This window comes from Streptomyces sp. NPDC087844, assembly GCF_044742785.1.
Lineage (GTDB): Bacteria > Actinomycetota > Actinomycetes > Streptomycetales > Streptomycetaceae > Streptomyces.
Genome location: NZ_JBIUVD010000006.1, coordinates 163912 through 392229 on the forward strand (window position 1 = coordinate 163912; position 228318 = coordinate 392229).

The window sequence follows — 228318 nt, forward strand, 5'->3', positions numbered from 1 at the left end:
CTCTTCGTGCGTGGGCGCGCAGACCGCCGTCGTCGTCACCATCACGTTGTCGTTGACGAAGTCCCCGACCGGCTCGGCCTCGACGACGGCCGTCTTGTACTGATCGAGGACCCACTCCATGTCGGAGACCTTCTGCACGCTGAAGCCGAGCACTCCGAGCCCTTTGCGGGCGGCCATCGCGTACGAGGGCGGCGACCCGGCGGCGTACCACATGGCGGGGTGCGACTTCCCGTACGGCTTCGGCAGGATCTTGCGGGGCGGGAGCTGCCAGTGCTTGCCCTGGAAGCCGACGTACTCGTCCTGGAGCCACATCTTGGGGAACTCGGCGATGGTCTCTTCCCAGATCTCCTTGGTGTAGTTCATGTCGGTGATGCCGGGGAGGAAGCCGAGGATCTCGTGCGACCCGGCCCCGCGCCCGCTGCCGAACTCGAAGCGCCCCTCGGTGAGATGGTCGAGCATCGCGACCTTCTCGGCGACCTTCACGGGGTGGTTGACCTGGGCCAGCGGGTTGAAGATGCCCGATCCCAGATGGATGCGCTCGGTGGCGTGGGCCAGATAGCCGAGGTAGACGTCGTTGGCGGAGAGGTGCGAGTACTCCTCCAGGAAATGGTGCTCCGACGCCCAGGCGTACTTGAAGCCGGACCTGTCGGCCTGGATGACGTACTCGGTCTCCTCCATCAGCGCCTTGTGCTCCGCGAGCGGATCGGTCTCGGCCCGCTTGCCCACGTATCCCTGTACAAAGAGCCCGAATTCCACGGAGGTTCACCGTCCCCTGTATCCGTCATCCGCCCGGCGCCAGCCGGACCTGACGCATCGTCAGATTGACCTGCCGCCGACTGTGGCACCGAGCCCGCGAGGCGTCAATAGCTGACGGGTCGTCACATGACGCTCACTCCCGCCAGCCATCCCCCGTCGATCACGAAGGGCTGGCCGGTGATGTAGGAGGAGTCGTCACAGGACAGGAAGAGCGCGAGGCGGGCCACCTCCTCGGCCCGGCCGATCCGGCCGAGCGGCACGAGCTTGCGGTACAGCTTGGCGACGGACGCCGAGGCCGCTTCCGCGGCGGCCTCGGCGTCCGTCGCCGCCGGATCGAGCAGGGCGGGATTGCTCATGGCGGTGTCGATCGCGCCGGGGCAGACGGCGTTGACGCGGATCCCCTTCGCCGCCAGCTCCAGCGCGGCGACGCGTGTGAGGCCGACGATGGCGTGCTTGCTCGCGCTGTACGCGCCGACGTACGCCATGCCGGTGAGTCCGGTGTACGAGGCGGTGTTGACGACGGTCCCGCCGCCGGCCGCCTCGATCTCGGGGGCCAGGGCCTTGATACCGAGGAAGACGCCGACCTGGTTGACCCGCACGATCTGCATGAACTCGTCGAGAGGGGTGTCGACGAGGGCGTTGAAGCGCAGGATGCCGGCGTTGTTGACGAGCCCGTCGACCTTCCCGTACGCCTCCTTCGCCACCGCCACCGCGGCGGCCCAGTCGCCCTCCCGGCTCACGTCCAGATGGACGTACCGGGCGCGGGCCCCCAGCTCCTTGGCAAGGGTCTCCCCCTGCTCGTCGAGCACGTCGGCGACGACGACCGCGGCGCCCTCCTCCACGAAGAGCCGCGCCTCCTGCTCACCCTGGCCGCGTGCGGCGCCGGTGACGAGTACGACCCGCCCGTCGAGCTTGCCCATGGGTACTCCTTGGTTGTCCTTCAGAGACGTGGACGCGCGGACACGACTTTGCTGACGCACCGTCACCGGGCGACGGACACACCATGCTCGTATCTGATGCCTCGTCAGACAAGGGGTCGGGGCCAAGGAGGAATCATCCGGCTGTCAGACGGCTGTCTGGGACGTCAGGCGACCCGGCGGAGAGCGTGCGAACGGGTCCGAGGCCGAGGCGCATGCGGGCCTCGCCGACGCGGGCAAGCGCGCAGGTGCGGGGCACGTCACCCCCGGGAGGCCGTCCGGCCGCGGCTTCCACTTCGGGGACGGCGACCATGATGTGCCCGCGCAGCTGCAGGGTGAACGTCTCCAACTCGTCGGGCGTGGGCAGCTCGGCGTCCTCTGCGAGCAGGCGGCGCGACCAGGGCGGTGCGTGCAGCGGGCACTTCACGGTCAAGGGGTGCGACTCGTACCTGCGACTCGTACCCGTCGGACTTACTCGTCGGTCGAGCCCGACCCGTGGCCGTCGGGCGCGTCAGCGGTCTCTCGCTCGATGACGAACGACCCCTTGCCGACGACCGTACGCACGTAACCCAGCTCAGCCAGCAGGACCAGTGTCTTGCGGGCCGTCCCGCGCGCGATCCCGAATTCCTGCATCAGTCGGTCCACGCCGGGCAGCGCCCGCCCCAGCAGGTACACGCCGTTCTCGATGCGGGAGATCAGGACTGCGGCGAGTTGCAGGTACAGCGGGTCCGCCGCGTCCGGGTCCAGTTCGTCTACCGGGCCATAGCCCGCCGGGATGTCCACCATGGGTTGACCGTAAGCGGCCAAGGAATTCCACACTCGTCCGTGTCATGGCATGGCATGCCATGACCAGGTTGCCCTAGTGTCGGGCAGGACACGAGAAGACCCCCGCGACGGATGCGACCCGTCCGGGGGCATGGCCACCAACTGCACGGAGTTGATGACGGTGAGCATTATCCACACGTTGCTGCGAGGGGTTCTGGGCCTACTCGCCCCCGGTACCGGGAGGCGGCGGGCTGCTCGCCACCACTGCCCACCGGCCGCAGCGTTCCGAGCGGCGGCACCCCGCGCCACCGCGGTCTGGCCCCCAGAGCCCCGCTCCCCGTACGGCCTGGCCGAAGCGCCACTCGACGGGGGCGTTTCCCCCCTGGTCCGCCCCTACCTCGTCGCCGTCGAGCAGGAGCGAGCCCGGCAGTCGCGGCGGCGGATCGCGCTCGTCCTCGCCACCGACTTCGGTATCGACCTCGACCGGCATGTCGTCGGCGCCGAAGGGGCGGTGGCGTGTTGAGGGCACGGGAGGCGGACGCGGCGTTGCCCGCAGAGTGCGCGCTCACCGGGCGGCCCGGTGACGGGGACCCGCACCGGCTCTGCCGCCGGACGGCCGACGTACCGCCGCCCGGCTCCACGGGCCTGCCGCCGATGTCCCGCCACCCGTGCTCCTGCCAGGCTCCGGGCTCGGACGGCGGGGCATGGTGAAGGCCGGGCGGTACCCAAAGGGCGAGGTGTCCCGGCTGACCATCCGCACGTACCAGGTCAGCCCCGACGGCGAACCTGACGGCCCGGTACGGCAGCGCACAGTCACGAGCAGGCATGACAGCGAGCGGCTGCCGAAGTCGCACGAGTGGCCCCCGTGCCTCTGCTTCCGCTGCCGGAGCGGCCGAGGCCCGGCTCCCAGGTAGCGGCCGCATGAGGGGCCGTCCGCCCCCGGGCCACGGGACGGACGGCCTCCTACAGCAGCGGTCCCACATCTGCCCCGAACGCCCTCATCTGGTCGATGAGCTCACTCCGGCTGCGGCTGCGGCTGCGGCTTTGAAACCGCACCTGGATCTGGTCCACGCCCGTCGCCCCGGGTGTGGTCACGGAGCCACCCCCGTCGAGCTTGCCCACGGGTTCTCCATCAGAGAGACGCTCAGCGCTTCCGCGGTTTCAGCGTGCGTCCGGGTCGTCAGCTCTTCAGTGCCGCGACCTCCCGTGCGCGCCTGGCCAGTTCCTGCACAGGCTGCGCCTTCACGTGCCTCCGCAGTTGGGTACGCATCGTCTCGAAGTGGTCATCACCGCGAGCCGATGAGACGTGCTCGTAGTCGTCCAAGAACCGCCCCCACGCATCACACGACGCGTCGAGATGGCCGTACGCGTACTGCCGTTGCGCCAGCAGCGCGTACGAGTGCACGCGGCCTTGCCTCTCCACCTTCGGCTGCACTCTGATCGACTGCTGTAGAGCTTTGATGCTGCCAGGTAGGTCACGCTCCTCGTACAGCACATGCGAGAGGTGAAACAGCCACGCCGTCTGGTCGTACCCGCCGATCACGTCCCGCCGGTTGTCCGCCTTCGACAGTGCGGCCTCGGCCTCCCGGAGCCGGCTGTGCGCCATGTCCCGATCACCGACCATGCTCGCCGCGTGCGCCTGCTGTCCCCGCAGAAACGCAACCAGGCGAGGCCCTGCGGCCGGCGCTGCCTCCGCAGCCGAGTCGGCAAGTTCCAACGACTTCGGCCCGTACCCGAGATTGGATGCCTGCAAGCTCATGCCGCGCAGCGTGCGGCAGTAGGTCACCTGGTCCTGTGCCTCACGCGCCAGTTTCAACGCCTTGACGTAGTAGGTCTGGCCGAGGCCATGGGCCTTCTCGTACATGGCCATCCACCCCGTCAGATACGTCAGGTCGGATGCGGCGGCGAGCATGTCGAGGCGTACCTGTTCGCTCGCCTGCGCGCGCAGCCACGGCCCGACCGTGTTGACGAGCAAGGCAGCAGCCATGGGTCGAGCGTGCCCCGCGCCGAGTTCGTCGAGGATGTCCGCGATCCGCTCCGTCATGGTGCGTACCGCCGCGACCTGCGAGGCACCGACACGGATCGTTCTTCTTCCGGGGCTGACCGGCTGATCCGCTGCGTACGCAGGACTGGAGAAGCCAGGGACGGCAAGAGCCGCCGAGAACACGCCTGCGGTGAGCACGCCACGTCGGGATGGGTCCATGTCCGCCCTTCCGAGGTCTACCAATTCCTCGACCGTGTCGGCCTGTCCGGAGCCCAGGACGGACGAGGTGGGCGTAAGCCCTGCTTCGGCGTGCGTGACGGGCCGGCCCAGCTCCGCTGAAATCGCCTCGCCGATCAGCGCCCTGGCCTCGGGTTTCGGACGTGCACCGGCGATCCAGTGCGAAACGCTGGGCTGGCTGTAGTGGAGGTCCAACCCTGCCTGCACGCCTAGGCGGTTCACACGCTGCGCGAGTTGCGTCCGCGTCAGTTTCGCCTGGTCGAGCAACCCCGCAAGGGCAGGGTTGGGTGTGCGCTTGTTCGCGGCCATGCCTCATCTCCCGACGGCATTCCTGGCGTTCACGGTCCCACCGGCTTCCAACGGTACCTGCGGAGGGTGACCGCGCGGTTACCTGTTCAGTGAACCCCGAACGATCTCGGCCTACCAGGGGGCCTCGCGTGACCATGACCGAAGAGCACCTGTCCGGCGCAGGCGGGAAAGTGCGCCCCGCCGTCCACACCGAGCGGCCCCTCGACGCCGACGCCGAGCGAAAAACGCTCCACAGCACCAAGCCGACACCTCCGACGCGACGAGTCGGCCCAGCTCCCATTCTGTTGCTGGCGAGCGAGCCCGAGTCAGCAAGAGCGGCCCGCACGTTCGTACGTGAATACGTCGGCCACCACGTGCCGGGGGCGAGCGAGGACCACGTCGAGACCGTCGTACTCGTCACGTGCGAACTGGTCACCAACTCCATCCGGTACGGCACCGAGCCCGGTGATCTCGTGCGCGTCGTCATCGACGCGGACGCCGGCCGAACCCGCGTCGAGGTCCACGACCCCGTACGGCGCCGCCCCCGCGCCCCGCCCCGAGTCCGACGAGCGCGACCGCGGGCGCGGCCTGCTCATCCTCGACTCCCTGTGCGCCGACCGATGGGGCGTGACCGAGATCCCGCTCGGCAAGGCCGTGTCGGCGGAGGTGCGGACGACGACGTACGCAGAGCCGACCCTCAGCCCCGCCCCGCCTACTGATCCGAATCAGGACCGAAGGTGCGTGGGGCGGTCAGCAAGTGCAAGTAACCATCCACATGCCATGGAGGCAGGCACATGACCACAACGCAGGAACGCCCCGCAGCCGACGCGCGAACGCTGCTCGGTTCGGACATGCGGGCCACGAGTACACGGGTGGACCGCATCGAATGGCACGACCTTCCACGCAACGACTCGGGCCGCCGCCGAGCGGCACTCAGGCCCGGTGGAGACGGCCGAGACGCGCCGCACGGGGTCATGTCCAGGCTCGCCTGCACCATCCACACGCGAGCAGGCCGAGACGTTCGCCCGGCGGGTTCCCGCCTACTGTGCCGCCGACCCCGCAACCCTGACCGTGTTCGCGTGCACCGTCCACGCCGCTTGGGAGGACTGGGAGCGGACGCGCCCCATGCCTCACCGGGCCGCCCTCACCGCCGCCGCCCGGGAGTGGGCCGTCCATCGCCAGGCTTTGCCGTTTCCATAGGAGGGCGCACCCCGTGCCAGGAGCCGCCTACAACAGCGGGGCGACCCCCGACCCGAACGCAGCCATCTGATCGGTCAGTTCAGCCCGGCTCCGCGACCGGAACCGCACCTGGATCTGGTGCACCCCCATGTCCCGGTACGCCCGCAGCGACTCGGCGACGACCTCCGCGGAGCCGGAAACGGTCCGCCGCCCCACGGCCCACGAGGGCCGCCCCACGTACAGCGGTTCGGTGATGGCGCCGACGGTGAGCGGCCGGGTCACCCCCGCCTCCTGCCGCAGCCGCCCGAGCAGAGCGATCTGCTCGGGCAACCGCTCCCGCGGGTCCCCCTGCGGCAGCCAGCCGTCGCCCTTGACCGCGGCTCGCCGGACGGCGGCGGGCGAGGACCCGCCGACCCACACGGGCACGCGTTCCTGTGCGGGCCGGGGTCGCTGGCCGAGCCCTTCGAAGTCGTACAGCTTCCCGTGGTGGGACGGGAACTCGTCGGGGCCCAGGGCCGCCCGCAGGGCGTCGACGCACTCGTCCAGCACCGCCCCGCGCCGCTCGAAGTCCGCCCCGAGCGCCTCGAACTCCTCCTGTACGTGACCGGCGCCGACCCCGAGGATCAGCCGTCCGCCGCTGAGGTGGTCGAGGGTCGCGTACTGCTTGGCGGTGGCGAGGGGGTGCCGCAGTCCGACGACGGCGACGTGGCTGAGCAGCCGCACGCGGTCGGTGACCCCGGCCAGGAAGGCGAGGGTGGCGACGGGGTCGTACCAGACCGTGCTCATCGCGGCGGCGAGGCGTCGCGGGATGACGACGTGGTCGCAGCTCGCGAGGTACGCGAAGCCGGACGCGTCGGCGGTCCGGGCGATCTCCACCAGATCGTCCGGACCGGCGTCGGCCTCCCACGCCTCGGCGTAGAGGGTGCTCTGCGACTGGACGGGGAGTTGCATCCCGTAGGTGAAGGCCGCGGCGTCGAGGGGTGCGGCGCCGGAGGACCCGGTGCCGGAAGACCCGGTGCCAGAGGACCCGGTGCCGGAAGACCCGGTGCCAGAGGACCCGGTGCCGGAAGGCCCCGTGCCGGAAGGCCCCGTGCCGGAGGACGCGTTCAACGGGCACCGCCCGGTCCGGACCACAGCCCGTCCTTCGTCAGGCCCAGCAGTTCGATCGCGTTGCGGCGGACGATCCGGTCCACGACGTCCGCGTCCAGGTGACCCATCTGGGCCTCGCCGACCTGCCGCGACTCGGGCCAGGTGGAGTCCGAGTGGGGGTAGTCGGTCTCGTAGAGGACGTTGCCGACGCCGATCGCGTCCAGGTTCTTCAGACCGAAGGCGTCGTCGAAGAAACAGCCGTAGACGTGCTCGGTGAAGAGTTCGGAGGGCGGGCGGTGGACCTTGTCCGCGACACCGCCCCAGCCGCGGTTCTCCTCCCACACGACGTCGGCGCGTTCGAGAATGTAGGGGATCCAGCCGATCTGACCCTCCGCGTACATGACCTTCAGGTTCGGGAAGCGCTCGAACTTGCCGCTCATCAGCCAGTCGACCATCGAGAAGCAGCAGTTGGCGAAGGTGATGGTGGAGCCGACGGCGGGCGGCGCGTCGGCGGAGGTGGAGGGCATCCGGCTGCTCGACCCGATGTGCATGGCGACGACCGTGCCGGTCTCGTCGCAGGCGGCGAGGAACGGGTCCCATTCGTCCGTGTGGACGGAGGGCAGTCCGAGGTGCGGGGGTATCTCGGAAAAGGCCACGGCCCGCACTCCGCGGGAGGCGTTGCGCCGCACCTCCCGGGCAGCCAGCTCAGGGTCCCAGAGAGGGATGAGGGTGAGCGGTATCAGCCGGCCCCGGGCCTCGGGCCCGCACCACTCCTCGACCATCCAGTCGTTGTAGGCGCGCACGGAGAGGAGTCCCAGTTCGCGATCCTCGGCCTCGGTGAACGTCTGGCCGCAGAATCGGGGGAAGGTCGGGAAACAGAGGGCGGACTGCACGTGGTTGACGTCCATGTCGGCGAGGCGCTGCGGGACGTCGTACGAGCCCGGACGCATCTGCTCGTACGTGATGATCTCCAGCTTGATCTCGTCCCTGGCGTAGCCGACGGCGGTGTCGAGACGGGTGAGCGGGCGGTGCAGGTCCTCGTAGACCCACCAGTCGCCGATCGGCCCGTCGTCGCCGGGGCCGCCCATGACGGGAGCGAACCTCCCGCCCAGGAAGGTCATTTCCTTCAGCGGGGCCCGTACGACGCGCGGCCCCCTGTCCTGGTACTTCGACGGGAGCCGGTCCCGCCAGACGTGGGGGGGCTCCACCGTGTGGTCGTCCACCGAGATGATCTTCGGGAAGGTCTCCATGCGTTGTACCGTAGCGCCGATCTGACGGGGCGTCAGCTTCTGGGGAGCGGTCTCCGGAATGCGGGGACCGCCCCGCGAGGTTGCGAGGACGGGGTGTGGGCCCTGTGAGGGGACGCGTGAACTTGGCATGGCGTCCTGTGATCGGTGTCTCCCACGGCTGACGCATCCGCCATGAACAAGGCAAACTGGCCTGGTTGTCATGACGGTTCGGCAGGGGGACAGCGATGGACGGTGTACCGCGAGTACCGGAGCAGTGGGAAGCCGAGGAATCGGTGGCCCTGCGCTTCAGCGTGCTCGGCCCGGTGCGCGCCTGGCGTGGCGCGCAGGCGCTGCCCACGGGGTCCCCACAGCAACGCGCGCTGCTGGCCGCTCTGCTGCTCCGCGAGGGCCGCACGGCCACGGCGGGCGAGCTGATCGACGCCCTGTGGGGCGACGACCCGCCGTCCCAGGCGCTGGCGGCCGTGCGCACGTACGCCTCACGGCTGCGCAAGATCCTCTCCCCCGGCGTGCTGGTCAGCGAGTCCGGCGGCTACGCGATCCGGCTCTCCGACAACGCCGGTGGCGGCGGCACCCTCGACCTGGCCCTGGCGCAGGAGCTGGCGGCCGACGCGGAGAAGGCGAAGAGCAGGGGCGACCTGTGCCATGCGCGCGCCCTGCTGAGCAAGATGCTGAGCCTGTGGGACGGGGAGGTTCTGGCGAGCGTCCCTGGCCCGTACGCGGAGACCCAGCGCACCCGGCTGCAGGAGTGGAAGCTCCAGCTCACCGAGTCGCGCCTGGACATGGACCTCGAACAGGGCTGCCACGCCGAGGCGGTCTCCGAACTCACGGCGCTCACCGCGGCGCACCCCCTGCGGGAGCGGTTGCGCGCGCTGCTGATGCTGGCGCTGTACCGCTCGGGCCGCCAGGCCGAGGCCCTGGCCGCGTACGCGGACACCCGGCGGCTGCTGGCCGACGAGCTGGGCGTGGACCCGAGCCCGGACCTCCAGGAACTGCAGCAGCGCATCCTCCAGGCCGACCCGGGCCTGGCCGAACCCTCGGCGCCACTGGCCCCGGAGACCGCGGCCACCCCGGTGCGCCCGGCGCAACTGCCCGCGACCGTCCCGGACTTCACCGGCCGCTCGTCCTTCGTCTCCGAACTGTGCGAGGTCCTCGCGAGCGCCGAGGGCCGCGTGATGGCCGTCTCCGCGCTGGCCGGCATCGGCGGCGTCGGCAAGACCACGCTCGCCGTCCACGTCGCGCACCGGTCACGCGTGGCCTTCCCGGACGGACAGCTGTACGTGGACCTGCAGGGCGCGGGCGCGCGGGCCGCGGCGCCGGAGGCCGTACTGGGCGCCTTCCTGCGCGCGCTGGGCACCCCGGACTCGTCCATTCCGGACTCCCTGGAGGAGCGGGCGGCGCTGTACCGCTCGGTGCTGGACGGCCGCCGGGTCCTGGTCCTCCTCGACAACGCGCGGGACGCGGCCCAGGTCCGGCCCCTGCTGCCCGGCACCGAGGGGTGCGCCGCGCTGGTGACCTCGCGGGTGCGGATGGTCGACCTGGCAGGCGCGCACCTGGTCGACCTCGACGTGATGTCGCCGGAGGAGGCCCTCCAGCTCTTCACGAAGATCGTCGGCACCGAGCGGGTGGAGTCGGAACGCCAGTCCGCGCTGGACGTGGTGGCGGCCTGCGGCTTCCTGCCGCTGGCCATCCGGATCGCCGCCTCCCGGCTGGCCGCCCGGCGCACCTGGACGGTCTCGGTCCTCGCGGCGAAGCTCGCGGACGAGCGGCGGCGCCTGGACGAGCTCCAGGCCGGCGACCTGGCCGTGAAGGCCACCTTCGAACTGGGCTACGGGCAACTGGAGTCGGCCCAGGCCCGCGCCTTCCGGCTGCTGGGCCTCGCGGACGGCCCGGACTTGTCCCTCGCCGCCGCCGCCGCGGTCCTGGACCTGCCCGTCGAGGACACGGAGGAACTCCTTGAGTCCCTCGTCGACACCTCGCTGCTGGAATCGGCGGCGCCCGGCCGCTACCGCTACCACGACCTGGTCCGGCTCTACGCGCGTGCCTGCGCCGAACGGGACGAACAGCCGCCGGGCGAGCGGGCCGCCGCGATGTCGCGCCTGCTCGACTTCTACCTCGCCACGGCCGCGGGCGTCTACGCCATCGAGCGCCCCGGCGACCGGCTGGTGGACCACCTGGAGACCACGCAGCACCCGGGGCTGACCTTCTCCGGAGGCAGCGCCGCGCTCGACTGGCTCTACACGGAGGCCGCGCCGCTGCTGGCGTGCGTACGGCAGTCGGCGGGGACGGATCTGCTGCGGCGGGCGGTGGACCTGTTGTGGGCCGCCAAGGATCTCACCGAGTCCGGGGCGAACTCGCACCAGTACGAGACCACGGCACGGGCGATGTGCGACGCCACGCGGGCCGCGGGGGACGACCGGGCGGAGGGGCGGGCGCGGACGGTCCTCACCGACGTCCTGCTGGTCTCCGGCCGCATCCAGCAGGCGGAGGACGAGGCCCGACGCGCCATGGCACTCGCGGGTGCCGCGCAGGACGCCACCGCGATCAGCTGGGTCGCCAACAACCGGGGCCTCATCTGCCTGCACCAGAGCCGGCACGCGGACGGCAAGGAGTTCTTCGATCAGGCCATAGAGCTTCTGCGGTCGGCCGGCAACCGGCCGTTCGAAGCGACCAGCCTCTGCAACCTCTCGCGCGCCCACCTGGGCATGGGCAACGTCAGCAAGGCCGTGGAGATCGCACAGCGCGGTGTCTCGATCCATGCCGAATTCGGCCGGACGGTACGCCTCGCCAACGGCCACTACGCCGTGGGTATCGCTCTGCACATGGCCGAGCGGCACTCCGAGGCGCTCGGCCACTTCTCCGAAGCCCTGGGCATCCTCGGGGACCACCGGCAGCGGCTCTGGGAGGGGACGACCCACTTCCGTATCGCCGAGGTCCATCTGGCCGCCCATCGCCCCGCCCAGGCGGCGCAGCATGCCGAACAGGCGCTCGCGCTCAGGTGCATCGGCGGTGACCGTATGCGGGGCAACGTCCTGACGCTCCTGGGCCGGGCCCTGTCGGTCCTGGGACAGGTGGACCGGGCCACGGCCTGCTGGAGAGAGGCCCTCAACCTCTACGAACAGAGCGGCGCCAAGGAGGCCGCCGAGGTGCGCGCCCTGCTCAGGCCTGCCGCGGCGGCCTGATCGAGGGGCCGCCCACCAGTGTGGATGCAGACGTTCAGCATTCGTTTATCTCCGCGCGTCAGTCTCTACCTGTCACACCGTCGCGTCGGGGGGCAGACGGTCTGACCAGGAGCCCAACCGGCTAGTGTGCGGCTCCGAACGCCCGTCCAGCGGCCCTCGGGGGAGTCTCTGGACGGGCGTTCTTCACTTGCCAACACGATCAGAGGGAGTCATTCCATGAGCGACAAGAAGAAGGACACGGCCGGAGCTCTGCCGGACGACTCGGTCAAGGACGAGGCCATCACGACGATGGACAACCCGATGCCGACGCCGACGGCCGGACCTGACCTCACCGCGATGGACAACCCCATGCCCACACCGCCGGCCGGGCCCGACCTCACCGCGATGGACAACCCGATGCCCACGCCGCCGAAGGACCCGGGCGTCGTCACGCTGGACAACCCGATGCCGAGCGGGCCCGCCAAGGGTGGCGTCACGACGCTGGACAACCCGATGCCGGCGCCGCCGTCGCTCGGGCTGGACAACAACTAGAGACCTTTCTCCCGACGGGGATCGGCCGCGGTGGCGCGGAGGGGGAGCCACCGCGGCCGAAGTCTGTCCGGGGCGCGATCCGGCCGATCGGCGACGTGCACCGTTTCGGCCCGGCAGGACGAAGCACCTGTACGTTGTCGGCGTCCTTCGGGCGTCCGGCCTTTCCCTCTCACCCAGGAGTCGGTATGACCCGTACGCAGAAGTTCCTCACGACGCTCACCCTGATGCTCGGCGTCACCGCCGCGGCCGCGAGCCCGGCACTGGCCGACAACTCCATGCCCGCGCCCGCGCCGAACGACACCGCGACCGTGACCGTGTCGGCAGCGCCCGCCGTCCCGGCCCCCTGACACCCGCCACCCCGACAGGGCCGAGCCCCGACCGGTGCTCGGCCCGTCGTCGTGTCCGGTGGGCTCGTCGTCGTGTCCGACGGGCTCGTGGGTCCCGGCCGGAAGTCGTTGCGAGCAGGTCCCGCCCCTCGCGGTGCCCGCCCGTACGCCGTACTGTGCGGATCACGATGACAGCGCAGCCCATCGAGCCCGGCAGGCCCCTCGTTCCCCGGCCGGAACGGACACCCGGCGCCCTTCGCGCGGCCGTCATCCGGGTTGCCCCGCACCGGCTCGCCGAGCTGGAGCGGGAGACCGACGGGGCCATCGGGGCCGCCGCGCGCACCGGCAGTCTCGGGCCGATCATCCAGCTTCTCGACACCTGGGCCGTCACCGTGGAGATCGCGAGGTTCCCGTCCACGGCCGCGCGGCTCCGCAAGGCCGAGCACACGGTGGGGACCGTCGGCCGGGGCGCGCCCGCGCGGCGCGGGGCCCGGGACGAGATCCATGCGTTGCGCGCGGCTGCGCGGGAGTCGCTTGCGCGGGGCTCAGCGACTGCGACGTAGGCACGTCGCACATCCGCATGCCGGTGGGGGCTGCTCACGCGGTTCCCCGCGCCCCCGCCCCTGGAGCGCGCCCCTGACGGGGCGCGCCGGGGGTCGGTGTCACGCGCAGAGTTCGTCGTCGATCAGGGCGTTCTGGGCCCGCTGGGTGGACGAGTCGGACGAGCCGTCACCGGTCGAGTTCAGGACGACGGTCCGGCGGCCGTCGCCGCTGATGCCGTTGCGGGTGGTGTAGCCGGGGAGGTTGCCCCCGTGGCTGTAGTAGGCGCCGCCGCAGGACAGCGGGACCTTCATCAGGCCGAGGCCGTAGCGCACGCCGGGCCAGCCGGGTTCCAGTTCCGGGGCAGGCACGGTCGTCTTCATCGCCGTCAGCTCCGCCGGGCGCAGCAGCCGGCCGCCGAGGAGCGCCTGGTAGAAGCGGGACAGGTCCGCCGTCGTACTGATCATGGCGCCCGCGGCGCCGCCCGCGGAGACGTTGAGTTCGGTGATGTCGATCGCCGGTCCCGCTTCCTCGAAGCTGGAGTAGCCGCGCAGATGACGGCCGGGGATCCGGGAGTCCGTCGTCGGGGCGAGGGTGTCGCGCAGGCCCAGCGGGCGGATGAGACGCCTGGTGACCTCCTCGTTCCAGGTGTGCCCGGTGACCTTCTGGATGATCATTCCGGCGACGATGTAGTTGGTGTTGGAGTAGCTCCACCCCTCGCCGGGCGCGAATTCGGGGGCGTACCGCATGGCGACGGCGACCAGTTGCTCCGGGGTCCAGGTGCGGTAACGGTCGGCCTGGTAGCCGGCCTTACTGGCGAACTCGGGGAAGTCCGCCGTGTAGTCGAACAGCCCGCTGGTGTGCTGGAGCAGCTGCCGTACGGTGATCGCGCCGCCGTCGTTGCCGTGGCCGGAGACGGCTCCGGGCAGCCAGTGCTCCACGGTGTCGTCGAGCGACAGGCGTCCCTCGCCGACGAGTTGCAGTATCACCGTGGCGACGAACGTCTTGCCGGCGCTGGCGATCCGGAATTTGTCACCGGGGCGTACGGCCGCCTGCGTGGCCTGGTCGGCGACGCCGCCGGTGGCGTACCGGGCACCTCGCGGGTCCGTCGACCGCGCCACGACACCGACGGTCCCGGTCTCCATGATCGCGTCCACGCCGGCCTGCAGCGCCTTGCTGTGCGAGGTGCCGTGCGCCGGTGTGACGGTGGCCCCGGTCGCGCCCGCGGCGGGCAGGGTCAGGCCGACGCCGGCCAGGACGGTCGCCAGGGTCACGGCCACCACTCGGGAGGTGAGTTCGGTGTTCATGGGTCGCGGGCTCCTCGCGTCTCGTTCCGGCCGTCGTTGCGGTGCGACCACCACGCTAGGAGCTCCGGCTGTGCGTCACGATCAAGCAGGCGGGCCGGTGGGCGGGGGTGCGCTCCCCCGCATGGAGGTAGCGCCTGCCGTACCGACCGGGCGAGGCCCATCCCAACCAGGGGCGCGGGGAACCGCGCGGCCGACCCCCACCGGCCCGCACCCGACAACCCGGCCGGAGCCACCCCATGACTGCCCGTCAGGCCCTGCGCCGCGCGTCGTCCAAGTACCTCAGAACCGCCGCGACCCGCCGGTCCACCTGGTCGGCCGGCGACAGGTCCAGCTTCGCGAAGATGCTGCGGATGTGTTTGTGCACGGCACCCTCCGTGACCACGAGCCGTGCGGCGATGGCCCCGTTGCCCAGCCCCTCCGCCATCAGCGCGAGCACATCGCGCTCGCGCGGACTGAGCCGCTCCAGGCGGGTGTCCTGGCGGCTGCGCGTGAAGAGCTGCGCGACCACCTCCGGGTCGATGGCCGTGCCCCCGGCCGCCACCCGGTGGAGCGCGTCCAGGAACTCCTCGACCCGCCCCACCCGCTCCTTGAGCAGATAGCCGAGACCGGTCACCCCGCCGCCCAACAACTCCGTGGCGAACGACTGCTCGACGTACGCCGACAGGACGAGGACCGCGAGATCGGGCCGCCGCCGCCGGGCCTCCACCGCCGCGACGATCCCCTCGTCGGTGTGCGTCGGCGGCATCCGCACGTCCAGGATGGCGACGTCGGGCTTGTGGGTGTCGATGGCGTCGAGGACGGCGTCGCCGGTACCGGCCGTTCCCACCACGTCGAGGCCCTCCGCGCGCAGCAGCAGCGCCAGCCCTTCCCGCAGCAGCGCGTCGTCCTCGGCGATCACAATCCGCATGGCAGTTCCACCTTGAGAGTCGTCGGGCCGCCGGGCGGGCTGGCCAGTTCGAAAGTGCCGTCGTGGGCGGCGATCCGGTCGCGGATGCCGGTGAGCCCGGAGCCGCCGACCTCTCCCCCCGAGCCGATGGCCCGGGAGGTGCCTCCGGCGCCGCCCCGGCCGTCGTCGGTGATGTCCAGGCGCAGCCGGCCGCCACCGCTGCGGACCGTGACCGCCGCCTGCCGCGCCCCGCTGTGCTTGGCGATGTTCGTGAGGGCTTCCGCCACCACGAAGTAGGCGGTCGCCTCCACGGACGCGGCGCACCGCTCGGGTGCCTCCACGTCGATCCGGCAGGGCACCGGGCAGCTCGCGGCGAGTCCGGTGAGCGCCCCGGCGAGCCCCCGGTCGGCCAGTACGGGCGGCAGGATGCCCCGGGCCACCGAACGCAGCTCGGACAGGGCCTGTTCGGCGGCGCTCTGGGCACGTTCGAGGAGTTCGTCGGCGCCCGCCGGGTCGCGGGCCACCATGCGGCGCGCGGCGCCGAGGAGCACGGTGACGGTGACGAGCCGGTTCTGGGTGCCGTCGTGCAACGAGCGCTCGATGCGGCGCAGTTCGGTGGCGTGGGCGTCCAGGGCGGCGGCCCGGGTGGCGGTGAGTTCCGCGACGCGCAGGGACAGGTCCGTGTCGGGCCCGGCCGCGAGGAGCAGCCGCCCCGGCCGGCCCTGCAGGCGCGCCATGCCGGGACCGAGGCCCAGGATGATGGCGGTCCAGCCGAGCCCCAGCAGCGCGGCGGCGGCCGCGTCGGCCCACGTCTCCGCGACCCCTATCCCCAGGGACGTACTGGTCGCGCCCTCCGGCAGCAGCCGCCAGTACAGCGGGAAGAGGCAGTCGCGCAGGGCCAGCAGCGGCAGCAGCAGGCCGCCGAGGCCGAGCAGCAGGCCGAGCGTGGCGTGGCGGGCCAGCCAGCGCACCTCGCGCCGCGTGGTCGGGTCGACGACGGCGAGCCGCAACGCGGTCGGCGCCGGGTCCGGGCCCATGACCTCGGGCCCCCACCGGCCGAGCCGGTCGCGTTCGCGTCCGGCGAGCGAGTGCAGGGCACGCAGGACGAGCGGTGCCATCAGCAGTCCGACGCCCACCAGGGACGTCACGGCGGTCACTGCGGCCCAGCCGAGGACGAGCAGCGCCATCAGCGCGGTGCCGAGTCCGCCGACGAGCTGTTCCAGAGCGGCGACGGCCGCACCGGCCGCCCGGACCGCGGTGGCCCGGGTCCCGGGCCTGTCCTCGCCGTCGTCATCGGGTGCGCCGTGCGGGGCCTGGGTCGGGGTCGCCATCCGCCCCTCCTCTCCCGCTCGTCCACAGCACCGTACGAGCGGCTTCCGCTCGTCCACGGCCCTGCGCGAGCGACTCCCGCTCGTCAACGGCCCTGTGCGAGCGACCGCTTCACTGTCGTGGAGGAGCGTAGAGGTACAGCCTGCTGTACCCCCACTCGGGCTGCTGGCGGGCTCGGCCGACCGGGGCCCTGATCCGTAACTTCGAAGTCACGACAGCGAGACCCGCGGCGAGAAGCACGAACCGCACACCGCGAACGCGAACGCGAACCGCCCAGGGTCCGACGAGCTCGAAGACTCCGAAGAGGGACAGCCATGACGACGACGGACCCCTACCGCCTCGACGGCATCGCCGGGAGCACGGACCCCGCCCGGCAGGACGCCCCCGGGGAAGGACTCACCTGGGACCGCTTCGTCCGTACGGTGCTGTGGCTGGTCCTGGTGATCAGCACCGTCGGCAACATGGCGGCCTCCTACAGCGCCGCCTCCACCGGTGTCCACCTGGTCTGCGGCGGGGTCACCGCGCTGTGCGTGTCCGTGCTCGTCGTCCGTCACCTGCGGGGCCGGCGATGAGCGGGGTCCTCGCGGGGGCCGGCCACCCGATGGCGGCCCCGCCCGCTCCGGCCATCGAGCTGGCGAACGTCAGCAAGACGTACGCGGGAGGCGTCCGCGCCCTCGACGACGTGTCACTGAGCGTCGAACACGGCACGTTCCTCGCCGTGATGGGACCCTCGGGGTCCGGCAAGAGCACGCTGATGCACTGCGCCGCCGGCCTCGACTCCCCCACCTCGGGAAGCATCCGCGTCGGCGGCCGCGAGATCAGCGGACTGAACGAGACCCGCCGCACCGAACTGCGCCGCGAGCACATCGGATTCGTGTTCCAGTCCTACAACCTGGTCCCCGCCCTCAGCGTCGCCGACAACATCACGCTGCCCCTGCGGCTGGCGGGGCGCGCCCCGGACCGCGACTGGGTACGGACGCTGGTCGAGCGGGTCGGTCTCGCCGACCGGATGGCGCACCGGCCCGCCGAACTCTCCGGCGGCCAGCAGCAGCGCGCCGCGATCGTACGGGCCCTGGTGGCGAAGCCCGCCGTCGTGTTCGCCGACGAGCCGACCGGCGCCCTGGATCTGCGCAGCGCCCACGAGGTACTGGGCCTGCTGCGCGAGCTGGTCGACGAGCTGCGCCAGACGGTGGTGATGGTCACCCACGACCCGGCCGCCGCCGCCCAGGCCCACCACGCGGTGGTGATGGCCGACGGCCGGGTGGTCGAGCGCCTGTACCGGCCCACGGCACCCGAACTGGCCGACCGTCTCGTCAAGCTGGGAGAGGTCTAGAACCATGCTGCGTCTCGCGGTCCGTATGGCAGGACACCGGATCACCGCCCTGCTGGCGGTGGCGTGCGCGGTGCTCGGCGGAGCGGCACTGATCACCGGCACGGGGGTACTGGCCGAGTCCGGCCTCCGCTCCCAGCTGCCGGCCGGACGGCTCGCCGGAGCCGACGTCGTGGTCTCCACCGACCAGAGCTTCCACCCGGCCGGGGACCTGCCGATCGCCCTCCCGGAGCGCGGCACGGTCCCGGCCGGGCTGGTCGACCGGCTCGCCGAACTGCCCGGCGTCACCGCGGCGGTCGGCGACGTCAGCTTCCCGGCAGCCGTCATCGACGCCGACGGGCGCGTCGTACCGACCGGGGAGCCGCGGGCGGCCGGTCACGGCTGGTCCTCGACGAGGCTGCTCACGGATCCGAAGGTCGGTGGCGCCAAGCCGTCCGGCGCCGCCGAGGTGGCTCTCGACAGGGCCACGGCCGAGGCCGCGGGTGTCCGGGCGGGCGACCGGGTCGAGATCGTCGCGGCCGGCCGGTCCGCCGCCGGGTACCGCGTCACGGCGGTGGTCGACGCCCCGGGCGCGGGCATCCTCTTCGCCGACCCGACGGCCGCACGACTGTCCGGCCGCGACGGCAGCGACGGCAGCAAGACGGGAGCGCGCGCCGGAACCGTGGACCTGGTCGGTCTGCGCACCGAGCCGGGCGCCGAGGACTCGGTGGCCACCGCGGCCCGCGAAACGATCAGGAACGCCGCCACCGACGCGGACAAGAAGGCGGACAAGAAGGCGGGCAGGAAAGCGGACAGGGGAGCGGACGGGGGAGCCGCTGTGATCGTCTCCACCGGTTCCGCCCGCGGGGACATCGCCTCCCCCGGCGCGGGCGCGGCCCGTTCGCTGCTGATCCTGCTCGCCGGTTCGCTCTCCGGGATCATCATGCTGATCATCGGGTTCGTGATGGCGAGCGCCCTGGCCGTGTCGATCGGCGGCCAGCGCCGCGACCTCGCCCTGATGCGGGCCGTCGGCGCGACTCCGAGGCAGATCAGGCGACTCGCCGCCGCACAGGCCTCGGTCATCGCCGCCGTGGCGGTCGTACCCGGTGTGGGCCTCGGCTATCCGCTGGCCGGGCAGTTCCGGCGGATGCTCGTCGACCGCGAGGTGGTCCCGGCCGGTCTGCCGCTCACGTACAGCCCGCTGCCCGCGCTCGCCGCCGTTCTCCTCCTGGGGCTCGCCGTCCAGGTGTCGGCCCGCGGCGCCGCGTGGCGCACCTCGCGGCTGCCGGCCACCGAGGCGGTCGCCGAGTCGCGCAGCGAGCCCCGTACCCCGTCGAGGATCCGGATCCGCGCCGGTCTGCTGCTGATCGTCGCCGCCATGAGCCTCTCGGCGGTGCCGCTGCTGAGCCGTACGGTCCTCGGCGCGGCGGCCACCTCCATGGCCGGCATCATCGGCGCGATCGGTCTGGCCCTGGCGGGACCGGCCCTGGTCCGGGGCATCGGTGACGCGGCGGCCCGGCGGCTGCGGCCCGGGGTCTCGGCCCCGACCTGGCTCGCGGTGGCGAACATCCGCGGCTACGCCCTGCGGCTCTCGGGAGTCGTCAGCGCCCTCGCCATGGCGGTCGTGTTCGTCCTGACCTACACCCTCGCCCAGACGACCGTCATGAGCGCCACCGCGCAGGACACCCGCGCCGGCACCCTCGCCCAGCAGAGCCTGAGCGCGCCCGGACTCGGCGGTGTGCCCGCCGACACCCTGGCGGACGTCACGAGGACCGACGGCGTGCGGGCGGCGGCCCCGGTCGGCACCACCACGGTCGTGTGGGAGTACGAGATGTTCGGCGAACCGGAGGTCGAGGCCGCCCCGGCGATGATCCTGACCCCGGCCGCGCCGGACGTCCTGGACCTCGGCGTACGGGACGGCGGCCTCGCCGGGCTCACCGGTGACACGGTCGCCGTCGACAGTGAGGTCGCCCGTTCCCGCGACGCCGGTGTCGGCGAGCGGATCGACCTGGTCCTCGGGGACGGCAGCCGGGTCAGCCCCGAGGTGGTCGCCGTCTACGACCGCGGCCTCGGCTTCGGCCCGGTCGCCGTCTCCCACGACCTCGCCGAGGGGCACACCACCGCCGGTCTCGACCAGAGTGTCCTCGTACGCACCGACGGCACCGACGCCGCACGGCGCAGCCTCGCCGAACTCGCCGCGTCCCGCCCGGGTCTGGTCCTGGAGCCCACCGACACCGGGTCGGGCGACAGCCTGAGCGACGCGCCGGCGACGGTCTGGATCAACCTCGCCACCATCGTCGTACTCCTCGGCTACCTGCTCCTCTCCATCGCCAACAAGCTGGTCGCCACGACCGCCCAGCGGCGGAACGAGATCGCCACGCTCCGCCTCAACGGCACCACCCCCCGCCAGATCCTCGCGATGATGCGCCGCGAGGCCGCCGTGATCGGGGTCGCCTCGCTCGCCACCGGCCTGCTGCTGTCCGCGATCCCGCTCGCGCTGCTCGGCATCGGCTTCCTGGACCGGCCGTGGCCCGCGGGCCCGGTGTGGCTGCTCCCCGCCGTCGCGCTGACCGTGCTCACCACGGCCTTCGTCACGGTCGAACTCCCCACCCGGCAGGCCCTGCGCACGGCCCCGGCCCACGCGCTGTCCGCCCGCGAATAGCGCACACCGCGTAGCACACCGCGTAAGCGACCGGGGTCCCGCCGAGAGAGGGCGGGGCCCCTCAACGCCGCTTGCGCAGCTCCCCCTTCATGACCTTCCCGCTCGCGTTCCGCGGCAGCTCGCCGACGAACTCCACCGTTCTTGGCACCTTGTAGTTCGCCATCTCGCGGCGCGCCCAGGCGATCAGGTCGTCGCCGGTGAGCGGGACGCCGGGACGGCGTACGACATACGCCTTGCCGACCTCGCCGAGCCGGCTGTCCGGGACGCCGATCACCGCCACGTCCGCGACCTCCGCGTGCAGGCCCAGCAGCTGCTCTATCTCCGCCGGGTACGCGTTGAAGCCGCCGACGATGAACATGTCCTTGATGCGGTCGGTGATCCGGAGGTTGCCGGCCCCGTCCAGGACGCCGATGTCGCCCGTGCGGAGCCAGCCGTCCGGGGTCATCGCCTCCGAGGTGGCCGCGGCGTCCTCGTAGTAGCCGCGCATGATGGTGAAGCCGCGGACCAGGACCTCGCCGGGGGTGCCCGGGGCGACCACCGTGCCCGCCGCGTCCACCACCTTCACCTCCGTGCCGGGGATCGCGCGGCCGGACGTGGAGGCGATCACGTCCGGTTCGTCGCCGCGGCGGCACATCGTGACGATGCCGCCGGCCTCGGAGAGTCCGTAGGCGGTGAGGACCGTGCCCACGCCCAGCTCCGCCCGCAACCGCTCCACCAGCAGCAACGGCACCACCGCCGCGCCCGTCACCACCAGCCGCAGGGCCGAGAGGTCGTACGCGTCACGGTGGGGGTGGTCCAGGAGGGACTGGTGGAGGGTGGGCGGGCCCGGGAGCACCGAGACGCGTTCCGAGGCCACGTTCGCCAGGACCGTGTCCACGTTGAACACCGGCTGCGGGATCATCGTCGCGCCGCGCATCAGGCAGGCGATCACGCCCGCCTTGTAGCCGAAGGTGTGGAAGAAGGGGTTCACGATCAGATAGCGGTCGCCCTCGCGCAGACCGGCCAGTTCGCACCACACGTCGTACGCCCGCAGGGTCTGCGCGTGGGTGATCACGGCGCCCTTGGGGCGGCCCGTGGTGCCCGAGGTGAAGATGATGTCCGAGGGGGCGGACGGGTCGAGCGCCGAGGCCCGTGCCCGTACCTCGTCCTCCCCCACCCGGTCCCCGCTCGCCAGGAAGTCCTTCCAGGTGCGGAAGTCGGCGGGGGCGTCGTCGGACAGGACGACCACCTGTTCCAGCCGCGGAAGTCCCGGCAGGGGGCCCGCGACGCGGTCCTCGTCGGCCGGTCCCGCGGACTCGGCGCAGGCCCGCCGCAGGGAGGCCACGTACGAGGTCCCCAGGAACGTGCCCGTCACGAACAGCAGCTTCGCGCGGCTCCGGGCCAGTACGTACGCGGCCTCCGTTCCCTTGAAGCGGGTGTTCAGCGGGACGAGGACCGCGCCCGCCGACACCGCGCCGAGGGCGGACGCCATCCAGTCCAGGGTGTTGGGCGCCCAGATGGCCACCCGGTCGCCGGGCTCCACGCCGTTCGCGACGCAGGCCGCCGCCGCGCGTTCCACCCGGGCGCCCAGCTCCGCGTACGTGACGCGGGTACGGCCGTCGACGACCGCCTCCACGTCCGCGTACCGCTCGGCCGCCGCCCGCACGAGCCCCGGGATGGTCTCCCACTCCAAGTCACCGCGCACAGCGGGCCTCCCCTCCACCGATCAGCCGGCCGACCGCTAGGGGGCTTCTGATGGATCTCCGCGGCGTCGCGACGCCCGGCACGCACTCTCGCCGCACCGGGCACAGACCCAAGTACGTCCAGTACGCGGGACTGCGCCCGGCACACCGAGAGCACGCACCGGACGCCGCTCCTTCCCCACGGAGATCCATCAGAAGCCCCCTAGCTGACTACCCGTCAGATTAGCGGTAGCCTGACGCCCTGTCAGCATTCGTGGACCAGCGTGGAGGTGCGTCCATGGCACGGGCAGGGGCGGGCACAGGGGCAGGCACCGGGGCAGCGGGGCTCAAGGACGCGACCGCCGTCGTCGGGATCGGGCAGACGCCCTTCGCCAGGCAACTCCCCGACAGCGAGAAGGCTCTGGCCTGCCGGGCGATCCTCGCCGCCCTCGACGACGCGGGGATCGCGCCGACCGAGGTCGACGGGCTCGCCTCCTACACCATGGAGGAGACCGACGAGGTCGAGGTCGCCAAGGCCGTCGGGTTCGGCGACCTGAGCTTCTTCGGCAAGGTCGGCTTCGGGGGCGGCGGTTCGTGCGCCACCGTCGCGCATCTGGCGTCCGCGGTGGCCACCGGACAGGCGACGGTCGGAGTCGCCTGGCGCTCACGCAAACGCGGCAGCGGACCACGCCCGTGGAAGAACACCGCCGTCCAACTCCCCACCCCCGCCCAGTGGACCCGCCCCTTCGGCCTCCTGCGCCCCGCCGACGAGATAGCCATGCTGACCCGCCGCTATCTGCACGAGTACGGGGCGACCCGCGACCACCTCTTCAACGTCGCCCTCGCCTGCCGCAACCGGGCCAACCAGAACCCCGCCGCGATGATGTACGAGCGACCGCTGACCCGGGACATGTACATGACCTCGCGCTGGATCAGCGAGCCGCTCTGCCTCTTCGACAACTGCCTGGAGACGGACGGGGCGCTGGCCTGCGTGGTCGTCTCCGCCGAACGCGCCCGCGACTGCCGCCGCCGGCCCGTGTACGTGCACTCCGCCGCCCAGGGCCTGCCCGCCCAGCACCACGGAATGGTCAACTACTGGAACGACGACCCCCTGACGGGCCCCGCCTGGACGGCCGCCCGCCATCTCTGGAAGCACGCCGACTTCACCCCGGAGGACGTGGACGTCGCCCAGATCTACGACGCGTTCACCCCTCTCGTCCCGCTCTCCCTGGAGGGCTACGGCTTCTGCGGCCGGGGTGAGGGCGGCGCGTTCACGGAAGGGGGCGCCCTGGAGATCGGCGGCCGGCTGCCGCTGAACACGAGCGGCGGCGGGCTCTCGGAGGCGTACGTCCATGGCTTCAACCTCATCAACGAAGGTGTGAAGCAGCTCAGGGGAACCAGTACGGCGCAGGTGCCGGGCGCGGCGACCTGCCTGGTGACGGCGGGCGAGGGAGTCCCGACGTCGGCGCTGCTCCTGAGGAACTGAGGAACCGAGGAACCGAGGAACCGACCGAACCCCGAAGCCTGTCAGGCAACCGAGGAGCCCACATGCTCACACCTGTGGTGGACGACGACGGCGCCCCCTTCTGGGAATACGCGGCCCGGGGCGAGCTGCGCGTCCAGGCCTGCGCCGGGCGTGCCTGCGGCGAGCTCCGTTTCCCGCCCCGCCCCTGCTGCCCGCACTGCCACTCCTTCGACAGCGAGTGGCGCAGGATGAGCGGCAGAGGACGTATCTGGTCGTACGTGATCCCGCACCCCCCGCTCCTGCCGGACTACGCGGCACTGGCCCCGTACAACGTGATCCTCGTGGAGCTGGTGGAGGCCCCTCGGATCCGGCTGGTGGGGAATCTCGTCAGCGGCCCGGACGCACCGCTCAACTCGGTGGCGACGGACCGGATCCGGATCGGCGCGCGGGTACAGGTGACGTTCGGCGGCGACGGTGCGGACGGCGGGGACGGCCTCCGGCTGCCGCGCTGGACGCTGGAGCGGCCGTGACTCCCCTGCGTACCACCATCGACAAGGACACGGGCGTCGCGGTGGTCACGCTGGACCGCCCGGACCGCCTGAACGCCATGGACCTGGACATGACGGCCCGCCTGAGAGCGACCTGGGGAGAGTTCCGCTTCGACGACTCCGTACGGGCGATCGTGCTGACCGGTGCGGGCGACCGCGCCTTCTCGACGGGCCTCGACCGGGACGCGCAGGTTCCGCAGCCGGGATCGCCGTACATGCTGGACGATCCACTCGTCGCGGTCGGCCCGAAGGCGGCCGGCCTGTGGAAGCCGGTGATCGCCGCCGTGAACGGGATGGCGTGCGGCGGGGCGTTCTACCTGCTCGGCGAGGCGGACTTCGTGATCGCGGACGAGAGCGCCACGTTCTTCGATCCGCACACGACGTACGGCATGGTCAGCGCGTACGAGTCCGTGTACCTGGCCCAGCGGACGCCGTTCGGGGAGGTGGCCCGCATGGCCCTGATGGGCACGGCCGAACGGGTCTCCGCGCGGCGGGCGTACGAGGTGGGGCTGGTGTCGGAGGTGACGGCGCGGGGGGAGTCGGTGACGGCGGCGGTGCGCTGCGCGGCGGTCATCTCGTCGTATCCCCCCGCGGCGGTACAGGGTACGGTCCGGGCGCTCTGGTCCGCGCAGGAGGCCACGCGTTCGACGGCGCTGTCACAGGCCCCGCACCTGATCGCCCTGGGCAACCTGCCCACCGAGTCCCAGGCGAACCTGTTCGGCACCCGCCGCCCGAACTTCCGAACCCGCTGAAACCCACCGCGGATCGGATGCCGTCCCGCACGGGTGGCACAGGGAGTGAAGGGGACACCGTGCAGGGCCAGTGGCAGCGGTAGATGTCCAGCGGCGGGCACCGCCGCTTGCTCTACGAGGCCAACCGGGACGACGCGGAACAGCTAGTTCGGTGGGCCGGTTCGGCGGTGCTCCCACGCGCTCGATGGTCTCAAACTGTGATCGTGGTCGCCCCGGCCGACGAAGTGATCCCTCGTTCTGCTCCGTACATCTTCCACCACGGCGGTCTCGGACGGGTGGCGTCTACGCGCCGACCCGGGATTCGTCCTGGTCGGCGGCGACTGCTCGGAATGCGTCAGCCAGGGCCTGCGGTCCGAGGAGCATCAGAGCATGGAGTGCGCTGATCGCACGGCCGGTGTCCCACCCGTCGGCCGTCGGAGTGCGGAACGGCGTAACGGTGATGCCGCATGAGGTGAAGAGGCCGGTCTCCAGGTATCTCATGCCGCCGGCCCCGCACAGATACGACCTTGCCTCGGTGACTGCGGCCAGGTCAGCGAGCCGCTGTGAGCGCCCCAGCCGGGCCTCCAGCCGGCTGCTGCGGAGGACCTGGCCCCTCCAGCCGAGCAGGTCCAGCAGGACGTGCGTGGACGCCTCGGCGATCTCGGCGGTCTTGTCGGTGGTGGCGAACAGGTCAAGCACCGGGACCATTGCCTGGTCGAGGGCGGGCCAGTGCGGGCTGGATCCCATGTACTGCCAGAGCATCTGCCTGGTCCGCCGGCAGGACCGCATGGGATCGACGATCAGAGCGTTCCTGATGGCCGTCCGGCGGCCACCGGGAAGGTGGGTGGGGATGGACAGCCACTGTCGTTGGAACGGATCGCCGAGGGCTGCCAGGCGGGCCCGGTGCTGGTAGTCGCGGCGGGTGAACTGGACGTCGTCCAGAACGATCCAGTAGTCCGCCGCGAACAGCTTGGCCAGGGTGGTCAGCCGAGGGAAGAGGTTCGGCTGGTGAATCGCGCACAGGCCGCCCGGCGGCGGCAGCTCAAGACTTGATGAGACGGCTGTCGAAGCCGTCGGCGAGGAGGGATTCGTAGGCGGCATGCACGTCCTCCGGGACGTCCTGGGCGATGGCGAAGCCGAGCTTGGGATACTCGATCACCCGCTGGAGGTCGCCGACGAGCATGTCCAGGACGAGTTTCTCGTCGCCGATGCTCTTGAGGTAGTCGTCGATCTGCAGTGGCTCCGAGGCACAGACGATCTCGATCTCAGGCCACAGCTTGCGGGCGGTGGCAAAGGAGCGTCGCTCCATATAGGGCTTGGAGACCAGCAGCACCGTCTTCGGTGCGATCCCAGCGGTGGCGAGTACGGCACGTGACAGAGTGATGTTCTGGCCGGTGTTCCGGGCATTGGGCTCCAGCAGGATCGCCGAAGCGGGGACGCCGAGTTCGATGGCATGCTCACGGAAGTGCACAGCCTCCCCGCGCGGGAACACCTCGGTGGTGGTGGGACTGTTGCCGCCGGTGAAGACCAGGCGCGGGAAGAGCCCGGCGCGATACAGCTCGGCGGAGAACGCGGCCACTCCGAGATCGTGGCTACCCAGGCCGATCGCCGCGTCGGCGGGCCGGGTCTCGTGGTGCATCTGGTGGTAGTCCCAGATCAACTTGGCCTGCTGCCACTGGTCCTCGGTGAGTGCCTGCTGGTTGTCGCTCACGCGTGTTTCTCCCTGGTCACCATTGCCGGGGCCCGGCCGGCCCCTCGCTCATGGCCTTGATGCCCTCGATACTGCGCAGTTGATGCACGAGTCCGTACTGCGCGGCCACCTTGGCGGCCTTGTCGAGGACGAGAAGTCCATCATCGCGGGTGTCCCGGTCGGAAAGCAGGATGTGACCGTGGGCGGTGTCCAATCGCACGCGTTGCATAGGTGAGTCCGTTGCCTGGCTGCTGCGGGCGATGTCGATGAAGTGCAGGGCGCCAGTGAGATCGCCGGCACCGCGGTGGGCGAGGGCGAGCTTCTGGTGGGCCACCGACCAGTCGTCGGGCTCGGCCAGGTCCTCGAACTCGCGGGTCGCCGCCTGCATGACGCGGGCCGCGTAATCGTGGTTGCCGTCCTTGCTCAGCGCGGTCCCCACCCACAGCCGGGCACGGGCCCGGTCACGGTGCGAGAGCCGGTCGTCGACGGCCAGGGTCTCGTAGTGGCGGGCGGCGACCTCCAGCTTCCCGGACATCTCCGTGACCACCGCCAGCGACAGGTCGAGCTGGGCGACGCGGCGGGGAATGTCGAGCTGGGTGAAGACCGAGCGGGCACCGGCATAGGAGTGCTGGGCCGACAGCGGCCCGAGCACGGCGCCCTGGTCGCGCTGAAGGTCGCCGAGCAGGGTGGCGGAGCGGGCGAACAAATACAGGCCTTTGTCGTCCAACTCCGGCGGTTTCCACCGGTTGATCCACCGGGTCAGCAGGCTGGAGGCGAAGGTGAAGTTCTGGCGGGAGAGCGCGACCGCGGTCCGGTCCAGGTCGTCGGTCCACGACTCGTAGTCCCACATCCGGGGTCCGCAGATGGTGACCCGCCGCCCCGGCCCTGCGGCGGTGGTCCGGCCGCTCTCGGACAACAGTGTCTCGAACCGCAGGTGGACGGTGGCGTCCGCGCGGGCGAGCGCGGTGTCGAGGATGGCCTGGGTGTCCGGGCGGGGTTCGGTGGCGGCGGCGAGCTTGTCCCACTTGGAGACGGTGCGGACGGCGACGCCAAGGTGTTCGGCGAACGCGCGCACGCTCATCCGTAGCGCGAAACGCAGAGCATGAGCCTCCAGGCCGCTCCAGTGATGCACGGTCGCCACGCGTTGCTCCCTTCCTGGACGTCATGGAAGCACGGAGCCTGCAAGGCGGGGGACACAAGTGCAACGGAAGTACAACACACGGTCATTTACCGAATGTCGAGTCTGCTTCACGCTCGATGTCAGGGGACGAACCCGCAGGCCGAGGCCCCCCACACAGCCCCCTCCGACTCTTCTTGGACGGTCACGAGCATGGAACCCCTCACGGAGCATCGCAGCGTCAATGGTCCGGTCGTTTACGGTTTCCTGCGGCTGGTCAACGTCCCTGCCCGGGAGATCGCCCTGTCCGCGTCGCTGGCCGAATACTGCCGTCAGCACGAGGTGCTGCTGTCGGGCGTCTTCACCGACCGCACGGCCACCGGCGGCCCGGCCTCGGCGTCGTTCACCGGGCTGATGGACGTTCTCGTGCTGCCCGACGCCTACGGCGTCGTGCCCCAGCTGCCTCCCACCTGGGGCCGAAGGCGATAGCGGCCCAACGGGAAATGCGACTGGAAGTGGCCGGGGCCCGGCTGCTGCTGGTCCGCGGACCCCGCAAACCCCGCTCGGCCTGCCGCTGGCGGCCCAGCCCGTCCGGCAGCCCTTCCAAGCGCCATAAGCCGGGGTTCGCTCCGGTCCTGGACACCGAGACGTAAGGCTCACCATGCTCGACCCCACGCAGCAGTTCTTCGCCGCGACACCCGAATCGGTTGGGCACGCCCGCGACTTCGCCCGGAAGACCCTGTCCTCCTGGGTGCTGTCCGCCCTTGGCGAGGACATCCGGCTCTGCGTCTCGGAGCTGGTCTCCAACGCACTCGCTCACGGCACCGACCCCGGACATGGCTTCCTGGTCAGAATCGAAACCGACAGCGACTTCGTACGCCTGGAAGTACACGACAGCCGGAGCAACCGCCCCACGGTCCGGCACCCGGCCGACACAGAGGTCTCCGGGCGGGGCCTTCTGCTCGTCGAGGCGCTCTCCGACGACTGGGGCGTCGAGGACCGTCGGCCATTCGGCAAGGTCGTCTGGTCCCGTTTCAAGGCCGGGGGGACAACGTGCTGACCCGCCCTTCGACCCTGACCCGCCCTGGCCTTCGACCGGCTGCCGTCCGGTCTCGCCCTCGCTACCTGAACCACCGGCCTACCCATGCACGGCCCGCACTCTCCGTAAAAGGGAACTGCCATGGAATCCTTCGAACGCGCCCGGCTGGACACCTACTTCGCCAAGATCGCCGCCCAGTTCGCCCCCGCCGAGCAGGCCACGTCGTTCCTGGTCACCCACCTGCTGCCCGAGCGGCCCGGTTTCATCCGCGCGGTCGCCTCCCTCTCCAGGCTGCGGGCGGTGCTGCCCAAGCCGAAGTCCATCAGTCCAGCCGCCCAGCGCGAGGTCGAGCAGACCTTCCCGGTCGACGCCCTGACCCGCGAATTGTTCGCCGAGACCGACACCGCGCTCGACTACTTCGAGTCCCGGGCCGCCGGTGAGCCGGTCGCACTGCTTGACGTCGGCGGTTACTTCGCTCCGACCCTCGTCGCCCTGCACGGACGCTTCTCCGGCCAGATCGCGGGGGTGATCGAGGACACCGAGAACGGCCACCGCCGTTACGAGGGCCTTGACAAGCTGCCCTGCCCGGTCATCTCGGTCGCCCGCTCGCCGCTGAAGGACCCCGAGGACTTCCTCGTCGGCCAGTCCGTGGTCTTCTCCACCGAGGCCGTAATGCGCGGACGCGGCGACATCCTGCACGGACGGCCCGCCCTGGTCATCGGCTTCGGCAAGCTCGGCTCCAGCATCGCCCGGCTGCTGCACGCCAAGGGCGTCCAGGTAACCGTCTTCGACATCGACCCCGTCCGCCGCACCCAGGCCCTCTCCCAGGGCTTCGCAGTCGCCCGCGATCGTGAGAGCGCGCTGACCGGGGCCGGGCTGGTGCTCTGCGCGACCGGCGCGGTCTCCCTGCACGGCGAAGACTTCCCGCACCTTCGTAACGGCGCCTACATCGCCACCGTCACCAGCAGCGAGGACGAACTCGACCTTGCCGGGCTGCCGAACGTCTACACCCGCACTATGGTCGGCGATCACGTCACGCGCTACCAGACCACGGGCCATTACTTCTATCTGGCGAACGGCGGGAATGCCGTCAACTTCCTGCACGGCGCCAGCGTTGGCCCGTTCATCTTCTTGGTCCAGGCGGAAATCCTCGCCGGGATCAGGATGCTCACCCGCGGTGACCTCGCCCCCGGTATGCATGAGGTCGGCGCAGCCGACCGGGCCGCCGTCGCAGCGACCTGGCTCTCCTACTTCAACAGGTGATCAACTTGCCCATCACAACAGACCACATCCACACCACCCTGACCGCCTACCTCGACGAACACCCTGAGGAGAAGCCTGGCCTCGCAGCCGTCCTGGATCTCGTGGACTCCGGTGCCGACCTCACCGCCCGCAGCGAGTTCCGCGGTCACGCGACCGCCGGCGCGATCCTCGCCGGACCGGACGGGCGCATCCTGCACGTCCACCACCTCGCCCTGGACAAGTGGCTCCTGCCTGGCGGCCACCTGGAAGGCGTGGACGATGCATTGCTGGAGGCTGCCCTGCGGGAGCTCACAGAGGAGACGGGTATTCCCGCCGACGCCGTCACCACCGTGACGCATCGACCCGTTCACATCGACGTCCACCCCATCCCCGCCAACGACGCCAAGGGCGAACCGGACCACCAGCACATCGACTTCCGCTTCCTCTTCCGCACCACGGCCGACATCGGTCAGCTCCAGGCCGAAGAGGTGACCGGCGCCGCCTGGCGCGACGCCGACGCCATCGGCGACAGGACACTCCGGCAGCGCGTCGCCCAAGCCCTGCGCTGACACCCTCTGCCTCACGCCCCCTCATCTCGTCAGAGCGATGTCATCTCTGCGCGTCGTCACCGGGACTCGGGTTTCCGCGTCCCGGTGGTGGGCGATTCCCTTTAAAGCCCGCGGGGAAGAACCAACCCCACGAAACCCCACCGTACGAGGCTGAGTTGCGGTGCCACTCGTTCGAGTGACGAGGGCGTCAGGCGGCCGGGTGGGTGGGTGGGGTACCGTCGCCGCAATCGCCCGCAGACAGCGAACGGCAACAGTCTAACGCTGCCCTGCCCGCACACCAGGTGCCCAATCCACCCGTGCCTCCCGCGCTCCTTCCGGACGCGCCGCGCGCCGGGGTCCTTCACGTACGGCACCGCCACACCGACCGGTACACGGTCGTCGGCAACCACCTCACCCACCATCCACGCCTGTCGGCCGCGGCGATCGGCCTCGGTGTGTACATCCAATCCCTCCCCGACAGCGTCTCCGTCACGATCAAGGCCCTGACCCTGCGTTTTCAGGAGGGGGAGACGACGATCGGCAGAGCGCTGCGGGAACTGGAGGACGAGGGTTATCTCGTCCGTCAACGGGTGCCGCTCGGGGGCGGGCGTATCGCTACGCGGACGGTGTTCTACGAGGGTCCCGGTGGGTTCCGTGGTCGCAGTGGGCTTTGTGGTTCCAGTGGTCTGGGTGTCTCCTCCGTTCCGGTGTCTGCTCCGGCGTCCGTTCCGACGCCCGTGCCGTCCTCGGAGCCTGCCGAGGTGGAACCGCCGCGCCCGGTGAGCGCGCCGCAATCTGACGCCCCTGCCGCAACTCCCGAGCGGAAAAGCCTCCCCGCCTCAGGCGCGCGCTCTGTGCTCGATGGCCTCGTGCTCGATGGTCCCGCGGCCGACCTGCTGGCCGGGCTGCAAGGCCCGGTGCGCGGACTGTCGGGCCGATCAACTCCGGCCGGCTGCCTGATCCCCGGGCACGGGCGCCGGTCCACTGGTTCCGGTGAACTTCCGGCTTCGGGGCTGCGGTGACCTGGTCGTTTCTAGCGTGGAGGCCCGACGGTGCGTTATACGGCGGCGGTGATCCCAGATGGAAGTGAGAGCGCGCATGCGAGGAGTGGTCGAGGGACGGGACGGTGCGGATCCGGAGGCCGAACCACAGGCCGAGAACGCGCCCGAGCCAGGGTCGGCCATGCTGCGGGTGTTCGGCCGTCAGCTCAAACGGTTCCGGTTGCGGGCGGAGTGTGAGCGGGCCGAGTTCGGGGCGCGGACCGGGTACTCGGCGTCGACGATCGCGGCGTACGAGCAGGGGAGACGGGTGCCGCCGCCCCGGTTCATCGACCTGGCGGACGAGATGCTGGACGCGGGAGGGGTCCTCAGCGAGATGAAGGAAGAAGTCGCTCGGGCACAGTACCCGGCGTTCTTCCGGGATGCGGCAAAACTGGAGGCCGAGGCGGTCGAGTTGCACGTGTATGCGAACCAGGCGATGCCCGGGTTGTTGCAGACAGAGGAGTACGCACGGGCGGTGTTCGGAATGTGGCGGCCTCTACTGGATGAGGACACCATCAACCAACGTGTCACCGCCCGCCTCGCCCGGCAGGACATCCTGTCTCGGAGGCCCATGCACACGATCAGCTTCGTCATTGAGGAGACCGTGCTCCGTCGTCCTCTCGGAGGCCCTTCCGTGATGCAAGGACAACTTGAGCAGATCCTCCTCATCGGTCGGACGAGGAACGTGGAGATCCAAGTCATGCCGACATGCCGCGAGACACATGCGGGGCTCGGCGGTCCATTCACCTTGATTGAAACGAGGGAAGGACGCAGGATCGCCTACGTGGAGGCCCACCAGGACAGTCGCCTGCACACGGAGCGACGGGCAGTCCGCGAGTTCGAGGAGCAGTACGGCATCCTGAGAGCACAGGGGCTGACCCCGCACGATTCGCTGGCCTTTGTAGAGAAGATCCTTGGAGCGACATGACTTTCTCGATGCCTGTACACACTGTTGATGATCTTCTTTGGGCCAGGAGCAGCTACAGCAGCGGAGCGGGCGGAGAGTGCGTGGAAGTTGCCGCCGGCCCCCGCACGATCTACGTACGGGACTCCAAGGACACTGCCCGTCCCGAACTGGCTGTCGCCCCGGCTGCATGGGCGACGTTCGTCGGGTACGCCGTGGAGCGGACCGGCTGAGCCTCGTTGTCCCCACAGCAGGCCGCGCGGCCACTCGCGTTCCGCGCCGGACACGGTGCACACAGCATCGCTGACCGCCCATGGCTGGTCGCCGGGGACGCCCGTTCAGGAGCGGGCCGTGCCCGTTCCCTTCTCCGCGTCCAGCGCGTACACGCACCGGTCCTTGCTGCACGCGTACACCACCCCGTCCTTGACGACCGGAGACCCCGTGATCTCCCCACCGGTCGCGAGCTTCCACCGCAGACGGCCGTCGTCCGCCTTCAAGGTGTAGAGCAGGTGGTCCGTCGAGCCGAAGTGGATGCGGCCGTCGGCGACAGCCGGCGCCCCCACCAGGTCGCCGCCCGCCTGGAAGCGCCACTTCGGTGTACCGGTGACCGCGTCCAGCGTGTAGAGCCCCTTGCCGCTGCCCACATGGACATGCCCCGCCGAGACGAGCACCGGGTCGATGGAGGACCGGGCCTCGGTCGCGATGCGCCAGCGGTCACGGCCGTCGGTGGCGTCGAGCGCGTACACCGTTCCGAGGTAGTCGGCGAGGTACACCCCGCCCCCCGTGACGGCCGGCCCCGGCGCGAACGTGGGCGCGCTCAGGAACACGGCCGGCGCCTCGAAGTGCCAGCGCACATGCCCGCCGGTGATGTCGATGGCGAGGACGCGCGTCCCGGCCGACACGTACACGTATCCGTCGTCGGCATGGGAGATGCGGACCGGCACACCGCCGCAGGAGGCCGCGTCACCGATCGGATACGACCAGCGCTCCTCCCCCGTACGGGCCTCCAGGGCGCGCAGCCGGGCGTCCTTCCACACGTAGACCGTGCCGTCGTGGACGGCAGGACCCGCCTCCGGCGACTCGAAGTCGCTCTGGGCGCCGGTGATCTCCCAGAGCTTCTGCCCGTTGGCGGCCTCCCAGGCCTGTACGCCACCGCCGCGGGTGCCGGTGACGACCGTGCCGCGGTCGGCCTTGAGTGAGTACACCCAGGCGTCGGTCGGCAGCCGCCACAGGTCGGCGCCCTCGCGGGCGTCCAGGGCGAAGAGGGTGGGTCCGTCGGAGGCGTGGACGCGGCCGTCGGCGACCGCCATCGACCAGGCGACGTCGCGCGTCTTGAAGCGGCGCCGGCCGGTGGCCACGTCCAAGGCGTGCACCTCGAAGGAAGTGACGTAGACCAGGTCTCCGGCGACGGCGGGCGTCCCCCACACGTCGTTCGACATACGGAAGCGCCACGGCCGCCAGGAGGAGCCGCCGTCGGGCCCGGCGGGCGCGGGTACGGGGACGGGTCCGGCCGTCACGGGTTCGGCGCCGTTCACGCCGGGGCGCGAGCGGGACCAGGCGGCCGCGAGTCCGGCCTCCGGGGGAGGCGCCTTCACCGCCGCCGCGCGGGCGTCGGCGACGCGCGGGCCGGGCCCGATCGGCACCTGGGCACCGGCGAGGCGTACGGGCCCGGCGTCGGGCGCGCCGCCGGGCCGGCCGACGCCCGCCCCGACCGGTACGGACGGGATGGGCGGGGGCATGGACGGCGGGATCGGCGGGTCGTGGGGCGGCGGGGGCGGCGCCACGGCCACCCCGCGTCCGCCGCTGCGGCCGGACGGGGGCTTCGGGGCCGGCCGCCCGCCGCGCCGCGTCTCGATCAGGCTCACGGCCCGCTCGGGCAGCCACGCGGACGCGGTACCGCTGTCGTCGGAGCCGGAGCCGAAGAGGTGGGGTGCCAGCTGGGCCTGGAGGTCGGCCGGGTTGGGGCGGGCCGTGGCGTCCATCTGCATGCAGGACTCGATCAGCGGACGCAGCTCGGCCGGCAGCCCTTCTAGGTCCGGGCCCTCCCTGAGCAGCATGAAGACGGTCTCGACAGGGTTCGCGCCATGGTAGGGCGCGTGCCCCGTGGCGGCGAAGACCAGCATCGAGCCGAGCGAGAAGACATCGCTCGCGCCGGTCACACTGCGGGAGTCCTTGGCCTGCTCGGGTGACATGTACGCGGGCGTACCGACGGCGACGTTCGTCATCGTCAAACGTGTGTTCGAGACGCCGGAGGCGATACCGAAGTCGATGACGCGCGGCCCGTCCTCGACGACCAGGACGTTCGACGGCTTCAGGTCACGGTGGACGAGACCGGCGCCGTGGATGGACTGCAGCGCCTCGGCGACACCCGCGGCGAGCCAGCGGACCGCCTGGGCCGGCATCGGGCCGCACTCGGTCACTATCTCTTCGAGGGAGGGCGCGGGTACGTACGCGGTGGCCAGCCACGGCACGGCCGCGCGCGCGTCGGCGTCGACCACGGCCGCCGTGTAGAAGCCGGAGACGGCGCGGGCCGCCTCCACCTCGCGCGAGAAGCGGACGCGGAACAGCTGGTCCTCGGCGAGCTCGGTCCTGACCGTCTTGATCGCCACACGCCGGCCCGAGGCCGAGCGCGCGAGATAGACCAGCCCCATGCCGCCGGCGCCCAGCCGTCCCAGCACCTCGAACGGCCCGATCCGCCGCGGATCGTGCTGTGTCAGCTGATCCACCACTTGCCTGCCACCTCCCCGTACGCGGCCGCGCTTCCAGCCACCGCTCCAGCCGCAGCTTCAGCCACTGCGCAGCGTCTCACCACCGAGTCGCTCCGGCGGCACGCACCCCGATTCTTCCTGTCCTGCGCTCCGGTTGCGAACCCGGGACCCATTCGGGATGTCTCCCGCCATTCCCGGGCAAAAACCCCGGGTGTGCCTTGCTTTTCAACGTCGGCCGGGGCTTTTCGGTGCCTTTCAGAGCTTCCCGTACGGGTTTCAGCCCTGGAGCATCGCCCATTTCAACGGCGCAGAAACCTGAATTTCCGCGTGGGAGCACGACTCGTCCCCCATCGTGGACCTCTCATCCCTCCTCCCGCCGCTGCAGCAACGCGAACGACGCCCCCTGATTGTCGCTGACGACGGCCACCCGCCCGTACGAGGTGTCGAACGGCGGTGCCTGCACACGGCCGCCGAGCCTTGTCACCGCGCCGAGTGCGGCCTCGCAGTCCTGGACCCCGAAGTGCACGACGAAGTGGGGCGGCATCTCGGCGGGATAGACGTCGGTGATGTGGGCGCGGCCGAATTCGCGGGTGGCGCCCGGCCCGAAGAGGGCGTCGCGGAAGAGACCGGGATAGAAGGCGTCGGCGGTGGCGGTGTCCCGTGCGTACAGCTCGACCCAGCTGAAGGTGCCCGTCCCGCGCCTGCTGCCGAACCCGGGGTGCGTACCGGCCTCCCAGAGCCCGAAGACCGCGCCCTCGGGGTCGGCGGCCAGCGCCCCGACACCGTACGGGCCCACCGGTACGGGGGTCGTGACGATCTGGCCGCCCCCCTTGCGGATCCGGTCGGCCATGTCCTGGGCGTCCGGGGTGGCGAAGTAGACCGTCCACACGGTGGGCATCCGCCCGTCCCGCTTGGGCACGAGAGCGGCAACGGCTTCCCCGTCGAGCCGAGCCCGCACGGCCCCCGCGTACGGGCCGTCGGCCCACTGCCCGACCCCGGAAGGGTCGGCACCCTCCGAAGGGCCGACGGGGCCGACGGGGTCGGCGGAGTCGCCGGGGTCGCCGGGGTCGGCGGAGTCGCCGGGGTCGGCGGGGCTGGCGGGGCTGGCGGGGTCGCCAGAGTCGGCGGGGTCGGCGGGGTCGAAGGTCCAGCCGAAGAGTCCGCCGTAGAAACGCTTGCCCGCCTCGACGTCCGGGAGCTGGGCGTCGATCCAGCAGGGGACGCCCTCGGCGAACGCGGCAGAGTCAGATCCAGCCATGCGGCCAAGCTAACGGCGTTCCACTGATCCCGCAGAGCGGGCTGCTCCACCACCCCGCAGGTCCGCGCACCCCATTTGCAGTCGGCCGAATCGCGCTCCGATCACCCCTCGGTAAGCTGACGGCATGACAGGACAAGTGCGTACCGTCGACGGCCGTGTGGCCGGTCGGCGCGGGCAGGCGACGCGGCAGAAGCTGCTCGACTGCCTCAGCGAGATGCTCAGCTCCTCGCCCTACCGCGACGTCAAAGTCATCGACGTCGCCCGGAAGGCAGGCACTTCACCGGCGACCTTCTACCAGTACTTCCCGGACGTCGAAGGCGCCGTCCTGGAGATCGCCGAGCAAATGGCGGCCGAGGGTGCCGGGTTGACCGAGCTCCTCGAAGGACGCTCCTGGGTCGGCAAGGCAGGCTGGCAGACCGCGCAGGAACTCGTCGACGGTTTCCTTGAGTTCTGGCGCAAAAACGATGCCATCCTCCGGGTCGTCGACCTGGGCGCCGCCGAGGGCGACAAACGCTTCTACAAGCTCCGTATGAAGATTCTCAACTCCGTGAACAACTCCCTGACGGACACGGTCAAGGAGCTCCAGGCCAAGGGCAAGGTCGACAAGGACGTCAGCCCCGCGGCCATGGCGGGCTCCCTCGTGGCGATGCTCGCGGCGGTGGCCTCGCACCAGAAGGGCTTCCAGACGTGGGGCGTCAAGCAGGCTGAACTGAAACCGAACCTGGCACAGTTGGTATATCTGGGCGTGACGGGCAAGAAGCCGACCAAGTAGGCCGGTCGAGCAGGCCGGTCAGCAGGCCGGTCCAGTAAGCCGGTCGAGTAAGCCGGTCACGTAGCCCACGCGTTCCCCCTCGCCGTTTCCAGGCACACGTCCTGTCACACAGGCGGCAGTCCACCCCGGTGGACGGCCGCCTGTCGCGCTCCCGGGCCCGCACCCTCGCCCGCTCCCGCGCCCGCGCCCGTCACCTGCGTACGATCCGGAACAGCCGGATCTCCCGCTCCACCCGCGCCTGGTACGTCGCGTACGGCGGCCAGAACTCCAGCAGCGCCCGCCACACCGCGTCCCGTTCCGCGCCGGTCAGCAGGCGGGCCGTCACCGGGAGGTCCCGGCCCTTCCAGTTGATCTCCGCGTCCGGGTGGGCGAGCAGATTGGCGGTCCAGGCGGGATGGTCCGTACGCCCGAAGTTGGACCCGATGAGAATCCAGCTCCCGACCACACCGTCGATCGCGCCCTCGTTCGCGCCCTCGTTCGCGCCCTCGACCGCAACCTCTCCGGTACTCCCCTCCGGCATGCAGGCCAGCGGCGTACGCCTGGGCAGCCCGCTCCTCACACCCCGCGCCGTGAGGATGACACCGGGCAACATCTGGGCGCTGAGCAGCACCTTTCCGCGTGTGAGCCGGTGCACGGCACGGTCGAGCGCCGGCACGACATGCGGCGCGACCTTGGCGAAACCCCGGGTCGAGGACACCTTCTGCACCAGCCGTACCAGCCGTACCCCGGGACGACGAGACGAAGGCCCGGTCATCGGACGGCCACCTCCCCGCCGCCGAAGAGCCGCGCCTCCTCCGCCGCGTACGCGCGCAGCCGGTGCACCGGTCCGAAGAGCAGTTCGTCGCCGGCCGCCCGCTTGAAGTACAGGTGCGCCTCGTGCTCCCAGGTGAACCCGATCCCGCCGTGCAGCTGAACGGCCTCGGAGGCGCAGGTGCGCAGCGCCTGAAGAGCCTGCGCGAGCGCGAGTCCGCCGACCCTCTCCCGGCCCTCGACGGTCGCCCAGGCCGCGTAGTAGGCGGCGGAGCGCGCGCCCTGGACCTGTACGTAGAGATCGGCCAGCCGGTGCTTCACCGCCTGGAACGACCCGATCGCGCGCCCGAACTGCTCACGCTGCTTGACGTACTGCACGGTCCGCTCCAGTACGCGGTCGGCGCCGCCGACGGCCTCCGCGGCGAGGACGGCGGCGGCCGAGTCCCCCACGCGCGCGAGGACGGCACCGATGTCCGCGCCCTCCCCGTCCCCCAGCAACTCGGCCTCCACATCCCTCAGTTGAATTCGGCTCTGCGACCGGGTCTCGTCGAGTGAGGTCTGCCGTACGCGGGTCGCCCCCTCCCTCACGAGGAAGAAGAGGGTGCGCGAGCGGGCGAAGCCCCCGGTGTGCGCGGCGACGAGCAGCAGATCCGCGCTGTGTCCGTCGAGCACCTGGTCGGCCTGTCCGTACAGCCGCCACCCGCCGTCGGTCCGCCGCGCCTGTACGCCGCCGGCCCGGCCGCCGCCCGCCCAGTCGCCGCGGTTGCCGCCGGTCAGCCCGAGTGCGGTGGTCAGTCCTGCCCCCGGCACGACGAGGGCGGCGGTGAGTTCGCCGGAGGCGATACGGGGCAGCAGCTCGGCGCACCGGCTCCCGCTGCCGAGGGCGAGCACGAGGGGCGCACTGAGGACGGCGGTGGCGAGGAGGGGGGACGGGGCGAGGGCCCGCCCCATCTCCTCGGCGGCCAGCGCGAGTTCGGTCGCCGTGCACCCCGCTCCCCCGTACGCCTCGGGAAGGGCGAGGCCGGGCAGGCCGAGCTGCTGGGCGAGGGTCTCCCAGAGGCCGGGGTCGTAACCGGCGGCGGTCCGTACGGCGGCCCTGACCTCCTCCGGGCCACAGCGTTTGAGGAGCAGCTCACGGAGGGTGCGGCGGATCTCGTCCTGTTCCGCGGTGAAGGTGGCGTCCATCGGCGGGCTCCTCCCCGGGCCGGATGTCCGGCGTCCGGTTCCCTGATCTGACGGGCCGTCATGTTAGAGCGGTGGCAGGCAGATGCACAGGGTCGCGGCACAGGGCCGCGGCACAGGGCCTCGACACCACCGCACCTCCCACTCCGGCCCAGATCTGATGTACCGTCAGATTTCATGACCCCGTCCGGGACCCGCAAGGTGGCCGTCGTCGGCGTGGCCCTCTCCGACTGCGGCCGCGTGGACGAGGCGACGCCGTACGCGCTGCACGCCCAGGCCGCCCGCCGGGCCCTGGCCGACTCGGGTCTCGACCGGTCCGTGATCGACGGGTTCGCCTCGGCGGGCCTCGGCACGCTGGCACCGGTGGAGGTGGCGGAGTACCTGGGCCTGCGTCCGACCTGGGTCGACTCGACGTCCGTCGGCGGGTCGACGTGGGAGGTCATGGCGGCGCACGCGGCCGACGCGATCGCGGCGGGCCACGCGAACGCGGTCCTGCTGGTGTACGGGTCCACCGCCCGCGCGGACATCAGGACGGGCCGCCGTACCGGCGATCTCTCCTTCGGCGCCCGGGGGCCGCTCCAGTTCGAGGTCCCGTACGGACACACGCTGATCGCCAAGTACGCGATGGCCGCGCGGCGCCACATGCACGAATACGGCACCACACTGGAGCAGTTGGCCTCGGTGGCGGTGCAGGCGCGGCAGAACGCGGCGCTCAATCCCGACGCGATGTTCCGCGACCCGATCACGGTCGACGACGTCCTGGCGGGCCCGATGATCGCGGACCCCTTCACCAAGCTGCACTGCTGCCTGCGGTCGGACGGCGGGGCGGCGGTCCTGCTGGCGGCGGAGGAGTACGTACGCGGCTGCCGTACGGCCCCTGTCTGGGTCCTCGGCACCGGTGAGCACGTCTCGCACACGACGATGTCCGAGTGGCCGGACTTCACGGTGTCGCCGGCGGCGGTGAGCGGGCGGATCGCCTTCGCGCGGGCCGGGGTTCGGCCGGCGGAGATCGACTTGGCGCAGATCTACGACGCCTTCACTTACATGACGCTCGTGACGCTGGAGGATCTCGGCTTCTGCGAGAAGGGGGAGGGGGGTGCGTTCGTGGCGGAGGGGCGGTTGAAGGTGGCGGGCGGGGGGTTGCCGGTCAACACGGACGGGGGTGGGCTGTCGGGCCAGCATCCCGGGATGCGGGGATTGTTCCTGCTGGTGGAGGCGGTGCGGCAGCTGCGGGGCGAGGCCGGGGGGCGGCAGGTCCGCCGCGCGGACGGGGGGTTGCCTGAGCTGGCGGTGGCGTCGGGGACCGGGGGGTGGTTCTGCTCGGCGGGGACGGTGGTGCTGGGGCGGTAGGGGGTTGGTGGCCTCCGGCCGGGGGGGGCGGCTGAGGGTGCGCTGTGGGTGCGCTGTGGCTGATCGCGCCGTTCCTCGCGCCCCTGGGGGGGGGGAATCGGGGTGCGACCGGGAAACGGGTGCGGGTCGGTGGGGGGGTGCCCGCGCCGTTCCCCGCGCCCCTGGGGGAATCGGGGTGTGACCTGGAAACGGGTGCAGGTCGGTGGGGGGTGCCCGCGCCGGTTCCCGCGTCTCTGTGGGGGAAGCGGGGCTGGGTGTCTCGTTGTCGCGGGGGTAGGCCATCGGCCCGCTAGTCGATCTCGCCGACGCCCGCGACCATGCGTACGAGGGTGTCGACCAGCTCGTCCGCCGTGGTGCGCAGCCCCTCCGTACCGAGGTGGCCGCTGAGTTCCATGTCCGCGATGCCATGGGCGCCGGCCAGCAGCAGGGCACCGCAGTGCCGCGTGTTCCGCTCGCCCACGAGGTCGGTGACGATGGGCAGGAACTCGCCCTGGAAACGGCCGGCCGCCCGCATACGCTCCGCGATCGGGTCACCCTCCGGCCCGCACAGCTGACGCCGGACGCGGTCGAGTCCTTCGCCGAGTTCTTCGGGGCGGTGTCCGCGGCGCCTGAACAGCATCAGGTAGAGGTGTGGCTGCTCGCGGCCGAAGCCGATGAGGACACGCAGGGCGGCGCGCATCTTCTCGGAGGCCGACAGGGCCTCGTCGGTCCGCAGGGCGTGGACCTGGTCGGCGATCCGCTCCCAGCCCTCGGTCACGACAGCGGTCAGCAGGCTGTCCTTGCCCGTGAAGTGCCGGTACGGCGCTCCCCGGCTCACACCTGCCCGCGCGCCCACCTCCCGCAGGGTGACGGCTTCGGGGCCACCCAGGTCCAGGAGCTCGGCGGCTGCGTCGAGCAGAGCACGGCGGGTGGCGGCGGCGGACTCTGCGCGGGTGACCATGCACCCATCATACGGTTGACACCGTCATCTCAACCGGTACCGTAACCAAGGTGACAACGTCATCTGAAACCCAGCCCCAGCACCAGACCCGGCCCCAGACCCATTCCGGGACGCAGCCAAAGCCCCAGCCCCAGACCCAGAGCGAACGCCGGGCGCAGAAGCTGGTCGTCGTGACCGGCGCCTCCACGGGCATGGGCGCGTCAGCCGCCCGAGAACTGGCCCGCCAGGGATTCCACGTCCTGGCCGGCGTGCGCCGCGACCGTGACGCCGACGCCATCCGTGCGAACGGCATCGAGCCGGTCATCCTCGACATCACCGAGCCCGAGCAGGTGGCAGCGCTCGCCGCGCGGGTCGCGGAGGACCCGCGCGCTCTGCACGCGCTCGTCAACAACGCCGGTATCCAGGTGAACGCCCCGGTCGAAGCGCTGCCGATGACGGAGTGGCGGCGGGTCTTCGAAGTCAACCTGTTCGGCCACATCGCCCTCACCCAGGCACTCCTGCCCGCACTGCTGCGCAGCAAGGGCCGGGTGATCAACATCAGTTCGGTCGGCGGCAAGGTCGCGATGGCCACGTACGGCGCCTACGCCGGCGCGAAGTTCGCCATGGAGGCGGTCAGCGACTCGCTCCGCCGGGAGATGGCGCCACTGGGCGTGCAGGTGGTCGTGGTCGAACCCGGCGGCGTCCGTACGGAGATGGCCTCCCGAGGGATCGAGACGGCGAACCGGCTCGCCGCCCGGATGTCGCCGGAGCACGACGAGCGCTACGGGAGCCTGATCCGGGCGAACAACAAGTTCATGGCCTCGGGTACGGAATCGGGCCTGACCGCGGACGCCGCCGCCCTGGTCATCGCGAAGGCCGTGCGGGCCCGCAAGCCGCGCACCCGCTACACCGCGGGCCGGGACGCCGCCGTGATCACGCGCCTGGTCCGCGTACTCTCCGACCGCACGCTGGACCGCGTCCTCGCCACCAACTTGCGCCGCCACTACCCGAAGGGGGCCGGGACGGCAGCGGCAGCGGCAGCCGGGTCCACTGCGTGACCGTGGGGGTGAGGTGCGGCGGGCGCGTGGTTCGTCAGGCGCGCCCCGACGGTGGCTGGCCGCGCAGTTCCCCGCGCCCCCGAGATACGGCAGCGCACCCGCACCACCTGCCCACCTGACTCGCCGGCAGCCAAAAACCCAGCCGGCACCCCCCACCCCCCACCGCCCGCATCCGAAAACCGGCCGGAGCCCTCACCCACCCAGGGGCGCGGGGAACTGCGCGACCAGCCCTCGCCGGCCCACACCCGAAAACCGGCCAGCACCCCCGCCCACCCAGGGGCGCGGGGAACCGCGCACCCAACCCCCATCGACCCGCACCCAAAAGCCCGGCCAACCCCCCGACCTCCACGGCACCCCCAAGCGGAGCGCAACCGCAAAGGGGTACGGCAGTAGAAGAGTTGCCTGCGCGGAGATTGACACGCGTGGGGATACAGGGGCCACGCGGGCAAGGGGCGGTAGTGTGTTCGAGGGTTGAACGACCCACCGCACATCCCGCGGTGGCGACTCCCACACAAGCAGTCCGTCCGGGCAGCCCGCACGTGACCTCTGAAAGTGGAGCTGATGAACGTGTCGACCGGCGGCAGACGGCTCCGCAGTCGCGCCACCATAGCCACCCTCGCCCTCGCCATCTCCCTCATATCCGGACCGAGTTACGCAGCCCCGGGCGAACCCGACCCCCAGGGCGACCAGTCGATCGAGGACATCCGCACCGAACTGGACGGCCTCTACCGCACGGCGGAGGTGGCCACCGAGGCGTACAACGCCGCGGACGAGAAGGCGAAGAAGCAGGAGAAGCGACTGAAGTCGCTCCGCAAGGGCCTGGCCCGCACCGAGAGCCGGGTCGACGATCTGCACGACCTCGGGGGCGCCGCCGCCCGGTCCCAGTACCGCGGGGGCAATCTCGCCGCCACGGGCATCCAGTTGCTGCTCGGCGACCACCCCGACCAGGCCCTGAACGACGCGTCCCAGGCCCGCCAGGTCATGCGGAGCCTGGTCAACGTCTCCGAGTCCCAGAAAACCGCCCGCGCCGAGCTGAGCCGGCAGACCGACACCGCCACGAAGGAACTGCGGAAGCTGAAGAGCAGTCGCGCGGACAAGGCCGAGGCGAAGCGGAAGATCGAGGGGAAGATCGCCGAGGCCGAGCAGATCGAGGCTGGCCTCGAAAAGGAACAGACCCGCGAGCTGGCCGCGTTGGAGAAGCAGAGGGCCAAGGAGGCCGAATCCCGGTGGACGGGCTCGGGCTCGGGTTCCGGCGCGGGCGGCGGCACCTCGACCGGCAACGGAAACGGCAACGGGACCGGTGGCGGAAACGGAAGCGGGGGCGGTGGCGGGAACGGAAGCGGGGGCGGTGGCGGGAACGGCGGCGGCTCGGTCGGCGGCGGGACCACGGCGACCGGAGCCGCCGCGAAGGCCGTCAACTTCGCTATGGCGCAGATCGGCAAGCCGTACGGGTGGGGTGCCGTGGGCCCCTCCGCGTACGACTGCTCGGGACTCACCTCCGTGGCGTGGGCGCGGGCGGGCCACCCCATACCCCGTACGTCACAGGCGCAGTGGGCGGGGCTGACCCGGGTCAGCCTGGCGTCCGCACGGCCCGGCGACCTGATCATCTACTTCAACGACGCCACGCACGTGGGCATGTACATCGGAGGCGGGAAGATCGTCCACGCCCCGCGCCCAGGACGCACGATCACGACCGCCCCGGCCGCCTCCATGGCCATTCTCGGCGTCGTCCGACCGGGAGTATGAGCGGATGTCCCACTCGCTGACACCCCGTGACACGGGAAACCTGCCCGCGCTCGCCGCACGGCCGCTGATCCGCCTCGACGCCTACGTGGCCGAGGACGGTTCGACGGTGGTCAACGGCCATCTGCTGGACATGGGCGGCAGGCGCAAGCCCAACGAGGCGATCCTCGACGCCATCGCCATGTTCGCCCGCACCCTGGGGGCCCCGGTGGCGGCCACCGTCATCGACCGCTCCGTGATGCAGGTGGCACGCCTGCGCGTGCACCCCGACGGGTCGAGCCGGACGATCGCCGACGAGGACGATCTGCCACCCGGGCTCGAACGCACCGCCGCGGAGGAGGAGGCGTTCCCTCCGCTGGCTCGCGTCGAGCGGATCATCCAGCACGCGCAACGCGAGGAGCTGCACGCCGCGTTCGTCCTCGCCAGCGCGTTGCGGGAGCACCTCACGCTGCGCAGGGGCGCGGAGGACGATCTCTCGCTGGAGGCACGGGCGATAGAGGCGTATCTCGCGTATCTGCGCGCCGACTACACGCTGTCCATCACGCTCGCGTTGACCGTCGCACGCATCCGGTGCCGCATCGACCTGCACCGGGCCGCGCCCGATGTGGCTCGCGCCACCGCGGCGTGGCAGCGGCTGCTGGACGAGGGGCAGGTGGCCACGCGGGGGCAGGAGTTGCTGCACATGTGGGGGCGGTTGTCCGCGGAGGGTCTGTTGCTGGAGCCGGCCCACCAGGCCATGGCCCACACGGTCCGGACCCGGCTCGAACACGGCGGCCGGGCCGTGTCGGCGGCCCCGTCATCGGCACCGGCCCTGCCTGCGGGCCACGGCCCCGAGGCCTCCGAGACCCCCGAGGACAAGCCCCTCAAACCGACCCGCAGAGGCCTACGCCGCTTCACCCGCAAGGCGGGTAAGACCCCCACTCCGTAAGGAGCGTGCGGGGGCCGCATGCGTGCTTCACCGGCTGCGACCCGCCGGGAACCGACCGCGCAGTTCCCCGCGCCCCCCAAAAAACCGGGCCTGCGCCCCCTGCACCCTGTCCCCTGCACCCTGGCTGCGAGGAACATGGAGCGGGGTGGTTGCGCAGCTCGCCGGGTGCGGCCCGGTGGGGCGGGCCGCGAAGTTCCCCGCGCCCCAAAAAAGACCTGCGCCCCCACCCACCCACGGACGCGGGGAACAGCGCACCCAACACCCAGCGGACACCCCCGACCCCTCAGGGGCGCGGGGAACTGCGCGCGCAACCCCCACCCGCCCGCGCCCAAAAGCCCGGCCGACACCCCACCCCTCAGGGGCGCGGGGAACGGCGCACTCACCCACCGCCCCACCCCCTACCTACCGCCCGCCCTCAGACAAATACCCCTGAGCTCCTCATACGTGGCATCGCCACCCGTCAGCGGAACCGCAGAGTCCCCCGTTCCAGCTCATCACGCCCCGGCCGCGAGGACCAGCGGGGAGAGGGAGACAGGAGCGATGGACACCGGCACGACCGTGACCGTGACCGGGGCGATCGAGGCCGGCACGACCGTGACCGGGGCGACCGTGGCCGAGGCAAGCGTGGCCGGGGCAAGCGTGGCCGGGGCAAGCGTGGCCGGGGCAAGCGTGGCCGGGGCAACAGCCACAACCCCACCGTCCGCCCGCTCCCGCTCCCGCCCACGCCCGCCTTCACCCGCCGCGAAGACGAACAGCCGCAGCACCAGGAACCGCCCCACCCCCGCGAGCCCGGAAGCCCCGAGGTAGACGGTCTGCTCGGTGAGCACCCCCGGCGACGACTGCACCAGGTGCAGGACGAGCACCGCGAGGGAGGTCACCGCGTAGGCGGCCGTGGCCGACCCCGCGGACTGCCAGTGCCGCCGCCACCCGGCCCGCCTACCGGTCCCGAAGGTGAACAGCGCGTGCAACTCGGTGCACAGGACGGTCGACGCGACGGTGATCACCGCGTTCGCCACCGCCCACGGCATCGCCCCGGCCAGCAGCGCCACCGCGCCGCTGGAGAGAACCCCGACACCCCCACCGCACACCACGAACCGGACGAAGGAGACGACCGCACCGGGAGCGGCCACGCCCACCGTCTCCGGCTCCGCCGCGAGCTGCGACTTCATGGGGGTTTTCCTTCCGGGGGAAGAGGCTGCGGCCCCTTCGGTCAACTGGCTTCGACGGGTTCAACAATGCCGTCGCCCGGCCGCCGCATCGAGACAGTCCGCACCCGGATCCATGGTGGTGCCAGCACCACCCCCGGCCTGCGCTGCGCCCCCCGGAATACGCGGACGGGCGCACCACGCTGAAGAACTGAAGAAACCACTGCCGGAACCACTGCCGGAACCACTGACGGAAGCACTGCTGGAAGCACTGCCGGAACCGCGGAAAAAGGCACTCCAGACACCCCAGACACTGCAGACACCCCAGCCCTCCGGAGGAACCCCATGGCTCTGACCCGTGAAGAACGCGAGACGTTTCTCGCCGAACCGCACATCGCCGCGCTCGCCGTCGACGCGGGGGCGGGCCGCGCCCCGCTCACCGTGCCGATCTGGTACCAGTACGAGCCCGGCGGCCTCGTCTGGATCCTGACCGGGCTGAACTCCCGGAAGAACGAGCTGATCAGCGCCGCGGGCAGGTTCTCCCTGATGGTGGACCGGCTCGAACCCACCATCCGGTACGTGTCCCTCGAAGGGCCGGTCGTCGAATCGACCGCCGCCACCCGCGAACAGCTCCACGAGATCTCGGCCCGCTACCTCCCGGCGGACAAGGTCGACGGGTACGTCGACTTCTCCTGGAAGGAACACGGCGAAATGGTGGTCATCCGGATGCGCCCCGACCGTTGGCTGTCGTCCGACCTCGGTTCGATCTGAGGCCGCCCACCACGTGACAATCGGGGCATGAGCGCCGACGCCCCCACCCCGCCCACGACCAACTCACCCGACTCCACCGACTCCACCGACCCCTCCGCCGCCTCCGACCCTTCCGCTCCCTCCGCTCCCTCCGCTCCCTCCGGGTTCGTACGGCTGCTGAGGGCTCAGCGGGTCTGGGACACCGAACTGCCCGACTTCGCCCCGGCCACGGCCCCCGCCGATCCACTGCCGCTCTTCGAGCGGTGGTTCGCCGAGGCCGTGGCCGCCGGGCAGGCCGAGCCGCACACGATGTCGCTGGCCACGGCGGACGCCGGGGGCCTGCCCGACGTACGGACCGTGATGCTGCACGGCGCCGACCGGGAGGGGTGGCACTTCGCCTCGCACGCGGGCAGCCGGAAGGGACGGCACCTGGCAGCCCGCCCGTACGCGGCGCTCGGCTTCTACTGGCCCGCACAGGGCCGGCAGATCCGGGTGCGCGGCCCGGTGACCGTCGCCCCGCCCGAGGTCGCGCGGGCCGACCTGCACGCCCGCTCGACCGGCGCGCTCGCCTCCGCCCTGGTGGGCAGGCAGAGCGAAGTGCTGGACTCGTACGAGGAGTTGGAGCGCGTCTCGGACGCGGCCTGGGACCGCGCCCGCCGCGAACCGGATGCCTCGGCGCCGTCCTGGACGGTGTACGTCCTGGACCCGGACGAGGTGGAGTTCTTCCAGGGCGACGCGCGCCGCCGGCACGTACGTCTGACCTACCGCCGCACGGACGGCACATGGCGCAGGGAACTGCTGTGGCCCTGAACACCACCACCGTCAACACCGCCGGCAGGCGGGCCGCTACGGCAGTACGGGCTCAAGATCCGTGGCGGGGTCCGTGGCCAGCCGGGCATGCAGATGCACGTCCCGGAAGGTGTCCAGGCGCCCCGCCTCGAACATCGCCCCGCGCAGGGTCCCCTCGTACGGATACCCGCACCGCTCGGCGATCCGGCACGATGCCTCGTGCCCGAGCGCGTGTCCCAACTCAAGTCGGTGCAGACCCAGTGCAGAGAAAGCCCAACGTGAGGCCAGGGCGAGGGCGCGCGTGGCCACCTGTTTGCCGCGCGCGTCGGGGAGCACCCAGTAGCCGACGCGGGCGACCCGTACGACGTGGTCGATGTCGTTGATCCCGATGTGCCCGAGCGGTACGCCGCCGGTCGCGTCGGTGACACAGAAGGAGGCGCCCACCCCCTCCTGGGCCGCCTTGGCCCGCGCCGCCATCGACTCCTGCGCGTCGGCGCGGTCCTCTATCCGTCTGAGCGGCGTGTTCCACCGCTGGAACTCGGGGTCGAGGTACCCCCGCAACCACGCCTGGACGTCCTCCTCGGTGTCCGCGTCCCAGGGGCGGAGCCACAGTCCGTAACCGTGGATCTCCGGATGGGGGAGGGAGCCGGAGGACTCGTACAAGTCGGTCATTGAGCCATTCAACAACGGCCCCCGAGACGAAACAGGCAGAGGGGCCACCCCAGAAGCCTCGAAGCTCAGGAAGAGGACCGCGGCCGGAACACCGGAACCGCGACCGCCCCCTCTCCTCCCCCCTCCCCTGCACCCTCCCCCTCCACCCGGAAGGCCACCTCCAACGCCATCCCCACCCGCAGGTCCTCCTCCCCGCAGTCCACCACCTCGGTCATCATCCGCGGCCCCTCTTCGAGGTCGACGACGGCGGCGGCGTACGGCGTGCGGGACCCGAAGGGCGGCAGGTCGTTGCGGTGGACGACGGACCAGGTGTACAGCGTCGCGCGGCCACTCGCCCGCTCCCAGGTCACGGCCTCGCTCCAGCAGTTGGGGCAGAACTCGCGCGGGTAGTGGTGGGCGCGCCCGCACGCGCCGCACCGGCGCAGCAGCAGATGGCCGTCGGCGGCGGCGTCCCAGTAGGTCCGGCTGAAGGCGTCGATCTCCGGCAGGTCGAAGCGGGCCGGTACGCCGAAGCCGGCCGCCATCAGAAGAGTCCCAGCGCGCTGTCCAGGGACCACGTCTGCCAGGACACGCCGAACAGGGCCACCAGGGAGATGAGGGCCATCATCGTGTTCTGCCCCTGCTCGGCCCAGTCGTGGATCATCAGCACGAGGTAGAGGAGATTGAGCAGCAGGCCGCCGACCAGGGCGATCGGAGTCAGCAGGCCCACGACGAGGCCGAGGCCGAGGGCGAGTTCCGCGTACACGACGACGTACGCCATCGTGCGCGGCCGGGGCGCGACCACCACGTCGAAGCCGCCGCGCACCGAGTTCCACCGGTGCTTCGCCGCGACGTCGGCCGCCCACGCGATCCCGGTGCCCCGCTCGAACCAGCCCTTCTTGTCCTTGTGCCGCCAGCTCTCCAGCCACCACAGCCCGAGCCCGACCCGGAGCACGGCGACCCATTCCGCACCGGTGAGCCAGATGGTGTCCATGGCACCGCATCCCTCCCGCAGACACAGATCCGACGATCCGGATCTGACGGCCCAGATCTGACGGCCCAGATCTGACCGCCCGACCTGACCGCCCCAATCTGACGGTACGTCAGTTCAGCTGATGCGAAGGCACGCGCGCAAGACCGCGCACCGAAACTTTCCGAAGGCCCACCCGGGCTTCGCTCACCGCCGAAGATCCATCAGATCAGGACGCCTTCGGGGACGGCCTTCCCGTACAACTCGTCCAGTCCGACCAGCAGTACGCCCCCTTGCCTGGATTCCGCGCGCAGCGCGTCACTGAAGCCGGCAGCACTGAAGCACGCCAGACCGCAACGTCCGGTGTCCATCCCTCGCGTTGCGAGCAACTCCCTGGCTCGGCGCAGACGTTCCAGATGGCCGACCCCCATGACGGTGCCCCACTTCACCTCACCGAGCAGAGCGACCGATTGCGCACTCCCACCGGACCCCGGCTCGACGACGGCCACGTCGATCTGAATCTGCCGACGTTCCTTCGGATCGGTCACCACGCCACTGCCGACAGTCCCGAGAGAAGTGCTGAGCAGGGATCTCCCCGGCCCCAGAACGTACTCACGGCACACTGTCTCGAAGTGCGGCCCCGCCACCTGGGCGGCAAAGCGCTCTGCGGACCGCGCCCACACCTCCGCGGCCTGACCACTCTCCAACCGCCCCCAAGACGGCCGCATGACGGCCTCGTAGAAGTTGATCAGCGGTTCGGTGATGCGGTACTGCGACTTACCGGCCCGGAAGACGTCTTCCTCTCGCGCGAGGAGGTGGCTGTCCTCCAGCACATTGAGCGGATGGGAGATGTCCACGGACTTGCGTCCGATGTAACCGGCGATGCCACCACGCGTCGTGTTGCCCTGTGCCACGGCCGCCAGGACCGAGTGGTACAGGGCGGTGTCCCGGATGTCCGCCTCCTCGGCGAGCAGATACCGCGCCTCACGGAAGAGAGGACTGAACGGCGAGAGGACGGTGCGACAGAGCCAGTCGTCGAAGTCGGCCAGACTGCCGGGAACGTCGTCCGCGAGGAACTGACGACGATACGCGGGGGTGCCTCCGACGACAGCGTGCAGCCTGGCGGCGAGCGCCGGATCGCCGCCGACACCCCAGAAGTCCGCCGCAGCCCGATAACCGAAAGGCCGTACGACGAGTTCGAGCTGGGCACGGCCACGCAGGGGTGCAGTGCTCGCCAGCAGCCCGCCCATGACGGACATGGCCGAACCGCACAGGAGCAGCCGTATCCGGCCCCCGTCCACCTGGAAGCGGTCGGTCTCACGCTGGATGAGCGAGGGAAGTTCCGGAGCCACCTTCGCCAGGTAGGGGAACTCGTCGATGACCACGAGAAGCGGCGCCTTCGGGTCGGCACCCCCCGGGGTGTCGACCTTCTGGGGGGCGGCGAGCCCGAAGAGATAGGAGATCGCGTCGTCCCACGTGGCGAAGGAGAAGGCCGCCGGGGAACCCGCGTACTCGGCCAGGGCGGAGCTGAACTGGCGAAGGGACTCCGCCTCGGTCCCCGCCGTGGCGCCGAAGTAGAACCCCCCGTACTGCTCGACCAGCGCACGCAGAAGGTAGGTCTTGCCCATCCGCCGCCTGCCGCTGAGGATCCCGAGCATGGCATGCGGCAGGGGCCGGTCGACGAAGGCGGTGAGCGCGCCCCACTCACTCCCGCGATCGAAGACGCGCGACGGCTTGCCCGGCTTGGTCCGCTGCGGCAAGGGAACTCCCTGATAGGCGATTGGTAAGGGATACAGCCCTAAGGAGTGTATTCCTTGCAAGTCGATACATCACTCGGCCGCCACTAAACCTCCGATCGCGATACCGAGCGTCGCCAGCCCAAGGAATGTCTGGCTGGCGACGAGTGGCGGCCTGGTCGGCGGGAGGGGGGAAGGTGGCGCTCGCGGCGGGCGGCGTGGCCCCAGGCGGCGCCTCTTCGGTACAAGGCATCGGGTCTCGCCAAGCATCGCGTCCGGGAAGAGACGTGGGAAGCACAGCGCCAAGAGGACCGGCGGGGGCTCGCCGACGGCGTACACCACTCCGCCCCAGCCCCACCACGCTTCACGGCCGTGGACTTCACGAAACGCTCCTACCGGACCCACACACCCCTCCTACAGCCGTGATCAATTTGCAACCGATTCCGGGCTTGACCGAGACCCATCAAAGTACGACATGCATACGCTCGGCACATGGCCGACTCTCCCGACCCGACACCCCAGGCACCCCAGGCACCCCAAGCGCCCGAAGCACCCGAAGCACCCGAGACGCCCGCGCCGACACCGTCGGCTTCGCCGACGCCGCCGACGGCAGCCACGCCTCAGCAGGACCGGCCGGTGTACGTCATCGGGGGCGGACCGGGCGGCCTCGCGACGGCGTACGCGCTGCGCGCCCAGGGCGTACGGGCCGTCGTGCTGGAGAAGTCCGACCGGGTCGGGGCCTCCTGGCGGCGGCACTACGACCGGCTGCGGCTGCACACGACGCGGCGGCTCTCCGGGCTGCCGGGCCTGCCGATGCCGCGTTCGTTCGGGCGGTGGGTGTCGCGCGACAACGTGGTGCGTTATCTGGAGAAGTACGCCGAGCTCCACGAGCTGGAGATCGTCACGGGGGTCGAGGTCTCCCGCGTGGAGCCCTCCGCCGACGGCACCGGCTGGCTGCTGCACGCCACCGGCGGACGTGAGCTGACCGGCAGCGCGGTGGTCGTCGCCACCGGCTACAACCACACGCCGTACGTGCCCGACTGGCCGAATCGCGACGGGTACACGGGCGAGTTCCTGCACGCCGGGGAGTACCGCAACCCCGCCCCCTACGCCGGACAGGACGTCCTCGTGGTCGGCGTGGGCAACACCGGCGCCGAGATCGCCGTCGACCTGGTCGAGGGCGGCGCGTCGCGCGTACGCCTCGCCGTGCGGACCGCGCCGCACATCGTGCGCCGGTCGACGGCCGGGTGGGCGGCCCAGTACACCGGGGTTCTCTGCCGACGGCTGCCGGTCGCGCTGGTGGACCGGATGGCCGGGCCGATGGCCAAGCTCAGCGTTCCGGACCTCTCCGCCAAGGGGCTGCCACGGCCCGGCACCGGGCTGTACTCGCGGGTGAACGAGGGGTCCATCCCCGTGCAGGACGTCGGACTGATCGACGCGGTCCGCAAGGGCCGGGTCGAGGTCGTGGCGGCGGTCGAGGGCTTCGAGGACGGCAAGGTCGTCCTCGCGAACGGCGACCGCGTCGGTCCGGACGCCGTGATCGCCGCGACCGGCTACCGGCGCGCCCTGGAGAACGTCGTCGGCCACCTCGGCGTGCTCGACGGACGTGGCCGCCCGGTCGTGCACGGCGCCCGCGCGCCGAAGAACGCGCCCGGCCTGTACTTCACCGGCTTCACCAACCCCATCAGCGGCATGTTCCGCGAACTCGCCCTCGACGCCGAGAAGATAGCGAAGGCGATCGCGCGCGACGCCGCCCGAAGGAACCCGTCCCGCCTCGCGCACGCTGACGCCCGCCCGCGCTGACGCCCACCCTCGGTGACCGCTGCCTCCGGGGGCACGGTGGCAGCTGCCTTCCCGGAGGTCACGGTGGCCGAAGGAGTCCGTTCCCGCCTCGCGCGCTGACTCCCAGCCCTCGGCAGCCGCTGCCTCCGGGGGTCACGGTGACCGCTGTCTCCGGGGGGCACGGCGGCCGAAGAAATCCGTCCCGCGTCGCGTCCCGACACCCCCTCCCGGACGCCCGGTCCACCGGGCCCCGTCTACCAGGGGGCCCCGTCCACCAGGGGGCTCGTCCAGCGGGGGCTCGTCCACCGGAGGGCTTAACAGCCACCGGCGGCAACCGCCACCGAACGCCAGGTCCCCGGGCAACGGCCGCCACAGGGAATGGCCTCCGGCGCCACAGCCGCCACAGCCGCCACAGCCGCCCCCGCCGCCCTACTCCTCCGTGAAGTGCGCGAGCGTGGTGATGAGCCGTTCCGCGATGTTCGGCGGCCAGGGGAAGGACGGGGCGACCGCCCGCTGGTGGGCCAGCCCATGCAGGCCGAGCCACAGCACGACCACGTCGGCCGCCACGTCGGTGCTGGCCGAAGAGCCGGCGGCGACGCACTCCCGGAGGGCTTCGCCGAGCCGTCGCAGACTCGCCTCGCCGAGCGCGCCGAGATCCTCCGCCGTCACGGAACTCGCGTCCGGATCGGGCATCCAGAACCCGCCGAACATCGTCCGGTAGCGCCCGGGATGGGCCTCGGCGAACCCCAGGTAGCCCTGGCACAGGGCCGTGAGCCGTGCTCGGGGCGTGTCGTCGGCGGCGTCCACGGCCGCGCGCAACTGCTCGTCCAGCTCGGCGAAGGCGTTGCGCACCACGGCCAGCATGATGGCGGGCTGATCGGAGAAGTGCCGGTAGATCGATGGGGCGGCGATCCCGACCCTGCGGGCCACGGAGCGCAGGGTGATGGCGCTCTCGTCACCGGTCTCGTCGAGCAGCTCGACCGCCGCCGTCACGATCTCCTGACGCAGCCGATCCCCCTCCCCTCGGCGATTGCGGACGCGGACGGGTGTCGCTGATGTGTCGTCTCCCATGCCATCACCTTACAGCGCGAAACTTAAGGGCGTTCGCCTTGCGGCCCTTCCAGGACCAACCCGCCCTCGTCCAGCGGATCGCCCCCCTCTGTCCCACCTGGTGTGAACCCGTGTCGCCCGGGAACTCTCGCGCTCGCTCTCTCAGACACCGATGCCCGGCCCTCAGACACCGATGCCCGGCTCTCAGACACCGATGCCCGGATGATCCCGGAGCTGTCTGCGGGAGGTGATGCCGAGCTTGCGGAAGATGTTGCGCAGATGGGCGTCGATCGTGCGCGGACTGAGGAACAGCCGGGACGCGACCTCCTTGGACGTCGCACCGGTCGCGACCAGCCGCGCGATGTACAGCTCCTGCGCGGTGAGCCGGTCGAAGGCGGGCCCGGACCGGCCGGGGGCCTTCTCACCGGTGGCACGCAGTTCGTCCGCGGCCCGCCGGGCGAACGCCTCGATGCCGGCTCCGGACAACAACTCGTGTGCGGTACGCAGATGGCTGCGGCAGTCGCGTCTGCGGCCCTCGCGCCGAAGCCACTGCCCGTACAGGAGGTGGGCCCTTGCCCGGTAAGGGACCATGGGGCTCTTCTCCAGGTGCTCGACGGCCTCCCGGTAGTGGTCCTCGACGCCGGTCACCAGCCCTCGCGCGTAGGCCGCGATACCCAGGCCCGAGCTGGTCCCACTGGCGTCGGTGCGCTCGGTCAGTGCTTCCAGAGCCCGCACGGCGGCGTCGCGTTCACCGCAGGCGAGGGCCGCCTCCACCAGCTCGGGCAGGGAGAAGCCCGCGAGGAAGAGGTCGCCGTTCGCGACGGCCTGCCGGGCCGCGGCGAGTGCGGCCGGATACTCCCCCAGTCCGTTGTGCAGCACGGCCGCCGCCCAGTGGGTGTTGGCGATCAGCTGCCCGGCACCACTCACCGACGCCTCCTCGGTGACCGCCTCGAACAGCTCCAGCGCCTCCTGCCGACGGCCGCGCAGCGCGGCGAACTGCAGCCGGTGATACGTCACCGGCGGCCCGCCCACAGCGTCCGCGATCGCCTCCTCCTCGGCGATCGCCGCCACCGCCTGCCCGAGGTCGCCGGACAGCACCGCCCAGGACGTCAGCTGGGCGAGGCCCAGGCGCAGCACTAGCGGCGAACCCGACTCACGTCCGGTTTTCATCAGCCATTCGGTGATCGCCGCGTGGGTGTGCGGGTCCCACAGTTCGGCCGCGAGCACGATGGCGAGTGCGGGCCGCCGGGTCCACATCGGGGCGTCGTCGCCGTCGAGGGCGCTCCGGATCAGGGGATACGCGGCCCGGTGCCCGTCCGTGCCGAGCCTGATCAACGCGTCCAGGACATCCGGCGAATCCGGCGACCGGGAGGGCGGCGCCGCAGTGCGTGCCGCCGCCAGGACCATGTCCATCACACCGGTGGCCCGGCCGACGACCAGGCCCATTTCGAGCGCGTCCAGGAAACAGTCGCGGGACCACCGCGGGTCCGGTTCCGAGAGGCGCCGCGCGGCGCGCAGCATGAACATCGGGCCGTCGCCGTCGTTGTGCCGCACGAAGGCGATCCGCCCTCGCAGCAGATCGACTCGGGCGTGCTGGAGTTCGTCCAGAGGCGCGTTCTCGACAGTCGCCAGGAGGTTCACCGCGGTGTCGGTGCTACCCGCGTCGAGCTTGGCCCGCACGGCCGTGAGCGTCCGTTCGGTCCGCTTGGCGCCGTCCACCGACAGGGCCGCCGCGCGTTCGAGGAAGGCCGCCGCTGCCGCCACGCCGCCGCGCGACCGGGCGCGGAACGCGGACCGTTCCAGTTCGGCGGCGACGTCCTCGTCAGGACCCGCACCGGCCTGGGCACGGTGCCAGGCGCGCCGGTCGGGGTCCACGGCCGGGTCGGTGACCTCGGCCAGCACCCGGTGAGCCGTGCGGCGCCGTTCCGCCTCAGCGGCCCGGTAGACCGCGGACCGGGCCAGCGGGTGACAGAAGCTGACGCGGGTGGAGAACTCGACGAGTCCGGTGGCGGTCGCGGCGGCACCGACCGTCCTCGGGTCCAGATCCAGAAGCCGCGCGGCGGGCCACAACAGGCCGGGGTCACCGGTCGGATCGGCGCTCGCGACGGTCAGCAACAGCCTGGCACCGTCCGGCAGACCGGCCAGTCTGGCCTGGAAACCGCGCTCGATCCGGGTCGGCACCGACGACGTGTCCGGCGGCGCGAACCCACCGGACCTGGGCAGTTCCAGCAGCGCGAGGGGATTTCCCCGTGCCTCGGCCATGATCCGCCGGCGCACCTGGTCGTCGAGCGTCACATGGCTCTTCGCCGCCAGCAACGTCCGCGCGTCGGCGTCGCTCAGCCCGCCGACGAGCAGCCCTGGCAGTTCGTCCAGCTCGCCCCGTTCACCGCATTCACCCGGCCCACCCTGTCCACCCGCTGCACCAGCAGCACCCGTTGCACCCGCTGCACCCGCTGCACCCGCTGCACCCGGTCCATCCACTCCACCCGGTCCATCCACTTCAGCCGGTCCACCCGGTTCAGCCGGTTCACCCGCTCCCCCCTCCGTGCGGTGCAGCCGGACCGCGAACACCATGGCGACGGGCTCGCAGGTGATCCGCCGGGCGAGGAAGGTCAGCACCTTCGACGATGCGGTGTCCAGCCACTGGGCGTCGTCGATCAGGCACAACAGGGGGCGGTCACGGGCCGCGCAGGACAGCAGCTCCAAAGCCGCCACACCGATGCGGAACACGTCCGGAGCGCTCGCGGCCAGCCCGAACGCGTTCCGCAGGACCTCTCGGTGCTCGGCGGGCAGTTCGGCGAGGTGCCGCAGCATCGGCACGCAGAGCTGGTGGAGGGCGGCGAACGGCAGCTCCCTCTCGTACTCCGCCCCGGACGCCCGGACGGTACGGAACCCGGAGGCCGCTCGCCGGGTGTCATCCAGTAGTGCGCTCTTGCCGATGCCCGCCTCACCGCGGAGGACCAAGGCCCCGCCCGAGCCCTCGCGCGCGGCGCCGGTCAACTCGTCGATGCGCCTCATCTCGGCCTGTCTGCCTACGAGTTGACCAAAAGAGTGAGCCGACGTCATGGCGCACAGGTTAGGCGAGCCGCCATCACTCGGGCGTGGAGTTCCCGGAAGGCGGGCAGGACACCCCCGCTCGCGTCGGCGGTGATCGGCGGTGATCGGCGGTGATCGGCGGTGCCGCGGCGGCCATCGGCCGTTGACCGACGGCCGTTGACCGTCGGCCGTCGGCCGATAGGCGAATCTCACCGACGCGAGGGGGCGTGCGCCGGCACAAGTCTGGTCGTCCGACCGACCAAGAGAGAGCCGGATGACCTAGGGGGCTTCGACCGCGACCGCGACCGCACAGTGACCGCGACCGCACAGCGACCTCCACCCCGTTGCCTTACACCGCGAAGTTTATGGCCGCACCCTCTTGCCGCCCGTGAACTAACACGTATAGCCTTACGATCGTAAGCACACAGCAGGAACTCGCAGCGGGCCTACAGCAGCCTGGGCAGAAGCCATGAGGGGTACGCCATGAACAGCACCGTCGCCGTCACAGCCACCGAGATCGTCCTGCCCGGCCTGGTCGAGCCGGACGGGCTGGAGCTCCGCACCCGCGATCTTCCGGCCCCGGCCAGGGGCCAGGTCGTCCTGCGGATGGACGCGACCGGCGTCTCCTTCGCCGAGCAGCAGATGCGCCGCGGCACGTACTACGACCAGCCGCCGTTCCCCTTCGTACCCGGCTACGACGTGGTCGGCACCGTGACCGCGGCCGGCCCCGAGGTGGACACCGCGCTCGTCGGACGCCGGTTCGCCGCGGTCACCAAGACCGGCGCGTGGGCCAGCCATCTCCTCATCGACGCCGTGGACCTGATGCCCGTACCGGACGAGGTGGACGCGGCCGACGCGGAGACCGTGGTCGTCAACGGCATCACCGCCTGGCAGATGCTGCACCGCATCGCCAAGGTCCCGGCCGGCGGCACGATCGTGGTGCTGGGCGCCAACGGCGGCGTGGGCTCCACCCTCGTACAACTGGCCCGCCACGCCGGGATCACCGTGATCGGCACGGCCGCCGAGCGCCACCACGCGACCGTACGCACGCTCGGCGCGACCCCGGTCGACTACCGCGACCCGCACATGTACGAGCGCATCCGGGAGCTCGCGCCGGACGGCGTCGACGCGGTGTTCGACCATGTCGGCGGCGCCGGCGTGGAACAGTCCTGGCAACTGCTGCGCCGGGGCGGGGCCCTGGTCTCCTACGGCAGCGCGGCCACCAAGGACAACCAGGGCAACTCACAGCTGCCGGTGCTGAAGCTGTTCGCGCGGCTCGCCGCATGGAACTCCCTGCCCAACGGAAAGAGCGCGCAGTTCTACAACTTCTGGGCCGGTAAGCGCCGTTGCCGGTCGTCCTGGCAGCAGCGGATGACCGAGGACCTCACCCAGGTGCTGCGCCTGGTCGCCGACGGCACCCTCACCCCGCAGATCGCCGCGAGGATCCCGCTCTCGGACACCGCGGCGGCGCTGGCCCTCGCCGAGACCCGCACCGTCGCCGGAAAGATCGTCATCGTCCCCGAGGTGTGACGCCCTGAGCCCCGCCGCCAATCGCCACCGCCTCGGACGGCCCCTTGGCGCCACTGCCGCGAGCCCCTCTGCGTGCTGCCGCTACCTATTCCCCACCCCGGTTCCCCACCGCCCATTCACCGCCCCGCTTCGCCGCCATCGCGCACGCCCGCCGCCACCGCGACCCTCGCGCCCCACACCCCGGAGGTACCACCATGTCCGTCACCACCGTCACCACCGTCGTCACACCCGTCGTCACGCCTGCCGCCACCGCCACCGTCACCGGCCGTCCGGCCGCGGCACGCATCCAGGGCGACGGCGACGTCGACAACCGTGCGACCTACATAAGCTTCGGGCTCGCCTACCTGCTCGGACACGGTTCCGCCGCGCTCTCGAAGGGCGACAGCGCCCTGCTCGACCTGCCCGGCTGGCTGCCCATGGCACTCCTCGGCTCCGGGCTCGCCGTCGGCACCGTCCAGGCCACCGTTGCCGCCCTGCGCGCCCAGCGCGCCGCCACCGAACCCGACGACGTCCTCTCCGGCCAACTCCTCGGCGCCGCCTGGATCACCGCCTTCGCCGCCCTGTTCCTCGCCATCACGGGCCTGGCGTCCACGCTCGACATGCCCGATGTGCAGTCCCTGCTCTGGCCCACCGGTTCCGGCTTCGTCGTCGGTCTGCTCTACATCGCCGAGGGCGCCCAGCGCCGCAACCTCCTCCACTACGGCCTCGGCACCTGGCTTGCCCTGACCTCCGCCGCGGCCCTCCTCCTCGGCACCCCCGGCTTCTACTGGGTCCTCACCCTCGCCGGCGGCGGCGCCTACGCCCTCGCCGCGGTCCTCGAACGCCGCCGCCTCAACTTCTCCTCGGGACAGCCGCAGCGGGCCTGACACCGCCGAGAACCAGTCGGCGCCCCGCCCCGCCGCGCCCCGAGGACCGATACCGACCACCCGAACCGCCCACATCACGCACATCACGCACATCAATCACGTCATTCGCGTCATTCGCGTCATTCACCAAGACAGGAACGCCATGTCCAGCGACAGCCCCGCCCTCTCGTCAACCCGGCCCCGGACGCGCGCACGTGCCGCCGCGATCACGATCACGGCCGCACTCGCCGCGGTCGGCATCCTCGTGACCACCGCTCCCGCCCAGGCCGCCCCCGCCATGACGGGAACCGCGCACCACACCGACGTACTCAAGTGCCAGGGCAAGGGCACAGACCCCGCCGCCGTCATCCGCTACCGGACCGACGTCGTGATCAAGGCCCCGCTGAGCACCGTCTTCAAGCTGCAGACCGACGTCGAGGGCTGGCCGTCATGGCAGGCACCGGTCCTCTCCTCGGAGCGCCTCGACCACGGTCCTCTCCGCGCGGGCTCGCAGTTCCGGTGGACGACTCCGGCACCCGCGACCCCGAGCACGCCCGAGACCACCCTGAACATCACCTCCACCGTCCGCCAGCTCGACCGCGGCTCCTGCATCCGCTGGAGCGGTCCTGCGGTCGGCGAGGGCCTGCGTATCGACGAGGGCGTCCACGTCTGGAAGTTCACCAAGGTCAAGGGCGGTGTACGCGTACAGACCGAGGAATCCTGGACCGGCGCCCAGGTCGAGGCTGACGTCCCCCTGGCGACAGCGATGCTCGGCGGAGGACTCGAAGAGTGGCTCCGCGAACTGAAGACCACCGCGGAGGCCCGAAGCGACGGGCCGTGCGCCTGACCCCGGACCCGACCGTGCGTCTGACCCGGGACCCGATCTGCGGGACTCGACCTGCGGGACCACCGCAGAACCACCACAGAACGCCGAGAAAGAGATCGAGACCGACCAGATGAAATCACCGCACAGGCTCATGCAGGGCATGGCCGTCGCCGCAGTCGTCACCGCCACGACGCTGTCCGCGCCGATCGTGGCAGCGGCTCACGAGGCGCAGCCCGGCTCCGGCACTTACCAGGAATGCCGCGGCGTGACCGTCGACAAGAACGCGCCGGTCGTCAGCCGCGCGAGCGTCCTCATCAAGGCTCCGCTGACGACGGTCTGGGCACTGCACACCGACATCGACGCCTGGGGCTCCTGGATACCGGAGATCACCCCGGCGCGGAAGAAGACGCCGGGACCGCTGCGGCCGGGCTCCGTCTTCGAATGGTCCCCCCAGAACATGAAGGTCACGTCGACCGTCACGGCGGTCGAGCGGGGGCGATGCACCGCATGGGCCGCGCCCGTCAACGGCATCGACGGCGTGCACCTGTTCACCTTCAAGCAGGTCAGGGGCGGTGTGCTCGCCACCACCGAGGAATCCTGGGCGGGCACTCCCGTCGAGGCTGACATCCCCGGCAGTCAGGCCGCCCTCGACGCCGGCCTGAACGACTGGGTGCACCGGCTCAAGACCACGGCCGAGACGAAGCCCGGCTGCGCCGATCACTAGAACATGACCCCACGGACATGCACTCCGAGGACATGGGGCTTGAGGACGCGGGACCTGAGGACGCGGGACCGCGAGGACATGAACCCCTGAGGCACGGACCGCGAGGGCGCGAAACCCAAGGGCACGGACCGCGAGGCCAAGTAGGACGATGTGGCGGCCATACCTGTGGCCGCCACAAGTTCTTTGCTTGCAGACCAGTTCCTGACGCGGCGTCAGTTCAGTAATCTGACTGGATCTGACACTGCGTCAGTTATTGGCAGCCACTCAGGAGCGGGCGGACCGATGCTTGGATCAACCCACGGCACCCTCACCACCGACTCCCGCCGGGCCCGGGTCATCGCCTGCGGCGAGCAACCGGCCCCTGCCGTGCACGGCAGGCCGGCCGCCACCGACGACCTCGACGTCAGCGGCCGGCCGCTGTACGCCGGCGTACCCGATCTGGACCGCTTCTTCCGCCCCGAGTCGGTGGCCGTCGTCGGCGCCTCGGACGCGGAAGGGCGACCGAACACCGGCATCACCCGCCAACTGCTCGCCTGGGCCGAGCGGGTGGGCGCACGCCTCCACCCGGTGCACCCCACCCGAGAGTCCGTGTTCGGCCTGCCCTGCGTCCCGTCGGTCGCGGATCTGCCCGAACAAGTCGACCTGGCCGTGCTGTTGCTGTCCGACCCGCTTCCAGTGATCGAGCAACTCGCCGAATCCAAGGTGCGGTTCGCGGTCGCCTTCGCCTCCGGGTTCGCCGAGACGGGAACCGTGGGCGCCGCCGCGCAGGCCCGCCTCGCCGACGCCGTACAGCGCTCCGGGATCCGCTCCGGTCTGCGGCTGCTCGGCCCGAACACCAATCTCAACGCCTTCGAGAAGTTCCGCGACGACCTGGCCGGGCCGGCGATCGCCCTGATCACCCAGTCGGGCCACCAGGGCCGCCCGGTCTTCACCCTGCAGGAACTGGGCATCCGCGTCTCCCACTGGGCACCCACCGGCAACGAGGCCGACCTGGAGAGCGCCGACTTCATCTCCTACTTCTCCGAGCAGCCCGAGGTGGGCGCCATCGCCTGCTACGTCGAGGGCCTCAAGGACGGCCGCTCCTTCCTCCTCGCCGCCGACCGGGCCGCCCGGCGCGGGGTTCCCGTCGTCGCGGTCAAGGTCGGCCGCACGGAGACGGGCGCGCGTACGGCCGCCTCCCACACCGGCAAACTGACCGGCGCGGACGCGGTGGTGGACGCCGCGATGCGCCAGTACGGGGTCGTACGCGTCGACGGTCTCGACGAACTCCAGGACACGGCGGCCCTGTTGGCCCGTGCCAGGCCGCCGTCCGCCGACGGGGTGGCCGTCTACTCGATCTCGGGCGGTACGGGCGCCCACTTCTCGGACCTGGCCACCCAGGCGGGCCTGCACCTGCCTCCCCTCTCCGCCGCCAAGCAGGCGGAACTGCACCAGTGGATACCCGAGTACCTGGACGTCACGAACCCCATCGACAACGGCGGCCACCCGGTCGGCGACTGGCGAGGCCGCAGAATCATCGACGCGATCCTCGCCGATCCGGCCGTCGGGGTGCTGATCTGTCCGATCACGGGCCCCTTCCCGCCCATGAGCGACAGGCTCGCGCAGGACCTGGTGGACGCGGCGGAACAGACGGACAAACTGGTGTGCGTGGTGTGGGGGTCCCCGGTCGGCACGGAGCCCGCGTACCGCGACACCCTCCTCGGCTCGTCCCGCGTGGCCACCTTCCGCACCTTCGCGAACTGCATCACGGCGGTACGCGCCCACCTGGAACACGCCCGCTTCACCGCCTCCTACCGCTCCCCCTTCGACGAGGCCCCGCGCACCCCGTCCCCCTCCTGCCGCAAGGCCCGGGCGCTGATGCGGCCGGGCAGCACACTGAGCGAACACGCGGCGAAACAACTGCTGCGGGCGTACGGGATCCGGGTGCCGCGCGAGCAGTTGGTGACCAGCGCGGCGGCCTCCGTCCGGGCGGCCGGACTGGTCGGGTACCCGGTCGTCATGAAGGCGTCCGGCGCGAGGCTCGCCCACAAGACGGAGCTCGGCCTGGTGAAGATCGGCCTGACGTCGGCCAGCCAGGTGCGGGACGCGTACCGGGAGCTGACCGACATCGCGCGCTACGAGGACGTCTCGCTCGACGGGGTTCTGGTGTGCCAGATGGTGGAGCGGGGGGTCGAGATGGTGGTCGGCGTGACGCACGACGACCTCTTCGGTCCGACGGTGACGGTCGGGCTGGGCGGCGTACTCGTGGAGGTCCTCCAGGACACCGCGGTACGGGTGCCGCCGTTCGGGGAGGAGCAGGCGCGCTCGATGCTCGACGAGTTGCGGGGGCGGGCCCTGCTCGACGGGGTCCGCGGGCGGGCTCCGGCGGACCTCGACGCACTGGTGGAGGTTGTCATGCGCGTCCAGCGAATGGCACTGGAACTGGACACCGAGCTGTCCGAACTGGACATCAACCCGTTGATGGTCCTGCCCCGCGGCCAGGGGGCGGTGGCCCTGGACGCCCTGGCATCCTGCCGCTGACCCACTGCGCGAGGCACACCGGAGACGGGTCACGCTCTCGACCGCGGGTGCGGAAGAAGGGGGTGCGCTTTCGACCGCGGGCCGGCGGGGGCTGGGCGCGCAGTTCCCCGCGCCCCTGAGGTGGCACTGGCGCAGCCGAGCCTTCAGGGGCGCGGGGAACGGCGCGCCCAGCCACAACCAACCCGCACCCACCAACGCACGGCATCCCCCACTCCCCAAGGGGCGCGGGGAACGGCGCAACCAACCCCCGGAGCCCTCAGTGATAACCCACTCCCTCGACAACCACGTCTCCTGGATCACCCTTAACCGACCCGAGGTCATGAACGCCCTCACCCCCGACCAACGAGAAACCCTCATCCACCTCCTGGAGACCGCGTCCGCGAACGCGAACACCCGCGCGGTCGTCCTCACCGCCACCGGCCGAGGTTTCTGCACAGGCGCGGACCTCCGATCCACCCCACCCCCCGGCGACCACCCCCGCCTCCCCGGAGACGTGTCCCGCGTCATCCGAAACGGCGCCCAACGCCTCATCACCGCGGTCCTCGACTGCGAGAAACCGGTGATCGCCGCCGTGAACGGCACCGCGGCCGGCCTGGGAGCCCACCTCGCCTACGCCTGCGACCTGATCCTCGCCGCGGAATCGGCCAGGTTCATCGAGGTGTTCGCCCGCCGCGGCCTGGTCCCCGACGGCGGCGGCGCCTACCTCCTCCCCCGCCTGATCGGCCCGCAACGCGCGAAGGAACTGATGTTCTTCGGCGACGCCCTCACCGCCGCGGACGCGCACCGCCTCGGCCTGGTCAACCGCGTGGTCCCGGACGAGGAGCTGGAGAAGACGGCCCGCGCCTGGGCCGAACGTCTCGCCACCGGCCCCACCCGCTCCCTCTCCCTCACCAAGCAACTGGTGAACGCCTCCCTGGACTCCGACCGCGCCACCGCGTTCACCGCCGAGGCCGCCGCACAGGAGATCAACATGACGACGTCGGACGCCACGGAAGGCGTGACGGCGTTCGTGGAGCGCCGCACCCCGGCCTTCACGGGCCGCTGAACCCCTTCCCATCTGACGCCCCGTCACCTTCAATGGACGGTGTGATGGGACACGCAGGAATGGCCGCGGCAGCAGTCCGCTACCTGAGGTCGACGGGGACGACCGGAGCCGCACTCAACGCTTCCGTCGAAGCGCTGCCGCGCCCCGAGTTGCGATGTGTCGGTGAGGACGAGCGTGCCGTCATAGCCGCGGCCGAGTTCAGGAACGTACTGGGTAACTTCGCGACCGGCGTGACCGTCGTCACGGCACCCGCCACCACGGACGGCGACAGCGAGGGCCGACCCGCCGGTTTCGCCTGCCAGTCGTTCTCGTCCCTCTCCCTCGACCCACCGCTCGTCACCTTCATGGTCGGCCGTACGTCGACCACCTGGCCGCGCATCGCCCGCGCGGGCGTCTTCTGCGTCAACATCCTGGGCGCCCACCAGGGCGACCTGTGCCGCGGCTTCGCGGTGAGCGGCACGGACAAGTTCGCGGGCGTTCCGTACGACGCGGCCCCGGTCTCCGGTTCCCCGCGCCTCGCGGGCACGCTCGCGTGGATCGACTGCACGGTCCACGCGGTGCACACGGGCGGCGACCACCTCATCGTCATCGGCCGGGTGAACGCCCTGGGCGCGACCGGCGAGGACGAACCGCCGCTGCTGTTCCACAAGGGGCGGTTCACCTGATCGATCTGCTCCAGCCGTAGATCATCCTGTGCCCTGGCCTTGGGGCTGTCTGCCACTGGAGGGAAACTCCGGTGGCCTCAGCGCACGATCTGGGTAGGGTCGGGCGATGCCCGTGCTGAAGCGGCTGCAGGCCGGCCACGCCCCTGCGGTCCTGGCCTTCGAGCTGGCGAACCGCGCCTACTTCGCTGCCTCGATCTCCGACCGCGGCGACGACTTCTTCGACCGGTTCACCGACCGGTACAACGCCGCGCTGGCCGAGCAGGAGGCCGTCTGCGCCTTCTACGTGCTCCTCACCGAGGACGGCTCGGTACTCGGCAGGTTCAACCTGTACGACCTGGAGGACGGCACTGCCAGACTCGGCTACCGGGTCGCGGAGCAGGTAGCCGGCCGTGGCGTGGCGACCGCTGCCGTCCGGGAGCTGTGCCGGACGGCGACAACGATGCACGGTCTGCGCACACTGCGGGCGGCCACCTCCCACGACAACGCCGCCTCCCGAAAAGTCCTGATCAAGGCCGGGTTCGTACCGGTTGGCCCTGCCACCCCGGCCGATCTCGGTGGCAGGTCAGGCACCTGGTACCAGAGCGATCTCCAGCCATACAGTGTCCGCGCGCCGTGACATCACCCTGGTAGGGCGGAGCCAACAGACTCGACCCCCACCCCCACCGCGCTCGGCCCGCGCCGGATCACCAGCGCCATCAGCGCCGCCACCGCGCACAGCGCCCCGGAGGCGTACCACATGACGTCGTACGAGCCGAAGGCGTCGCGGGCCGCACCGCCCAGGAAGGCGACCAGTGCCGCCCCGACCTGGTGGGAGGCGAGGACCCAGCCGAAGACGATGGCGCTGTCGTCGCCGAACCGGTCGCGGCACAGGGCGATGGTGGGCGGGACGGTGGCGACCCAGTCGAGTCCGTAGAAGACGATGAAGAAGACCATCGGCGGGTGCACCGAGGGGCCGAGCAGCAGCGGGAGGAAGAGGAGCGAGACGCCGCGCAGGGCGTAGTAGACCGCGAGCAGCCGGCGCGGGTCGAAGCGGTCCGTGAACCAGCCGGAGGCGATCGTGCCGACGACGTCGAAGACACCGATCACGGCGAGCAGTGAGGCGGCTGCCGTGATGGGCATGCCGTGGTCGTGGGCGGCGGGCACGAAGTGGGTCTGGATCAGGCCGTTCGTGGAGGCGCCGCAGATCGCGAACGTCCCCGCCAGCAGCCAGAAGGGCCCCGTGCGCGCGGCGGAGAAGAGGACCTTCACCGCGCGGCGCGCGGCCCCCGGCACGGGCGGCGGCTTCTCGACGAACTCCGTCGCCCCGTACGGCTTGAGGCCCACGTCCGCAGGATGGTCGCGCAGCAGCAACCAGACGAACGGCACGACCGCGAGCGCCGCCAGGGCCACGGTCACGGCGGCCGGGCGCCAGCTGTGCTCCGAGACGATCCACGACAGTACGGGCAGGAAGATCAGCTGGCCGGAGGCCGAGGCGGCGGTGAGGATGCCGGTGACCAGGCCACGCTTCTCGGTGAACCAGCGGTTGGTGACGGTGGCGGCGAAGGCGAGGGCCATCGAGCCGGAACCCAAGCCCACGAGCAGCCCCCAGCACAGCAGCAGCTGCCAGGCCGCGGTCATCCACACCGTGGCGCCGGAGCCGACCGCGATCACGACAAGGGCGAGCGCGACGACCCGCCGGATGCCGTACCGATCCATCAGCGCGGCGGCGAACGGCGCCGTCAGCCCGTACAGCGCGAGATTGACGGAGACCGCGAGGCCGATCGTGCCGCGCGACCAGTCGAATTCGTCGTGCAACGGGTCGATCAGCAGCCCCGGCAGGGAACGGAAGGCCGCCGCGCCGATGATCGTCACGAAGGTCACGGCGGCCACGAACCACGCCCGGTGCACCCGCACCCGCACCCGCGTACGCCGCCGACGTCCCATCGTGTCGGTCCCGGGGTCCTGCGACTCGACCGCTGGATCCTGCGCGTCGATTACGGGGTCCTGCGCGGCTGCCGCCTCGCTCGCGGCGTCGGTTGTCCGGGTCACGCCACCGAGCTTCCCTCCTCGGCCCTCTCCCAACGAGTGGCCCGAAGGACAGCATTCGCTAGGATCGGGCCATGGGTATGAACGCGCCGGACACCCCGCCCCGTCGGCACCGCGTCGTCGTCCTCGCCCTGGACGGCCTCCTCCCCTTCGAACTGGGCATCCCGCAGCGCATCTTCGGACGCGCCAAGGACACCCTGGGCCGCAAGCTGTACGAGGTCGTCACCTGCTCCGTCCGGCCGCCGGGCCCGGTCGAGACGGACGCCGACTTCTCCGTACTGGTCGAGAACGGCCCGGAGGCCCTGGCCACCGCCGACACCGTCGTCGTCCCGGCCTCGTACGAGCTGGGCCCGGTCCACGACGGGGGTGTGCTCACCGACGAGTTGGCCGCGGCCCTCGCCCTGATCCGGCCGGGCACCCGGCTCGTCTCGATCTGCACGGGCGGGTACGTGCTCGCCGCCGCCGGACTTCTCGACGGGCGCCCGGCGACCACGCACTGGGCGTCCGCCGAGCACTTCCAGCGCCTCTTCCCGAAGGTGCGGGTCGACGCCGACGTGCTGTTCATCGACGACGGGGACGTGCTGACGTCCGCCGGCGTCGCGGCGGGCATCGACCTGTGCATCCACATCGTGCGCCGCGACCACGGGACCGCCGTCGCCAACGAGGTGGCCCGCCGCACGGTCGTACCTCCGCACCGGGACGGCGGGCAGGCGCAGTACATCCAACGGCCCGTGCCGAAACCGCAGTTGGCGACCACGATCGCCGCGCGGGCCTGGGCTCTCAGCCGGTTGCACGAACCGATCCAGTTGCGGGACATGGCTGCGCAGGAGGTGATGTCGGTGCGTACGTTCACGCGCCGCTTCCGCGAGGAGGCCGGGATCAGTCCCGGTCAGTGGCTCACTCAGCAGCGGGTCGAGCGGGCCCGCCACCTCCTGGAGTCCACCGACCTGTCGATGGACCAGGTCGCGGCGGACTCCGGGTTCGGTACGGCCCAGTCGATGCGCCAGCATCTTCAGTCCGCCCTCGGAGTCACCCCCACGTCCTACCGCCGCACGTTCCGCTGAACGGCCCTTTCCCCACCTTTACGGCCGCGCGGTCAGGCCGCCGAGGCACGGACAAGCATGGTGCCCACGGCCCTGCCCTGCGGCGGCTCGATCAGGGACACGCACACGTCGGAGAAACCGTGCCCGGTCAGGATGTGCCCCCACTCATCCGGGGTGTGGTCATACCGCTGCCCGGCTTCGGCGGGCTTGGGCCCCCGACTGCCTGGAGGCAGATGCGAGAAGGCCAGGATGCCGCCCGGCGCCATACGCGAGCGGATCAGCGGGAGCAGGATGTCCGGATCGACGAACCACACGGCGCCAAAGATCGAGAGCACGACATCGAACGTCTCGTCCGTCTCGTCCGTCTCCTTCAGGAACGCCACCGCGTCCACCGTACGGAACTCAAGGCCCGGCAGCTCGCCCCAGCGCTCCCGCGCGACCACCGCTCGGGCGGGAGCGATATCCACCCCTTGACCGGTCGCGCCAAGCGTCACAAGATGCGCGAGGTTACTGCCGCTCCCCGAGCCGAGTTCCAGCACCCTGCGTCCGGCCACAGGCCCCAGAACGCTCTCGTTCGGCCCGTGATCGGCGTACTGGGTCCAGTTCAGCCAGGTCGTATCACCCTTGGCGTTCACGGTCCTGCGCGGCGTGCTCCCGGCCGCGTACCTGCCCCAGGACTCAGCCAATGACATGCGGCGATCCTTTCCGGCAAGAGGGGCCCACCCTCAACGTACGGGGACAGACCCCAACTCACGCGCTGCTCAGCACTACTTGGGCGAGTCGTGGCATCCGGCGTGGCACTGGTTGCAGCTGGCCGCGTCCGCCATGCCCCACAGGTCGGGGTCGATCTCGAACCCGGCCGCCTTGATGGCCTTGATCGTCTGTTCGAGAACGAGCGGACCTCCGGTCTCGGGGTCGTGGCCGTCCCGCGTCGCCTTGTCGTCGCCGACGCACGAAACACCGGCCATCGCGCCCGGAAGCTCCGGAACGTGGTGGATGTACCGGCCGAAGTGCCGGTTGGTGAAGTGGTGATACGGGATCGAGTCGAGCATGAACGAGTGCCATGCCTCGTCCACCTGCTCAGACGGGCCCATGAGAAGGTCCGGATTCTCGCCGCACGTGACCAGATAGGCGATTGCCTGTCCGAACTTGGCCTCTGCAAGTTCGCGTGTGTTCTCCGGGTTGCGGAGGAGGAGGGTCACCTCCCGCTCCCACACGTCCGGGGTGACGTACGCCTTCGGGTCGCGGATCACTACTGCCGTGCTCATGCTGGCTTACCTCCACGTAATTGCGGTTCCGTGGTGCTCCGGTTACGTCGTCCACCCGCGCACTTGGGGCACAGGCACGGCGGCATGAGGCCAGTAGCGAGAGGCTCCCCGCCCTCACCTTCGTACAGGTTTCGTGGCTCGGTCCGAGTGCCGTCGGCTCTCACCGTGTAAGCGCTGATGCGGATGGACATGACGACCATTTTCCGGATCCGTCATGACCATTGCGGCGACGTTTACGGCGTCCCTCAGGCGTCATGTCGGCGTCACTCCCAGGGCGTCAAACCGGTGTCATTGGAGGCGTGCCGTGGCTACCCTCGGATCATGACGACTCCGGCCGAGCGCGAGCGAACCCCCAACGACGTGCTGACCTCCGTACGCAAGTCGATGAACCTGAGCCAAGACGAGTTTGCCCAGGGCCTGCGCGGCGCGGGCGAGGAGCTGGAGGAACCGAACGACGCCTCCAAGCGACTCGTGCAACGCTGGGAGTCCGGAGAAACCAGGACATGCCGCCCGCTGTACGCACGGGCACTGAAGCGGTTCACCGGCCGTGCCCCTGAGTCGCTGGGGTTCGCGATCCCGATGGCACGCGTCCGCTCGGACGGGGCAGGAGGCCACGACATGGAGGCTGGGGAAGTCGGCACGGCTGACATCGACACAAGCCCGAAGCCAGATCCGCAGAGCGAGTACGCAGGCATCTGGCTGTCCCGGTACGAGTTCTACTCGTCCAGCCGTGACGAGACGTTCGACTGCAAGCATCACGTCGTGATCGTCCAGCACGGCAACCGGCTGACAGCTCAGAGCCTGCCCGGAGCGTCGACCAACCCGGACAGCCCGCTGTCTCTGGATCTCACCGTTGACCGGAACGTCGTCACCGGTACGTGGACCGAGCAGACGGCGACCAACGGGTACTACCAGGGCTCCCGGTACCACGGTGCGATTCAGCTACTCATCGAGCCGACAGGCCGACGTATGGCGGGCAAGTGGGTCGGGTTCGGCAAGGACTTCGATGTGAACACAGGCCCATGGGAGCTGCGCCTACTCGACCGATCTACAGGCCGCGCAAGCATCGAGCGGTACTCGACCACACCACAGTGAAGGGCCGGGACACTCCCCTGCGAAGAAACAGCGGGAGTCTCCCTGTGCGGGAGCCTGGCTGCCCAGTTCACGCCGTTGGCGTGGGCCGGGGTCAGTCGCGGAACTCGCGGCGGTTGACGGCTCCTATGAAGTCCTGCCAACCGTCGCGGGTGAACAGGAGTATGGGGCTGTTGGGGTCCTTGCTGTCGCGGGAGGCGATCGTGTTGGGCAGGGCAGCGACCTCTATGCACGCGCCCTGACCGCTGCTGTAGGTGCTCTTGAACCAGTTCGCGTTGGCGAGGTCGGGGTTGTTCATGCTGTCTCCAGTTCGTGGCTGAACTCGCGCGCCGCCTCTGCGATGAGGGCGAGCGAGTCACGGGTGTTGAGTGCTGCTGCCTGTAGGACGGCGAAGATTTCGGCGTAGTGCTCGGCGTCTTGTTCGGAGTCGAGCAGCGCGTCACCGGCCATGCCGTCGATGTACACGACCGCTGGTTCGCTGGCTTTGGTGAAGGTGGCCAGCGCGAAGGAGCCGGGCATCCCTGGATGCGCGCCGACGCTCCAGGGGATGACATGCAGGGTGATGTGGGGCTGTTCCGCGAGCGCTTGCAGGTGGCGCATCTGCTCGGCCATCACGTGCGGTCCGCCGACGGCCCTTCGTAGGGCGGCCTGGTCCATGACAGCGGTGAGAGTCAAGGGCTTCGGCCGGGCGAGAACCGCCTGTCGCTCCATGCGGGCCTGCACGTGGTGTTCGAGATCGGTGCTGGTGGCGGACGGCCACACGCCTTGGATGACGGCGGCAGCGTAGTCGCGCGTCTGCACGAGGCCGGGGATGAACGAGGACTCGTAGCTTCGGACTTGCGCCGCGACATCCTCGCAGGCGATCCATGCCTTGTAGTCGCGGCGCAGGTCGGCGTGGAAGGGCCGCAGGAAGTCCTGCCTGCCGGCCTCCTCCCACAGGGCGTCGATCTCTGTGCGCGTGGCGGGGTCGGCCCCGTAGCGCGTGAGGAGGTGATGCAGGGTGCCGCGGTTGGGCCGGGCCTCGGCGTTCTCGGCGCGCCGTAGCGTGCTCTTGCTGACGGGGCCCTCTGCGATCACGTCCTCGCGTGACATCCCGGCGGCTTCGCGTAGCCGGCGGAGCGCGAGCGCGAGGCTTCGTAGGCCCGGCGTCTTCTCGGTCACGGCATCCCCTCCCTGGGTCATGGGCGTCTCCCCGCCGAGTTTGGCTTACGGGGCGCCGTCTCGCCAAGCTCCATTCCAAATGAACCAGTTCATTTGAACTGGTTGCACATGAACCAGTTCACCCGCCATGCTGAACTCCGGCACGGCAACTCACTGTGACAAGTACGTAGCTCTGCGCTGACCGCGCCCCGCAGGGGCCGGGGCGCGCGGGGCGGCGTCCACGGGTTTCCGCGCCTCCGCCGTGTGCTTGCCGAAGTGGGCGGACCGCGCGCCCTCGGGGCGTGGCGTGGCCCGATCGACTGGGAGGACCGACCCTTGACCCTCGTGATCTATGTCCTTGCGCTGCTGCTGCCCGGCACCGGCCGCCGCAGACTCCCCGCTGGTCCGCGACACCGGAAGGGAGGCGTGGCATGGACGGTGTGACGTACTGGTTCCGGCACACGGCCGAGCCCAGGGCGGTGCCGTGGGGGCGGCGGTTCGCCTCGAACGCGCTCAGGGACTGGGGACTTGAGCACATGAGCGAGTCCGTGACGCTGATCGCTTCCGAGCTGTTGACCAACGCCGTGGAGGCCACCGGAACCACGAAGGCCGGGCTGAGCCGTGACGAACGCGAGACGTTACCGCTGGTCGCGGTACGGCTGCGCGTGTGCAGCCGGACGCTGACGGTCGAGGTCTGGGACACCAGCCGGACGCTGCCCCGGATGCGGACGCCCGACGCGGACGCCGAGAACGGCCGGGGCCTGCCGACAGTGACGCTGTTGAGCGAGCGCTGGGACTCGTACCGTCACCCCTCGGGCGGCAAGGTCGTCTACGCGGTGCTGCCTCTCACACGCCCGCCGGTGGCGATCACCAGAGAGGGTCGATGGTGCCGGTGCCGGAGGCGTTGCCGAGCCGGACCCGCGAGCCGCGCGAGCGCTCACGTCCACGAACTCGCCGCGCCTGCCCGACGATTCACCGGGACGGGACAGGTGATCCGTCGCCTCCCAGGGACTCCGTCGGCCACGGACAGCACCCCAAGCGGGCGGCCTGACTCCGCGCAGTGTTGGGATGCCTACGGGCACCAGTCGGCCGAAGGCGGTAGCCGATGGGATCAGCACGTCAGAACGTCAGAACGTCAAGACAGCCCGAGCCACCCGCCCGCCCCCCGCATCCGCCGCCGCCTTCTCGAAGTCCTCCACCGGATACGTCTCCGTCACCAGCTCGTCCAGCAACAACCGCCCCTCCCGATACATCTCCGCGTACAGCGCAACATCCCGCTGCGGCCGCGAGGACCCGTACCGGCATCCCAGGATCGACTTGTCCAGGTACATCGACGAGACGAGGAAGGACGCCTCGGCGTCGGCGGGCGGCACGCCCAGCAGCACCGCCTGCCCCTGCCGGTCGAGCAGATCGACGGCCTGCCGTACCAGCTCCACCCGCCCCACGCACTCGAAGACGTGATCCGCACCGGTCGGCAGGACGTCCCTCACCCCCTCCACGGACGGGAAGAAGTGCCCGGCCCCGAACCGCCGAGCCACCTCCTCCTTCGCGGGATTCGAGTCCACCGCGACCACCGTCAGCGCTCCGGCGATCCGCGCGCCCTGGATCACGTTGAGCCCTATCCCGCCCGTCCCGATGACGACCACGCTGTCCCCGTGGTCCACCCGCGCCCGGTTCAGCACGGCCCCGACCCCTGTCAGCACCCCGCACCCGATCAGGGCGGCGGACGCCATCGGGATGTCCGTCGGGATACGTACCGCCTGCACGGCCTTCACCAGCGTCCGTTCCGCGAAGGCCGAGTTGGACGCGAACTGGTACAGCGGCTGCCCGTCCCGCAGAAACGGCCGCTGCGGCATCCCGATGGCCTTGCGGCACATGGTGGGCCGCCCCCGGTCGCACTCCGCGCACGTACCGCAGTTCGCGAGCGTGGACAGGCACACATGGTCTCCGGGCCGGACGTGGGTGACTCCGGCGCCCACCTCCTCCACGACGCCCGCGCCCTCATGCCCGAGCACCACGGGTACGGGGAAGGGGATGGTCCCGTCCAGCACGGAGAGGTCGCTGTGGCACAGCCCCGCCGCCGCTATCGCGACCAGCACCTCACCCGGTCCCGTATCCCGTATCTCCAGGTCGTCCACCACCTGGGCCCGCCTGCCGTCGAAGACAACGCCTCTCATGCCGTGCCCCTCGTCGCACTCATCTCAGCCCTTCGCTTCCCTGGGAAGGCCGAGCACGCGCTCGGCGATGATCGTGCGCTGGATCTCGTCCGAGCCGCCGTAGATGGTGTCGGCGCGGCTGAAGAGGAACAGGTGCTGGAGAGCGTCGAGTTCGTACGGCGCCTCGGCCGTCCAGTCCGCAGGACCCACCGCGGCGCCCGCCCCCCGCACCCGCATCGCCAGTTCGCCGAGCCGCTGATGCCACCGGCCCCACAGCAGCTTGGCCACACTGGGGGCACCGCGGTCCGCCGAACTCCCCAGCGTCCGAAGGGCGTTCCACCGCATGGCGCGCAGCTCGGCCCACTGGCGTACGAGCAGTTCGCGGACGACCGGGTCGTCGGCCGCCCCCGAGGCGACGGCCGCCTCCACCACCTGCGCCAACTCCTGCGCGAAACCCACCTGCTGGGCCAGCGTGGAGACTCCGCGCTCGAAGCCGAGCAGGCTCATCGCGACCTGCCAGCCATCGCCCTCGCCACCGACCCGATGTTCCGCGCGTGCGTGCGCCCCGTCGAAGAAGACCTCGTTGAACTCGCTGGTCCCGGTCATCTGCCGGATCGGCCGCACGTCGATCCGGCCGGGCTGGTCCATGGGTACGAGCAGAAAACTCAGCCCGCGGTGCCGCCGCGACCCCGCCTCCGTACGCGCCAGCACGAAACACCAGTCCGCCTCGTGCGCCAGCGAGGTCCAGATCTTCTGCCCGCTGATCCGATACCCGTCCGCCTCCCGCACGGCCTCCGTCCGGATCCCCGCGAGATCGGACCCGGCCCCTGGCTCGCTGTACCCCTGGCACCACAGCTCGTCACCAGAGGCGATGGGCGGAAGAAACCGGTTCTTCTGCTCCTCACTCCCGTGCGCGATGAGAGTCGGAGCCAGCAGCTTCTCCCCGATGTGCCCACTGCGCGCCGGCGCCCGGGCCCGCGCGTACTCCTCGGCCCACACCACCTGCCGCCCCAGTCCGACCGCGCGATTCCCGTACCCCTCCACCCCCCACCCGATCCCGATCCAGCCGGCAGCTCCGAGTGTTCGCTCCCACCCCCGCCGGTCCCCGTCCCACGGCACATGCCCGTTCAGCCACCCCCGAACTTCCTGCCGAAACGCTTCATCCTCCGACGTGCCCTCGAATTCCAAGCTGCCCTCCAGCCGCCCTTTTTTGGGGGCGCGGGGAACTGCGCGACAAGCCACAACGCACCCGCACCGACCCACCGACCCGACCCCTACGGCGCCCTCTTCACCCCCCGAGCCGCCCGCTCCATCTCCTCCACCCGCTCCAGCAGAGGCATGGGATCCGTCCCCACACTCCCCGGCAGGAAGTCAGCGATCCGCTCAGGCGTCCACCCCCCCTCCGCATACCCCGAACGGAGTTCCCGCGGCTGCGCCCACACCGCGATCTTCGGCCCCGCGACGGTGTACACCTGCCCGGTGATCCCCTCCTCCCGGGCCCGCTCGGACAGCAGGTAGACCACGAGCGCGGCCACATCCTCCGGTTCGCCGATCTCCTTCAGCTCCATCGGCACGTTCGCGGACATCCGCGTACGGGCGACCGGCGCGACCGCGTTCGCCGTGACCCCGTACTTGTGGAGCCCGAGCGCCGCGCTGCGGACGAGCGAGATGATCCCGCCCTTCGCCGCGCTGTAGTTGGCCTGCGAGACGGACCCCTGGTGGTTGCCGCTGGTGAACCCGATCAGCGTCCCCGCCCCCTGCTTGCGCATGACGGCGGACGCCGCGCGGAACACGGTGAAGGTGCCCTTGAGATGCGTGGCGATCACCGGGTCCCACTCGTCCTCGGACATGTTGAAGAGCATCCGTTCGCGCAGGATGCCGGCCACGCAGACGACCCCGTCGAGCCGCCCGTACGCGTCCAGGGCCGTGTCGACGATCCGCTGTCCGCCCGCCATGGTGGAGATGTCGTCGGCCACCGCGACCGCGTCCCCGCCGGCCGCCCCGATCTCCTCGACCACGGCGTCCGCGACCGAGCTGCTCGGCTCCGAGCCCTCGATCGAGACGCCGTAGTCGTTGACGACGACCCGTGCGCCCTCGGCCGCGGCCGCCAGGGCCACCGCGCGTCCGATGCCCCGGCCCGCCCCGGTCACGGCGACGACCCTGTCTTCCAGGAAGTTCCCCACGCCCCGGCCCCTTCCCGCGGTTTCTGACGGTCCGTTAGATTTGCTCAGGGTCAGATTCTACGGCCCGTCAGATACCTGGAGACAAGCCCCGCGGAGGACTCATGTCACTGCCGGTCGAGTTCCACGAGATCGCCAAGCGCGTGAACAACTGGGGGCGTTGGGGCGCCGACGACGAGATCGGCACCCTGAACCTGATCACCGACGAGGTCGTGCGCGAGGCCGCCGCGAGCGTCCGGACCGGCCGTCGCGTGCCGCTCGCGCTCCCCCTCCGCCAGGACGGGGTGCAGACGGGGATGATCCCGGGCCGGGTCGATCCGCTGCACACGATGGTGCAGATCAACCAGGAGCTGTTCGGCCCGGGCACGATCGCGTGCAGCGACGACGTCGTGACGATGGGCCTCCAGGCGGCCACCCACTGGGACGCACTCAGCCACGTCTCGCACTCGGGCAGGCTCTACAACAACCGCCCCGCCGACACGATCACCGCCCACGGGGGCGCCGAGTTCAACGGCATCGACAAGCCCCGTCACATCGTCTCGCGCGGCGTCCTGCTGGACGTGGCCCGCGCGCTCGGCGTGGAGCGCCTGGACAGCGGGCACGCGGTGACCCCGGAGGACCTCGACGCGGCCGAGGAGCTGAGCGGCACGAAGGTCGGCGCGGGCGACATCGTCCTCGTACGCACCGGTCAGACGCAGCTTCTCCTGGCGGGCGACAGGCAGGCGTACGCCTTCCCCTCCCCCGGCCTGTCCGTGCGCACTCCGGAGTGGTTCCACGCCCGCGATGTCGCGGCGGTCGCGAACGACACCCTCACGTTTGAGATATTTCCTCCGGAAATAGAGGATCTGTGGCTGCCGGTCCACGCGCTTCACCTGGTGGAGATGGGCATGCTTCAGGGCCAGAACTGGAATCTCGAAAAGTTGTCCACAGCCTGTGGAGAAGATGGCGGCTACGCGTTCCTGCTGTCGGCGATGCCCGAACCGTTCACCGGCGGCACGGGAACCCCCGTAGCACCGGTCGCCATCCTCTGAGAACGACCGAGGGCCGGCTGGCGGCGCCGTCTCCCCCACGTACGACCACGCCCGGCCGCCAGGTGTCCCACCTCGCCCCGAGCGCGGCACCGCGCGCCGCCATCCGGCTCTCCGGCGCGCCTGCCCCTGGCCCCGCAGTGGCCGACGCCGAATCGCGATCCGCGCTCGCCGAGGGCTTCCGTCACCGAAGACCTCGACGTCCCCTCACCGCGAATCGCTGAACACAAGCGTGATGAAACGGACACGCCACGTCAACAGCCGTTTGGGGATTCACACCTTTGGCGCCCTTTGTGACGCTCGCGGACGGAAGCACGGCACGGCGCACTCGACAGCACCGGACGCCCGGGCCCCGGACTCCGTGCCATCCGTGCGCCAGCGGGCGCACCCGTGCCCGAGCGCCCGCTCCCGCGTGACGGGCCCCAGCAGGGACCCGGTCCCTACACGGCCTCGTACGCCAGGTCCCCGTACACCACCGGAGACGCCGCCGAGGACAGCACCGGTGCCGCGTCGCATCCCGTGGCGAGGGTGGTCGCCGACGAACATCGGTCCACCTCGCACCAGATGCGCTTCCCGGCACCCTCGGCGCTCCAGCCCCACCGGTCGGCGAGACCGTCGACGAGCGCGAGACCACGGCCGTTGGTGTCGTCGCCGTCCGCGCAGCGCGGGCGCGGGGCCCGGGTGCTGGCGTCGACGACTTCCAGGCGGACGGTCGCGACGGCCTCCCCGACGGCCCGCTCACCGGCTGTCGGCACGCTCGCCGCGTCCGGCACGAACAGCCGCAGGACGGCGGGGCGGCCGGTGTGCACCACGGCGTTGGTGACGAGCTCCGAGACGAGCAGGATCAGCGTCTCGGCCAGTGGCTCGTCGGCCTCTATCCCGGAACCCGCGAGCCGCGAACGCGCCCACCTCCGGGCTCGCCCCACCTCTGCGGGGTCGGGCCGGATCTCCAGCTGCACTTGAAGCACCTGCACCGCTCACACCATCCGAACCGGCGGACACATCGCCTCGCGCCTCGCAAGGGCCACGATCGTGGTCAGAAAAGGGCTCACGGAACGTGATTCCCTCAGGAGACAGCATGGTTGACGTACAGTCACCCGAACAAGCGCTTCGGGCATATTCCAGCGCGAAGGAGTACGCGTGCGGCATACTGTGCGACGCTCGCCACGGGGAGTCGAACAGGCAGGAACGCTCCTGCTTCCCGCCCCGCGAGCGGCACGCATCGCCGGATCCGGGGCTGCCCCAGGGGCAACACCGTGATGGCCCGGCCTCAGAACCACTCGCATCCCACACAAGGTACCGGAGCAGGCCGCCGACTCCAGGCCGTGACGAGTCACACGTAGGACACAACCCGGTATCAACGCTCGGTAATTCCGGTATGCCACGTTCCGCGTCTTGCGTCCCCTCTGACCCGTCCCGGCCTCCCTCCCCATGCCACGATCGGCGGCATTCAGCAGTGCTCAGCCGGCCCACGCGGCTCATGTCCCGGGCCGCGCCGACGACGCCAGCAGATCCTCCGCGAGAGCCTCCTCGGCCGCCGCGGCGCCCTCCCCGCGACGAGCCCGCGACCAGGCCCGTTTGAGGTGGAGATGTACGTCGGACTCCCAGGTGAAACCCATCCCGCCGTGCACCTGGAGGCAGTCGCGGGCCCCGCGCTCGGCGGCCTCGTCGGCCAGCAGCCGGGCCGCCGCGATGTCGAGCGGATCGCCGGTGATGGCAGCCGCGTACACCGCCGCGCGGGCCACCTCCACCCGTACGAGCATCTCCGAGCACAGGTGTTTCACCGCCTGGAAGGCCCCGATCGGCTGCCCGAACTGCTTACGGGTCCGGGCGTGTTGCGCGGCGAGCGCACAGGTCCACGCGGCCGACCCGAGCTGCTCGGCGGCGGTCAGCAGGGCGGCGACCGGGTCGGGCGGCGCGGCCCGGGGCACCCGGTGCAGCGGTGTCAGCGGGTCGACGGAGCGCATGGCGACGGCTCCGGTCACATCGCCCCGTACGACGTCCGCCTCGTCCAGCCATTCGACGAGCGCGCCGTCGACGGCGGCGACGACACACGCGCCGGTGGCCGCGCCGGGCACTTCACCGGCCGCGAGGTGGGTGGCCACGAGCGGTCCGGGCAGCAGCGCCCGGCCGGCCTCCTCGAAGGCGAGCACCGCCTCGGGCAGCCCGAGCCCGACCCCGCCCCGCGCCTCGGGCAGCCGCAGGGCGAAGAACCCGGCCTCCCCCAACTCACGCCAGAGCGCGCGATCAAGGCCGCCGACCGCTCCCCGCCCCCCGTCGCCCTGCCCTCGTCCCGGGTCCACGGCGGCCCGCATCCGCTCCCGCCCGAACCGCCGCACCAGCAACTCGCGCACCCCGGCCCGTAACGCCCTCTGGTCGTCGGTGAGTTGGAAATCCACCCCTCACCGTCCCTTCGGAAGGCCCAGGATGCGCTCGGCCACGATGTTCCGCTGGATCTGCGAGGTCCCGGCCGCGATGGTGTACGAGAGCGACGACAGCCGGTCGACCGTCCACTCCCGGTCCAGATCGAGTCCTTCGGGGCCGAGCACCTCGGACGCCGCGTCGTACAACTCCTGCCGTGCCTGCGAGTACCGCAGCTTGAAGACCGAGCCGCCCACCCCCGGCACCCCACCACCGCGCTCGGACTCGCTCACGTTCCACTGCGTCAGCCGCCACAGCGCCCGGAACTCCGCGTTGAGCCGCCCGAGCCGACGCCGCAGCGGCACGTCGTCCCACCGGCCGTTCTTCCTCGCCTCCCGCGCGAGCTCACCCAGCACCCGCCGGCAGGCGACCACCTCACCCACGAAAGCGGTGCCGCGCTCGAAGGACAGCGTCACCATGGTCACGCGCCACCCGTCGTTCTCCTCGCCGACCCGGTTGGCCACGGGCACCCGCACCTCATCGAGGAAGACCTCCGCGAACTCCGCCGACCCGGCGAGCGTACGCAGCGGACGTACCGTGATGCCCGGCGCATCCATCGGCATCGCCAGCCAGGTGATCCCCCGATGCTTCGGCGCCCGCGCATCGGTGCGCACCAACAGCTCGCACCAGTCGGCGACTTCGGCGTGCGAGGTCCAGACCTTGGAACCGCTGACCACGTAGTCGTCGCCGTCCCGCCACGCGCGCGTGCGCAGCGACGCGAGGTCGGACCCGGCGTCCGGTTCGCTGAACCCCTGGCACCACACCTCCTCGCCCCGCAGCACGGGTGGCAGCCAGCGCGCCCGCTGCCGTGCGCTTCCCTCGGCGGCGATGGTCGGCCCGGCATGCAGCAGCCCGACGAAGTTGGCCCCGACGTAGGGAGCACCCGCCTTCTCGGTCTCCTCCAGAAAGATCAGATGCCGGGTGGGCGTGGCACCACGGCCCCCCGCGTCCACGGGCCAGTGCAATCCCGCGTACCCGGCGTCGTACAACAACCGCTGCCACCCGAGGTCGTACGCACGCCGCCCCGGCCAGTCGTCGGCCGAGGGCTTGGCCGGCAGCCGCGGAAGCACCTCCCCCAGCCACTGGCGCAGCCGCGCCCGGAACTCCTCGTCCTGGACCGAGTACGACAGATCCATCGCCTACCGGGCCCTGTCGAGATCCAGGTCCAGCATGCGGATGGCGTTGCCGCGCATCAGCTTGTAGACGGTCTCGTCGTCGAGGCCCTTCACATGGTCGAGGGCGACCTCCTTGGTGTGCGGGAAGGTCGAGTCGACGTGCGGATAGTCGGTCTCGAACGTGGCGTTGTCCCGCCCCACCACGTCCAGCGAGGCGACCCCGTGCTTGTCACGGAAGAAGCAGCAGAAGATCTGCCGGTAGTAGTAGGTGGAGGGCGGCTCGGGGATCAGATCCCGCACCCCGCCCCAGGCCCGATGCTCCTCCCACACGTCATCGGCACGCTCCAGCGCGTACGGGATCCACCCCATCTGCCCCTCGCTGTAGGCGAGTTTGAGCCGAGGGAACTTCACGAGCACCCCGCTGAACAGGAAGTCCATCATCGAGGCCATGGCGTTGTTGAAACTCAGGGACGCCTGGACGGCGGGCGGCGCGTCGGGCGAGGCGGCGGGCATCTGGGAACTGCTGCCGATGTGCATGTTGACGACCGTGCCGGTCTCCTGGCAGACCGCGAAGAACGGGTCCCAGTAGCCGGAGTGGATGGACGGCAGCCCCAGATGGGTGGGGATCTCGGAGAAAGTCACCGCCTTCACCCCCCGGCCCGCGTTGCGCCGTATCTCGGCGACGGCGAGGTCGATGTCCCAGAGCGGAATGATGCACAGCGGGATCAGCCGCCCCCCGCTCCCCCCGCACCACTCCTCGACCATGAAGTCGTTGTAGGCGCGCACGCAGGCCAGCGCGACCTCCTTGTCGTGCGCCTCGGCGAAGGTCTGCCCGCAGAAGCGCGGGAAGGTCGGGAAGCACAGGCTCCCCTCCACATGGTTGGCGTCCATGTCCTTGAGCCGCTCGGCCGGGTCCCAGCACCCGGGCCGCATCTCCTCGCGGGTGATGCCCTCCAGGGTCATCTCGTCGCGGTCGAAGCCGACGGCGGCGATGTTGCGCTTGTACGGGAACTTCAGGTCCTCGTAGATCCACCAGTCGGTCGGCGGCCCGTCCGGGTCCATCGTGATCCGGTACTTGCCTGCCACGTAGGCCAGTTCACCGATACCGGCCGTCAGCGGCTTGGGGCCGCGGTCCCGGTACTTCCTCGGCAGCCAGGTCTCGAAGAGGTGGGCGGGCTCGATCACATGGTCGTCGACGCTGATGATCCGAGGCAGTTCGGTCATGAGTCCAGCCCTCTCCGGCGGCAAATCTGATGACCCGTCAGAAGGCAGGCTAGCCCCGCACCCCTGGACCGACAAGGCGCAGACGCCTACGCTCTGCACCCGACCTGACTACCCGTCAGTTCTCCCAGTCCCAGCGGCGAGGAGCACGGGCATGCTTACGGACACCGCGCACACACTCGACACCTCCCGCACCTTCTGGGAACTGGTCGAACGCCGCGCCGCGCTCACCCCCGACCGCCCGGTCCTCCTCCAGGACGACCGCACCCTGACCTTCGAGGAGCTGCGCTCCGGCGCCGAGCGGACGGCGGCGGGCCTGCACGACATGGGCGTACGCCCCGGAACAGTCGTCGCCTGGCAGTTGCCCACCCGCATCGAAACCGTCGTCCTCGCGATGGCCCTGGCACGACTCGGCGCGATCCAGTCCCCGATCATCCCCTTCTACCGCGACCGAGAGGTGTCCTTCGCACTCCGCACCGCACAGGCGGAGTTCTTCGCCGTCCCCGGCACCTGGCGCGACTTCGACCACACCGCCATGGCCGAACGCATCGCAGCCCGCGGCACCTTCGAGGCGTACGACGCACTCCCCACCGGCGACCCCGCATCGCTCCCCGCACCGCCCAGCGACGGGACGGACGTGCGCTGGATCTACTGGACGTCCGGCACGACATCGGACCCCAAGGGCGTACTGCACACGGACCGTTCACTGATAGCCGGCGGCAGCTGCCTCGCCCACGCCCTGCACCTGTCGGAAGCCGACACGGGCTCGATCGCCTTCCCCTTCGCCCACATAGGCGGCCCCGACTACCTGGTCATGCTGCTGCTGTACGGGTTCCCGGCGGTCCTCTTCGAGAAGTTCGCGCTGCCGGACGCGCTGGAGGGCTACCGCAAGCACGGGGTGACGGTGGCGGGCGGTTCGACGGCGTTCTACTCCATGTTCCTGGCGGAACAACGCAAGCAGCCGGACACCGGACTCATCCCGACCCTGCGCCTCCTGGCCGGCGGCGGCGCACCCAAGCCCCCCGAGATCCACCACGCGGTCGTACGCGAGATGGGGGTCAAGCTCACCCACGGCTACGGCATGACAGAGGTCCCGATGATCACCATGGGCTCACCGGACGACACGGAGGAGAATCTGGCGACGACGGAGGGCAGGCCCCCACCGGGCATGGAGATCCGCATAACGAACAACGAGATACGCCTGCGCGGCGAAGCGGTGTGCGCGGGCTACCTGGACCCGGCCCAGACGACGGAGGCCTTCGACGACGACGGCTTCCTGATCACGGGGGACCTCGGCCACCTCACCCCCACCGGCCACCTCGTCCTGACGGGCCGCCTCAAGGACGTGATCATCCGCAAGGGCGAGAACATCAGCGCCAAGGAGATAGAGGACCTGCTGCACAGCCATCCGGCCATCACCGACGTAGCCGTGATCGGCCTCCCCGACGCGGAGCGAGGAGAAAGGGTCTGCGCGGTGATCGAGCAACCCGCCGGAACCCAGCCCCTCACCCTCCCCAGCGTGGCGGCCCATCTACGCGCGGAAGGACTGTCCCCCCACAAGCTGCCGGAGCAACTGGAAGTGGTGGACGCCCTTCCGCGCAACGAGACTCTGCGCAAGGTGCTGAAGTACCGGCTCCGGGAGCGCTACTCGGGCACCGTGAAGTAGCGGGCGAAGGCATTCACGATGTCGGGCTCGGTGACGACACCGTCGGCGTCCGAGTCAAGAGCACCGGCCGCGGTGGCAGCAGTGTCCTGGGGCACACCCAGCGCCTTGAGGATGCGCGTGGTCTCGCCGACGGTCACGGAGCCGTCCCCGTCACCGTCCGCGACGGCGAGCGCCGCGTCCAGGAAGGGGCGGGCGATCTCGGCGAAGCGGTCGGGGTTGTCGCGCAGCCGCTTCACGGCGCCGTTCACGAACTCCTCGCGGGTGATCCGCTGGTCGCCGTCCCGGTCCGCTATGCCGGCCATGCCCTGCCAGAAGGCCTCCGCGCCGATGTACAGGGCCTGGCCCTTGTCGCACCGGGCCGTCGTGCCGAACTCGGCGAGCAGCGCCTTCGTCGCCGTGTTGAAGTCCTCGCGGTCGATATAGCCGTTGCCGTCCTGGTCGAAGCCGGCGAACCGGGCGGCGATCTTCCGCTCGTACTCGGTACTGACCATGTCTTTCGGGCCGCCTTACCTCACGTGGGTGCGTCTGGCAGGGAGCGTACGACGACCCGGCCCTCCGGGGAGCCGGAAAACGACGCTTGTGCCAAGACCGGGGGAAATCCGCGACAACGGCGTCACGGACACACACAACGATCTTCCCCCTACCCGACGGGAATCACGCCGAAAGCGAACTCGTCCCGTCGTCCACGGCGGCGTCGACATCGGCATAGGCGTCAAAGAGCCTGCGCACACCCAGGGCACCCAGCACCCGGTTGACGTGGGACCCGTCCACCGCTCCCTGCGCGGGGAGAATCACCCGCAGACGCCCCTGACAAGAACGGATCAGCCGCCGCGAGGCGATGAGAACACTCACGCCGCTGGAGTCGCAGAACAGCACCCCGGACAGGTCCAGCACGACATCCCGCCGCCCGTCGGCCACGGCCTCGTGCACCCGCTGCCGCAGCACGGGCGAGGTCACCAGATCCATCTCACCCGAAACCCGCACGACGGCCCAGCCGCGCTGCTCGCCTTCGGTCACCCTGAGCGTCACGCGTCTGTCCCTCGCTCGACAATGTCGGACCCGGAAACGGAAGCCATCCCTACGCTTCCCCTGCTGCGTGGCTGCCCCACCCCCAGCCCCGCGAAACACGGAATACCGAATCGAAACGCACCCCACAAGACCACCCCCGATCAAGCACACTCCAACCCGACCACCCCCGATCAGGACAAGTCACCCCATGCTTGACCCAAAACGACGCACACACCGCAACCATCGCCCTACCACCCCACCCCTCCCCGGGGCGCGCATTGCCATAAAGGGGCGTGCGTCACCACAGGTGCCGACTACATTCGTGAGGGAACCGGAGAGGAGAATCCGGTGGACACGGGCACAGGCGCACGGCACGAACAGGGGCGAGGGGGCCGCATGGCCAGGAGGGACACGCCACCCCGCTGGGACCGCAAGATGCAACAGCGGCTCGCACGGGGGGAGGCCGCCGCGCTCGGCGAGCTCTATGACCGATTCGCTTCACTCGTGCACGGTCTCGCCCATCGCGTACTCGCAGACGAGCACGCGGCCGACGGCATCACCCGCGAAGTCTTCACCCACGTCTGGGAGAACCCCGAGTCGTACGACCCCAAGCAGGGCCCCCTGCGCTCCTGGGTCGCCACACTGACGCACCGCCTCGCCGTGCAGCGCCTGCGCACCACGGAGACCGCCGCGCTCGCCCACGACGACACGGACGACACCGACGAGCTGGAGCGCAAGGTCCGCCGGGCCTCGGTGGCGGCCCGCGCCGACTACATCGTCACGTCCATGCCGACCCCGCTGCGCACCGCCCTGGAACTCGCCTACTTCCAGCGCCGCGACTACCGCCAGACCGCCGCCGACCTGGGCGTCACCGCGGACGAGGCCCGCCGCCGCCTGCGCCTGGGCCTCCAACTCCTCTCCACGGCCCACGAAGCCGCCCCTTCCCTGACGCCCCCCGAACAAGGGGGCACAAGGTGAACAGCGCAAACCCTTCCGGCGAGCACAACGACGACCGGAACCCCCCACGCATACCGATCCCACGCGCCTCCATAGAGGACACGGGTCTCCCCCTCCCCACCCCGCCCCTCCCCACCTCACCCCTCCCCACCCCACCCCTGGTCCTCGAACACCGGGTGCTGAAGGCGTTGCTCGGGGCCTGGGCGCTGGCGGCCTGCTCAGCCGAGGAGACGGCGGCGGTGGAGGACCATCTCGGCGGCTGCGGCGCCTGCGCGGACGAGGCCCTGCGACTGCGTGAAGCAGTGGGCCTCCTGCACCCGCCGGAGACCCTCGACCTGGACCCGGCCCTGCGCACCCGAGTCCTGCAATCTTGTCTGAGCCACCGCCCGCCCCGGATCCCGGTCCCCTCCTGGGCCACCCCGTACGACGCGGAGACCGCCCGCCTGGACGCCCTGCTCCAGGACATCGGCGATGCCGAGTGGCACGCCCCGGTGCGACTGCGCTGGTTCGACGGCAAGGAACGAACAAGCCGACGCTCCACCGTCGCCGGAGTGATCGCCCACCTGCTGACCGTGGACGGCCTCGTCGCCGTCACACTCGGCCTGGACGACCCTTTGGAAACCCCCGCGGGCACCGCCACCCCCGCCGCCCGCACCGAGGCCTTCTGGGGCGCCGCCCACGTCCCGCCCACCCGTTCCGTACGCGGTCCCTGGCGCGAGCAGTCCCACAGCCTCGTCCGCACGGTGGCCTTCGCGGGTGGAGGCTCCGGCCGCCTCCCCGTCCCGTACGGTGACTTCGAACTCCCGCTGCGGGACTCCATGCTGGACCGGGCCTTCGAGACCTGGGTCCACGCGGGAGACATCGCCGACGCGGTCGACTACCCCTACGAGCCGCCCTCGCCCCGCCATCTGCACGCGATGATCGACCTGGGCGCCCGTATGCTCCCCTCGGCCCTGGCCACCCGCCGCCAGGCAGGCCTCGCGGCCCTCGGCGCGACCCCGCACCTGGTCCCGGCCGGCGCCCCAGGCCGCAGCCTCCGCCTGGAGATCGAGGGCCTGGGCGGCGGCGAGTGGCTCATCCCGCTCGACTCCCCCGGCGCCCTGGCCTCCCCCGACCGCGAGGTGGCCCACGTGGCCCTGGACGGCGTGGAGTTCTGCCAACTGGCAGCGGGTCACGTCTCCCCCGAAGAGGCAGCGGCAGGCCAGGCAGGCGACCGAGAGGCGATCAGAGACGTCCTGTTCGCAGCAGCGTCACTGAGTCGCATGTAGAGGCCGGAGCGCCGGCGCGCAGCCGCAAGCGGTCAGGAGGGGGCCGGGGCGACGTGTTCGCCCGCAGCGGCCGGCGCGTCCGCACCGGGCTCCCTGCACAGCCAACTCGATCGCGCCGGACCGAGGACGGACACGTCGCCCCGGCCCCCGCCCCCACCCTCGACAGGCGTCGACAGGCGCCCCGAAGCGGCGGAACAGCCGCCAAGCACCCTCAGTCGAAAACGACGGTCCGACGCCCGTTCAACAGGATCCGCCGCTCCGCATGCCACTTCACGGCCCGGGCCAGCGCCTGGCACTCCACGTCCCGCCCCACAGCGACAAGCTGCTCCGGCGTGACCTGATGCCCCACCCGCTCGACCTCCTGCTCGATGATCGGCCCCTCGTCGAGGTCGGCCGTCACATAGTGCGCGGTGGCACCGATCAGCTTCACGCCACGCACATGCGCCTGGTGATAGGGCTTCGCACCCTTGAAGCTAGGCAGAAACGAATGGTGAATATTAATAATCTTCCCACTCAACTGCTTGCACAGATCATCCGAAAGCACCTGCATGTACCGAGCCAGCACCACCAGCTCGACACCCTGCTCCCGCACCAGCTCCAGCACCTGCGCCTCAGCCTGCGGCTTGTTGTCCTTCGTGACCGGAATATGCCGAAACGGCACATGGTACGAATCCACGAGCTCGGCGAAGTCCGTGTGATTGGACACCACGGCCGCGATCTCGACGGGGAGCGCCCCGATCCGCGCCCGGAACAGCAGATCGTTCAGGCAGTGCCCGAACTTGCTGACCATCAGCACGACCCGCATCTTCTCGTCGGCCCGGTGGATCTGCCAGTCCATCTGGAAGGAGTCACCGATCGCCGCGAAGCTCGCGCGCAGCTTGTCCACGGTCACCGGCGACTCCGCCGAGAAGTGGACCCGCATGAAGAACAGCCCCGTGTCGTGGTCACCGAACTGCTGGCTGTCCTCGATGTTGCAGCCGGTCATGAAGAGGTAGCTCGACACGGCGTGCACGATGCCCTGCTTGTCGGGGCAGGAGAGCGTCAGGACGTACTGGTCGTTCATGCACGCCAGGGTCGCACAGAACGACCCCACCCCCGGGCACCCGCCCGAATCCCGGAACGCTGATCCGCCGGGTGCGGTCCGGCGGGGGTGGGCCGCGCAGTTCCCCGCACGTACGACGAACCCTCAAGCAGACCGAGTCATGATCTGCAACACCTCAAGCGTGCGAGGCGGAACATCCGGATCCTCCCCGTCGCTCACAGCCATCCGCACATGCGCATCCCGCGCGGCCCGAACGGCATCAGCCCACCCCGCATGTTCGAGATAGACGGAGACAACCGCATCAGGCCCCACCTGATGCATGATCCGGAGCACCCGCAACACCGCGGAGTCGACAAGCGCCGCCTCCTGCGAGTCCCGGAAGATCGTGCCGATGTACTTCTCGGCGGACCAGTTGTCCAGCCAGGTGTCCTCGACGAGGCGGTAGACGGCGTCGGTCACATCCCCGTACCCGTCGACCCCCGCGAGCCATATCCCCCGCTGGAACTCGGTGTCGGAAAGCATGTGCAGCGCGGAGCGCACATTGCTGCGCCAGCGCCACCACGGCATATCGTTCAGTGGCATGCCGCCCATGGTGGATGAGCGACGCCCGCGACGGGAAGAGTTCTCCGAACCTTGCACGGTCACCGATCGTACGTTCCCGCCGGACGGGCCCGCCCCGCGCCCCGGTGTTCACCCGGATGTCACCGTGCGTTGACCAAGGGTCACACCAGCCGTTGCGGTGTGGCGGAATCGTGCGTACCCATGACCGGCCGGCGACGCACCCGCAGCTTCCTCACCGCCCCGCACCTCCACCCCCGCCTGCGCCTCCCCGCCGCCAGGGCGGGAGTGCTGTCGGCGGGCGCGCTGGCGGTGTGTCTGTCGACGGCCGTCGGGTGCGGTGTCGTCCCCGGTGTCACAGGGGGTTCCGGGGACGACACGATCACCGTCATGACGTGGGCCCCCGAAAGAACGAAAACGACCAACAAGCCCGGGATGCCCGCCCTCGCCAAGGCGTACGCGCGCTGGGTCAACTCCCACGGCGGCATCAACGGCCGCAAGCTCAGGGTTCTCACCTGCAACGACCACAACGACACGGTGGAAGCCGCGAGCTGCGCCCGCCGCGCCGCCGCGGAGAACGTCGTCGCGGTCGTTGGTTCGTACAGCCAGCACGCCCGCTCCTTCCTCGCTCCGCTGGAGGCGGCCGGCATCCCGTACCTCGGCGGATACGGGGTCACGGACGACGAGTTCACGAGCCCGCTCTCGTACCCGGTGAACGGCGGCCAGCCCTCCCTGCTGGTCGGCCTGGGCCAGCAGCTGGCCAGGTCCTGCGGCCCGGTCACGCTCATCCGCCCCGACACGATCGCGGGCGACGAACTGCCCGTACTCCTGGACTCCGGACTGACCGCGGGCGCTCACCGGGCCTCCGTCGACCAGCGGGCCGCCGAGGACGCCACGGAGTTCTCGGGGCACGCCCAGCAGGCCCTGCAACGGGTCACGAACGACCCGCGGGAGGAGGGCTGCGTGGTGCCCGCTCTCGGCGACCGCACCGACACCTTCATGGACTCGTTCCGGCGCAGCCGCGAGGACTACCCGACGGTACGGACGGCTTCCGTGCTGGGCAGCATCGACCAGTCGATGATCGACGCGACGGGAAGCATGTACGAGGGCTCGTACGTCACCGGCTGGTACCCGGCGTCGAGCGACGAGCGGTGGGGTCCGATGCGCGAGGTCATCCGGAAGGAGGCGTTCGGCGACAACCGGATCGACGCCTCCGATCCCGGCGTGCAGACGACCTGGATCGCGTACACCGTCCTGAAGAAGGCCATCGAGTCGCTGGGCGACAGCGACGTGTCCGCGCGGTCGCTGCGGCGCACGCTCGACGACGGACTGAAGGTCGACACGGGCGGGCTCACACCGACCCTGAACTGGAGCTTCCAGGACCTGATCGCCACGAGCGGCTTCGCGCGGCTGGTCAACGCGGACGTGACCTTCCAGGTGGTACGCGAGGGCAGGCTCGTCATGGAACGCAAGGGCTTCGTGAACGTCGCGAAGACCCTGGAGACGACCTCGACATCCTGACGTGAGCCGCCCGCCGATCAAAGCTGCCCGGGCTGCCGCTCCGTAAGTCCATAGGTCTGCGCGATGGAGTTCCAGAGTTTCGCGGCCTTGGCCTTCTGCGTGGTCGCGGTGCCGCTCTCGCGGTTGCCCGCGGCGGTCTGCCCCGTGGACCGGGCCTGACCCTTGTTGCAGCCCTTCTTGCCCGCGGCCTGGTCCGCCCACGCGGCGTAGTGGGTGTCCGCGGCGGCGGAGGCCTTCCAGGCGCTCTTGAGCGCGGCGGTCAGCTGCGCGTGGTTGTCCAGTTTGTCGACGGACAGACCCGCGAGTCGCGTGACCAGCCCGGTGCGCTGCTCGGCGGCGTTGCGCAGATCGGAGGCCGCCTGGCCGAGGTTGCTGCACTTGCGTACGTTGTCGACGGCCTTGACCACCGAGTCACGGCTGTTGCCGCTGTCCGCCAGGAGCTTGTCCAGGGCCACGGCCTGCTTCTCCTCCGGCCCCGCCGAGGACGAGCCGGAGCCGTCGGTGGCCGACGCGGTCGCCGCGACCGTCGTGTTCTCGTCGCCCTTGTCCTCCTCGCCCCCGCCACCGCTGAGCAGGGCGCCCGCGCCGATGCCGAGCACGGCGATGCCCACGCCGACCGCGGCGATGAGGGGAACGCGGGAACGGGAACGGCCACCGCGGCCGTGGTCACCGTCCGCCGCGGCCCGGCGTGCGCCACGCCCGCCGGGACCCTCGGGGCCCGCCGGCGCACCGGCACCTCCGGAGGCACCTCCGGAGGCACCGAAACCACCGGGCGTACCGAAACCGGCCGGAGTACCGAACTCGGGCGAGGCGCCACCCGGTTGCCTCCCCCGCCGCGCCCGCGGCTGGTCCACCGGGGGCAGCTGCTGGGTGGCGCCCGCGGCGTCGGCCCGGAAGAGATTGTCGAACTCGGCGGGCGGCTGCTGCCGATCATCCGGTCCCTGACCCGACGCGCCCGGCCGCACCCCGAGTCCGGCCCCACCGGGCTGCGAAGGCACCGGCGCCATGAACTGCGTGGGCTGGGCGTCGGGATCCACGGCGGCGGGCAGAGGCCCGGGACCGTCGGACGGGACCCGCCCGAGGTACCGCGTGGAGTCACCGGACGCAGCACCCGCACCTGCCGCACCCGCCGCGGGCATCTCCGGCGGCAACGCCCCGGGCCCCACCGGCGGAAGGAACTGTGTGGCGCCCTCGTCCATGGGCGCGGCCGCGGTGACGGGCGGCAGGAACTGGGTCGCGCCCTCATCCATGGGCGCGGCGGGCGGCAGGGCACCCGGCCCCGCTCCGGAGACGTCCGGGTAGCCGTAGCCGCCCTGTCCGTGCGCCCCGGCGGGGTTCTGCGCCTGCGAGACGCCGTACCCGTTACCGGTCCGGCCGTCGAACTGCTGCTGCGGCTGCTGTTGATGTTGCTGCGGCTGTTGCTGCGGCCGGGGTATAGCGCCGCCGGGCGTCTGCGGGGCGGCGCCCCACTGACCGCCCTGGTCCTGCGCCCCGTACCAGCCCGAGTCCGGCGCACCCTGCCCGCCGGCGCCCTGCGGCCCGGCGCTCCAGCTGGATATCTGCGTATCCGGAGCCTGAGCGGCACCGTCGGCGCCACCGGGACCTCCAGTACCACCCGCGGCACCCGCACCGCCCCACTCGTCGGCCTGTGGAGCGGACCGCGGACCCCACGGCTGGTCCCAGGCCTGACCGCCCGCCGGGACCGCGCGGTCGCCGGTCTGGCCCGGCAGGAGGGGCTCGCCGCCGTCGGACGGCAGCACGATGCCTTCGCGCGCGGGTCGCGCCGAGGGCTCGTCGCCCTGTCCGTTGTGCGTCACCGGGACTCCTACGAATGGGGGACCTTCGGAATCGTCGGTTCACGCTACCGGGTCCCCAGGAGCCGGTGCCACGCAGCACGGGACGTGACACCCGCCACCGGGGACAGTGAGTGACAAACCGCCCCCGGAAGACTGTTCGAGCCCCCTTTTCGCGCCTCCTTTCCGCACGCGTGCTTCTTTTCTCACACGTGTCCCACACGTGCACGCCCGGACGGCCCGAGAAACCCGGCTCGAACTCAACTCCACCTCGTCCCGCGCGCCTGGTGCCGCGGCCCTAGGCCGCCACCTGAAGCTCCATACGTGCCCCGAACTCCCGCACCACGGGCTCGTCCCGGTACGGCTCCAGGCGCTGCTGCAGGTCGTCCAGGTACTCGGCCCCGCGGTTGGAGCGCAGCGTGCCCAGCAGTTCGACCGCTCGCAGACCTGTGCGGCAGGCCTCCTCCACCTCGCGCTGCTGCACCTGCGCGCTGGCAAGGAGCACGTACCCGATCGCGCGGCGCCGGGCCCGCGACTCGGGGTGCCCGTCGAGGGACTCCCGCGCGCGCCGCGCGGCCGCCTCGGCCTGCCCCAGGTCACGGTGACAATGCGCCAGTTCGTCGGCGAGGTAGGCCTCGTCGAAGTGCGCGATCCAGCGCGGGTCGTCCCCGGACTCCGGATCGGCCTGCTCCAGCGCCGCCACGGCCCGGCCGGACGCCGACTGTGCCGAACGCGCGTCACCCATCAGGGCATGGCCCCGCGCCTCCGCGGCGTGGAACATCGACTCCGCGCGCGGTGTGACCCGCCCGCGCGCTCCCTCCTGCGCCGCCCGCGCCAACTGGGCGATCTCCCGGGGGGTTCCGAGCTGTGCGGCCAGGTGGCTCATGGACGCGGCGAGCACGTACCCGCCGTATCCACGGTCGCCCGCCGCCTGTGCGAGCCGCAACGCCTGGATGTAGTAGCGCTGTGCGAGGCCCGGCTGCCCGGTGTCGATCGCCATGTAGCCCGCCAGCTCCGTCAACCGCGCGACCGCCGCGAAGAGTTCACGCCCGACCGCTTCCCGGTACGAGCCCGCCAGCAGCCCGGAGACGACGCTGTTCAGGTAGTGCACGACGACCGGGCGCACATGCCCGCTGCCGTACTGGTGGTCGAGCTCGACGAGCGCCTCGGTCATCGCGGTCACCGCCGCCACGTCGGACTGCCCGACCCGTGGCCCGGCCGAGCGCGAGACCTGCGCGTCCGGCGACGAGATCAGCCAGTCCCGGCTCGGCTCGACGAGCGCGGAGGCCGCGACGGACGAACCGGACAGGAAGTCCCGGCGCCCCACGTCGCTGCGCCACAGCTCGCAGACCTGCTCGATCGCGCCGAGGACCGTCGGCGAGAACTGCAGACCCACGCCGGAGGCGAGGTTCTTGCCGTTCGCCATGCCGATCTCGTCGATCGTGACGGTCCGGCCCAGCTTGCGGCCCAGCGCCTCGGCGATGATCGCGGGCGCCCGGCCGCGCGGCTGCTGTCCGCGCAGCCAGCGCGCCACGGACGTCTTGTCGTAGCGCAGATCGAGACCGTGTTCCGCGCCGCACATGTTGACGCGGCGGGCCAGACCGGCGTTGGAACAGCCGGCTTCCTGAATGAGCGCCTGCAGTCGTTCGTTCGGCTGCCGCGCGACGAGAGGCCTTGCGGCCATTGGCGTACCCCCTGTGGCTGCGGTGCCTGCCCACGCGCACCGAGTTGATGAGCTCTCAGTGACCGGGCCCTCCCGCCCCTAGTCAGAGAAACGAGAAGTCCGGCCTCGAAGATCAATGCCCCGCGGACATACCGAAGATGCGAGACATGCGAGGATTGCCGGGTAAAAGGCTGCTGCCCGCCCCACACAGGGCTACCCACCACCCGCTGCCGCCTCCCATGCGCGCCCCCACAGATGCATCCATGCGCCCCACGCGTGGGATCGGTGCTCCTCCCCCGCGCGCAAGGCCCGTAACCCCTGGTGGGTGCGGGAGTTGAGTTCAGCGTGGAAGAGACGATCGCAGGCACCGAGACCGCCCAGATCCCGAAGCAGCGCGGCGAGTCGCTGCAGGACACAGCCGTGCGCTATGCCGAGGAGCGCCATTGGGACGTGTTCCCCGGCACCTGGCTGGAGGCCGTCGACGGCGTGCAGTGCTGCTCGTGCGGCGCCCCGTCGTGCGCGGTGCCGGGCGCACACCCGGCGCGCGAGGACTGGGCGACGCTGGCCACGGGCAGTGCGACCGTCGCCCGCCGGCTGTGGGCGAAGCAGCCTGCGGCGTCGATCCTGCTGCCGACGGGGCGGACGTTCGACGCGATCGACGTACCCGAGACCGCGGGGTTTCTCGCGCTCGCGCGGATGAGGCGGATGGAGCTGACGCTCGGTCCTGTGACGTGTACGCCGGACCGGCGCATGCAGTTCTTCGTGCTGCCGGGGGCCGCTGCGAAGGTCCCCGACCTCGTACGGAAGCTGGGGTGGCCGCTCGCGTCCCTCGATCTGGAGGTGCTCGGCGAGGGCGTGTACGTGGCTGCGCCGCCCACTCGGTTCGGGGCGCGGGGGGCTGTGCAGTGGGCCTGCCGGCCTACGCCCGCGAACCGGTGGTTGCCGGATGCGGAGGAATTGATCTCTCCACTGGCATACGCGTGCGGTCGCGACGCCCGCCGGTGACCCGGGCGCCCCGGTGGGGGTCGCCCGCGCGGTTCCCCGCGCCCCCAAAACCGCCCCTGCGCCCCTGCTTTCGCCCCTGAGGGCCGCGGGGAACCGCGCGACCGGCCCCCACGTGCCGCACGCACACACCACGCACAGCACCACCCCCAAGGGGCGCGGGGAACCGCGCGGCCAGCCCCACCGGACCCCCACCCACCCACCGCACGCGGCACCGCCCGGCCAAAGGGTCGTCGCCGGTGTCGGTGCCGGGCCACGACGGACCCGCGCACCGCCCCGTATCGTGCCTCGCATGACGGTCGCGGTGCGGATACACGGGCTCTGGAAGCGGTTCGGGGAGCAGATCGCCGTCGCCGGGATCGATCTGGAACTGCCCGCGGGCCAGTTCATCGGCCTGGTGGGGCCCAACGGGGCCGGGAAGACCACCACCCTGTCCATGGTGACCGGGCTACTGCGCCCGGATCACGGCACCGTCGAGGTCGTAGGGCACGACGTGTGGCGCGACCCCACCGAGGTCAAGGCCCGCATCGGCGTCCTGCCCGAGGGACTGCGCCTCTTCGAGCGCCTCTCGGGCCGGGAACTGCTCGCGTACACGGGCCGCCTGCGCGGCCTCCCCGGCACGGAGGTCGACAAGCGGGCCACCCAGCTCCTCGACGTACTCGACCTCGCCGGAGCCCAGCACAAACTGGTCGTCGACTACTCCACCGGCATGCGCAAGAAGATCGGCCTGGCCGCCGCACTGCTGCACAACCCGGAAGTGCTGCTCCTCGACGAGCCGTTCGAGGGCGTCGACCCGGTCTCCGCCCAGACCATCCGCGGAGTCCTGGAGCGCTACACCGCCTCCGGGGCGACCGTCGTCTTCTCCTCCCACGTGATGGAGCTCGTCGAGTCGCTCTGCGACTGGGTCGCCGTGATGGCCGCGGGCCGCATCCGCGCCCACGGCCCGCTCGCCGAGGTGCGCGGCGCCGCGCCCTCCCTCCAGCAGGCCTTCCTGGAACTCGTCGGCGCGAACAGCCGCACCACCGCTTCCGACCTCGACTGGCTGGGCGGCGGCGCCCGGTGAGGGCCGACTCCGTCACTCCCGTCGTCGTACGGTTGAAGCTGGCCCTGCTGCGCAACGGTCTGCGGCAGTCGTCCGGGCGCAGGGCCGCGTACGTGGCCTCGCTCGTCGTCGTACTCCTCTTCGCCGCGCTCCAGTTCCTCGGCCTGATCGCGCTGCGCGGCCACCCGCACGCGCTGAACGTCACGGTGCTGCTGACGGCCGTACTGGCACTCGGCTGGGCCGTGATGCCGCTCTTCTTCCCCGGCGGCGACGAGACCCTCGACCCCACCCGCCTGGTGATGCTGCCCCTGCGTCCGCGCCCGCTCGTCCGGGCACTCCTGGCGGCGTCGCTGGTCGGCACAGGGCCGCTGTTCACACTCTGTCTGCTCATCGGCTCGGTCGTCGCGACGGCCCACGGAGCGGCGGCGTACGTCACCGGTGTCGTCGCGATCGTCCTCGCGCTGCTGGTCTGCGTGGCCCTCGCACGGGCCGTCGCGACCGCCAACCTGCGCCTGCTGACCAGCCGCAAGGGCCGTGACCTGGCGCTACTGAGCGGCCTGGTGATCGCGGTGGGCGCCCAGGTCGTCAACTTCGGTGTGCAGAAGCTCGGTTCGTCGGGCCTGTCCACGCTGGACCCGGCGGCGGACGTACTGCGCTGGGTGCCGCCCGCGTCCGCGCTCGGCGCCGTCGACTCCGTCAGCGAGGGCTCGTACGCCGTCGCCCTCGCCCAGCTCGCCCTGAGCGGCCTGGCCCTCGCGGCGCTGCTGAGCTACTGGCAGCGGACCCTGACCCGGCTGATGACCTCGCCGGACGGCTCGACCCTGCAGGCCGCCGGGCCCGCACGGGACAAGGCGGGGCGTTCCTCCGGGCTCGGCCGGCTGCTGCCCGCGGGGCGCACGGGCACGGTCATGGAACGCAGCCTGCGGTATGTGTGGCGGGATCCGAAGACGAAGGCGGCGTGGGTGACGTCGCTCGTGATCGGCCTGATCGTGCCGGTGTTCAACGCGTTGCAGGGGACCGGCTCGATCTACTTCGCGTGCTTCGCGGCGGGGATGCTCGGCATTCAGATGTACAACCAGTTCGGGCAGGACACCTCCGCGTTCTGGATGGTCGCGATGACGATCTCCTCGACCAGGGACGCGTACGTCGAACTGCGGGGCCGGGCGCTGGCCCTCCTCCTGATCACCCTCCCGTACACCGCTCTCGTCACCGTCCTGACGACGGCGCTGCTGGGCGACTGGGCCGCCCTGCCCGAGGTGCTCGGCCTCTCCTTCGCGCTGCTCGGCGCGATGCTGGCGACCGGCGCCTGGTCCTCGGCCCGTTTCCCGTACTCGATCCCGCAGGAGGGCTACAAGAACGTCGCTCCCGGGCAGGCGGGGCTGGCCTGGATCGCGATCCTCGGCGGCATGGTCGCGGCCGCGCTGCTGTGCGCGCCCGTCATCGCCCTCACCATCTGGCTGAACGTCTCGTCCACCGGCGAGAACTGGACCTGGCTCCTGCTCCCCCTGGGCGCGGCATACGGCACCCTCCTCACCCTGTCGGGCCTCCACCTCGCCGCCCCCCGAACCTCCCACCACCTCCCAGAAATCCTGACAGCAGTCAGCAAGGGCTAAGCGTGGGGCCCCCTTCCAGGGGCGCGGGGGGTTCTTCAGGGGCGCGGCGAACGGCGCAATCTTTCGCCTTCAACCCTCCAGGGCCGCGGCGGTTTTTCAGGGGCGCGGCGAACGGCGCAATCTTTCGCCTTTCGCCCTCCCGGGGCGCGGGGAACGGCGCGACCACTCCCCACCGGCCCCGCAGACGGACAACAACCCCCACCGTCCCCTACCGAAGCACCTCGTCCAGGAACGGCTCAACAGCCGCCCGCCAAGCCTCCGGCTGGTCATAGTGGACAAGATGCCCCGCATCCCCCACCTCCGCATACCGCCCATCAGGCAGCACCCGAACCATCTCCTGGGACTCGGCCCGCCCCAACTCCCCGTCGAGCCCACGGACGACCAGCGTGGGACACCGCACCTGCGCCAGCTCCTCCCAGTGCGCGTCGTACACCCACGCCTCCCGCGACGTGAGCATCTGCTCGGGCTCGAAGACCGGCCGCCACCCGTCCTCGTGCTCGGCCATGACCTCGGCGTAGAACTCACCGCGCGCGGTGTTCGGCCGCTCCACCCAGGGATCGTCCTCGCCGAACCACTTCCGTACATCCGCGAGCGTGGCGAACGGAACCGGCCAGGACTTGAACCACTCCTCCCACTCGCGCTGCGACGCCGCCCCGAGCGCCGAGGCCCGCATGTCGCAGATGACCAGGCCCCGCACCAGGTCGGGCCGTCTGGCGGCGAGCTGCCAGGCCGTCAGGGCTCCCATGGCGTGCCCGATGAGGACGGCCGGGGCGAGGCCCAGCTCTTCGAGAGCGGCCTCCGCGTCCTCGACGTACGCCCCCCGGGTGTACTCCGTCTGCGGCGGCTTCGCACTCTGTCCGTGGCCCCGCTGGTCGAGCGCCACGGCCCGGTGCCGCTCGGCGAGCCAGCGGGCGGTGGACGCCCAGTGCGAGGCGCGGCCCATGAGCCCGTGCAGTAAGAGCACGCCGGGCGTCTGCTCGCTCCCGCCGGCCTTCGCGCCGCCCCTGCCCGGACCGGTCTTGGGAGGATCGGCGAACTCCCAGGCAGCGAGGCGTATACCGCTCGCACCGGTCACGTCGATGCGCCGCACCATACGCTGGCACCCCCCTTGATCCGCTCGGCCGGTTCGTCCCGCACGAGCCGGCCGGTCCACTCGTACCGTTCGCCGTGCCGTTGCTCCTGCTGGTTGCTCCTGCTGGTTGTTCCTGCGTAATCAGTGGTCGATCCGTCACCCATACGCTATCGAATGCGTATTCGAAAGTGGGCTTCTCGGCGGTAACACCCCTCCTTCGAGTGACCTCGCCCGAGGATTGACCGCCGCCGCCGAGGGGAGATCTCCAACGGGAGGCGGGCCGCTCGGGGAAGACGGTCCGAAGGGGATGACCCTGGGAGCTCGGGGCTCCGGGTCAGCACAGGGGAGGACAGGCCTCGGCGCCTCAGGGCGCCGAGGCCCTCCTCACGTCCGCGGCACATCCTTGCGCCCCCTCCCCGACCGCGCATCGGCGCCGCTGCCGTCCCGGTCCAGAGCCCTCAGGTCATATGCCTCACGCGACAGCCTCGCACGGGAACGGCCCGTTCGCTGCGATTCCGCGCACTGAATCTCTGTTTCTGCGGGAACCCCCAGGTGGGGCAATTGAGGGTCCTGTTAAGGGAGTTGACGGTGTGTTTTGAAGCGTGCAGAGGCAGCCGCGAGAGCCCTGGTCAAGGCCGCGCCCCCCGGCACCCCCGGTGGACGGCGACGCGCACGACGGCGCCCGGACAGGCGTAGGGAGAACCGCACGACCGGCCCCGCAAGGGCCCGCGGACGGCCCCGTTCCCCATGCGAGCCTGTGCGCACAGCGAACAGCGCACAGCGGGAACACGCGGTAGTCCTCCCCGCTACCTCTTCGCCACGAACACGTGGGACGCCACGTCCGACTCCAGCTCCGCGGCCTCCCCGCCGCTGCCCACGAGCACCCCGCCCGCGGACTCCGTCACGCTGACGACCGAACCGGGCTGTACGCCCGCGCGGCGCAGCGTGTACATCAGCTGCGCGTCCGTCTGGATCGGCTCGCCGATACGGCGGACGACGACCGTCTTGCCGTCGAGGCCGGGGTCGAGGTCGGCCAGCGAGACCATGCCCGCGTCCAGGAAGGGGTCCGCCACGTCCTTCTCGCCCAGCTCCTCCAGGCCCGGGATCGGGTTCCCGTACGGCGACTCGGTCGGGTGGCGCAGCAGTTCGAGCACGCGTCGCTCGACCGCCTCGCTCATCACGTGCTCCCAGCGGCAGGCCTCCGCGTGCACCTGCTCCCACTCCAGACCGATCACGTCGACGAGCAGGCACTCGGCGAGGCGGTGCTTGCGCATCACGCGCGTGGCCAGCCGGCGGCCCTCCTCCGTGAACTCCAGGTGGCGGTCGCTCGCGATGGCCACGAGGCCGTCACGCTCCATGCGCGCCACGGTCTGGCTGACGGTCGGCCCGCTCTGGTCGAGCCGCTCGGCGATCCGGGCGCGCATGGGGACCACACCTTCCTCCTCCAGCTCAAGGATGGTGCGGAGATACATCTCCGTGGTGTCGATCAGTCCGGACATACGTGCCCCTCGATTAGCTCTGCCGGAGGCTGGGTGGCTCACCGGCGTGTGCGCTGGCCCTGGCGACAATTCTGACGCATCCCACTGACAACCGTGCCGCGCCGTTGCGACCACGTGGTGACGAGTGCCCGCGCGATGCGGCCGGGCCCGGCACCCGGCCGGGTGGAGAGGGGCCCTCGTAACCCAGTGTCGCCCCTGTGGAGCGTATTGACACAGCAGTGGTCCAGACCGCAACGTGATCCGCGACACGACAGCGGAAGGGGCTTCGCCGATGAGCCACAGCAAGCCGGCCGGGCAGTACTTCGACGCCGCGATCGGCCTGCTGCAGCGGGTACGGGACGAGGAGGCCCCGGCGATCGAGGCCGCCGGGACGATGATCGCCGACACGGTCGCCGACGGCGGGCGGCTCTTCGCCTTCGGCGCCGGGCACTCCTCGCTTGCCGCGCAGGACCTCGTCTACCGCGCGGGCAGTCTCGCACTCATGAACCTGCTCGCCGTGCCGGGCGCGGTCGGCGTCGACGTCATGCCCGCGACGCTGGGCTCCGCGCTGGAGCGGGTCGACGGCCTCGCGAGCGCGGTCCTCGAATGCAGTCCCGCCCGCTCCGGCGACCTCCTGGTGGTCATCTCCCTCTCCGGGCGCAACACGCTCCCCGTCGAGATGGCGATGCGCGCCCGTGCGCTCGGGCTCAAGGTCATCGGGGTCACGTCGGTGGTGTACGTGTCCGAGACGGCGTCCCGGCACACCTCGGGGACGTACCTCAAGGACCACTGCGACATCGTCCTCGACTCGAAGATCGCGATCGGTGACGCGGAACTCACCCTCGACTCCATTCCGGCGCCCTTCGCCTCCGCGTCCACGGTCGTGACCTCGGCGCTTCTTCAGTCGGTCATGGCGACGGCGGCGGGTGTCCTCGCGGACCGCGGGATCGAACCTCCGCTGCTGCGGTCGGGGAACGTGGACGGTGGGCTGGAGTGGAACGACCGGGTCTTCAAGGAGTACGGGGACCGGATCTTCTACTGGCAACGGTGAGCCTGCCGGCTGATCGGGGCTGCGCCCTTGCCCCGGTGAGTTGTCGGGTGTGCGTCGCCTGTGGCTGAACGCGCAGTTCCCCGCGCCCCTGAAAAGCCGGCATCGCCGTGCTTTTCGTCCCGCCCGGCTGAAAAGCGGGGCTGCGCCCCTGCTTTTCAGCCTGTCCGGCGTTTGAGGACGAGCCGTTCAGGCCGACAGGGGTCTGGGGCGCAGCCCCACGGGGTGGTCATGGGCGGGGGTCCAGGGCCGTCGCCAGGTCCAGCGACGCCGCGATCCGGACGGCGACATCCTCCGCGTACGTCGCGTCGAACCTCTCGAACTGCGTGCGACTGGCGCCGCGCAGGAACGTGGCGACGCCCAGCGTCCGGCCACGGCTGCGCAGGACGACGCACAAGGCGTGCACGGAGTCCGCGGGCCACTGCCGGGCCACGGCCCAGTCGCGCGTGCGGTCGGGCTCGGTCGACCCCGCACTGGCACGTACGGAACCGATCCGCTCGACGCACTGCAGCGCCGGATGCCCCTCGGAGTACCGGACGGGCAGCCCGGCGCGGCTCGCGGGCAGGCTGGGGCCCGGCGCTCCGGAGGGCGTGGCCGGCCCCCGTACGAGCCGGACCGGCCCCTCTCCGTCCGCCACCGAACCGCCGGCCACCCGGTCGATCAGCGCGTGGTCGGCGAATCCGGCCAGCGCGAAGTCGAGGTGGACGGACGCCGCCTCCGCGGGGTCCTCGCACTCGGCGGCGGCCCGCGCGGCCCGGTGCAGCTGGTTGGTCCTGAAGCGCAGCAGCGCCGCTTCCTGCTCGGTCTGCTTGCTCTCGGTCACATCCTGGAACAGCCAGCCCACACCGAGCGGAACCGGTTCCTCCGTGAGCGGTGAGGCGAGGCGAAGGAAGCCGCTGCGCCAGCAACGGCGCTGCTCGCCCTCCGCGGTCCGCAGGGTCACCCACATCTCGGCGGGCGCCGGCGGCGCGCCTTCCGCGAGAACGTGCGTGAGCGCGCTCTCCAGCTCCTCCACGCCCTGCGCGATCAACTCGCCCAGGGGGCGGCCCAGTACGGCCGTGCGTCCCGTGCCGAGCGCCCGCGCCGCGTGGCCGTTGACCACGGCGGGCCGCAGGTCGGCGTCGACGAGGACGACACCCCAGGAGGCGTCGTCGAACAGCGCCTCGCTCAGGGCGATCGACCGCTCCAGATCGATCTGCGCGTGCACCTCGCTGAAGGCGCAGTACACCCCGGCCGGCTTCCCGTCGGGAGCCGGCACGGCGGCCGACTGGGTCCGTACGAGCACCCGGCCGCCCTCCTTGGTGAGCAGCGCGAACTCGTGGACCTGCCGCCCCGGGGCCTGCATCGCGGACAGCAGCCGGTTCTCGACCTCCTCGGCGTCCGCGGTCCGCACGGCCCAGCCGGCGAACCCGCGCCGCCCGACCGCCTCGGCCGCGGTCCAGCCGAGGATCCGCTCGGCCTCCCGGTTCCAGTGCGTCACCACTCCGTCGGCGTCGAACGCGCACAGCGCCGCGTCCATCCCGTCGAGCAGAGCGGCCAGCAGATCGGACCCGTCCCGCTCCGGCTCGTCCGGCCCGAGCTCGTCCGTGGTCCCACTACGCCGCGAAGCACTCACCTGGCACCCCCTGCAGGCCGTGTCGGCGTGTCCTGCGCGGTGCGCCCGCGCGTCTGTCCACTCACTACGAATCACTCACCAGGAATCATTCAACTCGAACGTGACGCAGCCCACATCTGGTTCCCACAAGATTGCGGAAATCGTTGTGCGCGGGCACTTCATCCCCGGTCGGCCGGATCTCCGTCGTCCCGGTCCCCTTCACAAGATCGCTTCCCTCGCCGGCGCCGTCAACGCGTCGGCCCTCCGGAGAACCGCCGTCCCGGAAAATCACTTGAGCGAAGCCGTGACGCTTCCTAGTGTGTGCCCCACGCCGAAAGGAGGTGATCGGGTACATGTCTGAAACCCGGACCAGCGAGGTGGCTGCGGGCTAGCGGCCCGTCACCACACTCAGTGCGGTGCCGGACCAGCGCGTGAGACGAGCGTGCGGCCGGCCCAATCTCAGCAGTCACCCGACCCGCGTGCTCGCCGGTGAGTCCGGCCGGCCCCCTCCTCGGAGGGGACCCGAGCACGCGGGTCGTCTGCGTTGCGTGGGCCGCTGCGACGCAGGGGTCACCGTCGGGCGACTGTCGGTAGTGTGCCGCCCGATGCCGAAAGACCGCCACACCGCGACGACGTCTGCCGGACCGGAACCGGAAGGGGCGGCTCTGCAAGGAGCCGCGTGGCTTCCGCACGGGTACCGGCTCGATCCCCACTCGCACACCCAGGGGCAGCTGGTGTACGCCGCCGCCGGTGCGCTCGCCACCGCGACGGAGCGCGGGACCTGGGTCGCCCCGGCCAACCGCGTCACCTGGACGCCGCCACGCTTCGCCCATTCACACCGCTTCTACGGTGAGACCGACGTCCGCCTCCTCGCCGTGCCGGTCGCCCTGTGCGGCGCACTCGTCGACCACCCCAGCGTCTTCGCGGTGAGCCCGCTGCTGCGCGAGGCACTCCTGGCGCTGACCGACAGGCCGGAGAGACGGTCCGGTGCGCACAGGCGGCTGCTCACCGTGGTCGTGGACGAGCTCGCCGACGCCGCCGAGCAGTCCCTGCATCTGCCCGAGCCCCGTGACGACCGGCTGCGCTCGGTCACCGATCTCCTGCACGAGGATCCCGCCCTGCCGACCACTCTGGCCGGCCTCGGACGCACGGTCGGGGCGAGCGAGCGCACCCTGAGCCGCCTGTTCCACACGGAACTCGGCATGAGCTTCCACCGCTGGCGCACCACCCTGCGCATCCATCACGCCCTGGGCCGTCTCACCGACGGCCTGTCCGTCACCGACACCGCGATGGCGTGCGGTTGGTCCAACCCCTCCAGCTTCATCGACGCCTTCACCGAGGTCGTCGGCCAGACCCCCGGCCGCTATCGGACGGAGGTGCGCAGACACGGACGGCAGCCGGGTGCTCCGCGCCCATGAGCCAGGTTGGCGGCTTTTCCGTATCGGCTGTCCGATCACCGGTGGTTCTCGACCCCGGCCGGGTTCCACAGTGGGGCCCATGACTGCAACACGCGAGAACACGACCGTCGTCATCATCGGTGCGGGGGTCGCCGGGCTGACGCTCGGCAACCTCCTCCTGCGCAACGGCGTCGACTGCGTCGTACTGGAGAAGCATTCCCGCGCCTACGTCGAGCGGCGTCAGCGGGCCGGGACCATCGACACCTTCGGGGTGCGCATGTTCCGCGAGTGGGGTCTCGAAGAGGTACTGGAGGGCGATCCCATTCCGCACAGCGAGGGCGCCTTCCACATCGACGGGGAAGCGATGCCGATCGATGTGGGCGACGACAGCGACGAAAGCCTCTACTGCCCCCAGCAGGTCCTCGTCCGCAACCTCACGGACCTGTTCCTGCGCGACGGCGGGGACCTGCGATACGAAGCCGCCGACGTGTCCCCGCGGGACATCACGGGCGAGCGTCCCGTCGTCCGCTACCAGCGGGCCGACGGCTCGGCCGCGGTCGTCGCCTGCGACTTCATCGCCGGCTGCGACGGCTTCCACGGAGTGAGCCGGCGTACGATTCCGGCCGCCGCGCTGACCGAGTACTCCCACGAGTACGGGTACAACTGGCTCAGCGTCCTGGCCGCGGTCCCGACGGACCCCTCCGGCATGGCGATCCATTCGCGCGGCCTGGCCGGCATGATCCCGCGGGGCCCGCACGCCAGCCGCGTCTACCTTCAGTGCCGGGTCGACGACACCGCCGAGCAGTGGCCGGACGAACGCGTCTGGAGCGAACTGGAAGCCCGTTTCGGCAGGCCCGTGTCGAGCGGCGAGATCGTCGACAAGCGGATCGTGCCGCTGCGCAGCGTGGTGTTCGACCCCATGAGTCACGGCAGCCTGTTTCTCCTCGGGGACGCGGCGCATCTCGTCCCGCCGATGAGCGCCAAGGGCATCCACCTCGCCCTGCACGACACCGAGGTCTTCGCCCGCGCCGTCATCCGGCAGGTCCGGGAAGGCGATGCCGGCCTCCTCGACAGCTACTCGGAGACCTGTCTGCCCCACGTCTGGAACTACCAGGCGTTCGCCACCTGGATCACCGACACCATGCACAACGCCGGTTTCACCGGCTACGAGGGAGAGTTCCGCAAGCAGGTGGCCCGGGCCGAACTGCGGCGCCAGTTCACCTCGGACGCGGCGAACAAGCTCTTCGGCGAACTCGCCGCCGGGACCAACTAGCAGTCGGCCGGTCGGCGGGTGCCCCCGCGTGTCGCACGTGTGGCGGCGCCCCCGGCCTCCCGGAGAACGCCGCCACACGTGCCGTGCACCGATACGGAATCAGCGGGCGATGTCTCCGTAGCCCTCGATCTCGGCCGGGTTGCGGGTACCGGGGCCGATGTAGCGCGCGGAGGGCCGTACGAGGCGGCCGGTGCGCTTCTGCTCCAGGATGTGCGCGGACCAGCCGGCGGTACGGGCGCACGTGAACATCGAGGTGAACATGTGGGCCGGGACCTCGGCGAAGTCCAGGACGATGGCGGCCCAGAACTCGACGTTCGTCGCCAGGACGCGGTCCGGGCGGCGGGCGTGCAGTTCGGCGAGGGCCGCCTTCTCCAGTGCCTCGGCGATCTCGAAGCGGGGGGCTCCGAGTTCCCGGGCGGTGCGGCGGAGCACGCGCGCGCGGGGGTCCTCGGCGCGGTACACCCGGTGGCCGAAGCCCATCAGGCGCTCGCCCTTGTCGAGGGCCTGCTTGACGAACGCTTCGGCGTCGCCCGTGCGTTCGATCTCCTCGATCATGCCCAGGACGCGCGAGGGGGCGCCGCCGTGCAGTGGTCCCGACATGGCGCCGACCGCGCCGGAGAGGGCCGCCGACACGTCCGCGCCGGTGGAGGCGATGACGCGGGCGGTGAACGTCGACGCGTTCATGCCGTGCTCGGCGGCGCTGGTCCAGTAGGCGTCGACCGCGGCCACGTGCTTGGGGTCGGGCTCGCCGCGCCAGCGGATCATGAAGCGTTCGACGACGGACTGCGCCTTGTCGATCTCGCGCTGCGGGACCATCGGCAGGCCCTGGCCGCGGGCGGACTGGGCGACGTAGCTGAGGGCCATGACGGCGGCGCGGGCGAGGTCCGCGCGCGCCTGCTTCTCGTCGATGTCGAGGAGCGGTTCGAGGCCCCAGACGGGGGCAAGCATGGCGAGCGCGGACTGGACGTCCACGCGGATGTCACCGGAGTGGACGGGGATCGGGAACGGCTCGGCGGGCGGCAGGCCGGGGTTGAACGCTCCGTCCACGAGCAGCCCCCAGACGTTGCCGAAGGAGACGTGGCCGACCAGATCCTCGATGTCGACGCCCCGGTACCGCAGGGCGCCGCCCTCCTTGTCCGGTTCGGCGATCTCCGTCTCGAAAGCGACGACTCCCTCAAGTCCGGGTACGAAGTCGGACATCAGGCGGCTCCTCATGATGTGGGCGACAGACGATGTGTGGGATGTGAGCTGTGCGGGGTGAGCTGTGCGAGGGGTGGGTGGTGCGGTGTCCGTGGTGGGTGCGATCGTGCGGTTACGCGGTCGCCTCTTGGACTCGCGGTCCGTACGTCACTCCGGTCATGCCCCGTGCGGTCGGCGGTCACCCAACCTCTTGGCAGCAGGACGATATCCCTTGGTGTCACCTTTGGGGAGAGTACGCGGCACTCAGTGCCAGTCAGTGATGAAGCGCACGCCCGGCGGCGAGTACGGCAGGATGACCGGGTGACCGACAGCGACCCCCTTCTCGGCCCCTCGCTCGATCCCGCGTCGATGCGCAAGCAGTACCGGGCCGCGGGACTCGACGAGACCGAGCTGGCCGACCACCCCATGGAGCAGTTCGCGCGCTGGTTCGTGCAGGCCGCGGCGCACGGTGGGGCGCAGGGCGCGGTGTACGAGCCGAACGCCATGGTCGTCTCCACGGCGGACGCCGAGGGGCGGCCCAGTTCCCGCACGGTGCTCCTGAAGCAGTACGACGAGCGGGGGTTCGTCTTCTTCACCAACTACGAGTCCCGCAAGGCGCGCGAGCTGGCCGAGAACCCGTACGTGTCGTTGCTCTTTCCGTGGCATCCGGTGGCGCGCCAGGTCGTCGTCACCGGGACCGCGCGGCGTACGGGGCGGGACGAGACGGCGGCGTACTTCCGTACGCGGCCTCATGGGTCGCAGCTCGGGGCGTGGGCCAGTGCGCAGTCTTCGGTGGTCGGTTCGCGGGACGAGCTGGACGCGTCGTACGCGGAGTTGGTCTCGCGGTATCCCGAGGGGGCGCAGGTGCCTGTGCCGACCGGCTGGGGTGGGTTTCGGGTTTCGCCTCGGGCTGTGGAGTTCTGGCAGGGGCGGGAGAATCGGCTTCATGACCGGTTGCGGTATGTGGCTCTGGATGATGGGGGGTGGCGGGTGGAGCGGCTCAGTCCCTGAGGGTGGCTGCCTGGGTGTTGACTGCGCCGTTCCCCGCGCCCCTCAAGGCTGAAAGCAAAAGACTGCGCCGTTCCCCGCGCCCCTAAAGGCAAAAGGCACAAGATCGCGCCGTTCCCCGCGCCCCTCGATACTCTTCGCGCCCCTCGATATTCTTCGCGCCCCTCGATACTCTTCGCGCCCCTCAGGGCGGAAAGCGCCCCTGGGGAGGCTCAGCCCAGGGTGGTGTCCAGGATGTGGGCCCATTGGGTTACGACCTTCGCCCGGCGGGTGGTGTCGTCCGTGAGGAGGTTGGCCAGGCCCAGGCCTCGGGACATGTCCAGGAAGCCCTGGACCGTTTCGCGTACCCCGGGGCGGGTCTCGTCGGCGTTCAGGAGGTCCACGGCTATGCGGTGGGTCTCGCGGCCGACCCTGCCCTCCAGTTCGGTCACACGGGTCCGCAGCTGGGCCTCGTTCGACGCGGCGACCCAGAGGTGGAGGGCGGCGCGGAACAGGGGGCCCGTGTAGAGGTCGACCAGGGCGGCGACGACGGCACGGCGGTCCGTCGCGCCCTCCGGGAAGAGGGCGCGCAGCGCGGTGGAGCGTTCCTCGGCGACGTACTCGACGGCCGCCGTGAACAGGTCCTCGCGGGTCGGGAAGTGGTGCTGGGCCGCGCCTCGCGACACCCCGGCGTGTTCGGCGACGACGGAGACCGTGGAGCCCGCCCAGCCGCGTTCGGCGAGGCAGGCGACCGCGGCTTCGAGGAGGCGTTGCCGGGTGGCGCGGCTGCGGTCCTGTTTGGGGACGCGCTCCACCGGCGCCTGTGCCGCGCCGTTCACCAAACCCATGGGGGATCCCGTCGTTCGAGGAAGGCCGTCATTCCCTCGCGGGCCTGCGCGGAGGAGAACAGCCGGGCCGAGAGCGCGGTCAGGTCGGCCGCGTCCCGGTCGAAGGTGTCCAGCACCCTAGCCGTGAGCAGCCGCTTCGTCTCGGCCAGCCCCTGTGGGGAGGCGCGGCGCAGTCCGTCGAGCACCGGCGCGAGTACGGTGTCCACGGCCTCCCCCGCCGCTCCCGCCACCGTGACGAGGCCGATGCGGGCGGCCTCAACCGCGTCGAACTTCTCGCCGGTGAGGTAGTAGCGGGCCACCGCGCGCGGGTCGAGGCGCGGCAGGAGGGGCAGCGAGATCACGGCGGGGGCGACCCCGATGCGCACCTCCGTGAAGGCGAACGTGGCCTCCTGGGAGGCCGCCGCGAGGTCGCAGGCGCCGAGCAGCCCGAGGCCGCCCGCGCGGACGTGGCCGGTGACGCGGGCGACGACCGGCTTGGGCAGTTCGACGATCTGCCGCAGCAGGGCGACCAGGACGTCCGGGTGCGGTGGGTCGCTGAGGTCCGCGCCGGCGCTGAAGGTGTTGCCGGTGTGGGTGAGGACGACGGCGCGTACGTCGCCGTTCTTGCCGGCTTCCCGGAGCGCGTCCGCCAGGTCCGCCACCAGCCGGGCGGAGAGGGCGTTGCGCCGCTCGGGCGCGTCGAGCGAGAGGGTGGTGATCCCGCGCTCGTACGACCGCCGCACTGTGGTCATGCGCGCTCCCCCGGTTTCGGCAGGTCCCGCAGTTCCCGCAGTTCCCGTCGCAGGATCTTTCCGGAGGCCGCCCTGGGCACCGCGTCGAGGAACGTGACGTGCCGGACCTTCTTGTACGGGGCGACGCGCTCGGCGACGTACGCCATGACGCCGTCCCCGGTGAGGTCGGGCGCGGCCGGCTGGCGTACCACGTACGCGTGCGGCCGCTCGTTGTTGTCGGTGTCGTAGACCCCGATGACGGCCGCGTCGGCGATGCCGGGGTGTGTCAGCAGGAGGGCTTCGAGTTCGGCGGGGGCCACCTGGAAGCCCTTGTACTTGATGAGTTCCTTGACCCGGTCGACGACGTACAGCCAGCCGTTCGCGTCGACGTGACCGACGTCCCCGGTGGAGAGCCAGCCGTCGTCGTCGATCATCGCGGCCGTCTCGACGGGGCGCCCCAGATAGCCCTTCATGACCTGCGGACCGCGGATGACGATCTCGCCGCGCTCGCCGACGCCGAGGTCCTTTCCGGGGTCGTCCAGGGAGACGATGCGCATCTCCGTGCCGGCGATGAGTTTGCCGACGCTTCCCGGGGGCGGGTCCGTCTCCTCCAGGGGGACGACGTGGGTGCCGGGCGAGAGTTCCGTCATGCCGTACGCCTGGCCGACCGGCGGTAGGCCGAGCCTTCGCGAGCACGCTTCGGCGAGTTCGGCGTCCAGGGGGGCCGCCGCGCTGATGACGTACTTCAGGGACGACAGGTCGTAGCCCTCGACGGCCGGGTGCTTGGCGAGGGCGAGGACGATCGGCGGGGCCACGTACAGGCCGGTGATGCGGTGTTTCTCGATCGCCGCGAGGAAGGTGTCGAGGTCGAAGCGGGGCAGCACGACGACGGTGGCGCCCTGTCTGAGGGGTGCGTTCATCAGGGCCGTCAGCCCGTAGATGTGGAAGAACGGCAGCACGGCGAGGATGCGGTCGCCGGGACCCATCGGCATGGCGGGCGTCAGCTGCGCGAGGTTCGTGGCGATGTTCCGGTGGGTGAGCATGACGCCCTTGGGGGTGCCGGTCGTCCCGGAGGAGTACGGGAGGGCCGCCACGTCCGTCACCGGGTCGATGTCGATCTGCGGTTCGGGGGCGGTGGAGCCCAGCATGTCGAGCAGCGAGCGGTGTCCGGGTGCCTGGTCGCAGACGAGGATCTCCTCGATGCCGCCCGCGAGTTCGGCCGCCGCGCGGGCCGTCTCCAGGAGGGGTGACACGGTGATGATCCACCGGGCGGCGCAGTCCCGCAGTTGCTTGGCGAACTCCTCGGGCGTGGCGAGGGGGTGCACGGTGGTGACCGAGGCTCCCGCGCGCGTGGCGGCGTAGAACGCCGTGGGGAAGGCGACGGTGTTGGGGCTGTGCAGGGCCAGTACGTCGCCCTTTCGGACACCGAGTTCGGCGAGCGCGGCGGCGACCCGGCGGTGGAACGTGTCGAGTTGGGCGTAGGTGAGGGTCATGCCGTTCACGCCGTCGATCAGCGCGGGTGCGTCGCCCCGGGAGGCGGCGCGGCCCAGCACCACCTCGTGGATGGGTTCTTCGACGGCGGGAACGTCCTCGTACTCGCTGCGGAACACCATGACGGGCCCTTTCCAGGAGCCGGAAGTTGCACGGAAGCCGGAGGCTGTACGGGAGATGGTGCCTAATAGGACTTGGGCAGGCCCAGGGTCTGGTGCGAGACGTAGTTGAGGATCATCTCCCGGCTGACGGGTGCGATACGGGCCACCCGGGACGCGGTGATGAGCGACGCGAGGCCGAACTCGCTGGTCAGGCCGTTGCCGCCGAGCGTGTGCACGGACTGGTCGACGGCCTTCACACAGGCTTCCGCCGCCGCGTACTTGGCCATGTTGGCGGCTTCTCCGGCGCCCACGTCGTCCCCGGAGTCGTACAGGAGGGCCGCCTTCTGCATCATCAGGCGGGCGAGTTCGAGGTCGATGTGGGCCTGGGCGAGGGGGTGCGCGATGGCCTGGTGGGCGCCGATGGGCTCCCGCCAGACGGTGCGCTCGCGGGCGTAGGCGAGGGCCTTGGACAGTGCGTAGCGGCCCATGCCGATCGCGAAGGCGGCGGTCATGACGCGCTCGGGGTTGAGGCCCGCGAAGAGCTGGAGCAGGCCCGCGTCCTCGTCGCCGACGAGCGCGTCGGCGGGCAGCCGTACGTCGTCCAGGGTCAGCTCGAACTGCTTCTCCGCGCCGTGCAGCTCCATGTCGATCTGCCGTCGTCCGAAGCCGGGGGCGTCCCGGGGGACGATGAACAGACAGGGCTTGAGCCTGCCCGTGCGGGCGTCCGCCGTGCGGCCCACGATGAGGGTCGCGTCGGCGATGTCGACGCCCGAGATGAAGACCTTGCGGCCGGTGAGGATCCAGTCGGCGCCGTCGTTCGCGCCGTCGCCCGTGCCGTCGTTCGCGCCGTCGTTCGCGCGGCGGGCGGTGGTCGTGATGCGGTGGCTGTTGGAGCCGGCGTCGGGTTCGGTGATGCCGAAGGCCATGGTGCGGGTGCCGTCGGCGAGGGCCGGGAGCCACTCCTGTTTCTGCTCCTCCGTGCCGAAGCGGGCGATCACTGTGCCGCAGATGGCCGGTGAGACCACCATCATGAGGAGGGGGCAGCCCGCGGCGCCGAGTTCTTCGAGGACTATGGAGAGTTCGGCTATGCCGCCGCCTCCGCCGCCGTATTCCTCGGGGAGGTTGACGCCCAGGTAGCCGAGCTTGGCGGCTTCCGCCCACAGCTCGGTGGGGTGTGCCTTTTCCGCGATGACCTTGGCGAGGTATTCGCGGCCGTAGCGGGTGCCGAGGGCTGATACCGCTGCGCGGAGGGCTTTGTGTTCGTCTGTTTCGAGGACCGGTGCCATTGGGGCTCCTCAGGGGCTGGTGTTTGGTGGAGGGTGTGGGTGCGGGTGCGGGTGCGGGTGCGGGTGCGTCGTGGCTTGTCGCGCAGTTCCTCGCGCCCCTGAAGGCGAAAGGCAAAAGATTGCGCCGTTCCCCGCGCCCCTGAAAGCGAAAAGCAAAGGGCGAAAGATTGCGCCGTTCCCCGCGCCCCTGTGTGGGCGCTCCTATGGGGGCGCCCCTATGTGGGCTCGACGACCGCCAACAAGGTGCCCACCTCCACCTGTTGGCCGGGAGCGGCGTGCAGGGCCGTCAGGGTTCCGGCCGCCGGGGCGGTGATCTTGTGTTCCATCTTCATCGCCTCCAGCCAGATCAAGGGCTGGCCCGCCTGGACCGGGGTTCCCTCCGTGAGGTCTTCCGCGACGCGGACCACCGTGCCGGGCATGGGGGCCAGCAGGGAGCCGGGGGCGTGGTCGGGCTCGGGGGCGGGGAAGCGGGGGAGGGCCGTGAGCGTGGTGTCGTTCACGTGCACCCGGTCGCCGTACCGGGACACCGCGAACTTACGGCGTACGCCCGCTATGTCGAGTACGACGAGGTCCGCACCGGCCTGGACCACGTGGACGCCGTCGGCGGCCGGGCCCTGCCGGGTGTGCCGGTAGTGGACCTCGTGCTCCTCACCCGCCACGAGGTAGCGCCTGCTCTGCGGCTGCGAGGGCAGGTTCCGCCAGCCGCCGCCGAACCGCGAGCGGCCGTGCGCGTCGGCGAGTGCGGCGGCCAGGGGGGCGTACGGGTCCGGGGTGGCCTTGGTGAGGTCGGCGAGGTGGCGTGCGTAGAAGGCCGTGTTCATCCGGGCCGCCGTGAATTCCTCGTGTCGCAGGGAGCGTACGAGGAGGTCGCGGTTGGTGACCGGGCCGTGGACGGTCGCCCGCTCCAGGGCTCCGGCGAGTCTGCGGATCGCCTCCGCGCGGGTGGGCGCGTGGGCGACGGCCTTGGCGAGCATGGCGTCGTAGTGGACGCCGATCGTGTCGCCGTCGCCGTAGCCGGTGTCCAGGCGGACGCCGGGTACGGACAGCCGGTGCAGGGTGCCGGTCTGCGGGGCCCAGTCCTGGGAGGGGTCCTCGGCGTAGAGGCGGGCCTCGATCGCGTGGCCGGACGGGGCCGGGGGATCGCCGTCCAGGGTGCCGCCCTCGGCGACGCGCAGTTGCAGGGCGACCAGGTCGGTCCCGAACACGGCTTCCGTCACCGGGTGTTCGACCTGGAGGCGGGTGTTCATCTCCAGGAAGTGGACGCGGTCCCCGGAGTCACTGTCCTCGGAGACCAGGAACTCCACCGTGCCGGCGCCCGTGTAGGCGATCGTACGGGCGGCGGCCGTCGCCGCCGAGAGCAGGCGCTCCTCCACCTGGGGGCCGAGGCCCGGCGCGGGGGCCTCCTCGATGACCTTCTGGTGGCGGCGCTGGAGGGAGCAGTCGCGGGTGCCGAGGGCCCAGACGGTGCCGTGACCGTCGGCGACGATCTGCACCTCGACGTGTCGCGCGTGCTCGACGTACGGCTCCACGAAGACCGTACCGTCCCCGAAGGCGCTCTCCGCCTCGGCCGACGCGGCCTCCAACTCGCTCTTCAGGTCGGCGAGTTCGCGGACGACCCGCATGCCGCGTCCGCCACCGCCCGCCGACGCCTTCACCAGGACCGGCAGGTCTCCCTCGGTCACGGCGTCGGGGTCCAGGGGGGCGAGCAACGGCACCCCGGCGGCGGCCATCAGCTCCTTGGCGCGGGTCTTGGAGGCCATTGCCCCGATCGCCTCGGGGGACGGTCCGACCCAGACGAGGCCCGCGTCGAGGACGGCCCGTGCGAAGTCGGCGTTCTCGGAGAGGAAGCCGTAACCGGGGTGGACGGCGTCGGCGCCGGCCGCGACGGCGGCCCGCACGATCAGGTCGCCCCTCAGGTACGTGTCGGCGGGGGATGTGCCCGGCAGGCGTACGGCGGTGTCGGCCACGCGCGTGTGGAGGGCGTTCGCGTCGGCGTCCGAGTACACGGCGACGGTACGGATGCCCAGCTCGTGGCAGGTGCGGAAGACCCGGCAGGCGATCTCACCGCGGTTGGCGACCAGCAGACTCGAAATCATGGAACCCCTCATAGGACTGCTCACCCGACCTCTCACATCCGGAAGACGCCGAAGCCGCCGCGCACGCCCTCGTAGGGGGCCGTGTGGATGGCGGACAGGCACAGGCCGAGGACGGTTCGGGTGTCGCGCGGGTCGATGACGCCGTCGTCGTAGAGCCGCCCGGACAGGAACATCGGCAGGGACTCGGACTCGATCTGCTGCTCCACCATGGCGCGCAGGGCCGCGTCGGCGTCGTCGTCATACGGCTGTCCCTTCGCGGCGGCGGACTGCCGGGCGACGATCGACAGGACTCCGGCGAGTTGTTGCGGGCCCATGACGGCGGACTTCGCGCTGGGCCAGGCGAAGAGGAAACGCGGGTCGTACGCCCGCCCGCACATGCCGTAGTGGCCCGCTCCGTAGGAGGCGCCCATGAGGACGGACAGATGCGGGACGCGGCTGTTGCTCACCGCGTTGATCATCATCGCGCCGTGCTTGATGATGCCGCCCTGCTCGTACTCCTTGCCGACCATGTAGCCGGTGGTGTTGTGCAGGAAGAGCAGCGGGATGTCGCGCTGGTTGGCCAGCTGGATGAACTGGGCGGCCTTCTGTGACTCCTCGCTGAAGAGCACGCCGCGCGCGTTGGCGAGGATGCCGACGGGATAGCCGTGCAGGCTCGCCCAGCCGGTCGTCAGGCTCGTCCCGTAGAGGGGCTTGAACTCGTCGAAGTCGGAGCCGTCGACGATCCGGGCGACGACCTCGCGTGGGTCGAAGGGGTGCTTGAGGTCGCCGGGGACGATGCCCAGCAGCTCCTCGGGGTCGTACTTGGGCGGCTCGGCCGGTGCCGGATCGGCATACGCCTTGCGGTGGCCCAGGCGGGCGACCACGCGCCGCGCCTGCCGCAGGGCGTCCCGCTCGTCGACGGCGAAGTAGTCGGCGAGACCCGACACGCGCGCGTGCATCTCGGCACCGCCCAGGGACTCGTCGTCGCTCTCCTCGCCGGTGGCCATCTTCACCAGCGGCGGGCCGCCGAGGAAGACCTTCGCACGCTCCTTGACCATGATCACGTGGTCGGACATGCCGGGGATGTACGCGCCCCCGGCGGTCGAGTTGCCGAAGACGACGGCGACGGTCGGGATACCGGCCGCCGAGAGGCGGGTGATGTCCCGGAAGATGGCGCCCCCGGGGATGAAGATCTCCTTCTGGGAGGGCAGATCGGCGCCGCCCGACTCGACGAGGCTGATGCTCGGGAGACGGTTCGCGTACGCGATGTCGTTGGCCCGCAAGGCCTTCTTCAGGCTCCAGGGGTTGCTGGCGCCGCCGCGTACGGTCGGGTCGTTGGCTGTGATCAGGCACTCGACGCCCTCGACGACACCGATGCCTGTGACGAGCGAGGCGCCGACGGCGTAGTCACTCCCCCAGGCGGCGAGCGGCGACAGTTCGAGGAACGGTGTGTCGGGGTCCAGGAGCAGTTCGATGCGTTCGCGTGCGAGCAGTTTGCCGCGCTTCCGGTGCCGGGCCACGTACTTCTCGCCGCCGCCCGCGAGGGCCTTGGCGTGCTCGGTGTCGAGGTCGGCGAGCTTGCCGAGCATGGTCTCGCGGTGGGCCGCGTAGTCGGCGCCGGAGGTGTCCAGCGCGGACGCCAGGACCGTCACAGCAGTACCTCCGGTATGTCGAGGTGGCGGGAGCGCAGCCATTCGCCGAGGGCCTTGGCCTGCGGGTCGAAGCGGTGCTGCGCGGCGACGCCCTCCCCGAGGATCCCCTCGACGACGAAGTTCAGGGCGCGCAGGTTGGGCAGGACGTGGCGTACGACGGTCAGGCCGGCCGTCTCCGGCAGGAGTTCGCGCAGCCGGTCGGTGGTGAGGGTGTGGGCGAGCCAGCGCCAGGCGTCGTCCGTGCGCACCCAGACGCCGACGTTGGCGTTCCCGCCCTTGTCACCGCTGCGGGCCCCGGCGACTAGACCGAGGGGTGCGCGGCGCACGGCGGACCCTGGCGGGAGGGGTTCGGGCAGGGGCGGTTGCTGAGAGGGCGCGAGAGGCTGGAGTACGAGGGTGTCGTGGGCCGGCGACACAGTGATCCGGCGCCCGTCGTGGAGGACCGCCGCATGGTCCACGTCCACCTGGGGGACGTACACATCCTCGAAGACGCCGTATGGGGCACCCTTTCCAGGTGGTGCCAGCACATGGAATCCGGGGTAGCTGCCGAGGGCCAGTTCGATGGCGGCTCCGCTGAGGGTGCGGCCCACGGCGTCCTGGTCGGGGTCGCGCACGACGAGCCGGAGCAGGGCGCTCGCGGTCTCCTCGGTGGGCGCGTCGGGGTGCTCGGTGCGGGCGAGTTCCCAGCGGATCCCGGCCGGGCGGGACTTGGCCGCCATCAGCACGGCATCCAGCTGGGCCCGTACGAACGCGGCCTTCGCCTCGATGTCGAGTCCGGTCAGCACGAAGACGACCTCGTTGCGGAAACCGCCGAGCCGGTTGAGCCCTACCTTGAGCGTGGGGGGCGGCGCCTCGCCCCGCGCACCCGCGATCCGTACGCGGTCGGGCCCCTCCTGGGTGAGGCGGACCGAGTCGAGGCGGGCGGTGACGTCGGGTCCCGCGTACCGGGCGCCCGCCGTCTCGTACAGGAGCTGGGCGGTGACCGTGCCGAGGTCCACGACGCCGCCGGTGCCGTCGTGCTTGGTGATGACGCTCGTGCCGTCCTCGTGGAGTTCGGCGACCGGGAAGCCCGGGTGGTGCAGCCGGGCCGGGTCGTGCTCGGCGAAGAAGGCGTAGTTGCCGCCGGTGGCCTGTGTGCCGCACTCCAGTACGTGCCCGGCGACGACGGCTCCCGCGAGGCGGTCGTAGGCGTCCGGCGCCCAGCCGAAGTGGGCGACCGCGGGCCCGGTGACCAGGGCGGCGTCGGTGACCCGGCCGGTGACGACGATGTCCGCGCCCTCGCGCAGACAGGCGGCGACGCCTCCGCCGCCGAGGTAGGCGTGCGCGGCGAGGTTCCCGGGCCCGGGGTACCGGGCGGTGAGGTCGTCGCCCTCGACGTGGGCGACCCGCGCCGGTATGCCGAGCCGGGCCGCCAGCTCCCGTACGGCGTCGGCCAGTCCGGCCGGGTTGAGGCCACCGGCGTTGGCCACGATCCGTACGCCCCGCTCGTGTGCGAGACCGAGGCACTCCTCCAACTGGCGCAGGAAGGTGCGCGCGTAGCCGCCGGCCGGGTTCTTCAGGCGGTCGCGGCCGAGGATGAGCATGGTCAGTTCGGCGAGATAGTCGCCGGTCAGGACGTCCAGCGGGCCGCCGGTGAGCATCTCGCGCATGGCGTCGAAGCGGTCGCCGTAGAAGCCGGAGGCGTTGCCTATGCGGAGGGGGCGGGTGACCGGCCCCGGCGCGGGGCCGGGTGCCGGACCAAGTGCCGGGCCGGGTGCGTTGGCGGCCGTCCCGGTCGGCGTGCCGGTCGGCGTCCCGGTCGTCGTGCCGGAGGTCGTGGCGCCGGTGGGGCGGCCGGTGGTGGGATCGCCGACAGGGAAGTCGCCGGTGGGGCCGCCGGTCATTCCGCGGTCCCCTTCGGTGCGCGGCCCGTGCCGGGCGGGCCCGCGAAGGCCTGGGCGATGTCCAGCCAGCGGTCGGCGTCGAGGCCTTCCGCCCGTACCGCGAGGTCGGCGCGGTTCGCCCGCTGGGTGACGAGGAGGCAGAAGTCGAGGGCGGGGCCGGTGACGCGCTGGGCGGCGCCCTCGGGGCCGTACGTCCACACCTCGCCCGAGGGTGCGGTGAGTTCGACGCGGAACTCCTCCTCGGGCGGGGTGAGTCCCCGTACCCCGAAGGCGAAGTTCCGGGCCCGCACACCGATGCGCGCCACATGCCGGAGGCGGTCGGTGGGTGGCCTCGTCACCTGCAGTGTGTCCGCGATGTCCTGGCCGTGGGCCCAGGTCTCCATGAGCCGGCCCGTCGCCATGGAGGCGACCGACATGGGCGGCCCGTACCAGGGGAAACGCGTTCCGGCGGGTGCCGCCCGCAGCGCCTTCTCCAGTGCCTGTCGCCCGGCGCGCCATTCGGCGAGGAGCCGGGCCGGGGGCAGCGCCGCCCCCTGTTCCGCGCCCTCGTCCACGAAGCCGTCGGGCGAGGCCAGCGCCTTCTGGACCTCCTGCGCGAAGGCCGCCGCGTCGGTCACGGCGAGCAGGGCGGACCGGTCGGTCCAGGCGAGGTGCGCGATCTGGTGGGCGACGGTCCACCTCGGGGCCGGGGTGGCGAGCGCCCAGCGCTCCTCCGCCAACTCACCTACCAGGTCGTCGAGTTGCTCGCTCTCCCGGCTCAGATCGTCGATCACGGACGACGGGTCGGACACGATGGCGCTCCCCTCGGGGCACGACGGTGTGCGGTGCGTTCTGGAGCATGGCAGCGGGCAGAGAAACAATCAAGCGTGCTTGCATTGGTTGACGTGCCTGCATTGATCGGTACGGGCACCGGGAACGCACGCACGCACGCACGCACGCAAATTGTCGCGCCCCGCAGAGCCAGAGTCAGGGCCAGAGTCAGGGCCAGGGCCAGAGTCAGAGCGTGATGGACGACCTGCACAAGGTCATGGCCCGCGCCACCGCCGACTCCGAGGTGGACGCGCCGGCCGCGTCCGTGACCTCGCAGGGCGATACACCTAGCCCACGTTCTTGGCCCTGCCCCGGCCCACCTGGGTACGTACGGCTCCCATGCTCGCCGCGATGACCAGGCCGATCGCGAGCCCCTCCGTGACGGACAGCGTCTGGCTCAGCACCAGGAAGCCGGCGATCGAGGCGACGGCCGGTTCCAGGCTCATCATGACCGCGAAGGTGGAGGCGGGCATCCGGCGCAGGGCGAGGAGTTCCAGCGTGTACGGGAGGACGGAGGACAGGATCGCGACGGCGGAGCCCAGGGCGACCGTGGTCGGGTCCAGGAGCCTGCCGCCCGACTCGACGAGGCCCAGGGGCAGGAACGCCACGGCCGCGACCACCATCGCCAGCGCCAGCCCGTCGGCCTGCGGGAAGCGACGCCCCGTACGCGCGCTGAAGACGATGTACGCGGCCCACATGGCGCCTGCCGACAGGGCGAAGGCGACGCCGGCCGGGTCGAGGGTGCTGAAGCCTCCGCCGCCCAGCAGGAAGACACCGCCGAGGGCGAAGCCGGCCCAGACGAGGTTGACGGCGCGGCGCGAGGTGACCACCGAGAGGATCAGTGGGCCGAGCACTTCGAGGGTGACGGCGGGGCCCAGCGGGATACGGGCCACCGACTGGTAGAAGAGGCCGTTCATCGCGGCCATCGTGAGGCCGAAGACGAGGACTGTGCCCCAGTCGGCGCGCGAGTGCCCGCGCAGTCTGGGCCGGCAGATCACCATCAGCACGATCGCGGCGACCGCGAGGCGGAGCGTGACCACGCCGAGCGCTCCGGCGCGCGGCATGAGGCTCACGGCGAGGGCGCCGCCGAACTGGACGCTGATGCCTCCGGCCAGTACCAGGCCCACCGGGCCCAGGGCGCGTATGCCTCGGGGGGCCGCGGCGGTGGGTTCGGACGTGGGGTCCGGGTTCGCCGCGGTGGTGGCGGGGTCGGCGACCTGGAGGGGTTGGTCGGCGCGGGGGATGGTCACGGGGCGTCCAGGAAGTTCGGTGGGTGCACGTTTCGTACATCGTGATGGACTGGCCAGTCCAGGGTAATGGACTTGGTCAGGGTTGTGAAGCCGGTTTGCAGCTTACGGTGCGCGTCTGCGGGCTGCGGGGGCCCGCCGGGAGTGGGGGTGCCCCTGAGGGCGGGTTGCCCCTTAGGTGGTGGGGGTCGTGGGGGAGTGCGGGCTCGTCGGGGCTGGGCGCGCCGTTCCCCGCGCCCCTAGGCGGGAGGGGTGGGAGTCGTGGCGGAGTGCGGGCTCGTCGGGGCTGGGCGCGCCGTTCCCCGCGCCCCTTAGGGGGGAGGGGTGGGGGTCGTGGCGGGGTGCGGGTTCGTCGGGGCTGGGCGCGCCGTTCCCCGCGCCCCTTAAGGGGAGGGGTGGGGGTGGGGGGCAGTCAGGAGGTTGGTAGGCCTTCTGCCAGTACCTCTGCCAAGTGGTGGGCCCGTGTCCTCGACGTCTGGTGCAGTTGGGTGCGGCAGGAGAAGCCGTCGGCCAGGATGACGGTGCCGTCGGGGGCCTCGCGGACCGCCGGGAGCAGTTGTTCCTCGGCGCAGGCGGTCGACACGTCGTAGTGGCCCTTCTCGAAACCGAAGTTGCCCGCGAGGCCGCAGCACCCGCCCGCCAGGGTGCCGGTCAGGCCCGCCGCCTCGCGCAGGCGGCGGTCCGCCGCGTCTCCCAGGACCGCGTGCTGATGGCAGTGGGTCTGGCCCACGACCGGGCGGTCCAGACGCGGGGGCGTCCAGTGCGGGGCGTGGCGTTCCAGTGCCTCCGCGAACGTCACCACCGCCGCCGCCAGGCGCCGCGCGCGAGGATCGTCGGGCAGCAGCTCCGGCAGATCCGTACGCAGGGCCGCCGCACAGCTCGGTTCGAGGACGACGACGGGCGGGGGTCCCGAAGCGGACGCCGGGTCCAGGAGTGGGTCCAGAAGTGGGTCCACGAGCCGGTCCATCAGGTCGAGTGTGCGGCGCATCACCGTACGGGCGCGGTCCAGTTGTCCCGTCGAGACGTAGGTCAGGCCGCAGCAGACCCCCGGATCGCGGGAGGACGGTCGGCCGCCGGCGGTCACGGGTGTCACGTTCAGGCCCGCCGCCTCCAGGACCCGTACGGCCGCCTTGCCGACGGACGGGGACAGGTGCTCCGTGAAGGTGTCAGGCCAGAGGACGACCGTCGGGCGGGGCGGACCACCGGCATCCAGCTGCCCGGCGGACCCGGTGCGCGTCCCGCCGCCGCGGGCCCACCACCGGCTGAACGTCTCCCCCGCCACCCGCGGGATCTCCCGCTCCGGCGCGATGCCGCCCAGCCGTTTGGCGAGTGACGCCAACGACCGTACCGAGGCGAGGAAGTTGACCAGCCGCGCCGTACGGGTGCGGTCCACCAGCCGCAGCCACAACGGCAGCCACCCCATCGCGTAGTGCGCCGCCGGCCGCCTGCGCCCTTCGTAGTGGTGGTGCAGGAACTCCGCCTTGTACGTGGCCATGTCGACGCCGACCGGGCAGTCCGTGCGGCAGCCCTTGCAGGACAGGCAGAGGTCCAGCGCGTCGCGGACCTCCGTGGAGCGCCAGCCGTCCGTGATCACCTCACCGGCCAGCATCTCGTGCAGCAGCCGCGCGCGCCCCCGCGTGGAGTGCTCCTCCTCGCCGGTGACCCGGAAGGACGGGCACATGACCGAGGAACCCCCTGCTGTCGCGGTGCGGCACTTGGCCACGCCGACGCATCGGCGTACCGCCGCCGCGAAGTCCCCGCCGTCGGCCGGGTAGCCGAACTCGACGTCCACGGGTTCGCGCGGGAGGACCGCGAACCGCAGGTTCTCGTCCAGCCGGTGCGGCCTGACCAGCGTGCCGGGGTTGAGCAGGCCGTCCGGGTCCCAGAGGTCCTTCACCCGCTCGAAAAGGCCGACGACTTGGGCCCCGTACATCTTCGGCAGCAGTTCGGCCCGTGCCTGTCCGTCCCCGTGCTCCCCCGACAGCGAGCCGCCGTGCGAGACGACCAGCTCGGCCAGTTCCTCCGAGAAGGCGCGGAAGCGGCCCACGCCCGCGGGTGTCAGCAGGTCGAAGTCGATGCGTACGTGGATGCAGCCGTCCCCGAAGTGGCCGTAGGGCGCCCCGCGCAGCCCGTGGGACGTCAACAGGTTCCGGAAGTCCCGGAGGTACGCGCCCAGCCGGGCCGGCGGCACCGCGCAGTCCTCCCAGCCGGGCCAGGCCTCGGTACCGTCCGGCATCCGGGTCGCCGTGCCGCTCGCGTCCTCGCGGATGCGCCACAGGGTGCGCTGCGTGGCGGGGTCGGTGACGACCAGGGACTCCGTCACGTCCGCCGCGCGGGCGATCGCCTCGGCACGCGCGCGTGCCTGCGCCGCCGTGTCGCCGCCCGTCTCCACGAACAGCCAGGCGCCGCCTCGGGGCAGCCCCGCGTCCGGCGGTACGAGGTCGGCCGCCATCCCCTCCACCGTCAGCGGGCCGTGCGGCAGCAGCCCGGCGGCCGCTTCGGCCGCCGCACTCTCGTCGGCGTAGGCGAGAACGGCGAGCGCACGCGCGCGGGGTGCCTCGACGAGGCGTACGACCGCCTCCGTGAGGATGCCGAGGGTGCCCTCGGAGCCACAGAGGAGGCGGGCCACGTCCGCGCCGCGTTCGGGGAGCAGTGCGTCGAGCGCGTACCCGGAGATGCGGCGCGGGAGGGCAGGGAAGCCGGTGCGGAGTGTCTTCAACTCGCCCTCGACCAGGGCCCGTAGGCCGTCGGGGGCGCCGGCCCAGCCGGGGCCGGGGCGGAGCCGGTCGCCGCGTGCGGTGAGCACGGACAGTTCGCGCACGCTGTCCGCCGTGGTGCCCCACGCCACCGAGTGCGAGCCGCAGGAGTTGTTGCCGATCATTCCACCGAGCGTGCAGCGGCCGTGTGTCGAGGGATCGGGCCCGAAGCGCAGTCCGTGCGGTGCGGCGGCCTCCTGGAGACGGTCCAGGACGACTCCCGGCTGGACCACGGCCGTGCGGGTCTCGGCGTCCAGCGACTCGACGCGGTTCATGTGGCGGGTGAAGTCGAGGACCACGCCCGTGCCGGTCGCCTGTCCGGCGATCGACGTGCCGCCGCCGCGGGCCACGACCGGTACGCCGAGTCCGGCGCACACGGACAGGGCCGCCGCCACGTCGTCGGCGTCTCTCGGGGCGACCACGCCCAGGGGGACGCGCCTGTAGTTGGACGCGTCCATGGTGTTGAGCGCTCGCGCGGTCGCGTCGAACGCGACCTCGCCGCGCACGGCGCCGGCCAGCGCCGCGTACAACTCGCGCCGCAGTTGCGGCTCCGGCTCCCGCTCCCGCTCCCGCTCCGACTCCGGCTTCGGCTTCGGCTTCGGCTTCGGTTCCGGCTTCCGCTTCGGCTCCGACTTCGCCCTGCGCTCCGGCTGCCCGAGATCCGTTTCCTTCATATGGCCAAGCATGCATGTCCTTCCCGGGGCGGGCGGACGGGAGTGTGCGCCTGCGGCGCGGAGAGAGAGGATGCCAGGTGGCTGGGGGTCGGCTGCCGGTCCGTCGTGGCCTGTCGCGCAGTTCCCCGGGCCCCTCACGGGCGACCGGAACCTCCCGCCCACACCCCGACCGCCGGTGCGTCGTGGCCGGGCGCACAGTTCCCCGCGCCCCTCAGGGGCCACCGGGACCCCCCGCCCGGCCCCCGACCCCCGCACCCCGGCCCCCAGCCCCCAGCCCGCCGTAACCCGGGCACGCAGTTCCCCGCGCCCCTCACGGGTCACCGGGGCCCGTCCCGCAGCGGCGCCCGCAGCCAGGGCCGGCCGGTGTTCGCGAGCGGGCCGCGCCCGCTCCGTTTCGTGCGCCCCATTGCGCGCCGGGGCGGCTCCTCAGCGATTCGCGGACGAATTGTGAGAGTGCGCCAGAACGTGCCCGTTCCGATCACGAAGTCCCATATAGTGACCGCCAGTTGAGCACCAAGTGTCGCATCCCGCCCAGGACACGACCGAGGACACGATTCATGAACGCGCCCACCTCGCAAGCGCGCCCCACAAAAGATCGGCCGTCCCTCGCACAACTCAGCAGCGCACGCCCCCGTCTGCGTGCCGCCGCGGTCGCTCCGCTCCTGACAGCCGTACCGGCCGGTTTCGCCGTCGGAGCCGCGGTCGCCCTGGCTCCGGCTCAGGCGCGCGCGCCCCTCGGCTGGGGCCTGGGCGCGGCACTCCTCCTGCTGTGCGCGGCCGTGGCCGTGGCCGGGCATGCCGCACAGACATCACGATTACTCCTCCGGCGTCTCGAAGCGGTCTCCCAGGACGCCGGCCGATTACTCCAGGAGAAGGCCGCCCTCACGGAGGAATCCGCCAGGGAACACGAGCGGCTCACCGACGAGTTCACCCGGGAACGCGCACGACTCGCCGAGCAGAACGCCCACCACAAGGTGCGACTCGCCGCCGAACTCGGCCGGGAGCGCGCCCGGCTCGGCGCCGAGAACGCGCGCGTGACGGACGAGCTGCGGCAGGCGACAACCGACCGGGCCACCGCGATCTCGGCCTCCGCCAACACGGCCGGCCGCCTCCAGGCCCTCGCCACGAGCATGCTGGCCGACCTGCGCGCCATGGAGGAGAGGTACGCCGACGAGGACGTGCTCGCCGACCTCCTCCACCTCGACCACCGCACCGCGCAGGCGGGCCGTCTCGCCGACTCCGTCGCCGTCCTCACGGGCGCGCGCTCCGGCCGCCGCTGGGCACGCCCCATCGTCATGGAGTCGATCCTGCGCGGCGCGATGGGCCGCATCGCCGGCTATCAGCGCGTACGCGTCCACTCGGCGAGCGAGGCGGCGGTCGCCGGGCACGCCGCCGAGGCCGTGATGCACGCTCTCGCCGAGATCCTCGACAACGCCGCGAACTTCTCACCGCCGACGGCCGAAGTGCACGTCTACGTGGAAGAGGTACCGGCCGGGGTCGTCGTCTCCGTGGAGGACAGCGGCCTGGTGATGGGCGAGGCACAGCTGCGGCGTGCCGAACACGCCGTCTCCGGTACGCAGACGGGGCTCGGCAGCCTCACCGGCGCCCGGCTCGGCCTCACGGTCGTCGGCCGACTCGCCCTCAAGTACGGCCTGACGGTCTCCTTCCGTCCTTCGGCGCGCGGCGGCACGGGCGTCCTGGTCCGCATCCCGCAGGACATCCTCGCGGCCCCGGCGTCGGCTCCGGCCCCCGCTCCGGCCTCTGCGTCTGCGTCCGCGTCCGCCTCTACCTCTGCGTCCGCACGGGCAGCCACGCCGACCTCCGCGCCGACTTCGACGCCACCGCCGCCGTTCCGGGCACCTTTTTCACCCCCGGCCCCGGTCCCGGCCCCGACCCCGGCTCCGGTGCAGACCCCGTACCGCATCCCCGGGACGGCGGCTGACTCGGCGGACCCGGCCAACACGGTTGCCCCGGTCGTACAGGGGTCCTCATCGCCCTTCCCCGGCCCGCGCCCCGGTCCCTGGGACGACGCGGACGACCCGGGGGAGTTCCCCTGGTCCGGCTCCCGCGGGTCGTACGCCGCCTCCCACGCGGTCCCCGACCTGGACCCGGAGCCGGTTCCGGCCCACGGTTTCCGACCCCGGCCCGCCGACCAACCCGTCCATCCCGGCCATCCCGGCCAGTCCAACCGCTCGGACCACTCCGACCACTCCGACCACTCCGACCACCCCGAGCTGCTCCCCAGGCGTCACCGCGGCCGCACCCTGGCCGAGGCCGAGGCCGCGGTCGAAGCCACCGTGAACGCCACCGTGGAAGCCGCGGCGGAAACAGGGCTGGACGGCCCCGACCGCACCGGGACACCCGGATCCCGAGCGACCTCCCGGGAGACCTCCCGAGCGGCCTCCCACCTCACCCCCGACGACGTGATGAACCCCGCCACCCGCTTCAACAGCTTCCGCCAAGCCGTGCGCCGCCCTCCGGCGGACGAGCCCGTACAAGCCCGTACGAGCCCTGCCACCCCCCACCCGGAAGGCGACCCGACGTCATGACCGTCCACACCGGCACCACCAGCACCACCTCGGCGACCGACATCACCTCGGCCACCTCCGCCACGTCGACGACCGAGGAGAAGCTCGGCTGGCTCGTGCAGGGGCTGCTGGCGCGCACTCCGGGCGCCCGGCACGCGCTCGTGCTCTCCCGGGACGGCCTCAAGCTGTGCAGTACGCCGGAACTCTCCGTCGACCAGGCCGACCACCTCGCCGCCATCTCCGCCGGGATCCAGGCGCTGTCCCACGGGGCCTCCCTCCAGTTCGGGGACGGCACCGGGAACGTACGGTCGGCGATGACCGAGTTCTACGGCGGGATCCTGTTCATCGTCGAGGCGGGCGAGGGCGCGCACCTGGCCCTGGTCACGGCCGAGGAGGCCGACGCCGGGCTCGTCGGGCACAACATGGGCCAGCTCGTGGAACAACTCGACGGACACCTGAGCGCGCCACCACGCAGGCCATGAGCCGCCCGGGCAGGGACGACGCGCCCGACCGGCTCTACACGCTCACCCAGGGGCGCACCCGGTCCGCGCCGGGCACCCCCTTCGACCTGCTGACGCTGGTCGTCGCCGAGTGCGATCCGGTACCGGGCATGCAGTCGGAGCACGTGGCGATCCTGCGCCTCACCGGGCGGCCCACCGCCGTCGCCGAGGTCGCCGCCGAGCTTCGGCTGCCGGTCACCATCACGAAGATCCTGCTCTGCGACCTGCTCGCCGAGGGCCGCGTCAGCGCCCGCCACCCCCGCAGGGCCGAACTCGGCGGCCGTCCCGATCCTCACATCCTGGAACAGGTGCTCGTTGGACTCCGCAACCTCTGACGCCTCCCGGGCACATTCCGATTCCGACCGGCCTGACGCCTCCCGGGCACGTCCCGACCGGGAGGCCACCCGGTGAGCCCGGACCCCGGCCCGGCCCCCTCCCCCGACCCCGTACACCTCGACGGTCTTCGGTTCCGGTCCGACCCCGCCGCCCTGTACCGGGAGTTGCGACGCGAGTTCGGCGCGGTGGCTCCGGTGCTGCTCGACGCGGACATCCCGGCGTGGCTCGTCCTCGGCTACCGCGAGCTGCACCAGGTCACCGGGGACCCCGTGCTGTTCAGCCGTGACTCCGGCCTCTGGAACCAGTGGCAGCGCGTCCCCGCCGGCTGGCCGCTGCTGCCGATGATCGGACGCGGGCACTCCTCGGTCCTGCACACCGTCGGCGAACGTCATCGCGCGCGCGTGGCGGTGATCGGGGGCGCCCTCGAAGCCGTCGACCCCTTCGAGCTGCGCGCCCACGCCGAACGGCTCGCGGACGAGCTGATCGACGCCGTGTGCGCCGACGGCACGACGGACCTCGTCGCGCGCTACGCGGACCTGCTCCCCGTACGCGTCCTCGCGACGCTCTACGGATTCGCCGACGAGCAGGGGCCGGGCCTCGTCGCCGCCCTGAACGACATGGTCGACGGGCGCGAGGATGCCGTCGCTGGGCAGTTGCACGTGGCCGCGTCCATGGCGCGGCTGGTGGCAGACCGGGCGGTGCGGCCCGCGGACGACGTGGTCAGCCGCATGCTCGCCTCCGGACGTACGGCGGCAGGCCCCGCCCTCACGAACGAGGAGATCGCCAAGGACCTGATCGTCATGCTGACCGCGGGCCAGCAGCCGACGGCGGGCTGGATCGGCAACTCGCTGCGGCTGATGCTGACGGACGCGCGGTTCGCCGCCTCGCTGTTCGGCGGGCGGCGCAGTGTCGCCGAGGCCATGAACGAGGTCCTGTGGGAGGACACCCCCGCCCAGAACGTGGCCGGCCGCTGGGCGTCCCGCGACGCCCGGCTCGGCGGTCGCGCCGTCCGCGCCGGGGATCTGCTGCTCCTCGGTATCCAGGCCGCGAACTACGACCCGCACGTCCGCACCCACGGCACGGCCCTGCCCGGCGGGAACAGCGCGCACTTCTCCTTCGGACACGGGGAGCACCGGTGCCCGTTCCCGGCGCAGGAGATCGCCGAGGTGGTCGCGCGTACGGCGATCGAGGTGGTCCTGGACCGCCTCCCCGACCTCGACCTCGCGGTCCCCGCCACCGCCCTGGTCCGCCGCCCCTCCCCCTGGCTGGGCAGCCTGACCACCCTGCCGGTCCGTTTCACCCCGACCGCGCCCCGGGGCTGACCGGCGTCACAGCCTGGGGCCCCCGCCCCCGCGCCCCTGATAAAGGGCCCCTTCTGGCCCCTTCAGGGGCGCCCGTCGGGGGCGCGGGGAACTGCGCGACAAGCCCCCCACCGAACCCGCGGCGGACCACGTTCCGGGGGCTCGGGGCGCGGCCCCGGGTAAGGGACGGGACGGGTAGGGGCGGCGGGGGCGAGAACCAGCCGGTCAAGACACCCCGCGCGTCTCATCCGACGGACGACGTTTCACGCACGTTTCCCCAACCGGCTACGCTCCCGTCGTGGCTGATATCCAGATCCCCGCAGACCTCAAGCCCGCCGACGGCCGTTTCGGCGCGGGCCCCTCCAAGGTGCGTACGGAGTCGCTCACCGCGCTCGCCGCAACGGGCACGTCCCTGATGGGCACGTCCCACCGCCAGGCCCCGGTCAAGAACCTCGTGGGCAAGGTCCGAGAGGGTGTGAGCAGCCTCTTCTCGCTCCCCGAGGGCTACGAGGTCGTCCTCGGCAACGGCGGGTCCACCGCGTTCTGGGACGTGGCGACCCACGGACTGATCGAGAACAAGTCGCAGCACCTGACGTTCGGCGAGTTCTCGTCGAAGTTCGCCAAGGCGGCCAAGCTGGCGCCCTGGCTGGCCGACCCGGACGTCATCACCTCCGAGCCGGGTACGCACCCGGAGCCGGTGGCCCAGTCCGGCGTGGACGTCTACGCCCTCACCCACAACGAGACCTCCACCGGTGTCGCCGCCCCGATCAAGCGGGTCGCGAACGCCGACGAGGGCTCGCTCGTCCTCGTGGACGCCACCTCCGGCGCGGGCGGCCTCCCGGTCGACATCGCGGAGACGGACGTCTACTACTTCGCCCCGCAGAAGTCGTTCGCGGCGGACGGCGGCCTGTGGATCGGCATCTTCTCCCCGGCCGCGATCGAGCGCGCCGAGCGCATCCACGCGAGCGGCCGACACGTACCGGAGTTCTTCAGCCTCCCCACGGCGATCGACAACTCCCGCAAGAACCAGACGTACAACACCCCGGCCCTCGCGACCCTCTTCCTGCTGAACGACCAGCTTGAGTGGATCAACGGCCAGGGCGGCCTCGACTGGTCGGTCCGCCGCACGGCGACCTCCTCGCGCACGCTCTACGGCTGGGCCGAGGACGTCAAGTACGCGAACCCGTTCGTCACCGACCCGGCCAAGCGCTCGCAGGTCATCGGCACGATCGACTTCTCGGACGACGTGGACGCCGCCGCCGTCGCCAAGGTCCTGCGCGCCAACGGCATCGTCGACACCGAGCCCTACCGCAAGCTCGGCCGCAACCAGCTCCGCGTGGCGATGTTCCCGGCGATCGACCCGGCGGACGTAGAAGCGCTCACGAAGTGCATCGACTACGTGATCGAGAAGCTCTGACCTTTTCTCGCGCAACAAGCACAACTCGCACTTCCCGTACGACGATGGGGACGCCCGGAGAACACCGGGCGCCCCCATCGGCATATCGGTGTCAACGTACCGACGTGGCCAGGCTCCGGAGTCATCTCTGAAAGAGAGCGACGTCATCGTGCGGCGCACTACGCTGCTGGGGCAGAAGTCTCCGGAGCACAGGGAAGCACGATGGACGACGAGTCGCTGTCGGACTGGGCCGAGCGCCGTGACGCGAAGATCGGGCGCCTGCGGGCGGTACCACTCGTGTCCGGCGACGGCCTCAAAGGCTCGCACCTCAACCCGGACGCGCCCCGCGCCATCCAACGGTGGAACGGGTACGCCTGGGAACCGTACGGGTTCGCGGCCAACCTCGCCGAGACGCGACGCATCCTGCACCCGTCGGCGAAGGAACCGCCGACCGCGTCAGCACCTCAGCCCCAGCCACTCAAGGCCGGCCGGGGCAGACACAGAAAGCCCCGCCCGCACGAATGAACCGCCGAGCGCAGTTGCGGGAACGTCTGATACGCAAGCGACGAAGCTGAGGTGCGAAGCGGCGCCCGCAGGTGCTCAGACGGTGGCCTGGCCGAACTGCCGGAGGAACGCCTGCCAGCCCTCGCGGGAGACTGTGAGCAGGGGGCCGGTGTCCGACCGCTTGCTGTCGCGGACGGCTCGGCCACCGACAGCCGTGTCGGCGACCTCGACGCAGTTGCTCTCCGCTCCTGAGTACGACGACTTACGGAAAGGGCCTATGGCCTCGGGCACGATGCGTCTTCCTTCAAGTTCCGCAGTACGCCCCGGATGAGCTTCGCGCTCGCGTCCGGTGCCAGTGCCGACGATCGTAGTAGGTCGTACATATTGGCGTAAGCGGCGAGGTCTTCCGGGTCCTCAAGGACCGATGTACCTCTCAGATTCTCCAGGGCCACGGCTTGGACCGCAGGTTCGGTGTCAAAGCTGAAAGTGGAGAAGGCCGAGGTGACGGTGGCGAGCGCTCCCATGCTGAACGGGAGCACCTGCACGGTGACGTTCTTCCTCTTCCCCACCGCAAGAACGGCCGAGAGCTGCTGCTGGTGGACTTCAAGGCCCACCAGAGGGTGGGTGATCACTGCCTCCCAGATGACGGCGGAGTACGTCGCTCCGCCGTCCTCGATCTTCGCCTGGCGGGCCTCCCTCACCTCGACCAACTGGGCAACGCGCTCGGGCGCCATGTGGGCGGGGCTGGTCTGGATGACCGCCTCCGTATAGGCCGGAGTCTGCAGAAGCCCTGGCACCAGCACTTGCTGCCATTCCTGGATGTAGGTCGCGTCGTCCTCAAGGGCGATGTGGTCCATGTAGTCCGGCCGCAAATGCGCGGCGTGCTCAAGCCACCAGCCCCGGTTCTTGGAGCGCTTGGCCAAGTCCTCCAATTTGGCACGGACTTCCCGATCCCTGATCCCGTACGCATCCAACAGCAGGCGCACCTCGATGACGCGAGCGGTGACGTGCCCACTTTCAAGGCGGCTGATCCTGGCCTGACTTGTCGCGATCACCTCGGCCGCTTGCGGCTGGTCAAGCTTCGCGGCGAGCCGGTACTGCCTGAGCGCCGTGCCCAAACGCCTGCTGCGCACTGTCGGCCGTCCACCTGCGGGCATGGGGCCTCCCCTCTCCTTTCGCAACGATGCCACACAGGCCACCGCTCCTTAGAACGCGTCACTCGATCGAGTGGACGAGTGAATGTATTCAGTCGATCACGTTGCTAACGGTCGAAATCTGACCGTAGCTTCATGAAGGCGCCGTCACGCCATCCACCTTGACGCCATGTCAGAACGGGGTCCCCCATGCCCATGTCCGAGACCTTCCGCATCCCCGGCCACAGAAGCCACGTCCCCACCGCCCGCCAGCGTGTCCGCAAGACCCTCGCGGGTTGGGGCATCACCGACGACCTCGCCGCCGACATCACCCTCTCCGCCAACGAGCTCGTAACCAACGCGGTGGCCCACTGCCGGGTGTCCCACGCCCAGGTTCGAGTCACGCTGACACTTCTGGAGGCCTACCTCTTCCTTGAGGTCCACGACCCCGACCGGGACCGGGTCCCCAGGGTCCGCGAGCACGGCCCTGACGCCGAAGGCGGACGCGGACTCACCCTGGTCGGGCAACTCGCCCACAGCTGGGGGCACGCCCAGCAGCCGCACACGAAATGCGTGTGGGCGAGGTTCGCACTCCCCGCGCTCCCCGCCCCGGAGGGACCCCGTGTTCCGGCCGGTTCGTGACGCCTTGGTCCGCCTGATCACCCGCCCGCGCACCGGCGGTCACGCGGTGGGCGACTGGGAACTCTCGTTGGAGGCAAGGGCGCCGGACCCGTACGTGTGGCGGCGGCTGCCCAACCCGGCCGAGGCTCGCTGGCGCCGGTGGGCGAGGCGGTCCCGTGCGGTCGGGTATCGGCTGCCTCTTCCACGCAACGAGGAGTGCTGGCACCTCCCCGAACGTCCCGGCCCACCCCACCACCACGGGGACAGCGCCGACGACATGGTGCGGCTGTACGTCGTTTCCGGACCTCGGGGTGCTGATGCCTAAACCGGTGCAATTCGGCGACAGGGGCGCCCGGCAAGCACCGAGCGCCCCCGTCACGCGGCCGTCAGAACGTCACGTAGCCGTGCAGCCCACGCTCGGTGCACCCCCGGCCCCCGGCGCTCCCCCGAATCCGAACGTCGCCGAACCGCCCCCCGCCACAGCCCCGTTGTGGTCGGCGTTCGTGGTGGTCACGGTCGCGCCGGTCTGGGTGTACGACGCGTTCCACATGCTGGTGACCTTCTGGGCGCCGGGCCAGGTCCACGTCGTCTTCCAGGACTTGAGCGCGGTCGTGCCGGAGTTGGTCACCTTCACCTCGGCGTTGAAGCCGCCTCCCCAGTCGCTGCTGACGGTGTACGCGGCGGTGCAGGCGGCCGTGCCGCCTCCCGGGTCACCGGGATCGCCGGGGTCGCCGCCGCCCGGTTCCGCCGGGAAGCCCGGTGCTTTGACGCTCGCCAGGTAGCCGTCCTTCACCGTGTCCACGGTCGTCCAGTCGTCCTTCAGGATGCCGCCCGTGTCACCGGAGTTGGGGTTCCACGACCAGAAGGTCCAGGAGACGCTGTCGGCACCGTACGTGCTCGTGGGGCGGAGGTAGTCGACCAGGGCCGCGAGCCACTTCTGGTCGACGGCCGACTGGAGTGTCGTACCGAACTCGCCGACCCACACCGGGGCGATGTTCTGCTTGAAGATGTAGCCCCAGTACTTGTCCCAGATGCCCGGCATGTTGGCGGGGAAGGACGGATCGCTGAACCAGCTCTGCTGGGCGACGCTGGTGGCGTAGTCGTGGGCCGAGTAGACCACCCGGTTGGGCACATCCAGCTGTACGGGGTACTGCGCGACCCCCATCAGGTTGCCGCCCCACCAGCCCGACACGCCGTCGACCGTCTGCACGCCCTCCACGAAGATCAGCAGCTCGGAGTTGGCGGACAGGACCGCGTTCCCGGCGCGCTGGGCGGCGAGCCGCCAGTCCTTCGTCGTGTCGCCGCAGCCCCAGCAGGCCGGATCGTGCGGCTCGTTGTGCAGGTCGATGCCGATCACCGTCGGGTTGCCCTTGTAACGGGTGGCGAGTGACTTGAGGTTGGTGATCCAGGTCGTCTCGGGGACCGCCGCGGTGTACCAGAGCGCCGACTGACCCGCCGCGTCCGGCCGGTGGCGGTCCAGGATGACCTTCAGGCCGTCCTGACCCGCGTACGCCACGAGCTTGTCCATGATCTGGAGGGGTGAGAGCCCCTGGAGGTCGGCGTTCTTCCCGCCGGAGAAGTCGATGCTGTTGGCCACGGCACCGCTCTTGAGGATGTCGTCGCTGTACGGCAGCCGGATGGCGTTGTAGCCGAGCGACTTCATCTGGTCGATCATGCTCTTGTAGTCGCGCGCCCAGAGCCCGTGGACGGCGTTGTTGGACGTCTCGAACCCGAACCAGTTGATACCGGCGATCCGTACCGGCTGTCCCGCGGCGTCCAGGATCTGCCGGCCGCTGGTGTGCCAGTAACCGGCTCCGGGGGCCGCGGCCTTCGCGGCGGATTCCACGACGGCTGCCGTGTCCGCGTGTGCGGCCTGGGCACCGGCCTGGATTCCGGCCAGCGGTAACAGGAGCGCCGCGGCGGCAGCACCCAGCGCTCTTCGCAAGCTGCGGAACATGTCGCTGCTTCCTCTCGGGGATCGGAGGGGGATCGGAGGGGGACGAGAGAGACGCGGGTCCGGAACGCGGTGGGAGCGCTCCCACCGCACCACGCACCCCTATGGAAGGGATCCTTCGTGGACACGTCAAGGCGTCGTGCGGCAATCGGGACACTTGAGCCCCCGCACACCGCACGACGCCGCGCGGCGCAACGCAACGCAACGCGCAGGACCGCGCAGCACCGCGCAGCACCGCGTGCCGCTCTACTTACTGAGCTTCTGGAATCTCCGTACCGCGATCGGAACGAAGATCAGCGTCAGGACCAACGGCCACACGCCCGCCATCAGCAGCGCGTGCCGCTCGATCCAGGTGTCGCCGCCGCCCACCGGCGTACCGAAGAGTTCGCGGGTGGCCGCGGCCGTCGACGAGATCGGGTTCCAGGCGGCCACGTGGCCCAGCCAGTCGGGCATCAGCTGCGGGGCGACGAAGATGCTGGAGATCATCGTCAACGGGAACGCGACCGCGAACAGGCCACCCGCCGCCTCCGGGTTGGGCACCAGCAGACCGAGCCACACCCCCAGCCAGATCAGCGCGAACCGCAGCCACAGCAGCAGCCCGAACGCCCCCAGGAAGGCGAAGCCGCCGTCCGGCCGCCAGCCCATGGCCAGCGCGGTGAGCATCAGGATCGCCAGCTCCGCGCAGGCCACGATGAGGTCGGTGACCCCGCGCCCGGCGACGACTGCGGACGGCGACATCGGCATGGAACGGAACCGGTCGATGACCCCTTTCGTGGAGTCGTACACGACGAGTGTCGCCGTGTTGATGAACCCGAAGGCCATCGTCATCACGAACATGCCCGGCATCAGGAAGTCCCGGTAGTCGCCGCCGCCCGGGACCGTCATCGCGCTGCCGAAGACGTATCCGTACAGCAGCACGGACAGGATCGGGAAGCCCAACTGCCAGACGATGTTGATGGGTTGCCGCTGGTAGTGGGTGAGCCCGCGCCGGACGACGTTCCAGCAGTCGGCGAGCACCCAGTACGTACGGCCGCGGTCCAGGACCTGCGCCCCGGCCGCCCCGGTCACCTCGGTCACCTCGGTCACTCCGTTCACGCGGCTCATGCCGCAACCTCCTTCGTGTCGCCGTCGCCGTCGCCGTCGCCGTCGCTGTCTGCGCCGACCTCGGCGTCCGTGCGGTGGCCGGTCAGGCGCAGGAACACGTCGTCGAGGCTCGGCCTGCGCAGTCCGATGTCCTCCACGCGCACTCCCTCGTCCTGGAGCGTCCGCGCCACCTCGGTGAGCGCGGCGACCCTGTCGGTGACGGGCGCGTGCACCCGCAACTCGGTCTCATCCGCCTCCGGTTCACCGTCCGAGACGCGGGCGACGACCTTCACCGCCCGCGCGATGTCGGCCCGCTCGGCGACGACGACCTCGATCCGGTCGCCGCCCACCCTGTTCTTCAGTCCGTCCGGGGTGTCGTCGGCGATGGCCCGCCCCTGGTCGATCACGGTGATGTGCGAGGCGAGTCTGTCGGCCTCCTCCAGGTACTGCGTGGTCAGCAGCACGGTGGTGCCACCGGAGACCAACGCCCGTACGGCTTCCCACACTTCCCCCCGCCCGCGGGGGTCGAGCCCGGTCGTGGGCTCGTCCAGGAACAGCACCGCCGGGGTGAGGATCATCGAGGCGGCGAGGTCGAGGCGCCGCCGCATACCGCCGCTGTACTTCCCGACCCCCTTGCCGGCGGCGTCGGTGAGGTCGAACTGCTCCAGCAGTTCCGTCGCGCGCGACCGGGCCCTGCGCCCGCCCAGGTGGAACAGCCGCCCGAACATCTCCAGGTTCTGCCGGCCCGTGAGCACCTCGTCCAGTGCCGCGTACTGACCGGCGAGCCCGATCCGCGCCCGTACCTCCCTCGGCCGCGAGGCCACGTCGACACCGGCGACCCGCGCGCTTCCCCCGTCCAGCGCGACCAGCGTGGAGAGGATGCGGACGGCGGTGGTCTTGCCCGCGCCGTTCGGCCCGAGCAGGCCGTGCACCGTGCCCTCCCGCACGGCGAGGTCGAAGCCGTCGAGGGCGCGCTTCTCCCCGTACCTCTTTTCGAGCCCTTCGGCCCGTACCGCGTAGTCACTCACACTCGCACCCACACCCACAGCACTCCTCCACCCGTGACGTTCATTCACCGGAGTTCGCTGAACTGAGTACACCGTACCCTTTTTTGAGTACGACGTACCCAGTTTCCTCGCGGGGGCCTATCCTGAGGCGTATGACAAGCGGCAAGGGCGCAATGGACACCAGCGGCAGCGGAGACATCGGCCGCACGCTCCACCTGCTGTGGGACATGGGCCCGCGGCCCAGCCGAGGCCCCAAGCCCGGCCTCACCCTCGACCGGATCGTGGAGGCGGCCGTCCGGGTCGCGGACGCGGAGGGGCTGGAGGCGGTGTCGATGCGCCGGCTCTCCACGGAGCTGGGCACCGGCACGATGTCGCTGTACCGGTACGTCCCCGGCAAGGGCGAGCTGCTCGACCTGATGCTGGACCGCGTCCAGCGCACGGACGACGACCCGTCCGTCTTCGGCGACGACTGGCGCTCGGCCCTGGAGACCCTGGGCCGCGAGAACCTCGCCCTCTACCGGCGCCACCCCTGGCTGCTGAAGGCCAACCAGTCCCGTCCGGTGCTCGGCCCCAGCGCCGTCGAGGGCATGGAGAAAGTGATCTCCCGCATCAAGCCCATGGGGCTGAGCGACCCGGAACTGGTCTCGACGGTCGTCATGATCGACTCGTACGTCACCGGGGCCGCCCGCACCCAGCTGTACGCCCAGGAGGCCGAGCGCAGGACCGGTCTGACGGACACGGAGTTCTGGGCCGCCCAGTACCCCGTCCTGGAGAAGGCCATGGCCAGCGGCCGCTACCCCGTGATGGCCGCGCTCTCCGAGGACTCCTTCGGCTCCGACTTCGACCACTTCGAGTTCGGCCTCCAACGAATCCTGGACGGCCTGTCCGCACTCGTAGCCCACCGCCGAGACTCACCCCACGACACCCCCTGAGGTCCCCGCCGGGGCCCGTAAGGGGCGCGGGGAACGGCGCGCCCAGCCCCCACCGGCCCCCACCCACCGCAAACCGAACCACGACACAGCCAAGAGCCGGGCCGGGCCCCCAGGGCCCCATAGGGGCGCGGGGAACTGCGCGGCCAACCCGTACCGGCCCGCACCCGACCCTGCGCACCCGCCGCCGGGGGCCCCGCCGCGGCCCCCGGTTCCAGCCCACTGAAACTCCCCTGAAACCCCGCTGAATGCGCCCTCCCGCAACCTCTGCGGCATGACGACGACCACACCTCACCACCACCAACCTCACCCCCACCCCCTGGCCATCGCGGCCAAGGGACTCCGCAAGGCCTACGGCGACAAGACCGTCCTCGACGGCATCGACCTCACCGTGCCGACCGGCACGGTCTTCTCCCTGCTCGGCCCGAACGGCGCCGGCAAGACCACCGCCGTGAAGATCCTCTCCACCCTCGTCACCGCCGACGCCGGCGATCTGCGGGTCGGCGGCCACGACCTCGCCACCCACCCCCATGCGGTACGCGCCGCGATCGGCGTCACCGGCCAGTTCTCCGCCGTGGACGGGCTGATCACCGGCGAGGAGAACATGCTCCTCATGGCGGACCTGCACCACCTGCCCAAGCCCGAGGGCCGCCGGGTCGCCGCCGAACTCCTGGAGCGCTTCGACCTCACCGCCGCCGCGACGAAACCCGCCTCCGCCTACTCCGGCGGCATGAAACGCCGCCTCGACATCGCCATGACCCTGGTCGGCAGCCCGCGGATCATCTTCCTCGACGAACCCACCACCGGCCTCGACCCGCGCTCCCGCCACACCATGTGGCAGATCATCCGCGAACTCGTCACCACCGGCGTCACCGTCTTCCTCACCACCCAGTACCTCGAAGAGGCCGACCAACTCGCCGACCGCATCGCCGTTCTCAACAACGGGCGCATCGCGGCGGAGGGAAGCGCCGAGGAACTGAAACGCCTCATCCCCGGCGGACACGTCCGGCTGCGGTTCACCGACCCGGACGCCTACCGGTCCGCCGCCTCCGCGCTGCGCGAAGCCGCCCGCGACGACGAAGCACTCGCCCTGCAGATCCCCAGCGACGGCAGCCAGCGCGAACTGCGTTCCATCCTCGACTGGCTGGACTCCGCCGGCGTCGAGGCCGACGAACTCACCGTGCACACCCCCGACCTCGACGACGTCTTCTTCGCCCTGACAGGCGACACCACCGTCCCCGGCCAGGCCGCCGACCAAGCCGCCACCCAGGCCACCGGCCAGACCGACCAGGCCGACCAGACCAAGGAGACCGTCCGATGAGTGCCCTCGCCCTCGCCGCCCGCGATTCGAAGACCATGCTGTGGCGCAACCTGCGGCACGTACGCCGCTATCCCTCCATGACCCTCAACCTGCTGCTCACCCCGATCATGCTGCTGCTCCTCTTCGTCTACGTCTTCGGAGGCGCGATGAGCGCGGGCATCGGCGCCGGCGCCGACCGCTCCGACTACATCGCCTATGTCGTCCCCGGTCTCCTGCTGATGACCGTCGGCAGCACCGTGATCGGGGCCGCGATCTCCGTGTCCATGGACATGAACGAGGGCCTCATCGCCCGCTTCCGCACGATGGCGGTCTACCGCGGCTCCGTGCTCATCGGGCACGTCGCGGGCAGCGTGCTGCAGGTGCTCGCCAGCCTGGTCCTCGTCAGCGCCGTCGCCGTGGCCATCGGCTTCCGCTCCACGGACGCCACGGCCCTGGAGTGGCTGGCGGCGTTCGGACTGATCACGCTGTTCGCCCTGGCCCTCACCTGGATCGCGGTCGGCATGGGCATGGCCAGCCCGAACCCCGAGGCCGCCAGCAACATGGCGACGCCGCTGATCCTCCTGCCGCTCGTCTCCAGCGCCTTCATCCCGGCCGACACCATGCCGGGCTGGTTCCAGCCGATCGCCGAGTACCAGCCCTTCACCCCGGCCATCGAGACCCTGCGCGGGCTGCTGCTCGGCACCGAGATCGGCCACAACGGGTGGATCGCGGTCGCCTGGTGCGTCGGCCTGACCGTGCTCGGCTACCGCTGGTCGACAGCGCGGTTCAACCGCGACCCCGAGTAACCGCCATGACCGCGCGGGCCGCCTCCCGCAACTCGTCGCGCCTGAGGGCGGCGTACTCCGACACCGCGTCGGCGTACGCCGCCCCGTCGGCTTCCCCGGCCGCCCGCCGGGCGCGCTCCGCCGACATCGTCGGCTGGTAGTCACGCAGCACCCGCAGCCGTTCGGCCAGCGCCACCATCCGGACGGCCGAGGCGTCACCGGAGGCGATCCCCGCCACTCCGAGGGCGTGCAGCGCCGTCCCGAACACGGGGAGGTCCATGGGCGAGCCGGCCGGAGCGGTAAGCATCGTCCGCAGGCCCTGCCGAAGCCGTGTGACGGGCTCCGCGACGAGTTCGAGGCGGCCGGCGTACGCGTGCGCCGTCACCGACGCCGACTGCATCTGCAGCACCCACCGCTCCAGGAAGGGATCGCCGCTGTGCGTCGGGCCGACTCCGGTCACCCCGTCCACGGCGCCGCGCCACAGACCGAGCCCGACCTCCGTCAGTCCGCGGGTGAGCGCGATCTCGGCGCGGGCACCGAGATCGGCGTTGTAGACGTCGTCGTTCCGTGGGAGGCCGACGGCCTCCGCCTGCCGCAGCCAGTACTCGGCCTCGTCGGGGTCGCCGCGCTGCAGACAGGCGAGGACCAAACCTCCGCGTACGCCGATGGAGTCGTGCTCCTCGCCGAGTTGCGGCAGCGCCTCAAGCGCCGCCTTGAGATGCCCGTACGCGGCGTCCCCCCGCTCCGACTGCAGGTACAGCTCGCTCAGCCGGGCGTGGCCCAGGACCTGGAGGAACGGGTTGTCGACCGGCTCCAGCGCTTCGATGATCCGGCGGGCCGAGGCGAGCGCGCGGCCGATGTCGTGCTCGTACTCCCAGACGTAGGTGGCGGCGCACTCGGCGACACCGGCGAGCATCGGCCGCTCGTCGGCGCACAGTTCCCGCAGTACGTCGTAGTCGGGAGGCCGCATCTCCGGGACCGCGCTCAGCACCACCGCGACGGCCCGGAGCAGTGTGTCCGGTGGGGCCGCGGGGAGCCGCCGGAGGGTGACGAGCTGGCGTACGGCGACCGGGCCGTACCCCATGAAGAGGCTGACCGTGCACAACACCGCCGCCGCGCGCGCGACTTCGACGTATTCGGGCTCGGGGTAATAGTGCGACAGGGGCGGCCCGGTGTCGGCGGCGAGGGCGGTGAGGCGCGGATAGTTGGAGCCGGTGGACCACAGGGCGGTCAGGACGGCGGTGAGGGCGGCGACGGTGGGGCCGTCGTCACGGGCCAGGGCGTACCGCAGGGCCGCCACGAGGTTGTCCTGCTCGGTCCTGATCCGCTCCCAGGCGGTGCGTGGTTCCGGCCCGAAGATCCAGTCGTGGTAGGTGACTCCGAAGTCCCGTGCCCAGGCGAGAAACCGGCCGACGGCCTGCTCCTCCTCGCCCGCCTCGGCGCGCCGGGCCGCGCTGAACTCCCGTACGGTCTCCAGTATTCCGAACCGCACGCCGGCCGGGGTGTCGGTGACGGTGAGCAGCGACTGCCCGGCCAGTTGCTCCAGCAGGAGCAGCGCGTCCTCGCCGAGGACCCGCTCCACCGCTTCACCCGAGAACCCGCCGGGGAAGACGGACAGCGTGCGCAGCGCGGCCCTCGCCTCCGCGTCGAGCAGGTTCCAGCTCCAGTCGACGACGGCGTGCAGGGTGCGGTGGCGTTCGGGCACGTTCCGTGTCCCGCCGCGCAGCAGCGCGAAGCGGTCGCCGAGGCGGCGGGCTATCTCCTGGACCGACAGGACGCGCACCCGCGCGGCGGCCAGTTCCACGGCGAGCGGCAGTCCGTCGAGGTGGCGGCAGAGTTCCGCGACCGCGTCGGGGGGCAGCCGCACGCCGGGCCGGGCGGCCCGGGCGCGCTGGGTGAACAGCTCGACCGAGGTGTCGAGGCCGAGTTCCGGCAGCGCGTACACCGCTTCCGACGTGAGGCCCAGCGGGGCCCGGCTGGTGACGAGCACCCGCAGGTCCTTCGAGGACGACACCAGAGCCTGTACGAGGTCGGCGGCGCCCCGGACGACCTGCTCGCAGTTGTCGAGGACCAGCAGGGCGGGCCCGGAGCCGAGCACACCGAGGACGCCGGACACCGGGTCGGCCACGGTGTGGGCGGCCATGGCACCGTGGCGTCCCTCGCCCGCGCCGAGCGCGGAGGCCACCTCGGCGCTCACGTCCTCGTCCGCGGTGACACCGGCGAGCGGCACGAAGTACACGACGCGCTGCTCGGCCCGGCGGCTGACGGCGTGCGCGAGCCGCGTCTTGCCGAGGCCGCCCGGGCCGACGACGCTGACGGCACGGGAGTCGCCCAGCAGCCGCCCCACCGCCGCAATGTCCTCGTCCCGCCCCAGCAGCGGGTTCGGCTCGTGCGGCACGCCGTGTCTGACCACGGGGGCCTCACCGCGCAGCAACTCCCGCTGTACGGCCTTGAGTCCGGCACCCGGTTCCGTACCCAGCCGGTCGCGCAGTTCACGGCGGTACGCCTCGTAGCGGGTCAGCGCGGCGGACGGGCCCGCCGACGCCGCTTCGCCGCGCAGCAGCTCGGCGAGCACCTCCTCGTCGCGCGGATGCCCGGCGGCGGCCTCGGCCAGCGGCCCGGCGGCCTCCGCGTGCCGCCCGAGGCGGGCGAGGGCGAGCGCCCGCGCGCGGACGAGCGTGCCGTGGACGGGGGCGCGTTCGGCGCGCAGCGCGGCCACGGAGTCGTCGGGGTCGCCGTCCTGGTCCGGGGTGCCGGGCCACAGCACGAGCCCGGCCTCTGCGGCGGCCAGTGACGCCGCGTGGTCGCCGGCCCTGGCACGGTCGGCGCTCGCGGCGGCGTGCAGCAGCAGGGCGGAGCTGTCGACCTGGTCCTCGTCGAGGCCGAGCCGGTATCCGGTCGGCGTGCTGACGACGAGGTCGGCGCCCAGTTGCGCACGGGCCCGGGACACGAGGACCTGCAGCGCCTTCCCGGGCCGCTCCGGCAGCTCGTCCGGCTGCCACAGCCCCGCCACCAGCCACTCGGTGCTGCACCCCGTGCGCGGGTCGCCCGCGAGGAGCGCGAGGAGGGCCCGCAGCCGGGGCGCGGTGACCTCTTGTCCGCGACAGGCGACACGCGGCAGCAGGATCAGGTCGATGGTCACGCGTGCACAGTAGCCAAGGCCGGGCCGCCGAAGCCCCCGGCCACGGCCTCTCGCCCTCGCTCACGGACCTGCGCACGGACTTGCGCACGGATTTGACGCCTGCTTGCACACGCCTTCGACGCCTGCTTGCGCACGAATCTGACGCCTGCTTGCACACGGATCTGACGCCGGCTTGCGCACGGTCTAGTCGCGGCGCCGGAACAGCCGCTTCAGCCCGTAGACGACGGCGAAGGCGACAGCGAGGGCGATCGCGCCCATCTTGAAGTTGCCGGTCGCCCCGTCGTCGCCGTCACCACCGTCGGCCGAACTGCCGCTGCCCGAGGACGACGTGCCGTCTCCCGCCCCGGGCACGCTCCCCGCCTCGACGGAACTCCCGCTCCCCTCGCTCCCGTACAGCAGGGTGGATCCGTCGGGCGTGTAGGTCACCGACTCGCCCTGCCGCTGCAACGGCACGTCCAACTGCCCCTGCCGCTTGGGCTTCCCGTTGTTCCACTTGTACGCGATACCGCCGAAGTAGCCGCGTACGGCGAGCTGTTGGCCGTCGGGCGAGAAGGCGCCGTCGGTGACCCAGAGGCCGATGTCGGCGGTGCGCTCGAAGGTGTTGGTGCCGGAGGCGGACAGCTCGGCGGGCCCCTCGTACAGTCCACCGCCGTCCTCGTTCTTCGAGGCGATGTAGACCCGCCCGGTCTTGGGATGCACCATCAGCGCCTCGGCGTCCCGGGCCCCGTCCGCGTACTTCACGTCGTACTGCGTGGCGCGGACGGTCTGGTCCTTCAGCTCCTTCGGCTCGGGCAGCTCGTAGATCCACACGTGGTCCCAGGTGCCGCCGAGGTTGTCGCCGATGTCACCGACGTACAGATGACCGTTCGGCCCCATGGAAACGGCCTCGACGTCCCGGGGCCGCCCGACACCCGTCATGGTGACGGTGGCGACGGTCTTGCCGGTCCTGCTGTCGACGGCGTAGAGGAAGGCGCCGTCGTCGCTGTCGTTGTGGGTCCAGTAGACGCCGGGGTGGGCCCGGGAGGCGACGAGCCCGCTGGACTCGGTGATCCGGGGGTCCTCGATGGTGAACCCCTCCGAACCATCGCCGTCGGCGCCGTCTGCGGCAACGGCGGGTGCGGCGGGCACGGCGAGCACCCCGGTGAGAAGGGCCCCGGCAAGGAGCACATACGAGCGACGCATGCCCCCAGCCTGCCACCCCGCCGCCGCTTCGGCGGGCGTGTCCGGCTTCACACCCCGGCCCCGCCGGTGATCGTCCATCATGAGCGGATGCTCAGGTTCATGCCCGTCGGCGATTCCATGACGATCGGAAGCGCCGGCGAACACACGTGGCGCTACCGGCTGTGGCAGCACCTGCGCGCGACGCACGGGGGCCCGTTCCGGCTGGTCGGCCCTCGCGAGACGCTGTACGACAAGGCCACGGGCGCCGCCGACTCGTACGAGTACGCCGACCCGGACTTCCCCCGCGCCCACCTCGCCGGGTGGGGTGAGGGCTGGCACCACCTGAGCCCGCTGATAGCCGACGCGGTGCGGGCGTCCCGCGCGGACGTGCTCCTCGTCTCCCTCGGCCTGATCGACCTCGGCTTCTACACGAACGCGACGCAGACGTCCGAGAACGTCCGCGCCTTCATGGCCCAGGCCCGGTCGGCGAACCCCCACGTCTCCATGGCCCTGCTCCCCGTGATCCCGAACATCAGGGCGGAATCGGACGCCCCCTTCGCCCGGGAGGTCGCCCTCTTCAACGACCTCCTGGCGAAGACGGCAGCGGACCTGGACGAGCCGAACTCCCCCCTCCTCCTGGCCTCACTCCCCCGCGGATACGACATCCACACGGACACGTACGACGGCACCCACCCCAACGCCTCGGGCGAACACAAACTGGCGGCGGCGTTCGCGGAGGCGATGCACCAGGGGTGGGGCGTGGGCGGCCGTTACGAGCCCCACCTGGCCGAAAGGTCCTGACCGGATCCGTGAGTCTCCGTGTCACCGTGCGTATCGTTGTACCGCGCGGCTGTACTCGTCCGAGGGCAGCCGGGGAGGAGCGCCACGATGACCGTCCTTGAAGACAGGATCGAGATGGCCAACGAGAGCAAGGGCCTCACGCTCGACATGCTGTTCGAGCAGCTGGAGCGGATGCCCGTCCCCGAGGGATACAAGGTTGAGATCGTCGAGGGGGCCATCTTCATGTCGCCGCAGCGTGACACTCACTGGGAGATCATCCTGGACATCGTCGAGCGACTCCGGACCAAGTACCCCCGGAAACGCGTGAAGTCCGACGTCCGTGTCGACTACCCAGGCCACCTCAACGGCTTCGCCAGCGATGTCACGTTGATGGCTGAGGGAGCTTCCAAGCCCGACACTGGTTACTGGCGCTGCCAGGACGTCCAGTTCGTCGCCGAAGTGATCTCCAGGGGCACCGCGACCAACGACTACGGACCCAAGAAGACCGCGTACGCCCTCGCCGATGTCCCCGTCTACCTCATCGTCGACCCGTACCAGGGCAAGTGCCACCTCTACACCCAGCCCAAGGACGGGGAGTACTTCACGGAACTCTCCGTCACGTTCGGCGCCGACATCGACATGACGAACACGGTCCTCGGCCTCACGCTCAAGACGGACGAGTTCCCGCAGGACTGAGCCCGGGTCCCGTCCCGGCTCGTCGAAGCGTGTTCCGCACCCTGGGCCCGCGTGGCGCCATCCCTGGCCTTGGAGTGGTCGAGTCTGATCGGGACGGGATTCGGAGCCGTACTGAGGCTGACGGCCCTGGTCGGCGAGCATGTGCGCCGGCGGCGCACCAATGCGAGTCCTTAGGTGAGAGCGCCCCGACACCGGACGACCAAGCGGCCGGACGAGCACACAGCCGAACGACGGCAGCGGTTCATGCGCCCTCCGCCGTCACCTTCACGCGTCATCCGTGTGACCGCGACCTGCCACGGGACCGGGGCCGTCTCACTTGCCCTCCGCAGGCTCCGGTGTCACAGCCGGTTCCGCGAAGAACTGCCAAATGCTGATCATGGCGATGATCTGGGCGACCAGATAGGCGACCTGCAGCGAGTAGTAGCGCATCTGATAGACCGACAGCAGCAGCCCGAGACGACTCTGCCAATAGCGCCGTTCGCCCCGAAATGTGTCGAGGTCGAGCGCGATTCCGGTGACCGTGAGGACAAACAGCATCGCCGAGACATACAGGGCGAGGTTGCTGACGCTTTCATGCGTGAACCAGGAGAGCAGGGCGTCGAGAGCGGCGGGCAGAGCGAACGCGAGCGTGACCGGGATCGCCTTGACCGCTCCGCGCCGCCCCGCGAGCACCCGCCACAACGCTCCCAGCACGAACCCGGCTCCCGCCCAAGTGATCATCCAATAAACAAATATGAGCACTATGTCCGGGAATCCGAACTGGAAGGAGAGGGTGGACTCCCAGGCTTCTCCCCGGACCGTCCACACCCACGTGGTGAGTGCTGCTGTTGGCAGCCCTGGTATCAGTGCCAGGCGGGCGGCCCTGCTGCCGTTGGCCCACCAGGTGTCGCGCGGCCCCAGCGCCAGGGCCGCATCCACCACGGACACCTTCGGCGGGAGCCGGTCGGAGGTGGTCAGCACGCCGCCTGCGGGCCAGTCGTGCAGATCGCTCAGGTTTGCTTCCTCGTCCTCTCGCACCGGGGGTTGGTCACCGAAGAGGCCCTGGTCGAGACGGCGCAGAGCGGCATGGGTCTCGCGATACGTGCGGGCCCTGGACAGCAGTTCGGTACGGGCGCCGACACTCAGGATCACAGCGAGAGAGTGATCGGACTTGGCGAAGGGCTGCGCCAGGACGGAGCGGCGGACGAAGAGGGTGACCGCCCCGTAGAGGGCCAGCATGTGCAGGGGTATCCACACGCTCACGGGAAGAGTGACGCCCAGGGGCCAGCCGCCGGCCATCCCCACTCCGACGGGAAAGAAAGTGAGAAACAGCAGCCGTTCAGCCCGGTCACCGGGTCTGTCCAGTGGCGACAGGGCAGAGGAGATGTGCCAGGTACGAAGCGCGGCCAATGCGGCCACCGCGCTCAGCATCCACAGGTTGCCGCACATCCAGTCCTGCCCGTTGGAAACGGACCACATCGCATCCCAGAGCAGGTTGATCCGGTGCTCCTTGCCATAATCGGCGTCCAGGGGGTCACTCAACCAGGTAGCGCGCTGCCAGCTGCGCTCATGCGTCAACGCGGCGCACACAGCGATGCCCACGGTCGCCGCCAGGACGGCCGGCAGGGCGATGCGCAGCCGCAGGACCCGGTCCGTGCCAGGGTTCCGGCGGCTCTCCGGAAGTAGTTGTCCGTCGGTGGCGAGCCGCCAGGCGGCGGCGACGAAGGCGAGCAGGGTCAACGCCATCACACAGCACGCGGAGGCTGTCTGTGCGGCGAGCGCCTTGTCCGAGGCGATGTAGACGTGGTCCATCGGGCCAGGGCGCAACGGACGTAGATCGAAACGCTCCGGCCATTTCATCTCCGCGAGCGGCAGCAGAGCCAGTAGGCCCGCCACCGTCCAGATCCGCTGCGGCGGTCTGGCGAGGACCAGCAGCAGAACGACCACCGTCAGGGCGAAGCCGTGCCCGTGGAAGATCCATTCGTCGAGCCACCGGCCGTCACTCCTGCGCTGCACGTACGGTTCGATCAGGTCGTCCGCGATTGTCACCGCGGCAACAGCTACGGCGCACCAGGCCCACGCGATCAGATTGAGCCGAGTACGCCGCTGCCGGTCGGTCGGTATACCGGAACGCGCTCCGTATCTCCGAGCCGCGACCAACAACAGGACAGAGACCACGATCGACCACAGCCAAGTGCCGAGCGCGCCCATCCCCAAGGTGATCAACCGACTGTTCTGCGCGGCCCAGGAACGCTGCCAGGAGGGCCGAAGCCAGACGGCCACCGCTGGCGCCGCCAGTTCTTCCGCCTTCTGACGACGCGAGGCACCCGTCTCTCCAGCGTTACCCTTCGCCGCCTCTGCTGCCGCCTTCTGCGCTGCCCTCTTCTCTGCTGTTCTCTTCTGCTGTCGGATTGCTTCGGGCCGCCACACAAGAGCTGTGGCTCCCTGTCCCGCATAGGGTTTCGGTTTCGCCGACTCGGCTCCCGGCTCCCCCGGGTCAACCGTGATCCGGTCCCACCGGGCACCTGCGAGAGCGGGCGGTGCCTGAAGTCGTACGAACCACCGCTCAGCGCCGGTTCGTACGCTCCACACCCCGACCGCGATGTCGGACCGGTACTGGTCGACCCATGAGTGCGCCCTGTCGACGACCTTGACGCGTCCGCCCTTCGACACCACCACGGGGCTGCCGACCCGCCACTCCGTCCAGTGCCGCTGCTGCTTCTTCTGCTCACTCCTGGTGAGGCAGGCCATAGCCCGGATGTACCGGCGGCTGTCCTCGCTGAGCAACAGGTCCTGCGCCAGCCTCCAGTCGTCCGGCACATCGACCGTCAGCCTCGTGACAACCTTGGTGTACGTCCGGTCGTCGTGCTGGAACTCCACCGATGTGCTGACCCGCGCCTTGGCGAGCCGCGCACTATCACAGGCATCGCCCCGCGTCGGCTCAGCCGCCCAAGCGCCCTCCGGCGCGACCAGCAGACACAGCAGGCCCACCAGCACCGACACTGCCCACCTGTACGCACGGGTCCTCAACAGACGCCCCCCGACTGAATCCGTGGCGTACATCATGACCCATGTCACTGACATCTGCCGAAGCCTCTTGACAACCAACGCCCGCAGGCACCAGGGCTGTTGTCGGCTGTGGAGCGGACCCGTAAGAACTGCAGGGGGCGTTGATCGCCTGATTCAGGGGCTTGACGGCCTCTCCGTCACGCGACTGAGGCGTCGCAGACCGGCCGCCACAGCCGGTTCGCAGATAATCCTGAGCCTCATGAGGTCTTGCCCCTCAACATGTCTTCCACCTCTGCCTGCGTAAGTGTTCCGCCGCCGGCCGACTTCGCTCGCAGCGCGGTCGCGAGGTCGGCGAAGTCGATCGCGACGGCCTGGGCGTCGACGTCCGTGGCGGCGTCGACGAGCGCCTGCGTCCACCAGTGGTCGAGAAACGCGTCGAAGGCGGACCCTTCGGAGAGGGTCGCCAGTTCGGCGTCGAGGTCCGGCAGCCGATCGGGGCGGACGGCAGTGCGGATCCCCTCAAGGTTGCGCGGAACCACATACCCGGTGAAGCCCACGGCCTCACGCGCCTCCTGAAGGATGTCGCTCCATGCCGCCATGTCCCTGCTCCTCTCCGAGCCCGCCTTCTCCGCTGCGGGGCAGCAGCGTATGACGCGCTAGCCACCGGAGACACACTCCTGTACGCGCGTCCGCCACTGGACGGAGAGCGGCTGGAGTGTCGCCTCGTACGCGGCGGCGGTACGGCAGCGGAGGCAGTGTGTCTCGTCGTCGCGGGGGCGGAAGACGTGCTCGTCGCCCGGTCCCGGGCAGGTCACCAGGCCCCGCTGGGCCGGAGCCGCGGTCCACTCGGGCGGCGGGGCGTGGGTGACGGCCTGGGCCTGGGCCCTCGCCGCCGGGAGTTTCTGCACCAGTCTGTGACGCAGGAAGCCGACCGCCGAGCGGACGCCGTCCGCCGGCAGGCCTGTCGTCAGGGCGCGGCGGAGGTCGGCCGCCGTGACGCCTCTGCGCAGCCACTCAGCTGCCGCGGCGGCCAGCAGCCGGGCCTCGCGGACGCCCAGGAGCAGCTCCCGGTTCACATGCCGCAGGGACAGCAACACGCCTTCCGCCTCGGCGAGATCGGGCGTGTGGTCTTCGGTGTGGTCTTCGGTGTGGTCTTCGGGTGGTGGGTGGGGAAGGTTCTTCTCTTCCAGTTCTTCTTCTGGGGGACAGTGACCGGCCGACCGTTCCCCCGGTCCGCCGACCGTCGGTGGGCGCTCACTCGGTGGCGCGGCCACGGCCGTCTCCCCCGCGCGGGCCCCGGCCGCCTCCTCACGCGTGAGGGTGACGTTGGCGAGGAGCTGTTCCGTGACCCAGCGGCCCCGCGCGCCCTGCTCACGCCACTCGTGCAAGTAGCCGCAGTCGGTGAGGAGTTGCTTGGCCCTCTGATACGCCCGGCCCTTCAACCCCAGCCTGCCCGCGTGTTCGCTGAGCGGCTTGGGGGCGGCGTCCTCCGGCAGTCCCTGTACGTAGAGCAGCAGGACCTTCGCGTCGCTGTTCAGTTGTGAGTGCCGTACGACGTCGTGTGACGCCTTCGTATAGCGCCGAACCGGCGCGATAGCATGCCGAAGCATCTCTGGTGGGACCTGTTCTTCCGCTGGCGGTGAAGGTCCTCGGGCGGTGTTGGTAGCACCACCGGGGACCGCTCCGTACACGAATGCGCACGGAGTGTGATGTCACGATCACGGTACATGACTGATCACGCGGCTCACGACCTCCGCCAGTAACCCCGCGTCCACGAACGGCACTTCACGCGTCGGCTCCGACCGCCAGTCCAACGGCCAGGTCAGCCCACCCAACGCGGGCACCCCCACGTAAGCCCAGCCCCGCGCGTCCCGGCCCAGCGCCCGCACGCCGGTGGGCCAGCGGTGGCCGGTGGCGCTTTGCGGGGGCAGCAGGAAGTACATGTACCGGCAGCCCGTGGCCCCCCGGACGATCGGGCCCGCCTGGAAGTCCGTGAACTGGATGAGTTCGTACGCCACTTGTTCCGCGAGTACGCCCGCGATGCGTACGGCGTCGAAGTGGATACCGGCGTGGCGGAGGCCGTGGCCGGAGGCCGGGATCCAGGGGTGCACCCTGCCGGGTGCGGTTTCCGAGTTCATGGAGCACATGCTTACGGCCGCTCACATACTGTGACCAGGGTTACGCAGGGTCCGTGCACGCCTGTGCACAGGGGGAGGTCGTTGTGCACTCCGGTGAACAAGGTTCCAGCAACCTGGAGATGTTCGGCTCGTTGCTGCGGTTCTTCCGTGAACGGGCCGGGATGACGCAGGAGGGGTTGGGTGGGTACGCCGGTTACTCCAAGTCGCAAGTCGCCATGGTGGAGCGGGGCGAGCGTGCCCCCAAGGGGAAGCTCGTCGAGATCGCGGACGAGGCGCTGAGTGCACAAGGTGCACTTCTTGCGGCCGCAAGGAAGCTGAAGACCAGCCCACTTCCGGCCTGGACCGCGACTTACGCGGAGATCGAAGCCGAAGCCACGGCCTTGCACACGTACGCGAATCACGTGGTACCCGGTCTGCTGCAGACGGAGGCGTACGCCCAGGTGGCGATCGGCTGCAACTACCCACCGCTGGAGGACGAGGAGATCGAGGAGCAGGTCGCGGCACGGTTGGTCCGCCAACGGCTCTTCCAACGGAAGCCCACCCCTGCCCTCAGCTTCGTTCTGGAGCAGATCTCATTGACGCGCCCGATCGGGGGTCGCCACGTCCTCGAAGAGCAACTGCGCCACATCTTGGAGGTCGGGCGCAGACGCAACGTCGAGATTCAAGTCATGCCGTCGGATCGCGAGACGCACTCCGGGCTGAACGGACCGATGATCCTGCTGGAAACCGCGGATAGACGCCAACTTGCCTATGTCGAAGGTCAGAACGGCGGCTACTTCGTGCGCGAACAACCCTCCCTTGGCGACTTGTTCGGCCGGTATGGCACTCTGCGAGCTCAGGCCCTCACTCCAGAAGAGTCCGCCAAGTTGATCGAACAGGTGGCACACGAGCTATGAGTACCGACCTGCGGTGGTTCAAGAGCAGCTACAGCGGCAACCAAGGCGAATGCCTGGAGATAGCCATAACCGCAGCCACCCCCCTCCCCACCATCCACATCCGCGACTCCAAAACCCCCGCCGCCCCCACCCTCACGGTCGCCCCGGCGACCTGGTCCGCCTTCCTCCCGCATGCCGCCGCGTACGGAAGTGATCACTTCAATCCACAGTGATCGAGTGCGGTACGAACCCGGTCGAGCCCTTCCGCTCTCCAGTGGTCCCGGTCGGGCATCTGGTCGTCCCGGCGCCAGCGCCAGGCCGAGAACATCGCCCAGTTCAGGGCGCGGCACCGATGAACCAGATCCTGGTCGGCCCCCGCATAAAGCCTCCCCACTTCCTCGGGCGCATGGGCGAGGTCGAACTCGACCGGTCCCCGGCAGCACGTGCCGAGGTCCACGAAAAGCGGCCCCCTCCTCGTGTTCAGGAGGTTTCCCGGATGCGGCTCGCCGTGCAGCAACTGGTCGCGGGCTGCGACTCCGACTCCGCCGACGCCGATCGCGGCGCTCAGTTCACCGAGTGTGGTGCTGAGGAGTTCCCGGTGGGCGTCGGACAGCTCGGGGGACCGGCTCCGGTCGTCCACCTCTTTCAGCGCCACGGTGACTCGATCGGTGAAATGCGGTGCGGCGGCCAGATCGACCCGGCGCAGGGCGGCATGGTGCCGCGTGAACGCGTCCGCGTAGTCGGCTGGTGCGATCTCCGATCCCACAGGTTCGTAGTAGGTCCAGAGCGAGATGGCGAAGTCGTCGCGCACCTGGACCCGAGGTTCGACCCGGGGGTCGAGCTCGGCCACCGGCGCGTCGACGGCGACGAGACGGTGTGCGACCTGCACCTCGAACTCGGAATCGGCCAGATGCCCGAGGGGCGCGACCCGGGCCAGCACGTCACAGGGAAGCAGGCGCAGGGCCACGCGGTCCGAGTTGTGGACGACGATCACCTCGTCGACCCGCAGACCCAGCCCCGAAGCGGTCGCCCGCCCTGCCGTGATGGCGCGACGGAGTTCTATCGGCTCCACACCGTTCCTCCCTGGTTGTCGCGCACACGCCGCACGCCGCACCCTGCGGATGCCTGGGCCATAGCCATACCCCAGACCACCAACCCCATCCTTACGCCGACCCGGCCACCTGGTCAGCCTTACGCCCTACGCCCTCCTCCCTCATGCCTCGTGCCTCATGCCGCCACGTACAAAGGTGTTGTACGTTGGTCGCATGGCCGCAAAGCGCAGCATGATCACCTTTGCCACGGACCCGGAGACCAAAGAACGCATCCGCTCCTACGCGGAAGCGTCAGGAGTCGACGTCAGTACGTACGTCATGGCCGCAGTGGGCGCCGCGATGGCACACGACGACCAGGTCGCCCGGACCTTCGCGCCCCTCGACGACCTGATCGCGGAGACAGAGGCGCAGGAGTCCGCGACCGGTCAGCCGTCGTCGGAAGAGCTCGGGCAGGACTCGGTACCGGATGCCGAGCGCGAGGAGATCTCCGCCTCTTTGGACGCCTTCTTCGGTTCGAGCACCGGGCACAGGGGCGTCGCATGACAGCTGTGGTCTACGACGCCGGGATGCTGATCCATCTGGAGCAGGGACGGAAGAAGGCCGTGAGCCTGCACCAGGAGATCCTTCGGCGCGGAGGGCACCGGCCCATCGTCCCGTTGCCCGTGCTCGGGCAGGTCTGGCGGCCCGGAGCGGGGAACTACACCTGCCTCAAGCCTGTGCTCGCAGGCTGCACGGTGTATGCCGCCCGGGACTCACGGGCCCCGCTGTTCACCGCCAAAGGGTGGGACGACCCGCTCCACGCCTGCCGGCCGTGCGTGGCCGGGCACACGGAGGCCGACGGCAAGCGCGTGGGCGCGCTCGGTGCCCGGGCAAAGCTTCCCGCGAAGAAGGACTTCGACGTCGTGGACGCATTGGTGCTCGTGATCGCGGCCCATCACGGCAGAGCGTTGATCGTCACCACCGACCTCGACGATCTGCTGGCCTACCGGGAGGCTCTCGGCGAGCACCACATCGGTATCTGCCATCCGGACTCCCCCCAGCGGATTCTCTGACGTCGCGGAGCTGCGAGAGGCCTCCCGGCGTAACGAAGACCCTCGGCACAACCACCAAGGTCGTCACAGTGAACGCCGAACTCGAAGAAGCGATCAAGCGCCGCAAGCGTGCCTCCTTCCTGCGTTGGCTGGCCGGAGGTGGGCTGCCTGATCTCACGGGCCCCGTGGACCATCCGGACCGTCGACTCGTCAGACCCGATGCCACGCCAGATCCGACATCACGGCCATCGGCAAGGACGGATTCGCCGCCGCCGCTTCCGCCACCTGCCAGTTCGTGTCCGTGAGCAGGTCCACGATGGCCGGTGGCGGGAGGGCCGGGTGAGCGGCGGCTGTCGGTCTTGCCTGTGCGTCCGTCAGGCAGGCGAGCAGTGCCGAGGCCGGCGCCGCGTGATGCCTGGCGATCTCGCGGAACGCCTTCTGCACCACTGGATCGTGCCTGGTCAGGTCCTCCAGCAGGGCCGGGGTCGCGTCCGGGTTGGTCGCCACCTTGGCCAGGACACGTACACCGTGGCGTTCGACCATGGCGCGCAACTGCGCCTCGGTGAGGCCGGGGTGCGGGGCGAGCGCCTTGACGACCCTCGCGTCGGGGTCGTCGGCCAGCCGGTCGCGTATCCCGGGCGGCAGATCCCGTCGGTGGGCCACGAGCATGCGTGCCGCCGGGTCCGGTGACAGCGCGAGGTCTTCGATCTCGGCCGGTGAGGCGGCGGCGATGCGGGGCAGCAGAGTGGCGGCGACCTTGGCGGTTCCGGCCAGGCGAGTGAGTACGTCGAGGGGTGCACGCGGGTGGTGTGCGAGCGCGCGGCGCACGGCGGGGTCCCGGTCGTCCGCCATCGCCCGGATCAGGGCCTCGTCGAGCGCGGGATTCTCGGCGAGGTCCGCGCGAATACCGGGAGTGGGGTCCGAGGCCAGGCGTGCGCACGCCTGCCGGGGCAGGTCCTCGCGGGTGGCGAGCGCCCAGCGCAGCGGCATCGACGGGTGGTCCACGAAGCCGACGACGGCTTCGACCGGGGTGGCGGGGTTGCGGAGCGCCGCCTCCTGTGTGCGGTGGACGGTGGACTCGTGGGAGCCGTCGCAGGAAGCCCCCGACAACAGATCGCAGTCGGGGCGCGAGCACTGCGGATCGTGGACGAACGGGATGTCCTCGCGGTCGCAGACCAGACACTGCCGCGCGGTCGGCGGTCCCTCTCCCGTCAGCAGTGCCGCAAGCGCGGCGGGAGGTGTCGCCTCGTTGGCCGCGACCGCCCGGCGCACCTCGGCGTGCGGATGCGCCGCGAGCCGCGCGGTGACGTCCGGGTCCGCCGTCCACAGGGCCAGCTCGGCGACCACCCGTACGTCCGGGTCCGCCGCGAGTGTGTCCACCACGTCGAACGGGAGGCCGGGGCAAGCCGCCAGTTTCTCCCGGCGCTCATGGGCCGGGTCCGCCGCGAGGAGACGCGCCCACTCGGGATGGCTGACGCCGACGCCCCGGTCGAGCAGGGCGAGAGCGGCATCCGGCCGGACGGCGGGATCCACGTCGGCCGCGGTCAACCGGCCCTCGTACGCGAGCCGCACCGCGCTCTCCTCGACCCGCTCGGCCAGCGCGAGCACCTGTGCGCGGCTGAGGTCCGGGCGGCAGGCGAGGTCGTCGGCGAGGTCGTCGTCCGCGAGGGATATCAGCCGGTCGACCAGTTCGGACGGCAGGGCCGGATTGGCGGCGAGCCCGCACAGGATGTGATGCACAGAGGCATCCTGCCTGACGGGCGCTTCCCGGCCCCCGGTTGTCGGACCCCGTTGTCAGACTCCGCTCTCGGACCCCGTTCTCGGACTCCGCTCTCGGACCCCGTTCTCGGACTCCGCTCTCGGACCCCGTTGTCAGACCCGCCGCCTACGCTTCGGATCACCGCCAACGCGGCCTCTGGCGCCGCCTGTTGAAAAGAGAGCTGATCCGTGCGAGTGCTGCCGAAGACCGACGCCGACTACCCGCCCCTGCTGCTCGTCCGCACCGACTACCGCGACGACGACGCCTGGCAGCGGGTGCTGGCCGCCCTCGACGCGCCCTGGATCTTCGACGAGGGCGACGAGGACGACGGCCGCCTCAAGGAGGACATCCTCTGTGTGGACGACCCGGCGTGGGCGGACGCGACCCCCTCCGACGTCCTCGCCGCTCTCACCGCGCCCGAGGACGGGGAGGCTCCCGCCGAGTGCGGGTGGCCGGTGGTCTTCCTCGCCGACCACGCCGGCATGGAGGGCCCGGAACCGACACTCCTCGCGGTGAGCCCTGACCCGGAGGAGCGCACCGCGCCGTATCGCATACCGGCCCTGGAGACCCCGCACGCGATGCACTGCAACCTGGCCATCGCGAACATGGACTTCCACGAGTTCGGCGGCTAGCCCGCCCCTCCCGGCGGTCGCCGCGGAGCGAGGTGTTGCCTAGAGCGCACTCGTCAAGGTCAGCCGGCTCGTCCTCGGCACCATGAACTTCGGTCCGCAGACGGACGAGGCCGACAGTCGCATGTGGCACCACGGAGAGCGCCGACCGCCACCCCCAACTCGCCCTGCACGCAGAGCAGGAGGCAGCGGTCCACATGCAGATTTATTACTTCACCATGCGAAAGCTTCGGGGGACGGTCCCGGCCCCGGGAAGATCTCGTCGAGAGCCGCAAGGAGCTCCGCGCCCAGGTCCAGGTCGAGGGCGCGCAGCGCTGAGTCAAGCTGCTCCCGCGTGCGTGGGCCGACGATCGGTCCTGTCACGCCGGGACGGGTGAGCAGCCAGGCCAGGGCGGCCTCGCCTGGTTCGATGCCGTGCTTGTCGAGCAGGTTCTCGTACGCCTGGATCTGCTCGCGCGTGCGGGCGTCCTTGAGGGCGTCGGCGGCCCGTCCGCTCGCCCGGCGCCCCTCCGTGGCCTCCTTCTTGAGGACTCCGCCGAGCAGCCCGCCGTGCAGCGGCGACCACGGGATGACCCCGAGGCCGTAGTCCTGCGCGGCAGGAATGACCTCCATCTCGGCGCGGCGCTCGGCGAGGTTGTAGAGGCACTGCTCGCTGGCGAGCCCGACCCGGCCGTGTGTCTTCGCGTTCTCGTTGGCCTGGGCGATCTTGTAGCCGGGGAAGTTCGAGGAACCGGCGTAAAGGATCTTCCCTTGTTGGACCAGGACGTCGATCGCCTGCCAGATCTCCTCGAGCGGCGTCGAACGGTCGATGTGATGGAACTGGTAGACGTCGATGTAGTCGGTCTGGAGCCGCTTGAGGGAAGCGTCCACGGCACGGCGGATGTTCACGGCGCTGAGCCGGTCATGGTTGGGCCAGGCCGGTCCGTCGGCGCCCATGTTCCCGTAGACCTTGGTGGCCAGGACCGTCTTGTCACGACGCCCGCCGCCCTTGGCGAACCAGGTACCGACGATCTCCTCAGTGCGCCCCTTGTTCTCACCCCACCCGTACACATTTGCAGTGTCAACGAAATTCAGCCCCGCATCGAGCGCCGCATCCATGATGGTGTGGCTGGTGGCTTCATCCGTCTGCGGCCCGAAGTTCATCGTGCCGAGCACGATGCGACTGACCTTGAGTCCGGTACGTCCCAGATGCGTGTATTCCATGGCCGCCAAGCGAACCCCTTCGAGTCCACTCCACGCAAGACGTCCGGCGGGCGGCGGGTACGCCTGCCTCAGGCGCCCTCGCCGATGCGCCGGTACAGCGTGGCGCGTGAGACGCCCAGGGCCCTGGCGATGGCGTTGACGCTCTCGCCCTTGGCCCGTCTGGCGCGGGCGACCGTGAGCATGTCGTCGTTCATGACAGCGGGCCGTCCACCGGTACGCCCCTGCCCCCTGGCCGCGTCCAGCCCGGCGCGGGTGCGCTCCTTGATGAGGCTGCGCTCGAACTCTGCCATCGCTCCGACGACCTGGAGCATGAGGCGGCCGTCGGCCGTGCCGGGGTCGATGTTGGCCAGTGCACCCGTGAGCACCTTGAAGCCGATGTCCCGCTCTCGAAGGGTGTCGACCATGGACACGAGGTCGATGAGCGACCGAGCGAAGCGGTCCAGCTTCCACACGCACACACTGTCGCCGGCACGGGCGTAGTCGAGTGCTGCGTGCAGCTCTGGCCGATCGGTGTTCTTGCCGCTCGCCTTGTCCTCGAAGATGCGGGCGCAGCCTGCGTCGGCGAGCGCGTCACGCTGGAGCTGCGCCTCTTGGTCGCCGGTGGAGACGCGGGCGTACCCGATGAGCTGGCCAGTGTTCATGTTCGCCGTCACAGCCGAGACAATCTCAGAACTCGTCTCAATACGTCAAGCCTGAGGCGGGGGTTTCGAGACGGGTTTTGAACAGCGCTGGGCTCCCTTCTGGGATGCCTGATACCTCGTCTCGCAAACCTTGGTTTCTGAGACGCCCGTTTCTGAATCACGCGCTGCGCCCTGCCGGTCGCGGTGGCAACCGACGTACACCGTCTGCCTGTGCGTCGCTGTGATCTCGCGGGCCCGCTGGTAGCAAAGCCTGCCAGCCGCTCGCGCGGACGCAGCACGAGCCAGCCTTGGCGATGAGGGAAGGGGGTATGTCCCCCGGAGGGGTCTTTGCCCGACCGCCGAGTCTTACCGGCCGAGATCGCGCCACGGTTTCAGGGTTGATCAAGCTCTCACGGCATTGCGCAGGAACATCCTCACCATGGCTTCCATGTGCACTGCTGCGCCCTCGGCTTCGGGCCAGATCTCTTCTGTAAGCACATCTCGTGGCGTCCGGAGAATTTCGACGCTCCATCTGGCCGACAGCCGCAAGACCTCATTCACGGCTTCGAGGAACTCCTCATACACAAAATTGACCCCACTCTCCTCCTCCCATGACGACACTGCGGCGCGAAATCGGAGGCGCTGATCCGCGAGCCGGTCGGCGTGCATCCGTGCGTCGTGCCGCAGTTGTTGAAGCTCATGCGCAGCACCGGGGGGATCAGCCTCTCTCGCTGCGTAGTTCCAGACCTTTTTGACAGTCTCGGAGAGGCGCACCATGTTCACATACATCTCGCTGGCGGCGCGTCGACGCGGAGAGTCCGTCTGGTGCTCGACAGTGATCGAGTACTTGTCGCCGAATACCGTCTCTTCCATCGTCTGGCGATCGGCGTTGAACTGAACTCCTACGTGCTGACCCTGCTGGTCGAAGCTGCTTTCATCCACCGAGCGCCCCAAGCATTGCGGCGATCTGACTCCCGATTCCCGTGGCCAGGCTGCCCATCTCAAGCACTCGCCGCAGCCGCCCTCCCGTCTCAGCGGTGTCGCCAGACACTGCTGCATCGCGCGCGGCTACCAGCTCCGCCTGCACTTCGGGAGGCAAGGGTGGCTCCGTCTGGTGAGCCTGCGCCAGAACGTTTTCCACCCCAGCAGCAATGTCGGCCATCGAGGCCGACGATCCAACGATCATGTTCTCAGCGTTGTGCTGAACGCCGACAGTCTGGTTGTGCTGGTTGAAGGTTGCCACGCGGTCACGGTACGGCGCACGCGGCACTCTGAACAACGCGTTCACAGTCTCAACTTTCGTACTCTGCTGCCTCGTTCGAGTAGGAGTGGCGGCGGCGGACCAAGGGGCCATGCCCCGAGGGGCGCTGTCGCGCCCTACAGCCGTTTTACTGTCGAGCCGCACAAGCTCTGTCGGCCCCGAAAGGGGCCGCACATCTGTCAGCCGTCTTCCGATGTGGCGGCCTTCCGGCCGCCCCTGCTGCTTACCTCTTCGTCGTTGCACGGCTTCTGGCTTCGCTGTTCGCCAGAGGTCTGCGTGCTGGTCGGCCGCAGGCCGCCAGAGGTCAGACGGCTGACGTACTTACGTAAGTGAAGTGAGGAGCGAGGCTTGCCGAGCGGAGCGAGGTAGCTGGTGGTGGTGACCGCTTCCTGTAAAGGGGGAGCCATCACCACCACCAGCGCTCAGGCCGTGGCGGCAGGCTTTCGGACCCAGCGTCCGCCGACACGCTCCAGCCGGTCCCTGAGCTTCGGCCGTACGGTCTCGGGCTTCCTGTCGACAATGGGCGCGTAGCGCCTCGACAGCGCGAGCGCCGACTCCTCTTCCGGCTGTTCCTCGATGATCCGCGCGACGAGGTCTTCGCCCCAGGTCTTCGCCTTGGGCAGGCTGACGACCTTGAGTCCCGGCTGCACTCGCTCCCAGACGGGGATTTCCGAGCCGTTACTCGCCGTCCTCATGGTGACTGCGATGTCGAGATCGCTCTTGGCCCAGTTGATCGCGGTCTGGATGCTGCGCCCCTTCTTGGACTTCCGCAGGACGATGACGCCGCGGACGCCTCCGGCCATCGCCCGCCCGCCAATGGGAGCGGAGGCCGTGGTGAGCCCCTCGCCGTTACCCTTCGGCGTGTGCGTCACCGCGAGCACGGGGATGCCGGACTTGCTGATCGGCTTGAGCTTGTCGATGGTGTTCCGGGCCGTGACGGAGGAGGCGACGTCCTCACCGTCACCGAGGGCGCCCAGCACGTTGTCGAGGACGAAGAGGTCGGCGCCCAGCGTCAGGAGGTCGTCGCGGACGCCCTGCCAGTAGCCGGGCTGGCTGGTGTCTTCCACGGGGAAGACGGTGACGGAGTCCCTCGGGACTGCGCCGTGCAGCCGCTCGCGGAGTTCCCCCTCGGCGCCGTCGTCGGTGAGGCCGAAGACGATGTTGCGGCAGAGGCGCAGCACGGGGAGACCGAGGAATTCGTCGGCTCCGTTCAGGAGGGCGGCGGACATCCCAGCGGCGAAGTTCGTCTTCCCGGCCTTGGGCTCGCCGGCGAGCATGGTGATGTTGCTGGTGAGCAGGTCGCCAATGAGGAACGCCTGCTCGTACGGGACGTGCTCGATCTCGTGGAGCTTGCGCCCCTTGGTGGTGATGGCTCCCACGGTTTGTCGGGCCCCTTCCTGTGAGGCGCACGAATGCGCCGGTAACCCCCGCCGGACGGCGGGACATGTGCCTCCCTTTCTTCGCGGGGGGACCGGCGCCGGACGGCGCGGTCTCTCATCACAGGTGGCGCCCAGGGCGTGATGCCCGGACTCGGTCTCGTGCGGTCGGGAGCGACGGCGACGACCTGCCGGGCATCCTACAAAGGCCGAGAGGACCCTGCGTTCGGGGGCCCCCTCGGTTCCTCTCGCCCTTCGGCTTCGTCACTCTTCGCTGCGAATCGCTGCCATGTTGCGTACTCGCTGCTTGAAGTCCATCGGGATCAGAACCTGAACCCGTCCGACAGAGTGCTGCCACATGCCGTCATGGCCGTCCACGGACATGGCCTGCGCGGCCGTCATCCCCCGGATCGGCTCTGCGTGGATGACAGCCTTGGCCCCTGCGGCACGGAGCTCCTTGCCCTTCTCGTGCTGGGTCGACAGCTTGCTCCACCGCTCCCGGTAGGTCTCTCCCGTGGGGATCTCCTCCCAGGTGTCCGGTCGTGTGGGCTGGGCGATGAGTTGCTCGCGTCGCGCGTCCAGCCGCTTGTACGTCTCGCGGTACTCCTGCTTGCCCAGCTCACTGGAGTAGAGGCCCGCCTCGCGGTCTTCCCGCAGGTCCGCCAGGGCACGGTTCACTTCCTCGATGTCGCGCGTGTAGTCCACCCCCGGACGGAAGACCTTCCGGACGATCTCGACGTCCCCTGCGGCGAGGAGGAACGCCTTCTCCACGGCGTCCTCCAGCGTGTGAGCCGCAATGCCCTTGCTTCCGGTCGGGCACGGCTTGTGGGTGGTCCGCGAGGCGCAGCGGTAGTAGGGCCAGTTACGGCCGGGGCCGAGATACGCGGGTTCCCCACAGGTGCAGAACGCAACCCGGAGCAGGGGTGAGCCGCCCTTGCGGTTTCCGTTGCGCTGACTGGTGTTCTCGTCCAGCTTCTTGTTGGCCAACTCCCACTCCTCCTGCGTGATCAAGGGCTCCGCGCGCTGAAGAGGCTGGCCATCGGCGTCCCGGACGACTCGGGTCCGCTTCACCTTCTTCCCGTCAACCATCACTTCCTCAGTCACTTCCATCTGCCCCAGGACACAGCGGGAGCGCACGACCTTGGACGTGTTCGCGGCGGTCCAGCGGCTCCCCTTCGGGGTCTTGCCGCTCCGGATCATCTGGGCGTCCAGGGACGTCGGGGTCTTGGACGTGTCCTCGTTGAGCCACTGCGCGATGCTGTTCGCCGACTCACCTTCGATGAGACGGCGAACGATCTCGCGAAGCGTCCCGGCCGTGTCCGTTCCGTAGTCGTCCGGCACCAGCTTCCACCCCTCGCCGGTCTCCTGCTTCTCCTCGCGGTACCCATACGGAGTGCGGCCACCGCGCCAGCGTCCCTCCTTGACCAGGTGGTTGTAGGACGACTTGGCCCGCGCCTTGATGGCTTCGAGCTCCCCCTCCGCGAAGGACGCGATCAGGCTCAGGAGGAGCTTCCCCATCTGCGTGCTCAGGTTGATCCCGTCCTCGACGGTGGCTACCTCCTTGCCGTTCTTCTCGCACCACTCCAGGAGGGTGTGCACGTGCAGCACGCGCCGCGAGAGGCGGTCGATCTTCAGCGCGCAGAGGATGTCGTACTCATCGGCGCGCGACTCCTCCATCGCGATCCTGTGCTCGATCGCGCTGACCTCCTTTCCGATGGTCGAAGGCAGCCACTTGCCGAACTCCGGGCGCTTCCACGGCTCTACCCCGCCAGACACGTCGATGTCCTCGACCCATCCCACGACGACGTGCCCCTCCTGGTCGGCCCATCGCTGGATGGACCGACGCTGACGCTCCGGCGATGTGGTCTCGTCCGACACCCTCGACAGACGGACCACACCCAGAACTCTCGCCATGCTCGTTCTCCCTCCCCCCTGCAGCACGCATCGTGCACAAGGGGTAACAGTATGTAGTTCGGATCGTGGCGTCAAAATTGATCTTTGGACACCGCCAACTTGTACGGCTGGGGCGCGAACAAGGGCCGTACCGAGGAGATCGTCGGGAGCTGGTTCGCCAAGGGCGGGGAGCGGCGCGACAAGGTCGTGCTCGCCACCAAGGTGTACGGCAACATGGCCGCCGACGGCGACGCCTGGCCCAACCACGACAAGCTTTCCGCCCTCAACATCCGGCGGGCGGTGGACGCCAGCCTGAAGCGGCTGAGAACCGACTACATAGACGTCTACCAGTTCCACCACATCGACCGCAGCACCCCGTTCGAGGAGATCTGGCAGGCCGTCGACGTCCTGGTCCAGCAGGGCAAGATCCTCTACGCCGGGTCGTCCAACTTCCCCGGCTACAAGATCGCCCAGGCCAACGAGATCGCGGCGAGGCGCGGCGGCACCATCGGCCTCGTAAGCGAGCAGTGCCTCTACAACCTCGCGGAGCGCCGCGCCGAGATGGAGGTCATCCCGGCCGCGCAGGAGTACGGGCTCGGCGTCATCCCGTGGTCGCCGCTGAACGGCGGTCTGCTGGGCGGGGTCCTCAAGAAGGAGACCGAGGGCGGGCGCCGGGCGAGCGGCCGGGCCGCCGACACCCTCGCCGACCCCGCCGGCCGCGCGCGGATCCAGTCGTACGAGGACCTGCTCGACAAGCACGGCATCGAGCCCGGCGAAGCGGCCCTGGCCTGGCTGCTGACCCGCCCCGGCGTCACGGGCCCGATCGTCGGCCCGCGCACCGCCGAACAGCTGGAGTCCGCGCTCCGAGCCGTCGACCTGGAGCTGAGTGACGAGGTCCTGACCGGCCTGGACGAAATCTTCCCGGGCACGGGCCCGTCCCCGGAGGCCTTCGCCTGGTAGCCGCCACCTAGCCGCCACATAGCCGCCACCTGGATGGGCTGCCCCGGCAGGGGCGCCCTGAGGTGGTGCCCCGAAGGGGCGCGGGGCTGTGACGTATGCGGCTCCGCCGCGTGGGCACGGCCGGCCACGACGCGTCCGCAGCCGCGCGCCACGGAACGGCACCGCGGCGAGGCGGCGGCCGTCACCCGCCGACGGCCGCCGCCAGAGCCACCACGACGAACATCAGCACAAGCACACCGGCCATGATCCGGTTCCGCGTCTTGGGGTCCACGCACCGAGCGTAACCGCCCTCCCTCAGACACCCCCGCCTCGGGGTCCGCCGAGGGGCAGAGGCAGGGGCGCAGCCCTGTCCTTGAGGGGCATCTTGAGGGGCGCGGGGAACTGCGCTCCCAGCCACCACCGGGTCGGCACCCACCTGCAAACCTGGGCCCGCCCGATCCGCCGACCGGCCCGGCGGGCTACGCCGCCGTGGCCAGCTCCCGCTCCCGCGGGACGAACCGGACCTGCGGGTGGCCGTGGTGCCAGCCCACCGACAGGCGCAGGCCGCCCACACGGGCCAGGACCAGACCGACGGTGGCCGCCGCCAGCGCCGAGACGACTCCGCCCATGGCGAAGCCCACCCGGGGCCCGTACGCGTCCGTGATCCAGCCGACCACGGGTGCGCCCAGCGGCGTACCGCCCATGAAGACCATCATGAACAGCGCCATGACACGGCCGCGCATGGCGGGGTCGGTACCCATCTGGACGGCCGTGTTGGCCGTGACGTTGACCGTCAGGCCGGCCATCCCGATGGGGACCATGAGGGCGGCGAAGAGCCAGTACGACGGGGCCAGCGAGGCCACGATCTCCAGGACTCCGAAGGCGACGGCGGCGGCGATCAGCACGCGCAGCCGGGTCGTGCCGCGCCGGGCGGCGAGCAGCGCGCCCGCGACCGATCCCACGGCCATGAGCGTGTTGAAGAGGCTGTACGCGCCCGCGCCGCCGTGGAAGACGTCGTCCGCGTAGGCCGACAGCCAGACGGGGAAGTTGAAGCCGAAGGTGCCGATGAACCCGACGAGGACGATCGGCCAGATCAGTTCGGGACGGCCGGCGACATAGCGCAGGCCCTCGCGGAGCTGGCCCTTGCCGCGCGGGGTGCGCTCGACCTGGTTCAGCTCGCTGGAGCGCATCAGGAGCAGACCCGCGACGGGCGCGACGAACGACAGTCCGTTGAGCAGGAACGCCCAGCCCGTGCCCACACCGGTGATGAGCAGGCCCGCGACGGCGGGGCCGACCAGACGGGCGGACTGGAAGTTGGCGGAGTTGAGGCTCACCGCGTTCTGCAGCTGGCCGGGGCCGACCATCTCGGCGACGAAGGACTGCCGTGCCGGGTTGTCGATCACCGTGGCGAGGCCGACGGCGAAGGCGGCGACGTAGACGTGCCAGACCTGGACGTGTCCGGTGAGGGTCAGGAAGGCCAGTGCGATGCCGGTGAGGCCCATCGCGGTCTGCGTGGCGAGCAGCGTCGGGCGCTTCGGCAGGCGGTCGACGAGGACTCCGCCGTAGAGGCCGAAGAGCAGCATCGGCAGGAACTGCAGGGCCGTGGTGAAACCGACGGCGGCGGACGAGCCGGTGAGGCTCAGTACCAGCCAGTCCTGGGCGATCCGCTGCATCCAGGTGCCGGTGTTCGAGACGACCTGGCCGGTGAAGAACAGACGGTAGTTCCTGATCTTCAGCGAGCTGAACATCGAGGAGCGGGTCTTGGGGGCGTGCGGGGTGTCGTGGGCGGCAGGTGCGGGGGCGGAGTCTGCTCCGGGTCCCGTACTCAACGGCGTTCGCCTCCTTGCGTGGTGCGTGCGGTGCTGGTGGTTCTGGTGGTGCGGTGGTGCGGGTGATTCGGTGGTGCGGGTGGTTCTAGTGGTGCGGGCCCCATGACTGTCGGCTGTTGTCAGCAGTTGTAGGGACCGGCAACCGCTGACAACAGGTGCCCGCACATGCCTACAGGTGCGCGAGTTTTTCCAGTACTGGGGCGGCTTCGCGGAGCTTGGCCCACTCGTCCTCGTCCAGGCTGTCGACGAGGGAGGCCAGCCACGCGTTCCGCTTCTTGCGGCTCTCCGCGAGCATGGCCTCCGCGCGCTCGGTCTGCGTGACGACCTTCTGGCGGCGGTCGTCCGGGTGCGCTTCGAGACGGACCAGACCCTTCGCCTCCAGCAGCGCCACAATGCGGGTCATCGAGGGCGGCTGCACGTGCTCCTTGCGGGCGAGTTCGCCCGGCGTGGCCGTGCCGCAGCGGGCGAGGGTGCCCAGGACCGACATCTCGGTCGGGCTCAGCGACTCGTCGACCCGCTGGTGCTTGAGTCGGCGCGACAGACGCATCACGGCGGAGCGCAGGGAGTTCACGGCGGCAACGTCGTCGCCATGGGTGAGGTCAGGCATGTTCTTTAGAGTAACTCATTACCCTGCCTAAAGACCACCGCGACGCCCCACGAACGGCCGTGAGTCCGGCCACGCACCCCCGCGCCAACCCTTACTTCACCCATACGAGTGAGGCAGGCGCGGAAAGTGACACAGAACACGCCCCGGCCGCGACCCTCGTACCCATGGGGACCACTGTGCTCAGCCTTCGGATAGACGAGGAGCTGCTCGACCGGCTCCGGCAGCACGCGGCGAAAAGAGGAATGAGCGTCCAGGACTATGTCGTCCGGACGCTCATTCGCGATGACTTCGACGAGCGGTTCTCGACCGCGGTCGAGGAGACGGAGAAGTTCTACGGGGTTCCGTGAGCCCCGGGCCCGTAAGCTCCGGGCTTGTGAGCTCCGGGCTTGTGAGCTCCGGGCCCGTGAGCCGCGGGCCCATCGGCCCGGTCAGGTCAGGCCCGGTCGGGTTAGGCCCGGTTAGGTCACGCCCGGTCAGGTCAGGCCCAGCGCCGGCATCAGGTAGTAGAAGGCGAAGACCGCCGACACCACGTACATGGCGACCGGCACGTCGCGTCCGCGCCCGGTCGCCAGCCGCAGCACGACGAACGTGATGAAGCCCATGCCGATGCCGTTCGTGATCGAGTACGTGAACGGCATCATCAGCATCGTCACGAACGCAGGGATCGCGATCGTGTGGTCGGCCCAGTCGATCTGCCGGATGGAGCCGGACAGGATCAGGAAGCCGACCGCGAGCAGCGCCGGGGTGGCGGCCTGCGACGGGACCATCGTGGCGATCGGGGTCAGGAAGAGGGCGACGGCGAAGAGCGCGCCGGTGACCACGTTCGCGAAGCCGGTGCGCGCGCCCTCGCCGACGCCCGCCGTGGACTCCACGAAGCAGGTGGTCGCGGACGAGGAGGTCGCGCCGCCCGCGGCGACCGCGATGCCGTCGACGAAGAGCACCTTGCTGATGCCCGGCATGTTGCCGTCCTTGTCGGTCAGCTTCGCCTCGTCGCCGATGCCCATGATCGTGCCCATCGCGTCGAAGAAGCACGACAGCAGGACCGTGAAGACGAACAGCACGCCGGTCAGTACGCCGACCTTGCCGAAGCCGCCGAAGAGGCTGACCTGGCCGACGAGGCCGAAGTCGGGGCTCGCGACCGGGTTGCCGGGCCACTTCGGGGTGGTCAGGCCCCAGGAGGGCACTTTCGCGACCGCGTTGATCACCACGGCGACGACCGTCATCGCGACGATCGAGATGAGGATGGCGCCCGGCACCTTGCGCACGATCAGCGCGAGCGTGAGGAGCGTGCCGAGGACGAAGACCAGGACGGGCCAGCCGTTCAGGTGCCCGGTCGCGCCGAGCTGCAGCGGCACGGTCGTCTGGGCCACGTCCGGGATACGGGAGACGAAGCCCGCGTCGACCAGGCCGATCAGCATGATGAAGAGGCCGATGCCGATCGCGATGCCCTTGCGCAGGCCGAGCGGTACGGCGTTCATGACACGTTCGCGCAGACCGGTGGCGACGAGCAGCATGACCACGAGGCCCGCGAGCACCACCATGCCCATCGCGTCCGGCCAGGACATCCGGGGTGCCAGCTGCAGCGCGACGACGGTGTTCACGCCGAGGCCGGCCGCGAGGGCGATCGGTACGTTGCCGATGACGCCCATCAGGAGCGTGGTGAAGGCGGCGGTCAGCGCGGTCGCGGTGACCAGCTGGCCGTTGTCGAGCTGGTGCCCGTACATGTCCTTCGCGCTGCCCAGGATGATCGGGTTCAGCACGATGATGTAGGCCATCGCGAAGAAGGTGGCGAGACCGCCGCGGATCTCGCGCGGCAGGGTGCTGCCGCGCTCGGAGATCTTGAAGTAGCGGTCGAGGGCGCTGCGGGCGGACGCGGGGTCCGGCTCGTCGGGCGCGGAAGCCTTGGCGGGGGCCGAGGTGGGCATGGGGGGACCTTTTGGAGTTTCGTACGAGCGAAATTGGCCAGAGTCAGGCAGATTCAGTATGAACATATGACGGCTTTGGCGCTATCTCCGCGCGTAGACCGCTGTGGCGTCTGCACTCCTTTGCCCTCCTCGTAAGCTGTTCCCATGGCGAAGTGGACACCGACACACGAGGCACCGGAACCGCTGGAGGGTCCCGTGGTGGCCACCGTTACGGGTGGTGCGATCCTCTGGTTCGTCCTCTTCCTGGTTCAGCTGCCGTTCTACGGCTGGCTCGACGACCACGGGCACCTGTGGTGGCTTTGGACGTGCCTGGCGGGGGCGGGGCTGGGTTTGATCGGCATCTGGTACGTGCGGGGTCGTGAGGCGGCGATCAAACGGGCCTCCGCACCGTAGGGGGTGGGGTTGCTTAGCCGCGTGCGTCGGGTGCGGCCGAGTGAGGGCGACCCGCGCCGTTCCCCGCGCCCCCAAAAAACAGGGCTGCGCCCCAACGTGCGTCGAGTGCGGCCAGGCCGGGGCGACCCGCGCCGTTCCCCGCGCCCCCGAAAAACAGGGCTGCGCCCCAACGTGCGTCGAGTGCGGCCAGGCCGGGGTGACCCGCGCCGTTCCCCGCGCCCCTAAAGCGGGGCTGCGCCCCAGCTTTCCCCTCGCCGGGCGCCGCGATGCCCTGAGGGGCGCGAGGAACCGCGCGGCCAGCCCCGTACGGCCCGCACACGACATCGGACGCCGCCCCTCACCCCCTAGGGGCGCGGGGAACTGCGCGCTCAACCCCGTCCGGCCCGCACACGACGTCCAACGCCGACCCCTCACCCCCTAGGGGCGCGGGGAACTGCGCGCTCAACCCCGTCCGGCCCGCGGACGACATTCAGCACCGCGGCCCCACCTCCCCCAGGGGCGCGAGGAACCGCGCGACCGGCCGTCGCGTGCCCGTAGGCAACGCGCGGCCCGCTTCGGTGAAGGCAGCCCCGGCGTACTACCACAGCAGCATCAGCGCTCCTCCGCTGGTCGGATGTTGCCGCACTCACCGGGTGCAGCCGCATGTCCCGCCGTACCGTCGAAGGCATGACGCACATCGACGCGGGCGCCGAACTCGACCCCGTGCACCCCGTCCCGCTCCCCGCAAGCGCGCACGCGAACGCGAAGGGCCTCACCGCCGCCGAGGTCGCCGAGCGCGTCGCCCGGGGTGAGGTCAACGACGTCCCCGTGCGCAGCAGCCGCTCCACCGCCGACATCGTCCGGGCCAACATCTTCACCCGGTTCAACGCCATCATCGGCGTGCTCTGGCTGATCATGCTGATCGTCGCCCCGTTCCAGGACAGCCTGTTCGGCTACGTGATCCTCGCGAACACCGGCATCGGCATCATCCAGGAACTGCGCGCGAAGAAGACCCTGGACTCCCTGGCGGTCATCGGCGAGTCCCGCCCGACCGTCCGCCGGGACGGCACCGCCACCCCCATCGGCACCTCCGAGATCGTGCTGGGCGACCTGATAGAGATCGGGCCCGGCGACAAGATCGTCGTGGACGGCGAGTGCGCCGAGGCAGACGGCCTGGAGATCGACGAGTCCCTGCTCACCGGCGAGGCCGACCCGGTCGTCAAACAGCCCGGCGACCAGGTCATGTCGGGCAGCTTCGTGGTCGCGGGCGGCGGCGCGTTCAGCGCGACGAAGGTGGGCCGCGAGGCGTACGCGGCGCAACTCGCCGAGGAGGCCAGCCGTTTCACCCTCGTCCACTCCGAACTGCGTACCGGCATCTCCACGATCCTCAAGTACGTGACGTGGATGCTGATCCCGGCCGCCGTGGGCCTCGCCATCACCCAACTCGTCAGCAAGGACAACGACTTCAAGGACTCGGTCGCGCGCGCCGTCGGCGGCATCGTGCCCATGGTCCCCGAAGGCCTGGTCCTGCTCACCTCGGTCGCCTTCGCCATAGGCGTCGTCCGGCTCGGCCGGAAACAGTGCCTGGTACAGGAACTCCCGGCCATCGAGGGCCTCGCCCGCGTCGACACGGTCTGCCTCGACAAGACGGGCACGCTCACCGAGGGCGGCATGGACGTCACCGAGCTGCGGCCCCTGGGGGACGAGGACAAGGACGGCGGCGACGAGGCGTACGTACGCAAGGTGCTGGGCGCTCTCGGCGCCTCCGACTCCCGCCCGAACGCATCCCTGAAGGCGATCATCGACGCCTACCCGGACAGCGGGGACTGGCGCGGCGAGGGCGCACTGCCCTTCTCCTCCGCGCGCAAGTACAGCGGGGCGTCCTTCGACGAGGGCGAGGGCGGGGACGAAGGCCGGGTGACCACCTGGCTGCTGGGCGCCCCCGACGTGCTGCTCGCCGACGACGACCCGGTGCTCGCCGAGACCGAACAGCTCAACGAACAGGGGCTACGGGTCCTGCTGCTCGCCCGTGCCGTCCGGGACCTCGACGACCCTCGGGTGCAGGAGGGCGCGCGGCCTACCGCGCTCGTCGTCCTGGAGCAGCGGCTGCGGCCCGACGCGGCCGACACCCTGCGGTACTTCGACGAGCAGGACGTACGCGCCAAGGTGATCTCCGGCGACAACGCCGTGTCGGTCGGCGCGGTCGCCGCGAAACTCGGGCTGCCCGGTGCCTCCGCGACGGTCGACGCGCGCCGGCTGCCCGCCGACCGGGAGGAGATGGCCGAGGCGCTGGACGAGGGCTCGGTGTTCGGGCGGGTCACCCCGCAGCAGAAGCGCGAGATGGTGGGCGCGCTCCAGTCGCGCGGGCACACGGTGGCGATGACCGGCGACGGCGTGAACGACGTGCTCGCCCTCAAGGACGCCGACATCGGTGTCGCGATGGGCTCGGGCTCGGAGGCCACCAAGGCGGTCGCCCAGATCGTGCTGCTCGACAACAGCTTCGCGACGCTGCCCTCGGTGGTCGCGGAGGGACGCCGGGTCATCGGGAACATCACGCGTGTCGCCACGCTCTTCCTGGTCAAGACGGTGTACTCGGTGCTGCTCGCGGTGCTGGTGGTGTGCTGCCAGGTGGAGTACCCGTTCCTGCCGCGGCACCTGACGCTGCTGTCGACGCTGACGATCGGGGTGCCGGCGTTCTTCCTGGCACTCGCGCCCAACAAGGAGCGGGCCCGGCCGCATTTCGTGCGGCGGGTGATGCGGTACTCGATCCCGGGCGGGGTGGTGGCGGGGCTGGCCACGTTCACGACGTACCTGCTCGCCCGGCACCACTACACCGGGGAGGGAGCGCTGGACGCGGAGACGAGCGCGGCGACGCTGACGCTGTTCCTGGTGTCCATGTGGGTGCTGGCGATCGTGGCGCGGCCGTACACGTGGTGGCGGGTGGGTCTCGTGGCCGCGATGGGGATCGGGTTTCTGCTGGTGCTGGTGGTGCCGTGGCTGCAGGACTTCTTCGCGCTACGGCTGGTCGGCACGGTGCTGCCGTGGACGGCGGTGGGCGTCGCGGCGGTGGCGGCGGCCGCCCTGGAGTTCCTGTGGCGGTGGGTGGACCGCCGCGTTCCCGCCTGAGCGGGAACGGGCGGGTTTCCCGCACCCCTGGCGGGGGCGCGGGGAAGGAGATCAGTTGACGTCGACGGCGTCGCCCGCGGAGTTGACGGCCGGCGTGGTCGACGTGCCCGCGAAGGCGTAGCGGTAGGTGCCGTCGACGGAGGCCGTGACGGTGGTCTTCAGCTTGCCCGCGGAGCTGCCGGTGCCCGACTTCACGGTCTTGACGTCCGTGTAGGTGGACGCGCCCTTCTTCTTGAACTGCAGCTTCACCGACTGCGCGGTGTAGCCGGCGTACTTGCCCGTGTCCCAGTTGGCGCGCGTCAGCAACCCGGTGACCGTGATGGTCTTCCCCTTCTTCACGGGCTCGGGGGAGGCGTTCACGGTGAGCCGGGAGTTGCGCAGGACCTTGGTGGTGGCGAGGTCGCCCTGGTCGGCGTAGGAGCCGGTGACGTAGTCGAGCAGCAGCGCGCCGCCCTTCCAGGTGCCGGCGTCGCTGTTGAGCAGCTCCTCGGACGGGAGGATGTCGACGTAGCCGGTGCAGTTGGCGACGGTCGTCGAGGCTTCGACGCAGGTCGCCGCTTCGAAGCCGAAGATGACGTTGTCCGGGGTGTCGAACGAGCCCTTGTAGATGTACGGACCGGTGGCGAAGTCCAGGGAGCCGAGGTCCACGTCGGCGCCGTGGGTCAGCTTGTAGGTCACCTTGGTGGAGACCTGGTTGGTGGTGCCGACCTTGTGCACCGAGGCGATCTTGAAGTTGGAGAAGGAGGCGTCCAGGTCACCGACGACAGCCGCGCTGCGCTGAGCCTTGGCCCCGCCGCTGTGGGCAGCCTCGAAGGCGGCGGCGGCGGTCTCGCGGTACGAGGGGTCGTCGGCCTGCGCGACCGGGACGGCGAACGCGGAAAGGGCCAGGGCGCCGGTGACGGCAGCCACGGTGGCACGTATGCGCATGTGTTTCCCCTGGTGGGAAAGGGGCCCGACGGTCGACTTCACGTGGGCCCGAGTGATCTTGGAGCCTGTTGACTCGCATGATCAGATACACCGCGGGGGCCGATGGTTGTACGGCAGGTGAAGTTTTCGTGATCATGTGATGCAGATCACTTCCACGGCACGCCGGGGCACACGGCGTACAGCCGCGCCCCGGCGGGCGGCGCTCAGTCGAACCAGCGGTCCCGCTCCAGCTCCTCCGTCCTGGACGGGTCCTCAAGCAGGGCGGCGACCTCGAAGCGGCGGGGCCACTGACCGGCCGCCCAGGCGAGGCCGGCGGCCACACCCTCCAGTGTGGAGGCGTGCAGCACCCCGTCGCGGGTGCGGCGCCAGTCCAGTTCGGTGCCGTCGACGACCAGTTCCTCGTGTTCGACATAGGTCGCGGGGGTCGAGGGGCCCAGCAGAGTCCGTACGGACTCCGGTACGGCGTGTTCCGCGCCCTCGCTGGTCACCTCACCCGTGACGGAGTCGCTCAGCCGCCGGACCTGGAACAGCTCCGCGAGGTCCGCGGCCCGCGCGGGCCGTACCGGGAGCAGGGGCGTGCCCGCGGTGAAGGGCAGCAGGTCGGGCGAGTCGACGACCACGGCGTCGGCCGCGTCCACGACCCGCACCTCGCCGTCCACCACGGCCCGCAACTCGTCCGGCAGGGTGACCTGGTCGGGGTCGAGGTCCGCCAGCGCGCCGTACAGGGCGTGCAGTTGGGACGCCGAGACCTCGCGGTCGGGATCGGCGAGGCGGTCGAGCAGCTCGGCACCGCCGCCCGGCTCGGCGAGCAGCGCGGCCACGGACGTACGGACGCCGAGGGCCCGCAGCACCTGCTCGTCGTCGAAACCGGCCGCGTCGGCGGCGTCGTACAGACCGTGCAGGAGCGGGTCGCCGCCCTCGGCGCGCAGGCCGGCCGGGCGGCGGCCGTCGAGGACGGGATGCCCGCGCAGCCACCAGGCGGTGTACGAGCGGATGATCTCGTGCGTCCCGTCCGGCAGCAGGACGCGGACCGGCTGGGTGAGGGCGTCCCGCAGCGGCGGGCGGGAGAGCAGCGCGAGGGCCTCGGGCCAGCGGTCGTCGTCCACGAGGTCGAGGTCGCGCACGGCGACGATCTCGGTCGCGACGGGCGGCACCGGCGAGTCCGGCAGTGCGTCCAGGGAGTCCTCGCACCACACGTCCACGGCGTCGAGCAGCCCGGCGTCGTCGGGTTCGGCGAAGTCGCCGTCCCTGGGCTCCAGTTCGTCGGGGTCGAGGACGACGTCAGTGGCGCGTACGAGCTGGAAGTTCGCCAGTACGCCACAGGCGGCGAGCGGCTGCTCGCCCCAGCGTTCGGCCAGTTCGGGGTCGACGGAGGCGAGTTCGTCCTCGCGCATCACCTGGGCGAAGGGGCTGCCGGGGAGGACGAGTTCGCCGGCTGGGACGAGCTCGCCCTCGTCGTCGGGGAGCGCGAGGGCGCCGAGCCAGGGTTCGTCGCCGGGTTCGAGGTCGGCGTCCCGGACGAGCGCGAGGACGATGTCGGCCAGTTCCTCGGCGTCCGGGGTGGTGTCGTCGTCCCAGGCGCCGCGGTCGTCGTCGAGGGAGCCTGCGACGGCGGCGCGGACCTGCGGGGTGGTCAGGACGGCCCGCGCGGTGGCGGGCAGGGCGCCCAGCTTCTCCAGGAGCGGATGGACGGCGTCCGGATGGGCGACCTTGAGACCGAGCCGGGCGAGGGCGTCGGGTGCGGCCTGCGCCCCTGCTTCGATTCCTTCAGCGGTGGGCAGCAGGACCTGCCGCGGCCCGATCGCCGTACGTGCTCCCCCAGAGCCAAAAGCCTGGGAGGTGCCCCCAGCGAGAGGGACCGGCAGTCCGGAGAGGCGGTCCGGGTCGACCCCGGCGAGGCTGTCGTACAGGCGCCGCCACCACGCGGGGGCCTTCTCCAGGCCCGCGAGGCGGTCGACCGCCTCGGCCAGCGGTACCCGCGCGACACCCAGGGTGCGCAGCTCCGCCCGCCGTTCGAGCCCGGCGGGCAGCAGGCTGGGCAGCACCTCCGCGAGCACCCGTACGGTGTCGGCGCCCGCGCCCTCGATGACCTCGGCGTCGCGGGGGCGCAGGGCCTCGGGCAGATCGGAGTCGGCGTTGGAGTCGGCGTCCGCGTCACCGGTCCCGCCGGCCGGTTCGACCGCGGGGGGCAGGAAGGCGGTGCGCGGCAGGCGTTCGAGGATCGCCTGCCGCAGGGCCCCGTCCAGTTCGCCCTTGCCGAGCGGGCCCGGCACCAGGCCGATGATCCCGGTGGTCACGGGCCGCCAGGCGGCGAGCAGTTCGACGTACGCCTCCGCCGCGCGCTGCACCAGGAAGTCGGTCAGCGGGCCGGGGGCCGCGTGGCGGCGGGTGGTGTCGAGCGGCAGCGAGGCGATGAGCAGCGCGGGCACGCCGAGGGGTTCGTCGCTGGGGGTGGGCGCGTGCACGACGGGGCCGGTGCGGGGGCGGCCCGGCGTGCCGTCGGCGTCGACCGGGACGGCCCAGGTGACCGACCAGTGGGGGCGCAGACGCTCCTCGACGGGCCGGTCGGCGAGCAGGCCGGGCTCCAGGGAGCCGTGCGCGGAGACGGTGCGCCAGCGGGTCGTACCGTCGCGGGAGTCCTCGACGACCACGCCGCCGCCGTCGTCCTCGGTGCGGCGCCGGACGGTCCGTACGCTGCCGTCGCCACTCTCGACGACGACTTCCGCCAGACCGGGCAGGGCGAGCAGCAGGGCGTCGTCGACGCCGTCGAGGAGCCGTTCCGCGAGTGCCTCGGCGGCGGGGTCCCGGAGCGGCAGGACGACGACGCTGTCGTACGGGTCCGGCGCGGAGCCCTCGGCCGCGAACGGCAGCCGGAGCAGGGGTACATGGCCGTCGCGGCGGCGCAGTTCGTCTCCGAGTCCGGGGCTGTGGCGGGCGATGTCGACGGCGAGGTCGCGGGCCTCGACGAGGGACCAGCGGACGCCGCCGTGCCTGCCCAGCAGGGCGGGTTCGTCGGTCACGGCGAGGACGGCCGCGAAGCCGACGCCGAAGCGGCCGACCGCGCTGTCGCTGTCGTCGCGCTTGGCGGAGGCGCGCAGGGTGGAGAGGGATTCGACACCGGTGGCGTCCAGGGGGGCGCCGGTGTTGGCGGCGGCGAGGACTCCGTCGCGGAGGGTGAGGCGCAGGCGGCCGGGGACGCCGGCGCGGGAGGCCGCGTCGGCGGCGTTCTGGGCGAGCTCCACGACGAGGCGGTCGCGGTAGCCGCCGAGTACGAGGTCCTCCTCGGAGTTGGCGTCCTCACGGAACCGCGCCGGACTCGTCGCCCAGGCGTCCAGCACCCCGCGTCGCAGCCGGGCCGTCCCGAACGGATCCGCACCCTCGGCAGCCGGCCGCACGAAGTTGCTCACGCTTGACACTCCCTCATCGTCGTACGCCCGCGCACATCGGCCGGCCGCCGCAAGAAGGTACCGCGCGGGTGCCTCGGCAGGGAGCCAGGGCCGGAAGGGGCGGCTCCGCCGGCTTCCCGGGTGCGGGCGGGTGGGGCCGGGTGAGGGCTTGTCGCGCGGTTTCCCGCGCCCCTGAGGGCAAAAGGATTGCGCCGTTCCCCGCGCCCCTGAAGATGGGGCGCAGCCCCTTCAAGGGGCGCGGGGAACGGCGCAATCCTTTGGCTTTGAGGGGGGTGGGGACCGCGCGATCAGACACACGCGATGCGCCCCCGCCCCCACAGGCTAACTGTGGCCGTACTCCGATGCGGACCCGTCCGGCCCCAGCGGCACGGACCCCGAGTCGGGCGAAGGCCGGAGCGGGAACGGATCCACCCGCGTCTCGTCGATCACCGGCGGCGCGGGCCGGGCAGGCGTAGGCATGACCGCCGCCTCGGAATGCCCCCCACAGCCGTAGGACAGCGCGACCACACGACCGTCCGCAGGCGAGAACTCATTCGCACACAGACCGAACGCCTGTCCGAGCGATCCCCCGATGGGGTTGAGGAACCCACAGCTGACACACGTCGCGGGAGCGGCCTGCGCCATCGCGGTCTTCGCCCCGTACGACTCCTCCCACCGGTCCGCCGCGACATGCAGCCCGTACCGGGACAGCACACGCGCCCGCCGCATCCCCAGCTCCTCGGCCACGGACGCGATCGAGCCGCGGGACGGCACGAGCGGCAGCTCGGCCGGCGCCCGCGCCGTGATCTCGGCGTCCTCCGCCTCGGCCAGCTGGGCCATCTCCTCGGAGATCGGCGCGTTCGGAGCGGGCTCGTCCTCGCCGGAGTAGCCGGGCTCCAGACGCAGATCCTCCGCGTCCGTGGGCAGCAGGTCCCCGGGACCCATGTCCCCCGGCCGGAGCCGCTCGCTCCACGGCACCCACTCGGGTGCCAGCAGGGCATCGGAGCCGGGCAGCAGCACGGTTTCGTCGAGGGTGACGACCTTCGCCCGTGAGGCACGGGCCACCGTCACGGCCCAGCGCCACCCGCGGTAGCCCATCTCCTTGCACTCGAAGAAGTGCGTGACGACGCGGTCCCCTTCACTGACCAGTCCCGCGTGCTCCCCTACAACGCCGGGAGCGGCTGCCTCCTCGGCGGCTGCCCGGGCGAGGTCCACGGCCTCGGCACACAGACGGTCGGGGGTTCGGCTTCGCGTTGTCGCGCTCACAGGTATCGCTTCTCTCCTACGCCGTCTCACGAGTGCGCCATCCCTCGACGGGGGTGCGGACGGAGCGGACCGGAGGGCCGCGTCGACGTCCGCGCCCGATCGCACTCGGGCGCACCTACGTCATCCATTCTGCGGGATGACCGAGAGGCGCGCGGCCGAGAACAACCGCCGCGGGCGCGCTACGCACGCTACCGTCTCGTCGGCGCTGGGCCTACACCGGCGTTGCCTTCATGCTGTCGCGGCGTTTCCCCGGAGGGGTGCACGGCACGCTCCGGACGGACGCCCGGCACGTTCCACACCGGGGGTACGGCACGCTCCGGACCGGGTGCACGAGGCGCTTCCGGCAAGGTCCACGGGCCGTTCCGTACAGGCGCGCGGGGCGCTCGCCGCCGGCGCGCAGGGCGCCCTTCTCCCCTGTCCGGCACCCGATCCACCGCGCCCACTCAGCCGCTATACGGGCGGTAACCGCGCTACATCCGCCGTTCTCGGGGCACTATTGCGGAGTGGCAGCCGCGAGGTCGCCCCAAGGCGCCACCGAAATCGGTGAGGCCGGGGCAGGACGCAAGAGCGGGTCGGGTCCGGTGCGCGGGGCCGTCCGTTCCGTCGGGCATGCCCTGCGCCTGCCGTTCAGCGGTACGGCGAGAGGCATCAGAAAAGCGACACACGCGCACGGCGCGGGCGAGTCGGGCCTCGGCAAACTGATCGAACTGCACGGGGTGAACGGCGCAGGCGACATGCTGATCACCGTCGCGCTCGCCTCGACGGTCTTCTTCTCGGTCCCGACGGACGAGGCCCGTGGCCGCGTGGCGCTCTACCTGGCGATCACGATGGCCCCGTTCACGCTGCTCGCCCCGGTCATCGGCCCCCTCCTGGACCGCCTCCCGCACGGCCGGCGCGCCGCGATGGCGGGCGCCTTCATGGCGCGCGCGTTCATGGCCCTGCTGCTGTCGGGCGCGGTCGTCACGGGCAGCATCGAGCTGTACCCGGCGGCCCTCGGCGTCCTGGTGGCCTCGAAGGCGTACGGCGTGGTCAGAAGCGCCGTGGTGCCCCGGCTCCTGCCACCCGCGTTCTCCCTGGTGAAGGCGAACTCGCGGGTCACGCTCGGCGGCCTGCTGGCGACGGGCGTGGCGGCCCCCATCGGAGCGGGCCTCCAGGCCCTCGGCCCCCGCTATCCGCTCTACGGCGCCTTCCTGATCTTCGTGGCGGGTACGTTCCTGTCGTTCTCCCTGCCGCACAAGGTCGACTCGGCCAAGGGCGAGGACAAGGCCCTGCTCGCCGCGGACGAGCAGCATCTGCACGGGCCGCACCGCAAGCAGCCCAAGCGCCCCGGCCTGCGCACGGTCGGCACGGGGGTCACGCACGCGCTCGCCGCGAACGCGGCGCTGCGCGGTCTCTCCGGATTCCTGATCTTCTTCCTGGCGTTCCTGCTGCGCGAGCACCCCCTCGCCGGCGCCAGCGCGGCGGTCTCACTGACCGTCGTGGGCGTGTCGGCGGGCGTGGGCAACGCGCTGGGCACGGCGGTCGGGGCGGCCCTGAGATCCCGCGCGCCGGAGCTGATCATCGTCACCGTGGTCGCGGTGGTGCTCGGCGTGGCGATCACGGCGACGGTGTTCTTCGGGGTGCTCCTGGTGGCGGTGCTCGCCGCGTTCGCCGGGTTCGCCCAGGCGCTGTCCAAACTGTCCCTGGACGCGCTGATCCAGCGGGACGTACCGGAACTGGTGCGGACCTCTGCGTTCGCCCGCTCGGAGACGCTCCTCCAGATGGCCTGGGTGGTCGGCGGGGCGATCGGTATCGCGCTGCCGCTCATCGGCACGCTCGGGATGGCGGTGGCCTCCGGAATCATCGCGCTCGGCTGGCTCACCACGATCCGCGGTCTGCTGAGCGCGGCCCGGCACGGCGGACGGCAACACGCGCACCTGGCCTGAACCGTCCGGTCCTTCACTCGCCCGCCACCCGGCCACCAACCGGTCACCACCTGCTCGCCGGAGTGATCCGGGCCCGCGGCACGCCGCGTAGCCCACCCACATAGCCGGGCCGCGCGAGCCGCCCGATAACCTTCGCCCATGAGCTCCCAGCGTCCCCTTGCGCGCCGTCGCCGCGCCGTCGCCGCCGCAAGTGCCGTTTCCGCCGGACTTCTCGTGCTGTCCGCCTGTGACAAGCCGACGCCGATGGCCACCGTCACGGTCGGCAAGCACTCGGTCAGCGTCGAGGCCGAGTGCTACGAGGACGGCAAGACCATCGGCAAGGAGGAAGCGACCAAGTGCGCCCTCAAGAAGTCCTCCGACACGATCAGCGTCTCGCAGGGTGAGACGCTGCGCATCGGTGTCGACCCGGAGATCGCCGACGAGGGCTGGGCCCTGTGGCTCAACGGCCAGCAGGTCACTTCCCCCTTCAAGAAGACGTACTACGCCTTCGAGGGCGTCGACCTCTTCGCCGAGCAGTCGGGCCAGGCCGCCCCGAAGACGATCTACATCAGCGTCGTCCAGCAGAACAAGGCCGGTACGCAGTTCAAGGGTGTCTGGAACTTCAAGCTTGAGAACGCGGACGCCTGAGCCGCCGCTGAGCCGCCCGATCCCCGTGAAGCGCCGCTCATGCGTGTTCTCGTAACCACCGCGGTCCCCGCCGAACGGGACGCGGTGGCCGCGGCGTTCACGGCGCCGGCATCCGCGTCGGCATCGACGCACACGGTTCCGGGAGCGGTCCTGAGCAGGGTGGCGTTCCCGGCGCCCTCGGATCCCGGTGGCCGCCTCGTCCTCGATCTTCTCGCCGGTGGCGTGGGACCGGCCGCGGCCGCCGCGTCGACCGCCGCCGCGCTCACCGCGGCCGCGCTGGGCGGTGCGCCGTACGACGTGGTCGTCTCCGCCGGTATCGGCGGCGGGTTCCAGCCCGGCGCCCCTGTCGGATCGCTCGTCCTCGCCGACGAGATCACGGTCGCGGACCTCGGCGCCGAAACCGCCGAGGCCACAGAGCCCTCTGGAACATCCGGGACCCTTGGGACCCCTGAGACCCCTGAGACCGCCCACGGGTTCATCCCGGTCACCGAACTGGGATTCGGGACCGTCACCCACTGGCCGCCGATTTCACTCGTACGAGAGATCGCGGCCGTCACGGGAGCACGTCAGGGGTCCGTCCTGACCGTCAGCACGGTGACCGGCAGCGCCGCGCGCGCGGTGGAACTGCGCCGGCGCCACCCGCGGGCGCTCGCCGAGGCCATGGAGGGCTTCGGGGTGGCGGAGGCGGCCGCCGCGCACGGCGTCCCCGTCCTGGAGATCCGTGCCGTGTCCAATCCCGTGGGCCCCCGCGACCGTGCCGCCTGGCGGATCGGCGAGGCCCTCGCGGCACTCACCGGGGCCTTCGGGAAGCTCACGCCCGTACTGGAGAGTTGGAACCCACATGACCTCACCCACTGAGCCCTCGCAGACCCCGCGGACCTCCTCGCAGACACAGCCCCTGAGGATCGCGTACTCGCCCTGTCCGAACGACACCTTCGTCTTCGACGCCTGGGCGCACGGCCGGCTCCCGGGGGCGCCCGCGCTGGACGTGACCTTCGCGGACATCGACATCACCAACGGCATGGCCGAGCGCGGCGAGTTCGACGTCCTGAAGGTGTCGTACGCCGTCCTGCCGTACGTCCTGGACGAATGGGCCCTGCTGCCCTGCGGGGGCGCTCTGGGGCGGGGCTGCGGGCCGCTGGTCCTCACCCGGGAGCCGGGCGTGGACCTCACCGGCCGCACGGTCGCCGTGCCGAGCGAGCGGTCGACCGCGTACATGCTGTTCCGCCTGTGGGCCGCGGACACGGTCCCCGGCGGGGTCGGCGAGATCGTGGTCATGCCGTTCCACGAGATCATGCCCGCGGTACGGGACGGGAAGGTGGACGCCGGACTGGTCATCCACGAGGCCCGCTTCACGTACCAGAACTACGGCCTGCACAAGCTCGCGGACATGGGCGAGCACTGGGAGCGGACGACGGGCCTGCCGATCCCGCTCGGCGCGATCATCGCCAGGCGGTCGCTGGGCGAGGCCGCGCTGGAGCTGCTCGCCGAGTCCGCCCGGGCGTCCGTGCGCGCGGCCTGGGAGGACCCCGAGGCCTCGCGGGCGTATGTGCTGGAGCACGCGCAGGAGATGGACGCGTCGGTCGCCGATCAGCACATCGGGCTGTACGTCAACGAGTTCACGGCGGATCTGGGTGAGGACGGGTATGCGGCGGTCCGCGGCCTCCTCACGCGAGCGGCGGCCGAGGGGCTCGTGCCGGCGCTCGCGCCGGGGGCGCTGGACTTTCCCTGACGGGGAAGTCCTGGGGCACGGAGTGCGCGAGCGGGCCCGGTGGGGACCGGTCGCGCGGTTCCCCGCGCCCCCACAGGGCGGGCGCTATACGTCCAACTGGTCCGCCACCGCGCGCAGGAGACCCGCGATCTTTGCGCCCGATGCCTTGTCGGGATAGCGGCCCCTCTCCAGCATCGGGGTGATGTTTTCCAGGAGGGTCGTCAAATCCTGGACGATGGAGGCCAGTTCGTCCGGCTTGCGGCGCTGGGCGGCCGCGACCGAGGGCGTGGGGTCCAGGAGCGTCACCGAGAGTGCCTGGTCACCGCGCTGTCCGGCGACCACACCGAACTCCACGCGCTGACCCGGCTTGAGAACATCGACTCCGGCGGGCAGGACCGAGGAATGAACGAAGACGTCGCCGCCGTCGTCGCGGGAGAGAAAGCCGAAGCCCTTCTCACTGTTGAACCACTTGACCTTGCCAGTCGGCAAAGCACACGCTCCCTCGATCGGTCCCGGACGGGGCCGGACGCTTGTCAGACTGCCGCTGAACAGCCTACCGAGGCTCTCCCCAACGACACACAGGCTTAATCACGCCTGGAAACACAAGACGGAGCCCCCACCTGGTGAAGGCAGAGGCGCCCCGAGCTTGCGGGGGCCTGGCTCTCCTTGGCCTCTCCCTTGATCCGGAAGACCGTTGCCCGACCGGTCCCGTGCTTTGCAGCAACCTTCATGACGCTCATCTCTTCCAGGTCTGCCGTGCCGGTCGCGCGGTCGGTCTGCCTGGCTTTCCCAGCGGCAGGCCGTAGTGCGCAAGCGCGGCGGGAGTGCGGACCAGGACGGGGCCGTCGTCACGGCCGTGGCGGTGCAGCCGGGCCTGACCGGGCTTCGCCTCGGCAGTCGTTCGGTCGACCAGGGCCGGCAGCGACTTCACGGGCACGCGGCCCTCTTCACGCCCGGACGCCGCCCGGTCCCGATGGTCCGGCGGCTGCTGACAAGACGTCGCCGGATCGTTCCTCCGGGCGGGGAACTACCCTGGTCGAGTGCGTGACAGAACCCAACCGAATTCCGCCGCGGCCGGAGAACGGCTCATCCGTGCCGGTGCCATCGTGTTCTTCGTCGGAGCTCTGGCCACTCTGGTCACCGTGGCCCCGCTGCTGCTCGACACGACGCCCTTTCCTACGTACATGTTCGGTCTGAGCATGTTGATGGGCGTCGGATTCCTCATCGCGGGAGCGGGGGTGTTCCAGTCGATCGCCGACGGCCGCCGACAGGCACGCGGGAGTTCATGATCGCTCCGATCGCCCACCGGGCGCTCACTGGTGGGCCGCCAGCCAACTCGGGAACTCCAGCAGGTCCTTGAGGACCACGTCGGCGCCTGCCGCGCGCAGTTCCTCCGCGTCGCACGGGCCGGTGGCCACCGCGACGGACAGTGCTCCGGCGGTACGCGCGCCGCGTACGTCGCCGGTGTGGTCGCCGACGTAGACGCCCGCGTCGTACTCGCGCAGGGCCTCCGCCTTGCGCTCGGCCCACAGGTCGCCGATGACCGCGTCGGCGTCGATGCCGAGGTGGCTGAGATGCAGTTTGGCGTTCGGCTCGTACTTGGCGGTCACGACGATCGCCCGGCCCCCGGCCGCCCGCACCGCCGCCATCGCCTCACGGGCGCCGGCCATCGCGGGCGTCGGAGCGATGGCGTGGGTGGGATACATCTCCCGGTAGACGTCCGCCACGGCCCCGACCTCCTCGGCCGGAAACCAGTTGACCAACTCCTCCGTGAGCGGCGGCCCGAGCCGGGTTACGGCCAGATCGGCGTCGATGAAGGTCCCCGTCCGCACGGAAAGCGCCTGGTAACAGGCCCGGATCCCGGGACGGGAGTCAATAAGGGTCATGTCGAGGTCGAACCCGACGGTCAGCACACGAGAAGTCATATGAGCCATTGTGCCCACCACGCAGCAGCACCTACCCGTGACATGTACGCCCCCGCCGACTGCCTTCAGGGGCGCCGCATCCCAGCCCGGAGAGCCCGGGAGCCCGGAGAGCCCGGAGAGCCCGGGGAGGGACAGACCAAAGTTCCTGCCCGGAACGGCACCGTCACTTCCGGCGCTGCGACCGCCACACCAGATACAGCGCCGAAGCGACAGCCGCGCTCCGCAGGACCCACGGCCAGGTCTCGGCGATCGCGTCGCTCATCTGGTCCTGCGCGATGGGCGCGCCCCAGCGCCCCTCCGTACGGCCCCAGATCCAGACGACGCCCCCCGAGGCGACGATGCCGGGCACGACGAGGACGGCCCACTTCGCCTCGGCGGGACTCAGGCGGCGCGAGAGGTAGGCGATGAGCCAGCCGAGGCCCAGCATGACGAGGTTGCCGATGACCGCGCCGGCGACCAGGAGGGCGGCGGCGAGCAGCAGCAGAGGGTTGGACCAACCACCACCGACCGCGGCACCACCGCCGAGAGGGCGCAGGCGGGGTACGTAACGACGGCGTACGCGCCCGGCCGGCCCGGGATTCTCGACGACCTCCGCCGCCGCCGCGGACTTCGGCGCAACCTCGCCCGACTTGTCGGGATCATCGGAGTTATCAGGTTCGTCGACCGGCGGTGGCTCGAACAGTTCCGGGATCTCGACGCCGCCCGTGAACCCCGGCACACTGTCCGTCGCCCCGAACGGGCCGCTCTCCACCCGCCACCAGTCGGGCTGGGGCCCGGTGCCCAGTTCTTCCGTGCTGGCGAGGTGCGGCGGGGTGGGCGTGGAGCCGACCATCCCGGTCGGCTCCGTCTCGGCCAACTCGGGGTTGGCGGAACGCGGCCGGGGCACCGCGCGGCGCAGGCGCCTGGGACGGGCCGCCGGTTCCTTGGCGCGCTGCGCGGGGACGGCGGACCGCTTCGACGGGGACGGAGTCGTGCCGCCGCCCTTGCCCGCCTTGTCCGTACTCGCACCTGTACCAGTGCCCGTACCCGTGCCCGTACCCGTGCCCGTACCCGTGCCGTCGGTCCGGGAGTTGGCCGCCGCGACCACCGACTCGGGGGTGCCGATGCGGTCGAGGATGCGGCGGACCGCGGCCGGGCTGTCGAGGGTCGCCTTGGTCCGGCGCCGGTCGATCTCGCCGCGCAGCTCGGACACGAGCCGCATGCGCGTCCCCGACGGCAGCTGCTTCTGCTGGGCCAGGTCGCCCACCCGGCTCAGATAGTCGAATACGAGCTGGTCGCTCTCGATCCCCACGAAGTCCCCTCCGGGACGCCCACGTTGCGATTTCCCGCGCGACCGACGGTACCGCGCCCGTCGCCGGTGACGGGCCCCGGCACGGCCGTGGCGCACGCCAACGGGAACGGCGGCGGGGGCCCACCCGCTACCGTGGATCGGATGAGCGTCCAGAAGCAGTCGTCAGAGGAGCCCGGCGGGGCGTCCACAGAGGAGCCCGCCCCCGCCGGGGCACACCCTCGTTCCCTCGCGGAGGACCTGCGGGCCCGCGACGACTCCTCCCTGGCCGCGCTGCTGCGGGCCCGCCCGGACCTCATCACTCCCGTACCGACCGACCTGACCCAGCTGGCCACCCGGGCCGGTACGCGGGCCTCCGTGATCCGTGCCCTGGAGCGCCTGGACCGGTTCGCCCTGCAGAGTGCGGAGGCGCTGGCCGTGGCCCCGGAACCGGCGCCGTACGGCACGCTCCAGGACCTGCTGGCGGGCGACGCGCGCGACAGGGCGGTCGTCGAGGCGCTCCCGCGCGCCGTGGCCGTCCTGCGTGAGCAGGCGCTGGTGTGGGGCTCGGACGACCGGCTCCGGCTGGTGCGCACGGCCCGCGAACTGCTCGCGCCCTCGCCGCAGCACCCCTCCCCGACGGGGCTCGGCCCGACGGTCGCGGAGGCCACCGCGGGCATGTCCCCGGGCCGGATCCAGGAACTTCTCACGACGGCCGGACTGCCCACGACGCACGACGCGGTGTCCGCGGTGCAGTCGCTCACCGGGCTCTTCACCGACCGCGCCCGGATGTCCGCCCTGCTCGACTCGGCCCCGCCGGACTCCCTGGAGGTCCTGTCCCGGCTGGTCTGGGGGCCGCCGTACGGCCAGGTGACCGCCGATCCGGCGACCCGGCTGCGCTGGCTCCTCGACCGCGGACTGCTGCTGCCGACGGCGCCCGGCACGGTCGTACTGCCCCGCGAGGTGGCCCTCCATCTGCGTGCGGGGCGGGCGCACCGCAGGACGGAACCGCTTCCTCCGCCGGTCGAGCCCACCTCCGTACACCGTCCACAGGTTGTGGACAGTACGGCGGCCGGGCAGGCGTACACGGCACTCGCCACCGTCGAGGAGCTGCTGAAGGACTGGGACGAGGGCGGCCCGTCGGCGCTGCGCGCGGGCGGTCTGAGCGTGCGCGACCTGAAGCGGACGGCCGTGGCCCTGGACGTACCGGAGCCGGTCGCCGCCTTCTGGGTGGAACTCGCCTACGCGGCGGGCCTGCTGGCCCCGGACGGCAGGGCCGACGAGCGGTACGCGGCGACGCCCGCCTACGACGAGTGGCTGGAGCTCCCGGCGGCCGAGCGCTGGACGCGGCTCGCCACGGCATGGCTGTCGGCGACCCGCACGGCGGGCGTGGTCGGCGGACGCGACACCAAGGAGCGCGCCCTGGCGGCGCTGGGCCCCGGCCTCGACCGCTCCGCGGCGCCCGAGGTCCGGCACCGGGTCCTCCGGCTCCTCGCCGCACTGCCCGAGGGCGGTTCCGCGTCCCCCGACGCGCTCGTCGCGCGCCTCCACTGGGAGCGGGCCCTGCGCGGCGCCGCCTCCTCGGACGACCTGCGGTCCCGTATCGCCCGGTGGACGCTGACCGAGGCCGAGTCCCTGGGGATCACCGGCAGGGGCGCGCTGTCCGCCCACGGACGGGCGCTTCTGGGGGCCCCGCCCGGCGCCTCCGCCCCCGCGCCCGCCGCGGGGCCCGGCGACAAACTCCCCGTCCACCACCGGCATCCGCACCATCTGGTGCCCTCGCCGGAACCCCGCTCCCCCGCCGAGCTGGCCTCCGCCGCCGCCCTGGCCGGCCGGCTGCTGGCGCCGCTCCTTCCCGAGCCCCTCGACCACGTCCTCCTCCAGGCGGACCTGACGGCGGTGGCCCCGGGTCCGCTGCGCCGCCCGCTGGCCGATGTGCTGGACGTCCTCGCGGACGTGGAGTCGAAGGGCGGGGCCACGGTCTACCGCTTCACACCGGGCTCGGTCCGCCGCGCCCTGGACGCGGGCCGCTCGGCCTCCGACCTCCAGGCGCTCCTCACCGCCCACTCACGTACGCCGGTACCGCAGCCGCTCGCCTACCTGATCGACGACGTGGCACGCCGGCACGGCCACCTGCGGATCGGCGCGGCGTCGGCGTACGTGCGCTGCGACGACGACGCTGTCCTGAACGAGATCATGGCCGACAAGCGTTCGCAGGGGCTGCGGCTGCGCCGCCTCGCGCCCACGGTGCTGGCCGCCCAGGCCGACCCGGCCACGCTTCTCGAAGGGCTGCGCGCGATGGGCTTCGCACCGGCCGCCGAGTCCGCCGAGGGCGATGTGCTGATCACCCGCGCACTCGCGCACCGCACGCCCCCGCGCACGGCGCCCGAGCCGGTCCCCGACGGCCCGCCGTCCCCCGACACCACCCTGCTGGGCGCCGCGATCCGGGCCATCCGCGCGGGCGACCTGGCCTCCACGACCCCGCGCAAGCCGTCCCCCTCCGGTTCCACCGGCGCCTCCGCCGGCTCCTCCGGCACCTCCGGCACCGAACGGAACGGCACCCTGCCGCGCACCACCTCCGCCGAGACCCTCGCCACCATGCAGGCCGCCGTCCTCACCGGCAGCACCCTCTGGATGGGTTACGTCAACGCCGAGGGCTCCGCCAGCCAGCACGTCATCGCCCCCGTCCGGGTGGAGGGCGGTTTCGTCACGGCGTACGACCACACCGCGGACGAGGTCCGGACGTATCCCCTGCACCGGGTGACGGGTGTGGCGGAACTGGCGGACGAACAGGCCTGAACCCGCTCGCTCACCGAACCCCGTCTCACCGGGCCTCGTCTCGCCAGGCCTCGTCTCACCGGACCCAGTTTCACCGGACCCAGTTTCACTCGTTCGGGTGTAGGCGGCGGTTCATGCGCGCCACGCCGGACGCTTCCCACCCATGAGGGACCTTCTGGGTTCTCCGGCATCCCCGCGCGAGTCGTTGGGCAGCCACTGGGCGTCCTGCTCACGCAACGAACCCACACGAAGAAGAGGGAATCCCATGCGTACTGCCCGTCGTGTCGCCACCGTTCTGATCGGTACCGCCGCGCTGCTCGGCGCACTCGCCTCACAGGCCGCGGCGATCGGCATCGATCTCGGCGGGGGCCTGACGCTCTGAGTCGCCCCCACGCGCCTCATCACACCCCGTAAGTCCCGATTCGCCTCGTACACCTAGTGGGCCGCGCAGGCCTCGTACGCCTCGCACGCCCTGCGGGCCGGGCCCGGCCATCCCGGGTCCGGCCCGTCCCCTCCGTCGCTTCCTCCGCCGCTTCCTCCCTCCCTCCCTCCGCTCCTCCCTCCGCTCCTCCCTCCCTTCCGTGGGCCCCGCCCCGGCTCAGCGGTACCCGAAAGGTCTTGTAGCTCCCATGCGCCCCATCCGACTCATGCTGCAACCCACCTGCCCCACGGCCTCCATGCCCTCCGTGCCCTCCATGCCCTCCGTAAGTCCTGCAAGTCCTGCAAGTCCTGTAAGTCCTGTAAGTCCTGTAAGTCCTGTAAGTCCTGTAAGTCCCATTGGTCCCGTGAGCGCCGAGCGCCGTATCCACCGTGCGCGCACCGCCGCCACGGTCGTCCTCATCGTCTCGGCCGTGCTCATCGGCGTACTCGCCCCGCAGGCCGCCGCGGCCAGGACGGCCGCCCGGACACCCCGGTCCGTACCGGCCGCCCCGTCCGCACTGCCAGTGCCTCTGCCGGTGACCGCCGTCGAACCGCTGGTGACCGAGGGGGTCGGCATCGAGGGGCCGCTGATCAACAACATCACTCTGCCCACGCTGAAGTGAGCCGGCGCATGCGGTAGCTGTCCCCTTCGAGACGCACGATCTCGGCGTGGTGCGCCAGCCGGTCGACCATCGCGGGGGCGGCGCCGCCGAAGACCTCCTCCCAGCGGCCGAGCGGGCGGTCGGTGGTCACGATCAGGGAGGACCGCTCGTAGCGGTGCGCGACGAGCTGGAAGAAGAGGTGGGCGGTGTCCGGGTCGAACGGGGTGTAGCCGACCTCGTCGACGATGAGCAGCGGGCAGGCGTCGAGGTCCGCCAGTTCCTCGGTGAGCCGGCCGGCCGACCGGGCCCCCGCCAGCCGCGCGGCCCACTGCGCCGCGGTCGCGAAGAGCACCCGGTGCCCCGACTGGCACGCCCGCACGCCGAGACCGACGGCGAGATGGGTCTTGCCGGTGCCGGGCGGCCCGATGAACACCACGTTGCGCCGGGCCGCGACGAAGTCCAGGCCGCCGAGCCGGGCCACGGCCTCCCGGTCGAGCACCCGGGGGTACTCCTCGTCGAACTCCTCCAGCAGCTTCCGGGCGGGAAAACGGGCGTCACGGATCCGGGCCTCGGCACCGGGCTCGGTGGGGTCGTACACGTCGTAGGGCTCGTGCGAGTCGTACGGGGAGGAGACCGTCTGCATGGGGATCGGGGCGGTGACCTGCGCGGCGACCTGTGAGGCGGACGGGCCCGCGACCGGGGCGGGGACCCGTGCGACGGGCACGGTCTTGGCCGCGAACGCGAACTCGGCCGGGACGGAGGCCCCGGTCATCCCGTCGGTCGCCCTCCCGGCGCCCCCGCCCCCGGGCCCCGCACCGGAGGCATACGCATGCCCGAGCCCATGCTCCTGCCCCTGCGCGGGTGCCTGCGCGTACGCCTGCTCATGCCCCGGTCCGGATACGGGCCCATGCCCTTTGTGCACGCTCTCCGCATGGGCCGCCATGGGTCCCGACATGTACGCCAGGATCCCGGCCGAGGCGATGAACGCCATGTGGATGACCGTCCCCCACAACAGCGAGTGGTGCGAGGTGTGGTGCACATCCACGAACATCTGGAGCAGATGCACGGACGAGATGCCCACGATGGCGGTGGCGAGCTTCACCTTCAGCACGTTGGAATTGACGTGCGAGAGCCATTCCGGCTGGTCCCGGTGGCCCTGGAGACCGATGCGCGAGACGAACGTCTCATAGCCGCCGACGATCACCATGATCAGCAGATTGGCGATCATGACGACGTCGACCAGTTTCAGCACGGCGAGCATCACGTACGTCTCGTCCGCCTGCCCGGTCACGCTCCGGATGATTAAAGTCCACAGCTCTCTGAAGAACTTGTAGACGTACACACCCTGTGCGGCCACCAGTCCGAAGTACAGCGGGGCCTGGAGCCAGCGGGTGGCGAAGAGCGCGTAACCGAGGGTCGCGCTCGGCTGCGCGGGGGCAGGCGGCGTCTCGGGGTGCGGCTCGGGCTGCGGGGCGTGGCTGTGATGAGGCAACAGTGAGCTCTCCCTGGGCGACGAACCGGGCGGTGAGCGAGGTGACCTGGGGCAGTGACCTGCGGGATCGCCATTCTTCGGGGCAGCGACCGTAAATCTGAATTCTCACCACTCATTGGAATGAATAGACATTCAGTAGGACAGGACCGTGAGCGACGACCGTTCGCGACGGCGGGCACCGCCGATCAGGCACACTGGACGTTTGGCCGTGCACATCGCACGGCTGTGCAGAAGGGGACGCGCGTGAATGGTCCACTCATCGTCCAGTCCGACAAGACCCTGCTTCTGGAGGTCGACCACGAGCTGGCCAACGAGTGCCGCCGGGTCATCGCTCCCTTCGCCGAGCTGGAGCGCGCGCCCGAGCACATCCACACCTACCGGGTGACCCCGCTCGGGCTGTGGAACGCGCGGGCGGCCGGGCACGACGCCGAGCAGGTCGTGGACGCGCTCGTGCAGTACAGCCGCTATCCGGTGCCGCACGCGCTGCTGGTCGACATCGCGGAGACGATGGGCCGCTACGGCCGTCTCACGCTGAGCAAGCACCCCGCCCACGGGCTCGTCCTCACCACCACCGACCGGCCCATCCTTGAGGAGATCCTGCGCTCGAAGCGGATCATCCCGCTCGTGGGCGCCCGGCTCGACCCGGACACCGTGGCCGTGCACCCCTCCGAGCGGGGGCAGATCAAGCAGACGCTGCTGAAGCTGGGCTGGCCGGCCGAGGACCTCGCCGGGTACGTGGACGGGGAGGCGCACGCCATCGGGCTGGCCGAGGACGGCTGGTCCCTGCGGCCCTACCAGAAGCAGGCGGTGGAGAACTTCTGGCACGGCGGGTCGGGCGTGGTCGTGCTGCCCTGCGGCGCCGGCAAGACGCTGGTCGGCGCGGGCGCCATGGCCGAGGCGAAGGCCACCACCCTCATCCTCGTCACGAACACCGTCTCGGCCCGGCAGTGGAAGCACGAGCTGGTCAAGCGCACGAGTCTGACCGAGGAGGAGATCGGCGAGTACAGCGGTACGCGCAAGGAGATCCGGCCGGTCACCATCGCGACGTACCAGGTGCTGACGACGAAGCGGAAGGGTGTCTACCAGCACCTGGAGCTGTTCGACTCCCGCGACTGGGGGCTGATCATCTATGACGAGGTGCATCTGCTGCCCGCGCCGGTCTTCAAGTTCACCGCCGACCTCCAGGCGCGCCGCCGGCTCGGTCTGACGGCCACGCTGGTGCGCGAGGACGGCCGCGAGTCGGACGTGTTCTCCCTGATCGGGCCGAAGCGTTTCGACGCGCCCTGGAAGGAGATCGAGGCGCAGGGGTACATCGCTCCCGCCGACTGCGTCGAGGTCCGGGTGAACCTCACGGACTCCGAACGGCTGGCGTACGCGACCGCCGAGGCGGAGGACAAGTACCGCTTCTGCGCGACCACGGCGACGAAGCGCAAGGTCACGGAGGCGCTGGTCCGCCGGTTCGCGGGGATGCAGACCCTCGTCATCGGGCAGTACATCGACCAGCTCGACGAGCTGGGCGAGCATCTGGACGCGCCGGTCATCAAGGGCGAGACGTCGAACGCGCAGCGCGAGAAGCTCTTCGAGGCGTTCCGTCAGGGTGAGATCAGTGTGCTGGTCGTCTCCAAGGTCGCCAACTTCTCGATCGACCTGCCGGAGGCGACGGTCGCCATCCAGGTGTCGGGCACCTTCGGCTCCCGCCAGGAGGAGGCCCAGCGCCTCGGCCGGGTGCTGCGCCCGAAGGCGGACGGCCACCAGGCCCACTTCTACTCGGTCGTGGCCCGCGACACCATCGACCAGGACTTCGCGGCCCACCGCCAGCGCTTCCTGGCCGAGCAGGGTTACGCGTACCGGATCGTGGACGCGGACGAGCTGTTGGCCGACAACTGACGGGTCGGCACCTCGGAGGGGCCGCTACCGGCTGCGTACGCCCGCCTCCTCGCCGTACTCGCCGAGGAGGACCACTCCGAGGGCGGCGCCGGCGAAGACCTTGACGGCGCGCAGGGCGTCGCCGAACCGATGGCGGTGACTGCCCCGCAGGGCGGTCGCGCCGGTCGGGGGCCGGGGGCGGGCGGGGGCCTGGGTGAACGTCGCAGTGCTCATGTATCCATGGTGGAACACGAGCGCTCCGACTTCATCGGCCCACGGGCCGAACCCGCCCGGTCTCCTCGTACTACTCGGGAGCGACATCTACCCCGTAGGTAGGGGCCGGCATCCCCTAGGGGACCGGGGCACGAAAACGGTTGGCCCCGGCCGCCCCCGCTCGCCTAGGATCTCCGCTCTTGCCCGCCTCCCGTCGTGGAGCGCCGCCGCCCGGACGGAAACCGGCCGGTTCACCGCCACTCAATGGGGCCCACCGGCCCCGGCTCCCGCAGGCCCGGAGGCAACACCCGTGTCCACCCCGTCCAACCCGTCCGACTCCGCCATGCCGTCCGACGACCCTCTCTCCCGTGAGCGCGCCCATCTCGCGCACTCCCGTGCCGCACTGCGTTCGATGCGCGAGGACGTCCAGTCCCTCGACATCCGGGACGTCACCGCGAACTGGGTCAACGCGGAGGTCCTGACCCGCCAGATCGACGAGCGCATCAAGGCCCTCGCCGATCTGTCCCACACTCCGCTGTTCTTCGGCCGCCTCGACTACCTGCGCGCCCCGGGCGCCGAGCAGGCGGAGGGCGCCGAGGGCGAGCGCTTCTACATCGGGCGCCGGCACGTGCACGACGCGGGCGGCGACCCGATGGTGATCGACTGGCGTGCGCCGGTGTCCCAGCCGTTCTACCGGGCCTCCAAGAAGACGCCGATGGACATCGCGCTGCGCCGCCGCTTCGGCTACACCGGCGGCGACCTCACCGCGTACGAGGACGAGCACCTCTCCGACCCCGCCGAGGCCGCAGCCACGAGCAAGCTCCTCCAGCGGGAGATCGAGCGCCCGCGCGTGGGCCCCATGCGCGACATCGTGGCGACGATCCAGCCGGAACAGGACGAGATCGTACGGTCCGGTCTCGGCGGCACGGTGTGTGTGCAGGGCGGTCCGGGCACCGGCAAGACGGCCGTCGGCCTGCACCGGGTCGCGTACCTCCTCTACGCCCACCGCGACCGGCTCGCCCGCACCGGCACCCTCGTCATCGGGCCCAACGCGTCCTTCCTGCACTACATCGAGCAGGTGCTGCCCGCGCTGGGCGAGCTGGAGGTCAAGCAGGCCACGGTCGCCGACCTGGTCGCGCATGTCGAGGTGCGGGGCACGGACGAGGCGGCGACCGCCGTCCTGAAGGGCGACGCACGGATGGCCGAGGTGCTGCGCCGGGCGGTCCGCGCGCACGTGACCCCGCCCACCGAGCAGGTCGTGGTGGTCCGCGGCTCCCGGCGCTGGCGCGTACCTGAGTACGAACTGACCGCCATCGTGCAGGAGTTGCTGGACCGTGACATCCGGTACGGCGCCGCCCGCGAGGCCCTGCCGCAGCGCATCGCGCACGCCGTGCTGGTGCGGATGGAACGGTCGGGCGAGGCACCGGACGACCGGGTGCAGGACGCCGTCGCGCGCAACCCCGCGGTGAAGGCGGCGGTGAAGGCGATCTGGCCGCCGGTGGACCCGGCGAAGCTGGTCTTCCGCCTGCTCTCGGACGCCGGCTTCCTGGCGCTGCACGCGGCAGGGGTCCTCACCGAGGACGAGCAGGAGACGATCCGCTGGGCGAAGCCCGTGCGGTCGGTGAAGTCCGTCGAGTGGGCCGCCGCCGACGCCGTGTTGATCGACGAGGCCACCGACCTCGTACAGCGCACGCACTCTCTCGGGCATGTGGTGCTCGACGAGGCGCAGGACCTCTCGCCGATGCAGTACCGGGCGGTGGGGCGGCGCTGCACGACCGGTTCGGCGACCGTGCTGGGTGATCTGGCGCAGGGGACGACGCCTTGGGCGACGCGGAGTTGGGAGGAGGCGCTGGCGCACCTGGGCAAGTCGGAGGCGGTCGTGGAGGAGCTGACGGCGGGCTTCCGCGTCCCGACGGACGTGATCACCTACGCCTCCCGGCTCCTCCCCCACATCGCTCCGGGCCTGGCGCCGGTGGCGTCGGTCCGGGAGAACCCGGGCTTCTTCGAGGTCCGCCGGACCGCGGCGGAGACCGACGCCACCGCCGAAGTGGTGACGGCCTGCGAGGAGTTGCTCGCGCATGAGGGTTCGGTGGGGCTGATCGCGGCGGACGGGCGGGTGCCGTCGCTGTCCGAGGCGCTGACGAAGGCGGGCCTTCCCCATCTCGCTCCCGGCGAGGAGACGACCGCCGCGGCGCGCCTCACGCTGGTGCCGGCGTCTCTCGCGAAAGGGCTGGAGTACGACTACGTGGTGCTGGACGAACCACAGGCCGTGGTGGACGGCGAGCCGGACGAGCGGACGGGCCTGCGCCGCCTGTACGTCACGCTGACGCGGGCGGTCTCGGGCCTGATCGTGACCCACGCGAACGCCCTGCCTCCCCAGTTGCGGGATTAGGCACGCCACACCCGGGGGCCACCACCGGTGTCCGACGGGTGCGGACCGACGGGGGTTGCTCGCACAGTTCCCCGCGCCCCTGAACCTCCCGGAGCCCAAAAAACCTAGGGGCGCGGGGAACGGCGCAGTCTTTCGGTTTTCAGGGGCGCGGGGAACGGCGTAATCTTCTGGCTTTCAGGGGCGCGGGGAACGGCGCAATCTTTCAGCCTTCAGGGGCGCGGGGAACGGCGCAACCAGCCCCACCGGCCCGCAGACGCAGGCCCAGACCCCACGTTCAACCGGCATCCAGCGCGGACCTCCACGCGTGAACCGACGTCGCAGAGACCGGCCCCGCCCACCCCCCCGGCCGCGCCGCACCCCCGATGTGGAACGCGTCCACACCCCCCGCCCGCAGCGGAGCGACATGGCCGAGGCGCAACCCCCCGCCGACAAGGAGCTGTGGCTCATACCCCGGCTCCCCCCTCCGCCCCGCCTCCGCGAGCAACGTCGGCAGCCCGTCCTCCACGCCACCCGCAGCCCCCGCCGTGAGATACGTGTCCAGACCGGGAAGGTCGGAGAGCCGCTTGCGCAGGGCGTCCCGGTCGGCCGCGCGGTCGATCGCCCGGTGGAACGTCCAGCGGCAGCCGTCCAGTTCGGCGAGCACCGACTCCAGCGCGGACAGATCGGGCTCCCCGTTCTCGTCCAGGAACCCGAGCACGAACTCGTCCGCCCCGGCCGCCCGCAGCTCCCGTGCCGCCCGTACGAGCGCCCGTACGTCCCCGGCCGCGAAACCGTCCGCCAGACGCAGCATCACGCGCAGCGAGATGCCGACGGCGGCCCGGATCCCGGCGAAGGTCGCGACCGGCGGGGTGAGTCCGTCGGCGGCCATGTCGGTGACGAGTTCCAGCCGGTCCGCGCCTCCGGCCTCGGCGGCGACCGCGTCCTCGACGTCGAGGGCGATCACCTCCAGGACTGCACGCTTGCTCATAGGATTTCTTCCCTCGGGCGGCTACAGATGGCGGGTTACAGGTCTAGTCCAATGCCCAGCCTACGCGTCCCATGACAGAGATCAGCGGATATCACCATTCGCGCACACGCTGTCACTGTCCGCAATTACCCTCGACCTGGCGACGTCCGACAACGCCAGCCGCGCGAGAGGGAGTTGTGTGATGCCCGAGCCCAAGCGACTCGACCCGCCCCAGCCGAAGTACGCGCAACCGGCGTTGGCGGACGTCGTCGCATTCGAGAGCCTGGCGCAGTCGGTCAAGGACTGGGCACCGGACCTGGTCCCCGGCCTGCTCCGGACCGCCGCCTACAGCAGGGCGGTGATCCAGGCGTACGAACCGGTCGGGACGGACGAGGACGTCGACGGACGGATGGCTTCCCGGCAGGTTCGCGCACACATCCTCGGCAACCCGGCAGGGCCCCGCTACCGGGTGATCCTGGACGAGGTCGTCGTCCGGCGTCCGGTGGGCGGCCCGCACGCCATGGCCGAGCAGCTCCGTCACATCGCCGCGCTGGTCCGCCGCCACCGGATCATCGCCCAGGTGCTGCCCCTCTCGGAGAACGCGCACACCGGCCTCGACGGCCTCTTCAAGCTGATGACCTTCGACGACGCCCCGCCCGTCGCCTACGTGCAAGCCGACGGCACCGGCCGCCTGTCGGCCGACCCGGCCGTGATCACCCGCTGCACGCTCACCCACGAACTGCTCGGGACCGCGGCCTTGCCCCCTCTCGCGTCCCTCACTCTCATCGAGCGGGCGGCCGAGGAGTACGGAAGGTACGAGGAGCACCAGGAGCACCAGAAGTACAAGGAGCGCGAGGAGTACCAGGAGCACGAGGCTGTGCACCGCCTCTGAACGAGGGGGACCGCAGGCGGACAATGGAACGCATGGCCGATCCCGACGCCCTGCGCACCCGCTGGTCCGACACCCTCCACCGAAGCCGAAGCCGAAGCCACAGCTACAGCAGCAGCAGCCGTGGGACGGAGGCTCCCGTCCCCTCGGTCCCCGACCCCACCCCCTACGCCGACAACCTGCTCGCCCGCTGGTCGGAACCCCAGCGGCGCTACCACACCCTCGATCACCTCACGGCGGTGCTGGACCATGTCGACGTGCTGGCAGAGGCCGCGGACGACCCGGATCCGGTCCGGCTGGCCGCGTGGTTCCATGACGCGGTCTACCTTCCCGACCGCTCCGAGAACGAGGAGCGTTCGGCCCGGCTCGCCGAGCGCGCGCTCCCCGAGGCCGGCCTCTCCGCCGCCGCCACGGCCGAGGTCGCCCGCCTCGTCCGGCTGACGGTCACGCACGCGCCGGCCGGCGACGACCGGAACGGCCAGGTCCTGTGCGACGCCGACCTGGCGATCCTCGCCGCACCGTCCGACGTGTACGCCGCCTACACGGCGGCGGTCCGCGAGGAGTACGCCTTCGTGCCCCCGGACGCCTTCCGTACGGGCCGCGCGGCCGTCCTCCGCCAGCTCCTCGATCTGCCGCGCCTCTTCCACACCCCTTACGGAACAAGGGAATGGGAGGGTCCGGCCCGGCACAACCTGACGAGCGAGCTGACCCTGTTGACGGCCTGAACCCCACCCGCTGGAATGGGCTGTCCACCGTCGAGGTTGGCACGTGACATGCCCGTCCCCACGAGCCCCGGCTCACCCATGCCCGCCCCCACGCCCGTGCCCTCCCCCACACCCGAACCCAGGCCCGCGCCCATGCCCCTGGCCGTCTACATCCTCGGGCTCTCCGTCTTCGCACTGGGCACCAGCGAGTTCATGCTCTCCGGTCTCCTGCCGGCGGTCGCGGACGACATGCACGTGTCCATTCCGCGCGCGGGCCTGCTGATATCCGCCTTCGCGGTCGGCATGGTCGTCGGAGCGCCCCTGCTGGCCGTGGCCACGCTCCGGCTGCCCCGCCGCACCACCCTCATCGCGCTCATCAGCGTCTTCGGCCTCGGCCAGATCGCGGGCGCCCTCGCCCCGGACTACACCGTGCTCTTCGCGTCCCGGGTCGTGAGCGCGCTCGCCTGCGCAGGCTTCTGGGCCGTCGGCGCGGCCGTCGCCGTCGCCATGGTCCCGGTGAACGCCCGCGCCCGCGCGCTCGCCGTGATGATCGGCGGCCTGTCGATCGCGAACGTCCTCGGCGTCCCGGCGGGCGCCTTCCTCGGTGAGAGCCTCGGCTGGCGCTCGGCGTTCTGGGCGGTCGGCGCGGCCAGCGCGGTCGCGCTCGTCGGGGTGGCCACCCTCATCCCCCGTATCCCGCTCCCCGCCGAGAAGCCCCGGCTCAGGAACGAACTGCGGATCTACCGCGACCGACAGGTCTGGCTCACCATCTCGCTGATCGCGTTCTCCGCGGGCGGGGTCTTCTGCGCGTTCAGCTACCTGGCCCCGCTGCTCACGGACGTGGCCGGGCTCGACCATGGCTGGGTACCGGCCGTGCTCGCGCTGTTCGGGATCGGCGCGCTCATCGGGACGACGATCGGCGGCCGGATCGCGGACGCGCACCTCTTCGGAGTACTGCTCTCCGGCATCGCGGCCTCGACGGTCCTGCTCGTGGCGCTCGCCCTGCTCGCGCAGTACGCCGTCGCGGCAGCCGCCCTCGCCTTCCTCCTCGGCGTCTCGGCCTTCTACACCGCCCCGGCCCTCAACGCCCGGCTGTTCGACGTCGCGACCTCCGCCCCCACCCTGGCCGCCGCGACCACCACGGCCGCCTTCAACCTCGGCAACACCGGTGGCCCCTGGATCGGCGGCGCCGCCATCGACGCGGGCCTCGGCTTCGCCTCCCCGGCCTGGGCGGGAGCGGCCCTGACCGTCGCGGCGGGCGTACTGACCGCGATCTCGCTGCGTCTGTACCGGCGCGGGGCGTCATCGCGGGTGGTCACCCGAGCCGCACCGAGGATCGACACCGGGGCGGAGAAGAACATGAACCCCTCCGCGAACTGATCACCTATCCTCACCGGCATGCGAGCCATGGGCGGGGACCAGTTGGAAGAGGCCGTCTCGGGCGCGGTGGCGGCCCTGCGGAGCGCGACCGACCGGGACCGGGACTGGGACGTCAGGGCGGGCCGTCTCGAATGGAGCTGCCGCAGGACGGCGGAGCACATCGCGTCGGCCCTCATGTTGTACGCGGGCCAGCTGGCGGGCCGCCCCGCCGACCGCTACGTACCCTTCGACATCACCTTCGACGAGTGCGAGAGCCCCGAGGACGTCCTCCAGGTCGTCGAGGCGATCGGCGCCCTCCTCGTGGCCACCGTGCGCACCACCCCGCGAGAGGTGCGGGCCTACCACTCGTACCCCTTCCGCAGCGCGAACCGTGAGGGCTTCGCCGCGATGGGTGTCGCCGAGGTGCTGCTGCACACGCACGACGTGGCGGAGGGTCTGGGCATCGCGTACGAGCCGCCGGCCGCGCTCTGCGCCGACGTGCTGACGCGGATCTTCCCGCACGTGCGCCCCGAACCCGGCCCCGACCACTGGCGGACCCTCCTGTGGGCCACGGGCCGCGGCGAACTGCCCGGCCGCGCGCCCCTCACCAGTTGGCGGTGGAGCAACAACCTCGTCATACCCGCCGAACGCCTCACCCTCCAGGGCGTCACCCCCGCGGCCGCCGCCGACCTGAGCGCGGGCGGCACGGGCGGCTTCGAGTGGATCGAGGGCGGCCCCTTCCAGGGCACGCGGGACGCCGCGGGCATGGTCGTGAAGGCGTACGAGGCCGGGGTGCACCGCCCCGAGTGGGGCATGTTCGTCCTCGTACGGCGCGAGGACGGCCGCGCGGTCGGCGGCATGGGCTTCCACGGCGCCCCGGACGAGGAGGGCCGCGCCGAGGTCGGCTACGACCTGACCGGGGCGGCCCGCGGCAACGGTTACGCCACCGAGGCCCTGCGCGCCATGTCCGCCCGAGCCCTGGCCCGCGAGGACGTCACGTACCTGCTCGCGACGGTGGACCGCACCAACTCCCCTTCCCAGGGCGTGATCGCACGCGTGGGCTTCACCCGGGTGGGCACGGTGGGCGACGACGGGGAGCAGTACGCGTACGAGCTACGCGGCTGAGCCGGGCCGCCCCTTCGGCCTGCGCAGCCCGGACGCGTACAGGATGCGTACGACCTCGCGGCTGCGCACCCGCACCGCGCCGGCCCGTACGGCGTCCTCGTACCGGTACGAGGGGATGTCGTAGTGATCGCGCTCGAAGGCGCGGGCGGGGGCGCCCAGCCCGCGCGCGAACTCGTGAAGCTCCTCGAACGACACATCACTCACCAGGTGGGACCACATGCGGCCGTGCCCCGGCCAGTCGGGCGGGTCGATGTACACGGTCACGAAGAACTCGCTCCACTCCCCAGGGCCGGTCCGAGCGCCCCCACCGGGGCGACGCTCACCCCGGCCTTGTGACACACCCAGTGCGGGTCGGGCCCCAGCTCCGGCTCCACCTCCAGGGCATGCGGATCGCCGTCACCGCAGACGGGGCACAGCGGCCACCGCCCGTACGTCTCCAGCAACGCGTCCTGTACGTCCTGGGCGACCAGCCCGGCCACGTACTCGACACCCTCGGGCCACTGCTCCACCCACCACCGCCGCCGCACGACGGACTCCTCGACCATCGACACGACATCGGCCTCCGCGACCTCCGCCGCCACAAGATCAGCGATCACCAGGGCCCGAGCCGCATGAAGAGCCTGTTCGAGAGGAGCGACGGAGGATTCCATACCTCCATTGTGCGCCAGCCCGGACGGGCCCCCACTTCCGTCTCGGACTCCGGCTCTCATCCCATCTCTCGTCTTCGGCTGGTAGGGGCGCGGGGAACTGCGCAACCCGAACCCCACCGCCCCGCACCCACCACCCCACCCCTTGACCCTCCCCCCGCCCGAAAATACCTTTCATACGTGACCCAAGAAGTGAAGGAAATTTTCGCGGGCGAACCCCCGCCACCCCCCGCAGCCCTCGCCGCAAAGGTCCGCACCCTCGCCCCCTCGATGACCCGCTCCATGCAGCGAGTGGCAGAGGCCGTGGCCCACGACCCCGCAGGCTGCGCGGCCCTCACGGTCACCGGCCTCGCAGAACTGACCGGCACCAGCGAGGCGACAGTGGTCCGCACAGCCCGCCTCCTCGGCTACCCCGGCTACCGCGATCTGCGCCTCGCCCTCGCCGGCCTCGCCGCCCAGCAGCAGTCGGGCCGCGCCCCCGCCGTGACGGCCGACATCGCGGTCGACGACCCGATCGCGGACGTGGTCGCCAAGCTCGCGTACGACGAGCAGCAGACGCTCGCCGACACCGCGGCCGCACTGGACACGGTGCAGCTGGGCGCGGCGGTCGGAGCGCTCGCGGCGGCCCGCCGTATCGACGTGTACGGCGTCGGGGCGTCCGGCCTGGTCGCCCAGGACCTCACCCAGAAGCTGCTGCGCATCGGCCTCATAGCCCAGGCGCACAACGACCCGCATCTCGCCGTGACCAACGCCGTGCAGTTGCGGGTCAAGGACGTGGCGATCGCGATCACGCACTCCGGGGCGACCGGCGACGTCATCGAGCCGCTGCGGGTCGCATTCGAGCACGGGGCCACGACGATCGCGATCACGGGACGGCCGGACGGTCCCGTCACGCAGTACGCGGATCACATCCTGACCACGTCCACGGCCCGGGAGAGCGAGCTGCGGCCGGCGGCGATGTCGTCCCGGACCAGCCAACTGCTGGTGGTGGACTGCCTGTTCATCGGGGTCGCCCAGCGGACGTACGAGACGGCGGCGCCGGCGCTGTCCGCGTCGTACGAGGCGTTGGCGCATCGGCATCGGAGTGCGCCTCGTTAGCGGGCCGGGGGTCGTCCGCGAGCCGGTGAGGGCCGGTCGAACCGTTCCCCGCGCCCCTACCGGCCAAAGACAAAAGATTGCGCCGTTCCCCTCGCCCCCGAAGAGCGAAACGATCCGCCCCGCCCGCACCAGAAAGAGCCGCCGTACATGACCTCAAGCGCCGACGCCGCCGACGCCCCCTCGTCCTCCGATCACCGCACTGTGCGGGCCGAGTTGGAGGGCCTGACCACGGAGGCGTTCCGCCCCGAGCACTCCGACATCGACCGACTGCCGACGCTCGACATCGCGAAGATCATGAACGGTGAGGACGCCACCGTGCCGACCGCCGTCGCCGCGCAGCTGCCGAACATCGCGGCCGCGATCGACGCCATCGCGGAGCGGATGGCGCGCGGCGGCCGGCTCGTCTACGCCGGCGCCGGCACCGCCGGACGGCTCGGGGTGCTGGACGCGTCGGAGTGCCCGCCGACGTTCAACACGGACCCGACCGAGGTCGTCGGGCTGATCGCGGGCGGCCCGGTCGCGATGACGACGTCGGTCGAGGGGGCGGAGGACTCCGCGGAACTGGCCGTCGAGGACCTGTCCGCGCTGAACCTCACGCGGGACGACACGGTCGTCGGTGTCTCCGCCTCGGGCCGCACCCCGTACGCGATCGGAGCGGTCGGGCACGCCCGCGCGCTCGGCGCCCTGACGGTCGGACTGTCCTGCAACGCGGACAGCGCGCTGGCGGCGGCGGCCGACCACGGCATCGAGGTCGTCGTGGGCCCCGAACTGCTCACGGGCTCCACCCGTCTGAAGGCGGGCACGGCGCAGAAGCTCGTCCTCAACATGCTCTCGACGATCACGATGATCCGCCTGGGCAAGACGTACGGAAACCTGATGGTCGACGTACGTGCCTCGAACGAGAAGCTGCGAGCGCGTTCACGCCGTATCGTCGCGCTCGCCACGGGTGCCTCCGACGAGGAGATCGAGGCGGCCCTGGCCGCCACGGACGGCGAGGTCAAGAACGCGATCCTCACGATCCTGGGCACTGTGGACGCCCCCACAGCCGCCCACCTCCTCAAGAAGACAGACGGCCACCTGCGCGAAGCCCTGGCAACAACACACCAGCCCTGACCGCCCCTCCTCAGGAGCGCGGGGAACGGCGCGACCGGCCCCCACCGCCCCACGGCCGCCGAACCCCCACACTGTCAGTACCTCGTGCGAGGCTGGTGAAGCCGAAGGAAGGGACCCCGAGACCGTGAACCACGCGCAACTGACCGCCCTGGGCAGAGCCCTCCGCGTGCTGGGCGAGCACGGAGACGCCCTGTCCACCGAGATGCCGGACGCCAAGCTCCACGAGGTGAAGGCGGACCTGAAGCGTGCCCTGAGCCTCCTGGACGAGACCGTCACCACCGCGGCCCCCACCACCCGCTGCGCGGAACACCCCACGGGCCCGGTGGACGAGGACGCCCCCGACCTGTGCCTGCTCTGCGAGACCCGCCGCCGCCTCGCCCGCCGCTCGAAGGTGAACAACTCGTTCCAGGACTCCTTCCCGCAGGGCCGCCCGACGGCCCCGGACGACAGTTCGGAACGCACCAAGTCCCGTTACGGCGTCCGGGGCGACCGGCCCCAGCCCCAGCAGCGCTGGCTCCCCGAGATGTGGACCGGCCAGGCCTGGCAGCTCTGCGGCACGCCGCGCCGCGACAAGCAGGAGGCCGAGCTGTATCTCGCCGCACAGCGCCGCAGCCCTCGCCCGAGCATGGCCTACCGTCTGATCCACGAGTTCACGGACTACGAGGTGCTGCGCATCTGGGGCACCCCGGTGAAGGTCGACATCGAACCGATGGGAAACATCTAGAGCCGGTAGCCCGAGATTTCCCCGATCCACTCGACGAAGTCGCCCGGATCCTGGTCGGCCCCGTGCCCCGCGTCCCAGTAGTACGCGGTGTCGACGTCGTCACCCAGACTCGTGAGACGGGCCGAGAGGTTGCCCGCGACCGAGAGCGAGGTGTCGGTGTCCTTGGTGCCGAGGCGTATCCACCAGTGCTTCGCCCGGTTGCGGTTGGGGTTCTCGACGAGGTGGTGCATCGGGTTCATCAGGTCGAGCTTCGCGGGGATGTCGGCGTCCAGGCGCGCGCTGTCGCCGCTCTCGTGCCGCAGGCTGTAGAGCGTGAAGTGCCTGGCCTTCGTGGTCCCCGTGCCGAACAGGTTGTTCTCGGGGGTGGCCAGGGTGAAGCCGTCGAACGACGGCGCGTTCTTCTTCCGGGCACCCACGTGCGTGCGGAAGCCGTCCCAGGAGAAGGTGGCCCGCCCGCCTGAGCCGCCGCCGGACCAGGTGATGAACGGGTTCGCGGCGAGATAGGCGGCCCGGTCCGCGCCCGGCAGCGCCGCCAGGTACCGCGTGGCCGACGGCTCCAGATGCGTCCTCAGCAGGTACGCGTCCAGGTTGCGCGCGGTGAGGGCACCGAAGCCCTTCGCCCGCAGCCCGAGCGCGGCCAGGTGCTCGGCGTACGCGGCCTTCAGCTCACCGGAGACCGCCGGATCGACCTGCGCGCCGCCGTTCAGCGGGTTGGCGCCCCAGCACCACTCGTACGCCATGTCGGCGTGTTCGAGGTCGATGATCGGACACCAGGCTCCGGCCGCGAAGATCGCGTCGCTCGTGTCGGCCGCACCGATCTCCTTCAGATACGGGTCGTAGAGCGGGCTGTCACCGGACGCGCCGAGCAGCGCGGACAGCGCCCCGCCCGCGCTGACCCCGGACGAGACGATCCGCCGTACGTCGCCCGGGACGCGGCCCTTGTTGAATCTCAGGTACCGCACGGCCGCCTTCAGATCCACGATGACGGCCGGTGCCGTGCCGTAGTAGACCCCCGAGGCGTCGACGAGCGTACGACCGCGGGCGCCGGGCTCCACGACCACGTACCCGGCGGCGAGAGCGAGCGCCTGGCGGCTGGTTCCGCCGCCCATCCCGGAGGCGACGATCCCGGTGTTGTTCGCCACGGACGACGGCATGTACCCGCCGATGCCGTTGGCGAGGAGGATGGGCGCGCCCGTGGCATCGACGGCCGTGCCGTCGATCTTCACCGGCACGCTGACGTTGAGGGACTGGTAGGTCGCGTCGACCGGCTCGGCCACATAGGAGGCGACCTTGTAGAAGCGGTACACGACCTCGTGGGCGACGCCGGCGGTGTCCTTGATGGTGAGGGTCGACTCGGTACAGGCGTCCGGATCGAAGACCAGATCCGCCGAAGCCCTCGCCCCGGCCCCGGCCCCGGCCCGCCAATCCTGCGTGGCGGCCCGCGCCCCGGAACCGAACCCGGCCGCCGTCCCCACGGTCGTCGCGGTAAGCCCCACGACCACTGCTCTGCGCTTCACGTCCGTCTCCTGTCTTCAAGCACGGCTCGAAGCACCCAGTGCACCAGCCGTTCCTGAGGACTTCCCCTGCCCCTTCGGCGACAGCACAGAGAATCGGCCACCGGCCCGAACACCCGCGTACTGCCTGGTCCGCCGCCATATCGAGCAAATCGCCCACAAAATTGTCAGCAATTTTGGCGCGAACTTGCCCGGCCCGCACCACCGCCACCGCCCTCGCCACCGCCGCCGCTCCCGCCGCCGCTCCCGCTCCCGCTCCCGCCCGGCGGACTCAGCCCCACCACCGCCAGCCGGAACAACCGGTCCGCCTCCGCCGCCGTGTCCCGGTGGTGTTCCGTGGCCAGCACGACGCCGACAGCGAGCGTGATCAGATCGCCGACGGTGACGTCCGCCGCCACCGCGCCGTCCCGCACGGCACGCTGGAGCAGCGGACCCCCCGCCTCCTCCAACGACCGCGAGCACGAGTTCTCGTGCACCGGGTCGGCCGGAGACCCGTCGTACGTCAGCGCGGCGGCCAACCCCCGCGCGGAGACGCAGTAGGCGACGACATCGCCCATCCACTCCAGCAGGGCATCCCTGCCGCGGCCCTGATCCGTCAGCTCCTCGGCGCGCACGCGGAGCGCCTCGATCCGCGTCCGCGACACCGCTTCCAGCAGCGCGCGACGCGTCGGGAAGTGCCGGCGAACCGTGGCCGACCCGACCCCCGCGGTGCGCGCGATCTGCTCCAGGGACGCATCCGCCCCGTGCGCGGCGACCTCTTCCTCGGCCACCGCGAGGATGCGCGCGTAGTTGCGCCTGGCATCGGCGCGCTGACGATCAGGCATCGGATCTCACCTCGTGCTTTGTCAAATGGCGGGCCCCGCCATATCTTAGGCGAAGAGGAAACGGCGGGCCCCGCCGTTTTGCTGCGTCAGCACCTCGGAGGAGCACTCGCATGCCCAAGAACACCGACTCAGACTCCGCACCCGTCCTGGTCACGGGCGCCACCGGCAGGCAGGGCGGAGCCACCGCACGCGCCCTGCTCGCGGCGGGCGTGCCCGTACGGGCGCTGGTACGTGACCCGGCCGCGACCCGCGCCAAGGCCGTCGAGGCGCTCGGCGCCGAGCTGGTCACCGGCGACCTCCACGACCGCGATTCCGTGGCACGCGCTTCGGAAGGCGTCCGCGCGGTCTTCTCCGTGCAGATGGCCGGCGTCACGGAGGACGGCTTCGACTTCGACGGGGAGGTGAGGCAGGGCGTCAACCTCATCGAGGGCGCCAGGGCGGCCGGCGTGCCGCAGTTCGTGCACACCTCCGTCAGCGGTGCCGGTCAGCACACCGAGGACCCCGGCTGGGCCGAGGGCCGGTGGGCGTCGACGGCGGCCACGCTGGAGGCGAAGCGGGCGATCCAGGACCGGCTCCGCGAGGCCGGCTTCCCCCGCTGGACGCTGCTCAAGCCGGGTTTCTTCATGGAGAACTTCCTCCCCTCGATGCGGTTCCTGTTCCCGCGCGGTGTAGAGGGCGGCATCGTGAGCGTGCTCAAGCCCACCACCCGCCTGTCCCTCGCCGCGGTGGACGACATCGGCACGGCGGCGGCCGCCGCCGTCGCCGCACCGGAACGGTTCGACCGCGTCGAGCTGGAACTGGCCAGCGACTACCTGTCGATGGCGCGGATCGCCGAGATCCTCTCCGGGGCGCTCGGCGTGCATCTGCCCGCGCCGGACATGACGGAGGAGGAGGCGCTGGCCGCGGGCATGCCGCCGATGGGCGCCTCGCACGAGCGGTTGAACGTCGTCGGCCAGCCCGGCCGCCCCCAGTACGCCAGGGACCTCGGCATCGAACTGACCTCCTTCGAGAAGTGGACACAACGCCACCTGCCCCTGAAGCCCTGACCGTCCCACCCCGGGACCCCCACCCAACAGTTCCCCGCGCCCCTGGCCACCTAGGCACGCGGGGAACTGCGCAATCCTGCGGCCCAACCCCCACCGAACCCGAACCCACACCCGCACCCGCACCCGAAATCAGCTGAGCGAGCGCAGCGCCTCCGCGTTGAACGCCTCCAGTTCACCGAACCGCCCGCCCAGCACCTTCACGGCCCACTCCGGGTCCTGGAGCAGCGCGCGGCCGACCGCGATCATGTCGAACTCCTCGCTCTCCAGCCGGTCGAGCAGATCGTCGATGCCCTTGACCGGCGCGCCCTCGCCACGGAAGCCCTTGAGGAAGTCCCCGTCGAGGCCCACCGAGCCGACGGTGATGACGGGCCGGCCGGTGAGCTTCTTCGTCCAGCCGGCCAGGTTCAGGTCGGAGCCGTCGAACTCCGGCAGCCAGTAGCGGCGCGTCGACGCGTGGAAGGCGTCCACTCCGGCCGCGGCAAGGGGCTCCAGCAAGGACTCAAGCTCCGCCGGGGTCTCCGTCAGGCGCGCCTTGTAGACGTTCTGCTTCCACTGCGAGTAGCGGAAGAGGACGGGGAAGGCAGGCGAGACGACCGCCCGCACCGCGGCCACGATCTCCGCGGCGAACTTCGTACGGGCGACGAGGTCACCGCCGTACCCGTCCGTGCGGCGGTTGGTGCCCGCCCACAGGAACTGGTCGAGCAGGTAGCCGTGCGCGCCGTGCAGTTCGACCCCGTCGAAGCCGATGCGCTCGGCTGCGGCAGCGGCGTCGGCGAAGGCCTGGATGACGTCGTCGAGGTCGGCCCGGGTCATCTCCTTGCCCTGGCCGGCGGTGCCGTCGAGACGCAGGCCGGAGGGGCCGACCGCGGGCGCGTCCGTGAACGGCTGATCCCCGGCGGAGCGCACCATGCCGATGTGCCAGAGCTGCGGCATGATCGTCCCGCCCGCCGCGTGCACGTCCGCGGCGACCTTCGCCCACCCGGCGAGCTGCTCCTCCCCGTGGAACCGCGGCACCCGATCGCTGTTCCCGGCCGACTCGTGGTCCACGTACGTGCCCTCGGTGACGATCAGACCGACACCGGCGGCGGCACGGCGGGCGTAGTACGACGCCACGTCCTCCCCCGGAACTCCGCCCGGCGAGAACTGCCGGGTCATCGGCGCCATCGCGATCCGGTTCGGAACGGTCAGGCCGTTGAGGGCGACAGGCCGGGAAAGAACCTCGGCGGCGCGGGAGGCGGAGGGGGCGACAGTCACGTGGGGGCTCCTCGTGGGGGAAGGGGATTGCACATCCCAACAGGTATGTGCACACGCATGGACAACTCCCCGGTCAACCATCCCGGCGCCCACGGCATTCCTCCACACCCCCGCACACCTCTGTGACCCCGGACATGCCGGCGGCGGAGCCGACAACCGAGCCGCCCGCCGGTCAGTGGCCCCTGAACCACCACGACAGCCGGCTGACGAGTCCCGAGCCGACAGCTCCGGCAGCGCCGAGCGCGGCCTGACCGGCAAGCCGCCGCCAGAATGCCGGCCGGGGGGTATGAGGCTCCGTGGCCTCAACCGCGTCGGGGGTGGTGGCCTGCCCCCGACAGAAGCGGGCACTGGGAGGACCTGCGCAGCCTGACGCTGGGCCTTGCGCTGCGCGAGCTCTCACTGACCCGGTTCACCGACGCGCTTCATCTGACAGCCGCGGCCCAGCGGTCCGCATCGGACGTGGTGTACCTGGTGGGTTCCACTCGCCGTGACCCGCGTCGACGTGACCCGCGTCGACCGGCGGCGGAACCGCCCGAGGGCGGCACCCCTGGAGTGGGGTGCCGCCCTCGGTTCGTACAGCTGCGATGCAGCGGTGCCTCAGCGGTGCTGCGGCGGTGAACCTCCGATCCGTTTCCGGATCAGAAGTCCATGTCACCGCCCGGCATGCCGCCACCGGCGCCGGCGCCGGCCGAAGCCTTCTCCGGCTTGTCGGCGATGACAGCCTCGGTGGTGAGGAACAGCGCGGCGATGGAGGCGGCGTTCTGCAGAGCGGAGCGCGTGACCTTCGCCGGGTCGATGATGCCTTCGGCGATCATGTCCACGTACTCACCGGTCGCGGCGTTGAGGCCGTGACCGACGGGCAGGTTGCGGACCTTCTCGACGATGACGCCACCCTCAAGACCACCGTTGACGGCGATCTGCTTGAGCGGGGCCTCCAGGGCGAGCTTCACGGCGTTCGCGCCGGTCGCCTCGTCACCCGTGAGCTCAAGCTTCTCGAACACCGAGGAAGCCTGGAGCAGAGCCACGCCACCACCGGCGACGATGCCCTCCTCGACGGCCGCCTTCGCGTTGCGAACGGCGTCCTCGATGCGGTGCTTGCGCTCCTTGAGCTCGACCTCGGTGGCGGCACCGGCCTTGATGACGGCCACGCCGCCGGCCAGCTTCGCCAGGCGCTCCTGGAGCTTCTCGCGGTCGTAGTCCGAGTCCGAGTTCTCGATCTCGGCACGGATCTGGTTGACCCGGCCCTGGACCTGGTCGGCAGAGCCGGAGCCGTCCACGATCGTGGTCTCGTCCTTGGTGATGACGACCTTGCGGGCACGGCCCAGCAGGTCCAGACCCGCGTTCTCCAGCTTCAGGCCGACCTCCTCGGAGATGACCTCGCCGCCCGTGAGGATGGCGATGTCGCCGAGCATGGCCTTGCGGCGGTCACCGAAGCCCGGAGCCTTGACGGCGACGGACTTGAAGGTGCCACGGATCTTGTTGACGACCAGCGTCGACAGAGCCTCGCCCTCGACGTCCTCGGCGATGATCAGCAGCGGCTTACCGCCCTGCATGACCTTCTCAAGGAGCGGGAGCAGGTCCTTGACGTTGGCGATCTTCGAGTTGGCGATCAGGATGTAGGGGTCGTCGAGGACGGCCTCCATACGCTCCATGTCGGTGGCGAAGTACGCCGAGATGTAGCCCTTGTCGAAGCGCATACCCTCGGTGAGCTCAAGCTCCAGACCGAAGGTCTGGGACTCCTCGACGGTGATGACGCCTTCCTTGCCGACCTTGTCCATCGCCTCGGCGATGAGCTCGCCGATCTGGGTGTCGGCGGCGGAGATGGAGGCCGTGGAAGCGATCTGCTCCTTGGTCTCGACATCCTTGGCCTGCTCAAGAAGGGCACCGGAGACGGCCTCGACGGCCTTCTCGATACCGCGCTTGAGAGCCATCGGGTTGGCGCCGGCGGCTACGTTGCGCAGACCCTCGCGGACCAGCGCCTGGGCGAGCACGGTCGCCGTGGTCGTACCGTCGCCGGCGACGTCGTCCGTCTTCTTGGCGACTTCCTTGACCAGCTCAGCGCCGATCTTCTCGTACGGGTCCTCGAGCTCGATCTCCTTGGCGATGGAAACACCATCGTTGGTGATCGTGGGGGCGCCCCACTTCTTCTCTAGGACGACGTTACGACCCTTGGGACCAAGGGTGACCTTGACGGCGTCGGCGAGCTGGTTCATCCCGCGCTCGAGACCGCGCCGTGCCTCCTCGTCGAACGCGATGATCTTGGCCATGTGAAGTGGTCCTCCCGGACTGGGGTGGAATCTCCAGGACCGCGCCTGCGCCCGCGACGGACGGCCTGCCGACCTCGGTGGTTCCTTGCCCCACCCGGCCGGCGGGCCTCACTGACCCGGTCCTCGTTGTCACTCTCACCTTCAGAGTGCTAACGCCAATGATTAGCACTCGACCCATGCGAGTGCAAGCGCCTCTCGATGATCCGCAGGTGGGAGGGGGTGCGAGCCGGGGGCGCCCGATGACCATGCGGGCGCCTGTGCCGACCGCGGACGGCCCCCGGATGCCGAAGGGCCCGTACCCGGGAGGTACGAGCCCTTCGGAAGAAGAACGTCGCTGCAGTAAGTCGGCGCGTGCTTCAGCCGGTCGCCAGCCGGACCATGTCCGCCTGCGGCCCCTTCTGGCCTTGCGAGATCTCGAAATCGACCCGCTGACCCTCTTCCAGGGTGCGGTAGCCGTCCATCTGAATCGCGCTGTAGTGGACGAATACATCCGCACCACCGTCGACCGCGATGAAGCCGTACCCCTTCTCCGCGTTGAACCATTTGACGGTGCCCTGAGCCATGCCTAACTCCCCTATTACTGGCCCTTGCACAGACCCGCACTTCGCGGATCCGGGTCAGACCTCACCCCCCAACGGTTGGGGGTGTGCGCCGGAACGCGTCGACCGCGGCCGAATGTATCCGTCCAACTGCCGTCTGCAACAGGTCAATCCGACGAGAATTCCGGGCACGGATGATCGGAAATATGTGAAGGATTTACGAAGATTCAGGGCAAGTCGGGCCCGGTAAATGCCATAAACGGCTGAAAAGGACCCGTTACTTTGGCTGCTTCTTGTCGGGCCCCGGGCGCCAACTCATATGCGCCGACCTTGCGAAGCGAAGCAGCTTCCCCAACTGTACCGCGCTCAATCATACAGAATTGCCCCCTCCGCTTCGGGCGCGGAAGGGGCAATTCGATGAACTCTGCGTGTTCGGCATTACCAAGGGTAATGATCGGCGCCGCCGAACGGGGCACCGAGCGGGGCGCTCAGCCTCCGGCGACCGCCGGGATGATCGAGACCCCGACGCCGTCCGGCGTGACCGTCTCAAGACCCTGCTCGAAGCGGACGTCGTCGTCGTTCACGTACACGTTGACGAACCGCCGCAGCTTGCCCTGGTCGTCCAGGACACGGGCCGCGATACCGGTGTGGTTCTTCTCCAGATCGGCGATGACCTCGGCGAGGGTCGCCCCTTCGGCGGCCACTTCGGCCTGACCACCCGTGTAGGTACGCAGGATGGTGGGGATACGGACGTTGACGCTCACGGGGCCTCCATCAGGTAGGGCTGTAGTACAGCGCCCCTTCTTCAGGGGCGCGGGGCAAGTGACATCTGCGGCTCCGCCGCGGGGCGCTGCCGGCCCCCGCGGGCCCGCAGCGTTCGGACGACGATCAGGACCCGAGCCCAGCCTCATGGAAGGAGTCGAGGTTCGGACGGATGGTGGCGGTCAGCCCCGTGTCGGAGGCGACGGCGTCCAGCGTCTTCAGCCCGTCCCCCGTGTTGAGGACGACAGTCGTCAGGGTGGGATCGAGCAGCCCGCTCTCGATCAGCTTCTTCGCCACCCCCACCGTCACCCCGCCGGCGGTCTCCGCGAAGATTCCCTCGGTCCGCGCCAGCAACTTGATCGCGTCGACGACCTGGTCGTCGTTCACGTCCTCCACGGCCCCGCCCGTCCGGCGGGCGATGTCGAGCACGTACGGCCCGTCGGCCGGGTTCCCGATGGCGAGCGACTTGGCGATCGTGTTCGGCTTCTGCGGGCGTACGACGTCGTGCCCGGCCTTGTAGGCGACGGACACCGGTGAACAGCCCTCGGCCTGGGCGCCGAAGATCTTGTACGGCTTGTCCTCGACGAGGCCGAGCTGGATCAGCTCCTTCAGGCCCTTGTCGATCTTCGTCAGCTGCGAGCCGGAGGCGATCGGCACGACCAGCTGGTCCGGCAGCCGCCAGCCGAGCTGCTCACAGATCTCGTACGCCAGGGTCTTGGAGCCCTCCGCGTAGTACGGCCGCAGATTGACGTTGACGAAGCCCCAGCCCTCGCCGGCCGGGTCGCCGATCAGTTCGGAGCAGAAGCGGTTCACGTCGTCGTAGTTGCCCTCGATACCGACGAGCTCGCCGCCGTAGACCGCGGCCATGACGACCTTGCCCTGCTCCAGGTCGTGCGGGATGAACACGCAGGAACGGAGGCCGGCCCGCGCGGCGGCGGCGCCCACCGCACCCGCGAGGTTGCCGGTGGAGGAGCAGGAGAGCGTGGTGAAGCCGAAGGCGCGCGCGGCCTCCAGCGCCTGGGCGACGACACGGTCCTTGAAGGAGTGCGTCGGGTTGCCGGAGTCGTCCTTGACGAAGAGCTTGCCGGCGTCGACGCCCAGCTCGCGCGCCAGGTTGTCGGCCTTGACGAGCTTGGTCCAGCCGGGGTTGATGTTCGGCTTGTCCGCCACGTCCGCGGGGACGGGCAGCAGCGGCGCGTACCGCCAGATGTTCGCGGGCCCCGCTTCGATCCGCTTGCGGAGTTCCTCGGTGTCGTAACCCGAGAAGTCGTACGCGATCTCCAGCGGGCCGAAACACTCCTCGCAGGCGAAGACCGGACCGAGCGGGACGCGGTGTCCGCACTCGCGGCAGGAGAGCGCGGCGGCCGGACCGAGGTCGACGGCGTTCGCGGAGCCCGCGGCGGAGGCGGGGGTGGGGGTGGAGTTCGTGGTGCTTGCAACTGTCTGCGCAGCCATGGAGGCGAGGCCCTTTCCTCATCTTCCTCACGACGCACTTCGCCATGAGACGGATTTGGCACCTTCCCGAGCCGGGAGCCTCGCGGCACTGATCAGCGATGATCAGGACGAGACCGGCTGGAGGGTTGCCGGGGCTTCAACGGGCCGTATCCCTCTGCCCCTCTGGATGAGCGGTATTCAGTTGTACGCGCAACGACCCCCGACATGCGATGGTCATCAGCGTTGTTCAAGACTGTAACCGACGGCATGGATGGTGGAGAGAGCCGTCCGAACCGCGAGATGACCGTCACACCGGTTTCCGTCGCGGCGGGACGCACGCATCCCGATGAACGCAAGGGAGAGCCGCACGTGCTGGAAGACGTCGAGCGCTGGCTGAGCACGCGCTCCTGGTCCGTCGAGGACCGCCCGCTCAAGAAGCTGATCGCCGCGAAGCGGTCCACGGGCTCCACGGTCAGTGTCGTACTGCCCGCGCTCAACGAGGAGGAGACGGTCGGCGAGATCGTCGCCGTGATCCGCCGTGAGCTGATGACCGCGCGAGTGCCGCTCGTCGACGAGATCGTGGTGATCGACTCGGGTTCGACGGACCGCACCTCCGAGGTCGCCGCCGCCGCGGGCGCCCGTGTCGTGCACCGGGACGAGATCCTGCCCCGTATCCCGGCCGTACCCGGCAAGGGCGAGGTGCTGTGGCGCTCGCTGCTCGTCACCCGCGGGGACATCGTGGCCTTCGTCGACGCGGACCTGAAGGAGTTCTCGGCGGACTTCGTCTCCGGGATCGTCGGTCCGCTGCTGACGGATCCGGGGGTCGACCTCGTCAAGGCGATGTACGACCGCCCTCTGGGCTCCGCAGCAGGTCAGGGGGGTCGGGTCACGGAACTCATGGCCCGGCCGCTGCTCAACATGCACTGGCCGCAGCTGGCCGGCTTCGTCCAGCCGCTGGGCGGGGAGTACGCGGCCCGCCGCTCGCTCCTCGAACGGCTCCCGTTCCCCGTGGGCTACGGCGTGGAGCTGGGCATGCTGGTCGACGCGCTGCACCTGGTCGGTCTTGACGCCCTCGCGCAGGTCGACGTGGGCGTCCGCAAGCACCGGCACCAGGACGGGCAGGCGCTCGGCCGGATGTCCGCGGCGATCTATCGCACGGCTCAGCTTCGGCTTGCGCGCGGGCACATGATCCGGCCGTCGCTGACGCAGTTCGTGCGGGGGGAACGCGGGTTCGAGCCGCGCACGCATTCGGTGGACATGGAGGAACGTCCGCCGATGGCCGAAATCCGGGAGTACGTCTCACGCCGCGCGGCGTGACCTTTTTGAGGGCGCGGGGAACGGCGCAATCTTCTGTCTCCGGGTTTTGGGGGCGCGGGAAACGGCGCGGCACGCCCCCACCCGGCCTCCGGCCGACCCGCGCGCTTCCGCCACGGCCAGTGGGAACGTTTGAGCGGATGGACCTGCGGCTAGGTTTCGAGTCATGGCTTCCACCCACGGCAAACACTCCGTCCTCGTCGCGTCCAACCGCGGCCCCGTCTCGTACACGAAGGACGAGTCCGGCGAGCTCACGGCCAGGCGTGGCGGAGGCGGACTCGTATCGGGCCTCTCCGCCATCGGCCCCGACGCCGGCGCCCTGTGGGTCTGCTCGGCCCTCGGCGACGGCGACCGCGAGGCCGTACGGCGCGGAACCGGCGAGGACGGCGTCCGGATGCTCGACATCGACGCCGACACCCACGCCGCCGCGTACAACGGCATCGCGAACTCCGCGCTGTGGTTCGTCCACCACATGCTCTACCAGACCCCCCTGGAGCCCGTCTTCGACGCGGAGTTCCGGCGCCAGTGGGCGGCCTACGAGACGTACAACCACGCCTTCGCCGAGGCACTGGCCGAGGAGGCGGCGGACGGCGCCGCGGTCCTCGTACAGGACTACCACCTGTCCCTCGTGCCGCGGATGCTCCGCGAGCTCCGTCCCGACCTGCGGATCGGGCACTTCTCGCACACCCCGTGGGCCCCGCCGGACTACTTCCGGCTGCTCCCCGACGACATCGCGGCGAAGGTCCTCGACGGGATCCTCGGCGCCGACCGGGCCGCGTTCCTCACCCGGCGGTGGGCGGACGCGTTCACGGAGTGCTGCCGGGCCGTGCTGGGGGACGGCTTCGACCCGGACACGCGGATCGGCGTGCACGGGCTGGGCGCCGACGCGGACTTCCTGCGCGAGCGCTCGCACCGCGGGGACGTCGACGAGCGGATGGCCGCGCTGCGCGAGCAGATCGGCACCGCGCCCGACGGCAGCGCCCGGAAGACCATCGTGCGGGTGGACCGGACCGAGCTGTCCAAGAACATCGTGCGCGGCCTGCTGGCGTACCGGCAGCTGCTTGACGACCGGCCCGAGTGGCGCGAGCGGGTGGTGCACGTGGCGTTCGCGTACCCGTCGCGGCAGGACCTTGCGGTGTACCGCGACTACACGGCCGAGGTGCAGCGGGTCGCCGACGAGATCAACTCCGCGTACGGGACGGCCGGCTGGACGCCGGTGGTGCTGCACGTGAAGGACGACTTCGCACGCTCACTCGCGGCGTACCGGCTGGCCGACGTGGCCCTCGTGAACCCCATTCGCGACGGTATGAACCTCGTCGCGAAGGAGGTGCCGGTCGTGTCCGACGACGGGTGCGTGCTGGTGCTGTCGCGGGAGGCGGGGGCGTACGAGGAGTTGGGCGAGGACGCGATCGTCGTGAACCCGTATGACGTCGTCGGCACGGCGGAGGCGCTGTACGAGGCGTTGGCAGTGCCCCTCGCGGAGCGGGCCGAGCGGACGAAGCGGTTGGCTGTGGCGGCGACCGCCCTGCCTCCGGCGCAGTGGTTCTTGGACCAGTTGCACGCGTTGGACGCGTGACGGGTCGCTGACGCGGGGTCGGTTCGGAGCCGCGGACCGGAGGGGGCCGGTCGCGCGGTTCCCCGCACCCCTGGCGGGCGCCCTAGCGGGGCGCCAAGTGGGTGGCCAGGGCCGTGAGCAGTCGCGTGACCCCCTCCGGTCCGTCCACCACCAGGTCCGAACGGTCGGCCAGTTCGGTCACCTCTGTGCTGCCGCTGCAGACCAGGAGGCCCGGGATGCCGTCGGAGCGGAGTTTCTCGACGGCGGCGAAGGCCGGCAGGTCGCCGAGGTCGTCGCCGCAGTACATGACCGACTCGGCTCCGACGTCACGCACGTACTCGCCGAGGGCGACGCCCTTGTCCATGCCCGCCGGACGCAGCTCCAGGACCAGCCGTCCCGGTTCGACGATCAGGCCGTGCTTCTGGGCCAGCCCGGCCAACGGTTCGCGCAGTGCCTCGAAGGCGGCCTGGGGGTCCTGGGCACGGCGGGTGTGGACCGCGACGGCCCTGCCCTTCTCCTCGATCCAGCTGCCCTGCCAGGCACCGATGCCGTCGAGGAAGCCGGGAAGTTCGGCGCGGGCTGCGGCCACACCGGGGTGCGGCGCCGGGGCCCGGACCGTACCGGTGACCGCGTCCCAGCGCTCCGCCCCGTAGTGGCCGAGCACGACGAGGTGGTCGAGGCCCGGGACTCCGGCGAAACCGCCGTACCGCACGGCGACCGACGCCGGCCTGCCGGTGACGACGGCCACCGACGCCACTTTCGGGGCCAGCGCCGCCAGGGCCGGTACGGCGTCCTGGTGGGCGCGGGCCTGTTCGGGGTCGGGGACGATCGGCGCGAGCGTGCCGTCGAAGTCGAAGGCGAGGACGGCCTTGTGGGGCCGCGCGAGGATGGCGGCGAGACCGTCTCGGCCCGCCGTGGTCACGGGGCTCGGCAGCGACGATGAGTCGGGGTGACTGGCCATGCTGCGACCCTATCCGCCGAGGTGGGGTCTTATGCCTCCCGCTCGCGCCTGCGTACCTCGCGAACGCGCCGCAGGCGGTTGACCGTCACCGGGTCGTGCGCGAGGGCCCGCTCCGCGTCCAGGAGGGCGTTCAGCACCTGGTAGTAGCGAACCGGGGCGATCCCCAGCTCCTCCCGGATGGCCCGCTCCTTGGCCCCCGGCGCCACCCACCCCCGCCCCTCCAACGCGAGCACACCCCGCTCCAGCGAGCTCAACCCCTCATCACCCGTACCCACACCCGTACCCATACCCATACCCAAGAAGCTAGCCGCTCCCGCACCCACCAGGGGGCGCGGGGAACGGCGCGATCTTTTGTCGTTCGTCTTCAGGGGCGCGGGGAACGGCGCAACCAGCCACAACAACCCGCACCCACACCCACCAGCGGAGCTAAGACGCGTTCTGGGCCGCGGAAGCAGCCCGCTGCAACTGCCCCAGCACAGCCCCCGGCTTCCCCTCCGGACTGACCGCCTCACCGATCCGCCGCTTGATGTCCGCGCTGACCGCCGCCCAGGACGTCTGCCCCACGGGATACAGCTCGGCGTTGGGCAGCTCGCCGAGGAAGTCGACGAGGTCCGTGTCGTCCTTGTCGAGAGCCATCGCCTCGGACGCGGACGTCGTCACGGGCAGCAGGTCGTACTCGTGGGAGAACTCAAGGACGTTCTTGTCGCTGTACACGTAGTCGAGGAAGTCCCCGATCTGTTCCGCGTGCCCGTTCTTCTTGAACGCCATCATCCAGTCGGCGACACCCATGGTGGCCTTGGAGCGCCCTTTGGCGCCGGGCATCGGCACCATGCCGAACTTCACGCCCTTCGCGGCGGCGGCCTTCATCAGCGTGGGGTGGCCGTTCAGCATGCCGACCTCGCCGCGTGTGAACGCCGCGAAGGCGTCCGCCCGGTTGAGCTTCGCGGGCGCGACCGGCCCGGTGAGGCCCTTGTCGACGAGCTTCTCCTTGAGCCAGGTGAAGGTGTCGACGTTCTGCGGGGAGTCGAGACTGTAGGAGCCGACCGTGTCGGTGTACCCGTCGCCGCCGCTGAGCAGCCACATCATGGTCTCGGCCTGCGCCTCCTCCGGCCCCAGCGGCAGCGCGTACGGGTACTTCACGCCCTGGGCCTTGAGGGCCGCAGCGTCGGAGGCGAGGTCGCTCCAGCTCTCCGGCGGGGTGAGGCCGGCGTCGGCGAAGAGCGTCTTGTTGTAGAAGAGCAGCCGGGTGGAGGAGGCGAACGGCATGCCGTACTGCGTGCGGTTTATCTCCCCCGCCGCGGACAGCTGCGACACGAAGTCGGCCTGGGTGTCTATGGAGAGCACGTCGCCGGCGCGGTAGAGCTCCCCCGCGTCGGCGTAGTCGGCGTACGCGCCTATCTGGGCCAGGTCGGGCGGGTTGCCCGCGTCGACCATGGCCTTGACCTTGGCGTCCACGTCGTTCCAGGAGTAGACGCTGACCTCGACGTCGACGCCGGGGTGCTTCGCCTCATAGGCCTGGGTCAGCTTGTCCCAGTACTTCTGGGAGCTGTTCGCCTTGGAGTCGCCGTAGTCGGCCGCCACGAGTCTCAGCGTGACGTCCCCGGACTCGGCGGAGCTGCCGCAGCCTCCGAGGGCCGCGGTCACACCCAGTGCGGACACCACCGCGATCAGATTTGTCACTCGCCGCTGCACTACTGCCGTCCCCAACCCTGTTCGTCCCATGAGCGCGTCCGGGCGTCCGCGCAACCCAAGTGCCCGCGTATCCCACCGATTCGCTCATGCGATCCCAAACTTTCGAATCGCAATTTTCGCTCTAAGGTCTACACCACGTAAGTGGACTAGACCTCTCACGGGGTAAGGGGCGACACTGTGGGTGTGAGACACGTCATCGCCCTGGATGTGGGCGGCACAAGAATGAAGGCCGCCCTCGTGGGGGCGGACGGCGAGCTGCTGCACCAGGCCCGCCGCTCGACGGGCCGGGAGCGCGGCCCGGACTCCGTCGTCGAGTCGATCCTCGCCTTCGCCGCCGACCTGCGCGCGCACGGCGAGGACCACCTCGGCGAGCCGGCGACGGCCGCGGGCGTCGCCGTCCCCGGCATCGTGGACGCCGACCGCGGCATCGCCGCCTACGCGGCCAACCTCGGCTGGCGCGACGTACCACTGCGGAACCTGCTCAGCGAACGGCTGCACGGGGTACCGGTCGCCCTCGGCCACGACGTACGCACCGGCGGTCTCGCCGAGGGCCGGATCGGCGCCGGCCGGGGCACGGACCGCTTCCTGTTCGTACCGCTGGGCACAGGCATCGCCGGCGCGATCGGCATCGACGGCCGCGTGGAGGCGGGCGCGCACGGTTTCGCGGGCGAGATCGGCCATGTCGTCGTCCGCCCCGGGGGCGCCCCCTGTCCGTGCGGACAGCACGGCTGCCTTGAGCGGTACGCGTCGGCGGCCGCGGTCAGCGAGGCGTGGGCCGAAGCCTGCGGCGACCGGGACGCGGACGCGGCGGACTGCGCGAAGGCCGTCGAGTCGGGCGACACCCGGGCGCGGACGGTCTGGCAGGACGCCGTGGACGCGCTCGCCGACGGACTCGTCACCGCGCTCACTCTGCTGGACCCGGGCGTCCTGATCATCGGTGGCGGTCTCGCCGAGGCGGGGGAAACCTTGTTCACACCACTGCGGGCCGCGGTCGAGCGGCGCGTCACCTTCCAGAAACTGCCGCCCATCGTCCCCGCGGCACTCGGGGACACGGCCGGCTGCCTCGGCGCGGGCCTCCTCGCCTGGGACCTGCTGACCACCCCATCCACCCCTGCCGCGGAGGTAACCGCCCGATGACCACCAAGAGCGCCCCGTCAGGGGCGCGGGGCGAGACATCATGCGGCTCCGCCGCGGGGGCGCGACAAGCCCCCACCGACCCACGGGTCGTGGTCCTCACCGGAGCGAACGTCGTACTCCCCACCGGAACGGTGCCCGGCGGCCGCCTGATCGTCGAGGGCACGCACATCGCCGGGAGCGCTCCCGAAGGCGCCCCCACGATGGACCTGCGCGACCACTGGGTGGTCCCCGGCTTCGTGGACATGCACAACCACGGCGGCGGCGGAGGCTCCTTCACCTCGGGCACGGTCGAGGACATCCTCAAGGGCATCCGCACCCACCGCGCGCACGGCACGACGACCCTCGTCGCCTCCACGGTCACCGGCGACATGGACGGTCTGGCCCAGCGCGCGGGACTGCTCTCCGAACTGGCCGAGCAGGGCGATGTCGCGGGCATCCACTTCGAGGGCCCGTTCATCTCCCCGTGCCGCAAGGGAGCGCACTCCGAGAAACTGCTGCGCGACCCCGACCCGGCGGAGGTCCGCAAACTGATCGACGCGGCGCGCGGCCAGGCCCGCATGGTCACCCTCGCCACCGAACTGCCGGGCGGCATCGACTCCGTACGCCTCCTCGTCGAGCACGGCGTCATCGCGGCGATCGGGCACACGGACGCCACGTACGAGCAGACGGTGGAGGCCATCGACGCGGGCGCGACCGTGGCGACGCACCTGTTCAACGCGATGCCCGTGCTCGGCCACCGCGCGCCGGGCCCGATCGCGGCCCTGCTGGAGGACGAGCGGATCACCGTCGAACTGATCAACGACGGCATCCACCTGCATCCGGCCTCCCTCCAGCTGGCCTTCCATCACGCGGGCGGCGGGCGGGTGGCGTTCATCACGGACGCGATGGACGCGGCGGGCTTCGGCGACGGCCGCTACATGCTCGGCCCGCTGGAGGTCGAGGTCGCGGACGGCGTGGCGCGTCTGGTGGAGGGCGGCTCGATCGCGGGCTCCACGCTCACCCTGGACCGGGCCTTCAAGCGCGCGGTGACCGTGGACCGGCTGCCCGTCGAGGACGTCGTCGCGGCCATCTCCGCCAATCCGGCCCGGCAGTTGGGCCTGTACGACCGGGTGGGCTCGCTGGAGCCGGGCAAGGACGCCGACCTGGTGGTCCTGGACTCCGGTTTCGAGGTCAGGGGTGTGATGCGCCGGGGCGAATGGCTGGTCGAACCCCAGTCCGCCTGAGCCGGGGGCTGGGCCGACGGCCGTTGCCTTTGGCATGATCGGACTTTCGGACGGGCACATCCGTGGCGCACGTACGCGCACCGGGCGAGCGCGTCCACATCGAGAGAGGCAGGCCCGGGTGATTCTCACGGTCACGCTGAACACCGCTCTCGACATCACGTACCGCGTACGGGAGTTGCGGCCCCACACGTCCCACCGGGTCGACGAGATGACCGAACGGCCCGGTGGGAAGGGCCTGAACGTGGCCCGGGTGCTCGCGGCCCTCGGCCACGAGGTGACCGTGACGGGCTTCGTGGGCGGCGTCACCGGGCGGGCCCTGCGGGGCCGGCTCGCGCAGACGCCGGATGTCGTCGACGCACTGGTCCCGGTGAGCGGTTCGACCCGCCGCACGATCGCGGTGGCCGACACGACGACCGGTGACACGACTCAACTCAACGAGCCGGGCCCGGAGATCACCTCCGCCGAGTGGGCCGGCTTCCAGGAGGCGTACGAGGTTCTGCTGCGCTCCTGTTCGGCGGTGGCCCTGTGCGGCAGCCTGCCACCCGGGGTGCCGGTCGGGGCGTACGCGCAACTCGTGCGCACCGCCAGGGCGTTGGCGGTTCCGGTGCTGCTCGACACGAGCGGGGAGCCGTTGCGGCGTGGGATCGCGGCCCGCCCCGACATCGTCAAGCCGAACGTGGACGAACTGACCGAGCTGACCGGCTCGCACGACCCTTCGCAGGCCACGCGTGACGCGCGTCGGCGCGGGGCGCACGCGGTGGTGGCGTCGCTCGGCGCGGAGGGGCTGCTCGCCCGCACTCCCGAGGGCGACTGGCGTGCGGCCCCGCCCCGGCCGGTCCGCGGGAATCCGACGGGCGCCGGCGACTCCGCTGTCGCGGGCCTGCTGTCGGGCCTGGTGGAGAAACTGCCGTGGCCGGAGCGCTTGACCCGGGCGGTCGCGCTGTCCGCGGCAACGGTACTGGCGCCGGTGGCCGGGGAGTTCGACCGGCCCGCTTACGAGGACCTGCTGGCCCGAGTGTCCGTAACGAGCCAGCCCACCGAAGCATGAACCCTGCGCCTCAAGGGGCACGGGAACTGCAAGGGGCGCGGGGAACGGCGCAATCTTTAGCCTCTCGCCCTCAGGGGCGCGGGGAACGGCGCAACCAGGCCCCACCGGACCCGCACCCGACAACAGCGGCCAGCGGAAACCCCCAGAACCGCCCCTCAGTTCTTGACCTGCCCCGCCTTCAACCGGAGCTGGTCAAGAAGGACATCGCAGTCGTCACCCTGCTGGCAGGAGATGGAGATCGTGTTCGTGCCCTTGGTGAGAGTGGGCCAGGAGTAAGTCTCCGTCCACCCCTTCTCCCACTCGTTCTCCCCGGCCTTCGCGAAGTTGCCGAGGTTCAGCTTGGTGCCGAACTCCTTGCCGTTCACGGTGAGCGTCATCTTGGCGTCCTTGCCGGCGACGCTGTACTTCGTGAAGACGGTGTACGTGCCGGACTTCGGGATGCCGTTGACGGTCCAGGTGACCTCGGCGCCGACCTGGTTGAGGCCGGTCACATAGATGCCGCCCGCCGCGCTCGCGCCCTCGATGTCCGAGGCGGTCGTCACACCGGCACCGAGCTTCAGGGCCTTCGCGTCGATGTCGGGCAGCTCGGCCGCCGACTCCTCGGCCTCCTTGCTGGACGTCTCGCTCGGCTGGGCGCTCTGGCCTGCCGACGCGGTCGGCCCCGCGGTGTCGTCGCCGCTCTTGTCGTCGTCCGAGTCCCCGCCGAGCATCGCGATACCGATGCCGATCACCACCGCCGCGACGACGGCGACGGCGCCGATCAGCAGACCCTTGGTGTTGGGCCCGCGGCCCCGGCCGCCACCGCCCCGGCCGCCGTGCGTCTGCTGGTGCGTGGTGGGCGCGCCACCGGAGAAGTTCTCGGACGTGGCGTAGTTCGCGTTCGCGTTCGGCTGCCCGTACGTGCCCTGCTGCGGCGGCACCTGCCCGTACTGCGCGGTGGGGGCGGCCTGCGCGGCGGACTGGCCGTACTTGCGCTCACCGACCGGACGCACCCGGTTGACCGAGCCGGGGTAGCCGTAACCACCACCGCCGCTCGGCGGCTGGGCTCCGGCGGCCTTCCCGTCCTCGTACAGATAGCCGAACGGGTCGTCGTCCTCGGGCGTGCTCGCGCCGTTGTTGCCGGGCGTCATCCCTTGGTCTCCTAGCGGGTGCGGTACAGATGCGGTACGGGGGATCGAAAGGCGAGCCTACCCGGTCCCGGTGCCCCGAACGGGTGACTCAGCTCGCACGACGGCGCTGATCTGCGGCTCAGCCGGCACGCCTGTGCGCTTTGGGACGAGACCGTTTCTCTACGTACATCCGCTCGTCAGCGGACTGCAGGACCTCGTCCGCCGTCATGCCGCAATGTGCCCACCCGATACCGAAGCTGGCGCCGACCCGCATGGCCCGTCCGTCGACCCGGATCGGCTGGATTATCTCGTTGCGCAGCCGCACCGCGAGGTCCTCCGCGTCGGCCCGGCCGAGCCCGTCGGCGAGCACCACGAACTCGTCGCCGCCGAGCCGGGCGACCGTGTCCCCGTCGCGCACGGCGCCGCCCAGCCTGCGGGCCACCTCGATCAGCACGTAGTCACCGGCGTTGTGCCCGAAGCGGTCGTTGATCGACTTGAAGCCGTCGAGGTCGCAGAAGAGCACCGCGAGCCCCTTCGTGCCGTCGTCCCGCTCCCCCTCGGGTGTGACGGTGTGCACATGGTGGTCGTACGCGCCCAGGGCGTCCGGGACCGGCCGGTAGTCGAAGCCGTGCCCGTTCACGTCGTAGGCGTTCACGTCGTAGGCGTTGGCACTCGCGTTGCGCGCGGCCACCACTTCCCCGTACGCCGCGTCGATCGTGTCGACCACGCCGGGTTCCGCCGCCGTGGGGCGGGCGCACAGCCGGGCGGCGAGCCGGGAGCGCAGCTCCGCGGAGTTCGGCAGGCCGGTGAGGGCGTCGTGGGAGGCGCGGTGGGCGAGCTGCAGCTCGCGGCGCTTGCGCTCCTCGATGTCCTCGACGTGGGTGAGCAGGAAGCGCGGCCCGTCGGCGGCGTCCGCGACCACGCTGTTGCGCAGCGACACCCACACGTACGTCCCGTCGCGGCGGCAGAGTCGCAGCTCGGCACGGCCGCCCTCGGCGGAGGTCCTGAGCAGGGTGCCGATGTCCTCGGGGTGGACGAGGTCGGAGAACGAGTAGCGGCGCATCGAGGAGGCGGGGCGGCCCAGGAGCCGGCACAGCGCGTCGTTCGTTCGCAGGATCCGGCCGTGCTGGTCGCCGCCCATCTCGGCGACGGCCATGCCGGAGGGCGCGTACTCGAAGGCCTGCCGGAAGCTTTCCTCGCTGGCCCGCAGCGCCTGCTGCTCACGCTCCAGGCGGACCAGCGCGCGCTGCATGTTGGCTCGCAGACGTGCGTTGCTGATGGCGATGGCGGCCTGGAACGCGTACATCTGCAGGGCTTCGCGGCCCCATGCGCCCGGATGCCGTCCGTTGCGCGGACGGTCCACGGACAGGACGCCTATCAGCTCACCGCAGGAGCCGCCGGGGACGCTCGGGGTGTACATGGGGGCGAAGAGCCGGTCGGCGGGGTGCCACTCGTCCTCGAAGCGCGGTTCGGGCCCGTCGGTGTACCACTGCGGGACGTCGTCCTCGTCGAGGACCCAGCCCTCGGTGTGCGGTATGAACCGCAGGTCGCCCCACGCCTCGCCCATGTTCAGCCGGCGCTCCCAGGATTCGCGGGAGCCGGTGCGGCCGGTGATGAGCGCCTCGGCGGCGGAGTTGCCGGCGAGGGCGGCGACCACCAGGTCGCCGTCGGGACCGACGAGGTTGACGCAGGCCAGTTCGTAGCCGAGTCCGTTGACGACTCCGTCGGCCACGGTCTGCAGCGTGTCGGCCAGGCTGCGGGCCGTGTTCATGTCCGCCATGACCGTGTGCAGCTGCCGCAGGGTCGCAAGGCGGACGTACGGCTCCGACTCGGTCTCCATTCGCCCTCCCCTCGAAGACCTCGACAGCAACTCCAGGGCCCTCTCCCCGTCTACTACCTGCCAGCTTCCCCGCCACTGAATCACAGCGCGCTGCCCACTCGGTACACAGGGTCAACAAAATATGGCACCTGTGACTCAAGTCACAGGCGAAGATGAACAATTGAGTAGAGTTTCTGCGTTTTCGCGGTGCGTTTACTGAACGCAAATTGGTGGAAGATGTGCGCGCGCCAGGTAAGAGATCCGAGTCACACTCCCACTTCAGTCCTAGGACCCGGTTCGGACGTTGGTCGGATGTGTCCACCGACGGCGGAGAATAGCGTCTTCGTGTGCTGAACACTCCCTCTGCAGCTCCGCCCGCCCCGCCCGTGCATGCTGTGGGGGTGAGCAACGACGAGTTCCGCGCGGCCATGTCCCGGCTGGCCGCCGGCGTGGTCCTGGTGACCGCGCACGAGCCGCAGGCCGACCCGGACGGCCCGAGCGGTGAGGACGTCGGCATGACGGCGACCTCCTTCATGTCCGTGTCCCTGGACCCGCCCCTGGTCCTCATCGGCCTGCGCGAGGGCTCCCGCATGGACGACCTGCTCGACGAACAGCCCCTGTGGGCGGTCTCCCTGCTGGCCGAGAGCCAGAGCTCCGTCGCGAGCCGCTTCGCCATGAAGAACCGCATCTCGGACCGCCTCCTCTTCGCGGACGTGCCGTTCGTCCGGGGGAAGGAGTCCGGCGCGCCACTGCTGAACGGCGCCCTGGCGACCCTGGAATGCCGCACCGAGCAACGGGTGACCGCGGGCGACCACACCCTGGTGATCGGCCGCGTCCTGACGTCCTCGGTGCCGGGCGCCGACGGCGGACCGCTCACGTATTTCCGGGGCCGTTACCGGCAGTTGGGCTAGCGCCGCTTCCGAAAGTCCGCCGGGTTTCCGACCGTGTACGACTGTGAAGCCGTGCGGGCGCCCGCCACACGTGTCTCCGGTGCTTTTTTTCCCGCCGTCACAAACCCGTGCCGGGAAAAGAGCCGAGGGAAGAGCCGAGGGAAGAGCCGAACCCACCCGACACCCTTTTCCTCACCCCCTCACCCCCTCTCCCCCCCTCACCCCCAGTCGCGCCCGGAACGCCCACGCTTCGTGTCGCCCCGCTGTTTCTTCTCGCGAAGCCGACGCTCATTGAGGCCTCGCGGAATACGGGTGGCCCGGCGGGCCCTGGGCGGCGGGGCGCTGGCCTCGGCGAGCAGGGAGGCGAGCCGCACGGCCGCTGTCTCCCGGTTGCGCCACTGGGACCGGTGCTCGGAGGCGCGCACCGCGACGACCCCGTCGACCAGCCGGTCGGCGAGCTTGGCGAGTGCGCGCTCCTTCCACACCGGCGGCAGCGACTGGGTCTTCGCGAGGTCGAAGCGCAGTTCGACCTGCGAGTCGGTCGTGTTGACGTGCTGGCCGCCCGGCCCGGAGGAGCGCGAGAAACGCCACATGAGCTCGGCCTCGGGCAGCGAGACGGAGCCACGGATGACGTAAGGACCGGACATGGATCCATGGTCCCTTGTCCGTCCGGTCCACGTCACCAGCTTTTCGGCACCGAAACGGTCACCGGCCCGGCCCTGCGGCCCCGCAGGTAAAGAAAGTAAAGAGGAGCGGAACCCTGGGGACCCCCCTCGGCGTTCTTAGGGATGGCGGTAGCTTCGTCCCGTACGAAGCCCGACGCGCAGCACCGCACGATCCGTACGCACGAATAACGAGGGAAGGACTCCCAACAATGGCTGTAAGCCTGTCCAAGGGTGGCAACGTCTCGCTCACCAAGGAGGCTCCGGGCCTGACCGCCGTCACCGTGGGCCTCGGCTGGGACGTCCGCTCCACCACGGGAACCGACTTCGACCTGGACGCCTCGGCCATCGCGGTCAACCCCGAGGGCAAGGTCTACTCGGACGCCCACTTCATCTTCTTCAACAACAAGCAGACCCCGGACCAGACGATCGTCCACACGGGCGACAACCGCACGGGTGAAGGCGCCGGCGACGACGAGGCGATCAACGTCAACCTCGCGGGCCTCCCGGCCGACGTCGACAAGATCGTCTTCCCGGTCTCCATCTACGACGCCGAGACGCGCTCGCAGAACTTCGGCCAGGTCCGCAACGCGTACATCCGCATCGTGAACCAGGCCGGCGGCACCGAGCTCGCCCGCTACGACCTCTCGGAGGACGCGGCCACGGAGACGGCCATGGTCTTCGGAGAGCTGTACCGCAACGGCGCGGAGTGGAAGTTCCGCGCGGTCGGCCAGGGCTACGCGTCCGGCCTCACGGGCATCGCCAAGGACTTCGGCGTCAACGTCTGATCCAGCACGCGCAAGACCGCGAGGGGCCCCGGTCCGGCTGCAGCCGGACCGGGGCCCCTCGGTCGCGGAGAACCGGCGCGACCAGCCGCCACCCCTCACCCCCCTCGGAGCGCCTACCCTTCCCGGCGTGATCCTCGAACCACTCACCCTCACCCCGGACCACGACCTGCCGGGCCCCCTCCTCACCGAACTCACCGCGCTCTACGCCTCGAACCACGCGTTCTACGCCCTCAGCGGTGACTTCCCCGACCCGCACGACATCCGCCCGGAGCAGGTCGCGAAGGCACTGGCGGACGAACTGGCCAACCCGGACGTGGAGGTCCTCCAGGCCCGCAGCGCCGGACAGCTCGTCGCGATCGCGATCACGCTCGCCCATCACCCGGACCCGGGCGACCCCGACCCCTGGATCGGCCTGCTGCTGGTCGACGCCGCCCACCAGGGCCAGGGCCACGGACGGCGGCTGGCGGCACGCATCGAGGACCGCTTCCGCGAGGCGGGCCGGGACGCCGTGCGCCTGGCGGCCCTGGACAACAACCCCGGGGCCTTCGCCTTCTGGACGACGATCGGATACGAGACGATCGGCCACCGCGAGGACCGCCGGTTGGGCCGCCCCTGCGCGGTACTACGCAAAATCCTTCACTGAGGGCTGTCCCGTGGGCCTCAGGGACTCCTGGGCCGCCCCTCCCCGTACAACCAGTCGTCCCAGATCCCGGAGAAGTCCTCGTCCGGCGCCGCCTTCTCCACAAAGGCGGTGAAGTCGTCCGTGTCCGCGTTGCCATGCCGCCGGCCGGCGGCCCACCCCCGCAGGATGTCGAAGAACACCTCGTCACCGACCGTCCGCCGAACTTTGTGCAGCACCATGGCACCCCGCTCGTACACCGGGCTGTCGGAGATCCGCGCGGCATCCGGCGGGCGGGCGGGCGGAAAAGCCCAGACACCATCGCTCTCCGCCTCCTCCTCGAAATAGTCACCCTCGTACAGCGCGTCGAAGACGTCCTGTACGGAATCCCCGCCGTGGTCCTCGTCCCACAGCCACTCGGCGTACGTGGCGAAGCCCTCGTTCAGCCACATGTCACGCCACGACTTCGGGGTGACGGAGTTCCCGTACCACTGATGGACCAGCTCGTGCACGAGAAGCTCCACGCCGGGCGCACCGGGGAACACGGGCCGGTTCTGGGTCTCCAGGGCGTACCCGGCGTCGTCCTCCCGCTCCACGATCGCGCCCGTCGACGAGAACGGATAAGGCCCGAAGTTGTCCTGAGCCCACTCCATGACCTCGGGAATGCGATCGAGCACCTCAGCGCCGGCCTCAGCCTCCTCGGGATCCACAGCCACATAGACAGGCAGCCGCCCCGCCACCGACCGACGAACCTCGAACTCCCCCACGGCCACGGTCACCACATAGGAGGCCACAGGCTCCGAGACCCGCCAGTCGAAAACAGCCCGCCCACCGTCCACCGTCTTCTCGCGCAACTCCCCGACGGATACGACCTCCAGCCCCTCGGGCACATCAACGACGATGTCGTACGAAGCCTTGTCGCCCGGATGGTGATTCCCGGGAAACCACGCCATGGACCCGGTGGGCTCCCCCAGCCCCAGAGCCCCGTCCTCGGTGGGAAGCCACCCCTCCTCCGAACCATCGGGATCGGTGACGACCTCCGGCACCCCCTCGTAGCGCACCACCGCCACAAAGGAATCCCCGCCGCCCAGATCCTCACGCGGCCGAACGGTCAACTCATGATCACCACTGCGGTTGAACCGAGCGGGCTCTCCCCCCACCTCGACCGACCGCACGTCCATCCCTTTCAGATCAAGGTTGAACGCGCTGAGGTCCTTCTCCGCCCGAGCCCGGATCTCCGCCTTCCCGACCAGCCGCCGGGTCCTCGGCTCGTAGTCGAGCGTGAGCCCGTAATGCGTGACGTCGTACCCCCCGTTCCCCGCCTTGGGAAAATACGGATCCCGCACCCCGGAGGACCCCGCGACCCCCTCCACACCCCCGTCGCAGCCGACCAGAACGCACACCAGCAGAACCGCGACGGGACCAAGGACAACAGACCGGGACATGGCGGAGATCCTAGAACGGCGTGACACCATCACCCACGTGCTCGACATCGGCTACGCCCTCTCCTCCCGCTTCCCGGACCCCCCGCAGACCGACTACCGCCGTGCGGACGTCCACGCTCTGCGCCACGACCTGTTCTGCGGAGACGTCTACCTCGCCGACACGAAGACGGACCGGGAGCTGTCCACGGGCTGGGGATGGGTACCCGTGCTCGACTTCGCGTGGGCCCTGTGCGACATCGTCGAACAGATCGACCAGGACCCCATGGGCAGCAGGGCCTCCCGCCCCCAGCGCGCCGAACTGGACTTCACCGAGTCCACCGACCGCATGCTCTTCGAGCGCCGCTTCGGCTGGGTGGACATCGAGTCGGACTGGATGCCCGCGGACGAGCCCCCGCTCACCTTCTCCCACACCGAACTCCGCCGCGAGGCCCGCGACTTCCTCCACGACATCCTGGCCGACCTGACGGACCTCCACGAAGGGCTCCGGGACAACCCGGCCATCTGGAACCTGGAAGCCCGCTTTCCCCGCCTGCCCTGAGCCGCACACCCCTGGGGCTGCGCCCCCAGCCCCCCATCGGCCTGAACAGCCGGGCGGGGGGATCGCCGAGGCGTCGATTCGCAGCGAGGCCGCGGTGAAGAACCGCCCGGCGGACCTGATCAACACCGCGCTGGAGAAGGTCGTGGAGGCCGGGCTGGAGCTGCCGGCGTTCTCCACCCTGGACGCGATGAGCGCGGTGGAGCGGGCGGGGCTGCTGCGGCTCCTGGAGGAGCGCGACGCGGACGGCACCACGCAGTACAACCGGCTGAAGCAGTTCACGCAGAGTCCGACCTGGTCGCACTCCAAGCGGCTGATCGCGCAGCTGGAACGGCTGGACGGGCTGGGCGATTCCGGGCTGTGGACGGACGGTGTGGCGCCGCGGAAGGTCACGGACTTCGCCGGGGAGGCGGACGCGTCCGAGCTGAAGGCGTACACGCCCGTCAAGCGGGTCGCGTTGATGGCGTGCCTGGTACATAAGGCACGGATGCGGGTGCGGGACGAGCTAGCGCCGATGTTCTGCAAGCGGGTCGGGTCGAAGACGAAGAAGACGAAGGAGGAGCTGGAGGCGCTCCGGCTCGCCGAGCGGGAGCTGACCGAGACGCTGATCAGCAACTACCGCACGGTGCTCAAGCACCTCGACGACGGCGGCCCGGCCCAGGAGGCGCTGGCGAAGGCCGCCGCGCTGACCGCCGAGTCGGCCGGAGCCCTTCAGGGCCTGGACGAACAGGCTCCGGCCGACGAGGTCGCCCGGCGGCTGGAGGGGAAGGTCTCCCCGGCGGTGCTCGCCTTCCTCAAGGCCATGACGGTGCAGGCCGGAGGACTGGGCACGGTGACCAGGGCGGTGGAGGGGTTCGGCGGGTTCGCCAGGGAGTACGAACAGATCGAGAAGGTCTTCGCCCACCACGGCAACTTCTGGGAGGTGCCGCTGTACGGGCAGATCGGCCGGGACCGGGCCCTGATGTTCGACCTGGCCGGGAAGTCGGAGTCCGCCGCGACCTCGGAGGACCGGACGGTGCTGGCCACGCTCGCGCACGCCCGCCGCAACCAGGCGGCCCGCGGCGAG

General features: G+C 70.9%; 202 protein-coding genes, 3 pseudogenes and 1 riboswitch (2 of these 206 cut by a window edge). Of the genes and pseudogenes, 98 read left to right on the forward strand and 107 right to left on the reverse strand.

The window, feature by feature from the left end; genetic code table 11:
• The 4 genes from ACIOKD_RS14775 to ACIOKD_RS14790 form a co-directional block, all read right to left on the reverse strand.
• Positions 1–756 carry the 5' portion of an LLM class flavin-dependent oxidoreductase gene (locus ACIOKD_RS14775; protein ID WP_402083031.1) on the reverse strand. Its footprint begins 363 nt before the window's first position, so 756 of the gene's 1119 nt are visible here — the first part of the coding sequence; the start codon lies at positions 754–756; the stop codon falls past the left edge of the window.
• Positions 757–878: 122 nt separating this feature from the next.
• The gene (locus ACIOKD_RS14780) at positions 879–1676 is read right to left on the reverse strand and encodes an SDR family NAD(P)-dependent oxidoreductase (protein WP_402083034.1); all 798 of its coding nucleotides are present in this window, start codon (positions 1674–1676) and stop codon (positions 879–881) included.
• A gap of 133 nt (positions 1677–1809) precedes the next feature.
• Entirely contained in the window at positions 1810–2100 is a 291-nt protein-coding gene (locus ACIOKD_RS14785; protein WP_402083542.1) for a DUF6415 family natural product biosynthesis protein, read from the reverse strand.
• Positions 2101–2144: 44 nt separating this feature from the next.
• Complete coding sequence (locus tag ACIOKD_RS14790; RefSeq protein WP_402083037.1) at positions 2145–2459, reverse strand: GntR family transcriptional regulator; 315 nt, start codon at positions 2457–2459, stop codon at positions 2145–2147.
• Between the two features lie 160 nt (positions 2460–2619).
• Between ACIOKD_RS14790 and ACIOKD_RS14795 the strand changes: the two genes are divergently transcribed.
• Positions 2620–2961 carry a hypothetical protein gene (locus tag ACIOKD_RS14795; protein ID WP_402083040.1) on the forward strand — a complete coding sequence of 114 codons (342 nt, stop codon included), beginning with the start codon at positions 2620–2622 and terminating at the stop codon, positions 2959–2961.
• 440 nt (positions 2962–3401) lie between these two features.
• Here ACIOKD_RS14795 and ACIOKD_RS14800 read toward each other — a convergent pair whose 3' ends face one another.
• Both ACIOKD_RS14800 and ACIOKD_RS14805 read right to left on the reverse strand, forming a co-directional pair.
• A complete protein-coding gene (locus ACIOKD_RS14800; RefSeq protein WP_402083574.1) occupies positions 3402–3560 on the reverse strand; it encodes a hypothetical protein in 159 nt (52 codons plus the stop codon).
• Between the two features lie 58 nt (positions 3561–3618).
• A complete protein-coding gene (locus ACIOKD_RS14805; protein WP_402083043.1) occupies positions 3619–4968 on the reverse strand; it encodes a hypothetical protein in 1350 nt (449 codons plus the stop codon).
• A gap of 284 nt (positions 4969–5252) precedes the next feature.
• Here ACIOKD_RS14805 and ACIOKD_RS14810 point away from each other — a divergent pair.
• Positions 5253–5616: pseudogene (locus tag ACIOKD_RS14810) on the forward strand (ATP-binding protein); the annotation flags it as partial.
• 558 nt (positions 5617–6174) lie between these two features.
• Here ACIOKD_RS14810 and ACIOKD_RS14815 read toward each other — a convergent pair.
• Both ACIOKD_RS14815 and ACIOKD_RS14820 read right to left on the reverse strand, forming a co-directional pair.
• Entirely contained in the window at positions 6175–7077 is a 903-nt protein-coding gene (locus ACIOKD_RS14815) for an LLM class F420-dependent oxidoreductase (protein WP_402083046.1), read from the reverse strand.
• A gap of 155 nt (positions 7078–7232) precedes the next feature.
• Complete coding sequence (locus tag ACIOKD_RS14820) at positions 7233–8465, reverse strand: amidohydrolase family protein (RefSeq protein WP_402083049.1); 1233 nt, start codon at positions 8463–8465, stop codon at positions 7233–7235.
• Positions 8466–8689: 224 nt separating this feature from the next.
• Between ACIOKD_RS14820 and ACIOKD_RS14825 the strand changes: the two genes are divergently transcribed.
• From ACIOKD_RS14825 to ACIOKD_RS14840, 4 genes are all read left to right on the forward strand, one after another.
• Complete coding sequence (locus ACIOKD_RS14825) at positions 8690–11644, forward strand: BTAD domain-containing putative transcriptional regulator (protein WP_402083052.1); 2955 nt, start codon at positions 8690–8692, stop codon at positions 11642–11644.
• Between the two features lie 216 nt (positions 11645–11860).
• Complete coding sequence (locus ACIOKD_RS14830; protein WP_402083055.1) at positions 11861–12175, forward strand: hypothetical protein; 315 nt, start codon at positions 11861–11863, stop codon at positions 12173–12175.
• Positions 12176–12360: 185 nt separating this feature from the next.
• A complete protein-coding gene (locus ACIOKD_RS14835; RefSeq protein WP_402083058.1) occupies positions 12361–12522 on the forward strand; it encodes a hypothetical protein in 162 nt (53 codons plus the stop codon).
• Between the two features lie 167 nt (positions 12523–12689).
• The gene (locus ACIOKD_RS14840) at positions 12690–13064 is read left to right on the forward strand and encodes a DUF6247 family protein (RefSeq protein ID WP_402083060.1); all 375 of its coding nucleotides are present in this window, start codon (positions 12690–12692) and stop codon (positions 13062–13064) included.
• A gap of 99 nt (positions 13065–13163) precedes the next feature.
• Here the strand turns inward: ACIOKD_RS14840 and ACIOKD_RS14845 are convergent, their stop codons facing one another.
• The 3 genes from ACIOKD_RS14845 to ACIOKD_RS14855 all read right to left on the reverse strand — a co-directional run bounded on the left by ACIOKD_RS14845 (position 13164) and on the right by ACIOKD_RS14855 (position 16565).
• Entirely contained in the window at positions 13164–14348 is a 1185-nt protein-coding gene (locus ACIOKD_RS14845) for a serine hydrolase domain-containing protein (protein WP_402083062.1), read from the reverse strand.
• A 247-nt stretch (positions 14349–14595) separates the two neighbouring features.
• On the reverse strand, positions 14596–15255 hold the full coding sequence (locus ACIOKD_RS14850; RefSeq protein ID WP_402083065.1) for a response regulator: 660 nt from the start codon (positions 15253–15255) through the stop codon (positions 14596–14598).
• Complete coding sequence (locus tag ACIOKD_RS14855; RefSeq protein ID WP_402083067.1) at positions 15243–16565, reverse strand: sensor histidine kinase; 1323 nt, start codon at positions 16563–16565, stop codon at positions 15243–15245. Before ACIOKD_RS14855 ends, ACIOKD_RS14850 begins: the two co-directional genes overlap by 13 nt.
• A gap of 312 nt (positions 16566–16877) precedes the next feature.
• Here ACIOKD_RS14855 and ACIOKD_RS14860 point away from each other — a divergent pair, with 312 nt between their 5' ends.
• The 3 genes from ACIOKD_RS14860 to ACIOKD_RS14870 are packed head-to-tail and all read left to right on the forward strand — an operon-like array spanning position 16878 to position 20534.
• Positions 16878–17135 carry a hypothetical protein gene (locus ACIOKD_RS14860; protein WP_402083068.1) on the forward strand — a complete coding sequence of 86 codons (258 nt, stop codon included), beginning with the start codon at positions 16878–16880 and terminating at the stop codon, positions 17133–17135.
• Complete coding sequence (locus tag ACIOKD_RS14865; protein WP_402083071.1) at positions 17132–17896, forward strand: ABC transporter ATP-binding protein; 765 nt, start codon at positions 17132–17134, stop codon at positions 17894–17896. Before ACIOKD_RS14860 ends, ACIOKD_RS14865 begins: the two co-directional genes overlap by 4 nt.
• 4 nt (positions 17897–17900) lie before the next feature.
• Entirely contained in the window at positions 17901–20534 is a 2634-nt protein-coding gene (locus tag ACIOKD_RS14870) for an FtsX-like permease family protein (RefSeq protein WP_402083074.1), read from the forward strand.
• Positions 20535–20595: 61 nt separating this feature from the next.
• Here the strand turns inward: ACIOKD_RS14870 and ACIOKD_RS14875 are convergent, their stop codons facing one another.
• Positions 20596–22218 carry a FadD3 family acyl-CoA ligase gene (locus tag ACIOKD_RS14875; RefSeq protein ID WP_402083076.1) on the reverse strand — a complete coding sequence of 541 codons (1623 nt, stop codon included), beginning with the start codon at positions 22216–22218 and terminating at the stop codon, positions 20596–20598.
• A gap of 275 nt (positions 22219–22493) precedes the next feature.
• Here ACIOKD_RS14875 and ACIOKD_RS14880 point away from each other — a divergent pair, with 275 nt between their 5' ends.
• From ACIOKD_RS14880 to ACIOKD_RS14890, 3 genes are all read left to right on the forward strand, one after another.
• Entirely contained in the window at positions 22494–23681 is a 1188-nt protein-coding gene (locus tag ACIOKD_RS14880) for a lipid-transfer protein (RefSeq protein ID WP_402083078.1), read from the forward strand.
• 62 nt (positions 23682–23743) lie between these two features.
• Positions 23744–24190 carry a Zn-ribbon domain-containing OB-fold protein gene (locus tag ACIOKD_RS14885; protein WP_402083080.1) on the forward strand — a complete coding sequence of 149 codons (447 nt, stop codon included), beginning with the start codon at positions 23744–23746 and terminating at the stop codon, positions 24188–24190.
• Positions 24187–24960: an enoyl-CoA hydratase/isomerase family protein gene (locus ACIOKD_RS14890; RefSeq protein ID WP_402083083.1), complete on the forward strand. Its 774-nt coding sequence runs from the start codon at positions 24187–24189 to the stop codon at positions 24958–24960. Before ACIOKD_RS14885 ends, ACIOKD_RS14890 begins: the two co-directional genes overlap by 4 nt.
• Positions 24961–25242: 282 nt before the next feature.
• Here ACIOKD_RS14890 and ACIOKD_RS14895 read toward each other — a convergent pair whose 3' ends face one another.
• The 3 genes from ACIOKD_RS14895 to ACIOKD_RS14905 are packed head-to-tail and all read right to left on the reverse strand — an operon-like array spanning position 25243 to position 27770.
• The gene (locus tag ACIOKD_RS14895; protein ID WP_402083085.1) at positions 25243–26040 is read right to left on the reverse strand and encodes a WbqC family protein; all 798 of its coding nucleotides are present in this window, start codon (positions 26038–26040) and stop codon (positions 25243–25245) included.
• Positions 25982–26650, reverse strand: a complete 669-nt coding sequence (locus ACIOKD_RS14900) for a YdcF family protein (protein WP_402083088.1) — start codon at positions 26648–26650, stop codon at positions 25982–25984. Before ACIOKD_RS14900 ends, ACIOKD_RS14895 begins: the two co-directional genes overlap by 59 nt.
• A gap of 16 nt (positions 26651–26666) precedes the next feature.
• Positions 26667–27770 (reverse strand): helix-turn-helix domain-containing protein, encoded by a 1104-nt coding sequence (locus tag ACIOKD_RS14905; RefSeq protein ID WP_402083090.1) that lies wholly within the window; start codon positions 27768–27770, stop codon positions 26667–26669.
• Between the two features lie 189 nt (positions 27771–27959).
• On the opposite strand from ACIOKD_RS14905, the gene ACIOKD_RS14910 reads away from it, so the two are divergent.
• From ACIOKD_RS14910 to ACIOKD_RS14935, 6 genes are all read left to right on the forward strand, one after another.
• The gene (locus ACIOKD_RS14910) at positions 27960–28235 is read left to right on the forward strand and encodes a hypothetical protein (RefSeq protein WP_402083092.1); all 276 of its coding nucleotides are present in this window, start codon (positions 27960–27962) and stop codon (positions 28233–28235) included.
• A gap of 172 nt (positions 28236–28407) precedes the next feature.
• Positions 28408–28806, forward strand: coding sequence for an ATP-binding protein (locus ACIOKD_RS14915; RefSeq protein ID WP_402083095.1), 399 nt, complete (start codon positions 28408–28410; stop codon positions 28804–28806).
• Positions 28807–28926: 120 nt separating this feature from the next.
• Positions 28927–30048, forward strand: a complete 1122-nt coding sequence (locus ACIOKD_RS14920) for an adenosylhomocysteinase (protein ID WP_402083097.1) — start codon at positions 28927–28929, stop codon at positions 30046–30048.
• Positions 30045–30596 carry an NUDIX hydrolase gene (locus tag ACIOKD_RS14925; protein ID WP_402083100.1) on the forward strand — a complete coding sequence of 184 codons (552 nt, stop codon included), beginning with the start codon at positions 30045–30047 and terminating at the stop codon, positions 30594–30596. Before ACIOKD_RS14920 ends, ACIOKD_RS14925 begins: the two co-directional genes overlap by 4 nt.
• Positions 30597–31673: 1077 nt before the next feature.
• On the forward strand, positions 31674–32543 hold the full coding sequence (locus tag ACIOKD_RS14930) for a helix-turn-helix domain-containing protein (RefSeq protein WP_402083103.1): 870 nt from the start codon (positions 31674–31676) through the stop codon (positions 32541–32543).
• Between the two features lie 8 nt (positions 32544–32551).
• Positions 32552–32752, forward strand: a complete 201-nt coding sequence (locus tag ACIOKD_RS14935; RefSeq protein ID WP_402083105.1) for a DUF397 domain-containing protein — start codon at positions 32552–32554, stop codon at positions 32750–32752.
• 105 nt (positions 32753–32857) lie between these two features.
• Here the strand turns inward: ACIOKD_RS14935 and ACIOKD_RS14940 are convergent, their stop codons facing one another.
• Both ACIOKD_RS14940 and ACIOKD_RS14945 read right to left on the reverse strand, forming a co-directional pair.
• Positions 32858–35248 (reverse strand): PQQ-binding-like beta-propeller repeat protein, encoded by a 2391-nt coding sequence (locus ACIOKD_RS14940; RefSeq protein WP_402083107.1) that lies wholly within the window; start codon positions 35246–35248, stop codon positions 32858–32860.
• A gap of 340 nt (positions 35249–35588) precedes the next feature.
• Positions 35589–36485, reverse strand: a complete 897-nt coding sequence (locus tag ACIOKD_RS14945) for a VOC family protein (RefSeq protein WP_402083109.1) — start codon at positions 36483–36485, stop codon at positions 35589–35591.
• A gap of 124 nt (positions 36486–36609) precedes the next feature.
• Between ACIOKD_RS14945 and ACIOKD_RS14950 the strand changes: the two genes are divergently transcribed.
• Positions 36610–37257, forward strand: coding sequence for a TetR family transcriptional regulator (locus ACIOKD_RS14950; protein ID WP_402083111.1), 648 nt, complete (start codon positions 36610–36612; stop codon positions 37255–37257).
• A 190-nt stretch (positions 37258–37447) separates the two neighbouring features.
• On the opposite strand, the gene ACIOKD_RS14955 is transcribed toward ACIOKD_RS14950, so the two are convergent.
• On the reverse strand, positions 37448–38011 hold the full coding sequence (locus ACIOKD_RS14955; protein ID WP_402083114.1) for a nitroreductase family deazaflavin-dependent oxidoreductase: 564 nt from the start codon (positions 38009–38011) through the stop codon (positions 37448–37450).
• Positions 38008–39192 carry an acyl-CoA dehydrogenase family protein gene (locus tag ACIOKD_RS14960; protein ID WP_402083117.1) on the reverse strand — a complete coding sequence of 395 codons (1185 nt, stop codon included), beginning with the start codon at positions 39190–39192 and terminating at the stop codon, positions 38008–38010. The genes ACIOKD_RS14955 and ACIOKD_RS14960 overlap by 4 nt, the downstream gene beginning before the upstream one ends.
• A gap of 174 nt (positions 39193–39366) precedes the next feature.
• On the opposite strand from ACIOKD_RS14960, the gene ACIOKD_RS14965 reads away from it, so the two are divergent.
• Positions 39367–40539 carry a thiolase C-terminal domain-containing protein gene (locus ACIOKD_RS14965; protein WP_402083120.1) on the forward strand — a complete coding sequence of 391 codons (1173 nt, stop codon included), beginning with the start codon at positions 39367–39369 and terminating at the stop codon, positions 40537–40539.
• 289 nt (positions 40540–40828) lie between these two features.
• On the opposite strand, the gene ACIOKD_RS14970 is transcribed toward ACIOKD_RS14965, so the two are convergent.
• On the reverse strand, positions 40829–41479 hold the full coding sequence (locus tag ACIOKD_RS14970) for a TetR/AcrR family transcriptional regulator (RefSeq protein ID WP_402083123.1): 651 nt from the start codon (positions 41477–41479) through the stop codon (positions 40829–40831).
• A 50-nt stretch (positions 41480–41529) separates the two neighbouring features.
• Between ACIOKD_RS14970 and ACIOKD_RS14975 the strand changes: the two genes are divergently transcribed.
• The 3 genes from ACIOKD_RS14975 (at position 41530) to ACIOKD_RS14985 (ending at position 45187) form a co-directional block, all read left to right on the forward strand.
• Positions 41530–42516: an SDR family oxidoreductase gene (locus ACIOKD_RS14975; protein WP_402083126.1), complete on the forward strand. Its 987-nt coding sequence runs from the start codon at positions 41530–41532 to the stop codon at positions 42514–42516.
• Between the two features lie 561 nt (positions 42517–43077).
• The gene (locus ACIOKD_RS14980) at positions 43078–44262 is read left to right on the forward strand and encodes an NlpC/P60 family protein (protein ID WP_402083129.1); all 1185 of its coding nucleotides are present in this window, start codon (positions 43078–43080) and stop codon (positions 44260–44262) included.
• A 4-nt stretch (positions 44263–44266) separates the two neighbouring features.
• A complete protein-coding gene (locus ACIOKD_RS14985) occupies positions 44267–45187 on the forward strand; it encodes a hypothetical protein (protein WP_402083131.1) in 921 nt (306 codons plus the stop codon).
• Between the two features lie 494 nt (positions 45188–45681).
• Here the strand turns inward: ACIOKD_RS14985 and ACIOKD_RS14990 are convergent, their stop codons facing one another.
• Entirely contained in the window at positions 45682–46356 is a 675-nt protein-coding gene (locus ACIOKD_RS14990; RefSeq protein ID WP_402083133.1) for a hypothetical protein, read from the reverse strand.
• Positions 46357–46677: 321 nt separating this feature from the next.
• Here ACIOKD_RS14990 and ACIOKD_RS14995 point away from each other — a divergent pair, with 321 nt between their 5' ends.
• Together ACIOKD_RS14995 and ACIOKD_RS15000 are read left to right on the forward strand one after the other, a co-directional pair.
• Complete coding sequence (locus ACIOKD_RS14995) at positions 46678–47103, forward strand: pyridoxamine 5'-phosphate oxidase family protein (protein WP_402083135.1); 426 nt, start codon at positions 46678–46680, stop codon at positions 47101–47103.
• A 27-nt stretch (positions 47104–47130) separates the two neighbouring features.
• Positions 47131–47892 (forward strand): pyridoxal 5'-phosphate synthase, encoded by a 762-nt coding sequence (locus ACIOKD_RS15000; RefSeq protein WP_402083137.1) that lies wholly within the window; start codon positions 47131–47133, stop codon positions 47890–47892.
• A 36-nt stretch (positions 47893–47928) separates the two neighbouring features.
• Here ACIOKD_RS15000 and ACIOKD_RS15005 read toward each other — a convergent pair whose 3' ends face one another.
• The 4 genes from ACIOKD_RS15005 to ACIOKD_RS15020 all read right to left on the reverse strand — a co-directional run bounded on the left by ACIOKD_RS15005 (position 47929) and on the right by ACIOKD_RS15020 (position 51120).
• Entirely contained in the window at positions 47929–48543 is a 615-nt protein-coding gene (locus ACIOKD_RS15005; protein WP_402083140.1) for a GNAT family N-acetyltransferase, read from the reverse strand.
• A 65-nt stretch (positions 48544–48608) separates the two neighbouring features.
• Positions 48609–49067: a Zn-ribbon domain-containing OB-fold protein gene (locus tag ACIOKD_RS15010; protein WP_402083143.1), complete on the reverse strand. Its 459-nt coding sequence runs from the start codon at positions 49065–49067 to the stop codon at positions 48609–48611.
• A complete protein-coding gene (locus tag ACIOKD_RS15015) occupies positions 49067–49516 on the reverse strand; it encodes a DoxX family protein (protein ID WP_402083146.1) in 450 nt (149 codons plus the stop codon). Before ACIOKD_RS15015 ends, ACIOKD_RS15010 begins: the two co-directional genes overlap by 1 nt.
• A 200-nt stretch (positions 49517–49716) precedes the next feature.
• Positions 49717–51120, reverse strand: coding sequence for an ATP-binding protein (locus ACIOKD_RS15020; RefSeq protein ID WP_402083545.1), 1404 nt, complete (start codon positions 51118–51120; stop codon positions 49717–49719).
• A 261-nt stretch (positions 51121–51381) separates the two neighbouring features.
• Here ACIOKD_RS15020 and ACIOKD_RS15025 point away from each other — a divergent pair, with 261 nt between their 5' ends.
• Positions 51382–51654 carry a DUF7008 domain-containing protein gene (locus tag ACIOKD_RS15025; RefSeq protein WP_402083547.1) on the forward strand — a complete coding sequence of 91 codons (273 nt, stop codon included), beginning with the start codon at positions 51382–51384 and terminating at the stop codon, positions 51652–51654.
• A 66-nt stretch (positions 51655–51720) separates the two neighbouring features.
• A complete protein-coding gene (locus tag ACIOKD_RS15030) occupies positions 51721–53031 on the forward strand; it encodes a flavin-containing monooxygenase (protein WP_402083149.1) in 1311 nt (436 codons plus the stop codon).
• A gap of 408 nt (positions 53032–53439) precedes the next feature.
• On the opposite strand, the gene ACIOKD_RS15035 is transcribed toward ACIOKD_RS15030, so the two are convergent.
• Complete coding sequence (locus tag ACIOKD_RS15035) at positions 53440–54081, reverse strand: TetR/AcrR family transcriptional regulator (RefSeq protein ID WP_402083151.1); 642 nt, start codon at positions 54079–54081, stop codon at positions 53440–53442.
• 183 nt (positions 54082–54264) lie between these two features.
• Entirely contained in the window at positions 54265–57126 is a 2862-nt protein-coding gene (locus ACIOKD_RS15040) for an AAA family ATPase (protein WP_402083154.1), read from the reverse strand.
• Positions 57127–57579: 453 nt separating this feature from the next.
• Here ACIOKD_RS15040 and ACIOKD_RS15045 point away from each other — a divergent pair, with 453 nt between their 5' ends.
• The 8 genes from ACIOKD_RS15045 (at position 57580) to ACIOKD_RS15080 (ending at position 65867) form a co-directional block, all read left to right on the forward strand.
• Positions 57580–58626, forward strand: a complete 1047-nt coding sequence (locus ACIOKD_RS15045) for a medium chain dehydrogenase/reductase family protein (RefSeq protein ID WP_402083157.1) — start codon at positions 57580–57582, stop codon at positions 58624–58626.
• A gap of 194 nt (positions 58627–58820) precedes the next feature.
• Complete coding sequence (locus tag ACIOKD_RS15050) at positions 58821–59492, forward strand: ABC transporter permease (RefSeq protein ID WP_402083160.1); 672 nt, start codon at positions 58821–58823, stop codon at positions 59490–59492.
• A 142-nt stretch (positions 59493–59634) separates the two neighbouring features.
• Complete coding sequence (locus ACIOKD_RS15055; RefSeq protein ID WP_402083161.1) at positions 59635–60318, forward strand: SRPBCC family protein; 684 nt, start codon at positions 59635–59637, stop codon at positions 60316–60318.
• A gap of 109 nt (positions 60319–60427) precedes the next feature.
• Positions 60428–61021: an SRPBCC family protein gene (locus ACIOKD_RS15060; RefSeq protein WP_402083164.1), complete on the forward strand. Its 594-nt coding sequence runs from the start codon at positions 60428–60430 to the stop codon at positions 61019–61021.
• A 282-nt stretch (positions 61022–61303) separates the two neighbouring features.
• Positions 61304–63541 carry an acetate--CoA ligase family protein gene (locus ACIOKD_RS15065; RefSeq protein ID WP_402083167.1) on the forward strand — a complete coding sequence of 746 codons (2238 nt, stop codon included), beginning with the start codon at positions 61304–61306 and terminating at the stop codon, positions 63539–63541.
• A 259-nt stretch (positions 63542–63800) separates the two neighbouring features.
• Positions 63801–64586, forward strand: coding sequence for an enoyl-CoA hydratase/isomerase family protein (locus tag ACIOKD_RS15070; RefSeq protein WP_402083170.1), 786 nt, complete (start codon positions 63801–63803; stop codon positions 64584–64586).
• A gap of 44 nt (positions 64587–64630) precedes the next feature.
• Positions 64631–65251 (forward strand): flavin reductase family protein, encoded by a 621-nt coding sequence (locus ACIOKD_RS15075; protein WP_402083172.1) that lies wholly within the window; start codon positions 64631–64633, stop codon positions 65249–65251.
• A 106-nt stretch (positions 65252–65357) separates the two neighbouring features.
• Positions 65358–65867: a GNAT family N-acetyltransferase gene (locus tag ACIOKD_RS15080; RefSeq protein ID WP_402083175.1), complete on the forward strand. Its 510-nt coding sequence runs from the start codon at positions 65358–65360 to the stop codon at positions 65865–65867.
• Between the two features lie 2 nt (positions 65868–65869).
• On the opposite strand, the gene ACIOKD_RS15085 is transcribed toward ACIOKD_RS15080, so the two are convergent.
• On the reverse strand, positions 65870–67174 hold the full coding sequence (locus tag ACIOKD_RS15085) for an MFS transporter (RefSeq protein ID WP_402083549.1): 1305 nt from the start codon (positions 67172–67174) through the stop codon (positions 65870–65872).
• A 176-nt stretch (positions 67175–67350) separates the two neighbouring features.
• Between ACIOKD_RS15085 and ACIOKD_RS15090 the strand changes: the two genes are divergently transcribed.
• Positions 67351–68340 (forward strand): GlxA family transcriptional regulator, encoded by a 990-nt coding sequence (locus tag ACIOKD_RS15090; RefSeq protein ID WP_402083178.1) that lies wholly within the window; start codon positions 67351–67353, stop codon positions 68338–68340.
• A 32-nt stretch (positions 68341–68372) separates the two neighbouring features.
• Here ACIOKD_RS15090 and ACIOKD_RS15095 read toward each other — a convergent pair whose 3' ends face one another.
• Complete coding sequence (locus ACIOKD_RS15095; protein ID WP_402083181.1) at positions 68373–69011, reverse strand: class I SAM-dependent methyltransferase; 639 nt, start codon at positions 69009–69011, stop codon at positions 68373–68375.
• Positions 69012–69086: 75 nt separating this feature from the next.
• Positions 69087–69587 carry a glycine-rich domain-containing protein gene (locus ACIOKD_RS15100; RefSeq protein WP_402083183.1) on the reverse strand — a complete coding sequence of 167 codons (501 nt, stop codon included), beginning with the start codon at positions 69585–69587 and terminating at the stop codon, positions 69087–69089.
• Positions 69588–69908: 321 nt separating this feature from the next.
• Here ACIOKD_RS15100 and ACIOKD_RS15105 point away from each other — a divergent pair, with 321 nt between their 5' ends.
• Positions 69909–70682, forward strand: coding sequence for a helix-turn-helix domain-containing protein (locus ACIOKD_RS15105; RefSeq protein ID WP_402083186.1), 774 nt, complete (start codon positions 69909–69911; stop codon positions 70680–70682).
• Between the two features lie 91 nt (positions 70683–70773).
• Here the strand turns inward: ACIOKD_RS15105 and ACIOKD_RS15110 are convergent, their stop codons facing one another.
• On the reverse strand, positions 70774–70977 hold the full coding sequence (locus ACIOKD_RS15110; RefSeq protein ID WP_402083189.1) for a DUF397 domain-containing protein: 204 nt from the start codon (positions 70975–70977) through the stop codon (positions 70774–70776).
• Positions 70974–71840 (reverse strand): helix-turn-helix domain-containing protein, encoded by an 867-nt coding sequence (locus tag ACIOKD_RS15115; RefSeq protein WP_402083191.1) that lies wholly within the window; start codon positions 71838–71840, stop codon positions 70974–70976. The genes ACIOKD_RS15110 and ACIOKD_RS15115 overlap by 4 nt, the downstream gene beginning before the upstream one ends.
• A 410-nt stretch (positions 71841–72250) precedes the next feature.
• Here ACIOKD_RS15115 and ACIOKD_RS15120 point away from each other — a divergent pair.
• A pseudogene (locus ACIOKD_RS15120) lies at positions 72251–72640 on the forward strand (ATP-binding protein); the annotation flags it as partial.
• 306 nt (positions 72641–72946) lie between these two features.
• Here the strand turns inward: ACIOKD_RS15120 and ACIOKD_RS15125 are convergent.
• From ACIOKD_RS15125 to ACIOKD_RS15135, 3 genes are all read right to left on the reverse strand, one after another.
• Positions 72947–73996: a Zn-dependent alcohol dehydrogenase gene (locus tag ACIOKD_RS15125; RefSeq protein ID WP_402083194.1), complete on the reverse strand. Its 1050-nt coding sequence runs from the start codon at positions 73994–73996 to the stop codon at positions 72947–72949.
• 24 nt (positions 73997–74020) lie between these two features.
• The gene (locus ACIOKD_RS15130; RefSeq protein WP_402083197.1) at positions 74021–75163 is read right to left on the reverse strand and encodes an acyl-CoA dehydrogenase family protein; all 1143 of its coding nucleotides are present in this window, start codon (positions 75161–75163) and stop codon (positions 74021–74023) included.
• A gap of 86 nt (positions 75164–75249) precedes the next feature.
• On the reverse strand, positions 75250–76158 hold the full coding sequence (locus ACIOKD_RS15135; RefSeq protein ID WP_402083200.1) for an SDR family oxidoreductase: 909 nt from the start codon (positions 76156–76158) through the stop codon (positions 75250–75252).
• Between the two features lie 101 nt (positions 76159–76259).
• Here ACIOKD_RS15135 and ACIOKD_RS15140 point away from each other — a divergent pair, with 101 nt between their 5' ends.
• Complete coding sequence (locus ACIOKD_RS15140) at positions 76260–77186, forward strand: cyclase family protein (protein ID WP_402083203.1); 927 nt, start codon at positions 76260–76262, stop codon at positions 77184–77186.
• A gap of 437 nt (positions 77187–77623) precedes the next feature.
• Here the strand turns inward: ACIOKD_RS15140 and ACIOKD_RS15145 are convergent, their stop codons facing one another.
• The 4 genes from ACIOKD_RS15145 to ACIOKD_RS15160 form a co-directional block, all read right to left on the reverse strand.
• Positions 77624–78142: an ATP-binding protein gene (locus ACIOKD_RS15145; protein ID WP_402083552.1), complete on the reverse strand. Its 519-nt coding sequence runs from the start codon at positions 78140–78142 to the stop codon at positions 77624–77626.
• A 519-nt stretch (positions 78143–78661) separates the two neighbouring features.
• Complete coding sequence (locus tag ACIOKD_RS15150; protein ID WP_402083206.1) at positions 78662–79582, reverse strand: acyl-CoA dehydrogenase family protein; 921 nt, start codon at positions 79580–79582, stop codon at positions 78662–78664.
• 3 nt (positions 79583–79585) lie between these two features.
• Entirely contained in the window at positions 79586–80740 is a 1155-nt protein-coding gene (locus ACIOKD_RS15155) for an acyl-CoA dehydrogenase family protein (RefSeq protein WP_402083209.1), read from the reverse strand.
• 3 nt (positions 80741–80743) lie between these two features.
• Complete coding sequence (locus tag ACIOKD_RS15160) at positions 80744–81943, reverse strand: amidohydrolase family protein (protein ID WP_402083212.1); 1200 nt, start codon at positions 81941–81943, stop codon at positions 80744–80746.
• A gap of 151 nt (positions 81944–82094) precedes the next feature.
• Here ACIOKD_RS15160 and ACIOKD_RS15165 point away from each other — a divergent pair, with 151 nt between their 5' ends.
• Positions 82095–83606, forward strand: a complete 1512-nt coding sequence (locus tag ACIOKD_RS15165; protein WP_402083214.1) for a class I adenylate-forming enzyme family protein — start codon at positions 82095–82097, stop codon at positions 83604–83606.
• Here ACIOKD_RS15165 and ACIOKD_RS15170 read toward each other — a convergent pair.
• Positions 83585–84097 (reverse strand): EF-hand domain-containing protein, encoded by a 513-nt coding sequence (locus tag ACIOKD_RS15170; protein ID WP_402083216.1) that lies wholly within the window; start codon positions 84095–84097, stop codon positions 83585–83587. The two genes, ACIOKD_RS15165 and ACIOKD_RS15170, sit on opposite strands and share 22 nt — an antisense overlap.
• Positions 84098–84260: 163 nt before the next feature.
• Positions 84261–84635: an STAS domain-containing protein gene (locus ACIOKD_RS15175; protein WP_402083218.1), complete on the reverse strand. Its 375-nt coding sequence runs from the start codon at positions 84633–84635 to the stop codon at positions 84261–84263.
• Between the two features lie 375 nt (positions 84636–85010).
• Here ACIOKD_RS15175 and ACIOKD_RS15180 point away from each other — a divergent pair, with 375 nt between their 5' ends.
• Together ACIOKD_RS15180 and ACIOKD_RS15185 are read left to right on the forward strand one after the other, a co-directional pair.
• Positions 85011–85592, forward strand: coding sequence for a sigma-70 family RNA polymerase sigma factor (locus tag ACIOKD_RS15180; RefSeq protein WP_402083221.1), 582 nt, complete (start codon positions 85011–85013; stop codon positions 85590–85592).
• Positions 85589–86839, forward strand: coding sequence for a zf-HC2 domain-containing protein (locus ACIOKD_RS15185; protein WP_402083223.1), 1251 nt, complete (start codon positions 85589–85591; stop codon positions 86837–86839). Before ACIOKD_RS15180 ends, ACIOKD_RS15185 begins: the two co-directional genes overlap by 4 nt.
• A 211-nt stretch (positions 86840–87050) precedes the next feature.
• On the opposite strand, the gene purU is transcribed toward ACIOKD_RS15185, so the two are convergent.
• Together purU and ACIOKD_RS15195 are read right to left on the reverse strand one after the other, a co-directional pair.
• Entirely contained in the window at positions 87051–87902 is an 852-nt protein-coding gene (gene purU / locus ACIOKD_RS15190) for a formyltetrahydrofolate deformylase (RefSeq protein WP_402083226.1), read from the reverse strand.
• A 123-nt stretch (positions 87903–88025) separates the two neighbouring features.
• Positions 88026–88526 (reverse strand): hypothetical protein, encoded by a 501-nt coding sequence (locus ACIOKD_RS15195; RefSeq protein WP_402083229.1) that lies wholly within the window; start codon positions 88524–88526, stop codon positions 88026–88028.
• 117 nt (positions 88527–88643) lie between these two features.
• On the opposite strand from ACIOKD_RS15195, the gene ACIOKD_RS15200 reads away from it, so the two are divergent.
• A complete protein-coding gene (locus tag ACIOKD_RS15200; RefSeq protein WP_402083232.1) occupies positions 88644–89960 on the forward strand; it encodes an ABC transporter substrate-binding protein in 1317 nt (438 codons plus the stop codon).
• Between the two features lie 17 nt (positions 89961–89977).
• On the opposite strand, the gene ACIOKD_RS15205 is transcribed toward ACIOKD_RS15200, so the two are convergent.
• Both ACIOKD_RS15205 and ACIOKD_RS15210 read right to left on the reverse strand, forming a co-directional pair.
• The gene (locus tag ACIOKD_RS15205; protein ID WP_402083235.1) at positions 89978–91777 is read right to left on the reverse strand and encodes a hypothetical protein; all 1800 of its coding nucleotides are present in this window, start codon (positions 91775–91777) and stop codon (positions 89978–89980) included.
• Between the two features lie 274 nt (positions 91778–92051).
• On the reverse strand, positions 92052–93437 hold the full coding sequence (locus ACIOKD_RS15210; RefSeq protein ID WP_402083238.1) for a transcriptional regulator: 1386 nt from the start codon (positions 93435–93437) through the stop codon (positions 92052–92054).
• 324 nt (positions 93438–93761) lie between these two features.
• On the opposite strand from ACIOKD_RS15210, the gene ACIOKD_RS15215 reads away from it, so the two are divergent.
• From ACIOKD_RS15215 to ACIOKD_RS15225, 3 genes are all read left to right on the forward strand, one after another.
• Complete coding sequence (locus ACIOKD_RS15215) at positions 93762–94421, forward strand: bifunctional DNA primase/polymerase (protein WP_402083241.1); 660 nt, start codon at positions 93762–93764, stop codon at positions 94419–94421.
• Positions 94422–94710: 289 nt separating this feature from the next.
• Positions 94711–95481, forward strand: coding sequence for an ABC transporter ATP-binding protein (locus ACIOKD_RS15220; protein WP_402083243.1), 771 nt, complete (start codon positions 94711–94713; stop codon positions 95479–95481).
• Complete coding sequence (locus ACIOKD_RS15225) at positions 95478–97073, forward strand: transporter (RefSeq protein ID WP_402083246.1); 1596 nt, start codon at positions 95478–95480, stop codon at positions 97071–97073. The genes ACIOKD_RS15220 and ACIOKD_RS15225 overlap by 4 nt, the downstream gene beginning before the upstream one ends.
• 208 nt (positions 97074–97281) lie before the next feature.
• Here ACIOKD_RS15225 and ACIOKD_RS15230 read toward each other — a convergent pair whose 3' ends face one another.
• Positions 97282–98166, reverse strand: a complete 885-nt coding sequence (locus ACIOKD_RS15230; RefSeq protein WP_402083249.1) for an alpha/beta fold hydrolase — start codon at positions 98164–98166, stop codon at positions 97282–97284.
• A 785-nt stretch (positions 98167–98951) separates the two neighbouring features.
• A complete protein-coding gene (locus ACIOKD_RS15235) occupies positions 98952–99644 on the reverse strand; it encodes a metal-dependent transcriptional regulator (protein WP_402083252.1) in 693 nt (230 codons plus the stop codon).
• A 271-nt stretch (positions 99645–99915) separates the two neighbouring features.
• On the opposite strand from ACIOKD_RS15235, the gene ACIOKD_RS15240 reads away from it, so the two are divergent.
• Positions 99916–100674 (forward strand): SIS domain-containing protein, encoded by a 759-nt coding sequence (locus ACIOKD_RS15240; RefSeq protein ID WP_402083254.1) that lies wholly within the window; start codon positions 99916–99918, stop codon positions 100672–100674.
• A gap of 226 nt (positions 100675–100900) precedes the next feature.
• Here ACIOKD_RS15240 and ACIOKD_RS15245 read toward each other — a convergent pair whose 3' ends face one another.
• A complete protein-coding gene (locus tag ACIOKD_RS15245; RefSeq protein WP_402083257.1) occupies positions 100901–102286 on the reverse strand; it encodes a PAS domain-containing protein in 1386 nt (461 codons plus the stop codon).
• Between the two features lie 584 nt (positions 102287–102870).
• Here ACIOKD_RS15245 and ACIOKD_RS15250 point away from each other — a divergent pair.
• Positions 102871–103683 (forward strand): AraC family transcriptional regulator, encoded by an 813-nt coding sequence (locus ACIOKD_RS15250; RefSeq protein WP_402083260.1) that lies wholly within the window; start codon positions 102871–102873, stop codon positions 103681–103683.
• Positions 103684–103762: 79 nt separating this feature from the next.
• Positions 103763–104935 carry a 4-hydroxybenzoate 3-monooxygenase gene (locus ACIOKD_RS15255; protein ID WP_402083263.1) on the forward strand — a complete coding sequence of 391 codons (1173 nt, stop codon included), beginning with the start codon at positions 103763–103765 and terminating at the stop codon, positions 104933–104935.
• Positions 104936–105034: 99 nt separating this feature from the next.
• Here the strand turns inward: ACIOKD_RS15255 and ACIOKD_RS15260 are convergent, their stop codons facing one another.
• Positions 105035–106135, reverse strand: a complete 1101-nt coding sequence (locus ACIOKD_RS15260) for a citrate synthase 2 (RefSeq protein WP_402083266.1) — start codon at positions 106133–106135, stop codon at positions 105035–105037.
• A gap of 300 nt (positions 106136–106435) precedes the next feature.
• Between ACIOKD_RS15260 and pdxH the strand changes: the two genes are divergently transcribed.
• Entirely contained in the window at positions 106436–107125 is a 690-nt protein-coding gene (pdxH, locus tag ACIOKD_RS15265) for a pyridoxamine 5'-phosphate oxidase (protein WP_402083269.1), read from the forward strand.
• 209 nt (positions 107126–107334) lie between these two features.
• Here pdxH and ACIOKD_RS15270 read toward each other — a convergent pair whose 3' ends face one another.
• The 10 genes from ACIOKD_RS15270 to ACIOKD_RS15315 all read right to left on the reverse strand — a co-directional run bounded on the left by ACIOKD_RS15270 (position 107335) and on the right by ACIOKD_RS15315 (position 122634).
• Complete coding sequence (locus ACIOKD_RS15270) at positions 107335–107949, reverse strand: TetR/AcrR family transcriptional regulator (RefSeq protein ID WP_402083272.1); 615 nt, start codon at positions 107947–107949, stop codon at positions 107335–107337.
• Entirely contained in the window at positions 107937–108680 is a 744-nt protein-coding gene (locus ACIOKD_RS15275) for an enoyl-CoA hydratase family protein (RefSeq protein WP_402083274.1), read from the reverse strand. The genes ACIOKD_RS15270 and ACIOKD_RS15275 overlap by 13 nt, the downstream gene beginning before the upstream one ends.
• Positions 108677–110269: a 4-coumarate--CoA ligase family protein gene (locus tag ACIOKD_RS15280; RefSeq protein WP_402083555.1), complete on the reverse strand. Its 1593-nt coding sequence runs from the start codon at positions 110267–110269 to the stop codon at positions 108677–108679. Before ACIOKD_RS15280 ends, ACIOKD_RS15275 begins: the two co-directional genes overlap by 4 nt.
• A 65-nt stretch (positions 110270–110334) precedes the next feature.
• Positions 110335–111537, reverse strand: a complete 1203-nt coding sequence (locus ACIOKD_RS15285; RefSeq protein WP_402083275.1) for an acyl-CoA dehydrogenase family protein — start codon at positions 111535–111537, stop codon at positions 110335–110337.
• A gap of 215 nt (positions 111538–111752) precedes the next feature.
• Positions 111753–113633 (reverse strand): acetyl/propionyl/methylcrotonyl-CoA carboxylase subunit alpha, encoded by a 1881-nt coding sequence (locus tag ACIOKD_RS15290; RefSeq protein WP_402083277.1) that lies wholly within the window; start codon positions 113631–113633, stop codon positions 111753–111755.
• Positions 113634–113665: 32 nt separating this feature from the next.
• Positions 113666–115264 carry an acyl-CoA carboxylase subunit beta gene (locus ACIOKD_RS15295; RefSeq protein ID WP_402083280.1) on the reverse strand — a complete coding sequence of 533 codons (1599 nt, stop codon included), beginning with the start codon at positions 115262–115264 and terminating at the stop codon, positions 113666–113668.
• Positions 115261–117147, reverse strand: a complete 1887-nt coding sequence (locus tag ACIOKD_RS15300; protein ID WP_402083282.1) for an acyclic terpene utilization AtuA family protein — start codon at positions 117145–117147, stop codon at positions 115261–115263. The genes ACIOKD_RS15295 and ACIOKD_RS15300 overlap by 4 nt, the downstream gene beginning before the upstream one ends.
• On the reverse strand, positions 117144–117938 hold the full coding sequence (locus ACIOKD_RS15305) for a TIGR03084 family metal-binding protein (protein ID WP_402083285.1): 795 nt from the start codon (positions 117936–117938) through the stop codon (positions 117144–117146). The genes ACIOKD_RS15300 and ACIOKD_RS15305 overlap by 4 nt, the downstream gene beginning before the upstream one ends.
• A gap of 306 nt (positions 117939–118244) precedes the next feature.
• Positions 118245–119207: an EamA family transporter gene (locus tag ACIOKD_RS15310; protein WP_402083289.1), complete on the reverse strand. Its 963-nt coding sequence runs from the start codon at positions 119205–119207 to the stop codon at positions 118245–118247.
• 409 nt (positions 119208–119616) lie between these two features.
• Positions 119617–122634, reverse strand: a complete 3018-nt coding sequence (locus tag ACIOKD_RS15315; RefSeq protein ID WP_402083292.1) for an FAD-linked oxidase C-terminal domain-containing protein — start codon at positions 122632–122634, stop codon at positions 119617–119619.
• Positions 122635–123191: 557 nt separating this feature from the next.
• On the opposite strand from ACIOKD_RS15315, the gene ACIOKD_RS15320 reads away from it, so the two are divergent.
• From ACIOKD_RS15320 to ACIOKD_RS15345, 6 genes are all read left to right on the forward strand, one after another.
• Positions 123192–125183 (forward strand): sensor histidine kinase, encoded by a 1992-nt coding sequence (locus ACIOKD_RS15320; RefSeq protein WP_402083295.1) that lies wholly within the window; start codon positions 123192–123194, stop codon positions 125181–125183.
• Positions 125180–125644: a roadblock/LC7 domain-containing protein gene (locus ACIOKD_RS15325; protein WP_402083297.1), complete on the forward strand. Its 465-nt coding sequence runs from the start codon at positions 125180–125182 to the stop codon at positions 125642–125644. Before ACIOKD_RS15320 ends, ACIOKD_RS15325 begins: the two co-directional genes overlap by 4 nt.
• Positions 125641–125997, forward strand: a complete 357-nt coding sequence (locus ACIOKD_RS15330; protein ID WP_402083300.1) for a DUF742 domain-containing protein — start codon at positions 125641–125643, stop codon at positions 125995–125997. Before ACIOKD_RS15325 ends, ACIOKD_RS15330 begins: the two co-directional genes overlap by 4 nt.
• 72 nt (positions 125998–126069) lie before the next feature.
• On the forward strand, positions 126070–127320 hold the full coding sequence (locus ACIOKD_RS15335) for a cytochrome P450 (protein ID WP_402083303.1): 1251 nt from the start codon (positions 126070–126072) through the stop codon (positions 127318–127320).
• A 277-nt stretch (positions 127321–127597) separates the two neighbouring features.
• Entirely contained in the window at positions 127598–128716 is a 1119-nt protein-coding gene (serC, locus tag ACIOKD_RS15340; RefSeq protein WP_402083305.1) for a phosphoserine transaminase, read from the forward strand.
• Positions 128717–128917: 201 nt separating this feature from the next.
• Positions 128918–129220 carry a DUF6087 family protein gene (locus ACIOKD_RS15345; RefSeq protein ID WP_402083308.1) on the forward strand — a complete coding sequence of 101 codons (303 nt, stop codon included), beginning with the start codon at positions 128918–128920 and terminating at the stop codon, positions 129218–129220.
• Between the two features lie 75 nt (positions 129221–129295).
• Here the strand turns inward: ACIOKD_RS15345 and ACIOKD_RS15350 are convergent, their stop codons facing one another.
• Together ACIOKD_RS15350 and ACIOKD_RS15355 are read right to left on the reverse strand one after the other, a co-directional pair.
• The gene (locus tag ACIOKD_RS15350) at positions 129296–129490 is read right to left on the reverse strand and encodes a DUF397 domain-containing protein (protein ID WP_402083311.1); all 195 of its coding nucleotides are present in this window, start codon (positions 129488–129490) and stop codon (positions 129296–129298) included.
• Positions 129475–130356: a helix-turn-helix transcriptional regulator gene (locus ACIOKD_RS15355; RefSeq protein WP_402083558.1), complete on the reverse strand. Its 882-nt coding sequence runs from the start codon at positions 130354–130356 to the stop codon at positions 129475–129477. The genes ACIOKD_RS15350 and ACIOKD_RS15355 overlap by 16 nt, the downstream gene beginning before the upstream one ends.
• 186 nt (positions 130357–130542) lie before the next feature.
• Between ACIOKD_RS15355 and ACIOKD_RS15360 the strand changes: the two genes are divergently transcribed.
• On the forward strand, positions 130543–130974 hold the full coding sequence (locus tag ACIOKD_RS15360) for an ATP-binding protein (protein ID WP_402083313.1): 432 nt from the start codon (positions 130543–130545) through the stop codon (positions 130972–130974).
• Positions 130975–131347: 373 nt separating this feature from the next.
• On the opposite strand, the gene ACIOKD_RS15365 is transcribed toward ACIOKD_RS15360, so the two are convergent.
• The 3 genes from ACIOKD_RS15365 to ACIOKD_RS15375 form a co-directional block, all read right to left on the reverse strand.
• The gene (locus tag ACIOKD_RS15365; RefSeq protein WP_402083317.1) at positions 131348–132910 is read right to left on the reverse strand and encodes a cellulase family glycosylhydrolase; all 1563 of its coding nucleotides are present in this window, start codon (positions 132908–132910) and stop codon (positions 131348–131350) included.
• A gap of 243 nt (positions 132911–133153) precedes the next feature.
• Positions 133154–134011, reverse strand: a complete 858-nt coding sequence (locus tag ACIOKD_RS15370; protein ID WP_402083320.1) for an ABC transporter permease — start codon at positions 134009–134011, stop codon at positions 133154–133156.
• Positions 134008–135018, reverse strand: a complete 1011-nt coding sequence (locus tag ACIOKD_RS15375) for an ATP-binding cassette domain-containing protein (protein WP_402083561.1) — start codon at positions 135016–135018, stop codon at positions 134008–134010. Before ACIOKD_RS15375 ends, ACIOKD_RS15370 begins: the two co-directional genes overlap by 4 nt.
• 131 nt (positions 135019–135149) lie before the next feature.
• On the opposite strand from ACIOKD_RS15375, the gene ACIOKD_RS15380 reads away from it, so the two are divergent.
• From ACIOKD_RS15380 to ACIOKD_RS15390, 3 genes are all read left to right on the forward strand, one after another.
• The gene (locus ACIOKD_RS15380; RefSeq protein WP_402083323.1) at positions 135150–135929 is read left to right on the forward strand and encodes a TetR/AcrR family transcriptional regulator; all 780 of its coding nucleotides are present in this window, start codon (positions 135150–135152) and stop codon (positions 135927–135929) included.
• Positions 135930–136200: 271 nt separating this feature from the next.
• Positions 136201–137247, forward strand: coding sequence for an ATP-binding cassette domain-containing protein (locus ACIOKD_RS15385; RefSeq protein ID WP_402083325.1), 1047 nt, complete (start codon positions 136201–136203; stop codon positions 137245–137247).
• Positions 137244–138032: an ABC transporter permease gene (locus ACIOKD_RS15390; RefSeq protein WP_402083328.1), complete on the forward strand. Its 789-nt coding sequence runs from the start codon at positions 137244–137246 to the stop codon at positions 138030–138032. Before ACIOKD_RS15385 ends, ACIOKD_RS15390 begins: the two co-directional genes overlap by 4 nt.
• Here the strand turns inward: ACIOKD_RS15390 and ACIOKD_RS15395 are convergent.
• Positions 138013–141153 (reverse strand): ATP-binding protein, encoded by a 3141-nt coding sequence (locus ACIOKD_RS15395; RefSeq protein WP_402083332.1) that lies wholly within the window; start codon positions 141151–141153, stop codon positions 138013–138015. The two genes, ACIOKD_RS15390 and ACIOKD_RS15395, sit on opposite strands and share 20 nt — an antisense overlap.
• A gap of 183 nt (positions 141154–141336) precedes the next feature.
• Positions 141337–142335: a WD40 repeat domain-containing protein gene (locus tag ACIOKD_RS15400; protein WP_402083563.1), complete on the reverse strand. Its 999-nt coding sequence runs from the start codon at positions 142333–142335 to the stop codon at positions 141337–141339.
• 87 nt (positions 142336–142422) lie between these two features.
• On the opposite strand from ACIOKD_RS15400, the gene ACIOKD_RS15405 reads away from it, so the two are divergent.
• Positions 142423–143115 (forward strand): SGNH/GDSL hydrolase family protein, encoded by a 693-nt coding sequence (locus ACIOKD_RS15405; RefSeq protein ID WP_402083334.1) that lies wholly within the window; start codon positions 142423–142425, stop codon positions 143113–143115.
• 87 nt (positions 143116–143202) lie between these two features.
• The gene (locus tag ACIOKD_RS15410) at positions 143203–143790 is read left to right on the forward strand and encodes a Uma2 family endonuclease (RefSeq protein WP_402083337.1); all 588 of its coding nucleotides are present in this window, start codon (positions 143203–143205) and stop codon (positions 143788–143790) included.
• Positions 143791–144102: 312 nt separating this feature from the next.
• Here ACIOKD_RS15410 and ACIOKD_RS15415 read toward each other — a convergent pair whose 3' ends face one another.
• From ACIOKD_RS15415 to ACIOKD_RS15430, 4 genes are all read right to left on the reverse strand, one after another.
• Positions 144103–146772 (reverse strand): DUF6185 family protein, encoded by a 2670-nt coding sequence (locus tag ACIOKD_RS15415; protein ID WP_402083340.1) that lies wholly within the window; start codon positions 146770–146772, stop codon positions 144103–144105.
• A 263-nt stretch (positions 146773–147035) separates the two neighbouring features.
• Positions 147036–147377, reverse strand: coding sequence for a hypothetical protein (locus tag ACIOKD_RS15420; RefSeq protein WP_402083343.1), 342 nt, complete (start codon positions 147375–147377; stop codon positions 147036–147038).
• A gap of 57 nt (positions 147378–147434) precedes the next feature.
• Entirely contained in the window at positions 147435–148388 is a 954-nt protein-coding gene (locus tag ACIOKD_RS15425) for a hypothetical protein (protein ID WP_402083345.1), read from the reverse strand.
• Between the two features lie 108 nt (positions 148389–148496).
• A complete protein-coding gene (locus tag ACIOKD_RS15430) occupies positions 148497–148916 on the reverse strand; it encodes a hypothetical protein (protein ID WP_402083347.1) in 420 nt (139 codons plus the stop codon).
• An 83-nt stretch (positions 148917–148999) separates the two neighbouring features.
• Between ACIOKD_RS15430 and ACIOKD_RS15435 the strand changes: the two genes are divergently transcribed.
• Together ACIOKD_RS15435 and ACIOKD_RS15440 are read left to right on the forward strand one after the other, a co-directional pair.
• Positions 149000–149812 (forward strand): helix-turn-helix domain-containing protein, encoded by an 813-nt coding sequence (locus ACIOKD_RS15435; protein WP_402083350.1) that lies wholly within the window; start codon positions 149000–149002, stop codon positions 149810–149812.
• Positions 149809–150024: a DUF397 domain-containing protein gene (locus tag ACIOKD_RS15440; protein WP_402083353.1), complete on the forward strand. Its 216-nt coding sequence runs from the start codon at positions 149809–149811 to the stop codon at positions 150022–150024. The genes ACIOKD_RS15435 and ACIOKD_RS15440 overlap by 4 nt, the downstream gene beginning before the upstream one ends.
• On the opposite strand, the gene ACIOKD_RS15445 is transcribed toward ACIOKD_RS15440, so the two are convergent.
• Positions 150006–150863, reverse strand: a complete 858-nt coding sequence (locus tag ACIOKD_RS15445; protein ID WP_402083356.1) for a phosphotransferase — start codon at positions 150861–150863, stop codon at positions 150006–150008. The two genes, ACIOKD_RS15440 and ACIOKD_RS15445, sit on opposite strands and share 19 nt — an antisense overlap.
• A 193-nt stretch (positions 150864–151056) precedes the next feature.
• Between ACIOKD_RS15445 and ACIOKD_RS15450 the strand changes: the two genes are divergently transcribed.
• Together ACIOKD_RS15450 and ACIOKD_RS15455 are read left to right on the forward strand one after the other, a co-directional pair.
• Positions 151057–151386 carry a hypothetical protein gene (locus tag ACIOKD_RS15450; protein ID WP_402083359.1) on the forward strand — a complete coding sequence of 110 codons (330 nt, stop codon included), beginning with the start codon at positions 151057–151059 and terminating at the stop codon, positions 151384–151386.
• Positions 151383–151895, forward strand: coding sequence for a hypothetical protein (locus ACIOKD_RS15455; RefSeq protein WP_402083361.1), 513 nt, complete (start codon positions 151383–151385; stop codon positions 151893–151895). Before ACIOKD_RS15450 ends, ACIOKD_RS15455 begins: the two co-directional genes overlap by 4 nt.
• Before the next feature lie 189 nt (positions 151896–152084).
• Here ACIOKD_RS15455 and ACIOKD_RS15460 read toward each other — a convergent pair whose 3' ends face one another.
• Positions 152085–153614, reverse strand: coding sequence for a hypothetical protein (locus tag ACIOKD_RS15460; RefSeq protein ID WP_402083364.1), 1530 nt, complete (start codon positions 153612–153614; stop codon positions 152085–152087).
• A 207-nt stretch (positions 153615–153821) separates the two neighbouring features.
• On the opposite strand from ACIOKD_RS15460, the gene ACIOKD_RS15465 reads away from it, so the two are divergent.
• The gene (locus ACIOKD_RS15465; RefSeq protein WP_402083367.1) at positions 153822–154265 is read left to right on the forward strand and encodes a DUF6924 domain-containing protein; all 444 of its coding nucleotides are present in this window, start codon (positions 153822–153824) and stop codon (positions 154263–154265) included.
• 210 nt (positions 154266–154475) lie between these two features.
• Here ACIOKD_RS15465 and ACIOKD_RS15470 read toward each other — a convergent pair whose 3' ends face one another.
• The 6 genes from ACIOKD_RS15470 to ACIOKD_RS15495 form a co-directional block, all read right to left on the reverse strand.
• Positions 154476–155465 (reverse strand): aldo/keto reductase, encoded by a 990-nt coding sequence (locus ACIOKD_RS15470; protein ID WP_402083565.1) that lies wholly within the window; start codon positions 155463–155465, stop codon positions 154476–154478.
• Positions 155466–155533: 68 nt separating this feature from the next.
• Complete coding sequence (locus ACIOKD_RS15475) at positions 155534–156106, reverse strand: recombinase family protein (protein WP_402083369.1); 573 nt, start codon at positions 156104–156106, stop codon at positions 155534–155536.
• Positions 156107–156487: 381 nt separating this feature from the next.
• Positions 156488–157027: a hypothetical protein gene (locus tag ACIOKD_RS15480; RefSeq protein ID WP_402083372.1), complete on the reverse strand. Its 540-nt coding sequence runs from the start codon at positions 157025–157027 to the stop codon at positions 156488–156490.
• The gene (locus ACIOKD_RS15485; protein ID WP_184763862.1) at positions 157020–157328 is read right to left on the reverse strand and encodes a hypothetical protein; all 309 of its coding nucleotides are present in this window, start codon (positions 157326–157328) and stop codon (positions 157020–157022) included. Before ACIOKD_RS15485 ends, ACIOKD_RS15480 begins: the two co-directional genes overlap by 8 nt.
• A gap of 440 nt (positions 157329–157768) precedes the next feature.
• The gene (locus ACIOKD_RS15490; protein ID WP_402083375.1) at positions 157769–158725 is read right to left on the reverse strand and encodes an AAA family ATPase; all 957 of its coding nucleotides are present in this window, start codon (positions 158723–158725) and stop codon (positions 157769–157771) included.
• Between the two features lie 261 nt (positions 158726–158986).
• Positions 158987–160636: a recombinase family protein gene (locus ACIOKD_RS15495; protein ID WP_402083377.1), complete on the reverse strand. Its 1650-nt coding sequence runs from the start codon at positions 160634–160636 to the stop codon at positions 158987–158989.
• Positions 160637–160723: 87 nt separating this feature from the next.
• On the opposite strand from ACIOKD_RS15495, the pseudogene ACIOKD_RS15500 reads away from it, so the two are divergent.
• Positions 160724–161575: pseudogene (locus ACIOKD_RS15500) on the forward strand (aldo/keto reductase); the annotation flags it as partial.
• 458 nt (positions 161576–162033) lie between these two features.
• Here the strand turns inward: ACIOKD_RS15500 and ACIOKD_RS15505 are convergent.
• A complete protein-coding gene (locus ACIOKD_RS15505; protein WP_402083380.1) occupies positions 162034–163383 on the reverse strand; it encodes an MFS transporter in 1350 nt (449 codons plus the stop codon).
• A 169-nt stretch (positions 163384–163552) separates the two neighbouring features.
• Positions 163553–163990: a MarR family winged helix-turn-helix transcriptional regulator gene (locus tag ACIOKD_RS15510; protein WP_398289754.1), complete on the reverse strand. Its 438-nt coding sequence runs from the start codon at positions 163988–163990 to the stop codon at positions 163553–163555.
• Between the two features lie 164 nt (positions 163991–164154).
• On the opposite strand from ACIOKD_RS15510, the gene ACIOKD_RS15515 reads away from it, so the two are divergent.
• A complete protein-coding gene (locus tag ACIOKD_RS15515; RefSeq protein WP_210881101.1) occupies positions 164155–164337 on the forward strand; it encodes a ribbon-helix-helix protein, CopG family in 183 nt (60 codons plus the stop codon).
• A 126-nt stretch (positions 164338–164463) separates the two neighbouring features.
• Here the strand turns inward: ACIOKD_RS15515 and ACIOKD_RS15520 are convergent, their stop codons facing one another.
• The gene (locus ACIOKD_RS15520; protein WP_402083384.1) at positions 164464–165915 is read right to left on the reverse strand and encodes an NCS2 family permease; all 1452 of its coding nucleotides are present in this window, start codon (positions 165913–165915) and stop codon (positions 164464–164466) included.
• 144 nt (positions 165916–166059) lie between these two features.
• Here ACIOKD_RS15520 and ACIOKD_RS15525 point away from each other — a divergent pair, with 144 nt between their 5' ends.
• Entirely contained in the window at positions 166060–166308 is a 249-nt protein-coding gene (locus ACIOKD_RS15525; protein ID WP_402083387.1) for a DUF2530 domain-containing protein, read from the forward strand.
• Between the two features lie 666 nt (positions 166309–166974).
• Complete coding sequence (locus ACIOKD_RS15530; protein WP_402083390.1) at positions 166975–169413, forward strand: HAD-IC family P-type ATPase; 2439 nt, start codon at positions 166975–166977, stop codon at positions 169411–169413.
• A 51-nt stretch (positions 169414–169464) separates the two neighbouring features.
• Here the strand turns inward: ACIOKD_RS15530 and ACIOKD_RS15535 are convergent, their stop codons facing one another.
• From ACIOKD_RS15535 to ACIOKD_RS15545, 3 genes are all read right to left on the reverse strand, one after another.
• Positions 169465–170340 carry a hypothetical protein gene (locus ACIOKD_RS15535; RefSeq protein WP_402083392.1) on the reverse strand — a complete coding sequence of 292 codons (876 nt, stop codon included), beginning with the start codon at positions 170338–170340 and terminating at the stop codon, positions 169465–169467.
• Positions 170341–170543: 203 nt separating this feature from the next.
• Entirely contained in the window at positions 170544–173747 is a 3204-nt protein-coding gene (locus ACIOKD_RS15540; RefSeq protein ID WP_402083395.1) for a sacsin N-terminal ATP-binding-like domain-containing protein, read from the reverse strand.
• Between the two features lie 321 nt (positions 173748–174068).
• Positions 174069–174992 carry a DUF3027 domain-containing protein gene (locus ACIOKD_RS15545; RefSeq protein ID WP_402083398.1) on the reverse strand — a complete coding sequence of 308 codons (924 nt, stop codon included), beginning with the start codon at positions 174990–174992 and terminating at the stop codon, positions 174069–174071.
• Between the two features lie 503 nt (positions 174993–175495).
• Between ACIOKD_RS15545 and ACIOKD_RS15550 the strand changes: the two genes are divergently transcribed.
• The 4 genes from ACIOKD_RS15550 (at position 175496) to ACIOKD_RS15565 (ending at position 179276) form a co-directional block, all read left to right on the forward strand.
• Positions 175496–176917 carry an MFS transporter gene (locus ACIOKD_RS15550; RefSeq protein ID WP_402083401.1) on the forward strand — a complete coding sequence of 474 codons (1422 nt, stop codon included), beginning with the start codon at positions 175496–175498 and terminating at the stop codon, positions 176915–176917.
• Positions 176918–177055: 138 nt separating this feature from the next.
• Positions 177056–177544: a hypothetical protein gene (locus tag ACIOKD_RS15555; protein WP_402083403.1), complete on the forward strand. Its 489-nt coding sequence runs from the start codon at positions 177056–177058 to the stop codon at positions 177542–177544.
• Between the two features lie 39 nt (positions 177545–177583).
• Positions 177584–178402, forward strand: coding sequence for a futalosine hydrolase (gene mqnB / locus ACIOKD_RS15560; protein WP_402083406.1), 819 nt, complete (start codon positions 177584–177586; stop codon positions 178400–178402).
• A complete protein-coding gene (locus tag ACIOKD_RS15565) occupies positions 178386–179276 on the forward strand; it encodes a 1,4-dihydroxy-6-naphthoate synthase (protein WP_402083409.1) in 891 nt (296 codons plus the stop codon). The genes mqnB and ACIOKD_RS15565 overlap by 17 nt, the downstream gene beginning before the upstream one ends.
• An 84-nt stretch (positions 179277–179360) precedes the next feature.
• Here the strand turns inward: ACIOKD_RS15565 and ACIOKD_RS15570 are convergent, their stop codons facing one another.
• Positions 179361–179744, reverse strand: coding sequence for a cold-shock protein (locus tag ACIOKD_RS15570; RefSeq protein WP_107015351.1), 384 nt, complete (start codon positions 179742–179744; stop codon positions 179361–179363).
• Between the two features lie 247 nt (positions 179745–179991).
• Positions 179992–180192: a hypothetical protein gene (locus ACIOKD_RS15575; RefSeq protein WP_402083412.1), complete on the reverse strand. Its 201-nt coding sequence runs from the start codon at positions 180190–180192 to the stop codon at positions 179992–179994.
• Between the two features lie 103 nt (positions 180193–180295).
• On the opposite strand from ACIOKD_RS15575, the gene ACIOKD_RS15580 reads away from it, so the two are divergent.
• On the forward strand, positions 180296–180544 hold the full coding sequence (locus tag ACIOKD_RS15580) for a hypothetical protein (protein ID WP_402083415.1): 249 nt from the start codon (positions 180296–180298) through the stop codon (positions 180542–180544).
• Positions 180545–180568: 24 nt separating this feature from the next.
• Here ACIOKD_RS15580 and ACIOKD_RS15585 read toward each other — a convergent pair whose 3' ends face one another.
• Positions 180569–181189: an HAD family hydrolase gene (locus ACIOKD_RS15585; RefSeq protein WP_402083418.1), complete on the reverse strand. Its 621-nt coding sequence runs from the start codon at positions 181187–181189 to the stop codon at positions 180569–180571.
• A 154-nt stretch (positions 181190–181343) separates the two neighbouring features.
• A complete protein-coding gene (locus ACIOKD_RS15590; protein WP_402083421.1) occupies positions 181344–182471 on the reverse strand; it encodes a hypothetical protein in 1128 nt (375 codons plus the stop codon).
• 141 nt (positions 182472–182612) lie between these two features.
• Between ACIOKD_RS15590 and ACIOKD_RS15595 the strand changes: the two genes are divergently transcribed.
• Both ACIOKD_RS15595 and ACIOKD_RS15600 read left to right on the forward strand, forming a co-directional pair.
• Positions 182613–185246, forward strand: a complete 2634-nt coding sequence (locus ACIOKD_RS15595) for a helicase-associated domain-containing protein (protein ID WP_402083423.1) — start codon at positions 182613–182615, stop codon at positions 185244–185246.
• A gap of 764 nt (positions 185247–186010) precedes the next feature.
• The gene (locus tag ACIOKD_RS15600; RefSeq protein ID WP_402083426.1) at positions 186011–186268 is read left to right on the forward strand and encodes a hypothetical protein; all 258 of its coding nucleotides are present in this window, start codon (positions 186011–186013) and stop codon (positions 186266–186268) included.
• Here ACIOKD_RS15600 and istB read toward each other — a convergent pair.
• Entirely contained in the window at positions 186246–187739 is a 1494-nt protein-coding gene (gene istB, locus ACIOKD_RS15605; protein ID WP_402083429.1) for an IS21-like element helper ATPase IstB, read from the reverse strand. The two genes, ACIOKD_RS15600 and istB, sit on opposite strands and share 23 nt — an antisense overlap.
• Before the next feature lie 243 nt (positions 187740–187982).
• Between istB and ACIOKD_RS15610 the strand changes: the two genes are divergently transcribed.
• Positions 187983–189626 (forward strand): DNA repair helicase XPB, encoded by a 1644-nt coding sequence (locus ACIOKD_RS15610; protein WP_402083432.1) that lies wholly within the window; start codon positions 187983–187985, stop codon positions 189624–189626.
• Between the two features lie 24 nt (positions 189627–189650).
• Here the strand turns inward: ACIOKD_RS15610 and ACIOKD_RS15615 are convergent, their stop codons facing one another.
• A complete protein-coding gene (locus ACIOKD_RS15615; protein ID WP_402083435.1) occupies positions 189651–189839 on the reverse strand; it encodes a hypothetical protein in 189 nt (62 codons plus the stop codon).
• Between the two features lie 322 nt (positions 189840–190161).
• On the opposite strand from ACIOKD_RS15615, the gene ACIOKD_RS15620 reads away from it, so the two are divergent.
• Positions 190162–192210 (forward strand): HelD family protein, encoded by a 2049-nt coding sequence (locus ACIOKD_RS15620; protein ID WP_402083568.1) that lies wholly within the window; start codon positions 190162–190164, stop codon positions 192208–192210.
• A gap of 274 nt (positions 192211–192484) precedes the next feature.
• Here ACIOKD_RS15620 and ACIOKD_RS15625 read toward each other — a convergent pair whose 3' ends face one another.
• Entirely contained in the window at positions 192485–193177 is a 693-nt protein-coding gene (locus ACIOKD_RS15625) for a copper homeostasis protein CutC (RefSeq protein ID WP_402083437.1), read from the reverse strand.
• Between the two features lie 181 nt (positions 193178–193358).
• Between ACIOKD_RS15625 and ACIOKD_RS15630 the strand changes: the two genes are divergently transcribed.
• The 4 genes from ACIOKD_RS15630 (at position 193359) to ACIOKD_RS15645 (ending at position 197233) form a co-directional block, all read left to right on the forward strand.
• Complete coding sequence (locus ACIOKD_RS15630; protein WP_402083440.1) at positions 193359–194048, forward strand: DUF5753 domain-containing protein; 690 nt, start codon at positions 193359–193361, stop codon at positions 194046–194048.
• A 32-nt stretch (positions 194049–194080) separates the two neighbouring features.
• Positions 194081–194770, forward strand: coding sequence for a hypothetical protein (locus ACIOKD_RS15635; protein WP_402083443.1), 690 nt, complete (start codon positions 194081–194083; stop codon positions 194768–194770).
• 132 nt (positions 194771–194902) lie between these two features.
• Entirely contained in the window at positions 194903–196129 is a 1227-nt protein-coding gene (locus tag ACIOKD_RS15640) for a Cmx/CmrA family chloramphenicol efflux MFS transporter (RefSeq protein ID WP_402083570.1), read from the forward strand.
• A gap of 18 nt (positions 196130–196147) precedes the next feature.
• Positions 196148–197233, forward strand: coding sequence for a GNAT family N-acetyltransferase (locus tag ACIOKD_RS15645; RefSeq protein WP_402083446.1), 1086 nt, complete (start codon positions 196148–196150; stop codon positions 197231–197233).
• Here the strand turns inward: ACIOKD_RS15645 and ACIOKD_RS15650 are convergent.
• Positions 197222–197497 (reverse strand): DUF4031 domain-containing protein, encoded by a 276-nt coding sequence (locus ACIOKD_RS15650; RefSeq protein ID WP_402083448.1) that lies wholly within the window; start codon positions 197495–197497, stop codon positions 197222–197224. The two genes, ACIOKD_RS15645 and ACIOKD_RS15650, sit on opposite strands and share 12 nt — an antisense overlap.
• Complete coding sequence (locus ACIOKD_RS15655; RefSeq protein ID WP_402083451.1) at positions 197494–197883, reverse strand: hypothetical protein; 390 nt, start codon at positions 197881–197883, stop codon at positions 197494–197496. The genes ACIOKD_RS15650 and ACIOKD_RS15655 overlap by 4 nt, the downstream gene beginning before the upstream one ends.
• Before the next feature lie 177 nt (positions 197884–198060).
• Between ACIOKD_RS15655 and ACIOKD_RS15660 the strand changes: the two genes are divergently transcribed.
• From ACIOKD_RS15660 to ACIOKD_RS15670, 3 genes are all read left to right on the forward strand, one after another.
• Positions 198061–198978: a MurR/RpiR family transcriptional regulator gene (locus tag ACIOKD_RS15660; protein WP_402083454.1), complete on the forward strand. Its 918-nt coding sequence runs from the start codon at positions 198061–198063 to the stop codon at positions 198976–198978.
• Between the two features lie 147 nt (positions 198979–199125).
• On the forward strand, positions 199126–200091 hold the full coding sequence (gene murQ / locus ACIOKD_RS15665; protein WP_402083456.1) for an N-acetylmuramic acid 6-phosphate etherase: 966 nt from the start codon (positions 199126–199128) through the stop codon (positions 200089–200091).
• Between the two features lie 124 nt (positions 200092–200215).
• The gene (locus ACIOKD_RS15670; RefSeq protein WP_402083459.1) at positions 200216–200815 is read left to right on the forward strand and encodes a hypothetical protein; all 600 of its coding nucleotides are present in this window, start codon (positions 200216–200218) and stop codon (positions 200813–200815) included.
• On the opposite strand, the gene ACIOKD_RS15675 is transcribed toward ACIOKD_RS15670, so the two are convergent.
• The gene (locus tag ACIOKD_RS15675) at positions 200812–202332 is read right to left on the reverse strand and encodes a subtype B tannase (protein ID WP_402083461.1); all 1521 of its coding nucleotides are present in this window, start codon (positions 202330–202332) and stop codon (positions 200812–200814) included. The two genes, ACIOKD_RS15670 and ACIOKD_RS15675, sit on opposite strands and share 4 nt — an antisense overlap.
• 164 nt (positions 202333–202496) lie before the next feature.
• On the reverse strand, positions 202497–203153 hold the full coding sequence (locus ACIOKD_RS15680; protein WP_402083463.1) for a TetR/AcrR family transcriptional regulator: 657 nt from the start codon (positions 203151–203153) through the stop codon (positions 202497–202499).
• A 110-nt stretch (positions 203154–203263) separates the two neighbouring features.
• Between ACIOKD_RS15680 and ACIOKD_RS15685 the strand changes: the two genes are divergently transcribed.
• Positions 203264–204199: an NmrA family NAD(P)-binding protein gene (locus ACIOKD_RS15685; RefSeq protein WP_402083465.1), complete on the forward strand. Its 936-nt coding sequence runs from the start codon at positions 203264–203266 to the stop codon at positions 204197–204199.
• A gap of 129 nt (positions 204200–204328) precedes the next feature.
• On the opposite strand, the gene ACIOKD_RS15690 is transcribed toward ACIOKD_RS15685, so the two are convergent.
• The 5 genes from ACIOKD_RS15690 to thrC all read right to left on the reverse strand — a co-directional run bounded on the left by ACIOKD_RS15690 (position 204329) and on the right by thrC (position 210476).
• Complete coding sequence (locus ACIOKD_RS15690; protein ID WP_402083468.1) at positions 204329–205453, reverse strand: NADH:flavin oxidoreductase; 1125 nt, start codon at positions 205451–205453, stop codon at positions 204329–204331.
• A 638-nt stretch (positions 205454–206091) separates the two neighbouring features.
• Positions 206092–207720 carry a chaperonin GroEL gene (groL, locus tag ACIOKD_RS15695; RefSeq protein WP_107015329.1) on the reverse strand — a complete coding sequence of 543 codons (1629 nt, stop codon included), beginning with the start codon at positions 207718–207720 and terminating at the stop codon, positions 206092–206094.
• A gap of 356 nt (positions 207721–208076) precedes the next feature.
• The gene (locus tag ACIOKD_RS15700) at positions 208077–208283 is read right to left on the reverse strand and encodes a cold-shock protein (RefSeq protein WP_007493268.1); all 207 of its coding nucleotides are present in this window, start codon (positions 208281–208283) and stop codon (positions 208077–208079) included.
• 464 nt (positions 208284–208747) lie between these two features.
• Positions 208748–209023 carry a MoaD/ThiS family protein gene (locus ACIOKD_RS15705; RefSeq protein ID WP_402083471.1) on the reverse strand — a complete coding sequence of 92 codons (276 nt, stop codon included), beginning with the start codon at positions 209021–209023 and terminating at the stop codon, positions 208748–208750.
• Between the two features lie 124 nt (positions 209024–209147).
• Positions 209148–210476: a threonine synthase gene (thrC, locus tag ACIOKD_RS15710; protein ID WP_402083474.1), complete on the reverse strand. Its 1329-nt coding sequence runs from the start codon at positions 210474–210476 to the stop codon at positions 209148–209150.
• A gap of 15 nt (positions 210477–210491) precedes the next feature.
• A riboswitch (SAM riboswitch) is annotated at positions 210492–210649 on the reverse strand.
• 175 nt (positions 210650–210824) lie between these two features.
• On the opposite strand from thrC, the gene ACIOKD_RS15715 reads away from it, so the two are divergent.
• On the forward strand, positions 210825–211772 hold the full coding sequence (locus ACIOKD_RS15715) for a glucosyl-3-phosphoglycerate synthase (RefSeq protein WP_402083476.1): 948 nt from the start codon (positions 210825–210827) through the stop codon (positions 211770–211772).
• Between the two features lie 163 nt (positions 211773–211935).
• Positions 211936–213345, forward strand: a complete 1410-nt coding sequence (locus ACIOKD_RS15720; RefSeq protein ID WP_402083478.1) for a trehalose-6-phosphate synthase — start codon at positions 211936–211938, stop codon at positions 213343–213345.
• 82 nt (positions 213346–213427) lie between these two features.
• Here the strand turns inward: ACIOKD_RS15720 and otsB are convergent, their stop codons facing one another.
• The 3 genes from otsB to ACIOKD_RS15735 all read right to left on the reverse strand — a co-directional run bounded on the left by otsB (position 213428) and on the right by ACIOKD_RS15735 (position 216007).
• Positions 213428–214285: a trehalose-phosphatase gene (gene otsB / locus ACIOKD_RS15725; protein WP_402083481.1), complete on the reverse strand. Its 858-nt coding sequence runs from the start codon at positions 214283–214285 to the stop codon at positions 213428–213430.
• 29 nt (positions 214286–214314) lie between these two features.
• Positions 214315–214578 (reverse strand): DUF3263 domain-containing protein, encoded by a 264-nt coding sequence (locus tag ACIOKD_RS15730; protein WP_402083484.1) that lies wholly within the window; start codon positions 214576–214578, stop codon positions 214315–214317.
• Positions 214579–214711: 133 nt separating this feature from the next.
• Positions 214712–216007, reverse strand: coding sequence for an ABC transporter substrate-binding protein (locus ACIOKD_RS15735; RefSeq protein WP_402083486.1), 1296 nt, complete (start codon positions 216005–216007; stop codon positions 214712–214714).
• Positions 216008–216160: 153 nt separating this feature from the next.
• On the opposite strand from ACIOKD_RS15735, the gene ACIOKD_RS15740 reads away from it, so the two are divergent.
• From ACIOKD_RS15740 to ACIOKD_RS15750, 3 genes are all read left to right on the forward strand, one after another.
• Positions 216161–217114: an ROK family protein gene (locus tag ACIOKD_RS15740; protein WP_402083489.1), complete on the forward strand. Its 954-nt coding sequence runs from the start codon at positions 216161–216163 to the stop codon at positions 217112–217114.
• Positions 217111–218337 (forward strand): N-acetylglucosamine-6-phosphate deacetylase, encoded by a 1227-nt coding sequence (gene nagA, locus ACIOKD_RS15745; protein WP_402083491.1) that lies wholly within the window; start codon positions 217111–217113, stop codon positions 218335–218337. Before ACIOKD_RS15740 ends, nagA begins: the two co-directional genes overlap by 4 nt.
• Before the next feature lie 118 nt (positions 218338–218455).
• Positions 218456–219385: a 1-phosphofructokinase family hexose kinase gene (locus tag ACIOKD_RS15750; protein ID WP_402083494.1), complete on the forward strand. Its 930-nt coding sequence runs from the start codon at positions 218456–218458 to the stop codon at positions 219383–219385.
• Between the two features lie 155 nt (positions 219386–219540).
• Here the strand turns inward: ACIOKD_RS15750 and ACIOKD_RS15755 are convergent, their stop codons facing one another.
• Together ACIOKD_RS15755 and cdgB are read right to left on the reverse strand one after the other, a co-directional pair.
• Positions 219541–220515 (reverse strand): carbohydrate-binding protein, encoded by a 975-nt coding sequence (locus ACIOKD_RS15755; RefSeq protein ID WP_402083497.1) that lies wholly within the window; start codon positions 220513–220515, stop codon positions 219541–219543.
• 118 nt (positions 220516–220633) lie between these two features.
• Positions 220634–222334, reverse strand: a complete 1701-nt coding sequence (gene cdgB / locus ACIOKD_RS15760) for a diguanylate cyclase CdgB (RefSeq protein ID WP_402083499.1) — start codon at positions 222332–222334, stop codon at positions 220634–220636.
• A gap of 326 nt (positions 222335–222660) precedes the next feature.
• Between cdgB and ACIOKD_RS15765 the strand changes: the two genes are divergently transcribed.
• Entirely contained in the window at positions 222661–223224 is a 564-nt protein-coding gene (locus ACIOKD_RS15765; RefSeq protein ID WP_402083502.1) for a flavin reductase family protein, read from the forward strand.
• A gap of 197 nt (positions 223225–223421) precedes the next feature.
• Here ACIOKD_RS15765 and arfB read toward each other — a convergent pair whose 3' ends face one another.
• Positions 223422–223850: an alternative ribosome rescue aminoacyl-tRNA hydrolase ArfB gene (gene arfB, locus ACIOKD_RS15770; protein WP_402083504.1), complete on the reverse strand. Its 429-nt coding sequence runs from the start codon at positions 223848–223850 to the stop codon at positions 223422–223424.
• Positions 223851–224077: 227 nt separating this feature from the next.
• Between arfB and ACIOKD_RS15775 the strand changes: the two genes are divergently transcribed.
• A complete protein-coding gene (locus ACIOKD_RS15775) occupies positions 224078–224653 on the forward strand; it encodes a TerD family protein (protein WP_398289711.1) in 576 nt (191 codons plus the stop codon).
• A gap of 127 nt (positions 224654–224780) precedes the next feature.
• Positions 224781–225296 carry a GNAT family N-acetyltransferase gene (locus ACIOKD_RS15780; protein ID WP_402083508.1) on the forward strand — a complete coding sequence of 172 codons (516 nt, stop codon included), beginning with the start codon at positions 224781–224783 and terminating at the stop codon, positions 225294–225296.
• Positions 225297–225313: 17 nt separating this feature from the next.
• Here ACIOKD_RS15780 and ACIOKD_RS15785 read toward each other — a convergent pair whose 3' ends face one another.
• Positions 225314–226717: a M1 family metallopeptidase gene (locus tag ACIOKD_RS15785; RefSeq protein ID WP_402083511.1), complete on the reverse strand. Its 1404-nt coding sequence runs from the start codon at positions 226715–226717 to the stop codon at positions 225314–225316.
• Between the two features lie 37 nt (positions 226718–226754).
• Here ACIOKD_RS15785 and ACIOKD_RS15790 point away from each other — a divergent pair, with 37 nt between their 5' ends.
• Complete coding sequence (locus tag ACIOKD_RS15790; RefSeq protein WP_402083573.1) at positions 226755–227255, forward strand: hypothetical protein; 501 nt, start codon at positions 226755–226757, stop codon at positions 227253–227255.
• Positions 227256–227349: 94 nt separating this feature from the next.
• On the forward strand, positions 227350–228318 hold the 5' portion of the coding sequence (locus ACIOKD_RS15795; protein ID WP_402083514.1) for a Tn3 family transposase. It continues 930 nt past the right edge of the window; the window shows 969 of its 1899 coding nt (coding positions 1–969); it begins with the start codon at positions 227350–227352; the stop codon falls past the right edge of the window.

Bases quoted from the DNA above. Each gene is read 5' to 3' on its own strand.
- ACIOKD_RS14895 (WP_402083085.1), bottom strand. From the start codon at position 26,040: ATGCCGCCTACGAATCCCTCCTCGCCGACGGCTTCGACAGCCGTCTCA.
- ACIOKD_RS15730 (WP_402083484.1), bottom strand. From the start codon at position 214,578: ATGGGTATGGGTACGGGTGTGGGTACGGGTGATGAGGGGTTGAGCTCG.
- ACIOKD_RS15045 (WP_402083157.1), top strand. From the start codon at position 57,580: ATGAACAGCACCGTCGCCGTCACAGCCACCGAGATCGTCCTGCCCGGC.
- ACIOKD_RS15275 (WP_402083274.1), bottom strand. From the start codon at position 108,680: ATGACCACAGTGCGGCGGTCGTACGAGCGCGGGATCACCACCCTCTCG.
- ACIOKD_RS15240 (WP_402083254.1), top strand. From the start codon at position 99,916: ATGAGCCACAGCAAGCCGGCCGGGCAGTACTTCGACGCCGCGATCGGC.
- murQ (WP_402083456.1), top strand. From the start codon at position 199,126: ATGACCTCAAGCGCCGACGCCGCCGACGCCCCCTCGTCCTCCGATCAC.
- purU (WP_402083226.1), bottom strand. From the start codon at position 87,902: ATGAACGACCAGTACGTCCTGACGCTCTCCTGCCCCGACAAGCAGGGC.
- ACIOKD_RS15250 (WP_402083260.1), top strand. From the start codon at position 102,871: ATGCCGAAAGACCGCCACACCGCGACGACGTCTGCCGGACCGGAACCG.
- ACIOKD_RS15345 (WP_402083308.1), top strand. From the start codon at position 128,918: ATGGACGACGAGTCGCTGTCGGACTGGGCCGAGCGCCGTGACGCGAAG.
- ACIOKD_RS15170 (WP_402083216.1), bottom strand. From the start codon at position 84,097: ATGGTCAGTACCGAGTACGAGCGGAAGATCGCCGCCCGGTTCGCCGGC.
- ACIOKD_RS15060 (WP_402083164.1), top strand. From the start codon at position 60,428: ATGAAATCACCGCACAGGCTCATGCAGGGCATGGCCGTCGCCGCAGTC.
- ACIOKD_RS15735 (WP_402083486.1), bottom strand. From the start codon at position 216,007: ATGGGACGAACAGGGTTGGGGACGGCAGTAGTGCAGCGGCGAGTGACA.
- ACIOKD_RS14995 (WP_402083135.1), top strand. From the start codon at position 46,678: ATGGCTCTGACCCGTGAAGAACGCGAGACGTTTCTCGCCGAACCGCAC.
- ACIOKD_RS15200 (WP_402083232.1), top strand. From the start codon at position 88,644: ATGACCGGCCGGCGACGCACCCGCAGCTTCCTCACCGCCCCGCACCTC.
- ACIOKD_RS14835 (WP_402083058.1), top strand. From the start codon at position 12,361: ATGACCCGTACGCAGAAGTTCCTCACGACGCTCACCCTGATGCTCGGC.
- ACIOKD_RS15140 (WP_402083203.1), top strand. From the start codon at position 76,260: ATGTCACTGCCGGTCGAGTTCCACGAGATCGCCAAGCGCGTGAACAAC.
- ACIOKD_RS15160 (WP_402083212.1), bottom strand. From the start codon at position 81,943: ATGACCGAACTGCCTCGGATCATCAGCGTCGACGACCATGTGATCGAG.
- ACIOKD_RS15075 (WP_402083172.1), top strand. From the start codon at position 64,631: ATGGGACACGCAGGAATGGCCGCGGCAGCAGTCCGCTACCTGAGGTCG.
- ACIOKD_RS15040 (WP_402083154.1), bottom strand. From the start codon at position 57,126: ATGACGTCGGCTCACTCTTTTGGTCAACTCGTAGGCAGACAGGCCGAG.
- ACIOKD_RS14910 (WP_402083092.1), top strand. From the start codon at position 27,960: ATGGAACCCCTCACGGAGCATCGCAGCGTCAATGGTCCGGTCGTTTAC.
- ACIOKD_RS15155 (WP_402083209.1), bottom strand. From the start codon at position 80,740: ATGGATCTGTCGTACTCGGTCCAGGACGAGGAGTTCCGGGCGCGGCTG.
- ACIOKD_RS15220 (WP_402083243.1), top strand. From the start codon at position 94,711: ATGACGGTCGCGGTGCGGATACACGGGCTCTGGAAGCGGTTCGGGGAG.
- ACIOKD_RS15080 (WP_402083175.1), top strand. From the start codon at position 65,358: ATGCCCGTGCTGAAGCGGCTGCAGGCCGGCCACGCCCCTGCGGTCCTG.
- ACIOKD_RS14825 (WP_402083052.1), top strand. From the start codon at position 8,690: ATGGACGGTGTACCGCGAGTACCGGAGCAGTGGGAAGCCGAGGAATCG.
- ACIOKD_RS14845 (WP_402083062.1), bottom strand. From the start codon at position 14,348: ATGAACACCGAACTCACCTCCCGAGTGGTGGCCGTGACCCTGGCGACC.
- ACIOKD_RS15640 (WP_402083570.1), top strand. From the start codon at position 194,903: ATGCCCCTGGCCGTCTACATCCTCGGGCTCTCCGTCTTCGCACTGGGC.
- ACIOKD_RS14790 (WP_402083037.1), bottom strand. From the start codon at position 2,459: ATGGTGGACATCCCGGCGGGCTATGGCCCGGTAGACGAACTGGACCCG.
- ACIOKD_RS15475 (WP_402083369.1), bottom strand. From the start codon at position 156,106: ATGAACACTGGCCAGCTCATCGGGTACGCCCGCGTCTCCACCGGCGAC.
- ACIOKD_RS15625 (WP_402083437.1), bottom strand. From the start codon at position 193,177: ATGAGCAAGCGTGCAGTCCTGGAGGTGATCGCCCTCGACGTCGAGGAC.
- arfB (WP_402083504.1), bottom strand. From the start codon at position 223,850: ATGTCCGGTCCTTACGTCATCCGTGGCTCCGTCTCGCTGCCCGAGGCC.
- ACIOKD_RS15520 (WP_402083384.1), bottom strand. From the start codon at position 165,915: ATGCCCACCTCGGCCCCCGCCAAGGCTTCCGCGCCCGACGAGCCGGAC.
- mqnB (WP_402083406.1), top strand. From the start codon at position 177,584: ATGCGTGTTCTCGTAACCACCGCGGTCCCCGCCGAACGGGACGCGGTG.
- ACIOKD_RS15315 (WP_402083292.1), bottom strand. From the start codon at position 122,634: ATGAAGGAAACGGATCTCGGGCAGCCGGAGCGCAGGGCGAAGTCGGAG.
- ACIOKD_RS15100 (WP_402083183.1), bottom strand. From the start codon at position 69,587: ATGAGCACGGCAGTAGTGATCCGCGACCCGAAGGCGTACGTCACCCCG.
- ACIOKD_RS14935 (WP_402083105.1), top strand. From the start codon at position 32,552: ATGCCTGTACACACTGTTGATGATCTTCTTTGGGCCAGGAGCAGCTAC.
- ACIOKD_RS15525 (WP_402083387.1), top strand. From the start codon at position 166,060: ATGGCGAAGTGGACACCGACACACGAGGCACCGGAACCGCTGGAGGGT.
- ACIOKD_RS15320 (WP_402083295.1), top strand. From the start codon at position 123,192: ATGAACGCGCCCACCTCGCAAGCGCGCCCCACAAAAGATCGGCCGTCC.
- ACIOKD_RS15680 (WP_402083463.1), bottom strand. From the start codon at position 203,153: ATGCCTGATCGTCAGCGCGCCGATGCCAGGCGCAACTACGCGCGCATC.
- ACIOKD_RS15180 (WP_402083221.1), top strand. From the start codon at position 85,011: ATGGCCAGGAGGGACACGCCACCCCGCTGGGACCGCAAGATGCAACAG.
- ACIOKD_RS15235 (WP_402083252.1), bottom strand. From the start codon at position 99,644: ATGTCCGGACTGATCGACACCACGGAGATGTATCTCCGCACCATCCTT.
- ACIOKD_RS14855 (WP_402083067.1), bottom strand. From the start codon at position 16,565: ATGGCGACCCCGACCCAGGCCCCGCACGGCGCACCCGATGACGACGGC.
- ACIOKD_RS14930 (WP_402083103.1), top strand. From the start codon at position 31,674: ATGCGAGGAGTGGTCGAGGGACGGGACGGTGCGGATCCGGAGGCCGAA.
- ACIOKD_RS14860 (WP_402083068.1), top strand. From the start codon at position 16,878: ATGACGACGACGGACCCCTACCGCCTCGACGGCATCGCCGGGAGCACG.
- ACIOKD_RS15005 (WP_402083140.1), bottom strand. From the start codon at position 48,543: ATGACCGACTTGTACGAGTCCTCCGGCTCCCTCCCCCATCCGGAGATC.
- ACIOKD_RS14970 (WP_402083123.1), bottom strand. From the start codon at position 41,479: ATGGTCACCCGCGCAGAGTCCGCCGCCGCCACCCGCCGTGCTCTGCTC.
- ACIOKD_RS14820 (WP_402083049.1), bottom strand. From the start codon at position 8,465: ATGGAGACCTTCCCGAAGATCATCTCGGTGGACGACCACACGGTGGAG.
- ACIOKD_RS15000 (WP_402083137.1), top strand. From the start codon at position 47,131: ATGAGCGCCGACGCCCCCACCCCGCCCACGACCAACTCACCCGACTCC.
- ACIOKD_RS14865 (WP_402083071.1), top strand. From the start codon at position 17,132: ATGAGCGGGGTCCTCGCGGGGGCCGGCCACCCGATGGCGGCCCCGCCC.
- ACIOKD_RS15050 (WP_402083160.1), top strand. From the start codon at position 58,821: ATGTCCGTCACCACCGTCACCACCGTCGTCACACCCGTCGTCACGCCT.
- ACIOKD_RS14780 (WP_402083034.1), bottom strand. From the start codon at position 1,676: ATGGGCAAGCTCGACGGGCGGGTCGTACTCGTCACCGGCGCCGCACGC.
- ACIOKD_RS15440 (WP_402083353.1), top strand. From the start codon at position 149,809: ATGAGTACCGACCTGCGGTGGTTCAAGAGCAGCTACAGCGGCAACCAA.
- ACIOKD_RS15095 (WP_402083181.1), bottom strand. From the start codon at position 69,011: ATGTCATTGGCTGAGTCCTGGGGCAGGTACGCGGCCGGGAGCACGCCG.
- ACIOKD_RS15230 (WP_402083249.1), bottom strand. From the start codon at position 98,166: ATGGTGCGGCGCATCGACGTGACCGGTGCGAGCGGTATACGCCTCGCT.
- ACIOKD_RS15420 (WP_402083343.1), bottom strand. From the start codon at position 147,377: ATGGCGGCATGGAGCGACATCCTTCAGGAGGCGCGTGAGGCCGTGGGC.
- ACIOKD_RS15720 (WP_402083478.1), top strand. From the start codon at position 211,936: ATGGCTTCCACCCACGGCAAACACTCCGTCCTCGTCGCGTCCAACCGC.
- ACIOKD_RS15370 (WP_402083320.1), bottom strand. From the start codon at position 134,011: ATGAGCCGCGTGAACGGAGTGACCGAGGTGACCGAGGTGACCGGGGCG.
- ACIOKD_RS14870 (WP_402083074.1), top strand. From the start codon at position 17,901: ATGCTGCGTCTCGCGGTCCGTATGGCAGGACACCGGATCACCGCCCTG.
- ACIOKD_RS15035 (WP_402083151.1), bottom strand. From the start codon at position 54,081: ATGGGAGACGACACATCAGCGACACCCGTCCGCGTCCGCAATCGCCGA.
- ACIOKD_RS15755 (WP_402083497.1), bottom strand. From the start codon at position 220,515: ATGACGCCCGGCAACAACGGCGCGAGCACGCCCGAGGACGACGACCCG.
- ACIOKD_RS15210 (WP_402083238.1), bottom strand. From the start codon at position 93,437: ATGGCCGCAAGGCCTCTCGTCGCGCGGCAGCCGAACGAACGACTGCAG.
- ACIOKD_RS14965 (WP_402083120.1), top strand. From the start codon at position 39,367: ATGACCCCGTCCGGGACCCGCAAGGTGGCCGTCGTCGGCGTGGCCCTC.
- ACIOKD_RS15165 (WP_402083214.1), top strand. From the start codon at position 82,095: ATGCTTACGGACACCGCGCACACACTCGACACCTCCCGCACCTTCTGG.
- ACIOKD_RS15410 (WP_402083337.1), top strand. From the start codon at position 143,203: ATGACCGTCCTTGAAGACAGGATCGAGATGGCCAACGAGAGCAAGGGC.
- ACIOKD_RS14840 (WP_402083060.1), top strand. From the start codon at position 12,690: ATGACAGCGCAGCCCATCGAGCCCGGCAGGCCCCTCGTTCCCCGGCCG.
- ACIOKD_RS15455 (WP_402083361.1), top strand. From the start codon at position 151,383: ATGACAGCTGTGGTCTACGACGCCGGGATGCTGATCCATCTGGAGCAG.
- ACIOKD_RS15365 (WP_402083317.1), bottom strand. From the start codon at position 132,910: ATGTTCCGCAGCTTGCGAAGAGCGCTGGGTGCTGCCGCCGCGGCGCTC.
- ACIOKD_RS15620 (WP_402083568.1), top strand. From the start codon at position 190,162: ATGCCGTCCGACGACCCTCTCTCCCGTGAGCGCGCCCATCTCGCGCAC.
- ACIOKD_RS14960 (WP_402083117.1), bottom strand. From the start codon at position 39,192: ATGGACGCCACCTTCACCGCGGAACAGGACGAGATCCGCCGCACCCTC.
- ACIOKD_RS15450 (WP_402083359.1), top strand. From the start codon at position 151,057: ATGGCCGCAAAGCGCAGCATGATCACCTTTGCCACGGACCCGGAGACC.
- ACIOKD_RS15015 (WP_402083146.1), bottom strand. From the start codon at position 49,516: ATGGACACCATCTGGCTCACCGGTGCGGAATGGGTCGCCGTGCTCCGG.
- ACIOKD_RS14950 (WP_402083111.1), top strand. From the start codon at position 36,610: ATGACAGGACAAGTGCGTACCGTCGACGGCCGTGTGGCCGGTCGGCGC.
- ACIOKD_RS14990 (WP_402083133.1), bottom strand. From the start codon at position 46,356: ATGAAGTCGCAGCTCGCGGCGGAGCCGGAGACGGTGGGCGTGGCCGCT.
- ACIOKD_RS15090 (WP_402083178.1), top strand. From the start codon at position 67,351: ATGGGTATGAACGCGCCGGACACCCCGCCCCGTCGGCACCGCGTCGTC.
- ACIOKD_RS14830 (WP_402083055.1), top strand. From the start codon at position 11,861: ATGAGCGACAAGAAGAAGGACACGGCCGGAGCTCTGCCGGACGACTCG.
- ACIOKD_RS15400 (WP_402083563.1), bottom strand. From the start codon at position 142,335: ATGCGTCGCTCGTATGTGCTCCTTGCCGGGGCCCTTCTCACCGGGGTG.
- ACIOKD_RS15655 (WP_402083451.1), bottom strand. From the start codon at position 197,883: ATGGAATCCTCCGTCGCTCCTCTCGAACAGGCTCTTCATGCGGCTCGG.
- ACIOKD_RS15430 (WP_402083347.1), bottom strand. From the start codon at position 148,916: ATGAACTCGGAAACCGCACCCGGCAGGGTGCACCCCTGGATCCCGGCC.
- ACIOKD_RS15105 (WP_402083186.1), top strand. From the start codon at position 69,909: ATGACGACTCCGGCCGAGCGCGAGCGAACCCCCAACGACGTGCTGACC.
- ACIOKD_RS15270 (WP_402083272.1), bottom strand. From the start codon at position 107,949: ATGGGTTTGGTGAACGGCGCGGCACAGGCGCCGGTGGAGCGCGTCCCC.
- ACIOKD_RS15565 (WP_402083409.1), top strand. From the start codon at position 178,386: ATGACCTCACCCACTGAGCCCTCGCAGACCCCGCGGACCTCCTCGCAG.
- ACIOKD_RS15355 (WP_402083558.1), bottom strand. From the start codon at position 130,356: ATGCCCGCAGGTGGACGGCCGACAGTGCGCAGCAGGCGTTTGGGCACG.
- ACIOKD_RS15110 (WP_402083189.1), bottom strand. From the start codon at position 70,977: ATGAACAACCCCGACCTCGCCAACGCGAACTGGTTCAAGAGCACCTAC.
- ACIOKD_RS15535 (WP_402083392.1), bottom strand. From the start codon at position 170,340: ATGCGCATACGTGCCACCGTGGCTGCCGTCACCGGCGCCCTGGCCCTT.
- ACIOKD_RS14885 (WP_402083080.1), top strand. From the start codon at position 23,744: ATGCTCACACCTGTGGTGGACGACGACGGCGCCCCCTTCTGGGAATAC.
- ACIOKD_RS15775 (WP_398289711.1), top strand. From the start codon at position 224,078: ATGGCTGTAAGCCTGTCCAAGGGTGGCAACGTCTCGCTCACCAAGGAG.
- ACIOKD_RS15385 (WP_402083325.1), top strand. From the start codon at position 136,201: ATGACGACGACCACACCTCACCACCACCAACCTCACCCCCACCCCCTG.
- ACIOKD_RS14815 (WP_402083046.1), bottom strand. From the start codon at position 7,077: ATGCAACTCCCCGTCCAGTCGCAGAGCACCCTCTACGCCGAGGCGTGG.
- ACIOKD_RS14880 (WP_402083078.1), top strand. From the start codon at position 22,494: ATGGCACGGGCAGGGGCGGGCACAGGGGCAGGCACCGGGGCAGCGGGG.
- groL (WP_107015329.1), bottom strand. From the start codon at position 207,720: ATGGCCAAGATCATCGCGTTCGACGAGGAGGCACGGCGCGGTCTCGAG.
- ACIOKD_RS15260 (WP_402083266.1), bottom strand. From the start codon at position 106,135: ATGTCCGACTTCGTACCCGGACTTGAGGGAGTCGTCGCTTTCGAGACG.
- ACIOKD_RS15645 (WP_402083446.1), top strand. From the start codon at position 196,148: ATGCGAGCCATGGGCGGGGACCAGTTGGAAGAGGCCGTCTCGGGCGCG.
- ACIOKD_RS15360 (WP_402083313.1), top strand. From the start codon at position 130,543: ATGCCCATGTCCGAGACCTTCCGCATCCCCGGCCACAGAAGCCACGTC.
- ACIOKD_RS15055 (WP_402083161.1), top strand. From the start codon at position 59,635: ATGTCCAGCGACAGCCCCGCCCTCTCGTCAACCCGGCCCCGGACGCGC.
- ACIOKD_RS15700 (WP_007493268.1), bottom strand. From the start codon at position 208,283: ATGGCTCAGGGCACCGTCAAATGGTTCAACGCGGAGAAGGGGTACGGC.
- ACIOKD_RS15325 (WP_402083297.1), top strand. From the start codon at position 125,180: ATGACCGTCCACACCGGCACCACCAGCACCACCTCGGCGACCGACATC.
- ACIOKD_RS15530 (WP_402083390.1), top strand. From the start codon at position 166,975: ATGACGCACATCGACGCGGGCGCCGAACTCGACCCCGTGCACCCCGTC.
- ACIOKD_RS15330 (WP_402083300.1), top strand. From the start codon at position 125,641: ATGAGCCGCCCGGGCAGGGACGACGCGCCCGACCGGCTCTACACGCTC.
- ACIOKD_RS15010 (WP_402083143.1), bottom strand. From the start codon at position 49,067: ATGGCGGCCGGCTTCGGCGTACCGGCCCGCTTCGACCTGCCGGAGATC.
- ACIOKD_RS15380 (WP_402083323.1), top strand. From the start codon at position 135,150: ATGACAAGCGGCAAGGGCGCAATGGACACCAGCGGCAGCGGAGACATC.
- ACIOKD_RS14920 (WP_402083097.1), top strand. From the start codon at position 28,927: ATGGAATCCTTCGAACGCGCCCGGCTGGACACCTACTTCGCCAAGATC.
- ACIOKD_RS15405 (WP_402083334.1), top strand. From the start codon at position 142,423: ATGCTCAGGTTCATGCCCGTCGGCGATTCCATGACGATCGGAAGCGCC.
- ACIOKD_RS14945 (WP_402083109.1), bottom strand. From the start codon at position 36,485: ATGGCTGGATCTGACTCTGCCGCGTTCGCCGAGGGCGTCCCCTGCTGG.
- ACIOKD_RS15255 (WP_402083263.1), top strand. From the start codon at position 103,763: ATGACTGCAACACGCGAGAACACGACCGTCGTCATCATCGGTGCGGGG.
- ACIOKD_RS15785 (WP_402083511.1), bottom strand. From the start codon at position 226,717: ATGTCCCGGTCTGTTGTCCTTGGTCCCGTCGCGGTTCTGCTGGTGTGC.
- ACIOKD_RS15390 (WP_402083328.1), top strand. From the start codon at position 137,244: ATGAGTGCCCTCGCCCTCGCCGCCCGCGATTCGAAGACCATGCTGTGG.
- ACIOKD_RS14955 (WP_402083114.1), bottom strand. From the start codon at position 38,011: ATGACCGGGCCTTCGTCTCGTCGTCCCGGGGTACGGCTGGTACGGCTG.
- ACIOKD_RS15595 (WP_402083423.1), top strand. From the start codon at position 182,613: ATGAGCGTCCAGAAGCAGTCGTCAGAGGAGCCCGGCGGGGCGTCCACA.
- ACIOKD_RS15285 (WP_402083275.1), bottom strand. From the start codon at position 111,537: ATGGCACCGGTCCTCGAAACAGACGAACACAAAGCCCTCCGCGCAGCG.
- ACIOKD_RS15300 (WP_402083282.1), bottom strand. From the start codon at position 117,147: ATGACCGGCGGCCCCACCGGCGACTTCCCTGTCGGCGATCCCACCACC.
- ACIOKD_RS15685 (WP_402083465.1), top strand. From the start codon at position 203,264: ATGCCCAAGAACACCGACTCAGACTCCGCACCCGTCCTGGTCACGGGC.
- ACIOKD_RS14915 (WP_402083095.1), top strand. From the start codon at position 28,408: ATGCTCGACCCCACGCAGCAGTTCTTCGCCGCGACACCCGAATCGGTT.
- ACIOKD_RS14980 (WP_402083129.1), top strand. From the start codon at position 43,078: ATGAACGTGTCGACCGGCGGCAGACGGCTCCGCAGTCGCGCCACCATA.
- ACIOKD_RS15635 (WP_402083443.1), top strand. From the start codon at position 194,081: ATGGCCGATCCCGACGCCCTGCGCACCCGCTGGTCCGACACCCTCCAC.
- ACIOKD_RS15510 (WP_398289754.1), bottom strand. From the start codon at position 163,990: ATGCCTGACCTCACCCATGGCGACGACGTTGCCGCCGTGAACTCCCTG.
- ACIOKD_RS15125 (WP_402083194.1), bottom strand. From the start codon at position 73,996: ATGAGAGGCGTTGTCTTCGACGGCAGGCGGGCCCAGGTGGTGGACGAC.
- ACIOKD_RS15630 (WP_402083440.1), top strand. From the start codon at position 193,359: ATGCCCGAGCCCAAGCGACTCGACCCGCCCCAGCCGAAGTACGCGCAA.
- ACIOKD_RS15555 (WP_402083403.1), top strand. From the start codon at position 177,056: ATGAGCTCCCAGCGTCCCCTTGCGCGCCGTCGCCGCGCCGTCGCCGCC.
- otsB (WP_402083481.1), bottom strand. From the start codon at position 214,285: ATGGCCAGTCACCCCGACTCATCGTCGCTGCCGAGCCCCGTGACCACG.
- ACIOKD_RS15020 (WP_402083545.1), bottom strand. From the start codon at position 51,120: ATGGGCAAGACCTACCTTCTGCGTGCGCTGGTCGAGCAGTACGGGGGG.
- ACIOKD_RS15585 (WP_402083418.1), bottom strand. From the start codon at position 181,189: ATGGCTCATATGACTTCTCGTGTGCTGACCGTCGGGTTCGACCTCGAC.
- ACIOKD_RS14985 (WP_402083131.1), top strand. From the start codon at position 44,267: ATGTCCCACTCGCTGACACCCCGTGACACGGGAAACCTGCCCGCGCTC.
- ACIOKD_RS15495 (WP_402083377.1), bottom strand. From the start codon at position 160,636: ATGGCGAGAGTTCTGGGTGTGGTCCGTCTGTCGAGGGTGTCGGACGAG.
- ACIOKD_RS15030 (WP_402083149.1), top strand. From the start codon at position 51,721: ATGGCCGACTCTCCCGACCCGACACCCCAGGCACCCCAGGCACCCCAA.
- ACIOKD_RS15470 (WP_402083565.1), bottom strand. From the start codon at position 155,465: ATGGAATACACGCATCTGGGACGTACCGGACTCAAGGTCAGTCGCATC.
- ACIOKD_RS15425 (WP_402083345.1), bottom strand. From the start codon at position 148,388: ATGCTTCGGCATGCTATCGCGCCGGTTCGGCGCTATACGAAGGCGTCA.
- ACIOKD_RS15515 (WP_210881101.1), top strand. From the start codon at position 164,155: ATGGGGACCACTGTGCTCAGCCTTCGGATAGACGAGGAGCTGCTCGAC.
- ACIOKD_RS14805 (WP_402083043.1), bottom strand. From the start codon at position 4,968: ATGGCCGCGAACAAGCGCACACCCAACCCTGCCCTTGCGGGGTTGCTC.
- ACIOKD_RS14850 (WP_402083065.1), bottom strand. From the start codon at position 15,255: ATGCGGATTGTGATCGCCGAGGACGACGCGCTGCTGCGGGAAGGGCTG.
- ACIOKD_RS15085 (WP_402083549.1), bottom strand. From the start codon at position 67,174: ATGGGACGTCGGCGGCGTACGCGGGTGCGGGTGCGGGTGCACCGGGCG.
- nagA (WP_402083491.1), top strand. From the start codon at position 217,111: ATGACCACCAAGAGCGCCCCGTCAGGGGCGCGGGGCGAGACATCATGC.
- ACIOKD_RS15065 (WP_402083167.1), top strand. From the start codon at position 61,304: ATGCTTGGATCAACCCACGGCACCCTCACCACCGACTCCCGCCGGGCC.
- ACIOKD_RS15290 (WP_402083277.1), bottom strand. From the start codon at position 113,633: ATGATTTCGAGTCTGCTGGTCGCCAACCGCGGTGAGATCGCCTGCCGG.
- ACIOKD_RS15615 (WP_402083435.1), bottom strand. From the start codon at position 189,839: ATGAGCACTGCGACGTTCACCCAGGCCCCCGCCCGCCCCCGGCCCCCG.
- cdgB (WP_402083499.1), bottom strand. From the start codon at position 222,334: ATGGAGACCGAGTCGGAGCCGTACGTCCGCCTTGCGACCCTGCGGCAG.
- thrC (WP_402083474.1), bottom strand. From the start codon at position 210,476: ATGGCTGCGCAGACAGTTGCAAGCACCACGAACTCCACCCCCACCCCC.